The sequence below is a fragment of the uncultured Psychrobacter sp. genome (assembly GCF_947500265.1).
Lineage (GTDB): Bacteria > Pseudomonadota > Gammaproteobacteria > Pseudomonadales > Moraxellaceae > Psychrobacter.
The window spans coordinates 288357-501092 of the sequence record NZ_CANMRN010000003.1; the positions used below are offsets into that span (position 1 = coordinate 288357).

Genomic DNA, 212736 nt, shown 5'->3' on the forward strand with positions numbered 1-212736 from the left:
AACCCAATCAAACCAACCCAGACTGGCTCCAGTTTCGTCAAATAGCTCAGTTTGCTTACTGTTTTGATTAAAAGTTTGATTATGAGTCTGGTTCTGGATCTGATGCTGAGACTGCTGCTGGTTTTGAGACTGCAAATACTGAGCAAGCGGTGCGACACGAGTCTTAAATACTATGGTCGTATGCTTGAGCGCAGCGGCTAATTCACGGCCCCAACTGGTCATTTTCGGTGTGCTAATATAGCGTGCATGCACCGCGTCCCATTGTTCTTTGCTTTGGATATTAGGCGACTGCTCATTGTCACTTTCTGGCGTTAACTCAACCACTTCGGCACACCACGGCTGTAGCAACCCTGTATCTAACCAAGGCGTGATAAATTGTTGAAAGTCAGCAGTTTTCGCAGTAAAAAACTGCGCACCGAATGACCATTGCCAGTTTTTATCAGTTTTACTATCGCTGCGATAGCGGGTCGCTAAACGGCCTACACTACGTGATTTTTCAAAGATAGTGATTTGCGGGGTGTTAGATGACGAGCCTGTCTGGTTTGGCGTGCGCTCTAATAGTGTTGCGGTAAGCAATCCCGTTAGGCCTCCACCGATTATGGCGATTTTTGGGTCAGATAGAACAGTTGAGCACAAAGCATGATCAGTCATGATGGCAGTAGACCTTATAAAGTATTTATGAGTCGCTACTATATTAATTAGTTAGCCTAGTAAGTACCGAGTGGCTCGTCAATTAATCCTCAATTAAAATGGTAGCGATGTTGTCTTGTTAGCATTATTGAACCTTTTAAATGCGCTAATATCAATATCGTCTACGTAAAAAAGCCATGCTATTCTCGATAACATGGCTCTTATTTAACTTTGGTATGCAAATATTAATGGCTAGTATTGAATAACTATCCTTGATACTACAGGTTCGTTATCAGGCTGACTTACTCTCCACGGCCCGCTTTAACTTCTTCGACTAAGTCATTAATTACCGAGCTATCGGCAAGCGTAGATAGATCGCCCAGTCCCACATATTGTCCCGCTGCAAGGTTACGCAAGATACGGCGCATGATTTTTCCTGAGCGCGTTTTTGGTAGTGCATCAACCATATAAATGGCATCTAAAGTCGCAATTGGCCCGATCTCAGCACGCACATGACGTTTTAGTTCTGCTTTTAGATCGTCGGTCTTTTCTTCACCTGACTTTAGAATGATAAATGCACAGATACCTGTACCGCGTATCTCATGCGGCATACCGACAATCGCAGCTTCAGCAGTTGCAGGATGCGCAACCACGGCGCTTTCAATCTCTGCTGTGCCCAAGCGATGCCCTGCCACGTTGAGTACATCGTCGACACGACCAGTAATCCAGTAATGCCCATCTTCGTCACGCTGAGCGCCATCACCTGTAAAATAATGACCCGGATAATCGCTAAAGTAAGTCTTTAAGAAACGTGGATGGTCATTGTAGATAGTACGCATCTGTCCTGGCCAACCGCTACTGATTACCAAGTTGCCTTCTGCAGGGCCTTCTAAAATCGCACCATCACTATCGACGACTTCTGGTTTTACCCCATATAGCGGTGTCATTGCCGCGCCCGGTTTGAGGTCGACCGTACCTGGTATTGGCGCCATCAAGATACCACCAGTCTCGGTCTGCCACCATGTATCGACGATAGGACATTTACCATCACCGACGACATTGTAGTACCAGTCCCACGCTTCTGGGTTGATCGGCTCACCTACCGACCCTAGCAGACGCAAACTAGAACGATCCGACTCTCGAACGAAGGCGTCGCCCTCTTTCATCATCGCACGAATGGCTGTTGGTGCAGTGTATAAAATAGTCACGTCATGCTTATCGATAATATGACCGATACGTGCCCATGTTGGGTGCTCTGGTACACCTTCGAACATTACCGTTGTCGTGCCATTGGCCAATGGTGCATAGGTTGAATACGTGTGACCAGTAATCCAGCCCACATCTGCTGTACACCAATAGACGTCATCTTCTTTGATATCAAAAACATCACGGAACGTTGAGATAGCATAGGTAATATAGCCACCTGTAGTATGCACTACACCTTTTGGCTTACCAGTAGAGCCAGACGTATATAACAAGAATAGCGGGTCTTCGGCGTTCATGACTTCAGGCTCGCAGATCTCTGATTGACCATCGACCAAATTGTGATACCACACATCACGGCGGCCACTCATCGGTATAGAGTTACCCGTACGATGAACGACGATGACTTTTTCGACGCTCTCAGTACCATCCATGTCGAGTGCGTGATCGACATTGGCTTTAAGCGGTGTGTGCTTGCCGCCGCGTAAACCCTCATCAGCTGTGATAACAACTTTTGAGCGACTGTCTATCAAGCGATTGCCCAGACTCTCGGCAGAAAAACCACCAAACACCACTGAATGCACCGCACCGATACGCGCACATGCCAGCATCGCTACCATGGCTTCCGGTATCATTGGCATATATAGTGTTACGCGATCACCTTTTACAACGCCAAGCTTGCGCAATGAATTACCCAAACGGCAGACAGCTTCATGTAACTCTTTAAAAGAAATGATTTTGTGCAGTGAAGGGTGATCACCCTCCCAGATGATAGCAGGCTTATATGGGTTTTCTTCGAGGTGACGGTCGAGACAATTGACTGAGATATTTAGCTCACCATCTTCAAACCATTTGATGCGAAAATCATCTAAGTCATAATTGACGTTACTGACCTTAGTTGGTTTTTTTATCCAATCGATTAGCTCAGCACGCTTCGCCCAAAAAGCATCAATTGCTTCGGCTGATTCGATAGATTGCTGGTAGTCTGTAACGTACTTATCAGGTGTGGTATTGGCAGCAGCCATAAACTCGGCTGAGATAGGAAATGATTTCTGAGTCATAGTGTTGGGTCCCTTTTAATTATTATGACCTACACGGATAAACGTCTATGACGCGCCCCATGTAAGCGATAAGAGTCATCTTCCATAATGTGTGACACTCATCGTTAGTTTGACAAATAAGCGTGACGGTTGCAAGACATCAAAAGCCAAACATAACAATTTCACTGTACATCTGTATGTTTAGGCACAAATAATCTAGTCGCTATAAGGAAGTTGACTCATCACTCTAGTCAATTTCTATTGTTTGTAGCTCATGGCTTACTTTGTATTGAGAAGGGTTTTGGACTTATAAATAACCGTAAACTAGTTAAAATATAAAATTATTACCAAGCCCAAAGCGTATAAACGATACAAGCCATACTTGTGTATGGCTTGCTGCTATTGAAACTTCACTGTACGCCTAGGACGTATCTATTTAAGCTGTGTTACTGTTTTCCACTGACCATTTTGTACTTGTGACAAGTAGATATCATTAATCGCGACATGGCTCTCAGGCGTGATGGCAACTGTAGATCCTGTAACCCCATCGACAAAACTGACAGTCTCAAGACCCTTATTGAAAGTGTCAGCATTTAGGTCAGGACCTGCTGCGGTTAGACCATCAACGGTCACTTTAGCGGCAAGATAACCAAGAATAGCACCTGCTGATACTTCCTCTCCTGTGGCTTTTTCGAACTTTTCAACCCAAGCTTTAGTCTCAGGTTCATTGGCTCTTAGTGCCAAATCATTATAGTAAGACACAGAGTATAGGCCTTCACTTGCGCCGCCTGGTGCCGCTGCAACCGCAGGATGAAAACCTGTTACAGGAGCAATAAATTTCACATCACTCCAGCCCATAGCGTTTGCTGTACCGACTGCCGTGATAGCACCACGGATGGTTAGAGATAAGGCAATAAGCTCACATTTAGCGTCTTTTAACTTGGCCATTGCCCCAGCAAAGTCTGTTTCATCAGGACGGTGGGAGCTGGACTGAACTAACGTGACGTTAGGATTGTTATCGCTGATATCCTTAGCCGCCTCATTGGTCTCTTCACCATAGTCTGATGGGATATACATGACACATAAATTGCTAACTTTGTTCTCGGCAATAAGGTACTCCATACCTAGCTTTATTGAATCATAATAGGTACTACCAGCGGTATAGCGACGATTGAAATCCCCTTCTTCTTGCATAGCCCGAGCAAAAGTGAGTGGCATGATACTAGGAACATTGGCGCGATCCATAATGGGAAAGCTCGCTAAGTTGTGCGGTGTGCCAAGTGACATCAGCATGGCAAACACTTTATCGCGGCTGACCAGTTTATTCGCAGACTGTACGGCCTTTGGTACTTGATAAGAATGGTCCTCGACGATATAGCGAATCTTTCGACCATTGACCCCGCCTGCCGCATTCACCTCATCAAAATACATATTGGCTGCGGCGACTGCAGGATTACCAAATCCAGCAAACGGACCTGATAAATCATTTGCGCCGCCTAAGATAATCTCAGTATCGGTCACACCTTGTACTGGCATATCGCTTGTAGAAGTAGATGTAGCAGCCTCAGTATCAGTGCCCGTCGCTGCGGTCGTTTCTGGATCACTACACCCTACTAGACCCATCGTACCGACTGTGAGTGCTAGTAGCGTGGTCTTGAATGTCCATTTCATTGCCTTTCTCCTTGCGACTCAGTCGCTGTTAGTTTAATGCTCTTGAGATTAATACTTTCGAGGTTGAGACGACTTCAAAAAGCTGAACAGTGCTAAGCTGAACTGTATTAACGGGCTAGATCAGTACATAGAGTCGATGAGAGCATGATGCTTTTTCTCAACCAAGTTTCTTTTCAATTTCATCGTCGCGGTCAATTCGTCATCTTCAGGACTGAGCAGCACATCTATAAGCCTGAATTGCTTTATGGTTTCTACTTGGGCTAGGGTCTCATTAGCAGACTGTACAACGTCATCTATCAAGGCGATGACTTCTGGCGCGTGACACAACGAGCGAAAATCAGAAAACATCACTTGATTGTCTTGCGCATATTTTTCGACGTTTTCTTGATCTATCATGATCAGACAAGTCAAACACTTTCGCTTATCGCCAATGACGACCGCATCTGAGATATAAGGTGAAAATTTAAGTTTGCTTTCAATTGCAGCTGGTGTGACGTTTTTGCCGCCTGCGGTGATAATAATGTCCTTGATACGACCCGTGATAAATATATAACCGTCTCTTATCTCGCCGACATCACCCGTATGTAGCCAGCCATCACGTAAATCCTTAGCGGTTTTTTCTGGTTTATTCCAGTAGCCTGCAAACACGTTAGCCCCTCTTACTAGTATCTCCCCATTGTCGGCGATACGGACTTCAGAATCAGGTAATGCCTTACCTACGCTACCGGCCATCTGTGCTTCAGGGGTATTAACCGATATCACGCCCGCACTTTCGGTCATGCCATAGCCTTCATAGATAGGCACCCCTATCGCATGAAACCAGCGGATAATATCTAGCGAGATGGGCGCGGCACCCGTAGTGGCACGGCGAATATTACTCATGCCTATCAGGTCACGAATTTTGTATAGCACCAGTCGATTCCAAAACTCGTAACGCAGTCGTTGACCTGTCGTAGGAGTATTGCCTGCCATCACGATATCAGCATAGTCATGACCTGCTTTGATGGCTTGATCAAATGCCCAGCCATTGAGTGCACTGGCGTCGCTACGCATGTTACTGATGGAGGCGTACATTTTTTCCCATAGTCTGGGTACAGCGGTAAAGGTATCAGGTGAGACTTCTTTCATATTCTCAAATACCGTTTCTGTGCTCTCAGCAAAATTGACGATACAACCTCGATGGATAGGCAGATCTACTGACGTTAAACGTTCGAGTACATGACATAAGGGCAGAAAGCAGAGCTGCTCATCAGTAGGCAATATAGGAAGAATATCAATGCTTGTTTTTAGCTCAAAGAGGACATTGGCATGCGTTAAAATAGCGCCTTTTGGATTGCCTGTCGTACCAGAGGTATAGATTAAAGTGCGTATGTCATTAGGTGTGCCTTGATCGATATAATCACTAAAACGCTCTCTTGCGTTATCAACACTTCGACCAATCGTATATAGCTCATCAAGGAAAACAACCTGAGCATCCTCTAGGCCACGCAAACCTTTACGGTTAAGGACAATGACTTTTTTGACACGTGGCGTCTGCTCACGAATCTCTAAAAACTTATGCAATTGCTCATCGTTTTCTACAATCAGAAACTTTGAGTGGCTGTCATTTAGTATATAAGCAAGCTGATCAGGACTGTCTGTCGTATAGACACCGTTGGGTATCCCGCCTACGCCGCAGACGCCCATATCAAAATAAAGCCATTCTTTATTATCTTCACTCAAAATAGAAACAGTCTGGCCTTTGCTCAGACCAAGCTCGACGAGTGCCATGCCGATATCGCAGCTATGATGATAATAGTCTAGCCAACTATAACTCTGCCAAATACCAAAGCTCTTTTCTCGATGCGCAATCCTATCACCTCGGCTCAAGCAAACCTGTCGCCAAAGTTTGCTCAACGTATCGCACCCTTCTAGAATTTGAGGTGCATGATCGAAAGGCGCATTGTGGATCTTTCGACCCGTATCGTAATCATGACTTTCAGAGCGATCGTGAGACGATACTGGTGCGGCAGATGTTACTTTCGTGACCGTAGCATCCGCGGGAGAAAGTGAAGTATTGTTTTTAGTATTAACATCAATATCAATGGAGGTCGTCATGATTATTATCGCCAAGTCTTTTTGCGTTTCCACCGAGTGGCTTCCGCAGTGTTATCTTTGGTTTGTCCCAAATAGAACTCTTTAATATCATCAGAGTGCATGAGTTTGTCCGCTGAGCCTGCCATGACAATACGCCCTGTTTCTAACACATAACCGTAATCCGCTGCTGACAAGGCAACTCTGGCGTTTTGTTCAACCAGTAGAATCGTGACGCCTTGTTCTTTATTTAATCGTCGAATAATGGCAAATATCTCTTGTACTAATAGTGGAGACAGTCCAAGAGACGGCTCATCGAGTAGCATAAGAGAGGGTCGTGACATTAGCCCTCGACCGATAGCGAGCATCTGCTGCTGACCACCAGACATCGTGCCCGCTGCTTGTGTACGGCGATCTTTTAGAATAGGAAAGTACTCATATATCATCTCAACATCACGCTGTATCTCAGACTTGTCACGCCGAGTATAAGCGCCCATCGCTAAGTTTTCGGCGACATTCAAAAAAGGAAATACCTCGCGTCCCTCGGGTACATGCGACAGTCCTTTTTTGACCAAGCGATCAGGCTCAGTACCATCGATACGCTCTCCGTGGAACCATACTGCGCCCTTGCGAGGATTGATGACACCCGAGATGGTCTTCATTAGCGTCGTCTTACCTGCACCATTCGCGCCCAAAATCGTGACCACTTTGCCTTCGGGAACCTCTAGACTCACGCCTCTCAATGCCATCACTGGACCATAAGCGGATTCTAGATTTCGCACCTCTAGCACGTTATTCTTTACTTCAGAGTCGACCAAATTCATTTCAGTAGCTGGCGCGGCAGAGGATAGTGATTTTTTGATAGATGACATTACACACTCTCCTGTCCAAGATAGGCTTCAATAACCTGTGGATTGGCTTGCACCTCAGCTGCCGTGCCCTGAGCCAAAAACTTACCTTCAGCGACGGCCAATACTCGATCTGATACGCGATTCACAAGACTCATGTCATGCTCTACCATCAAGATAGTCAAGCCAAGATCCTTTTGCATATCTTCAATCCACCACGCCATCTCGGATGTTTCCTCCACGCTAAGACCAGAGGCAGGCTCATCGAGCAAAATAAGCTTTGGATTAGCGGCTAATGCGCGAGCAATCTCGACCACTTTTCTAATACCATAAGGCAGACCTGCAATGAGTTTATCTCGATAAGGCGCTAACTCTAAAAAATCGATAATTTTCTCAACTTGCAAACGATGCTCGCGCTCGCTACGGCGCACCTTTGGTAAAAACAGCAAGTCCTGTATCCATGACGTATTGCGCTGCGAATGGCGACCGATAAGTAGATTTTGAAGCACGCTTGAGTGATCAAACAACTCGATGTTTTGAAACGTACGGGCAATACCCAGTTTTGCGATATCATGAGCAGGTAGCTTGGTAATATCAGTGTCATCAAAGGTAATACGACCACTAAGCGGCTCGTACAAGCGACTGATTAAGTTAAAAATCGTGGATTTACCAGCCCCATTAGGTCCTACGATAGTAAATACCTCGCCCTCGTTTACCTCAAAGCTAATATTATCAACGGCTTTTACACCACCGAACGCGATAGATAAGGAGTCAACTTTTAATAAGCTCATCGCATACGCTCCGTTTTAAGATAAGTTTTAGAACGGCGAAACAGTCCTTTTCGATATAACGGAAACATCTGAAACCAAGTCCGTATCTTTATCCAAATGCCGTATATACCGCGTGGCTCATAGATGATCATGATGACAATGACTAAGGCAAACAGCGCCGTATCAATACCAGGAATACTGGTGATACTAGAGCCCGCACCTTGACCAACCATATCGCCTAAGATAGCAATCACTTGTGGCAATAAGACAACGACGACAGCACCAAAAAACGCACCATGTATGGAGCCCAAACCGCCGATGACAATTTGCAGTAGGATGGTGATAGAGATGATAACGGTGAAGCTCTCATAATTGACCGCTTGCACAAAATGCCCATACATAGCGCCGCCCACGGCGGTAATTGCACAAGATATGCTGAACGCTAGTGTTTTGGCTTGCGGTACATTGACGCCAAGCGCACGGGCGGATACTTCACTGTCTCTGATGGCTAAGAACGATCGTCCAGTGCCGCTTCTGAGTAAGTTGATATACCCTAAGGTAACCAACACCACGAGTGCGAGGCATAAGTAATAAAAGGCCTTTGGCGTGATGTAGCGATCGATGGTGTAGCCAAACAGATTGATAGGAGAGGCAAAGGTGCCAGAGATTCCGCCCGTAATAGGCTCAGCCACGATAGCGATGTCCTCAACGATAATACTAAGTGCTAAGGTTGCGATGGCTAAATAGATACCGCTAGTTCGTAGGATAGGTCTGGCAATAATCGCACCGATAACCCCAGTGATCAGTGCACAGGCAATCAAAGCAGGGAAAAAATTCCACCCTCGAGCCATCAGTGCCATATGGCTAAATGCCCCTATTGCCATAAAGGCGGCATGCCCTAAGCTGACCTGTCCGGTATGCCCCGTCAAGAGCATCAGACCGAGTCCAGAGATAGACCAAATCAATATAGCGCTAAGCTCACTGATGTAATAGTTGCTCAACAACCAAGGCGCCATCAGTAATAGCAAGAGAAGCACGCCATATTTTATAAGTTGGCTTTTGTCATCGAAGATATTGATATCTTGATCATAGTTGTGTTTAAACTGAGCTTTCATGGGCAGTACTCATCCTTGAAAAGATTTGGAGGCCGCTTTGTCATCCTTGAATCAAAGCTGCCTTGGATCAAAGCTTCTATACTTTTTTCTGTTTGACCTGAGAAAAAATACCGCCCGGACGTACGATTAGTACGATCAACATAACCACATAAGGCGCAATTTGACTAAGACCTAGCGGTAGATAACGCCCAGCAAAAGGCTCTATCACCCCTACTAGCAATCCGCCTGCCAGCGCACCAGGCAAGGAGCCTAATCCACCGATTACCGCAGCGGCAAAGGCCTTGATACCGAATAGTAATCCGACAGAGGGTTCAATCGCGCCTTTGGCCGCAAATAGTATGCCGGCAAGTGCGGCAACCACCCCTGACAATGCCCAAACGATACCATTGACCCGCTTGACGGGAATACCCATATAGTAGGCTGCCATTTGGTTTTGACTGCTGGCTTGCATCGCAATACCAAGCCGCGTGTGGGCAAAAAAGAAGTACAAAATAGAGGTTAATGCGATAGTAGATATGATGATAATGATGTCAACATAAGCGATACTGAGTGAGCCTAATGCCAACATCTTGCCTGAAAACGGTGTCTGTAGTGAGACTGGGCTATGTCCCCAGATGACACCAGCGACAAAGCGCATCAAGAAACCAAGCGAGATGGTAAGGATGACCATCGCAAATTGCGGCTGACCAAAAATACCACGTAGGATAAAGCGATCGAGTAAGTAGCCGAATGCACCCATGATGACAGCAGCAAAGGTGATGCCTAATAAGAAGGGAAGGTTTGCCTGATCGGCATTGATGAAAGATATGCCTAAAAAGGCACCGAGCATAAGCATGTCGCCTTGGGCGAAGTTTACCGCTTCTGAGGCTTTGTAAATGAGTACAAAACCCAGCGCTAACAGCCCATATATACAACCATTAGCAATCCCGCTAATGAGCAGTTGTAGGATATCCATAAAGTCCCTTTTGTCTTAACATTATCATCCGTGACAATGTTTGAATAAGCGGTTCAATCGACTGACTTTTTCATCAACTACTTGTAAAGAAATTCATTTTCTTTGTATCAAAACGACTAGCGTTTTAGGAAGTAATCAATATGGCAGCAGTAGTAGCGAATAATATTCATATATTCACATTATACCAACTACGAATTATTGTCTATAGAAAAATCAAAGTTATTCAATGATTTATAGCAAGCTGCAAAAGCTATTTATATTACTCACCTAAAAACACCGCCATTATTGCCATGGTATAATTAGCTACTTTATATCGTCTATCCAAACCTATTCTATAAGTCATCATCATGAGTCAAATGCCAAAACAAGCAAAGCCAGTTAAGCCAAGCAATTCGTCAGTCGGCAATCCGTCGTCAGCTAAAAAATCTACTGATAACCACTATGACGTCATCATCATCGGTGCTGGTGCTTCAGGATTGTATTGCGCACTGACTGCTGGTCGCCGCGGCCGCCGCGTATTGGTGTTAGATCATGCCAATAAAGCTGGCAAAAAGATTTTGATGTCGGGTGGTGGTCGCTGCAACTTCACCAATTACTTTGTAGAGCCTGAGCATTTTATTGGTGCCAATCCCCACTTCTGCAAATCAGCACTGAGTCGTTACCCGAGTTGGGAGTTTATCGGCATGGTAGAGTCGCATAAGATTGCCTACCATGAGCGCGACCATGGTCAGCTGTTCTGCGACGACTCAGCACAAGATATCCTGTCTATGCTGCTAGATGAATGTATGGCTGTAGGCGTACAAGTAAAGCTTAATGCTCAAATTGATCATGTCAAAACTACCGCTCATGATAATGGCGAACGCTTTTATCTAACGACGAGCAAAAAGCTTGGTAAAAAAGATATCGCGAGCGGCACTCAGTCCGCGCAGACACGCTATAGCTGTGAATCTTTAGTTGTCGCTACTGGTGGCCTGTCTATCCCGACCATGGGAGCAAGTGGTATCGGCTATGAGTTGGCACAGCAGTTCGGGCATACGCTCGTGCCTACTGACGCTAGTCTTGTGCCGTTTACTTTCACTGACAAAACAGGCGAGCTTATCCGTGCCTTGGCTGGTATCAGTCTGCCAGTTATTGCCAGTAACGAGCGTATCTCTTTTAAATTACCTGTCCTATTTACCCATCGCGGTCTCTCTGGCCCTGCCATGCTACAGCTATCCAACTATTGGCAGACTGGCGAAACCATCAGTATCAATCTGTTGCCTGAGATAGATGTCACTGAACTCTTACTTGCTCGCAAAAAATCACATCCGCGCCAACTGATTCGTACCGTATTGGCAGAAAATACAGATAACGCATTACCCAAGAAGCTATTGGCAGCGTTACAGACGCATCTGTGGGAAGACATCAAAGATACAGAACTTGCCAATATCAAAGACGAGCGACTCACAGAACTTGGTACTACGCTCAATGGCTGGCAGCTCAAGCCCTCTGGTACGGAAGGCTATCGCACTGCTGAGGTCACACGCGGCGGCGTCACCACTGACGAGGTATCTTCCAAAACAATGCAAAGCAACTTGCAAGATAACTTGTACTTTATCGGTGAGGTGCTCGACGTGACAGGCTGGCTTGGCGGCTATAATTTTCAATGGGCTTGGGCCAGTGGTTTTGTCAGTGGTGAAGTCGTTTAATCACTTCAATGGCCTCCCTATTTATAGCGACAATAGTGGCTTTAGTGTCTGTCAGCATTTGAATAATTGAGCAGTATTCAGATGATTGCTGACATTATGTTTGATGATAGTTGAATGGTTTTAGACAGTAATCTTAGAGAACGATGAGAATAAACACAACATAAGTCTATTTTCATAGTAGAATTAACGTAAGGCATTCATCCTATTGATAGCAATGCCACTTAGACTTATGAGGTAATCCATGCGTCCAATCAAGCATATTCATGGTGATAAAAAGCCGCATTGGGTAGGTGATGGTTTTTTTGTGAAAACCCTAATCAATCATCTCGATAATAATCCTGATTTTAACTATAGCCATACCGATCCTTTTTTATTATTTGACTACGGTAAGCCTACGACTTTTTCACCCAATCCTGATTATAAGCTGCAACCACATGGTGTTGGACTGCACCCACACAAGGGTTTTGAGACCGTAACTATCGCCTATTCAGGTGAGATTAGCCATGCAGACTCGACAGGTGGGCGCGGCGATATTTTAGAAGGTGATGTACAGTGGATGACTGCTGGTCGCGGTATTCTGCATGAAGAGTTCCACTCTGAAGCATTCGGCCAGCGTGGCGGCGTCTTTAGTATGGTGCAGTTATGGGTTAACCTGCCAAGCGCCCATAAACTGACTGACCCCAAATACCAATCTATCAAACGTGCTAATATGCCTATCGTTGATCTGATAGGCAATAGCGACGAGCAAACTGTCATCGGTCAAGCTGCCATTATTGCCGGTGACTGGCATGGGATAACAGGAGCAGCAACGACCTTTACGCCAGTCAATATGTGGGATATCGAGCTACATACAGCAGGTACAACCTCGCTACAAGTACCGAAAACGCACAATACCCTACTGCTGGTACAAGAAGGTCAAGTATTGGTCAACGATACAGCCGTCAGTGCAGGTAGCCTAATTGAGTTTTCAGCGCCTATTCGAAATCATGTAGGCACTCAATCTGAACATTCATCATTACCTGCTACTGATACTATCGAATTGACCTACCCTGCAACTACCGATGAAGACACACCTATCAAATTGCTACTGCTAAGCGGCGAGCCAATCGGTGAACCGGTCGCAGGTCACGGTCCTTTTGTCATGAATACCCAAGAAGAACTACGTCAAACCTTCCGTGATTATCAAATAGGCATTTTTGGCAAATAACAAAAATCTAGGCTTAAAAAAAAGCCGCTCAACTATTGATAGTTAAGCGGCTTTTTTATGTTGCGTTATTTAGTTAAAAATCTAACTATTACGCTTGGTCTAAAAATGGATAGTCGGTATAACCTTCAGCACCGCCACCATAGAAAGAATCTGGATGTTGCTCATTAAGCGGCGCGCCTTTTTGAATGCGCTCAGCCAAGTCAGGGTTGGCGATATAGTCACGGCCAAAGGCGACTGCATCGATATAACCTGCTTTTACATTTTGCTCTGCTTTTTCGGCAGTATAGCCACCAGCTGCGATAATCATTTGATCAAAAGCAGCACGTACACGCTTACGGAAGTCTTCGCTATAAGGTGTACCACCTGCCCAATCTGGCTCTGACAGATGCAGATACATGATTCCTCGTTTGTTAATCTGCTCAATCATCCAGATATTTTCGTCTTCATTATATCCAGCTTCTACGTTGTTGAACGTACCAAGTGGTGAAATACGAATACCAACATGATCTGCATCCCAAGCATCTACGCATGCATCGATAACGTCAAGCGTCAAGCGCGCACGGTTTTCGCGGCTACCGCCGTATTCATCATCGCGTTGGTTGGTTTGCTCAACCCAGAACTGATGCAATAGGTAACCATGAGCACCATGAATCTCTACCCCATCAAAACCCGCTTCTTTGGCGTTCTTAGTTGCTTGACCAAAGTCAGCGATAACTTGCTTGATTTCTTCAAGTGTGGCTGGACGCGGCGGCGTTGCATCTACACGAATGGCTTGGTTGTCGCTGTCACGTAGTGAGGTACGTACACCAACATCAACGTTAGAAGCAGAGATGGGCGCTTTGCCGTCTGGCTGTACACTCTCGTGAGAAACTAAGCCCGTGTGCCATAGCTGTACGACGATTTTGCCACCTTTAGCATGGACGTTATCTACGATGGTTTTCCATGCAGTGATTTGGTCTTTGGTATGAACGCCTGGCGCGCCAGCATAGCCTTTCGCTTGGAAAGATACTTGCGTCGCCTCAGTGATTACCAAGCCAGAACCTGCACGCTGTGAATAATATTCGCTTGCCAATGCTGTTGGTACATCGCTTGGCTCAACCGAACGCAGACGCGTCAACGGTGCCATAATGATGCGGTTTTTTAGGGTTTGGGTACCCATTTTGACGGTTTCAAATAAATTATCGTGTGCCATAAAAAGCCCTGTTTATTGTTTTAAACCTTAGTATCAGGTTTACTATTATTGGTAATAAATAGCACTTATATTAGTAGGTAGCACTTAGCTATCGTTCTATAATTTGCGAAGTACGCTACTCATAAGCCGAGTTCTTTATAGGGGGCAAATGCAATTATTCCAAGCAATATTTACAAACAGAAACACCAATATTTAGATATTCGAATCTTTATAATTAAAGGCTACGAAGACAGTTTACTGTAGCTTAAACTCTCGTCGTCCGCGTGGAATTCTTTGGTTGTAGCATTTTTTTGACAGACAGCTCAAGTGACAAATACGTGCCAAACAATATCACCACTGAACCGATGATGGCTTGGATATTTAGGGCTTCACCAAGTAGCAAATACCCTAAAATAATGGCAAAAATTGGAATGACTAAAGTAATACTGGTGGCACGCGTCGGGCCAATATTTTTAATCAGCTGATTCATAAAAATAAGGGCGATGGCGGTCGAAAATACACCTATACAGATCACTGATACCCACGCCTTTATGCTGATATCTTTGCCATAAGGGAACTCATTAAAAGCCACAGGCAGCATAATGATACTACCGATAATGAGCGAGCCTGCGGTGATAGCGACTGGCGATACCTCATACAGATAGTTTTTGGTGATGTTGGCCCCAAGCGCATAACCTACACAGGCCAGTAGCGCGTAGCCCATTGGGAGTAGCCCTTCGACCAGGCCTTTGCCTGGCTCACCGCCACCAAATAAGCTTTCGCTCATCAGTATGATTACCCCAATCACCCCAATGACTAAACCAAGTGCTTGTTTTTTTGACAACCTATCTTTAAAGAAGACTCTAGCGATAAAACCACTCATCATCGGTACAGAGGCATTTAGTACGGCTAGCACGCCTGCGTTCACTGATTGCGCGGAAAATGAGAACAACACAAAAGGCAGCGCTGCTGAAAACAAGCCAACGAGCGCCAGCATTTTCCAATGCTCCTTGATGCCGACTCTGTTTTTCTTATTTAATAATACAAAGACCAACATGACCAATCCGGCGAATATCACACGCAAACTGGCAAATGCCAATGAGCCAAACTCAGGCACACCAATACGATAAAAAACGAAGGAGAGTGACCACATAAAAGAGAGCGTCACAAAGATGATGAGGTCACGGTTGGTCATTGGGTAATCCTATTAAGCGCTTAGACTGCGTTTGCCAACTCGTGTCGGTCATAAGCGTCTGATGCGTTGTAAAAATTATCATGTGATTAAAAACTCATGATGATAACTTTTTAATTGTTTGATGGGTAATTTTTTATAAAATTTATAGTGAGTTTTTATCCATTCATTAATTTTTTTAGCACAGTTTTAAGGTTTTCACCTTTTTAATAATCTGTAAATTTGGACAAATCCCTTTTATTGAGCACCATACAGTAAGCAGCGCCTATCCTATATTTCTTATACTTTAGCTTATTCCAGCGCTTTTCTATTCACATACTAAAGAACTCGAAAGTCACCCTTAAGTAAGTCATCCGTTAAATACCTATAAAAACAGATTCACGGTCATAGTAAATTCTTCTTATAACCCTGTTCTATAACAGCTACTCTTAATAATACTGATGTTAAGGATAGCTTTAATACATCAGTTCAAGATTTTCTTAAAATATATTAGTTGATATTTGTTCACTAATTTTCTACTATCTACAAGGTATTGGTTAGTATTTGGCAATACAAAAAATAGATGGCAAACATCATTAATAATGATTAATAAATTATTGAGGAATGATTATGAAAAGGATAGCGTTATTTATCAGTATGATGTCAGTTGCAACGGCAGGTTTTTGCGGGGTTGGTCAGTTCTCAGATGAGACCACTTGCTATGTTTATAAACAAGATAAACTGCAAAAAAAGCTAAACTGTCAGTATGAGGGCGCTGAGGGTGCAGCGATGAGTTATAGTTTTAGGCAGGTCTCCTATAACCTGCCAGGATTTGGCAAAATGGCAACCTCTACCAGTGCAAACTATAATGACCGTAATGAAGTGACTGGATGGACGACGACCGTCAATGACGAGCCCGCGATCATCAGATATCGTCTGCCGACTAATCAGCGTATCGTCAGTGATGCCTATGCGCAGTCTGGTAAAGCAGTTATGCAATGTTATCTTAGTACAAAATCGCAGTGGGAGATTTGTGCTAAATAGAACAAAGTACTCTGACAACTTATAGTGCAATAAAGCTGAGCGTTTTGCTCAGCTTTACGTTTGGGGAAGTACCTAGCTAATCATAATTTTTTATCTGCTCTAATTTTTTCTTTAAGCTTCTCAATTAATTTAGCGCCTTTAGCGACCTTATTTGTACCTCCAAGCTCACTGTACAAATCATATGTTGTGGCTAAAGCATAATCAAACATACCATCACTTAAGTCATCAGGTTGTAACTTGGATAATTGATTGCTTTTTGGATAAAGACTTCGAGCCATTAAACAGGTCACAGTGTATAAAATATAAAACTTTATATCTGCAATTTCAGTTGTTGTATATTTTCTATCTTTCTTTAATTTCTCTTCAATACTTCGCCCTAACTTGGCAACTAAATAGTATGACTGTAAGTCATTATTTTTATGAAATAGTTTAGAGTATGACTCATCGTCTTCTAGTAACGTTGATGGTCTGGCTCTTGCAAAGTTTGGCTTTTGCATTAGCACTGAGATCAAACATTGAGACATAAATGGAACACTAATTATTTCTTTAGGTTTTTTACCTTCATTTTTATAGAAATTCTTCCTTCTATCATAAAAAAGACCTCTAGATTTAAGAAAATCTTCTATTTGCCTATGCACTTGATCCGTTGCTCTTAATGATGATTTAGGAATTGGCGTTTGACTATTTGTAGCACGAATGATTCGATCTCGTGTTTCCTCACTTTCAGGAACAATTATTCTAACGAGTACATCTCGGTTTTCATCTACTAACCTAGCTTGGTTCAAATTATAAAAACGATGTATTTCTGAAGAAGTTTGTAGTCCATTTACAATTTCAGGATTATGAACGACTAACTCTTTTCCTCCAGGTGCGGCAACTTCGCTTGCTAAAATAGTAACACCGTTGTTCAACCACCAAAATTCTTCATTTCCAGGATTTTCAAGAGTATCTTGTATTTCATTATTTACATTTGTTTTACCCTGATAGTCTCTAACATTTGATTCAAATATGTGTCTAATAAGCTTTCCATCATCATCCGTAATGAAATTATAATAATCTGCTAAATTAGTCAAAGCTATGAAGACTTGACCTGAAGTTGATAGTGGAGTTTCTGATATTTTCAAGCGGAATACATCGTTTGGTCTTTCTTGCGTCATTTTAACTAGCTTTTCAGCCCCGAGAAAATAAACATTGGTATCGGCGGTAGGTAGTTTACTCTTTATATCATTCTCTAAATCAGCTGCCTGTTTTTCTACATTTGGATGTAAATCAACTCCTTTAGAAACGTAATAAATACTAACTTTTAACTTTGGTTTTTTAGTTATTAGACCAACATAAGTATTTTTAAACAATTCGAATGCTGCTAGCACTTTTTCATTGTATCTTCCACTATAGTCATTAGGATTAAAATCTAAATCGAAAAGATTTCTACATAATCTAGATATCTTCAAAAGAGGTTCTTCTGAAAAAGAATTTTCATATTTCGACTGTATTAAAACAAACTCAATATCAACATTTTTCTTATACTTTCCAATCAGACTTTCATCCTCTTTTATTAGTTCACCATTCACAAAAAGATAGATAGAATCTGCACCACCGTCATGGCTTTCACCCGCAATACCTGCATTTATTTCATCATAGCTTAACTCACTTTCCTTCAACACTTGAAGTGCCGAATAAAATTCAAAAAATTCACTTAAAGATATATCCTCTCCTAAGTCTTTCATTTCCTGCTTAATTATTGCATCAAGCAATATTTGATTATTTTTAGACATCGATTTTCCTTAATTCGATAATGCTTTGTTTAATTATTCAAAATTATAGCAGAAGGATGTATAGTGATTTGCTTTTCTCAAACCTTTAATACTCGACCTTTTGTATATGAGACAGCCATTGAATTACAAACCTGCATCGGTAAGAATGATGCTACCTATTTATAAAACCTACTCACCAACCCAGTTTACTAAAGAGTCAAATACATGAAACTGCGCATCCTAAAGTCTGCTGTGACCAATCCTTGGTTTAATCTTGCTACCGAGGATTGGATATTTAATACGCTCAATCCCGACTCGCATACCCTATTTTTATGGCGTAACTCTGAGACCGTGGTTATTGGACGCTCGCAAAATCCATGGGTAGAGTGCAAAACCGATAAGATGGAAGCAGACGATGTATTTTTAGCACGGCGTCAGAGCGGCGGCGGCGCTGTGTTTCACGATTTAGGTAATACCAACTTTACCTTTTTATCGCCCAGTGATGCTTACGACCAAGAAGCAAACTTCATCGTCATCATCAATGCGCTTAAAAAACTCGGCATAGACGCCACGCTGTCTGGTCGTAACGATATGCAGGTCGGCGACCGCAAAATATCGGGCAGCGCATTTAGACATGCCGCCGATCGCAGCTTTCATCATGGCACATTGCTGGTCAATGCCAACATGCAAAAGCTTGGCGACTATCTAAACCCGCATCCATTAAAGCTTAAAGCGAAAGGCATCAAATCTGTGCGCGCGCGCGTGGCAAACTTGGTAGATTTCAATGAGGCTATCAATCACGAGACCCTGTCTGATGCGATTATCGAAGCGTTCTGTGAATATCATGGAGAGACTGCACAGATTGAGCAGTTAGATGAAGCCAGCCTTGCCAAGCAGCCGACGCTAAACGCTTACTATCAGCAAATGGCAGATTGGGATTGGCGCTTTGGTAAAACACCTGAGTTTACTCATCATATCGAGACGCGCTTTGATTGGGGCATGATGGATGTGCATATGGATGTGAAGCAGGCAATGATTACCGAAGTTGTCATCTTCTCTGACGCGCTAAATGTTGAGCTTATTGATCTGCTTAAAAAGACATTGACTGGCGTTAAATATAATAAGAAAGAGATTCAAGATAAACTCAATGACCTAGCAAAAGCGCAACCTGAGTTGGCAGCGCAAATTAGTGATTTTGAGCAGTGGTTAGTTGGCGAGATGGAAGGTTAGATTTTGCGACGTCAGATTTAATCTAGCAAGTATTGCAGAGTGTGCCGCTTGCACTGCTTGATAAAAAGTTACTGACATAAATGCGCTGTATATAGTTAATGGTATTGAAATCGTACATACGCCATTTGAGATTTTATATATTAACGATGCATAAAAAGCACCCTGCCATTACTCCATTTTTTATGAATAATCAATATTAAGGTATTTTCATGAAGTACTTACATGCAATGATTAGAACCAACAAACTAGAAGAAACGTTATTTTTCTATTGTGACCTTATGGGCTTACAACTGCTAAGAAAGAGAGACTCTGAATCAGGTAGATTCAGCTTATATTTTTTAGCAACGCATGAGGGTGCGCCAGAGATTGAGGTGACACACAACTGGGATGAAAGAGAATATACCAATGGCGATAATTTTGGGCACTTTGCCTTTAGAGTCGACAACATATACGCACAGTGCGACACCTTTATACAGGCAGGGATCGAGATATTAAGACCGCCTAGAGATGGCCATATGGCTTTTGTTAAAGACCCTAATAATATCTCAATTGAGCTGCTACAAAATGGCGAAGACTTAGAACCTATTGAGCCTTGGATTTCGATGGAAAATATTGGCAGTTGGTAAATGAGTGAGGCTGGTTAGTTGGGCTAGGATGGATGGACTGATTCGTTTTTTGCAGATAGTGATGATGACACGTATATCACAGTTATAGCTTTCTTAAAATACAATCAAGATCTAAAAATGAGGGTAATATGAAAAGGTTATGCATCACTACAATCGGTATTTTAGGCACTTGCCTACTTTCCACTTATGCAAATTCAGCAAGTTTTGATTGCAATAAGGCTGCTACGTGGGTAGAAAAAACAGTTTGCGACAGTCCTGAGCTTTCTAAGCTTGATAACGTAATGGCAAAGAAGTATAGGACTAATCTCAATAATGTAGCTAACGAAGAAGACAGCAAAAGCTATAAAAACAATGTGATTATAGATCAAAAATTATGGCTGAATTTTCAACGGAATACCTGTAAAAGTGAAGAATGTCTGATACGTGAGTATAAAGAGTATATCGAAGAGCAAACCAATTACGGTGTGGCTTGGAATTTTTCAGATGAGTTAAGTCCTTCTGATTTACCGAGTAAAAGTGCCTTTGGTAAGTTTTCTCAAACCTCTCAAATCTCACTATACAATTCAGATACTCAGCGCTGGGAAGATACGGGAGAGGCAAAAAACACGGTATCGATTCATAGTGTCGCTAATAAACCTTATCTTTCTATTATCGATGGCGTTTTGATTTTTACCAATGCTCATACCTGCGATTTGGGAGAGAGTAAAGCCATATGGTCACAGAATCACTGGGTCGTCAACGATGATCAGCCAGATAAAAACGTTGAGCTGCGTTTATATCCAGCAACTTATAAAGGCCAGACTCAATTATTATTAAGAGATATGGATGATCACTATAGAAGACTGCATTGTGGTATGCGAGGGTATTTTGACGGTATTGTATTAGAGCGTGAGGTCGATTAGTGTTTCGAACTTTCAAAGCAATGATAGGTTATATCTTATCTCCATTAAAATTGAAACCTTGAACTAAATTTATATTCCAACCAAAAAAAACGGCAGGAAATAATATTCCTGCCGCCCCATAAATACTTTATGTTTGACTATTAAATCCCTGCCGCAACCTCAGCACCATCACGAATCGCACGTTTGGCATCCAATTCAGCGGCCAGTTTTGCACCACCGATTAGGTGATATTGCGCGTCTGGCGCATCACCAACGTTTGGCATTAGCTCAACGACTGACTCTTGACCAGCACAGACGACGACACTATCGACACGTAATAGCTGGCTTTGACCTTGACTGTTAGTGACCCAAATACCTTCATTAGTGATTTTATCATACTGCACGCCAGCGACTTGGATAACGCCGTGAGATTTGATATGCGCACGATGTACCCAGCCTGAGGTTTTGTTTAGACCACTGCCCAGACGACCTTTGCTACGCTGCATTAAATACACTTGGCGAATCGGTTTGATCGCATGTGGTCTGACCAGACCACCATCACTTTGATAGTCGGTATCATTGGTCACGCCCCACTCTTCGCGCCACTCGCTGATTGACTGTGGCTCAGGGCGATAGCTTGGATCTTTTAGTCCCTCAGGACCGATCTCATCCAGTGACTTACCATGATTAGCCGTCAGATACTCGCTTACATCAAAGCCGATACCACCAGCGCCGATGACCGCTACGGTATTGCCCACTGCTTTTTCGCCAGACAGCAGCTCAGCATAGCTCATGACTTGTGGCAGCTCAGCACCTTCGAGCTTACCTTCTAGACTTCTAGGGACGACACCCGTTGCCACGATGACATGATGGAACTTGGCTTTTTCAAGCATGTCTTTATCAACTTTGGTATTCAGTTTAATCTCAACACCCAAATGCTCAAGCTCATTAATATAGTAGCGAATAGTCTCAAAGAACTCTTCTTTACCAGGGATAACTTTGGCGTAGTTGAACTGTCCACCCAGCACATCTTTAGCTTCAAACAGAGTCACGTCATGACCACGTAAGGCCGCCACATGAGCGGCTGACATACCAGCGACACCACCACCGATAACAGCGACTTTTTTCGGTTTTTTGGTTTTCTTATAGACCAATTCAGTCTCATAACAGGCTTGCGGATTGACCAAACAAGTCGAGCGTTTGTTTTCGAACGTATGGTCGAGGCAGGCTTGGTTACAAGCGATACAGGTATTAATGCGATCTGTCTGACCATTTTTGGCTTTATTAACCCAATGCGCATCAGCCAAGAATGGACGCGCCATCTGAATCATGTCAGCTTGACCAGTCGCAACGATTTCTTCTGCTGTTTCTGGCATGTTGATACGGTTAGCCGCCATCATCGGAATACTAATATGCTTTTTGATTTCAGCGGTGAAATCAACAAAAGCGGCACGTGGTACGCTAGTCACGATAGTCGGGACACGCGCTTCATGCCAGCCGATACCAGTGTTCATGATAGTCACACCCGCTTCTTCTAGCGCTTTAGCCACGGTAATGACTTCATCCATGACGTTACCGTCTTTGACCAAATCAATCACTGATAAACGGAATAAAATAATAAAATCTTCGCCAGTCGCTTCACGTACCGCTTTGACCACGTCGACAGCAAACTTCATACGACCATGAATATCACCACCATAAATGTCTTTACGCTTATTCACATGGCTTGATAAAAACTGGTTGAGTAGATAACCTTCAGAGCCCATGATTTCGACGCCATCATAGCCTGCTTGCTTGGCAAGTTTGGCTGAGCGAGCATAATCTTTCACCGTCTGCTCGATGTTTTTGATGCTCATCTTGCGTGGCTTAAACGGTGAGATTGGTGACTTGATTGGGCTAGATGATACGGCAAAAGGATGATAGCCATAGCGACCACTGTGCAATATCTGCATGATGATTTTACTGTCATGCTTATGCACAGCACGGGTGACGCGCTGGTGATTAATCACGTCAGCTTTAGTATTCATCGTTCCGCCAGCAGGCAACAACCAACCTTCGCGATTGGGCGAGATACCGCCAGTAATCATCATTGCTACGCCGCCCTTGGCACGTTCTGCAAAATACGCCGCCAGCTTGCCATAATTATAAAAACGGTCTTCGAGCCCAGTATGCATCGAGCCCATAACCATACGGTTTTTTAGCGTAGTAAAGCCCAAATCTAGCGGCTCAAATAAATGCGGATAGTGTTCATTGGTGCTAGCGGTTTGGATCGTATTGGCACTATGGCTGGCAGACATATCATTTTCCTTATGAATAGTTTATGAGGCTACTTCTTAAAAACGGCTTTTTAGAATTAGTGGGTCTAAGGGGTTTAGCATCTTCGATATCGTAACACACCGCGATTATTGTCAGCTATGCAGACAAGCGACTGATGAGTGAGCACTATATTAATTGCTATAACGAGCGGGACGGTGTAACAGGCTGCACTGTGGCAGATGGTTAAGCAAACACCACAAAACCTAGCCAACTTTTGAGGTAGATTATATACCGTTAGCTTAATATCACTTAGAGATTAGACTAAGATATAAATCGATAAATATCGACTTATACCTATAACTTCTATGCTAGATTACTGTACTAAATAATATACTGACGTTAATGTACTGACGCATTATAGAAATACGATAAAGGACTATCATCATGACAGATTTCCATACAGGTCTCGGCAAAAACGCCGCCAATTATCAACCACTTACCCCTATTGATTTCATCATTCGCAGCGCGCAAGTTTATCCTAATAAGACTGCCATCATTTATGACGATCTAGAACACAATAACCTCACTCAGACATGGCAACAGACCTATACTCGCTGTCGCCAACTGGCTGATGGTCTGCGCAAATTGGGAATCGATAAAAACGACACAGTAGCCGTGATGCTACCGAATACCCCAGCGATGGTCGAATGTGCCTTTGGTGTGCCTATGTCTGGCGGTGTCCTCTGCACCCTCAACACTCGTCTCGATATCAATGCACTTACCTTTTGCTTGCAGCATTCCGAAGCAAAGGTTTTAATTTTAGATAGCGAATTTGCTGAGCACGCTGAAATCATCGATGAGACTTTTCCAGACTTAATTGTCATTCATTCAACGGACAAAGCAGTCGATGTCGAGCGTTTTGGGCTCATGAGTTATGAAGCATTGGTAGCCAGCTCAGACAGTTTGGATAATTGGGAGATGCCGACAGATGAGTGGGATGCCATTGCGCTGAACTATACCTCTGGTACCACAGGCAAGCCCAAAGGTGTGGTCTATCATCATCGCGGCGCAACTCTCAATGCTATCTCTAATATTTTAGATTGGGACATGCCAAAACACCCGATGTATCTATGGACGCTGCCGCTGTTTCACTGCAACGGCTGGTGCTTTCCGTGGACCATCGCCGAGCGTGCTGGGGTCAATGTATGCTTGAGAAAAATTGATGCTGATTTGATATTGCAGCTGATTGCCAAGCATCAAGTTAGTCACTACTGCTCTGCGCCAGTCGTGCACAATATGATTGCTGGCGGCAAACCAGAATATAAAGAGGCTATCACGCATACGGTCAAAGGCTGGGTCGCTGGTGCCCCGCCGTCCGAAACCATGCTGACTGCGATGGAAGCAATGGGTTTTCATATCTCGCATGTCTACGGTCTCACTGAAGTATATGGTCCAGTGACGGTCTGCGCTGAGCAGGAAGAATGGAATGAGCTTGATGTGGCCACACGCGCCCAGAAGAAATCACGTCAAGGCATGACTTCTCACTTGATGGCAGGGTTTGAGGTATTTAGGCAAGGTACGACTGAACCAGTCGCTGCTGACGGAGAAGAGATGGGCGAGTTGGCGCTACGTGGCAATATGGTGATGAAAGGCTATCTAAAAAGCCGCAAGGCTACCGAAGAGGCATTCGCTGATGGCTGGTTCCGCACGGGTGATCTGGGTGTTAAATACCCTGATGGCTATATCAAAATTATGGACAGACTAAAAGATATCATCATTTCAGGCGGTGAGAACATCTCTAGTATTGAGGTAGAAAACGTCTTGTATAAACTACCTGCGATTGAGAGCTGTGCCGTCGTCGCCGCACCAAATGATAAATGGGGCGAAGTGCCCGTCGCCTTTATCGAGATTCACGCCGGTAGCACGCTGCAACGTGATACGGTGATGGAGCATTGTAGTCAGCACCTAGCAGGTTTTAAAGTGCCGAAATATATTGTCTTTGCAGAAATACCTAAGACCAGTACCGGTAAAGTTCAAAAGTTTGAGCTACGCCAAGCGGCTAAATCATTGGCACACGAAACGCCAAAAGTAACCGCCAGTGCTAAATAAAACGGCGACTTATTAAGTCATATCATCAATCAACATCCATCAAAAAGGTCAGCTACATATATATAGCTGACCTTTTTTGAGCGCTCGTCTATTTATATAAAACTGACTATATCAGCCAAGCTTAGGCTCAAGCCATTGATAAACTAGCATTCCTATAATCATGGCAGGAATAAAGACATAGGCTTGCCACTGGCCAGTACCGAGCAATACAATTCCTGGTCCTGGGCAGATACCAACCAGCCCCCAACCGATACCGAACAACATCGCACCGATGAGCAGTTTTTTATTAATGACAGTTTTGCTTGGCATATCAATCGGTGTACCAATCCAACTACTCTGTTGACGCTTTGCTAATTGCACACCGAAAAACGCCACTATCAGACCACCACCCATCACCAGTGCAAGGGAGATATCCCATGCACCAAATACGTCTAAAAACCCTTGTACCTTTACAGGATCGGTCATACCTGATATCAGTAGTCCCAGTCCAAACAGCAGTCCTGCTAGCAATCCGATTATATTTTTTAGCATCGTCATATCTCGCTATTATTATCTTTCATTAACCATCATATGTCGTTCGCGCATGAACCTGGCCATCAGTCTTCATCTGACAATATGCCATGAATTCGCTATAGCAGGCCTAGTACGTGACGACCGATATAAACGGTCACAATTCCAAACAGCATAAAGGTGACGGTCGCTGCCAATGACCGTGGAGACAGCCGTGCATTACCGCAGATACCATGCCCACTTGTGCATCCAGAACCTAAACGCGTGCCAAAACCGACCAGTAACCCTGCACCAATCAATAATGGCACGGAAGTACTGATAGCTACCTCAGGTAGTGGTCTTACCAACTGATATAGCATCGGTGAGATGATCAGACCCAGTATAAATAGCACCTGCCACATCTCTACACGCTTGGGTTTTAATAGGCTTGAAAAAATACCACTGATACCTGCTATACGACCGATACCTAGCAGTAAGATAACCGTCGCTACGCCTAGCATCAGACCCCCAACTAAGGAGATCGACGTAAATGCTTGCCAGTCTATTTGTATGCTCATAACGGACTACCTAATTGAGTTCATTAAATACGTACTTTAGTATTAATTTATAAAAATACATTATATTATAAAATATAATAAAAAGGTAAAAAAAATACTGAACCTAGCATGACACTAATGGTTCAGTATTTTTTATAACTGTTAGGACTGTACCGCAAAGGCTTTAAAAAAGGCAGTGAAAAAGACTCCATAAGCTATCACATTACTATCTTTATCAGCCCTCTTAATTGGTATCTTTACTGGCTCAGCACTTTATCAAGTGCCGCTTCAAAACGCGCGACTGTGCCATCGATATCAGTCAACTTATCTAAACCAAACAGACCTAAACGGAAAGTTTTGAAATTATCAGGCTCGCCCACTTTTAATGGTACGCCAGCCGCGATTTGTACCCCGATTTCAGCGAAGGCGCTACCTTTATGCATGTCATCACGATCAGTATAAGAGACGACAACACCAGGTGCTTTAAAACCTTCAGCAGCGACGCTCTCAACGCCTTTGGCTTCTAGTACTTCGCGGATACGTTTGCCAAGTGTCCACTGCGCCTCACACAATTTATCAAAACCGATTGCTTTAGCTTCATTCACAGCATCACGGAACTGACGTAAACTGTCTGTCGGCATAGTCGCATGGTACGCATGACCGCCATTTTCATAAGCACGCATGATGTTCAACCATTGCTTTAGGTCGATACTAAAACTATCAGATTCAGTACTGTCTACTTTTTTGACGGCAGCATCGCTTAGCATGACCAAGCCAGCGCCCGGCGTACTGCTCCAACCCTTTTGCGGTGCGCTAATCAGCACATCAATACCCAATGCTTTCATATCTAGCCATACGCAACCTGAAGCAATACAGTCAATGACTAACAATCCGCCAACGCTATGCACAGCCTCGCTCAACGCTTTGATATAGTCATCTGACAAGATGATACCCGATGAGGTTTCGACATGCGGCGCAAATACAACTGCTGGTTTTTCTTCTTTGATTTTGGCTGCGGCAACGTCGATATCGACTGGAGCAAACGGTTTTGGCGACTCACTATCATCGGCACGATTGGCCGTAAGGACTGTAGATGATTTGGCGATTTTGCCTTTTTCTAAGATTTGTGTCCAACGATAGCTGAACCAGCCATTACGAATGATTAGGCAGTCTTCATCATTTGCCAACTGGCGAGCGACTGCTTCCATACCATAAGTACCAGAACCAGGAACGATCACCACTGCGTCCGCGTTATACACAGATTTTAGGTCACTAGATAGGTCGTTCATCACTTGCTGAAAGTCTTTTGACATATGGTTCAGCGCACGATCGGTGTAAACCACTGAATACTCTAATAAGCCGTTTGGATCGATATCTTGACGTAATGCAGGCATTGAACACTCCTAGTGTATGGTTAGATAATATGCGACATGGATCAGATAGCACTATAATCAAGTGCTATTATTCGATGGTGAGGTCTTGCGCTGTCTAGAGATGCATTATTTTTAAACAAATAAAAAACAACGAACACTGATGAGGTCTACTAACATTAAGTTAATATATTTATAGTCATATTACGAGCAAACACCAGCACATATCTTGACCTAAGCCATCCATGAGAGCTTGATATTAGCACTGATACTGAAGGTTGACAACGATACGCTCAGGCAACGATATGACTTGCGCTATCGAGTATTTATTGGTAGGTATTGATTGATACGTTTTGATTTATAAAGCCACGATGAAAGCATCAATGCCCTCGATGAGCATCTTGTAGTCCTGACACCACGAAGTCTAGCAAATCACTATCGCCTTCGCGGGCGGCTTTGCGCATCAGTTTCGATGGTGCATGGGTCAATGTTTGAGTCAAACGTCGTGATAGCTCAGTAATGATATCTTCTGGACTGACATCGTCTTGTTGCAGCTTAGCAATAGATTCATGCAGCAATTTATCGACTTGACCTTGAGTACACGCGCGGTACTGCTGAATATCTTTACCAACTTGGCGAACCTGAAAGCGGCGATCTATCTCAACCACCAATTGGCTCACTAGCAGTTCAGCATCTACTGCGGCTTGGCGACGCTGCTCGATATTACCTGCAATCACATGCTGCAAATCATCGACAGAGTACAGATAAACATCATCAATGCGGCTAATAGTCGAATCGATATCGCGCGGTACGGCCAGATCTATCATAAGCATCGGCTGATAACGGCGACGTTTTAGCGCTTGTATGGTCATTGTCTTATCAATCAACAAATCCATACTGCCACTACAACTGCTAACGATATCGGCTTCCGCCAATACTTGCGGCAACTCTTGTAAGGGTCTAACGTCTACGCGGCGATTAGGGCCACGTAGCTCAGCCGCCAAGGCTTCGGCACGTTCGGGATTACGGTTACAGATAATGACTCGTCCGACCCCTAGCCCTGCGATATGGGTGGCAACTAAGCGATTCATCTCGCCTGCTGCAACAACCAGTAGAGTACGACTGGGTAAATCATCAAATATTTGTGTGACTAATTTGGCGGCAGCAAAACTAAGCGATACAGCCTGCGCGCCAACTTGAGTCTCGTTACGCACTCGTTTGGCGGCAGCGAATACTTGATCGATGATCCAGCCTAGCTGATTGCTGAGTACTTTTTGGTCTTGAGCCAGATGCACAGAGTTTTTGATTTGACCAAGAATCTGCGGCTCACCCAGTATCATAGAGTCGAGACCAGCCGCTACTCTTAACCAATGAGTCAATGCATGAGTATCACGATGTACATAGAGATATGGATCAATATCAACGAGTGGTAGTTGCTTGAAGTCAGCTAGCCACGTTTTGATTTTGGTAATATGCGCACTAATCGCAGCAGACGAGATATTCATGCTACTACTAAAAGCATTATTGAATGACTGTCCTACGGCTTTGACATCTTGCACATTGGATGATTGTGAGTCAGATAGTTGGCCATTAGCATGATGCGACGTTGGCGATTGTGGCACTAGCGCATAGATTTCGGTGCGGTTACAAGTAGAGACGATCACGCTACCATCAGTAAAGGCTTCTATTTGTTTGAGTGCGACATTTACATCGTCACCCACAAGCGCCAAGCGCTCTCGCAGAGCGACTGGTGCAGTTTTGTGATTGACCCCAATGACCACTAATCTCATTATCGATAGACCATAAACATGACGCTCAGTTGCCCCTTACGCTATCTTATTATTTTTAAAAGACAGTTTTTGACGACAGCGCTAAAAAGGAAGACCCTAAAAACCGCCTATTATATCATTATTGCGGGCTTTAATTAACACTCACCCATCTATGATAACCATATCTCTGTATCTGGTCGCAAATGTAACAAATCAACTACTCATACGATTTATAAAATCAATAGCTGGGTTTTGACTTATGGTCAATAATATAATGTTAAATCATTCGCTTACTCTATCTTAACTTGTTATATTTCTATAATATTCAGTTCGACAGACATATCTATATTTAATCATCTTCAGTATCATTCTTTGGCAACGTACTCGCTACTAGTAGTACGTTCATACAGTCAGATCTGCCAATATCTGAGTAACACGGATGCTATTGTTTATCTCATCGGTCTACTCTTATAATGTTTGTCATGGGTACATATTGCCAATATTTAACTTAAAATGATTAAAACAAACTTGCCTTATCTGTGTAGGTAAACCATGGGCGAATACGGCTATCTATGATTTTTTTTGGGTCATTACTTCGGTCACCACATCCCTATAGCGAATACTCTAGCTTCCGTGCCTTATTGCATGTCGCTATTGAGCGCCTGTGTCAAAGGTATAAGCTAGCGTTGTCTCTAGCTGTGTGCCTGTGTTTGGTAGCCCCTGTTCATGCTAGCCATCCCGATGTACTGCTAGAAGCAAAGATTCCTAAAGTATCCGTTGCTACCGATAATAAGCTAAATGATAATAGTGCTGCGATTGATACATCTTATAATGAAGACACACTCACCATAGAGAATGTAAAAAATATTAATGGCCTAGCGCCAGCCAGTCTATGGCAGCCTGAGCTTAGTGAACCAAGCTTGTACGCTCTACTGGATGCCGAGTTTGCTGCTGATCGCGATGACAAACGACGTGCGGTCTCTATTTATAAGCAACAGTCTTTTAAAGAAGATGCGACAGCCGTGTTTGAGAGAGCGCTTAGCTTGTCTTTGCGTAACGAAAGGGTTGAAGACTCATTACAGTTTGCCAAGACATGGCAAGACCAAAACCCTGACCACGTACCTGCTTGGTTTTATGTCGCGCATTTGGCCTTACGTGCCCACGACTACATATTAGCGGGTGAAACTTTAAACCGCATCTTGCGCTATGATCCACGCGCAGACTTAAGCGAAATCCTCATAGGTATTTATCCAAACAATGATGAAGACAAACGTGAACTTCTTGCTGCGTTGCAACCACTGGATAGCGAGCAAAATGCCTCATTGTCAGTATTAAAAGCGGGTTTACTCTATCAGTTTAACGAACCTGAAGTCGCTATCGTTCATATCAATCGAGCGCTAGAGCGTCAGCCAGACTACGTGCCTTTTATTACCTTAAAAGCGGATATATTACGCAAAATCGTGACCGCAGAGACTGTCATCAATTATGTCAGTCAAGCTCGTCTACGTAACCCCGATAGCAAAAGCTTATATCTATATGAGATTCGCTATCTATTAGATTTAAAGCAAAGTGAACAAGCGTGGAAGTTACTACTTGAAGCGCATAGCCGCTTCAATGATGATTCTGAGATTACTCTGCTCGCAGCCTTAGTGAGCTTGGATATTGAAGAGTACGCTAGTGCCGATGAGCTACTCAATATGCTTGCCAAGAGTCCAGCTTATCTTGATCAAGCCTATTATTATCTAGGTATCAGTGCTGAGCGTCAGCAGTTGTTCGATCAAGCCAAATACTACCTCAATGGTGTCATGCAAGAGGATTTGGTATTAGAAGCGCGTAGAAAAGTAGTGGCGTTTGAATTACTCGATAACGACGTCGATGCGGCAATCGCGACTTTAGAGAAGCTGCGCAAAGACTTCACAGTATTCGCGCCTGACACTTTTGTCATGCAAGCCGATATCTTGTGGCAACAAAACGAATCGGATGAAGCACTACGCTTACTAACCCGTGCCGCTCGTAAATATCCTGATAATGAGATGCTACTCTTTGCACGGGCTCAGCTGTTAGATGATAAAGAAGATTATGTCGTTAAGCGTACTTTGCTAAATCACTTGCAGGCATTAGATCCTAGTAACTTATCCTATCAGTTAAGCTATGCACAGTTGCTACTGGCAAATGAGCGCAGCTCAGAGCAAGGTCTGGCGCTAGCGACAGCGATTATTCAGATTCGCTATGATGACCCACGTTATGATAACGACCTACATCTGCAAGCCTTAAATGTCTTGGCGGGCAATGCATTGGCCAAAGAGAACTATCAGCAGGTCATCGACTATCTACAGACACCTTATGATGTGCTGCCAACTCTGCGCTCAGGCACGCTGTTATTGCGCGCCTACCAAGGCTTAGGTAACAATGACAAAGTCGAGGCACTACTCGCAGATTTGCAGCAGCGCTTCTCATTTGGACAGCACAATATTAATGACCGTATACAGCTGTATTAATAGTGCTGATTTTGGATATGCTATTTGGGCTTTGCGATTACAGAGACATGATAGTTGATAAGGTTTTTATAAATAACGAAGCATTTATAAATTACAAGGTCGTTATAAGAAGCTAACAGCCGTGCATAACCGAGCAACAAATAACGCTTAAGCTAATATCTTTGTTCATCTTTCCATTTTTGAGAAACTATTATGTCAGCATCAATCACTTCTTTTAAACCAAATAAATTGGCTTTGTTCACTGCTGTAACTGCAGCCATGGTCATAACCTCTGGTTGTCAGTCATTAAAAACGGCCAACGCGACCAACCAGCCAACGACCACTGTACAAGGTCAAAACGCTGATCAACCCAAAAAGCTAGAGAGCTTCAATATCACCGGTAAAATTGGGGTAACGACACCTGCGAATGATTCGACAGGTACTCAAGGTGGTAGTGCGTTTTATGCATGGGGTCAGCAAAACGACCGATTTGCCATTGAGTTGATTGGCGCACTCGGTATTGGTAAAACCAACATCGAATACAATGGTCAGACCGCTACTCTAGTCAGCGAAAAGACAGGTACATTGACTGCTGATGACCCCGAAACCTTGCTAAAGAAAGCCACTGGTTGGCAAGCACCAATTTCACAAATGCCTTATTGGATTTCTGGTCGCCCAGCACCTTCAGATAGTGCACCACAACTGGATGATCAGAGCCGCTTAGTTAGCTCAGTCAATGGTGAGTGGACAGCCAGCTTTACTTATAAAGGTACGGATAAGCTACCTAGTAAAATTAGTGCAGTACAGCCACAAGGCAACAAAGTTGTAATGACGATCAACCATTAATCCATCTTTTATTAACAACAGAAAGCCTGCTAAAGACCATCATTGCTAATTAAGATAGCTGTTTGTAACTGCACCTTATGATAAAAAATATGACTGAAAATATAGCCGAACCATTTGCTTCTACGATTACTCGTATATCACCTGCAAAACTCAATCTATTTTTGCACATCACGGGTAAACGTGCCGACGGCTATCATAATTTGCAAACGGTATTTCGCCTGCTTGACTGGGGCGATTACTTGCATTTTTCGGTTAGCAACGATGTCGTAATTTCTACTATAGCTAGTGAATTAACTGCCAATCAACTTTGTCATCAGCTACTGATATTAGATGGTGCAGAAGCTATCACTATTAGTATAGAAGACAATTTAATTTTCAAAGCGGCACGCGCATTGCTAGCATTTGCCATACAGTCAAACACTTTACCTGAGCAATTAGCAAAAGTGCATATCGCTTTAGATAAGCACTTGCCAATGGGTGCGGGTCTAGGCGGTGGCTCATCTAATGCAGCAACGACTATGCTGGTGCTCAATGAGATTTGGCAGCTTAATTTTACTTGTGATGAGCTTATAAAGATTGGCGCGACTGTAGGTGCAGATGTACCTATATTTATATTTGGCCAAGACGCTATTGCGATGGGTATTGGTGAAGAGTTAACTGCCATTGACCTACCTGACCAGCAGTATTTAATCTTAACGCCTAACGCTCATGTCAATACCGCTACCTTATTTGCGCATCCTAAACTACAGCGAGATATCGCGCCCCTATCGGTTGCAACTATCCAAAACCGATACGCTGACTATGTGCAAACGCTCACTACGCCTTATCATAATGTCTTTACCCCAGTGGTGACGAGCCTTGCTTCTGCTGTTGCAGATGCCTTAAGTTATCTACAGGGGTTAGAAGCGCAAACACTGAGCACAGCACGAATGACTGGCTCTGGTAGTGCCGTGTTTTTACCTCTAGATACGAGTATGGCTACTAATAAAAAACTTGTGGTGAAGTGGATTGCAGATGCGCCTTGTGCAGGGTATGTGGTGGGGAGTTTGTGATTTTCTATTATTACTTCTATGTCTTTTGAAGTATGAACTTCAATCTAAAAGACTCTGGGAAACATTACCTGTTGCATTAAACTCTAAAAAGCATGCTTTCGCTATTTCTAAATCATTGATAACCGTTGTAGCGCAATGCAACTCTCCCTTGATATACGTCCATTCTCCTTTAGGAGCATCAGGATTATAAGCCGTTCTTACGTCTACATATCCCTCTTCATCATAGTCCAATAGCATTAACAAATACCTTCCGTTCTCTAGATATAGAGTCAAATTTAGTGGCTCAACATCTTCTTTAGCAAGCATATTTTCCATGACGACTGTGCCACTGCATTTATCATTCAGCTCATTCAAGTTTGTCAAAACATACTCTTCGCTAGGCTTGTCTACTATACATATTTTTTTACTGACACCGCTGTCTACGTAATATCCTTCAAATTTTATATCAATCATTACCATCAGCCTCTAATTGATTTCAAAATATAGCCATACCACTTTATAATCTATATCAATATCTAAAACTATAATAAACCATTAAGGTCAAATATAACGACGCTTCTTAGGATTAACCTACCAAAATTCTTTCAGCATTGAATTAATATGAATAAATACCAGAAAAAGCCGCAAATGACTTGCAAAATCTGAAAATTTACTTATAATAGGTCGCCACAATAGGGGTATAGCCAAGTTGGTAAGGCATCAGGTTTTGATCCTGACATCCGTTGGTTCGAGTCCAGCTACCCCTGCCATTTTTTAGTACGAAGCGTTAGAGATACATCGAGTATAAGCGGTTTATAGACAGCCACTTATCTTATTGTCATTGACAACGTTATCCCAGTTTCGGTATAGTTCGCAATGGACACCGCTAGGGAAAAGTTATGTTTTAAACGGTTTATCCGTTTTTTAGATAACTGACAGGTCATGACACCATATTAAGAACGACTACTTAGTCGCTATTAACTATCGGTTGTTCATAGCCTAGACATTACAGGGGTATAGCCAAGTTGGTAAGGCATCAGGTTTTGATCCTGACATCCGTTGGTTCGAGTCCAGCTACCCCTGCCATTTTTTACTGTAATAGTATACTTCAATACCTTCACCACTCTTTTCTTAATTTGAGCAGTTTGACACTGCTTAGCGGTCGCTGCTTGAGTCAATCAATAGGACTTCTGTCATGCCTTATTTGGCGATTTTTACGGGTAATGCCCACCCAGAATTAGCAAAAACCGTAGCCGATCATCTTCACATACCTCTTGGTAAAGCTGACATCACGCGTTTTTCTGATGGCGAAATTGCCGTGGAAATCAAAGAACACGTACGTGGTAAAGATGTGTTTATCATGCAGCCTACTTGTGCACCGACCAACGACAACTTGATGGAAATCATGATGATGGCTGACGCCTTGCGTCGCTCTAGTGCTGGCCGTATCACAGCTGTCATGCCGTATTTTGGTTATGCTCGTCAGGATCGTCGTCCACGCTCAGCTCGTGTACCTATCTCGGCTAAAGTGGTTGCTGACATGCTAAACATCGTTAGTATCGATCGCGTAATGACTGTTGATTTGCACTCAGATCAGATTCAGGGTTTCTTTGATATCCCTGTAGACAACATCTACGGCACACCTGTATTGCTAAACGACCTACAAAAGCAAGACTATGACAATATCATGGTTGTTTCACCTGATGTAGGCGGTGTGGTTCGTGCACGTGCGATGGCCAAGCAGTTAGGCGATACCGACATGGCAATTATTGATAAGCGCCGTGCTCGTGCCAATGAGTCACAAGTAATGCACATCATTGGTGATGTTCGTGACCGTGATTGCGTCATCGTTGATGATATGGTCGATACTGCAGGTACATTGTGTAAAGCGGCTGAAGCATTGAAAGAAAATGGTGCCCGTCGCGTCTTAGCTTATATCACGCACCCTGTCCTATCAGGTAACGCACTGAAAAACATCAGCGAATCTGCATTGGATGAAGTGGTTGTGACCGATACGATTCCACTATCTGCTGAAGCCAAAGCCTGTAGCAAAATCCGTCAGGTAAGTATTGCACCGATGCTGGCTGAAAGCTTACGCCGTATCAATAACGAAGAATCTATTAGCGCGATGTTTGACGCTTAATCTGATACAGTTATTTTTAAAACAGCTATTGCAGTAATTTTTAGTAGCAATGACTGTAGTAAGACATCTTAAATAGTTAAAAAACAGAGCGTCAAGTAACATTACTTGGCGCTTTGTTTTGTGTAGGCGTTTTGCGTAGGTCTTTATTATTGCTACAGAATCACGTATAATGCGCGCCTGTGCTGACCTTTTCATTGTTTTTATTAGGCTAGCACTATCAAAAGTGCTGATCATGCTTAACAGCAACCATCGTTATGGTAATTATTATAGCGAGCGCTGCTATAAGCAAATGGCTAAGCTTAGACATTACGAGGTTTATTCGTAACGATAATTTTAGCTATCATCACGTATTAGTGGATTGGTCGCAAATCCACTTTTTTATGACCAGACACTTCATCATTTTTTTTATAGGATTATATCCATGAGCATTAATCATTTTGAACTAAACGCCGTTGATCGTGCTGCTGAACTACAAGGTAAAGGTGCGAGCCGCCGCCTACGTAAGCAGAACCTAGTTCCTGCTATCATCTATGGTGGTAACGAAGAGCCAACAGCTATCTCTATCAAGCTTAACGAACTAGTAAAATCACTAGAATTCGAAGCGTTTTTCTCACACATCTTGACTATCAACGTTGACGGTGAAGAGCATCAAGCAGTTATCAAAGATTTGCAGCGCCATCCAGCTAAAGGCTTCCCAATGCATGCTGATTTCCAGCGCATTGTAAAAGGTCAGAAAATCCACATGAACGTTCCTGTTCATTTCACTGGTCGTGAAGATGCGCCTGGTACTGCTGCTGCTGGTGTACTATCTACTCTAGTATCTGATATCGAAGTTATCTGCTTACCATCACAACTTCCTGAATACCTAGAAGTAGATGTGTCTGGCATGGAAATCGGTGATTTGTTCCGTCTATCAGACATCAAACTTCCTGAAGGCGTTGTTATTCACGAGCTTGAGCTAGAAGACGGCCATGACCGTACTATCGTTAACATGCAGCCACCAACAGTAGAAGAAGTTGATGCTGATGCTGACGTTGATGCTGATGAAGTACCAGCAACTGAGCAAAACGACGGTACTGAAGAAAACAAAGACAGCGAGTAATTACTATTTCTAACTAGTGCATTATTTTGTGCTGGTTAGTGATACATTCGTTTAGTCAATAAGACAGCAGGTGATTAAAATCTCCTGCTGTTTTTGTAAGTAAGGTTTGAAAATAAACTGTCTATCAGTACTTCACACCTTACCCCTATTTATCAAATTCAAGCAGGGTGTTTTTATGGCCATAAAGCTTATTGTCGGTCTTGGTAATCCTGGTCAGCAGTATATGTTTACGCGTCATAATGCAGGATTTTGGTTTGTCCATCATTTGGCTCAGCAGTTTAATATCACGCTCTCCCCTGATAAGAAATTTCATGGAGTGACAGGGCGTGGGCAGATTCATGGGTCTGATGTGCGCTTACTTATGCCGCTGACGTTTATGAATAAATCTGGTCAGTCAGTGGTGCCTATGGTAAATTTCTATGGCATCAAAAATGATGAATTGTTGATTGCTCATGATGAGCTCGATATTCCAGCTGGTAGTATCAAACTCAAAACAGACGGTGGACATGGTGGTCACAACGGCCTACGTGATATCACACCGCATATCGGCAATGATTTCCATCGCCTGCGTGTGGGTATCGGCCATCCTGGTCACAAGTCTAAAGTTAGTGGACACGTTCTCTCTAAAGCATCTCCTGATGAGCAGATTGCGATTGATAGCGCGCTGACAGCTGCTTTTGAAGCGCTCCCATTGTTGTTAGATGGTGATGTCGAAAAAGCACGTTCACAAATCAATGGCTTTAAATTACCAGAATAATATAGTCGTTCAATGATAATGACCTTTTATTTTGGCAATTTTATCCCCATTAACCTTTTGATTTAGTTAATTAATATCAGTTACGCCAAGGAACCAACCTATGCTACTTAATATGCTTAAATGCAAATTACACCGTGCCCGTGTTACCCATGCCGAGCTTCATTACGAAGGCTCTTGCGGTATCGACGGCGATCTATTAGATCTTGCTGGTCTACGCGAAAATGAATCTATTGATATCTATAACGTGACCAACGGTAAGCGCTTTCGCACCTATGCTATCCGTGCTGAGGCGGGCTCTGGTATTATCTCATTAAATGGTGCTGCGGCTCATATGGCAGATTTGGGCGATATCGTTATCATTTGTGCTTACGCGCATTTTGATGAAGTTGAAGCGTCAACGTATCAGCCAAAACTTGTCTATTGCAACGAAGACAACACCGTTAAAGACACAGCAAATATCATTCCTGTACAAGTTGCTTAATATGACAGGATGGTGAGGTTTTGGTAAATTTAAGATAACCACAAAGTTATATCTTTGAATTAGCTGCTATTATTACTAAAAATCTCGATGCTAAAGGGAAAGCTGAATCTAAATCAAGATTCGGCTTTTTTTATGCCACTTTTATTTATCAAATTCACATTTTTCATCATATACAAGGAAACATACTGATGTGGTTGGCCGCGCTTGCAATACTGATTGGGTTAGCAATTTTAGTTTGGAGTGCCGATGTCTTCATTGATGGAGCGACAGCACTAGCAAAGAAATTTAGTGTGCCTAGCTTCTTAATTGGTGTCTTAATATTGGGTATAGGCACGTCAGCGCCTGAGATGGTGGTATCAGTACTAGCAGCGATAGAAGGCAGCCCTGAGCTGGCTCTAGGTAACGCTTATGGCTCAAATATCATCAACATCGCATTGGTACTTGGTGCAACTGTATTGATTAGCCCTATTATCATCCGTAGAGGCATCGTAAAGCGCGACTTGCCCTTACTGCTGCTAATTACTGTCATCGCCGCTTGGCAGCTACGTGATGGGACATTGAGCCAAGTTGATGGTATCGTATTGTTGATTTTGTTGGTCGCCGTTTTAGGACTACAGATCATAATGAGTATACGCGAAGGCTATCATGAGCACGAAGACGATATAGTCGTGGCTAATGCTGACTCAGAGCACTTAAATAACTCAGAGAGCTTAGAAAAGCTAGAACCAAGCGTAACGCGTGGTCTTGCGAGTTTAATCATCGGTATGCTGATGCTCGTAGCCAGCTCACGCGCTATCGTTTGGGGTGCTGTTGAGCTAGCAACGCTATGGGGGCTTAGTGAGCTTATCATTGGTCTAACGATTGTCGCAGTTGGGACATCATTGCCTGAACTGGTATCGAGCCTGTCAGCAGCCCGTAAAGGCGAGCATGATATGGCACTTGGCAATATCATTGGCTCTAATATTTTCAATACTTTGGCAGTTGTCGGCTTAGCAACCGTCATTGCTCCTATCGCTGCTGATCCAGTGATTCTATCACGTGATGTAATGGCAATGGGACTATTGACGATATTGCTAGTTACCCTGTGCGTATTTGCCTTTAAAACAAAACGCCAGTTCGGTCGTACGTCAGGTGCCACATTGGTACTGTTTTTTATGGGCTACACTGCATGGCTGATTCAAAGCGTTAGTATTTAACTTTTTAGGCTAAACCAGCTGAGCAGTGGTACAACTAAATTTTACGTCAATAAAAGTTATTACGTTAATCAAATCAGACTACGATTTTTTCTTACGATTTTTAAAACCGCGCCATAGCCCTTCATGTGCCACTTTTGGCATCTTTAGGGTGATGGTGTTGGACAGCATATCTTGTACCGCCAGACCGCGAGGGTTGAACAGACAGAACACATAGTTGAATACCAAACCAAGAAACGCGCTGGCCAATAAGGCGGCGCGTGATCCATCAATAAGACTGCCAATAATGCCGAAAATCAGCGGCATCAAACAAGCGGCCAAGATACGCTTAAATGATTGACCCCATGTTAGCCATTGACCTGAATCATTGATCGTTTTTAACCGCCACGTCTGCATACCTAATGTCTGACCACCACGGCGCCAAAATATTCCGTAGAATGCCACGAGCGTCAGTACAAATGATGGCGTCATAATGGCGTTCTGATACCAAAGCGGCAGTGACTGAGCTTGTGAGGATTCAGTACCCGTCTCCATAGTCAATAGCGTGCCGACCACAGTCAATATAGTACCAACCAAAAACAATAACGCTAAAATCAGCATACCATCATAGAGAATCGCCACGACACGAATCATAGGCTTAGCGATGGTTGGCTCTTCGTTAGGATCTCGCTGTACAGGCGCACTCGATTGAGGCTTTGATTTGCGAGTCGTTTTTGACGGACGTTTAGATGGACTTTTTGACATGGTACAAGCTCATAGCAAGCAGTGAATAGTAACGCTATTGTACCGTAAATGGTGGGGCTATCGTACATTATCCTAGATGACTATCCAATATCATAGATGGCTCTCCAATATCGTAGATTGCTCTTTAATATTATTAGTTGGCTATCCAATCATGTTATACACAGAAGATGATCGTAGAATAAATAAGTAGAAGGGTAAAAGCTACAGACATAAAAAAACCGCCAATTGTCATAAGACAGGCGATTATTTTAATATTTTCTAGCTTATATTAAGCTATTATGCAAATGGTGCGCCTGGAGAGATTCGAACTCCCGACCCCTTAGTTCGTAGCCAAGTGCTCTATCCAACTGAGCTACAGGCGCGTATTTTGCACTTTATCCACTGCGAAGATAATATCTTTTGCAGTAAATTAGGTTGGTCATTATATAGATAATATCGCTTGTGTCAACATCTTTTTTAATTAAAACAAATTATTTTTTGAATTAATTATTAAAATGTTTAACGCAGTATATTGCGTTATTACTCTAATAACAACTGAATAAATGGCGGTGAAGGAGGGATTCGAACCCTCGATACGCTTACACGTATGGTTCCTTAGCAGGGAACTGGTTTCAGCCACTCACCCACTTCACCTAACGATTCAAGACATTTATAAAAAATCTATAAACATAGTATTGATGCTAACAATACGTCTCATGTCGTGGGCGAGTATTATAACAAAGCCAAAACGAATTGCAAGCATTGTCTACAGATTTAATGCGGCTTTTACCAAAATTATAGATATAAGTACTTATATTGTATTTTTATAAGGAAAATTGCGACATATCATTGCTAAATATAACAACCAAACTGCTTATCAATACTAGGTCTATTCATCCTGCCGTCTTACACCTCATCCACAAGCATAAGACTATGATAGATTTTTTAGTAGTAGGTGGCTATAGTATTTGTCACTTACTTCAAAATCTCTTAAAAGGAGCTGTTATGCGACCTGTCGTACTGTGTTTTTCAGGATTAGACCCTTCAGGCGGTGCTGGATTACAAGCGGATATCGAGGCCATTGGACAATCAGGGGCACATGCAGCCATCGCGTGTACGGCGGTCACTATCCAAAGCTCACAGCAGGTATTTGGCTTTGAGGCTTGTGCGGCATCGTTGGTAAAAGCTCAAGCTACTGCGGTGCTTGATGACTTGCCCGTTAGTGCTATCAAATCAGGTATGCTCGGCACCACTGATAACATCGCAATGTTGACCGACCTATTTGCTGATCAAGTTATCGATAATAATACGCCATTTGTCTTAGACCCTGTACTGGTCGCGAATAGCGGTGGTAGCTTAGGCGATGAAAAAACTCTGGTTAGCGCCTTTAGACAATTGCTGCCCTACGCCACTTTAATCACTCCAAACACTCATGAACTACGAGCGCTTAGCGGTGAGCAAGACTTGCATGTCGGGGCAAAGAAGCTATGTACTCAAGGTACTCATGCGGTACTGGTAAAAACCTCACATGATTTTGATAGCGGTGATATCGAGCAATACTTATATATACAGGGGGAAATGGTCCATAAAAGCACCTTGCCGCGCTTAGATGGTGAGTTCCATGGCTCAGGATGTTCACTCGCCAGCTTTATCGCTGGACGCTTGGCAATAGGCGATGCTCTCATCGATGCAGTAAAAGCGGCAGACAGTTGGATTACCCAGACATTGCGGGCAGCTGACGCACCGCATCCTGATGACACTCAAGCTCAACTCATACCAAATCGCTTTGTTCGTTTTTAGAATATTTACAAAGCAATAGCTTACCCAAGTAACAGACGCAAAAAAGGCGCTCTATAAAAATATAGAGCGCCTTTTTTATGACAGTTTTTAAATTCAACTCTATTAGACTTAACCTAACATTGGCAACACACTCGCAGCCAAACCACCGATGAATATCTCCAGCAAATAAAATGCTAAGAAAGCAACCATTGGCGATAAGTCTAGCATACCTAAATTCGGCGTAATACGACGAAACGGGGCCAAAATAGGTTCAGCCAAATTAATGATAATGCCGATAATCGGGTGCTCAGATCTGGTAAACACCACAATCCAGCTAACGATAATAGAACCAATCACTAAATAGCGACACATGCGTAAAAAGTCTAACAATAAGCTAGTCGTACCAGTGAAGAATAGCGGTACAGGGGCAATACCTTTATGCGTCAATGCTGCCTTTCCAGAGATATCGATTAGACGAATCAAAAACATTAGCACGATAGCGGCAATGCTAATACGACCCTGTGCAACAGTCGGAAAAATACGCCCAAATACATCGACGATATGCGTCGCTTTATAAGCAGGTGCAATCATCGGATTGCTCGCATCCATTCCTGCAAACTGCAACATAAAACGAATAAACACCAGCATCATAGCGAATGTGGTGACCAAATCAAAAATTTGAAATAACATGTTGTTCATGAAGTGCTACTCAATGTGACATTATTAACAGATTCTAGGATGACAAATGTCATTATCAGATGCTGATGATTACATAAGGTGTGTCGTCAATTATCACTCACAGCACACCTTGTCAGTGTTTACTTACTCATCTCTTCACTTAACGCTTGGCTACGATCATAGCAAGCTTGCATGGCTTCGCTGATTTGACGACCAATCTCATTGGCTTGCATTGACTCGACCGCTGCCTGAGTAGTACCGTTCGGTGAAGTAACTTTACGGCGTAGCTCAGCTGGTGCATCATCACTGTTCATCGCCATTTTTGCAGCACCTAACATGGTCTGCATAGCAAGCGCTGAGGCTTGTTCTTTATCCAGCCCTAATGCAACTGCCCCATCGACCATCGATTCGATGAAGTAAAACATATACGCTGGCGCTGAACCTGATACAGCTGTAACCGCATGCATATGCTCTTCGTCATCGACCCACATGACCAAACCTGAGGCTTCCATAACGGCCGTTGCTAGCTGTTTCTGTTCTGCTGAGATGTTATCTGTACCATAAAGGCCTGTCGCACCCATCTGAATCATAGAAGGCGTGTTTGGCATTGCACGGACGATATTGCTATAGCCGCCCAACATGTTTGATAAAAGATCAGTCGACAAACCTGCCGCGACTGAAATGACCAATTGATTGTCTAGTACATCAGCAAAAGCACTTACCACTACTTTCATCATTTGTGGTTTGACTGCGAGTACCACTATATCTGCACCGATCACAGCAGACTTTGGATCAGCCATTGGATCAACAGTATTTAGACCTTTGGCGGCTAATTGCTCACGTGCATCGCTGCTAGGATCGGCGACCGTGATTAGATTTGGTTTGATGCCGCAACCCACAAGCCCGCTAATGAGCGCTTGTGCCATGTTTCCGCCACCAATAAAACTGATTTTTTTATTATCTAATACCGACATACTTGTCTCCTAGTCACAAAATTCAAAGGTATTCAACTTAACATACTGATATGTAAAACGACACTCAGTTTATCATACTGCCACTATTACCGTTTGATAAATTCAAAATGTCACGCCTGACATCAACCTGATAAAAATCAATGAGTCAGCCAACGGATATTAAACTTTTGACACTTTTTATTTTAGACTAAGATCACTTTCAATGTACTCAGCCAATTGATTGCTTTTAACATCGCTATCGGTCTGCTCGGAACTCAAAAGCCAACTCTCAAATGGCGATGCTAGTAGTAGAGGAATATCAGTTTTTATATCACTTCCAACTTCAGATTTTTTTATAAAAGTGATGCTGACTACCATTAAGCTGTCTCGTAGCCATAGTGGAATCCCAAGCGTTTGATACAGTTTTTTGCCTGCTTGTGGGCGCACAGCCATCTCGGTTTTTAGCCGTTGCTCACGGTCTAACGGTGCTATTTTTAACACTGCCTGCTGTGCTATTCCGTCTACACTATTTTCTAACAATCGTACCAGCGCATTTGCTTTTACTTGCAACTGCCAAGTATAACGACCACTGCTCCGCACAGTGAGTGATGCGAGATTATGATCAGCTGAATGGTTAGATAAAGTTATTCTAGGTAGTGTTACGTCATGCTCGATCAACGGTAGCTTCAGCCAAGACAGCCACTCGCTGCTCATACGATAGAGCTGCTGACGATAGCGCCGAATGGTATAAGATGCTTTACGACCTTGCCAAAACAGTTCTGTCTGATGATCTTGGTCATCACGTTGGCTGAGAGTTAGCACATCATCGACGAGTTGCTTAGCAGGTGGTAATGGCTCATCTTGACCGAGCCAATAGTGCAATAGTTGCTGTTGACGATACATGGGTAGCTTTTGTAACGTATCGATATTTAGCACGCGCTGTGCAGGTAAAAGTTGCAGGTCTGTATTTTCTGTCTGCTGCATATCCTGCATAGCTTGAGCATTGACTGTTTCCTGTGCATCACTTAACAGCTGCGCACTGCGCGCAATATTATCAATGACATTAGGATTGTATGTAGCCAGTATTGGCATGATGTTGCGGCGTAGCCCACTACGTACGTTGTCGCCGCTGTCATTAGTAGGATCATCTATATAAGGCAACTCTAAACGCTTAGCATAGGCGCTAATAGTGGCTCGTCGTATCGTGAGCCAAGGTCGCCACAGTATATTGCGCTGTACGCCCTGCGTTTGCACTCGCCATGGCTGCATACCAGACAGACCATTGACTCCTGCTCCTTGAATCAATCGCATTAATACCGTTTCAGCTTGGTCATCAGCGTGATGCGCTAATAGTAATACATCGTCTTGGTTGATATGAGCGCGCATAACATTATAGCGTGCTTGCCGAGCGGCCTGCTCATCATGTCCATTCACTTGTGCCTGTAAAATGCGACAAGGTATTTTTTGAGCCGCTGCCCAATTGGCAACATGCTTAGCCCAATGCCGACTATCCGATTGTAGCCCATGATCGACATGTAACAGCTGCGGCAGACATGGTAATTTACCTTGTCGGTAGAGCTGCACACACAGCGCCGCAAGAGCTAATGAATCACGCCCACCACTACATGCCAGCCAAAGGCGACGACCATGCAGCTGATCATTATACTCAGACATACTGCTCAATAATGCGGTTGCTAGAGTCTCATCAACTGGCAAATCAGCGATTGATTTAATAGGATGTGAGATGATTGCGCTGCTGGTCATAGTCAGCCTTATTTTTCGTTATTTTAGATGCTTCATATAGTAACAGCCATAAAAAAACGCGCCATTAAATGACACGTTTTTATTTTAGCATTAAGACTCAGACTCTAATATGAAAAGCCTATTATTAATAATAGCGACTTCACAATGAAGGCGCCATAGCAACCAACTAAGCAGGCAACATCACTTCTGAGTTGAAAGACTTTAGCTTTTCATAACGTAGCTCACAACGCTCTTGAGGATCCAGGTCTTTAATCTCATCAAGCTGCTCAGTAATCAATGCTTTTAGTGCATTCATCACAGGTTGTGGCTGCACATGTGCGCCCTCGCCTTCTTCGATGACAGCGTCAATCAAACCCATTTGATAAAGGTTAATGGCGTTTAGTTTTAGCGCTTCACTAGCGTCTTGTGCTTTTTCAGCGGTTTTCCAAAGAATAGAAGCGCAACCTTCTGGCGAGATCACTGAGTAAATGCTGTTTTGTAGCATATTTACTTTATCACCAACCCCAATTGCCAATGCGCCACCTGAGCCACCTTCACCAATGATAGTCACAATTACAGGCACTTTAAGGCTAGAAAATACAGCAATGCTTTCTGCAATCGCTTGCGCCTGTCCACGCTCTTCTGCGCCAATACCAGGATAAGCACCTTGGGTATCTACAAAGGTCATCACCGGAATGTTAAAGCGCTCGGCCATTTTGACCAAACGAATCACTTTGCGATAGCCTTCAGGGTTGGCCATACCAAAGTTATGAGCAATACGCTCACGGGTACTACGACCACGATGCTGACCAATCACCATCACAGGCTGACCATCAAAACGCGCAAGACCACCTAAAATGGCTTTGTCATCGGCAAAAGCACGGTCGCCATGCAACTCGTCAAATTCGGTAAAAAGCTGATTAACATAGTCCATAAATAATGGACGCTTGGCGTGTCGTGCAAGCTGCACACTATCCCAGACAGTGCTCATAGACGCTTCCCTTTAATAATTATACTTAATGTATTTATGTTTAAGAATAATATCGTTATCCGTGTTCAGATAATGAAAGTACAGTTGTAAACTCAATAGAAGCTATAGTAGCACATCTTAAATAGCATGACATTATCGACAACGCCGCTTTTGTTACGTTAATCTTTAACTCAATACTTACAATGGTAACTGCTCAACCTCTGGAGTCTCAGCCTCTTGAGCTTCAATCACACTAAGCTGTACGCCCCATTTTGCGAACTGGTCAATCTCCGTACGCAAATCTGCGAGTAAGAAAGCATAATGTTCACTGCTATCCGCTAAAGTGATTTGCCAGCTGTTTTCAGCGAATACCTTTAATTCTAACTCTGGTAGCGCATAATCACTGCGGCTATGATGCGCCAGTACGGCGAGGCGTAACAGTAAACAGAGATAAACCAGCTGATCGCCACCAATCTGACAAGTCTGCTCTAGCATATCGGCTTTGAGCTTGCGGCGATGGTTAAGCATCAGCTGCGCCATGCGTTTCTGATCGACTTGCGAAAATCCTGGAATATCAGAGTATTCAAGCAAATATGCGCTATGCTTGTGATAACTACTATGACTGATTGCCAGCCCTATCTCATGCAAGAATGCAGCACGTCTGAGCAAGTCGCAATCATCATTGGACAGCGCAAGCTTATCTTTTACTTGTTCAAATAAATGACGGCTGGTTTTCACCACTTGCTTGGCTTGCTTTTTGTCCCCTGAGTAGCGCTTGATTAATGCCAATACACTGCGGTCACGCACATCTTCACTAGCAAAACGGCCAAGCATATCGTACATAACGCCTTCACGTAACGCACCATCTGAATAAGTAATAGTCTCAACGCCCAGCACTTTCATCACCGCGCGCAATACTGCCACACCAGCAGGAAATACGGCTTTACGATGTTCTTTGACGCCTTCTAACTCGATATCATCGATATTGCCAATCTTAATCAGCAATTTCTCTAATTTTTTGACACCTTTATAGGTAATGCGTTCTTGCTCATCGGCCCAACCTTTTGATACTAAAACATTACGCACCGCTTTGATTGTACCGCTTGAGCCAACCACGCTACTCCAGCCTGTCTTTTGATAGCGACCATTGATGGCTAAGACTTCTTTGCGTGCACCCGAAATCGCACTATTGAAGGCTTCTTTAGTAATCAGTCCGTCAGCAAAGAATTTTTGGGTAAAGGAAACACAGCCCATCTGTAAACTTTCAGTCAATAATGGATCGAAATTTTGACCAATAATAAACTCTGTCGAACCGCCGCCAATATCCATAACCAAGCGTTTATCACTACTCTCGTTGGTATGCGAGACGCCCAAATAAATCAATCGCGCCTCTTCGCGGCCCGCGATAATCTCAATAGGTTTTGGCAGAATTTTATTGGCACGAGAAATAAAGTCGTTGGCGTTTTTGGCTTGACGCAACGCATTGGTCGCGACCACACGAATCCGCTCTGGCGGTACTGAATCCAAGCGCGCCACAAAGCGGCTTAAACAATCAAGACCACGCTGCTCAGCGGCTGCGCTTAGAATATTGTTTTCGTCCAGACCGGCGGCGAGCTGTACCTTTTCAGACATCGAGACTACTTTTCGCACTTCCCCATGGTCAAGACGAGCAATAGCTAAATGGAAACTGTTGGAACCAATATCGATGGCTGCCATCATTTCATCATCGCCAATTGGCGGATTCGTAAGGTAGTCAATAGGCATAGGACAAGTCGTCACCGTGTTAGAGAGAGTGGATAGTTTACCAAAATCACGTGCTATATAGTTATAAAATCACATGTATAGAAAAAAGTCATAACCACAAAAATCAGGGCAATTTTATCATTAAAGCATTTATGCCAAACACTCGCAAGCAATGCAAAACTGTAGTGGGGACATCGAAGACCACCCTATGAGCTGACAGGTATCGGCTCAGCATCTAGCGCTTGTGTTACGCATATCGGTTTGCTACATTGAAAGCTATCAATATCATGATAAAAAACCGTTATTTACAGAATTTTTATTCGTATCACTCACTTCAAAAGCCACCAGCTAATCGGTTAAAAACCATCTGCAATTAATAGTTATCAAACCCACCAGCAAGGAAGCTAGTCACATGAATCAGACCACTACAAAAGACGCTACCCAAACTACTGAGACCCCTATCAGTAGCGCTAAAAAAGACATGGTAAAAACTGAAAGTTCGCCTAAACAGGCATTTTATGATTTTTACTTAGATGAGCATCAAAACATGGCCTGTCGCCGTCTACATTTCGCAGGCAGTAGCTTTGGCTTACTTGGACTGGCAAAGTCTGTCAAAACTGGCTCAGCCAAACCTTTGGTAAAGGGCATCGCTGCTGGATATGCCTGTGCATGGGTTGGACATTTCTTCTTTGAAAAGAACAAACCCGCTTCTTTTAAGTTTCCATTGAAAAGCTTTGTCAGCGATTTTCGTATGTATAGCGATGTACTACGAGGTAATCTAAGCTTGAGAGATCGCAAGTTTGATAAAGCACGATAAAGTTTAGTCGTCATATAAGTTAAATGACAAAAAAACTGGGCTACTATTTTTAGCGGCCCAGTTTTTAATTATATTGATAGCTTCATTGATGTCAGCTAATTTCTATAAGCGAAACGACACATTTCTTATCGTAAGGATTTGCGTAATATTTTGCCAACAGCAGTCTTAGGTAACTCATCGATAAACTCATAGGACTGTGGGCGCTTATAACCAGTTAAACGCTTGCTTGCAAAGTCTTTTAGCTCCTCTACGGTGAGATCCGCGTCTTTTTTGACCACAAACGCTTTTGGCACTTCCCCGCTATGGTCATCTGCCACCCCGACTACAGCAACTTCGAGCACCTTGGGATGTTCAGTCAGCGCAGCCTCTACTTCATTGGGATATACGTTAAATCCTGATACCAGTATCATGTCCTTTTTACGGTCGACGAGTGTCAAAAACCCCTCATCATTCATGACGCCGATATCACCTGATCTAAAGTAGCCATTTGGGGTAAAAGTATCAGCATTGTCTCGCTGCCAATAACCGCGCATGACCTGTGGCCCTTTGATACAGACCTCACCCCTTGTACCTGTTGGGCACGTATTCCCATTCTCATCAATGATATGGATATCTGTCAAAGCCAATGGCAGTCCAACGCTGCCATTGAACTCTGTAATGCCAGACGGATTGAAAGAAATAACAGGCGCCGTCTCAGACATTCCATAGCCTTCGCTAATAATCATACCTGTCACTTGCTGCCATTGATCAGAGACCGCTTTAATAATCGCTGTGCCACCTCCGATAGATAAGGCTAAACGACTAAAATCTAGACTAGCGAATTTTGGGTGATGCAGCATACCAATGAATAATGTATTCACTGAAGGTATAACGTGAGGTCGGTGCTGTTCAATGGTATTCACTAGACCATCGATATCACGTGGATTGGTGACCAATATATCTTCCCAGCCGCCATAAAGACCTAGCAAGCCGCAGACCGTAAACGAAAAAATATGATAAAGCGGTAAGGGATTAAGTATTTTAATCTGCTCGCTACGATTGGCTTCAATCGTTTTACCAAACATCGCGTAGCACTGGCAGACATTGGCCATGACATTATAATGAGTAAGCATAGCGCCTTTTGGCTTGCCAGTCGTACCACCTGTATATTGCAGTAGCGCCAAATCTTCACGTTCAATCGTAACTGTTTTGAACGCTTCTGCATCATAGGCTTGCATAATATGTGCAAACATTATGTTGTGCTGTGATGATTCATTTGATGATTCGGTCGAGGCATGTGTTTGCTCATCTGTGTTCGCAGATTGTGCTGTGCCAATTTGACTGAGCAAGGCAATGTCATTATCAGCAATGCTAGGATCTATGGAACATCTGACCACCCATTTTAACTGCGCTTTGACTGTATCATCTAATTGCTCATAAGCAGTGCTCATGCCATCTAACACAATTAGACCACAGGCTTGAGCGTCAGTGAGCTGATGTGCCAATTCATATTGGGTATACATGGGATTGACATTGACCAATACCACACCTGCACGTAGGCAACCCAGCAGTACCACGGCATACTGCAGTATATTTGGCAGTTGTACCGCAATGCGGTCGCCTTTCTCAATACCTTGCGCTTGTAAAAAAGTAGCAAAACGTCGACTGGCAATATCTAGCTGCCTAAAAGTGAGCGACGCCGTACCCATACTAAAAGCTGGCAGCTCACTATGCTGTTCAATCTTTGGTTGCAGTAAGTCAATCAGATTTTGCTTACCTTCCAATACATTCAAATGATTGTCTAGGCCGTATTGGTCGTAAGTGGCTTGCCATAATGGCGCGGTATTGGTAGAAGTACTGGTACTCATTCGTTTGCATCCTTGCTTAATTATCCGGGTTTACCTCAGAATATCATAACTTGTTGTCTGTTTTTCGGACGCGCAGGCAAGAACTGTATAAGCATCAGTCACGCTAATGTCTATACAAACAATCTTCAAAAATACTTTATATTATTTCCAATATGATTATAAATAAGATATCGATAAATAAAAAAACCAGCAGAGATCACGGGATGACCTTGCTGGTTTTTTTAAGCTTCAACTTTTTAGTTAGCTAATAACTTACATGGCTAAACTATGCTTTTGCCATTTCTGCAAATATCTCATCAGCCGCTTTGATTGACGCATCAATGTCTTCATCGCTATGTTTGATAGACATAAAGCCTGCTTCATAAGCTGATGGTGCCAAGTAAATACCGCGATCTAGCATACCGTGGAAGAAAGTATTGAATACGTCCATATCGCACTCTGTCACGTCATCGAAGTTTTTTGGCGTTTCGGTTGCGTTATCTTTGACAAAGAACATGCCAAACATACCGCCCAACTTGTTGGTACGTAGATGGATGCCATGTTTATCAGCTGCTGCTTGGAAACCATCCATTAGGTGATCAACTTTCGCTGCTAATTCGTCATAAAAACCCTCTGCCGTTAAGTCTTCAAACATAGCGATACCAGCGCGCATCGCTAGTGGATTGCCTGATAACGTGCCAGCTTGATAGACGCCGCCAAGTGGCGCGATGCAAGACATGACTTCTTTTTTACCACCGAAAGCACCAACGGGTAAGCCAGCACCGATGATTTTACCGAAACAGGTCAAGTCTGGGTCAATACCAAAATGGGCTTGTGCACCGCCAAGACCAACACGGAAGCCCGTCATCACTTCATCAAAAATCAATACTGCGCCATTGGCTGTACATTCTGCGCGCAACGTATCATGAAACTCTTGTGTTGGGATAACCATGTTCATGTTGCCAGCGATAGGCTCTAAGATAACGCAGGCAATTTCTGCACCCCATTTCTCAAAGCAGTCCTTAATCGCTTGCGGATCATTATAAGGAATCGTAATGGTATGCTTAGCAAAGTCTGCTGGCACGCCTTTCGACGTTGGCTCACCAATATCAAGCATGCCAGAGCCAGCTTTTACCAACAAGCTGTCTGAATGCCCATGGTAGCAACCTTCAAACTTCACGATTTTGTCACGCTGAGTATAACCACGTGCTAAGCGGATCGCGCTCATGGTCGCTTCTGTACCAGAGCTAGTCATACGAATCATCTCAACGCTAGGCACGATTTCACAAATCTTGTCAGCAACGGTGGTTTCAAACGGTGTTGGTGTACCAAAGCTTAGACCATCATCAGCGGCTTTTTTCACCGCATCGATGACTTTTGGGTGCGCATGACCCAAAATCATTGGGCCCCAAGAGCCGACATAATCGATATAAGCATTGTCTTCGGTATCATAAATTTTGCTGCCATTGGCACGGTGCATAAAGATTGGCGTACCACCGACCCCTGCAAAGGCGCGAACCGGTGAGTTAACACCACCTGGGATGTGCTTACGTGCTTGTGCAAAGAGCTGTTCGTTTTTAGTACTCATAATTATTCTCTACTTATAGCGACATTTATAACGACAATGCTTTGTGATTAAACGTCTGCTTTATATTTGTTTATTATCGAATCTTTCAAGAAGTTTTTACAATTTAAGCTTTTTTGACCACAGAAGACTTAAGCTTCATTGGTCCGTAGCCATCAAGTTTGCAGTCGATATCATGACCGTCAGTAGCATCTGGCAACAGGCGAATACTTTTCGCTTTCGTCCCTACTTTAATCACGATTGAAGAGCCTTTGACTTTTAGGTCTTTAATGACCGTCACCGCATCGCCGTCCTGTAGCTCATTGCCGACAGCATCACGAATAACTGCGTCTTGGTCTTCAGCTTGCGCTGCATCAGTCTCAGCCGCCGTCCATTCATGAGCACACATAGGACATACCAGTAACGCACCATCTTCGTACGTATATTCAGCATCACATTTAGGGCAATTTGGTAAGCTCATTATTTCCTCGACAGCCATCGTACATTAGGTTAATTGTAGAGCTGATATTGTACCGTAACTCACCATCTTTAACCAATTTGTACGCTTGAAAATCAAACGCTATGCCCAATTTAACACTTAACTCATCGCTTATTGATGACGTTTTTTATGACAGGGTTTTTTGTGGTACTCTTCTTAACCTTATTTAGATTTATGTGCACAGATGCTGTCAATGACAAAAGCACCCATATAATTTTTTATCACTTCGATTTCATCTATATATTAGGGCGTGTCCCTATTTTAAAAATGGCGATAAAAATGAGATAAATCGCAAACAAACAAGGAAAATAGCGCAGGTAATATCGAGCTATTGGCCAGCTATTTGACGCCGTTTGCTAAAGATATATCTATTTTTAGCCCATTTAGTCATAAACATTTGAATTAGGGACATGCCCTAATAAGTAAGCTCTCATCAGAAGGATAATAACAATGACTCAGTCTTCAAATTTATTAGCCGTACCGCAGTTTTCGCAATTAACTATCCAAGGCGAAGACGCCGAAAAATTCTTGCAAGGGCAATTAACTTGTGACGTTACCAAGCTCGGGCTTAGCTATCAGGCCGCCGCCATCGGTAATCTAAAAGGTCGTATTGAGTTTGGCATCTGGATCAAAAAACAAGCAGAAAAACATTATGATGTGGTCATAAGTAGCGATTGTGCTGAGTCTTTGCAGGCGCATCTTAATAAGTACGGGGCATTTTCTAAATTTGAGACCAGTGCACCAGCAGCGATTCATCCTTGTGTGCTAGCAGATGAGCCAACTTTTAGTCACAAAGACGACCATAATACTGCTGAGGATACGCAGGCTTGGATGGCGTGCAGCTTAGCTACTGGTAATTATTGGGTTGTGGCCGCCACTCAAGGTGAGTTTCAACCGCAAGAACTGCGTTTACATCAGCGCGGCGGCATGGACTATGATAAAGGCTGCTACTTAGGCCAAGAAGTCATCGCTCGTATCTACTTTAAATCTGCACCCAAAGCATTTTTACACTATGTGCAAGGTACCGGTGAAGCACCAAGCGCAGGTGACAAGCTCGATAAAATCCAAGTGGTCAATGCGATGAAAAATGACGATGGCTTTACCGCTTTGGTCGTGGCACGTCCTGAACAATTGGCAGAAAGCGATTTGAGCATATTGGACTTGCCAGCTGCACTACAAGTAGATGTGGCACGCCCAAAATAGAAGCACATTGAATCAGGCAAGCAACGCAGCGAAGGTGATGGTCGTTTAATACAGCGCGACCGTCATTATTAACATGAGCATAGAGAATCCTATGACACATATTGCGGTACTCGGAGCAGGCGTGGTGGGCGTGACCACCGCATGGTATCTACGTCAGGCAGGCTATGATGTGACCGTGATTGAGCGCGAACCGGCGGCAGGTATGCAAACGTCATTTGCCAATGGCGGCCAAATATCTGTCTCACATGCCACGCCTTGGGCCAACCCTGCGACCCCGATGAAAGCGCTCAAGTGGTTGTTTAAAGAAGATGCTCCGCTACTGTATCGTTTGCGCGGTGATAAAGCTCAGCTCAAATGGGCCATGCAGTTTCTGCAAGAGTGCCGCGCCGATAGAGCCGATGCCAATCTGGTGCAAATGGTGCGCCTAGGTCTATATTCAAGAGATACCTTACAACAGCTGCGCGCGGATATTGGCATCAACTACGAACAGCAAACACGCGGTATCATGCATTTTTATACCAATCAGGCAGAGTTTGATGCGGCTATCGAACCCACTGAACGCATGCAAGCGCTTGGTTGTGAGCGCCATGTGATTGATATTAATAATGCTGTCAATTTAGAGCCAGCGCTCTACCCAATTGCGCATAAGCTCACTGGGGCGACCTATACCAGTCGTGATGAGTCTGGCAATGCACACTTATTTACTCAACGTTTGGCACAGTGCTGCATTGATGCTGGCGTACAGTTTTTATATGATACCGAGATTTTGGCACTCAATGCTGATGCTGACTCTGCCCGTCCGCATGTGCACAGTATTACTATCCGTCCAAAAGGCGAAAATGCGCAGACTTTCACGGCTGATACTTATGTGGTCGCGCTTGGCAGCTATAGCGTACCTCTGCTAAAACCTTTGGGCATACACGCGCCAATATTTCCAGCAAAAGGTTATTCGGCTACTTATACGGTGAATCCACGTGCGCCGCATTTAGCGCCTTTTGTTAGTCTAATTGATGATGAATTCAAACTGGTCACCTCACGATTGGGTAACAAATTGCGAGTCGCTGGTACCGCTGAATTTAATGGCTATAACTTAGACTTAAATGCCACGCGCTGTGAAGCCATTACTCGGCGCGTGCAGCAGTTATTTCCAAAAGGCATTATTGCAAACTCGGTACAATATTGGACAGGACTGCGCCCGATGACCCCATCGAACGTACCTTTGATTGGTCGTGCGCACTGCGGTCAAGTCAAACATGGCAGTCATAACGCTTCAGCGACTTTTGATAATTTATGGCTCAATACAGGACATGGTACATTGGGATGGACACACTCTTGCGGTTCTGCAAAGGCCCTTAGTTTATTAATCCAAGGTGAAACGCCCAACGTCGATTTTGATTTCGTTGGTATGAGCGTTTGATCGAGTCAGCGATATATTTAAATTGCAAACAAAAAAAGGCGCTCACTTTACGTGAACGCCTTTTTTTTATTTCTACAAATGTATGATTAACTTTATGCTAGTGCGCCTTCCGCTACAGTCTCTGTAGCAGTAGACAAACTATCTTCACCCATATCCAATGCTTCTAGTTGCACAGGCACACCGTTGACTGCGGCATTACCACTCAGCTGGTCAATTAAGGTCTCATCAGTCAAATCATTAACGCTGACACCTGCATGCGCTTGCGCAATCTTTTGCTTCACCCCTTTACGACCGTGACCAAAACCATGCGGGATACTGACCACTCCTGGCATCAGCTCATCCGTCACTTCTGCTGCAATGACCACGCTACCTACTCGAGAAGTTACTCTGACATCTTGACCGTCTGCAATGCCATGTTGCGCTGCCGTTTGCGGATTCAGCATCAATGTACAGCGAGATTTACCTTTTACCAGTCGATGGCTATTGTGCAACCATGAATTGTTGCTACGTACATGACGACGACCGATTAGCAAAATCTCATTACTGTTGTACTGTTGCACCATTTCTTTAACACGTGCCAAATCTGACTGATAAAAATCGACATGAAGGTGAATTTGTTTATCGGCGTGTTTAATAGCCTCTGGCAACATACGATGTAGTGGACCTAAATCAATACCATGCGGATTTTCGACTAAGGCTTCAAATGTCACGTCTTTATGAGGTCCATACTTTAGACCTTGCTCTAACAAGAACTTAGGACCAAAGGCTTTTGTCGCGGCACGTTCTTTTTGCGTTGCTTCTGGCGCATCTTTGTCTAAGCGCTCTGCCAGTCCTAAATAAATCTCCCAGTCATGCTTGGTATCGTCAGTTTTATCAAACAAAGCAGGCGAATATTTGGCGACATTGTGCACGGCAAAGCCGTTAAAAGTAATGTCATAATGGTCGCGCTCTAATGGCGATACAGGCGGCAAAATAATATTGGCATGGCGACTGGTCTCAGTCACGAAATAATCAAGCGAAACCATAAACTCTAACTGAGATAATGCTTCATCTAACTTTTCACCATTTGGGGTACTCAGAACAGGGTTGCCAGCGACCGTAACGAATCCCTTTAACTGGCCTTCCCCTTCGACTAACATCTCATCTGCCATCGCAACCACTGGATACTCACCATTAAAATCTGGCAAGTTGCTGACGCGGCTATGACGTTTACCCAGATAGCCTGGGCCAGAACTGTTCACAACATCGACAGCAGGATTTGGGAACATGAGTCCGCCCACTTCATCTAAACGACCCGTGACGATATTAATGACCATAGATAAATATTGGCTCAGCAAACCAAACTCTTGCACCGAGATGCCCATACGGCCATAACAAACAGAGCTTTCCGCTTCACAAAACTCTTTGACGATACGTTTGATTTCGGCTGCGGTAATACCCGTGATATCTGCCACTGACTCAGGTGTGTATTGTTCAGCAAACAAAGCAAGTCGATCGATCTCAGGTGCCAAGGCAGCCACTCTAGTATCGAGCTTGGCATAGCCTTGCGTATAGATTTCATTGAGCATAGCCAATAGCAGCAATACGTCTGTCGCTGGACGAATAAAGTGGTGTTCGCTGGCGATGTCAGCCGTTTCGGTACGTCTTGGATCAACCACCACTACCTTGCCATCGCGCGCTTTGATATCTTTTAGCTTTTGACGCATATTGGGCGCAGTCATGATACTGCCGTTAGAAGCCAGCGGATTGCCACCGATGATAAGCATGTATTGCGTGTTATTGACATCGGGAACTGGAATGCGCAGCATATGACCAAACAGATGCATGCTAATAATATGATGCGGCAGCTGGTCAATAGAGGTGGCAGAAAAACGACTGCGCGTCTTTAAACTGGTAAGTAGTTGTTTGATGGTCAACATACCACCCATGTTATGTACGTTAGGATTACCTAGATAAACACCCAACGCATTTTGACCATACTTTTGCTGTATGGATTGAATACCTGCGGCGACTTTATCCAACGCTTCTGGCCAACTAATAGATTTCCAACCGTCTGCCGTTCTCTCTACCGGCTGACGCAAACGGTCAGGATCTTCATGCAAGTCTTGCAAAGCAGTGGCTTTCGGACAAATATAGCCTTGTGAAAAGGGATCGTTTTTGTCCCCTTTAATCGACAAGACTTTTTCGCCATCATGTTTTATTTCGACGCCGCACATTGCTTCGCACAATGTACAAGTTCTAAAATGCGTTTGCGTTTCGCTTAACGTTGGTGCAGCCGTGGTTGTGGCCATAGTCACTCTCCCTGTTGTGTTTTTTTGTTCTAGATTTCATGACAATAATTTTTGCTTATTATCACTACTGACTAGTATTGCTTCCGTGCAAAAAATTGGCGAACAGTGCATCAAAGCTGATACTCAACGTGGCAATCGCTTGTTGTCTTGAGTAACGCTGCTGATGACAGCCCAATATCAACTCATGTACTTGTGCCGCCGCCATATCGACGCATAGATTGACAGCACTACGCTCGCAAGAACGATTGGATAACTGCAATCCTTGAATAAATATCTCTGTCCATTCTTCTTGTATTTCGGTAATCAGATTGCCCAGTCCATTATTCAATGATGACTGGTTTTCTATACTGTCACTAAATCTAGGACGGTCTTCGAGCAAGTGTTGAAACAATGCGATATTCTCAAATGCAGAATCAAAAATCATAATCAGGCATTGTCGACATTGCTGATTAAACTGATCTTTATTCAACACATCATAATCTTTGAGCATATTGACCCATGCCAGTCGCATCGGGGATAGATAATTGTCTTTTAGTTGGGCGCTCAGCTCGTTTTGTAGCGCCTCTAGACTCTCAAAATGATTGTAAAAACTGGGCTGTGCAATACCTGCACCTTTGGCAACTTTATTCATGCTCATGCCCTGAGCACCTTCCAAGCTATACAACCGCAAAGCACTTTTTAATAACGCACGCCGAGTCTTGGCTTTTGCTAGCTCACGTTTAGATTCTACTGGGACTGTCAAATCTGGAGCTAATACATTCAATGCAGAGGTATTCCTATTCAATAGATAATTATATCGACACACCAGTAATTTACCTTAGGTGCTATTGTGCCAAAAAAATGTGATGATAATGGTCAATTGCCGATAGCGAATATCTTAGCTATAAGGTTATAGTCATTTAAACCATATGTCTATAGCTAAACCAATAGTAGAACTCATGCTTCACAAAACAACCATTTCTAGGCCACTATCATGACATCACCTGTATTCTCCCCTTTAGTGCTGCCTTGTGGCGCTACATTACCCAACCGCTTAGCGAAAGCTGCCATGGAAGAAAACATGGCTGATGTCGGTCAAGTCCCTGGCCCTACTCTGCTCCGTCTATATAAAAACTGGGCCGAAGGCGGGACAGGTCTGTTAATCACGGGAAACGTGATGGTCGATGGCCGCGCTATGACAGGGCCTGGTGGTGTCGTATTAGACAAACACAGTGAGATAGCGCCTTTTAGAGCGTGGGCAAATACTGCCAAGCACAACGATACGCAGATTTGGATGCAGCTCAATCATCCTGGTCGTCAAGTATATGCTGCCATGGGTGGCGATGTGCTATCACCTTCTGACGTGGCGATCGGCTTAGGCAAGCACTCTCATCTATTTGGCAGACCTCGTGCGATGACGCAGCAAGATATCGAGCAACTGATACAGCGATTCGCCGATAGTGCTCTAAAAGCAGAACAAGCTGGCTTCGATGGTGTGCAAATTCATGCCGCCCACGGCTATCTGATTTCTCAATTTTTATCACCGCTTACCAATAAACGCAAAGATAAATACGGTGGTTCGATTGAGAATCGGATGCGACTGTTAATCGAAGTAATCAACGCCATTCGTGCTCAAGTTGCGCCTACCTTTGCAGTCGCTGTTAAGATAAACTCAGCCGATTTCCAACGCGGAGGATTTGATGCAGATGATGCCAAAGTGGTTATTTCAGCGATGAATGAATTGGCGGTAGATTTGGTCGAATTATCAGGTGGCAGCTATGAAAGTCCCGCCATGCAAGGCAGCACAGCAGATGGTCGCACGTTGCAACGAGAAGCTTACTTTTTAGATTTCGCAAAGGAGATTGCTCAAGTCGCTACCATGCCTATCATGACGACAGGTGGCGTTAGACGATTGACTGTCGCAGAAGAGGTACTGGCGCAAGGGGTTGATGTGGTTGGTATGGGAACCGCATTAGCCATGAACCCTGCTCTACCGAATGACTGGAAAAATGACAGTACGCTTAGTGCTCACAATCCTGTGGTACGCTGGAAAGATAAGACCTTAAGTGCAGTTGCTACAATGGCGGTCATCAAGCGACAATTACAGCGCATGGGACAAGGGAAGTCGCCCAAACCAAATGCCTCACCAATTTTCTCATTGATTTCTGATCGTATACGAATAAAGAAACTCACCAAACGCTATCATCAGTATTTGAATAAATATTCGACAAAATAACTTTTAATCAATTTCAAAGACAATAAAAAAGCAGCTACTCTATTTTTGAGTAGCTGCTTTTTTATCTACATAAGTATTTTTGAATAAATAATATATTTTCTTAATATTTATATAAACAACAAGTTCATAGAAGGAGTTATTATCACGCATAATAGACGCAATTTACGTGGCACTACTACAGCAGCCCTGTATATAACACTTAGTAAACGCTCACTATAATTAAGTAACACTATAAACATAGCATATACAGACAGCTGAATTGAAAAGTCCTATATTTAATCTCACAAGATATTTGGAACCAATCATTTATCCTTGTGCAATACAATTAGAATAAAAATTAAATAGTATTATCAGTAATCGATATCGTGAAATAAGAATCAAAATGGTTATTAAGAAATAAATCAAACACAATAAGTTCAATAAAAGGAATAATACAATGAACGAACATACTCTAAAAGGCGAATGGAACCAAATGAAAGGTTCAGTTAAACAAAAATGGGCCGAGCTAACAGACGACGACCTTACCCATATCGAAGGTAGCCGTGACAAGCTAGTAGGCCGCGTACAAGAGCGTTACGGTCATGCCAAAGAAGACGCAGAGCGTGAAGTAGATGATTGGCGTGTAGAAAATAAATATTAATATATTTAGTTCATAACTACTGTGCTGAATAAACTGAAAAACCGCATAGAAATATATGCGGTTTTTTATGGCAGATCTTTACTGTACAGACAAGCTGCTGGAGAAAGAAATTACCATTCTCCAGACACGATAAAACCGCATAGCAATCAATTGTTATGCGGTTTTATTGTTAACTATCCATGTTACCTATCACGACTGCTTTTCATGCATCCTTGCACAAATATTCAGTATATTGTGATACTGGGCATCCTGCCCTTTTTACTACACTACAGCTTCAGTATTACTTGCTGCTATCAGCAAAGGGTATGTGTCCTTACTTCAATCGCTATTGTCATCCTGACGCTAGTTATCGAATCATTATCCTTAATGCGGTCAACTCAATCCTTGAGTCACATTCCCTAATGCCGTGTGACTATAATGCCTAACTCTCACTCGCATGTTAAGTCGCGTAAACGTCATTGCGTGTAAGCATATGCTTACACCAATCTATTTTACTTGCCACAATTATTACAACTTATTAACGCAAATGACACCTACCGCAAAGTTTTGTACTCTATTATAGATAATGTAAGGAAATATTTCGAAAAATAAATCACTAGAAACACTTATTAACTACGATCTAATTTAATTCGCCAGAATACTTTTAAAATCTTATAGTTATAGCAGATATAGATATTTCTATATCTACACTGCCTACTTAATACCATCATAGGATATTGCCTCATGAAAATGATAAAACCCTTCTCTATTAAGGCCACTTTGTCTACTGGTCTTGTCGTTGCATTATTGGGTACGACAGTGGGTTGTACAGTTGTAGGCTCAGGATATGACAGTCAGCCTGTCTATCGTGGTGATAATAGCCAAAATAATAATTTTAATCGCGTAAGTCAGCAGCTTCGACAAGACTTGCGCCGCAAAGGCTATCAAGTTATAGACATCAGAGCTGATAGTTACCGTGGTGATCGAGCTCTTACGGCTTATGCTAAAAAGAACAACCAAGCCTACGAGCTAAAATATACTTACCCTGCCCTAAGACTCATCAGCTCAAGCAAAAAAGCATGGCCAGATAACTGGAATAATAATAAGTCGCACAAGGATAATGACCGCTATAAAGAAAACAAGCATCAAGATAATTATCAGAATGGTCAGCGCTATAAAAAAGGCGATGTCGAAGACACTATTAAAAGAGAATCACGTTACCCAGCTATCAAACGCCGTGCTATCAACAAAGTAAGAGCTATGGGCTACCGTGTTGAAGATATCGATCTTGAAGAAAAAAATAAGCGCGGTGTCTTTGAGATTGAGGCCAAACGCGGCTCACAGAAGTATGAGATATTATTAAGTTATCCAAATTTAGATGTTATCAAAGTCAGAAAAGATTGATCGCTTTCAGCATTTTCAGCTAACTACCTCGGTACATTTAACTTTTACCCATATTGAGCAACGAAATATGATTAGGAGAACATTATGAAAACTCTATCATTTTCAACATTAAAAACGGTAGCGACTGGCAGCATAGTCGCAGCTTTATTGGCAGTGACCACAGGCTGTGTGACTGCACCGAATGGCTACAATGGCTATGACGACCTATACGAGCATACTCATAAGGACAATAAAGGCCATAAAAAACACAAAGACAAAAAGAACGATAAAAACAGCTATGTCTCCGTTGTCGAGCAACGAGCTGCTAGTAAAGTCCGTAGCATGGGATACCGTGTCAAAGATGTCAAATATAAGAAAGGCGATCGTAAAATTAAGGTAAAAGCCGAACGTGGTCGCGACGATTATAAAATCGAACTGGGCTATCCAAGCTACAACGTGATTAAACTTAAAAAAGATTAATCAGTTTTTAAATACTGATATTCACTATTAATACTCAGTTGGAACTTTAAAACTTTATAACCAAATAATCATCAAGTGGCTTATTTGGTTTTTTTATGAGAGTTCTTACACTCTATTAGCTAATATCTTTCCATATAAAACTAAAAATCCAATACTTTTATCACATCATAAGCTGGCGTTTCATAGGGGTGTGCCTCTTTTAACGCGATAATGGTAGCATCGATAAAAGCTTCATCTACCACCATTTCCACTCGCCACTCATCGACCGTTTCTAAGCTATCCTGTGTACCAATGTGCGGCATACTACCTGATAATGGCATAAACTGACCAGCTCCTCGTACCTGCCAACAGCATTGCTCATAGTTTCCAATCTTCCCAGCGCCAGCAGCAAATAGAGCAGACTTTACTTGGTCTAACGCTGCATCAGGAATGAAAACGGTCAACTTATACATAGGCTTATCTCATAGAATGGTTTTGAATTTCAATATGCTAGTTCTTAGATAAGGAAGGATGCTCGGTCCATATATAACGTAGTAGCCAGTCTTTGGCATCACCTGCATAATCAATACCAATACGTGGGCGTAGTGATACAGGTGGCTGGCAGCCATCATCTTCTATCCAAACTTCTGATGCCGGCGAGATAGGTTTGCCATATAAATCGCGATCAACTTGCAAGCGTTTGGTCAATTTACCAGGGCCTGCGAACTGCTTAGGATGTGTAAACTGCTTATCTGGACTGAGTTGTTGCTCTTCGATCAGACGGTCACTATCATCAGTCAAAAACCCAGCGCGAATCAATACCGATTCAGGCGACTCTATAGAGCCGCTAATCAAATTTAGCATATGATGCACGCCATAGGTCAAATAGACATAGAACACACCGCCTTGCTCATACATAATCTCTGTGCGCGCCGTTCGAGTGCCTGCATGTGAGTGGCAAGCGGGGTCATCTTGACCAATATAGGCTTCGGTCTCAGAGATACGCATACGTAGTGTTTTTTGCTGTCCATCACTATCGGTTAGCTGTCGACATAAGACTTTACCAATCAGGTCAGCAGCGACCACACAGGTCGGACGAGTGAACCAGTCAGGCTCTAAAACGGTTGATGAGGCAGTAGACATCAGCAAAACCTTTTTTTATTTTTATGGTCTAATTGATATGAATAAGTACTAACAAATTAGCATAAAAGTAAGATAAGGTATCGCGGACAGTGTTGGCGCTATGTTTGATTTTTTATACGAGCTAAACTACCAGCCTTTGTCTAAAGAGTGATACTGGTTGATGAATAGATAGAAGTTGCAGTCTGTTATAAGTGGTTCCATTATGGTGGTCTATTTTAAGTGGTCTGTTAATAGGTTCTTGGGGTGAAATAACTGGTTTCGTTGGGGGTATACCCTTTGTATGTACTGATCTGGATAAGGTTTGCATATTTAGTCCAGCAGCTGAGTTTGAACCTAGCATTCATGGCAGTAAAGCTTTGGGGAGAATTAAATGATTTATTTTCGAGATAATGAGTCTTGGGTTCAATTTGGTCAGCAAAGATTGGATGATCCTAACATAGTTGTTATAGACTTAATGGGCTGTGAGAGTAAAGAAGATTTCACTTTGACAATAGGGAAGGTATTGTACGGATCTTACAGCCCTAAGCTAGTTACAGGTAAAAGCCTAGATGCGCTTACAGATGTAGTATCAGATTATCTGATTGAAAACTGGTTAAAATGGAAAGAAGTTTACATTATTGGATGGAAATACTTTACTGATAAACATCCTATTTTTTCGCAATATATGTTGTCTTCTTTTGTGAATTCCTACATTAAAAGTCTTTCAGGGGAATTGCAACTAGTTGAATGGGGAGAAAGAAATTTTCAAGATTTGTACCTTTTAGAAGCATTGACAGACGCAAGACCAAAATTTTTTTTGGTCTTGAATTAACATATGAACTTTTTAATAGGTAAAAACACTAGGTAGCCAGCAATTCAAATACGATAGAATATGTATGCTAAGTACACCGTCATTATCTCAATAATTCAACCTATTGGCATATATAGCTCACAGCTTAGGGTTCAAGTCCTCACTAGAGTACCATTATAAATATAATGACATAAAAAAACTGAGCACAAGGCTCAGTTTTTTATTTTATGCTAAGTATCAGATACTTATTTTAATGGTACACCAATACGGTCAGCGACTTCTTCATAAGCTTCGATCACATCACCTAATGACTGACGGAAACGGTCTTTATCAAGTTTCTTCTTAGTGTTCTTATCCCAGATACGGCAGCCATCTGGTGAGAACTCATCACCTAACACGATACGGTCATGGAATACGCCAAACTCTAGTTTAAAATCAACTAGAATCAAATCACCCGCATCAAACAATGCCTTCAGTACATCGTTGACTTGATAGGTTAGCTCTTCCATTTTAGCCAGTTGCTCTTTGGTCGCCCAACCAAGAGATACAGAAAGTGATTCGTTAACCATCGGATCACCTAGCGCATCATCTTTATAAAACAGCTCATACGTTGGCGGCGTCAATGCCTGACCTTCTTCTAAACCTAAACGACGTACCAAACTACCAGCTGCAAAGTTACGAACCACGCACTCTACAGGAATCATGTCCAAGCGTTTAACCAACACTTCGTCATCAGATAATTGCTTCTCGAAATGTGTTTCGATACCAGCATCAGACAATTTTTGCATGATAAAAGCATTAAAGCGGTTATTAACCACACCTTTACGTGCTAATTGTTCGATACGCTTACCATCAAGCGCTGAGGTATCATCACGGAAGTGCAAAATCAGAAGATCATTGTCTTCTGTTTCATAGACAGATTTGGCTTTACCTTTATACAGCAGTTGTTGCTTTTGCATTATGGGGGTTCCTGTTCGTTCAAGCTTATGTGGTAAAAACGCGCAGCTACCGCTGACTGATGTAAGATACATGGCTTGCGGCTATGATAAAAAACGCAACAGTCAGCGATATAGATAAGGGAGTAAGTTTAGTTCGAAGTGTTGCTAACAGCACGCTGAGGTTTTGGCAGCTGATACTGATTGCCTGACTCATTTTGTAGTTGGAGCGTGTTTGCCCCAGCATTAGGTGTTGAATACAAAGGTACAAAAGGTGCCGTTTCTTGGGCGGCAGGTAGCTCTATCGGTGCAAGCTTTTTGCTTTGTTGATAATCTAAGCTGCCGTTGTCACGTTTACCAAGCAAGTTTTTGGTCGCTTGACAACCGCTCAATACCAAAGTGCTACCCAAAACCAAGGTCAGCATTGCTGGAAGTAGTTTTGTCGTCTTTGATGATACTGTTTTTGATGATACTGTCATCATGTTGTCTCTCTGAGTTAGCAGTTATTGCTCATGTAGGCGATTGACTTATCATTATAAGTTGACTTGCTGCTAGCTCGAATATCAATCATCGAACTAGCAACAAATCTAAAATCGCCGAATATCAATTGGCTAAATATCAATTTATCGTATGTTTGCTCGAACCAATGCTTCATCGATAGTCGCATGATGCTGCTCGGCGAGCCAAACCAATGGCAGACGGATACCTTTATCGATAATGCCCATTTTATGCAAGGCGTACTTCGCTGGGATAGGGCTTGATTCGATAAATAGGTCACGGTGCAAATGTTTGACCACGTCATGGATTTTACCAGCCGCTTCAAAGTCACCACGTAAACCTGCAGAAAAAGTCTCACTCATGGCTTTTGGCGCCACGTTAGCAGTGACTGAGATATTACCTTTGCCACCTACTTTCATTAGATCAAGCGCAGTGCCATCATCACCAGATAACACAACCATCCTGTCACCAACGGCTTTGATCAACTGCTCACCGCGACCGACAGATCCTGTCGCATCTTTGATAGCAACAATATTATCGATATCACACAAACGCTCAACCGTTTCTTGAGCGATATCAACCACTGTACGGCCAGGCACGTTATACAGCATTTGCGGTATATTTACGGCTTTGGCAATGGCTTGATAATGCTGAAATAAGCCTTCTTGTGGCGGCTTATTGTAGTAAGGAGCGACTAGCAACGCACAGTCCGCACCTGCATCGGCAGCATCCTGAGTCAGCTTGATGGCTTCCATCGTGTTGTTGGCACCAGTACCCGCGATGACCGGTACACGACCTTTAACATGCTGGACAAAATAGCGAATGACATCGCTATGCTCTTGCATAGATAGGGTCGCTGATTCACCAGTAGTACCAACAGCTACAAGACAGTGTGTGCCCTGCTCAATCTGCCAATCTATGAGATCTGCGAGACGTTTATAATCGACCTTACCGTCAGGGTGCATGGGCGTTACCAAGGCTACCATTGAGCCTTGTAGTCGGGTTTTGATCTCGTCGTATGCTGTGCTCATAACCGTGCCTTACTGTATTATCCTAGCTTTTATTAAAGCTGTCACATGATAGGTCGTTTGCAAGTGGCCATTTATTTGTGTGCGTTGATAAACGCTGATGGCGTAACTTACTTGATGTTAATGCTGCGTCTCTACTTACTATAATAGCGTTTGTACCATAGATTATTATATCTACGATATCAGTATCGTGATGGCCATCTACCAAGAGTAATAGGCGTACCTACTAACCGACAGAAATATAATAATAAGAGTGCTCGTTAGTGTAGCATATTTTGATTTGACCGCTATCAATCAATTGGCAGTCAACCCATAAATTTAGTACCAAAAAACGGGTATGATTTTTTGCTTGAAATTATAAAGCTTGGCCTAAAACCTTGTAGATAAATAGTTACATCATTAAAGGAGCATTTTAGCGTAATCAACGTACGCTGATAAGTCTCTTATGTAATATTAACGAATCGTCAACACATCGATAGTAGGTCGATAAAATCGAAAAGGCAACCCTCTCGTACCGATGCTCATGAATATACAATATTCTATTAATAAGCTAAATAGAAAGCACAATTATTGACGTGCGCGCTGCCTTTATACCCTGAACCATAATCTGAGTTATATTATTAGCCACATTAACAGTCACGCTTTAATCATGACACCTACTCAATACGCAGACCAATAATAGCAGGAATGCCTTGGCGTATAACTTCTATAGTGACTACGCCTTTTTTAGGAAGAGAAGAGATAGCACCTGAAAAGTCTGCCACTGTTTTAATCGGCTTTTGATGAAAGTTAGTAATGACATCGCCTGCCAGAATACCTGAGCGTGCGGCCAATCCAGTAGGATCCACAGTGGTAACCAATATGCCCGTCTTATTATCGACAGCGATTTCTGCTTGTTCATCTGCCGTCAAATCGCGTAAACGCAAGCCCAACTGTACATCATCATTTTGCTCATCACCGCTCTGTGCTCTTACATCATTAGGCGCGTAAGCGAGCTTGCCGTTAATCACCATCTGCTTACCGTTACGCTGAATCCGTGCACGGAAGGGGTCGCTTGGACGCGCTCGATTGAGCAAGTTCAGCAAGTCTGATGCCTCCATGATTTGTACATCATTGTATTGCAGAATGATGTCACCAGGTTTTAGGCCTGATTTTTGTGCTGGCGAATCTGGTGATACACGAGTCAGTAAGGCACCTTGAGGGCGCTCTAAATTATAAGCCTCGGCCAGATTGCGATCGATATCTTGTGGATAGATTCCTAGGTAAGCACGCGCCACTTCACCGTCATTTTTTAGCTGCTCATAAATATCCATGGCAGCGTCAATAGGGATAGAAAATGACAGTCCCATATAACCGCCCGTACCACTAAAAATGCGCGAGTTAATACCAATTACTTCGCCGCGCTGGTTAAATAGTGGCCCGCCAGAGTTACCCGGGTTTAATGCCACATCCGTTTGGATAAATGGTACGCTCGTCTCACGCGAAAAACTACGCGACTTGGCACTGACAATACCAGCAGAGGCTGAATAGTCAAAACCAAATGGCGAACCAATTGCTAACACTGGCTCCCCTACTTTTAGACCACTTGAGTCGCCGATAGGCAGGGCTGGAAATTGACTGCCCTCAACTTTTAGCACGGCCACATCTGAGCGCTCGTCACTACCAACCAAAGTTGCATCAAGCTCAGTTCTATCATTGAGCGTCACAGTAATTTTGTCCGCACCTGCGATGACATGATGGTTGGTCAGCATGTATCCATTGGAGGTAATAAAAAAGGCCGTACCATAAGCATGTTCAATCGCTGGCGTCGCGACTCGATCAGGGATGCGTAGACGATCACCAAAGAACTGACGCAATACTTCAGCAGTCTGAGCCTTAGCAAGCTCGGCCTCACTAATCGTTTTGGTGACATTAACGCGTGCCACTGCTGGCGTGACTTGTTGCACCAAACCAGAGAAATCAGCCGTAGTGACTGCAGCCTGAGCACTGTTTATCGTCGTGACATTAATACTAGCGAACATCGCGGTACTAACAGCGAGTGCCAGCGCACTACGTTGTAACCAGCGCTGCATATTGGCAGTGGTCTGTCCTTTGAACATATTGATAGGCATTTTGTGTCCTCCATATGAGTAATCGCTGTTATTAACAGCCACGTTATGATTGTCAGCGATAGCGACTACACCTAGCGGTATGCCCCTATTCGTTACTATTTGGTGAAATTATATTCTTTTATCTATTTAGCTTGTCTATTTATGCGGCGCAGCACTTTTATTCGAACCTATTGTCATAGCTATTTAGCCGTTACTTTACGCTTATTTTTATCACTACTCATTACTTGAATATTTATAGAGCTATTGTCTTTAGAACATGATTAATAGTGTCTTATAAAAACAAATACTCTCAGCGATCAGTATATGACATTTCATAGCGCCAACACTATTACCCTGTGCGCGACGTGCATGCCCCACGCAGCTACTGTATGATAAATAAAAACTTAAAGTATGATGCTAATGCCTTTTGCATAGTGCAGGATAACCCAAGGCAACGTTATTTCATATGGGCTTTATACACTTTTGTGGCCGTAAGATAGCTTTTTAGCAGGTACGGCTTACATCAGCTTGAAATAAAATCATGGTATGATGTCAAACCAAATATTTTACTAAACAAACAAAAGTTAGCTTGTATATGAGGCTGTTTATTGCAGGTTTATAAACTGGCTATCATCACTCTTGTTTTCCATCTTTTGCATTTCTAGCGTATTGTGATTTATCTAGAAGCGCTTTTGTCTTTGCTACTTTATAGTAGTTATATCATATCTAGCTTATGTTGTGATTCATGAGTGCTATCAGTGTGATGGCCTAGCTACAACAAAAACGGATAACAACTTAATGTTAAATAAACGGTAGCAACTATCTTATAACAGCTATCGATAGATATAAAATATGACAAGATTATAAAAGGATTAATTTATGGATACCGCCCTTTTGCTATCCGGCGTGGTTGGGATTGGCATTGCCGCCCAATGGTTGGCTTGGTATTTAAAGCAACCATCCATTTTATTTTTATTACTGATTGGTATTATCGTCGGCCCAGTGCTGGGTGTATTTGACCCAGACTTGGTGTTGGGCGAGCTGATGTTTCCCTTCATCTCTTTGGGCGTAGCGATTATCCTATTTGAAGGCTCGTTAACGCTAGAGTTTGATGAGATTAAGCAACATGGTACCGTGGTACAGATGCTGGTATCGGTCGGTGTACTAATTACCATTGCTATCGTGGCCCTATCGACTTATTTACTATTTGATGTCGATCCATTGATTGCGTTGCTGTTCGGTGCACTGGTCTGTGTGACTGGTCCAACGGTCATTATGCCGCTGCTGCGTAGTGTACGCCCTAACAAAACCATTTCCAACATCTTGAAATGGGAAGGTATTATCATTGACCCAATCGGCGCTATCGCTGTGGTATTGGTCTATGAGTACATTATCTCAGGCGGCGAAGCTAGTAGTATTCTACTGTTTGCTAAGATTGTGGTATTGGCAACTGCAATGGGTATGGCAGGCGCTTGGCTACTTGCATTCCTCATGCGTCGTCATATGATTCCTGAGTTCTTGCGTAATGTTTTTACCCTAGCATTTGTACTGGTCTTATTTTCAATATCAAATCATCTAGAGCATGAATCAGGTTTATTAACTGTTACAGTATTGGGCGTGGCATTGGCAAACTGGCCAAAATTCCCACGTGAAACGATTTTAGAGTTTAATGAATCATTAACCATTTTACTGATTTCAGTGCTGTTCATCATTCTTGCGGCGCGTGTAGAGTTGGCAAGCTTGCTCAGCGTTGGTTTTGCAGGGCTAGTGCTGCTCGCTATCGTGATGTTTGTCGCACGCCCACTATCAGTCTGGGCATCGGCTATCGGCTCGAACCTTAAGACCAATGAAAAGCTGATGATTAGCTGGATTGGGCCACGTGGTATCGTCGCTGCTGCTATCTCATCACTGTTTGCGATTCGTTTGCAAGAGTATGATATTCAGGGCGTTGAACTGCTTGTACCGCTCGTATTTATGGTCATTATCGGTACGGTCATGATTCAGGGTCTAGGCGCAAAGGTCGTCGGTAATTTACTAGGCGTACGTGAGCCTGAGACCAATGGTATTCTTATCGTTGGCTCAAACCCAATTGCGCTACTGATTGCTACCTCTCTCAAAGACCAAGGCTTTGATGTCATCGTTGCGCACAATAACTACACCAATATTGCACGCGCACGCATGAGTGGTCTACGTACTTACTTTGGTAATCCTATTTCTGATCACGCAGATCATCATCTGGATCTGATCGGTATTGGTCGTTTGTTTGCGATGAGTATGGACAAAGAAATGAACACGTTGTCCGAGATTCATTATCGTCATGAATTTGGTGAGCGTAAGTTATACCGTCTTAAATTCAGTGATGAAAAAGTCAAAAGCGAGCGTGATGACAAGCAATCTAACTTCCATTCACAGTGGTTGTTTGGCAAAGACGTGACCTATACCAAGCTTGCCAGTATGCTGTCCAAAAAAGCTCGAATTAAGATTACCAACATCACGGATAGCTATAGCTTTGAGCAGTATAAAGCGGACAATAAGCAATTTGTACCGCTATATACGGTAGATAAAGAAGGCAAACTGCACGTCATCACCGATAAGTTTGACGGTACTGTCCCTCGTGACCGTAAGCTTATATCGCTAGTGGTAGACGATGAAGTACAGCCGAAGCCAGTCGATGTAACGCCTAAGCAAGAGCAGGCTCGCATGGCAGCTGATGCTAACTTTGAGTCTAACTCAAAAGCCCCTGAAAAGCGCAAAGAGCAGGAGCTTAGCTCTGATGACAGTCAGGCAGTAGCGCCAGAGCCTTCGGTAGATAGTGACAAAAGCGATGAGCAAAATACCGCCAATCAGTCATCAACTACCCAAAGCAGTAACACCGAGACTAAGTCACCTGCTAGCACTACTGTAGAGAAAAGTGAGCCAGTAGAAGAGCCAAAAACGTCTGCTACTAATATGGATAATAAAGGCGTCATGTCTGCAAATTCGACAGCGACTTCGAAGACCAAAACCTCTACGAACAGTAATGGCAATGGTAGTGCCCCTAAAAATAAAAAAGGTGCGCTTGACCCAAATCGTCTACCTGACTCTGCTCAGGATAGCGACGCCTCTATCGCTACTACTGATGGTGTAAAAGTAGATAAAATAGATGACAAATAACGTGCATAGTTATCTGCTTTATTGACCTAAAGATAAAATATTTACCTTAACAAGAAGCCCCAGCATATTGCCGGGGCTTTTTGTTGGTGCTAACTGACTGTCTAACTAACCAACTATCGATACATCTAACTGCCTTATAAACCTACTTGGCAAAATTTAATTATTTGATATCGAATCTGTCCATAACTGTCTGCCATATACGCGCACTCACATCATCCGTACTGCCTGATGCATCAATACGCTGTATGCGCTCAGGATACTCGCTCGCAAGCTGACTAAAACCAGTATGCACCCAAGTAAAAAACTCGGTAGCCTGCTGCTCAAAACGATCTGCCGCACTGCGCTTATTGGCACGTTTCATGCCCTCTGCTACTGGCAAATCCAACCACAATGTCAGTTCAGGAAGCTGCGTCACAAATTGTTTGATAAGCATATCGATTTTGCCGCGTACCAACTCGTCACCATACGCACGTCCAAACCCCTGATACGCGATAGTAGAATCGGTAAACCTATCACATATTACCCAAGTACCATTTTGAAGCGCTGGTAGAATAACCTGCTGCACATGATCACAGCGCGCCGCAAACAATAGCAGCAGCTCAGTATCGTCTTCGATATCAGTCGCTGGGTCCAATAATATGTCACGCAATTGTTCGGCAAATGGGCTACCACCCGGCTCACGAGTACGCAGATACGAGATGCCATTAGCTTCTAAGCGCAAACACAACTGTTCAATCGCGGTGGTTTTTCCTACGCCTTCGGTCCCTTCAAAACTAATAAAGCGGCCTAACGTAGGTGCCGTTTCTGTATTTGAAGCACTTGATTCAGGTAGATTCGATGATGGTATACTGTCACGTGATGGTATTGCGCTGGTGTGCATAGATACTGACATGATATGACCTTATGTCATTGATGAGCGCTACCTCTACTTTGTAGCACTCAATAAACGATAAGTTTTTTAAGAGGATTAAGAAGGAATATTACTGCGGCGGCGTTTGAGATTTTTTCTCACGCATGACACTGAGATAGTCTTTTACCGCTTGATTGTGTTCAGCCAAGCTATTGGTAAATTTGTGCCCACCATTTCCCGTTGCCACAAAATACAATGCTTCACTATCGGCAGGATGTAAGGTCGCTTCGATAGAGGCCGCTGATGGTAGCGCAATTGGCGTTGGCGGTAAACCATCAATTTGGTAGGTGTTGTAAGACGTTTTTTCATTGATGTCTTTGCGGCGGATATTGCCATCATAACGACTGCCCATACCATAGATGATGGTCGGGTCCGTCTGCATACGCATGTTTTTATTCAAGCGGTTTCTAAATACGGCAGAGACTAAAGGACGTTCATCCGCAACGCTGGTCTCTTTTTCGATAATAGACGCCATGACTAGCGCTTCATAAGGACTCTTATAAGGCAGATTCGGCGCACGATTTTCCCACGCATCAGTCAGTACCTGCTGCTGACGCTTATACAAGTCAGACAATACTTTTTTATCGCTGGTTCCTTCACCATAATAATAGGTATCAGGCGCGAACCAACCTTCAAGATTGTAGTTAACAATCGGGTCACTGCTATTAGCCACACTGTCTGGCAATACACCTGTCAAATCCAATGCTTGGGCAATACTCGCATTATCACTATCTACAGTCAGTACTTCTTTTTCAATTTTATCATTATCACGCAGCACTTGGTAAAGGTCTTTAGATGTCTTACCTTCGATAATCTGTACCTTGACCATAGCCGCTTTTGCGCCTTGACCTAGTATTTGTAGCGCCTCAGCGATAGTCGGGTTTTCGGGTAGTTGATACGTACCAGCATGCAACGGCGCATCGACTTGTGACTTGATATATAGCTTAGCCACGCCTGCCGAAAACAGCGGAATCTGCTGCTGCCACTGCGGTAGTAGACCGTAATACGTCTGACCTGGCTCAATCGTGACCATTTGCTGCGGCTGCTCGATACGACCAAACAACGTCTGATAAACCATGACTAAGAAAAATGCAGCAATAAGCCCTAGCACTAGCAGCACTTGATAGCCACGTTGCATAAAAAACGATGGGTTATTGACTTTATATTGACGCGGTTTACTGTTGCCGCTGATGAGCGAGACGTTGGTTGCTGGCGTTGCTGATGTGTCTTCCACCTCATCTACCACTGGTTGCGCGTCCGGCAGCGTGGTATCGACACGCTCCTCGACTGTGCCATCTTGCTTGTTTGACGGCGACTCATTGGGACGTTCAGGTAGTATATTGGGTGTAGGCTTGCTCATGGCAACTCGCGAGGCAGATGTTTGCTAGAATTTAGCACTGAACCGTGCGATTTTCAATGGTATTTGCTTAGCTTATGAATTATCTTGCTATTGATAGCAGTTTATATGGCTTAATACTTAGGTGTTTTTTTCAGTATTCTCAGCTTATCTATTAATAATGAAAATATCTTATGAACCTACATTTTAACCAAAGTCTTGCTAAAAACTATCACTCTGAACCTCAAAAAGTTCGTGTACTCAGCGAAGCATGGGTAAAAGAAAATAGTTACTGCACCAATTGTAGCGCTCAATCGCTAGCTGAGTTTGCTAATAACAAACCTGTCGCTGATTTTTATTGCGAAAATTGTAATGAGCAATATGAGCTAAAAAGTAAAAAAGCCAAATTAAGCAATGTTGTCAATGATGGCGCTTATAAGACGATGATTGAGCGTATCAATAGTAAGGACAATCCCAGCTTTTTCTTTTTAACCTACTCAAAAGAATACACCGTCAATAATTTTCTGATTATTCCCAAGCATTTCTTTACGCCCGATATTATTGTTAAGCGTAAACCCTTATCAGTGACGGCAAAACGAGCAGGTTGGGTTGGTTGCAATATTGACTTACGCCAAGTACCCGAATCAGGCAAAGTATTTTTGGTCAAAAACCAACAAGTTATACCGCGTGAAAATGTCACCCAACAGTTCCAAAAGACTTTGTTTTTACGCAAGCAATCTATGGCTTCACGCGGTTGGACACTCGATGTCTGGCAATGTATCGACCGTCTCGATGTCAGGTTTTCTCTCAATCAAGTTTATGCTTTTGCTGATGAGTTGCAGCTCAAACATCCTGAAAACAAGCACGTAAAAGATAAAATTCGCCAACAATTACAAGTATTACGAGATAAAGGCATCATTGAATTTGTAAGCCGTGGTCATTATCGAAAGCTATACTAAGAACACTTATCATCCCATAATGGTAAACCTTTGGCAGCAACCAAACGACCGTAAAACTTATGAGGAGGGTAATCTAGCTCAAGCTCATCATTTACTTTGAAAAAGTGTTTCACATTGCCATCGAGACAGGTATAAGCTCGATTTTTTACCTGTTTATTCCAGCTGATTAACAGCCCTAACGGAGTGCGAGAAGCTTTAGTAAAGGCTTGTCTTTCGATTGTGATTGCACACATCACAGTATCTTCATGAAACTGCTTATCTAAACCTTGTTCAATGACTTCTTGACGGGTATGCGCATACTTAAACACACTCCCAAATGCTGTGTATTTTTTATCTTTCTTAGAATAAACAATACTAAATGCTATCTGTGAATAACAAGGTAAGTGAATTATTTCATCAGGGTTTCTTTTCGCTGCACAGCAAACTTTATTAAATATCATCAATCTACGAACTTGTAGTGGAATTCGTTGATCTTCATATGTAGTACGCATTTATTATCCCCTGTTAAATAGTATTGGATAGAATGCAATCATTGATCGATTAACATCAGTACGCAATACTCATTAACAAAAGACGATCAATTATGAAGAACGTTATTGGAGATATGCATCACTCAATAGACTTCTTGCGAAAGTACCAGTGCATTAACTTCGATTGACGGAGCCTCAAAGGCGAGTGGTGATTTATGTAAGAAGGCTGATACGTCATATAAACACAGTATCAAGATCATAATATTACAGCCGCTAAAATTTATTAGCAGCTATAATTATAAGTAGTAACTTAATTATGAGTTTCGTATAACATAGTAATTATTTCGAATTATAACAGACGCCTTTCATTATAACGTTCAGGTCTAGGTTCGCCTTGATTGTCACGGTATACATCTGCAATTAACTCATCTCTATCATCCCATAGTGGCAGACGAGCTGTCGCAACTAGACGGTCATGAAACTTATGCGGTGGGTAATCCGAATCAATTTCATCATTTATCCGAAAAAAAACTTCTTCACGATAGTCAACATAAGCATGCATTCTATTCTTTACATATTTATTCCAATACCACACTAATTGTATAGGTGTACTAGCTGGGCGAGTAAACTGCTTTAGATTAACAGTCAGCGCACACTTTACTGGCTCGTCGTTAGGAAAAATGCGAATACGTTGCTCAATAACTTCTTCGGGTGTTTGTGCATACTCAAACACACCACCAAAGGCTATAAATTTCTTGAAATCCTTTAGATACATAACTCCGAGTGATAACTGAGTAAATTTTGATAAATGAATAATTTCATCAGGTTCTTTCTTCGCTAATTTACAGATTTCATCAAAAACCATCAAACGACGGATTTGTAGCGGGATACTTTCATCTTCATAAACTTCGTACATTGGCTTATCTCCTTATTAGATAAGCAGCATTGATCGATTTGCTTTAAGACACAAGACCACGTAACAAAAGACGATCACTTCTTTTGAGGGCTTTTGCTAATCTACTTGGTATAAATGACTGAAGCGATATATGAGAATCGAGTGTGAGTATAATAAGAAAAGATAAAAAGGCAGCACAAACCTTTCAAGTTGAAATTGTCGAAACATTAAGTACTATCGTGGATGTTGTCGCAGAAGATGAGCAAAGTGCGCTTTTGAAAGCGCAAGAGATGTATAGAAATGAGCAAGTGGTTTTATATCCAGATGATTTTATTGATACCAAATTTATTGTTTTTCAATAACAACTAAACGGATTCAAAATCCACAACATCACCTGACAACAACGTCAGACTGCTCATTGGCATGATACCGCGCAGTGCATTGCAAAAGAATAACTGCGTTAATTTAGGCAAATCTTCATCTTGTAGCGACCTGATTATGACTGGATATTGCGTCGTTGATAGTGCATCTATAATTACTTGACGCATGACGCCAGCGACGCCTGATTGAGCCATAGAAGGGGTGTACCACTGGCCAGTGGTTAGGTAGTTTTCATTATCTTTATGAATACTAGAGGTAGTTTTGGATTCTGATAGCGACTCTTCTGCCAATTGGTAGAAAACATTACTTATCGTACCCTCAACCCACTGCCCACTCATATCGCGTAGCAGACCTTCACCAAGTGTTGAAGCAAGCTTTGATGCCAATGGCTCAGATTTTATACGTTGTAGCTCACCACTAGCGAGGACATTGTCTAAACGATTAAGGCTCTTGAGACCTGCCAGCGATGGCGGTAAGCAAGCAATCTGAGAAGCCAAACATATTGCCGAGGCATTAGGTTGGATAGGTATTAAGTTTCCATCAGGTAAAGACAATTGCAGTGCAGTAGAAACTCGCATTGCGGTAGCCTTTAGCCATATCTCACAGTCGCTACCATTTACATTAGGTGTATAGCCATAACCGCGCACATCCTGCGCAGCGCGAGTAATTATTAGCTTTAGCATGCCCTGCTCTAACTGCTGGGCATACAGTTGCAGTACGGCTAATAGCTCTTCGCTATTTATGTTTAGCTGCAAGGCTTCAGCATGAGAGACAAGCCGCTGATAATGATAATCTGACCATAGTATCAACCCATCGATAACACCCATGGTAGTAAAGAAGCCATCAGCGTATGCCAGCCCGCGATTATCTAAAGACATCGTTACCGTTTGGCTGGTCGACCTATTATCTTCAGTCAAACTACTGTCTTGAGGGTACAGACAAACCCAACCGTTTGGCACTGACGTCGTATCGGTCATGATTTAGCTATTGTCTGTTTGAGCAGCGGCTTTATTGATAACTAGCATGCAACTGTAGAACTCACATTTTGCTAGCTCTATCTTTTGTCCACCGACAATTCTATTCTTGATGATTTGGCTATTGAGCATATCAGCAACCATTTTACCGCCATCATCACCCATCAATTGACGTGATAGCTGATAGGCTTTTTTGGCGTGGTTTTGGCTCAGCTCTTTTTCTTTGTCTGTGTCAGTAGGATTGGCATAGTACCAGCCAAGCTCTAGATATTTTTCAGAATCGATGATATCTAGATAAGGCGCGTCCGTTTTCATAAAGCGATATTTTGCCGCTGGATTACTGGCATAGTCTAGGCTGTTTTCATCCGTGCTCATCACTTCGCCAAACACCGATTTTATACTATCTAACTCGTCCACCGCGAGCGACTCAACCTTATCCGTACCCCATGCTGCGACATCATATCTCACTGGCGTGCCTTGCTGAGCAGTGGCGCCATCTAGGTCAGGATTGTTTGCGCTGTCCTGTACTGGCTCATTCGTTGTTGCCTGCTCAGTGGTCTCAGCATCTGGATTTGGAGCATCTTCTTTGGTGCTGTCACAGCCACTGAGCGTCACACCAACTGCCATTATCATACCGACTAGAAGGGTCTGTAGGTTAGGATTCCACATGGATAATTTACTCACACTTTTAGATTGATCTCGAAATAGTATTAACGAGCTGGCAGGAACGCCGCTGATAACGAATAGTTTTCAATAAAGAGCATATTTCACAAATATTATAATCTAGCAGTCATTACAGCATATTGATATAGGTTTCCATATTTTATAGTTTACCCAACTGCTCAGCACTTGACTACCTTTTACGTTACGCGGAGCACTCCCCGAGAGTACAGATTTGTTAAATATATAACGTACCAAAACGACCTTCTCTTTAGTAGAAAGTAGAAAACTGCTTGCGCGTGTTTTGCGTATGTTTGCCTCAATGTCACAATTTATTTTCAAAAGCGATAAGGTAGCTTCTGACTAACAATGTCACTTCCTAATCATTGATTGGTAATGGCCTCTTGGTTTGTCAATCATAGCGTTATCCCTTATGATGATTGAGCGCCACTTATTACTTCTTTGATAGTATTTTTATTCTCTAGCCAGCGGACTACTTATGACCCAACACTTTATCGTTATTGGCAATCCAATCGCCCATAGTAAATCTCCTGAGATTCATGAGCAGTTTGCTATCCAAGCAGGGATTGATATTAGCTATCAGCGTCAGTACTGCCCTGATGATGCCGCCAGTTTTACAGCTGTCGTTGAGGCGTTTTTTTGCGGTGGCGGTGTGGGCGCTAACGTGACAGTTCCTTTTAAACAAGTTGCTTATGATTGCTGTGCGGCGCGTGGTGGCTTATCAGAACATGCCAAGACGGCAGGCGCGGTCAATACATTACTGTTGAACAAAGCACTATTAGAAAGTGGCGTACCAACCACGGAAGCACTCTATGGTGATAACACGGATGGACAAGGACTTATCAATCACATTATGAGTATGGGCTGGCAGCTGACCGATGCTCGTGTGGCGCTAATAGGTGCAGGCGGTGCAGCGCGTGGCGTAATATTGCCATTATTTGAAGCAAGTATTGGCTCTCTCATGATTGCCAATCGCACCGTGTCTAAGGCAGCTGATTTGGTAAATGAGCTCAGTGCGGCCAGCTCAGTGATTGATGACCAACATATTGAGGTTTGTGCCACCAATGAACTAAGTGGCTCTTTTGACATTATTATTAATGCCACTTCTATCGGTCTATCAGGCGATACGTTGCCGCTGGCTGATACTCTAAACTGTCAGTACGCTTACGACATGATGTATGGTCGTCCGCTACCGTTTTTGCAGCACTTTGCCGCTCGTGGCGCACAGACCTCAGAAGGCTACGGTATGCTTATCGGTCAAGCCGCTTTAAGTTTTGAGCGTTGGACTGGGCATACTATCGATGTCGCACAAGCGACAACAGCGCTAAATAAAGACAGTTAATCAAAACAAAGCATTGTAGAGCTATGACTATTAACTAAAACGTAGTAACAACCAATTTTCAAAACGGCGTAGCGGTACACGCAATCGCGTAGAGTGTATCGCTAGACCACCACTCAATCCAATCACACAGCCGAGCACCGTATCAATCATACGCGCTTGGATAACGTCCCCAGCGACTGGAGGCACTGACATCGTACTACCATACTCGGCGATAAATATCGTCAGCGGCGTGATAAATATCACCGCCAGTCCATAATGCCGATCGACAAACGATTCAATCAAAAACATCATACACAGTATCCCGATAGCGATGCCCCATCCTGATAGTCCCCAAGACAGCATCCAACCTGCCACGCCCATGCCAGCCAACGTACCCAATAATCGATGCAACTGTTTGATCCACATGGTTCGTAGCTGCATACCTTGGATGATAATAAAGCAGCTCATCGCTACCCAATATGGATAAGGCAGCTCTAACAGAACGGCAACGACCAACGCCAAACTAACAAAACTTACCACGATAAGACTATCGCTAATCATATCAGGCTGATAATCATAAACAGGTATAGAAGCAACAGGACGCGTCGCCAATAAGAACAAACTATAGAGTAGCGCTAGCAACATCGAGGAGCCACTACCCAATATCACAAGCCCTATCGCTGAGAGCACTTGATCAATCGGCACGGGGATAAATAGCGCAATCGCACCCGCCATCAACACAAACAATCCTGCTGGTGGTGGTTGCCGATAGTAACGACCTAACATCACTACGCTAATACCAATCAGCATAAACACAGGTAGCCGAAGTACTGGTAATAGCTGCGCGATCAGACCCAGTGCAAAGCTAAGTATCATCGCAAACCCCCAAGCCATAACTGTCACTAGCCGATGTGGTAGCCCTCCTGCAAATGGTAGGTTTAAAATAATCATCGAGCCTAGCGATGCTTTGATACCTGAAGACAAGTCACCAAAATAAGCCCCTACAAACACCGGAAAGCTAATCGCAATCGCCGCGATGATGGGCATATGCCATGGTCGCTGACTGCGATTGACTGTGAGTAAATGATTCAGCTCACCATCGATTAACCACTTGATACGAGTTAATAGTGCGCTTAACCAAGAGGCTCGCTGTTGCTTTTTTGAGGTACTCATAAATGGCTTTTCCTATTTGATAAGTCCATTTTCCTTTGAATTTAGATGAGTCTACATAGCCCTTTATAGAATAATTTCAAGCGAAGATACAATTTACCTATACAAACTAAAATGAATTAATAACATAATTAATCATGAATAATAGTTATTAGTTGTATATTTGTCGCTGTTTAAGATTTATAATCATATCAACGCCATAACAGCTGTCCGTCACTAAAGACGTTCTAATAACTAACACACTGGAAAGCTGTCCACTAATAACTCACTTGATGACTAATATAACGTCTAGCTCATCTAAAATAAGTAAATATCGCTTACATAAGTTGTGACTCAAATATTGCGCCATAAGTCTATGATAGCGAACTAACCAAAGAGAGCGATTATGTTAACTTACAAAGCCCCCTTACGTGATATCAAATTTTTGATTAATGATGTATTTGACTATCAGACACATTATAAAAGCTTAGACAACGGCGAAAACGCTGATCCTGAAACTGTAGACATGATTCTACAAGGTATGGCTGACTTTGCTGAAAATGTCATTGCCCCGCTCTATCAATCAGGTGGTGAAGAAGGTTGTCATTTTGAAGATGGCGTCGTGACCACGCCAAAAGGCTTCAAAGAGGCTTATGACCAGTTTGTAGAAGGCGGCTGGCAAGGTATCTCATATCCTGAAGAATTCGGTGGTATGAATCTGCCAACGTCAATCAACCTTATCAAAGCTGAGATGATCGGTACTGCTAACTGGTCATGGTCAATGTATCCTGGTCTATCAACAGGTTGTATCAACACGCTGCTTCAGTACGGTACTGACGAGCAAAAAGCACTGTATTTACCTAAACTGGTCGAAGGCTCATGGGCAGGTACCATGTGTCTGACTGAGCCACAGTGTGGTACGGATTTGGGTCAAGTTAAATCAAAAGCCATTCCACAAGATGACGGTACCTACAAAATCAGCGGTACCAAAATCTTTATCTCAAGCGGTGAGCATGACTTAACAGATAACATCGTCCATATCGTCCTAGCACGCCTACCAAATGCACCAGAAGGCACGCGCGGTATCTCACTATTTATCGTACCAAAATTCACCCCGAATGCTGAAGGTGAAGCTGGCGAGCGCAATGCCGTTGTTTGTGGTTCAATTGAGCACAAAATGGGCATCAGCGCATCTTCGACGTGTGTATTGAACTTTGATGGCGCAGTCGGCTACCTAATCGGCGAACCGCATAAAGGCCTAAAAGCTATGTTCACTTTTATGAACACGGCTCGTATCGGTACTGGTATCCAAGGTCTGGCGCATACTGAATTGTCTTTCCAAAACGCCTTGCCATATGCCAAAGAACGCCGTTCTATGCGTACGCTATCTGGTACTAAAGATCCTGAAAAGGTAGCTGATGCTATTATCCATCATGCCGACGTACGCCGTATGCTACTGACGCAAAAAGCCTTTGCTGAAGGCGGTCGCTCAATGATTTATCATTCAGCACGTTATGCAGATAAAATGGCACAAGGTATCGTCAATGGCGATGATGAAGAATTCGAAAAGTGGGACGACAAATTGGGCTTCTATACGCCAATTCTAAAAGGCTTCTTAACTGAGCTAGGTATCGAAGCTGCTAAGCATGGTCAGCAAGTCTATGGTGGTCACGGCTACATCAAAGAATGGGGCATGGAGCAAATCGCTCGTGATGCTCGTATCGCAACGATGTACGAAGGCACCACTGGCGTACAAGCACTTGATCTACTAGGTCGTAAGGTTATCTTACAGTCTAAAGGTAAGATTATCCGTGACTACACGTCAAGCATCATGAAATGGTGTGGCGAGTACGCACTCGATAAAGAAATGCGTAAATTCGTTTGGGCACTGACCAAACTATGTGCTGAGTGGAACACCTTGACTGTTCGCTTGATGCTGATGGCACGTAAAGATCGTGAAATCATCTCAGCAGCGTCAGAGGATTTCCTAATGTACTCAGGCTACGTAATGATGGGTTATCATTGGGCTCGTATGGCAGCAGTAGCTTATGAAAAGCTAGAAAATGGCGGCACAGAAGCACCAGAATTCTACAAAGCAAAAATTCAGACTGCTGAATTCTACTTTGATAAGTTGCTACCACGCACGTCTGGTCACGCAGAAGCGATGGTTGCTCCAAGCGAAAGCATGACATCAATGGAAATCAATCACTTTGCTTTCTTAGATTAAAATTGACTAAAACCGCATCTATAATCAATAAAAAAGCGCCTATCATTTAGGCGCTTTTTTGTGCTTAACTGAAAACATGCTTATTTAGAATCCACAGCAACTAGCAGATTTAGGAGCAAGCTATGCCAATACCCTATTACAAAGCTGCCGCGTTAGCCACACGCTGTATGCAAACATTGGTAATTAGCACTGTACTAGCAAGTATGTCTGCAAATAGTGCGACTGCTAAAAATAGCGATACCCCTATTCATTTTACAGAAGGTGCTATTAGTAGCGTCGTCACTGGTAAATTAAATCACAATGACAATGAACGCTGGTATCGTTTTGACGCTACACGCGGACAGTATGCCATGATAAATATTACCCCACTTGCGGGAACATCTGAGACTGCCAATGTCGGCGTATTACATATGCCGAACGGTATACAAGATGGCGGTAAAGGCGGTATCGTCTATCAAGGCTGCTTACCTGCGACGGGCACATATCGATTGCGTATCGCCCGCAATCTTATGGCTACCGAAGGCAAAATTGCGGGCTACAAGGTTGAAGTAATAATAATACCAACGTATGCCAGTCAGTCTTTATGCAAATGATTGTAATCATTTAACTTTGGCAACTTTAGCCTACGAGCAGTCGCTTTTTTAAACAAACAGTTTTTGAGAAGGTGATTTTTAAAATACAGTTTTCGAAAAGGCAAGTACTGTTAACTACCAAGCATTTTCTTATGATACACCGCACTTATCTCTTCAACTTCTACACATATCTGCAATGCTGCACGCCCTGACTGCTCTGCGCCTATTTTTTCCTCGATAGTAGCAACCAACAGCTCAGCCAACTGGTCACGAGTGGCCATATCACGTCCGCTCATCAGCTTTAGATGAGCATAAATAAATCCATTTGTTTGCTCATCGTCTTCAACACCTACTAGAAATGACTTAATAGGTACAATGCGTGCTTTTATATCAGTAGGCAGCTTGAACTGACCACTATCCCACAATGCTTTGTTTAGCGATTTGAGCAATGATTCTTCGTGAGCGATACTGACGTTGGGTGTCACTTGAATGGTTAAATGTGGCATGAGCATGTCCTTAAATGTAGATAAAAATTAATAGATAAGCTGGCGTATAAGTCTACGCCTTATCGCTATGGTCAATCTACAACAATCTTGCGCCAAAATATCTTCAATACAAGCGAACTCGGTGTAAATTAGGCATGAATACACTTAGCAAAACTATCGGCACGGCCATTTTGTAATAGGCAGATTATAGCTACCGTAGAATCTTTTATTCATCAGTAATAGCGTCAAAGCAAGCATCAAGCGTTGTGGCTAATTGTGCAGGCGGCAATTCAATCTCTAGACCGCGGCGGCCACCGCTCACATAGACAGTGACTTGATCTTGAGCTGTGCTATCTATCACGGTTTTTAGTCGCTTCTTTTGACCCAGTGGACTGACGCCACCCAACACATAGCCTGTACTTCGTTCTACTTGTTTTGGGTCGGCCATCTGCACTTTTTTGCAGGATAGCAATTTGTTAGAAGATAGCGCCTTAGCCATTTTTTTAAAATTAAGTGTTTTATCGACTGGCAATATCGCCACAGCGAGCACACCAGTATCGGTAATCACTACTAAAGTTTTGAACACCTGTGTCACCGCTACGCCTAGCTTTTCTGCGGCTTCTAAGCCAAACGATGCAGCATTACTGTCGTGAGTATATTCGTGTACTTGGTAATCAAGGTTACGTTTTTTGGCAAGATCAATAGCTGGAGTCATAGGTTCTAAGCTTAATAAAATGAAATTGAAAAGTAGACGCTATATTTATGAGTCATCGGTGATAAAAATATATTATTACCCTAAATATATGAACTTTCAAATGTTTGAGCATTTTGTATAATTTGTCACTCACTACAGCGTAACCAAACCGTATTAATATTGGTAGTATATACAGACACTATATATCGCTTTGGTGGCTTTTATGGCATCATAAGCGCAACATATTTGACTATTTTTGATACTGATTATGATACCGAAGTTCCTAAAAAAACGGATTTTTAAAGCGCCGGTCTCGACTGACCGTACGTCTGAAACTGACACTGCTGAAACTGATGGCAATGCAATCGCTACGAAGCCTTATTCTAATGCACCGATCAATCAGCTGTATCGTAAGCTGTCAGGTCAGATGCTCGATATCGCCGTAAAACCTAAGCTATTAGGCGAGCTACCTGAGTTCGACAATGATGATCAGACGCTACGGTTTTATGTACTGCAGGACTACTCTCGTTCCAACAGTATTCTGATTGATTTGCAGACGCAAGAGCACAACTTACCGCCAGCACTGGTTGGAGTAAATGATGCCGCCCATAATATTAAAGAAAATGCGGCAATCATATTTTTGAATCACCCAAGTGCTAAAGACAGCCAATTGTCTCCTCGCCTTTCTCGCTTAGTATCTGCTGTATTGCAATACCCCGAGCTAAAGGTACGTCTAGTGCCCGTATCGATTCTGTGGGGACGCGCACCTGAAAAGGAAGATTCGCTATTTAAGCTGCTAACTGCTGACAACTGGCAAGATCCTAGTATCACTAAACAATTATTTAATATCGGGGTGATGGGCCGCGATACTTTTGTACAGTTTCATCCACCGCAAGACTTACGTACCATTATCAATGATAATCTCAAAGGCGACGTGGAAGGACCTGCTACCTTTGACTCAGTTGCTACAGATGCCCTTAAAGCAAGTTTAACAGCGACGGATTCACTCGATATAGAGTCAACGGCCACTAACAGTGATGCCGCAACTGACGCTGAGCAAACACCAAGCTATGCGCTAGTCGCATCAGCTGATAGTAATCGTGAACTGGTTCGTATGTTGCAGCAGCAATTGTCAATTTATTTAGATAAACAGCGCGCTAGCATGCTCGGCCCAGATCTATCAGATAGACGCAACTTGGTAGACAAACTGGTGTACTCACCAGCGATTAAGCATGCGATCGAAATGGAAGCGGCCGAAAAAGGAACTAGCGTTCGAGAAGCTCGTAGTCAGGCCAGAGGCTATGCTAATGAGATGGTCAATGACTACTCTCATTCTATCATCCGTGGTTTTTACAAGTTTTTGACATGGTTGTGGACGCAGTTATATGACGGCGTAGAAGTTCATCACTTCGAGAGAGTACGTGACCTTGCGACCGATTACGAACTGATCTATGTGCCTTGTCATCGCAGCCATGTCGACTATCTATTACTGTCTTATGTCATCTACAAACGTGGTCTGAGTATCCCTTATGTCGCAGCAGGTGATAACTTAGATGTGCCTGTATTAGGTCCACTATTACGCGGTGCAGTTGCTTTTTATATTCGTCGTAGCTTCCGTGGTAACGCGCTATATACCGCTGTACTGCGCGAATATATGCATACCCTGATCACGCGCAACACTCCGATTGAATACTTTATTGAAGGGGGTCGCTCACGTTCAGGTCGCCTGCTACCGCCAAAAATGGGCATGCTGGCGATGACTGTGCATAGCCAATTACGCCAAACCAATAAGCCTGTGGTATTTATTCCAACTTATATTGGTTACGAGCGCATTATGGAAGGCGGCACGTATGTCGGTGAGCTAAAGGGTAAGCCAAAAGAGTCAGAGTCTTTGATCGGACTACTCAAAGTTGGCCGTAAAATCGAACGTATCTTCGGCAATGTGCACTTGAGCTTTGGTACACCGTTGCACCTTAGCGACTTTATGACAAAATTCGATGTGCCAGCCAATAGCTTGCCATCTGATCGTACTGACTCGCCGCTTGATGAAAAAACCAGCGCCATGGTTGATAACATCGGTGTAAAAGTTATGCAGCATATCAATAAAGCTGCGGTCGTCACCCCTGTCTCGCTGTTGTCATTGGTTCTACTCTCGGCACCGAAAGCTGCATTGGATGAAAACATCTGCCGTGAGCAAATTGCTTTGTATCAAGGTCTGGCTCAGCAGCTGGTCTACTCGGATGATACAGTTATCACTGATATGACGCCGCAGCAAATCATTGATTATGGTATTAAGCTAAAACTTATTGAGCGTACACCGCACATCTTGGGTGATATCATTCAGGTCGCAGGTAAGCAAGCAGCATTACTCAGCTACTTCCGTAACAACATCTTGCATGTCTTTATTTTGCTGTCATTCCTGTCTGCACTAGTCGCACGCAACGGGCGTATCAAACGCAGCCGTCTCGATAGTATCGCTGAGCAGCTATATCCGTTTTTACAAAGTGAGCTGTTCTTGTATTATCCAGCACATGGCTTAGCTGATACGCTCAATAAGAAAGTTGATAATCTGCTGTCTCATGGGCTCATCGTTGACCTAGGTGATGATACGCTTAGCGTTCCTGAGTCTAATAGCAAGCACTATCAGCAGCTACAAGTGCTGGCAACTCCAGTTGGCCAAAGCCTTGAGCGTTACTTTATGACGCTTGCTCTACTTGCTCAGCAAGGCTCTGGTAATTTGACTGAAAACGAAGTTGTTGACCTGTGTCATCTGCTTGGGCAGCGTTTGTCTGTGCTTTATGCAGATGATATTCCTGACTTCTTTGATCGCGCCTTGTTTACCAGCTTCATCAGTGCGTTGACTCGTCTTGACTATCTACAAAAAGATGATGAAACAGGCATATTGACTTTCGATCATCGTATTAATGATATCGCTCATCATGCTAAGTACGTACTAACGCCTGATATGATGCAAATCTTGCAACAAGTCGCTAGTTTGGACGAAGAAGAAATCACTCACGCTATTACTGAGATTAGTAATAAAAAGCAGCGTAAGTTTGGGCGTAAGCGTTAGGATAAAATGTATGAAAAGCAGTGCATCATACCAATGCGCTGCTTTTGTACTTATAACGAGACAATATCCTCATGAATATCTAAATTAGGAATAGATATATTAAAATCAGTGTCATTACTACCAAAGGTAACAGTATATCTATCATTCAAAATACATAGCTTCGCCTTTATCTTAAAATCATATTCACTATTTTTTAATTGTTCTTGAATTCGACTCTCTATATCTCTTAAGAGCTTCTCTGTTGCTATTTGAAAATAAGTAGCCTTTACGTTATATCCTGATAGAGAACGTCCACCACCCATCGGAGAATATACTGTTCCATCTTTGACTTTGATAAGTATATTCAAACCATTTTCGTTAAGGTTTTTTATTTCTTGTTCGCTATAACTATCACCATCCATTCCTTCTGTTTTATAGTCCTTTACTATATAAGGCCAATTATTATGTATAATTTCAACAATCTCTTGTTTTGCCCAGTCACCATGTTTAAAGATACCGATAGCATAAAAAACATGTTCTCTTACTACTGCAAACACTAGTGGATTACCTTGTTTAACAAATTCATCATCCATATTTTCACCCAGATGAAAGTGATGCACACCCCAGTTATCAAGCATAGTGTCTTTACTTCTCACTTTTCTTACTCTTTTACTTAAATGTGCATTTAAAAGATTACCAGACTCAATATGCCCTTTTAGAAACTGCCATCCTTCCTTTAACTCTCTAGGACATTTGAACTCTTTTGACACGTTTACCGTTCTATGTTTTTCCTCAATAGTTCTATTTTTTACATTAAAATACAGAATAGGTATATTCTTTTCTTCAATATTAGATAGGTTATATCCACTTTTTTCTAAATCTTCTTTCAATATATCTTTCCAATCTTGAAATAAATCTATTTCTAATTTCATATTAATTCCTGATAATGGTTCAAGTTAATCTTAAATTATCCACACTTCAGTATACTTAATTAAACAACCTACTTATGTATAGCCAGTAAAAATATAATACTAATAAACTTTTAAGCTAAACAAAAAAAAGACCGCTAACGATTAGCGGTCTTTTTTTGGATTGGACTATATTAAACAACCGTATTAGTTGGTAATTTTCTTGTACTTGGCACGTTTAGGACTGGCATCATCACCCATCGTCTTTTTACGATACGCTTCAAACTCAGTATAGTTACCGTCGAACCAGACTGGGCCTTCTTCTTCGAACGCCAAGATATGAGTCGCGATACGATCAAGGAACCAGCGATCATGCGATACGACCATTACTGTACCTGGGAATACTTGAATCGCATCCTCTAGTGCACGTAAGGTTTCGATATCCAAATCGTTTGATGGTTCATCGAGGAGCAATACGTTGGCGCCTTGCTTTAGCGTTTTCGCTAACTGCAAACGGTTACGCTCACCACCTGATAATTGACCAACGTGCTTTTGCTGATCTGAACCTTTGAAGTTAAAACGTCCGATATAGGCACGGCTTGGCGTGGTGTAGTCGCCAACGGTAATGATATCAAGGCCGTCAGAGACTTCTTCCCATACAGTTTTGTTATCATCTAGATGATCACGTACCTGACCAACATAGGCAACTTTAACACTTTCACCCAAATCGACTGAACCAGTATCTGGCGTATCGCGCTCAGTAATCATGTTAAACAGTGTGGTTTTACCCGCACCATTTGGACCGATAATACCAACGATACCACCAGCTGGTACGTTAAAGCTTAGGTTTTCATACAGCAGACGATCGCCAAATGATTTAGAGATGTCATTGATCTCAATAACCTTGTTACCCAAACGTGGACCAGGTGGAATATAAATCTCAGAAGTCTCATTACGTTTTTGGAACTCAGTTGAGTTCAATTCTTCAAAACGCTGTACACGAGATTTAGACTTAGCCTGTTGGCCTTTTTGGTTTTTGCGAATCCACTCAAGCTCTTTTTTCAGCGCTTTAGCAAATGATTCTTCTTGCTTGTTCTGCTGCTCTAGACGCGTGTTCTTTTGCTCTAGCCACTCAGTATAGTTGCCTTCATACGGATAGCCATGGCCACGGTCAAGCTCCAATATCCATTGAGCAACATTGTCCAAGAAATAGCGATCATGGGTAATGGCAACGATAGTACCACTGTAGTTCTGCAAGAACTGCTCTAGCCATGCAACAGACTCGGCGTCCAAATGGTTGGTCGGTTCGTCAAGTAATAGCATGTCAGGGCGCGACAATAGTAGACGACATAGTGCCACACGGCGTTTCTCACCACCTGACAGTTTGCTAACGTCCGCATCCCATGGTGGCAGACGGAGCGCGTCGGCTGCCTTTTCTAGCTGGTTATTTAAGTTGTGCGCATCCCAAGACTGGATGATATCTTCCATCTTGCCTTGCTCTTCAGCAAGCTTATCAAAATCAGCATCAGGCTCTGCGTATTCAGCATAGATAGCATCTAGACGTGCTAGCGCATCTAGTGCTTCGCGCATACCGTCTTCGACATTACCACGAACGTCTTTGCTATCATCTAGCTGTGGTTCCTGTGGCAGATAGCCAACTTTGGTACCTGCTTGCGCGCGTGCTTCACCACTAAACTCAGTATCCACGCCTGCCATGATACGTAGCAAGGTTGATTTACCTGAACCGTTGATACCCAAAACACCAATTTTGGCACCAGGGAAAAACGATAGGTTGATATTTTTTAGGATTTCACGCTTAGGGGGAACAAGTTTTGACACGTTGTTCATCGTGTAAATATATTGAGCCATTAACACTCCGATAGACTGCATAGAAGAGAACAGCAAATGCAACTCAGCGATGATGCCAAGCGTGCCGTACCTCAAAATCAGGGTTACAAATTATAGGTCATTATCGCATTGTGGCGCATACCCTGCAAGCTGACAGGTTGTTTTACCAGTTGTTTTACTGTTTTTGACAGCAGGCTATGCCTTTTGGCTATAAAACTCGCTTTAAAAAGCAACTCGAGGAGTCTTATCTTAATGAACTAACTTAACATTTTGATTCATTAGCGTTTTATAAAGACCACAAAAAATAGCATCAAAACTTTCGCAAATTTAATCAATAGCCGTTAGCATGTTAGTGTGGCTTAACAAGTTCGAGTAGGTCTGTTTGATATTTAATTATCAAAATGATTGATTATCTGACTTTGTGTTCGTCTCAACATCTACTTTATAGCAATCATACAGGTACTGATAATATGGCCAACGGCTATCGCCCTGAAATTATTCAACGTGCGTTTGTCGATTTTATCGGAGCGCGCTTATATCCGTTTTGGTCATTGACGACGCCTAAGTTGCGCCTGATGGCACGCTATACATTAAGTGATGATTTAATAGCACTTCGATTTGAGACTAACAGAGCCTTTAAACAGCAGACTTCTGAGATGATGGGTGGTTGGCAAGGCGGTCAGTATCTTGATTTTCGCGTTTGTATCGATGGAGTTTATCACCAGCGTAGCTACTCGATAGTGGGTTTGGCGCATCAACCCCTCTGGTGGCGCGACGATACTACCGAGAGCCATACGGCAGACCAACGTCATACGGTAACTATCGCGATTAAACCGCAAGGGTTGGTATCTAACTATTTAACCAAGCAAATGCCACTGGCTAGCGTCGTTGATACAAGTCTGCCACTTGGTCATTTCACTTTGGGACAAACATCCATAGTAGTGCAGGAAGGCTCAGATAATAAGCAGTCCACTCCTTTGCTATTCATCGCTGGTGGTAGCGGTATCACGCCTATGCTCGGACTTATCACTCAAGCCCTGAGTAATGGACATCAGGTGACGCTATTGCATTATAGTCGGACTGTTTCATCCAAACTACAACATCAGTGGCAACAGCTGAACGATACTCATCCAGACTTCACTTATCATCTAATCCATACTGAAGAGCCGACTACCTATTTGGCTGGCACACGATATTTAAGTGTAGAGAGCCTGCTGTCGCTAAACTTACCTCTATCAGATACGCAAATATTTGCCTGCGGTTCACAAGCGTTATTAGCTGGCTTATATAAAGCCGCCGCAGAGATAACCTTATCTACAGACAAACAGCTGCGCGATAACATCATCGTAGAGAACTTTGGTCATGCCCTAGCTAATGTTGATAACGGTAGCAATCAAACATTCGATAAAACGATACCTGTAGAAGAACACACTGTCTATTTGCGGTCACGGCAACGACAGTTTAGCAGTGACACGACCATACTGGCTGCGGCTGAAAATGCAGATGTACGACTAGCACATGGTTGCCGGCAAGGTATTTGCCAGTTGTGCCGCTGTAATAAAGTCAGCGGCGTGGTCAAAAACGTCCAGACAGGGAAAGTGAGCGGTGATGGTTACGAGTCTATTCAGACTTGCATCAATATCGCCATGACTGATGTGATACTCGATATTTAATGACTGGCTTAATAGAACAACTGGCTCAATAGAAAGCATATGCTAGACAACCTATGAGAAATAAAAGACAAACGTCAATTTATAGGCTAAAACTCAGATAACTTATCAAACCGGATGCAGTGCTGTTTATTCATGCCGTCTCGGTTAAGGATTTATTTATGCGCTTACTACCACCCGTTACTACGCCACAATCTGCCGTGCCTATCTTGACGCCACTGTCCGATGCACAGCTAGCAAAAAACGCGCCTCTGCCTTTGACTCCGAAAACGTCTTACACGCAGCTTAATGATGAACCAATCAATGATAGCGATCAGTCAGACACATCAACACGGACGCGCTACCCAACAGTAACTGATGCTCCCTTGTCAAAGCCTCAGAGTGATGCTTTAGCTGCAGAGCTTGATACCCTATATAAAAGCATTATGGACTCGCTAGGCAGTGAGGATGCACGCTACATACAGCGGATATATGCCACCGTGGTATATAGTGAAATTATCGCCCGTGGTTTACTTGCAGCGGCTGGGCGTATGCCATCGAAACGCAGTCTGGTCGCTACTTGGCTACTAGGTACGTCTTTACTTAGCTTTAGCAAAATATTGAACAACATGGAGCTGGGTCATAACGTCATGCATGGTCAATATGATTGGATGCAACACCCGCACCTTAATAGTCAAAAATTCGACTGGGATATTGTCTGCCCTGCTCCATTATGGCAACACTCTCATAATTATCTACATCATACTTTTACCAATATTGTTGGCCGTGATCATGACGTAGGCTATCACTTGATTCGAGTGACTGACGAGCAGCCTTGGACGCCAGAAGATCGCTACAATATGTTTAGTACAGCGGTACTGGCATTTGGCTTTGAATGGGCAGTAGCTTTTCACGACATCCAAATCAGTGCAGATGAATACGCTGACTCCCCTGATCTGCACAAAATCATGCAGCAAAAGTCTCGCGCGTTATTTGCCAAAATTGGACGGCAAATAGGCAAAGACTATATTGCACTGCCGTCTATAGTAGCGCTGACACTAGGTCGTCGTAGCGCCTTTAGTACGTTGAGCGGCAACATGACTGCCAACACTGTCCGTAACCTATGGACGTGGGCGGTGATTTTCTGTGGGCATTTCACTGAGCAAGCGCATATCTATACCCATCTCGATGCCAATGAAAGTAAAGGCGACTGGTATGTACGCCAAATCCTTGGCTCTAGCAATATCAAAGGCAGCAAATGGTTTCACCTTTTAACAGGTAACTTGTCCCACCAAATTGAGCATCATATATTTCCTGATATGCCAGCTGCCCACTATGCAAAGATTGCGCCGCAGGTACAGGCCATATGCCGTAAGTATGGTTTAAGCTATAACACTGGCCGCTTTGGTACGCAACTAAAGCAAGTACTCGGACGTATTTATCACTTTAGCAAACCCAGTGAAAAAGAATGGCAAGCGTATGTACAATCAACGGAAAATGCAGATAATACTGCTTATACAGATAATAGATCAGCGGCCGATTTAGAAGACAAATTACCGATAGAAAACACTAGTGGTCTCACTCGCTTTTTACCTCCAGTCGTTCGTAAGGCCATATCATATGCATGGTGAAATATTCATATTTGCAACCAGATATTGCCATGATAAGGTAGAACAGAAGACATAGATAACGTTAACAGTCGTCCTATCTACCATTACGGTAAGTGTCTAGATAATTGAGCGTCAAAACTACATACTAAACTGGCACTATTAAATTAATAAATATTTAATTCATAATAAAAATTCGATAATAAGAAATGGAGTATATTAATGAGTAACCAAACCTCTAAACCAAATCTAGACATTGTTCATAATCAAGCAGCGAACCGCTTTGAGACCTCTATCGATGGTCAGACAGGTTATATTAGCTATCAGGAAAGTGCTGACAAATTGGTCTACGATCATACTATCGTACCGCAGCAATTAGGCGGTCAAGGCGTTGGTTCAGCACTGGTTAAGCACGCATTGAATTATGCACGCGAGCAAGACAAGAAAGTGATACCACAATGCTCATTTGTCGCGTCATACATTAGCAAACATCCTGAGTATCAAGATTTAGTTTAATTGGCTACGTAGTTAGGTTCAATTACTTCGTTAACGAGACTCAGTTAAGTGATATCAGGCGAAGCAGAAAAATATGTAGATATTTATTTCGCATAGGAGACATACCCCAACACCACTTTTAATAAACCAATTCGACATAACAATAAAGGTTATTAATATGAGTAGTTTATCTGACAAACAAATCAATCTACAGCTAGAAGAGCTTGCTGGCTGGCAACGTGACGGCAATAGTATCGTCAAAACCTATCATTTTAGCGATTTTATCGAAGCTATGAGCTTTATGAATCAAGCGGCATTTCATGCTGAAGCGCTTGAGCACCATCCAGAATGGCGTAATACCTATAATATCGTGGAGGTTCGTTTAACCAACCACGATACAGGCGGTATCTCTAGTCTAGATATTCGTTTAGCCAAACGTATGGAGCATATTATTCAGCCCAAACGGTTGTAGTAGCAAGTCTATAACGTATGCCTTGATGCCGATTATCTTTGCTCTGTACAAATTACCCTAGTTGAAGCAGACAAAAAAAGACCCTCAATTGAGGGTCTTTTCTATAGTAATTATTTATAACTATAAGCCGTGTCTACATCTTACGACTGACAAAAGCAACGATAAACAAAATAACAGCGACTGCTAAGAAAATGTATGCCAAATTAGCAGACAATCCTGCGACACCGCCAAAACCTAGGAAACTCGCTAATAATGCGATTACTGCAAAAATAATAGCCCAACGAAACATAATCTTCTCCTCAAATAATGGTAAAAAACAGATATTAGAATTTATATAGCATCTATTTAACTTGTTTTTATCTAATGCTAGTTATTACTGTTTACGCTTATAGATTAGCAATGTTCGTCTCTAAAAAACGTTCATTTTAGTAATAATATCGGTAGGTTATGTAAAGTTTGTAGTAACTGTTGATATCTCATACCTCTTTTTCTTTAATAGATGATATTTTCGAAATAGAATTATATTCCTGAATACAGTGTTATTTAACTGAGAGTTCTTAAACTAAGCGCTTTTTACCTGAATGTGCTTTTATTGAATACTCTTTTACTGAACGCTACTCTTCTAACTGTATGCAGAACTATTTTAAATTTCTCACGTTATATGTGATGTTGTATGTGAAGTTGGCTGCAAACTATAAACTGTAGCGACCTCACAAACCCCTAACCTAATCAAACGACTTGGTTTATAGTTTACTATCCACTTATTCTCAAATCTATTAAGGACAATACATATGGATACCAATACGGATACTGAAAATCCTACACAAAAAACCAGCGGCGACACACGCCCTTATGCAGTTGTTCTATATGGTGCGACAAGCTTCGTCGGTCAGATCACTGCCCACTATTTAACCAATTTTTTATCAAATAATAAGAACGAAGATGGCTCAAACGTATCATGGGCGATCGCAGGTCGCGATGAAGATAAGCTCAATAAGTTACAGGCCAAACTTGAGAGCAAGGTAGACATTATCATTGCTAACAGTAACGATGCTGCTAGCCTTGATAAGATGACCAAACAAACTCAAGTCATCATCTCTACTGTAGGCCCATATCTGAAATATGGTGAGCCACTGATTAAATCCTGTGCTGAAAACGGTACAGATTATGTCGATCTTACTGGTGAGGCCATTTTTATCAAAGATATGATGGACAAGTACCAAGATACTGCCAAGCAAAGTGGTGCCCGTATTGTTAACTCTTGTGGTTTTGACTCTATCCCGTCAGATTTGGGCGCGTACTTTACCCAAGCCAAAGCAGAAGAAAAGTTCGGCGAGACCTGTAATGTCATCCATATGCGTGTCAAAGCAGCGAAAGGTGGTATCTCAGGCGGTACTATCGCATCGATGGCATCAATATTTGAAGAAGCTGGCGAAGATAAATCACGTCGCAAACAAGTGGCCAATCCTTACTTGTTAAACGATGATACCGATGTACCAAACGTACGTCAGGACAATGTCAGCAAACCAGTATATGACAGCAATCATAAGCGCTGGTTAGCACCGTTCGTCATGGCCACCATCAATACGCGTATCGTCCATCGCACTAACCAATTACTCAGCTATGAGTACGGTCGCGATTTTAAATATGACGAAGCAATGTGGATGAAAGATGGCGTCAAAGGAAAACTGTCTAGCTATGCTATGAGCGCAGGTTTATTGGGCTTTGCCACTGCGATGATGATCAAACCAAGTCGCGAGTTACTATCCAAGCACGTTTTACCAAAAGCTGGCTCAGGCCCTTCTAAGGACGAGCAAGAAAACGGCTACTTTGATATTCGTCACTTTGGACAAACCGCCAAAAATGACACTATTACCGTTAAAGTAACAGGTGATAGAGATCCTGGTTACGGCAGTACTTCTCGCATGATTTCGCAGGCGGCATTATGTCTAGCACAAGATATCAGCAAAGAGGACGTTGGCGGTGGGTTCTGGACACCAGCATCTGCGATGGGAGATAAGCTGATAACACGCTTAGAAGCGCATTCTGGTCTTAGCTTTGAAGTGATTGATAGTTAATCTATCACATGATGACAAAAGCTTAGTATTTTTATAACCGTATCTTAGTTTCGAGATACGGTTTTTTATTACCTACTTTAAAATTTCAGCTAGGATTAAATTGAGAACAACGTATTTTTTTGGTGAACAATGTTTCTGTTTACCGATTATTTAATACTTTATGATACTAACCATTAATCCAATATTGCTACTATCGTTTTACAGATATTGTAGAAAAATTATATGTAAACATTAGTTTAATAAAGTATATGTTATTAAAGGATTTATATAATAGAACTTAAGAATTATCTAAACACTGGCTTTAAATTATAAACAAAAACTACTGATAAAAGTCTCTATAATACTGACAGATAGCACTAAAAAAACTATTAATAACAATCAGCTAAGTTTAAATAACAACTATAAGCAATCAAATATTCATATTTTTAATACTAGAGATGTCGGTAGATATTTATTCTTAGCAGACTCACTTATTAACAGCTTTAATAACACAATCAACCTTTGCTACCAATGAGTTTTTGAAAAACCTAGAAGTTAAAATATCAGCTAGACTTTAAGTATGACAGTTTCATAACGTCACAAGAAAACATTAAACTGTTAGAACATTAATGAGTTTGCTATTGAAATATAAACTACATCGTTGATAATTTGCATACAGTATTTACAGACACCTTTAAATAAAAACGGCTCATCATTAAATATGAGTTACTGTTTTTAACTATTGCTAATTATGTATCATGGAGTTTTATAATGAAAAAGAATGTTTTATCACTAATCGTCGGCGCTACCCTTGTATTACCAACTATGGCAATGGCAGCACCCGTTAACAATAGCGATCTAATGCCAGCAGATATGCGTAATGCTGCTGTCAAGAGCACTGTACAGGCCGAAATAGAAGGTCCTGACGGTGAGTTGTTAGCGACCCAACCTGGCGCTGTAGATGTCGAAGAGTCAAACACTGCTGATGTCGATATGGACATGGATAATGAAGCAGATGAAATGAACGACGAAACTGACGATATGAATAATGAAGCACGCGATGATAACGCAGCTTTGATGAACAACGCTCAAGTAATAACCGATGCGGCAGCAATGACTACTGCTACAACTGCTCAGGCCCCTGTACAGAACACTCAAGCGCCTAACATGCAACACAGCAATCCAGACTATCAGCCTTTGATCACTGGTGAAGCGGCTACTGAGAATAAAGTTGCAGATGCTGCTAGTACTTTGCAAGAAAAGAAAAAAGACAAGCGTGGTGAGTTATTAGCTACTCAGCCAGCAAACGTACAGTTCAAAGAAAACCGTCGTATCGCTGTATCACGCTAAGCAGATAGTTAGTTTGTTTGATTAGTTTGTAAGCGTACTAATTATATAAAAAGGCAGCCATATGGCTGCCTTTTTTGTTATACCAAATTATAAATTTTAGCTATTTTTATCAGTATTTATTTCTTAGTTTTAGTCACACCAGCTTCTTGTAATAAAGCGCCGAATGTACCCATTTTACTTGGGGCTTCAGCTTTAACATTTTTCACCAGCTTACTACGATTGCTCGCGTTGTCTTTATCCTGACGCTTACCACGTGGCTTAGACGGACGTTTGTCAGCAGCTGGACGGCTATTATTTGGACGGTCACTATTTGCATTATTATTGCGTGGACGACTGGTTTTCTCGCCATCTGTACTAGCTGTCGTAGACTTGGCAGCAGTACGGACAGGTTTTTCAGATTCAGGTTTCATGCTAAAGCCGATACGACCACGTTTCTCATCGATAGAGATAACCCGTACCGATACGATATCGCCAGGTTTGACACGGTTCATAGGATCTGCGACAAAGTCATTGGCCATCTGCGAGATATGTACCAGACCATCCTGATGCACACCGACATCAACGAAACAACCAAAGGCCGTTACGTTAGTGACTACCCCTTCTAACGTCATACCTTCACTCAAATCCTTGATGCTATTAACGTCATCACGGAAATTGGCTGTTTTAAATTCAGGACGAGGATCACGAGCAGGTTTAGCAAGCTCTTCGATAATAGCTTTTACGCTGACATTATCGTCGTTAGCAGCCAGTGTAGTCGTATCAATCGTATTTAGCACGCCATCATTACCGATGACTTCTGACAACGGCTTGCCCGCTTGTGCGAGTAAGCTATCAACCAATGCATAGCTCTCTGGATGCACACCAGTGGCATCTAATGAATTGCTACCATTATGAATACGCAAGAAACCAGCTGCCTGCTCAAATGTCTTAGCGCCTAGACGTGGGACATTTTTAAGCGCTTCACGGCTATCAAATGCACCGTGCTCTTTGCGATAGGTGACAATTTGCTGCGCTACATTGCGGTTAAGACCTGCGATGTGAGCTAAGATAGCTGGGCTGGCTGTATTCACATCCACACCCACGGCATTCACGCTATCTTGAGTTACTTTATCCAGACTGTCTGCAAGCTGGTTTTGATTGACGTCATGTTGATATTGACCCACACCAATGGCTTTTGGATCAACTTTAACAAGCTCTGACAATGGATCTTGCAAGCGACGCGCAATAGAAACTGCACCGCGTACAGAAACGTCTAGATTGGCCAGCTCATCACTAGCAAGTTCACTCGCTGAATAAACAGACGCGCCCGACTCATTAACGATAACCGCTTTGGCTTTTAATGCATCATTCGCAGCCAAAATCTCTTTGATCATCGCATCTGTTTCGCGACTTGCTGTACCATTACCGATAGCGACCAAATCAACGTTATAAGTACTCAACAGCGCATCGATGACTTTTTTGGCTTCATCCATCTTATTATCAGGTGCAAACGGATACACTGTCGCGATGACAGGTTTTTCTTCGTTATCTGACATCACATGACCTTGCGCATCGACGATGGCCATTTTTACGCCATGACGGATACCAGGATCGACACCCAAGATTACTTTAGGACCTGCAGGTGCAGACATTAGCAAATGCTGTAAGTTGCTAGCGAACACATCAATCGCATCCGCTTCTGCGGCTAAGCGCTTTTCAGTTAATAGGCGATGCTCGATATGCGGACGCCATTTGTCTTTCCACAAGCTACTGGCTGCCTCTGCCAAAAACTCACGGCGGGCTGCTGGTGCTTTGGCATCAACGTCAAAATGATTGATAATTTTTTCGATAAATGGTGCGTCTTCGCCTTCAATTTTTAGACCCAAGACGTTTTCTTGACGACCGCGTAACATTGCTAATAGGCGATGATTTGGCAGTCGAGCAAGGCTTTCGCTATGCTCAAAATAGTCTTTGAATTTTTCGCCAACTTCGCGCTTTTCTTCGCTCGCAACGCTCGATACGATACTGGCAGTTTTGGCAAAGCCACTGCGCAAGTTGTCCAACAAGCCCAATGCTTGTGTCCATTCATCAACGATAATCGCTTGTAAACCCGCGAGCTGTTTTTCGATATCGCTAAAATCAACTTCGATTTCATTACCACTGTCATCAGTGATACTTGACTGGACTTGATAATCAGCCAAGGCATCTGTCGGAGTGATTTCTTGGGTCAAGACCGCTTGGGCAGCAGTATCAAGACCAGCGGCGCGAGCTTTGGCAGCAGGTGAACGACGACGCGGACGATATGGCAGATAGATATCTTCAAGCTCAAGCTTAGACGCCGCATTATCGATACGCGTCTGTAGCTCGTCAGTCAGATTGCCCTGTGTGCTTAGCAGCTCAGTAATTTTGAGTCGACGTGTTGCCATGTCACGCTCATAATTAAGAGACTTCTCTAAAGCACGCAGCTGCGCATCATCAAGATTCTGAGTCTTTTCTTTGCGGTAACGCGCAATAAAAGGAACCGTCGCGCCTTCATCATAAAGTTTGACAAACGCATTGACTTGAGCAGTCTTAATGCCAAGCGCGCGAGCAAGCTTGTCGTGAATATTCGCGTGTGTGGTTGCATCTAAAACCTGTGCATTTGTCGAGGTTTGAGATGACGTTAAGGTATCAGTGCTACTCATATACGTATCAATCGTTGAGAAATGTAGCTTTGCATTATAGCAAAAGCTGCATGAATAAAAATCCTTTTTATCTTTTCGTTATTTATTGCGCATTTTAGGACGCAAATCGTTCTATATCACACATCCTATGGACTTGTTAAACAAACGCATACAGCATTTATTATCATGGGTGATGCAATTCTCGGTGCAATCTTATACACTAAAGTATCAATAACACAAATATTGATATGTGCTGACATATTGAACAATAGTTTTTAATTTTATGAAGTGCTTATTCGTAACCAATAATTAAATAATGATAATTAGTGGCAGTGTTTTTGCTCATAGCTATTTACTTGTAGTTTCTGATAACAATAATTTTTATAAAAGGATGCCTGTATGACTGATAACAACAGCCCTGACACGTTGACTCAGCGTATTTTAGTCGTCGATGACGACGCTCGTCTGCGCTCTTTGTTGCAACGCTTCCTAGAAGACGACGGCTTTGTCGTTCGTACCGCTCATGATGGCAGTCAGATGGACAAACTCATGCAACGTGAGCTTTTCTCTTTGGTAGTGCTCGATTTAATGTTACCAGGCGAAGACGGTATCAGTATCTGTAAGCGTCTGCGTGAAGACAATGCGGATATTCCTATCATTATGCTGACTGCCAAAGGTGGCGATGCAGACCGTATCGCCGGTCTAGAAGCGGGTGCAGATGATTATCTGCCTAAGCCTTTTAACCCAAAAGAGCTATTGGCTCGTATCAAAGCAGTACTGCGTCGTCAAAACCGTGAGTTGCCAGGTGCGCCAAGTCATCAAATGGAAGTGGTCGAGTTTGGTCCATGGACATTAGATCTATCGACTCGTACGCTCAAACGTGATGGTAACGTAGTCACTTTGACGACAGGTGAGTTTTCAGTACTAAAGGCGCTCGTACAGCATCCACGTGAGCCATTGACCCGTGATAAGTTGATGAACCTTGCTCGTGGTCGTGAATGGGGTGCGATGGAGCGCTCTATCGACGTCCAAGTATCGCGTCTGCGTCGTCTGATTGAAGACAACCCTTCACAAGCACGTTATATCCAGACCGTCTGGGGCGTTGGCTATGTGTTCGTTCCTGATGAAGCTGAGGTAGAAACAATCAAGAGCGAATAACTTTTTACTGATCTAATTCCTTTTAATATAGGCCGTGTTTGGCTACTCTCAAACACGTGCCAATATGATGAGCCTATTTGTGGAAAACCCTATTATTTTTCAAAACATACCCTGCACGTTAGTGACAGGGTTTTTAGGCGCTGGCAAAACCACCGTAATTAATCAATTACTGGCCTCGAAACCTGATGACGAGCGCTGGGCTCTCTTAATCAATGAGTTTGGTCGTATCGGTATTGATGGCGCACTCCTAGCAAGCTCCCAAGATAACGAGCTTGAGCAAAAAAATATTGCAATTCGTGAGGTCAGTGGTGGCTGTATTTGCTGCACCAGTCAGCTGCCCTTACAAATTGCAATCAGTCGTCTACTCAGTGAGCATCATCCACAGCGATTATTAATCGAGCCCACAGGATTGGCACATCCACGTGAGCTGATACTACAACTTAGTGCGCCGCACTGGCAAACTGCCCTAAAAATGAATGCTGTGATAACCGTACTGAGTGGCGAGCAGTGGCAACAGATCAAGTATCGTGACCATGATGGTTTTAAAGCGCATGTCCGTGATACCGATGTGCTGATAATCAATCGTTATGTCCAATTAGATACTAGCGAAAAACAAGTCTTAGTAGAATGGATAACCAAGCTAAATTCACAAGTAAAAATCATTTGGGCAGCATCAGGACTAACGGCACCTGAGACAACAGACTCATCAGATGTCCATTCACCAGATAAGTTTGTAGCAAATAAACTTGTAGCAGATGCATACTCGTCTACTTTAAACGACCAACTGAATAAGCCCAGCTCTATCATTTCGAATCAACGAAAAGTCAGTATCTCTAATCCTAAAAAATCGATGATTGGTTTACAGTCTCAAGCCAATTCTTTAGCAACTGTACCATCATTGAGTGCATCTATAGATGAGACCGACACTCAGGCTAGTGCTAATAGTGATCTGCCGTATCGCTACCATGAAGAGCAGCAAGATTTTCAATTGGCTGGATGGCGACTACCTGCACACTACATACTAAACGCTGACGATTTACAGAATTGGTTATTAGCACTGCCAAACTGGCAACGTATCAAAGGCGTGGTACATACTTCTGACGGCTGGATACAGATCAATTTTAACCCTGATAGTCTAACCACCAGAACCATTGATCCACAGACTGATAGTCGATTGGAAATTATTTTGCAATTAGACAATGCCGTCGATACAGCTATAGCAAAAACAGAAAGTAAGGTTAATATTGAAACGTCATCGGCCTTGATAAATTGGGAAGAGTGCGACCTTGAACTGATGGCGCTGGTCATATAGCAGTAGACATAAAAAACGAACATTGCTATTTTATCTAGCAATGTCCGCCCTTTCTTTTTTCAACATAATTAACTATTTTTTAACGCAATTGACTGTCTTTACTGCCACGGCGATTAAATAGCTCAGCCGCTTTTGCTTCTTGTTCAAGCTCCGTCTGGCAACTGACACAATGCTGAATACCAGGCACCGCCAGTCGCCTTGCCTCTGGAATAGGCTTACCACATTCATCACACAGCTCAGCACTTACACCTGTCGGTAACGAACGTCGCGCTCGCTCCAATGCTTCATTGACCGTTGCATCCATCTGTTCGTGCTCAGCACCATCTCTTGACCAGCCACCTGCCATAATTTTATCCTATTTTTTATTCATTATAATTAGACAATACAAATGTCTTTAATAACAAAAAGATGGGGCTAACTATGGTTAATTGCAACCTGCGATAGTGTATAAAACTACTCATAAAGAATGACGTAATCAATTCACAAATTTTGCTACTAATCTTTAGGTTGTAACTCAATGACTTGACCACGCACGCCAATACTTTCGTCACTCATCAAACAGACATAACCTGCCATGATATCTTCAGGTGTTTTTAAGCTCATCGGGTTTTCACCCGGATACGCATGGGCGCGCATATTAGTACGAGTACCACCTGGATTAACACAGTTAAAACGCAGATTCGTGGTATTTTGGGTTTCTTGAGTAAAGATATCGCTCATACCTTCTACTGCTTGTTTTGATAGCGCATAAGCACCCCAAAATGCGCGAGGATGCGTGCCGACTGTACTAGAAGTAAAAACGATAGAGCCATGATCGGCATCTTTTAGCAGTGGTAGCAACGCTTGAGTGAGCATAAAGGTCGCTGTAAAATTGACCTTCATGACTTGGGCGAAAGTATCGACGTCATACATCTCAAGCGGCGTCAGTTGTCCTAATACACCAGCATTATGTAAGATACCATCTAACTGGCCGACTTCTTTATTAATTAGCCCTTCGAGTTGCTGCATTTCAGCGTAAGTTGCCCCTTCTAGATTCATCGGCAACATAGCAGGCTGCTTACAACCAAGGCTCTCAATCTCATCGTAGACGTATTCAAGCTTGCTACTAGTGCGTCCTAACAATAAGACAGTGGCGCCATAACGCGCATAAGTCAATGCCGCAACACGACCAATACCATCGCCTGCTCCAGTCACTAAAATAGTCTTACCATCTAGGCAGTCACTTGGCGGTACAAAGCTACGAATATCATCATGAGTCAAAGGCTGAATAGGACTTTGAACAGTTTTTTTATTGTCTTGTGGATCGACTGGTTGATTATTATTGTCACTCATGGCATTGCTCACTACTTATCATTAAATCGTTGAGGATATGTGCTTATGGTTGTAAATCTGGTGATATATAGCAGTCTATAAATACTCAAATTTACCAGACGATAGCAGCAATTTATTTAGCTGCTCAGGCGTATCCGCAATATAGTCGGCGCCCCATTTTTTTAAAGACTTTTGATCTTCAGGTGGAATATATCCATAAGCGGCCAAAATCGTTGGCATGCCAGCGGCGTTGCCAGCTTCAATATCACGTACATGGTCACCGACATAGAGTACGCAGCCTGCCGCGCCTCGAGGGATACCGAGTTTTTCTAGCGCCATATACATTGGCTCTGGGTCTGGTTTGGTACGTGATACATCATCTGGACAGACCAAAACCGCACAGCGTTGATCCAGTTGCATCTCACTTAATAGCTTTTCGGCTAAATAACGTGGCTTGTTGGTAACGATACCCCACGGCACGCCTTTTGCTTCAAGCTCTATCAGAGCCGCTTCAAGCGCCTGAAACACACAGCTATCGACACAGATATCTGCTTCATAATCATCTAAGAACTGCTGACGAAACTCAAGCAACGCTTCCTCGCTGACTTCGAGTTGATCGTTATGTCTTAGCATCAATTGCACCATGGCCGAGGCACCCGCAGAGACTTGCTCGCGGATTTCCGCTTCAGGCGGTGCCTGCCAATCATTTTCGAGACTCATTTTACCAATAATACGAACAAAATCAGCAGCAGTATCGATTAATGTCCCATCAAGGTCAAATAAAACAGCTTTTACAAATTGGGTCATAGTGAATGCTCTTGAGATTGATGATGTGTTTAGTGAAAGTATGGCAGATAAATGGCTGCGTGCAGCATCAAGCCAGTGGCTTTTGTACGGCTATCATATAATTAACATCGACGTTTTGGGCAAGCCAGTAGCGTTTGGTCAGCGGATTATAATGCAAACCGATAATATCCTGACGAACAAATCCAGTATTGAGTGCCATTTTGTCTAATTCTGCTGGCGTAATAAATTTAGCATAGTCATGGGTGCCGCGATCAAGCAACCGCAGTACATACTCTGCACCAACGATGGCAAACAGATAAGACTTAGGATTGCGATTAATCGTTGATAACACACAGACACCGCCAGGAGCCAATAACTCATAACAAGCCTGCACAATCGAGCTAGGATCTGGCACGTGCTCTAGCATCTCCATACAAGTCACCACATCAAACTGACCAGCATGTGTTTTTGCCAACTCTTCAACGGGTATATGTTGATAACGAAGCGTATTCTCTAACTGGCTTTGCTCTGCATGTAACGCAGCAGCTTTTAGGTTTTCTGTACCTAAATCAATCCCTGTCACATCAGCACCGCGGCGAGCCATAGATTCTGACAATATTCCGCCGCCGCACCCTACATCGAGTACTTTTTTGCCAGCAAGTCCTTGCTCAGCGATTTTATTAGCAGCGTTTTGATAGCCACGTTTGACATTTTCTTCTATCCAGTTTAAACGTAATGGATTGATCTCGTGTAGCGTTGCAAACGCCCCTGTATTGCTCCACCACTCACTCGCCAAGTTATTAAATTTTTCGACTTCGCTAGGATCTACGTTGATGGTGTTAGACTCTGTACTATTGAAAGCGCTATTATTATTTTGATCATTTGAAGTTGATGAAGAATTTAAAGCAGAGCTCATGGTATATTCCTTGATTGTCACTATCGTTATTATCGTTTACAGTGCACGATTATGTGCTTAATATTAGCATGAGAGTAGCAGTTTTGTCGTAAGCACATCGTCACCGATTGTGAATAGGCTTAAACTTTACCCTGTTTTTTGGGCAGTATCTCAATATAGAAAAGATACGTATCTTCGTGACAATATCGCATCCTGATACTTTTAAATCTCTTAAACTCCATATAGAAATAAAGCAGACGTTTGAGAAACAGTAGGTTCAGAAAGTAACAAGCAATATACCTTAAATAATAGCTAACAGCTTTACAACTATCGGTTAAGAATGCGATTCACAAGTACATACATTTTACGTTATCATAGTCGATACTTTGCTATTGTTAGATTATACTCGACACTGTCTGGTTTAGACGCTTTAAGAGTTATATATTTTAAAGTGTCACATATTTAACAACCATATAGACGTCAACCTCTTAACCCATTCTAAGTCTCCACACCTCAAGGATAAAGTATGAAACGTGTCATCACACTGACTGGTCTAGCCATGGCCATTGGACTTGCCTCTATGGGCGCACAAGCTGCAGACTATGTCGCTGGAAAAGATTACCGTGTGCTAGACAACCCAGAGAAAATCAGCGGTGATGCTATCATTGTTCGTGAGTTCTTTTGGTATGGTTGCCCACATTGTAATGCGCTCAACCCGCACATGGAAAAATGGGCAAAAACCAAAGACAAAGACGTGGCATTCTTCAAGACACCAGCGGCACTTAACCCTGTTTGGGAAGCCAATGCTCGCGGTTTCTATGCGGCTCAGCTTTTAGGCTTTGAAAGCAAAACTCATGACGCATTATTTGATGCTATTCATAAAGATGGCAAAAAACTGTTTGATCAAGCGTCACTAAGCAAATGGTATGCATCAAAAGGCGTTGATGAAAAGAAATTTGACAGCCTATATAACTCATTCGCTGTTGGTACAAAAATTGGTCGCTCTCAAGAAGGCGCCAAACGTTATCAAATCACTGGTGTTCCATCTGTCGTGGTACAAGGCAAATATGTGGTAACTGGCGAAAACGCTAAAGTCGCTAAAGTTGTTGACTATTTAGTTGACAAAACTCGCGCTGAAAAGAAATAATTCAAGCCATAAGTACTTGAATAACTCACATGACGTATAGCACATTTGTATGTCGTGTACAAAAAAGCCAATCATAAATTGATTGGCTTTTTTGCATCTTAACCTTTTAGCTATACGTCTTTTAATTACTCATTTTTTAATTGCTAGTCTTTCAACTAATAAAATTCTAATTAATAGATTTCTAGCTTGGTATATAGATGTTATTTCTTCAGCTGCGATAAAATAGCCACTTCACGAATATAACTCGCCAAATCTGCTTTAGATTCTGCCAGCAACTCGTCATCTTGCATATGTTTGGCATATTCTATCCACAATAGTAATTGATACATACTATGGTGCTCAGAAGCTTTATATTGCTTCACAAACTGCTTGAGCGTACCTTCATCATTGATATTCAGGCGCTCGTACCAGCTCTCTATTTTTGAGACTTGTTCTTTAGGAAAAAACGCATCAAATAATACCTTTATCAGCTCATGGCGATTTTCTTCAATCATCAGCTTACCAACACGTTTGGTCTGACGGTTGCGAGCATTGGCGCTAGTAATATCAGCCAATGCCATTAGCTCTGCCATAAAATAATCACTGGCAGGTAAGGCTTTTAGCTGTTTTTTCGATAAGCTAGCAAGCGGTATAGATAATTGCTGCAAGCGCTCATGGGCTTTTTTGAGTTCTGTGCGCGAAACGCGCATATCCTGTTCTTTCCAGTCGATCATAAAAGCTTTCCAAAATAATAATTAATAAATTAAATAGTGTCTGATATCACTACCAGCGACTTTTTTCGCGGTGTTTCGCCAATACCTTCACACCTTTAGGCATAGTGTCAGCAAGGCGGCGTTGTAGATGATCAGTGATAAAAACAGAGCGATGTTTGCCGCCCGTACAGCCTATGGCAACCGTGACCGTATGACGATTATTGTGCAAAAACTCTGGTAGCCAACGGGTCAAAAACTTATCGATATCACCCATCATTTCTGCTACTTCTGGATAATCTGAAAAGAATGCGCCTACTTCGGTATCCAGACCTGTCGAGTCACGTAACTCAGGGTTCCAGTGCGGATTCGGTAAAATTCTAACATCGAATACAAAGTCAGCATCGATAGGGCTACCGTATTTAAAACCGAAAGACAGTAGATTGATGAAAATCTGGTTGTCCATGCCTATGTGTTCACGCAAGTTGTCTTTTAACTGATGGATATTTAGGCTACTGGTATCAATCCTAATATCAGCGTGACTAGCAATTGGCTCTAATAGCTCAACTTCTTTTTTGATAGCAGCAGGTAAGTTGAAAGTAACATGCTTAGCATTATCACTATCGATATCTTGTGACATTAGCGGATGTACGCGGCGCGTCGCATTGAAACGAGCTATCAGCGTACTCTCTTGTGCAGTCACATATAAAATCTGTACCGCATGAGACCCATAAGTCTCCTTGAGAGAAGCATACGTTACTGCAAAGTTAGATAAATCAGCACGTGGCGTTCGAATATCGACACCCAGCGCAATACGATGAATGCCGCTTTCATTGACCAGTTTATGAGCAGCATTAGGTAACAAAGACAGCGGTAGGTTATCAATAGAGTAATAGCCTAGATCTTCTAAGATATTCAATACTGAGGTTTTACCAGATCCTGAACGCCCTGAGACCACCAATATACTGAGCTTATTCGTAGACGTCTGATCCGCTATCGTTGCTGCTGCATTACTATTTTGATCCTGACTTACACCCATGATCTACTCATCCAAGTCTATTGTATCTAGTCTACTGCTATATCATAAAAGCTAATTTACCACTACCAACTGATTGTCTAACAAACGCGCTTTTCCTAGCCACGCTGCAACTAAAATAACGATATTTTTGTTTTCTATATTAAAGGCTTTAGAGTCACTTACGACAGAACCTAACTCCTCAGTCTTTATTTCAAGATAATCAATAATAAAACCTGCGTCACTAATACGTGTTCGCGTATCTACTAATAGTTGGTCAAATGCTTGCTGACTAGGAGTCGTACTTTTCAAGCTCTGTGCTAATTCTTGCAATGCTTGATGTAATACAGGAGCTACTTGACGCTCATTTGCACTTAAGTATTGATTACGCGATGATAGCGCTAAGCCATCATCAGCACGAACAATAGGCGCACCAATGATATTAATAGGATAACTCAAGTCACGTACCAATTGCTTAATGATAGCAAGCTGCTGATAGTCTTTTTGTCCAAATACTGCCACATCTGGTTGTACGATATTGAATAGTTTAGCGACAACAATACCAACACCATCAAAGTGTCCAGGACGCGATTGACCACACAACTGATTGGCAATAGCACCAGCCAACACAGCAGTAGGTGGTGGTAATACTGGATACATCGCATCAATGCTAGGTGCAAACACGTAATCTGCATCCACTGTCGCAAGCTTGGCCACATCTGCATCTAATGTACGCGGATAGCTGTCAAAATCTTCCCCAACGCCAAACTGAGTAGGGTTAACGAAGATACTGACCACCACTACATCCGCATGCTGTTTGGCAATTTTTACCAGCTCAAGATGACCGTCATGTAGATTACCCATCGTTGGTACTAGCGCAATGCGCTGCTGACGGACTTGTTTGTCACTTTGCTGACCACGATAAGGCTGAAGCGCTTCACGTAGTGACGAAATATCATGATAAATAATTGGAAACATGATTACTTTTCTTCTATTCAAACGTTCTGTTGTTCAATAGCTTAAATAACTTTGATAACTTCAAAATCAGCTAAATTGGTGCTGCTCATTCGGGAAGCTACCTTCGCGTACTGAATGCTGATAGAGCGCAAAAGCACCTTCGATACTGTGTGTACTATTACGCTCATCTGTTAAAAAGTCATGAATAAAACGTGGCACTCGGCCATGCGCCATACCTAGCATGTCATGCATAACCAATACCTGACCATCAGTATTGGCACCAGCACCAATACCAATGACTGGCACGGCAACAGCTTCAGTAACGGCTTTTGCAAGCGCAGCTGGAACACATTCTAATACTAGCAGTGCAGCGCCAGCGTCAACGACTGCCTTAGCATCGGCAAGCAGTTTATCAGCCGCTTCATCACCGCGACCTTGAATTTTATAGCCACCAAACACGTTGACTGATTGTGGAGTCAAACCAAGATGCACACAAGTTGGTGTACCTGCTTGCGCCAAGGCCGTTACTAATTCACAAAGCTCACTACCACCTTCGATTTTTATGACATGCGCCCCTGCTTGCATTAGCGTGCGGCTATTAGCAACGGCTTCTGGTAGTGTCACATAACTCATGAACGGTAGATCAGCCAATATCAACGCGTGCTTGTTACTACGGGCAATATTGGCAGTGTGATAAGCCATATCATTGACTGTCACAGGTAATGTTGAGTCATGGCCTTGTACAACCATGCCCAAGCTATCCCCAATTAAAATCGTATCAATTTCGGCCTTTTCCATCATTCGTGCAAACATCGAGTCATAACAGGTCAAGCAAGTGAACTTGGTACCGTCTTTTTTAAACTTATTTAGAGTAGATAATGTCGTCATATGACCCTCAATTAATCTGCAATGCCTTTGATTATCAATATTGCTACTATCAGAGCTAGACTTGAAATACGTTAGATGAATCTTTCAAACATTTAACATCTATCACCTTAGCATCAGTTACTTATAATCAATCGCTTGATAGTAATGTTAAACCTGTCCAATCGCGACTTTGTGAATAGTCACCTATCGACTTGCCCGCGATGGTTAAGTTTGGTGCCAACTCTCGCAGTGGTATTAAGACAAAATTGCGCTCATTTAAGCCAGCGTGCGGTACTGTTAGTGTTGGATCAGTAATCTGTGTCTCGCCGTATAGCAAAATATCAACATCTAGACTACGTTCACCCCAACGGCGCAAACGTGCTCGCTTAGCCCTGCTCTCTAACTGCTGACAAAAAGTAAGCAGCTCATAAGGGGCAAATGTTGTCTCAAAACTAGCTACTGCATTAACAAAATCTGGCTGGTCTTGTGGACCCATCGGTGCTGAAGCGTAAAAAGAAGAGACACTTACTTTACGTACCTGCTCATGTGCTCGCATCATTGCAAGCGCCTGCCGCAAATGATCGGCAGGCGAACCTAGCTCATTAGCGAGGTTGCTACCCAAGCCCACATAACAGGTAACCCAGTTACTATTATCTGTACTGTTATTCATATTATGCGCTTTCAGTACTAGGCTGACGGCGGCGGCGCTTCGATGGTACAGGGCCTTTGTTATCAGTTACTTTTATAGCAGGTATCTGATCGCTCGTATCTTGCTTCGCTTTAGTAGCCTTTGTAGTAGTTGCTTTCACCGATTTCTTGGCTCTCGCAGGTGCAGCAGTTTTTGTCGCGTCTTTGCTATCTACTGCCTTGCTACCTACTTCCTTTACACTTTCAGTATCGCTTTTAGCAGTCGATTCAACTGCAGGCTTAGGCGCTTTTTTCACATACTTTGCCTTTGGCTGTGCTCGATTACTACTGTCCTTCGTGTCACTATTGCCTTGTACTTCAATGTTGCTCGCACCATCTACAGTAGGTTGACGACGGCGACGCTTATGCGGAATCGGCTCGTTATTCATACTAACTAACGCAGGTGATCTTGCGATCGAGCGAGCTGGTCTAGCCTGACTAGCTGATGCCTGAGTTTCTGGCTGGTTAGTATTAGACGGCTGAGTGCTACTATCTACGCGCTCAGCTTTAGCCGCTTGTTTTGGTGCATTTTGATTGGTTGATGCTGACTTTCTTACAGGTGCTTTGCTGCGCTTCGATGTATCATCAGCTGACAGTTGCTTCTGCAATGGCGGCACAACGTTCTCATGCTCAATAACAAATAACGGCTTAGGTTTTGCCTGTTGACTTGCCGATTGTTTGTTACTAGCAAGAGACAACTGCTGTAGTTGAGCAAGCTCGTTATTGTCTTGCTCAACTTGCTGTACGTTTTGTCTTCCGTTGTCAGTGCGGCCAGCTTTAGATTGGCTTGCAGCACGGCGACGACGGGCTGGAATATTTGACGAATCATTTACCATTGATTGCTCATTTCTACCTTTTTCAGGACGGTCATCGGCTTTATTTTGCTTTGTACTGTTCTGATTAGGTGTTGCGTTATCAGTAGTTTGTGTTTTTGATTCTTGACGATTACGTCCGCGCCCACGTTGCCCTTTTTTATAAGCACCTCGGCGAATATTTTCGTCAAATTCATTAATCGCCTGCTGCTGCTCTTGTTCAGACAAGGTTTGATACGTCTGCCACCAGTCACCCATATCGTTGGTTGACTCTGATAGCGGATGCTCTGCATCGCCACATTGCTCACGCAATAACAAAAAGTCAAAGCCCGCACGGAAACGCGGATGCTCTGATAGCTGAACGATTTGTTTGCTACGCGGGGCTGCAAGTTTCGGCTGCAATATCCAGATATCACGGATAAATTGCTCAGCAAATTTCGGAATAGCGGTTTTGATACGCTGACGGTCAATGACTTTACCAGCAGCATGCATTTGCGCTTCGGCAAACGGCATATTGCGTTTCTTGGCTTTTGCTAATTGATGTAGGTAATTTTCCCACAGTAAGGCAGCATAAAAGAACGCAGGGTTGATACTCTTGCCCGCCGCAATACGCTTATCGGTGTTGATAGCTACCTGATTGACTAAAGCACTTGGCTCAGACGGTGGATAGATAATGAGACTATCAATCGCACCTGATTCAAACAATAATGGCAATAGGGGTACTAAATAGCCACCAGTAAACATTTTTTGCGTTTCATCATAGAGACGATGCGGTGATATTTGCTCAAGCAGCGCCCAGTTTCCGTCATTAAATTGCGCGGACAATGCTTCATCAAAATCAAAACCTAACTTGGCTTTGAAACGTAAGGCACGGAGCAAGCGCACAGGATCTTCTTCGATACGTACTGGCGCATTGCCCAATAGACGAATGATTCTGTTATCAATATCATCAAGCGCGCCGCAGAAATCATGGACGATGCCTTTGAGCGGTTGATAATAAAGCGCATTAATAGAGAAATCGCGACGGGAGAAATCTTGTTGAATATCGCCCCAAACATTGTCGCGTAGAATCATACCGTCTTGATTGGTATTAGCATCACTGGTTGGTGGACCACGGAAAGTAGCAACTTCAATCAACTCGCGACCTGAATACACATGCGCTAACTGGAAGCGGCGACCGATAATGCGGCAGCGCTTACCAAAGACATCTTTAATCTCATGCGGCTTGGCATCAGTGACGGCATCAAAGTCTTTCGGGCGCAGACCTAATAAAGTATCGCGCACACCACCACCGACGATATACGCATCAAACCCAGCACGGGTCAATGTGGCAATCACTTCAGTAATGGAATTGGGTAATTCAGATTTGTTCAGTTCTAACTGCTTGGCGGCACGCTCGGCCATGCATCTACTCCTCGCCGGTATTCTTTAACTACCCCTGAATAACACAGCGTTTATCAGGCGGATGTACCCGCTAGTTTAACAAATTTTGGACCTACTGGGGGTGTTATGACATTTACTTACATGCTATTTTGTCAATATTGGGGTTAATTAATGCAAAACACCGCCATTAATCACGCACACTTAAACGTCTTTGATTTTTCTCGACTGTTTTTGCACCGATACCTTTCACTTTTGCTAACTCATTCACCGTCTTAAAATCGCCAAACATGTCACGATATAAAATTATCGCCTGCGCTTTACTGCTGCCGATACCATCTAACGAAACCAGCTCACCTTCATTGGCTCGATTGATATTGATGACTTTCTGCTCACGCGCTTGTGTGATAGCTTTTTCTTTTGCGATTAAATACTCATAGGCACGCTGAGGGTCGTCAAAACAAGGATCTGCATTGGCGTTATTGAGTGCGACTACAGATAATAGGAGACTAAAAGCTGTGGTCGTCAGTAAGTTGGCAAATGAAAATTTACGATGAGCGTTCATGTTGTTTCGCCGCTTCCCACAGTGCATCCATTTCTATTATATCGCTGTCCTCTAACTGCTTGCCAGCAGCAGCCAATTGCGTTTCAATGTAGCCAAAGCGAGATTTAAACTTGTGCACGCAGGTTAAGGTTGCTGTCTCTGCATCCAAATTTAATTTGCGTGCGACATTGACCAGTGCAAACATACAGTCGCCTAATTCTTTTTCAACCTCTCTGATGTTAGCTTTGACCTCAGCTGTAGACTTATCTGTCAGCTCATGTTTTAGCTCAGCAATCTCTTCGTCTAGCTTATCTACGGCACCTGCAATACCTTCCCAATCAAAACCTAACTTTGACGCTTGCTTTTGTACATCTTGCGCCTGCATCAAGGCACTGCCCGCCTTAACCTGATCTAAGCGACGCTTTGATTTACCACGTGCCTCGCGTGCCTGCTGTTCCTCGAGCTTGATTTCATCCCAGCGTACTTTTACTGCCGCATCATCTTTGAGCGTTTCGGCTTCAAATACATGTGGATGACGGCGAACCAGCTTCTCTTGCAAAGTACTGATAACATCACTCATATCAAAGCGCCCTTGCTCCGCATACATCTGACAATGAAACACCACTTGCAGCAGCACATCGCCAAGCTCACCTTTGATGTCTTCATCATCGTCACCTTGTACCGCTTCACCTAGCTCGTAAGCCTCTTCGATGGCATACGGAATAAGGCTATGGTTGGTTTGCTTTTTGTCCCACGGACAGTCTGTTCTTAGTCGTGCCATCAACGCTAACAAATCATCAAGCTGGCCAGTGGCGTCTGGTGTTCCTTGTACTGGTACAGGCACGGTAACTTTATTGTCTGAAATACTCATAAGGGCGGCTCTTATCGTTTTATGTGTTGTTTGCTGATTCGTCTAATAGTTAGTGTATCATTGAACACAGCTTGGCTTATAATTGTGCTACTGACGACTTCATTTTACCACTGCTCATGCGAGAGGAACTTCATCATTATGTCCACTTCTGCGACCACCAGCTATCAACCAACCGCAAAATTCGACCCTATTACTATCAGCTCATTTAAGGCCTATGACATTCGCGGTGAGCTTGGGGTCAATCTCGATGAAGAGATTGCCTACCGTATCGGGCGCGCGTTTGCACAGATCTTATATCAGCGTTATCAGGCAGCGGCTCAAACCCAAGCCGATGATATAGCAAGTCTAAAACCTGCTATCGTTATTGGTAGTGATATTCGCCACTCTAGTGAGCAGTTAAAGCAAGCAGCTATCACAGGTATGATGGATGCAGGCGTTGATGTGATTGACTTGGGTATGAGTGGTACTGAAGAAGTGTATTTTGCCACCAGTCAATATCAGGCGTTAGGTGGTATTGAGGTGACTGCCAGTCATAACCCTATCAACTATAATGGACTAAAATTGGTCAAAGAGTATTCAAAACCAATCAGTGCCGATGATGGTTTGGCAGAGATTCAAGCACTGGCAGAATCTGGGCAGTTCACTACGGATAATCAATCAGGCAAATTGCAGTTATTGACGGATAAAAGCGCGTACATCGATCATGTCATGACTTTTATCAATACTGATAAACTAAAACCACTCAAACTGGTTGTTAATTCAGGCAATGGTAGTGCAGGTCCTGTAGTCGATTTATTAATCGATAAATTAGAACAAGCAGATGCACCGATTGAAGTGATTAAATTGCATCATACACCAGATGGTAGTTTCCCTAACGGCATCCCCAACCCAATGATCGAAGCCAATAGAGTGGCTACCCAGCAAGCCGTTTTGGAAAATAACGCAGATCTTGGCATCGCTTTTGATGGTGACTTTGATCGCTGCTTCCTATTCGATGAACATGGCGAATTTATTGATGGTAGCTATATCGTCGGCATGCTCGCTCAAGCTTTTTTAAACAAATACCCAAGCGAGTCAATCGTCTATGATCCACGAGTAATTTATAATACCGAAGCAGTGATAGAGGAACATAACGGTAGGGCTGTTATTAGTAAATCTGGACACTCATTTATCAAGCAAGTCATGCGTGATTCAGGTGCTGTATATGGCGGTGAAATGTCTGCCCATCACTATTTCCGTGACTTCTTCTATTGCGATAGTGGCATGATTCCATGGTTATTGACCATTGAGCTGTTGTCTATCACGGGTAAAACCTTATCCGAATTGGTCACAGGCTATATTGCCGCCTATCCTAGCTCAGGCGAATTAAACTTTCGTCTCACAACTCATGATGCACCGGCTATCATCAGTGCAATTGAAACCAAATTCAGCAACGAGCAACCAGTTAAATCGACACTCGATGGTTTAAGTCTGAATTTTGGCGAATGGCGCTTCAATTTGCGAGCATCGAATACCGAACCACTTATCAGATTAAATATCGAAAGTCGCGGCGATCAACCGTTACTAGCTGCTAAAACTCAAGAGATAGAGCAATGGCTAGCAACGCAAGGTGCCATACCGGCATAAAGTCATTGACCCAGTAAAAATCATTCTGATTGTCAGTCGAAAAAGGCTCGCTAATGAGTATTAGCGAGCCTTTTTTCTATACACAAAAAACCTTAAATCAAACTATTTAGTTCGACCAATACCCATATAGTCACCTACTAAGCTATTAATTTGTGAGCGTGTCAGGGCATTTTGCGCATCAAATACTGGCATGGCTTGTTGATTGATTTTGCCAATATCTAATTGATCTCTCGGTGACCAACTAACGATGAAAATAGCATGGGTATCGTGAAGATTTTGATAGGGGCTAGTAATCAGCTCAAGCAATGGTTGTTGTTGATAGATCTCGGCAAGCTCGTGCTGTGCTTTTTCACTATAAACCAGTGTGCGAATATTATAAGACCACAGTAATGCTAACAACGGATGGATAGCTGAACCAGCGGTACGTCCTGAACCTGACTTATAACTACCGCCCCAAATCATGACTGTTTTATTATCAATGAACCCATCAAAATACTGCCAGAATTTACGGAATATCAGCTCTTTTTGATCTTCATTAATATGCACAATAGATTGTAATAGAGGCATATCCAAACTGTGTGTGCGGCTTGATTGTTGCAATTTAGCCAGCTCAGTGGGCAAAGTATTACCACCGAAGCCCCACCCTGCTTTTAGATAACTGCTACCTACCCGCTCATCCAATCCCATAATGCGACTGACTTGACTGATATCGACATTTTGACTATCAGCCAAACGTGACATTTCATTCATAAAGCTCACTCTAGTCGCTAACATCGCCATGATACTACTGCGAGCAAACTCTATCGTTGCGATATCAGCATGATGAGTAGCTTGTGCATGCTGCATCAAAGGCTTCAATACATTCAATTGCTGACTGCTACTTGCTGTCTTTTCACCCAGTAGCCATAACGAAGGGTTCAACATCGAGCTATAAGCATCACCGTCTTGTAAGAATACAAATGGCACATAATAGACCCAAGCACGTTGTAAACGCTGAGCCAAATCAGCTACATGGCCTAATTGCTCAATGCCGCTCATAATCACAGGTAGCGCCTGCTGATGGCTTTGATTAAACGCGGTAATCCAACTGTCTTCTGTCCATGCTAGCTTGACACTGTCTAAAAACAACCAATAAAGCGTCACCGTACTTTGAACATCAGTTTTGTCATGGCCTACTGCTTCATAACCTTTTATTAGCATATCGGCACTAGCTGGTAGGGCTTTACTAATAATAACCTGCTGCTGCTCATACATTTGCCATAAGGCTTGCAGATGATGCTCAAAACCATACTGTTGTATCTGCTGCGTCAGTAGCGCCTTGTCTGCACAAAGATGCACACACTGACCAAGACTTGCCAGCACCACTGCACTGGTAATCGCCTCTATACTGTGACCAATAAGCACACAAACTGTAGAATCAGTTAATTGGTTTGGTTCAGATTCATTATTGTATTTATTCATATGGCTACCATCTAAAGCCTTTTCCATGAGCGTGCTTTCCTATATTATTGACGTATCAATACTACTAAGACAGCTGCTTAATACGCTGTAGTAATTGGTCAGTAGATGTATCGAATAGACCTTGAGAGTCTTTCTGGATATGCTGCATAGCATGGTGTACGGACTCTGCCATTTGCTTACCCATCTCGACGCCCCATTGATCAAACGGATTGATATCCCAAATGCTGGCCATGACATAGACCTTATGCTCGTAAAGCGCTATCAATGCGCCTAAGCTATGCGGTGTCAGCTCATCAATCAGTAATGTGGTTGACGGTTGGTTACCACGGTAGTACTTATATTTGTCTGCTTCGGAAACTGTCTGTGGATCGACCAGATCTGTCACAGCAGCATTGCCAAATGCCAATACTCGACTTTGAGCCAAACAGTTGGCTAAAGACAACTCGTGCTGTTGTTGCAATGAGGAATTTTGCGCCTCATCACCGTAGCGACGTACGCAAGCGATAAAGTCACAGGAGACCTGCTGCGTGCCTTGATGTAGCAGCTGATAGAATGCATGTTGCGCATTTGAGCCAATTTCACCCCATAGAATTGGACATGTATCATAGTCAATATGATCCCCATTCCGAGTAACTGACTTGCCATTACTCTCCATCTCTAGCTGAGTTAAATAACTGGGTAAATATCCCAATCGACCGTCATAAGGCAATACGGTATGCGCATTTACTTGTAAAAAAGTACTGTTCCAAACAGCTAGCAAGCCTAACAGTACGGGTAAATTATCAGCAAAATCAGCCTGTGCAAAATGCTCATCCATACTATGAGCACCGCTTAATAAAGCCTTAAAGCCATTCATACCGATACGAATAGCAATGGCAAGGCCAATCGCCGACCATAGAGAAAAGCGACCGCCGACCCATTCCCAAAGCTGCAACTGATGCTCAAGATGAATTCCCCAAGCACTCATTTTTTCACTATTGGCTGAGATGCCGATAAAGTGTCGACGTAATACACTATCCTCTGTACCTGCACGGAGTTTTGCCGTCGCAAGTAGCCAAGATAATGCCGTCTTAGCATTCGATAAAGTGTCAACCGTACCAAAGGATTTGGAAGAAATAATAAATAACGTGGTTTCAGGATTTAAATGCTTGAGCAAGTTATCAAGCTGAGTACCGTCCATATTGGAGACAAAATGCACCTCGATACTGGTATCTGCCCATTCATCAAGCGCTGTAGTTGCCATCAGCGGTCCTAAATCAGAGCCGCCAACCCCAATATTGACAACATCTGTAATTGCCTTGCCAGAAAACCCGCGCCACGTGCCATTGCGCACGCGCTCTGAGAGGCGTGCTACTTGTGCCAAACTATGATGTACATCAGCGACGATATTTTGTCCATCGACTTGTAATGTCTCTGTCTCTGGCAATCGTAATGCTGTGTGCAATGCAGCACGCTGCTCGCTGGTATTTACCATCGCCCCTTGTAGTAACGAATCAATACGAGCATCCAGCTCACAACTATCGGCTAAGCTCAGTAAGTTAAACAATACTGTCTGATCGATACGCTGCTTACTAAAGTCCATATACAGCGCACCAGCCTGCACACTAAAATGCTTGGCACGCTTATCATCTTGCGCAAATAGCTGTGCAAGCGACCATGGATGCTTTGCAAGCGTTTGTAGTTGCTGCCAGTATTTAGAATGTCGAGCACTGCTATATGCCTTATCGCCCTTTATCTTATTCATCAGCTATTCATCATCTGCTAATTGCTGCTCGGCAAAGTAGATGAATGCCTGCATATACGAGCGCATATCGCCTGCATCATAGCTATCACCACGCATGGTCGTGACATGGACACCATATTCACTAATGAGCGCGTCAATCGCATCTGTCAGCTGAATCTCACCACCGACAGATGCTTTAGTATTGGCTAGATAATCAAATATCTTATTGCTAAATATATAGCGCCCTACCACAGCCAGATTTGAAGGAGTATCAGCTAAATTAGGCTTTTCTACAAAACCAGCCACTTTAAAGCTAGCATTAATATTTATTTCTTCATCAATGTCATTAGTATCGCTGATCTTTTCATCTAGTTGAGCAATACCGTATTTATGTACGTCTTCATCCGCTACTTGATCAACCAATATCTGTGAGTGACCATCTGTAGCAAACTGATCTAACATAAAAGCCAAATTGTCAGCTGACATATCAGTGGTAAATGGATCAAGCACGACATCAGGCAATAATACGGCAAAATCATGCTCACCAATGATTGGTCGCGCTGCCAGTACTGCATGTCCCAAACCTAACGCCTTACCTTGACGTATCATCGACACAGTCACATCTTCTGGCAACCAATTTAAGCTATCAGCCAACTCATCTTTGCCTTTATGACGTAATTGATTATCCAATTCAGCATTGATATCAAAGTAGTTTTCTATCGCGCTTTTTTGTGCATGACCGACCAAGACAATATGCTTAATACCCGCAGCGATAGCCTCTTCAACCACGTAGTGAATAGCAGGACGATTGCCAAGCGGTAACAACTCTTTTGGCACAGATTTCGACAATGGCAACATACGGGTGCCAAAGCCTGCAACAGGAATAACGGCGTGAGTGATTTTTTTCATATAAATAAGACTGTTTCAAAAGTTAAGTGAGAATAAGGTAGTAAATAAACGATGATAGCTTAACAAATATCAAGATACATTATATCCATTTGGGTTCATGCTCTGCCAACGCCATGTATCTCGACACATATCAGCAATCGATAATTCAGCTTGCCACCCTAACAGTGTTTTCGCTTTATAGGCACTGGCATAGCAACTGGCGATATCCCCTGCACGACGTTGTGCAAACTGATAAGGAATAGCCTGTCCAGATACCTCAGAAAATGCAGATACCAATTCTAATACAGACGTACCTTTGCCAGTACCTAAGTTAATAGGTAAAAAACCTACTGAGTTTTGCATCGTGCTATCTTCATTTAGACTGATTTTTTTATCTAGATAATTTAGTGCAGCCACATGACCTTGAGCCAAATCAGTGACATGAATAAAGTCACGGACACCTGTTCCATCGACAGTAGGATAATCATTACCAAAGATACTGAGCTTATCAAGTTTGCCGACGGCCACTTGAGAAATATAAGGCATCAAGTTGTTAGGAATGGCATTAGGGTCTTCGCCAATCTGTCCTGATGGATGCGCGCCTACTGGATTAAAGTATCTAAGAGCAATCAGGTTCCAGCTGCCATCAGACACCGCTAAGTCTTCTAATATATGCTCGACAGCAAGCTTACTTTGTCCATAAGGATTGGTACAAGAACGCTTCGAGCTCTCATCGATGGGTAAGGATTCAGGATCACCATAGACAGTGGCAGATGATGAAAAAACTATATTCTTAACGCTATACTCTGCCATAACTTCTAATAAGGTTATGGTGCCGCTGACATTGTTATTGTAATACAGCAATGGCTTTGCTACTGACTCCCCAACTGCTTTTAACCCAGCAAAGTGAATCACGCCAAAGAATTCATGTGAAGCAAAAACTTGTCTTAGCATTTCAGCATCGCGGATATCCCCTTCGATAAACTCAATTGTTTGTCCAATAAGCGTAGAGACACGGTTAATTGCTTCACGGCTACTATTAGATAGGTTATCGTATACCACAACTTCATAACCTGCTTCATGCAATGCTATACAAGTATGCGAACCGATATATCCAGCACCGCCAGTAACTAGTATCTTGTTTTTCATAAGAGATTCAGATATAAAAAAGACACCCCATTTTAGGGGTGTCTTATCAGTAATTCAATAGAGTTTTAGTAGTTAGTAGACTAATGCCTATCTTACCAACCAGTAACTTCTTTTAGCTTATCGCCAAGTTTAGATGGGTCACGTGTGTACGCGATACCAGCATCTTCAAACGCTTTGAACTTCTCTTCAGCAGTACCTTGACCACCAGAGATGATAGCGCCAGCATGACCCATACGCTTACCTTCTGGAGCAGTAACACCAGCGATATAACCAACCACTGGCTTAGTTACATGGTCTTTGATGTAAGCAGCAGCTTCTTCTTCAGCAGTACCACCAATCTCACCGATTAGGATGATAGCTTCAGTTTGTGGATCAGCTTCAAACAGTTTCAATGCGTCAATCTGGTTCATACCAGGGATAGGATCACCACCGATACCGATACAAGTTGACTGACCAAAACCAAGCTTAGTAGTTTGAGCTACGGCTTCATAAGTCAACGTACCAGAGCGTGAGATGATACCTACTTTACCTGGCTGATGGATATGGCCTGGCATGATGCCGATTTTGCATTGACCTGGAGTGATAACGCCTGGGCAGTTAGGACCAACTAAACGCACGTCGCCAGCTTCTTCAAGATAGCGTTTTGCTTTTAGCATATCGATAGTCGGTACGCCTTCAGTGATCACAACGATCAACTTAACGCCAGCATCGATTGCTTCAACGATAGAATCTAGTACAAATGGTGCTGGTACGTAGATAACAGAAGCGTCAGCTTGAGTCGCTTCCATGGCCTCGCTCATAGTGTTGAATACTGGTAGGCCTAGGTGCGTTTGACCGCCTTTACCTGGCGTTACACCACCAACTACTTTTGTACCGTATTCGATGGCTTGTTCAGAATGGAACGTACCATTTTTACCAGTAAAACCTTGTACCAATACTTTGGTATCTTTATCGATTAATACACTCATTATATTTTCCTTGTATTCGGTTGTCTTGTAACAGTGGCCTTTATAACTATTGTTATCTAATTTTAATAACCAATCTTTATTATAAATAACCACTATTACGATTTGACTACTATGCTTAAGCGCCTATCTCTAAACGCTTATATTTAAAGACTTACGCTTTAACAGCATCGACAATTTTTTGAGCCGCGTCAGATAAACCTTGAGCTGAAATCAATTTCAGACCAGACTCTTCTAGGATTTGTGCGCCTAGCTCAGCGTTGTTACCTTCTAAACGAACAACAACTGGTACTTGTACGTCAACTTCTTTAATAGCAGCGATAATAGCTTCTGCAATCATGTCACAACGTACGATACCGCCGAAGATGTTGATTAGAACGCCTTCAACACTGCTGTCTTCTAGGATAATTTTGAACGCTTCAACAACGCGATCTTTAGTTGCGCCGCCGCCAACGTCCAAGAAGTTAGCAGGCTTGCCGCCATACAATTTGATGATGTCCATGGTCGCCATTGCAAGACCAGCACCGTTAACCATACAACCGATGTTACCTTCTAGAGCAACATAGTTTAGGTCAAATTCAGCTGCTTTAAGCTCACGCTCGTTCTCTTGAGTCTTGTCTTGTAGCGCTGCGATTTTTGGCAGACGATATAGTGCGTTTGAGTCGATACCGATTTTGCCATCAACACAAACGATTTCGCCATTTTCACGAACAGCTAATGGGTTGATTTCCATTAGAGCAAAGTCGTTTTCAACGAATGCTTTATAAGCGCCAGTCATCAATTTAACGAATTGATTGATTTGCTTACCTTCTAGACCAAGTTTGAACGCAACGTCGCGCGCTTGGAAAGGCATTAAACCAACTAAAGGATCAACATTTACTTTAAAGATTTTTTCTGGAGTGCTGTGTGCTACTTCTTCGATATCTACACCACCTTCGGTAGATGCCATGAAAGTTACACGACGAGTTGCACGATCAACGACTGCGCCAAGATATAGCTCAGTTTGTACTGGATACATATCTTCTGCAACTAATACGAAGTTTACTGGCTGGCCATCAGCATCAGTCTGGAACGTTACTAGGTTAGTACCGATCAGCTCTTCAGCAACTTGCTTAGCTTCTTCACGAGTTTTAACCAGCTTTACACCACCAGCTTTACCGCGACCACCAGCATGTACTTGCGCTTTAATTACCGCAATGTCAGTTGGGGTTTTATCAAAAGCTGCAGCAGCTTCTTCGCCGTTATGAGCGATAATGCCTTCTTGAATTGGCAAACCGTAGCTTTTTAATAGCTCTTTTGCTTGATACTCATGTAAATTCATTGATTGTATCCTTTATTTTTTACAATTAATAAAAAGTGAAATCAAGTGCGTACATACACATACTAATCATACGTCTGACGCACTCATGATTGTGGTATCACCAAGATAGCGATACCCCAATCAGGTTGTAAATCGATAATAACTAAACGAGCAACTACTTATTTCTTACGCTTTTTGCGCTGGATAGCGTGAATAGCACGACCATCTGCAGATAGAGCAGCTTCATGTACTGCTTCTGAAATAGTTGGATGAGCAAACGTCATCAACTGCAAGTCTTCAATGCTAGAAACAAATTCCATCGCGATCATACCTTGATGGACGATATCACCAGCACCAGCAGCGATAGCATGCATACCTAATAGACGATCTGTTTTCGCATCAGCAACTACTTTTACAGAACCTTGCGCTTCGCTTTGCGCTAATGCACGACCGTTAGCAGCTAAGTTGAAAGAACCTGTTTTAACTTCATAGCCAGCTTCTTCAGCTTCTTGCTCAGTCAAACCTACCCATGCGATTTCTGGATGAGTATAAATGACATTGATGATAGTGTCATAGTTAACTTGAGGTTTTTCGCCATGAATACGCTCAACAGCCATCATGCCTTCTTCCATAGCTTTATGCGCAAGCATAGGACCACGGACCAAATCACCGATAGCATAAACGCCATCAAGATTGGTTTTGCACTGGTCATTAACATCGATAAGGCCACGTTCAGTCAACGTGATACCGCTGTCTTCGCCAAGCAGTTTTTCAGAATAAGCGCGACGACCAACACAAACGATCAGCTTGTCGAAGCTCTCTTCAGAAGACTCGCCTTTGCTTTCGCTAGTGACGACAACTTGGTCACCTTGTACTTCAGCATTGGTTACTTTGGTATCGACACGGATATCAAGACCTTGCTTCTTCAGCATTTTTCCGGCTTCTTTTGAGATGTCTTTGTCAGCAGCAGCTAAGAAGCTAGGAAGTGCTTCATATACCACTACTTCTGCACCTAGACGACGCCATACTGAACCAAGCTCAAGACCGATAACACCAGCACCGATAACGCCTAGACGCTTAGGTACTTCAGTGAAATCAAGTGCGCCAGTTGAATCAACAATGCGGTCACCGTCAGTTTTGGCAACAGGAATCTCGATAGGCACAGAACCTGCCGCAAGAATGACGTTCTTAGCAGTGATCGTCGTTTCGCTTTCATCTTCTAGAGCAGTAAATTTGACTTTTTTGTCAGCGCCTTTACCGTCGACCAATGTGCCCCAGCCTTGTAGCCAGTCAACACCATTGCCTTTTAGCAACGCAGCAACACCACCAGTCAACTGCTTAACAATACCTTCTTTACGCTCTATCATTTTTTCGATATTGATAGCAACGTCACCAGTACTGATACCGTGTTCGTCAAGGTCATGCTTAGTAGCTTCGTAACGATGTGAGCTGTCAAGTAGGGCTTTTGATGGGATACAACCAACGTTTAAGCAAGTACCACCAAGTGCTGGCTCGCCTTTATAAACGCGCTTTTCGATACAAGCAACACTCATACCAAGCTGGCCTGCACGAATAGCTGCTTCGTAACCACCAGGACCGCCGCCGATGACGACTAAATCATAATTGTCTTTCATAGTACGTTCCTATTTTTAATTGTATGTGTCATTTAAACTGGTTGTTATCTCGCTGATAGATCAGCGTTATCTACACTGGATAGTTAATACACTATATCAATGAGATAGACTCACTCATCGATAATCGATAGCGAGTCACCATTATTAAATTTATTTAAATACAGTTATCAGCGCATCAAGTGATCACTGATTCATAAAAATCATTATCTATACCAAAGTTAAAAAGCTTGTATCAGCGGTTGCCAATACAAGCTTAAAAGCTTACAGGTCTAGTAGTAGCATTGCAGGGTCTTCGACCAACTCTTTGATAGTTACCAAGAACTGTACTGCTTCTTTACCATCGATCATACGATGGTCATAAGATAGCGCTAGGTACATCATTGGTAAGATTTCAACTTTGCCATCGACTGCCATTGGGCGATCATTGATAGCATGCATACCTAGGATAGCAGTTTGTGGTGGGTTCAAGATAGGTGTTGACATCAATGAACCAAATACACCACCGTTAGAGATAGTGAAAGTACCGCCAGTCATGTCTTCTAGACCAAGCTTACCTTGCTGTGCTTTACCGCCAAACTCACGGATTGTGCTTTCAACGTCAGCCATACTCATGCGATCAGTATCACGTAGTACTGGAACAACCAAGCCACGATCTGAAGATACTGCTACACCGATATCATAGAAACCATGATAAACAATGTCATCGCCATCTAGTGAAGCGTTTACTGCTGGGAAGCGTTTTAGCGCTTCTGTCGCTGCTTTTACGAATAACGACATAAAGCCTAAACGTACGCCATGACGTTTTTCAAACTTCTCTTTGTACTTAGCGCGCATGTCCATCAATGGCTTCATGTTCACTTCGTTAAACGTCGTCAACATCGCAGTATCTTGTGATGCTGATAATAGACGCTCAGCAACACGCTTACGAAGACGAGTCATTGGAACACGTTTTTCAGTACGCTCACCCATCGATTCAGCAACTGGACGGCCGCTATCAGACTTGATACTGCTGTCTGATTTCAATGTTGGATTAGCCATATCAGTTTTGGTTACACGACCACCGCGACCGCTACCTTCAACTTCTTTAGGATCTACGCCTGACTCTTTTGCTGCTTTACGAACTGCTGGGCTTTGATCTTTATGATCAGCTTCGCCTTTCTTATCTGTTGCTTGAACAGGCTCGCCACCATCAGCAGCTTGCTTTGCTTGAACTGGCGCAGCTGGTTGGTCTGGATCTACTGCTGGCGCTTCTTCTGCACTAGCACCAGCACTTGCACCGGCTTCAAACTGAGCGATAAGCTCATCAGACAATACAGTATCGTCAACTTGCTTTACGATTTTGGTCAATACACCATCATCAGGTGCTACAACTTCTAATACAACTTTATCAGTTTCAATTTCAGCCAATAGGTCATCACGATTAACTTGTTGACCTTCAGTGACGTGCCACTCAACGATTGTGCCATCGGCAACCGATTCTGGAAAAACGGGGGCTTTGATGTCAGCCATCGATATACTCCTTAGATTTGGATATTCATACTTATTATTAAGTCGTGATAGGCAGTCAGTAGTTTTCTAATAACTTTGCTTATATTTTATTAAAAAACACTGACTGTCATCGCCTGATTCATTTATCTTCTATAATCTTTGATTAGACAAGGTGTTACTGAGCTAATTCATCAACACTTATGCCAAGGCCACCAGCAATGAGTGCTTGCTGTTGTTGAGCATGCAGTTTCGGTGATCCTGTTGCAGGGGCTGCACTAGGAGGACGCGCTACTGGCTCCATGACTTTTGCTTTGGTTGGGTGCGGTACGACAATACGGAACATATGCGGTGCTAAATAGTACCAAGCGCCTTGGTTCAATGGCTCTTCTTGCGTCCATACGATTTCAGTTAGGTTGCTGTATTTTTCGATTTCAGCGATTAAGCGAGTCTCTGGCAATGGATACAATTGCTCAATACGAACGATAGCCACATGATCAAGACCTAATGCACGGCGCTGCTCTAATAAGTCATAATAAACCTTACCACCACATAGAACCATACGAGTCACTTTATCTGCGTTGTGATCATCCATCTCTGGCAATACCGTCTCAAACTTACCATTAGCAAGCTCTTCTAGATTAGAAGTCGCTAGCTTATGACGCAATAAGCTCTTTGGTGACATAACGATCAACGGCTTACGGATAGGACGTACTGCCTGACGACGTAATGCATGATAAATTTGCGCAGGAGTCGTTGGCGTAATAACCTGCATGTTGTCTTCAGCACATAGCTGTAAGAAGCGCTCTAGACGTGCAGATGAATGCTCAGGGCCTTGACCTTCAAAGCCATGTGGTAACAACATCGTCAAACCACAAACACGCTGCCATTTGGTCTCGCCGCTTGAGATAAACTGGTCAATCACAACCTGAGCACCGTTAACGAAATCACCAAACTGTGCTTCCCAAACGATCAATGCGTTCGGTACGGTGGTCGCATAGCCATATTCAAAGGCTAGTACCGCTTCTTCTGACAACAATGAATTGTAAGTAGCAAAGCGTGCTTGATTTTCGCTCAAATGAGACAACGGCACATACATGCTGCCATCATTGACATTGTATATTTCACTATGACGATGTGAGAAAGTACCACGGCCTACATCTTCACCAGTAATACGTACTAGTACGCCGTCGTTATCGACCAATGATGCATACGCCAATGTCTCAGCTGCACCCCAGTTAAGAGGCTCTTCGCCCGTTTGCATCGCTAGACGCTGCTCAACGACTTTTTGAACCTGACGCTGTAGCTTATAACCTTCTGGCATTTCGGCCATACGGCGTCCATAGCCTTTAAGCTTTTCAATATCAACACTGGTATCCCAGTCATCAACCAAGTCATGACCTAGATAAGGTTTCCAATCTACAAATAACTGCTCGTTAGGCTCTTGAACCAATGAGCTAACAACATAATCACCACGGTCTAACGACTCACGATAATCATCTTCGTACTGTTTCTCTTCTTCGGCATTCAAGATACCTTCTGCGATAAGTTTTTGCGCATAAAGAGTACGAGTAGTCGGAAGCTTCTTAATAACAGCGTACATCAATGGCTGAGTTGCAGATGGCTCATCTGCCTCGTTATGGCCATTACGGCGATAGCAGAACAAATCAATGATGATGTCTTTGTCAAACTTATGACGATAATCTAATGCTAACTGAGCGGCAAATACGACTGCTTCAGGATCATCACCGTTTACATGTAGGATAGGAGCATGAACCATCTTGGCAACGTCAGTACAATATTCAGTTGAACGAACATCTTCTTGACGGCTAGTAGTAAAGCCAACTTGGTTATTAATCACGATATGCACAGTACCGCCAGTGGTATAAGCACGGGTCTGTGACATTTGGAAAGTTTCTTGAACCACACCTTGACCAGCAAAAGCAGCATCACCATGAATCACGATAGGTAATACTGAATTACCACCAGTATTATCTAGTAATGGCTGATCATTACGACGTACTTGACGGGCACGTACTGAGCCTTGTAGTACTGGCGCGACAATTTCAAGATGCGATGGGTTAAATGCTAAAGCCAAATGCGCTTCGCCACCTGGTGTCATCACATTAGATGAAAAACCATTGTGGTATTTAACGTCACCTGAGCCTTTTTCTGGCTGTACTTTACCATCAAACTCATCAAACAAGTCTGCAGGGTTTTTACCTAAAATGTTGACTAATAGGTTTAGACGGCCACGGTGAGCCATACCAATGACCATTTCTTTGGTGCCATATCCACCAGCACGTTGAATGATTTCATTGATCGCAGGAATAAAGCTTTCACCACCTTCCAAACCAAAACGTTTAACACCCGTATATTTACGAGCAAGATATTTTTCTAGACCTTCGGCCGCCGTTAAACGCTCAAGAATAGATAAACGTTTTTCTTTATCGAATTTGATATAGCCTAGATTGGTTTCTAGGTATTCTTCCATCCAGCGTTTTTCTGTACTGGTGGTAACGTGCATATACTCGACACCGATATGACCACAGTAAACACGTTCCATGATTTCGATGATTTCGCGCAATGTCGCTTCATCTTTACCAATGACTAAATCATTGGTCGGGAATACGGTATCGAGATCAGCTTCTGACAAATTATGATAAGCAAGCGTTAAGTCTTCTACTTCTGCACGTGGATGCAAATCTAAAGGATCAAGCTTGGCACGGCGATGACCGCGACGACGGTATGCTGAGATTAATTGCTGTACGCCCATCTGCTTAGGATCACAGTTGGCAGAGCTGCTAGAGTCGGTATCAGTACTACTACTTTTATTTGCCGTTTGATTACGAGCAAGTAGTAAGAACTGATCTTTGATAGCGTTGTGCTGAGCATCGTTCTGCGACTTATACTGTTCAAAGTATGTTTGCCAGTCAGTATCAACACTATCAGGGTCTGTTAGGTATTGCTCGTAGAGAGCTTCTATATAGTTGGCGTTATCGGCAGCCAGTTCGGTATGTACTTGGCCAGATTTTTCTTTGGTTATACTATTCATAATAATCGTCTATTTGATAGATAAATGAATGGAATCGTGCTTATTATTGTGTCAGTCGTTGTATGCTCAGGTAGTTAGACAATGTGTCATATCCTGTTAAATACTGTTCGATAAAACACTTTTATCCCTAAGTATTGCCATCACCATAGAATATTGCTGTCATTGTCTACAAGAGCAAGTGATGCTAAATAGTGGTAACAAGTCTTATTGCAATACCCGTCTAAAAATAAAACTATTTGTGAACGCTCAGTTTTCTTATCTAGCTCGTTTCACAACATTAATTTATATATACTTCTTTGAGTCATAACCAATCCATTAATGATAAGCTATTAATAGATAATTATATTTTCAGCTAACCTATAAACTGGTTATTGATGCTGAATTACTCTAAATTTGCTGATAAATCCTGCCTTTTCAGACAGACATACATTGCTGTATAGATTATCATGCCCATTTTTTGCGACATAGTTTGTTTGTTCAATACTAGGTATTTATGTAATGAATATCTATCATCAATTATAAACGCATAATCATTGTGCGCATAGTATTTTAGCCTGATAATGTCATATTCTGCTCAAACGGCACATATTAATCGTCAAAAAGACGCTTTGATCATCTCATCAAATACCAAATACAATTATACCAAAATTCGACTATGTCTATATTCGATTATATAGGGTGATTGTCTATATATTATTTCTTCTTACATACAACCAACGTATTGACCATACAGTTTTACTCTTAAATCATTTAATACCTATTTTTCAATAGGCTAAATTCATCATACTTTTAAATGACGAGTTAGCTATAAAAGTAGTAAACCTATACATCAGCTTTTTAACTAACAAAAACACCACCTAATGAATAGGTGGTGTTTTTCGTATAGTAACTATAAATATCAATTACTTATGCTTAACCAGCTTGGTCAATCAACATATTACGTAAGTGACCGATCGCTTTGGTTGGATTCAAGCCTTTTGGACAAACTGATACACAGTTCATGATACCGCGGCAACGGAACAAGCTAAACGGATCATCTAAGCGAGCTAAACGTGCCTGAGTATCACCGTCACGACTATCAGCAACGAAGCGATAAGCATGCAGTAATGCTGATGGACCTAGGAACTTATCAGGGTTCCACCAGAAAGATGGGCAGCTGGTTGAACAGCAAGCACATAGGATACATTCGTATAGACCGTTCAGCTTTTCACGCTGTTCAGGTGACTGTAAACGCTCAGTTGGCGGTGCTGGCTGATCATTGATTAAGTACGGATGCACTTTTTCATACTGCTCATAGAACTGGTTCATATCAACAACCAAGTCACGAACCACTGGCAAACCAGGTAGCGGACGAACCGTTACTTTTTCTGGTAGCGTGTTCATGTTGATTAGACATGCCAAACCGTTTTTACCATTAATGTTCATGCCGTCAGAGCCACAAATACCTTCACGGCAAGAGCGACGGAAAGTAAGCGTTTCATCTTCTTTCTTTAGGCGTAATAGTACGTCAAGCAACATACGATCTGAATCAAGCAGCTCAATCGTATAAGTTTGCATGCGTGGCGCTGCGTCCAGATCAGGATCGTAGCGATAGATTTCGATGGTGCGAGTACCTCGGCTCATAATGCTAAACTCCACACGTAGGTGATGGCGGGCATACAAAGATTGCAACATATTTGCGCTAGCTATTAATCAGTACTGATAACCAGTATCGGATACCAATTAATAGCGTAGTAGCGCTGGCATGAGCATGTAGCTGGCGGTCACCTTTTTAATAAATTAATAAGGGATAAAACGTTAACACTGCTGTTATCTATCAACTATATATAAAGTATGCAGTCTAGAATTAGTAGACGCGGACTTTTGGTTCGATATAATCAACGGTTAATGGCACTTTACGTACTGGCTTATAAATGATGCGATTGCCTTCAGAGTACCATAAAGTATGCTTCATCCAATCGTGGTCATTACGGCCGTTAGGTGCGTAATCATCATCTTCTGGACGATCATAATCGGATACACTGTGCGCGCCGCGGCTTTCATGACGCTTCGCTGCAGATATCATTGTCGCTTTTGCTACTTCATACAAGTTAGCAACTTCGAATGCTTCAATACGTGCTGTGTTGAACACTTGTGATTTATCGCCAAGATGGATCTTGTCGATCTTTTCACCTAGCGCTAAAATTTTCTCAACGCCTTCGTCCATCATCGCTTGCGTACGGAATACACTAGCGTGTTTTTGCATCGTAGCACGAATCTCATCAGCCACGTCTTGCGCGTTGTAGCCTTCAGTAGACTGTTGCAACTTGTCTAAACGCTTCACTGTAAAGTCAAGTACGCGTGGATCAAGTGGCTTATAGTTATGATCTGCATGATGGAACTCATCAACGATATGCTTACCAGCTGCACGGCCAAATACCAATAGATCTAGTAGAGAGTTCGTACCTAGACGGTTAGCACCATGTACACTTACACAAGCACATTCACCGATTGCATAAAGACCTTTAACCACATTGCCTTTAGCGTATAGACCGTCTTCATCAGTACCTGCTTCTAAATCCGGTACAATTACTTGACCATGAATAGTAGTTGGAATACCGCCCATCATGTAGTGAATGGTTGGGATTACTGGAATTGGCTCTTTAGTGATGTCAACGTTAGCGAAGTTTTTACCAATCTCAAATACTGATGGTAGACGCTTCATGATGGTTTCAACACCTAGATGCGTCATATCCATTACGATATGATCAGCATTAGGACCACAACCACGGCCTTCTTTGATTTCTTGGTCCATCGAGCGCGATACGAGATCACGTGGTGCCAAGTCTTTTACGGTTGGCGCATAACGCTCCATGAATGCTTCACCATCTTTGTTACGCAAGATAGCGCCTTCACCGCGGCAACCTTCAGTCAATAGTACACCTGCACCATGAACACCAGTTGGGTGGAATTGCCAGAACTCCATGTCTTGTAATGGAATACCAGCACGTACTGCCATGCCAATACCGTCACCAGTATTGATATAAGCATTGGTAGAAGCTGCGAAGATACGACCAGCACCACCCGTCGCTAGGACAGTAATTGGTGACTGGAATACTGCAATCGTACCAGTCTCTTGCTCAAGTGCGACGACACCGTTGATGTTACCAGCCTCGTCTTTGATCAAATCAAGGGCGATCCACTCGATAAAGAACTCGGTACCTTGCTCTAGGTTTTTCTGATATAGCGTATGTAGTAGTGCATGACCTGTACGGTCAGCAGCGGCACAAGCACGTTGTACTGCTTTTTCGCCATAGTTAGATGTATGACCACCGAACGGACGCTGATAAATCGTACCGTCTTCGTTACGGTCAAACGGCATGCCCATGTGCTCAAGCTCATAGACTACCTTTGGCGCTTCACGGCACATATATTCGATAGCGTCTTGGTCACCTAACCAATCTGACCCTTTTACGGTGTCATAAAAGTGAAAGTGCCAGTTGTCATTGCTCATGTTACCCAAACTTGCACCGATACCACCCTGAGCGGCAACCGTGTGCGAACGCGTTGGGAATACTTTGGTAAGGACTGCAACCTTCATGCCCGCTTCCGCTAAATGCAATGAAGCACGCATACCTGAGCCGCCGCCGCCAACGATAACTGCATCGTAGTTTAGGGTCTTGATATTACTAATGGTATTGTCTTGTCTAGTTGCCATTACGGTTTTCCTAATGCCTGTTAATGCGTAAAAGTAAATCAAAGACTGTTTAAGACATCTCTATTACAGCTATAAAGGCTTACTATTTGGCCATTTCATACGCTTATAAAATAAAGAGTCTTAATAATCATTAACCACTTAATTTGCATATCTATCGTTATACTGAACTAAGCCTACTCAACTATAATCCGATTAGCTGATCAGTAATGCTAGTCCAATGCTATGACTATTCTTGGCTATCAACGGATGACGCTAAGATACTTTGCCAACTAATGTATCAGTTGAATGCATCCGTCGTTATATATAGATATCAGAGCTTTTTATGAGATGGTTAAACGGCAGCGATACCGAAACCGTTACCCCAAAAAATCATGATGCCCCAAAATAGAAATACTAAAATAGCGATAATCATCAATGACTGTAGTACTAAACGTAAACCTGCTGCGCTTGAGCCCAGTTTGCCTGTTGTAATATAGTCAGTAAATACTGTCCACATCCCAACCCAAGCATGACCAGCTAGTGCAAGTACTGCAACCAAGCTGAATAGACGCATCGGTAGGCTGGTCATAAATGATGACCATTCAACGAAAGTGACATCGCCATGGGTCAAAAAGAAGCCCAGCAAAACCACACTATAAACGGCTAAAACAACAGCACTAATACGCTGAATAATCCAATCACGTGAGCCTGAACCTGTCAGACCAGTAGCACTTTTGATTCCTGAATCATTTTTTATCATTAGAACATCACCCATACAAATGACGCGACAACTAAAATCGCTGCAATCACAAAACTGACCATAGAGGCAGTGCGGCCAGATTTTAGCTCTTCGTTCATGCCCATATCAGCAAATAAATGTTTGATACCCATCACAAAATGATATGCAATGGCGGCAACAAATATCCATGCCAAAAAGCGCACAAGTACATTGTCAAATACAGTCGCAAAACTCTCAGGCGATGCCAATGAGTTCTGTAGTATCCATAACATGACAGGAATCAGTAAAAATAAAATAATGCCAGAGATACGATGCAAGATAGAGGCGATCGCGATCGGTGAGCGATTAACGCTAATCACTTGGCTTAAAGGCAGATCAATAGGTCGGTTGCTTTTCACAGCGGGCATCCTTTTGCGGTTATACTCCTGTATCTGCTATCAACGCCTGACATAAATAGTGCCAATTGAGCATTGAGCAACACACGAGACGAATAAAGTAAGGAAGAGCTAGCTGACTTCGTTTAGTTTGCGCTAAATATGAAGAAAGGATCATGTATATAAAGGTATTGATAGACTGTTCAATGTCGCTTGTCGAATCGACAGGCCTATCAAACAACCTATCTATTATACAACAAAGAAAATAAACATGAGTAACATCGACTAACCAGTCTATTTTAGAGGTCGTATGAATAGTAAGACAACGTTACTATGTCTTCTATATCAGAGCAGACCTTGTATTAGGCACTTGAAATCTTGTGCTAAACAAATAAAAAAGATTGGTTAAGAAGAAAGTTCAAACCATAGAATGCGGTTTGGTCTATCGTAACACCAGACAATCGTAAATAAGCATGAATAGAAGACGCTCTGAACGACACTATAACATGGTCATTTATTAATTCGCGCAAAGCTAGTGCCAGTTAATTCCTACGATTATAAAATGCCTGAGCAATAATTACAAATTTATCCATTCAGTAAGAATATATACATATTTAATCAATAAATGAATGGATAAGGATAATACTAGTTTTAACAGTTATTATTATGACAAACTTTAATCCGCTTACTAGGCATAGTCTGCCAGTTTTTAGTTTCATTATTTATGAGTTTTGTCTCCAAAATATATTTAGAAACCTAAAATATTAGCTCGATAATGCTGCTATAAACTTGCTCAAAAACAGAGGAATTTTAAGCAAAATAACCTGACAGACATATTTTGATACAAAAATTACAGCGAATAACTACCGCCACACCGCGCCAATTGGACACATGGTCCATAAAAGTTTTTTCAAATCATCAAGAATTGCTGCTAATATACCCTGCGTACTAAATGAGTTGAATGCACTTTTACCGTTCAACCGACAATGACGCGAGGGTATGCGTCTGTAGTAATTTATTCTAACAAGTCAAACCAATGGAGAGCAATTTATGGCTGATACTAATGCCAAACTAACCGTGAATGGTGAAGAATACGAACTTCCTATTATTAAAGGTACTTTAGGGCGCCCAGTTATCGATATTGCTGCTTTACAAGAATCAGGATTCTGGTCTTATGACCCTGGTTTTAAAGTAACTGCTCCTGTTGAATCAAAGATTACTTATATTGATGGTGGCAAAGGCGAGTTATTACACCGCGGCTACCCTATCGACGAGCTAGCGAACAACGCTGAATACCTAGAAGTTGCTTATGCACTTTTACATGGTGACCTACCTACTGCTGAGCAAAAAGCAGAATTTTTTGAAAAAATCCGCGAGCATACTCCTGTTCATGATCAATTGCGTAAGTTCTTTGAAGGCTTCCGCCGTGACGCGCACCCAATGGCTATCATGGTTGGTGTCGTTGGTGCCTTATCAGCGTTCTATCATGAAGACCTAGACGTGAGCAATGAAGAACATCGCGAAATCACAGCTATTCGTCTGATTGCTAAGATGCCTACGCTTGCTGCGATGAGTTATAAATACTCACAAGGCGAACCGTTCATGTATCCGCGTAATGACTTTAACTACGCAGAAAACTTCTTATACATGATGTTTGCAACGCCTGCTGATGTAGACTACGAGAAAAACGACGTTATCACTCGCGCAATGGACAAAATCTTTACCTTGCACGCTGACCATGAGCAAAATGCTTCTACGTCAACAGTACGTTTAGCTGGTTCTACTGGTGCAAACCCTTATGCGTGTATCGCTGCTGGTATCGCAGCCCTATGGGGACCATCACATGGCGGCGCGAACGAAGCTGTTCTTGAGATGCTAGACGAAATCGGTACTGTTGAAAACGTGCCTGAATTTATGGAAAAAGTGAAGAGCCGTGAAGTGAAGCTAATGGGCTTTGGTCACCGTGTTTACAAAAACTTCGATCCACGTGCTCAAGTAATGAAAGAGACTTGTGATGAAGTACTAGAAGCACTAGGTATCAACGATCCTAAGCTTGAATTGGCAATGGCACTAGAGAAAATTGCGCTAGAAGATCCGTTCTTCATCGAGCGTAACCTATATCCAAACGTTGATTTCTACTCTGGTATCATCTTGAAAGCCATTGGCATCCCAACGTCAATGTTTACTGTAATCTTTGCATTGGCTCGTACTTCAGGTTGGATCAGCCATTGGTTAGAAATGCACAGCGCTCCGTTCAAAATCGGTCGTCCACGTCAGTTATACACTGGTGAAACGCGCCGTGATTTTGTAAAAGTTGAAGATCGCAAGTAAGCAAAAATAATCGTTATCCAATAAAAAATCCCGCCATCGTGCGGGATTTTTTATTGTCTTAATTCTCTTTATTCGTTACTAACTGTTTTATGAGAAATGACTAACTAAATAAGTTTATGAAATTATAATCAGTTACTGAAACTCTTTTAACGTTTGCTCATATTTGGCAATCTGCTCATCGTATCCTTCGATGGTTTCATTAAACTTAGCCATCAAAGCTTCAAACTCTTGTTGCTGCTTCTGTTTCATTTGCTGCATATCAACCACTTGCTGAGCTTCTATTTGCTCCCATACCTGATGCTGAATAATTAAACGGGCAAGAGCCGGACTTTTTGCACTCACTCTGCCAGCAATCTCTGCATGCTCAAATAACTGCGGAACCAACGTCGCCATATTGATTAATGTATCAGAATCCTCTGCGCTCAGCGGGGTTGTCACCGGTTGATATAAAGCATCCATAGTTTGATGATATCGTTCTATGATTTGATCCTCGGTCAACATAACAGGTTTACGCGGCTCAAGACTGATACGTTTTAACACCGTTAAGTCACGCTCACCAACTTCAGTGCTAGTATTGACGTCAACCTCTGCATCTACATTTGGATTGCTGTCTATCGGGGCGATATCGTTATTCGATGACACCACTTCTTTAGAACTAGTAGCAGTAGTATTTGCGATAGGAGCAGTATTATCAGTCGCTACCTCGTTATTACTATCTGTATTTTCACTATTATTAGTATTCAGTAATAATAGTTCCTCACTGTCTGACGCATCTGCCGCTTGCAATGACTCATATTCTGCTTGCAATCGTCTCTGTAAACTTTGCGCCTGTGCGACATATATCGGCTGAAATTGTTTTATGCGCGCCGCAGCTGAGTCACTTTTTGGCATAGGCTTACTGTCTTCTATGCTTGTTTTTTCACTGGTTTGACTGTCATCAGCTACAGGCGATGTGTCAGACTGCTGACAGCCTGTCAAAAACAACATTCCTGATAATACGGCTACAAGCAAGGTCGGTGGATATCGAGTATCAACATTAGGCTTTACTGACAAAAATTTAAACATGAGAGTGCATATCCTTTGGTAAAGCAAAATTATTAAAGGGTAAATTACAACTGCGGTTCATTATTCTTTGATTTTGAGCAACACAACTAACTGTTAAATTGTCCAATATAGTTATCCAGTATTTATCCAACTGACCTGTGTTTCAGTTAATGTATCGTTCTATAGTTCGGTTATGACTTATCAGAGCCAAGCTTACTGTTACTTTTAAAAATTAAATGATTGATGGATTATCAGTATTTTTTGCATTAATAGGCTGCTCTGTCAAAAATGGAATACAAGCTTCCCACTCTTGGCAGTTCTGACCACGCTGACGACGTACAAAATAGTCTTGTACCATGCGTGCCTGCTGCTCAATACCATATTTAAAAAATGATTTGCCTGTTTCTAACACGTAGTCGTATTTTCGGTTGATAATCGCTCCGCGTACCACTTTTAAGCCTTGCTGTAACTGCCATACGTGCGTTAGCTCATGTATAAGCCAGCTCTGTTTACTCAGCGGAGCTTCGCTAAAATCCGTAATCCAATCGACTGAATTAAAATAAATATTGCCATTAGGACTGACTGCATAATGTTTTAGTACCCACCACGCTGTCTTTAACTGCACTTCATCAAGTTTTATGCTGTCACCAAATACTGAATACGCCAATGCTATCTCGCCAACTGTCAGATAACGTGATTGCTGCTTGCCTGTATCAGTACGCAAGTAGCGATTGAATAAGCGTTTAAGAGTCGGTTCAGACATCGTTAATGCAATACCTTATATTTGATAAGCCATTTTTAGTGTTTAATAGTTAACAGTCGTAATTAGCCAAATTTTCCCATCAATACGGTAGAACTGTTAATAGTAGAGCCGTTAATATAGGTAAATGATGAAAACTAAAGTGCTCGGGACACAAGCTATACGCTTAGTTAGCTTTCATTAACATATTTTTGCGTTAGCCTAGCCTGTATGACTTATAACAAGTACCATCCTTATAAACTAGCTTACTTCTACTGCTGATGTCTAATACTCATTACTATTATAAAATTGCTGCGAAAATCATGCCAAACGTATACGAGTGTTAAAGTCCAATGAGAATGGTGAAGTTAGCCTATTATGCTGTTATTTAAATTTAACTATAGAGACCTTGCCGTTACTACCATTGCAGCTAGTAAATAGTTTTTTCATTTTTCGATAGAGAGTCTTATGCCACCTAACTTCCATGCCGATACCCCCCTTGCTCAGCGTATGCGCCCTACTTCTCTTACCGATATCATTGGTCAAGAGCATTTGCTGGCAGCTGGTGCACCGTTACGACGCTTAGTAGAGCAAGGGCATCTGCCATCTATTATCCTGCACGGTGAAGCAGGTATTGGTAAAACGACCATTGCGATGTTGTTAGCTGATGCTGTTAGTCGACCTTTTCATGCGCTCTCAGCTTTAAATACTGGGGTCAAACAGTTACGTGAAGTCTTAGATAATAAGGATTCACTGGCACTTGAATCACCTGTGGTATTCATCGATGAGATTCATCGCTTTAATAAAGCACAGCAAGATGCGCTATTAGGTGCGGTAGAGTCTGGTGATATTACTCTGATTGGTGCTACCACTGAAAACCCGTCATTTAGCGTCAACAACGCTCTCTTATCACGTTGCCAAGTTTATCGTTTAGAGCCGTTAACACCTGAGCAGATAAGTGCTGTGCTGCAACGAGCGCTCTTGGAAGACAATATACTCAAAAAGTTAACCGTCGATTTACAAGCAAAAGATACCATTAGTCAGCTGGCTCATGGTGATGCTAGAAAAGCGCTAAATTTATTAGAGTTAGCCATTCAGACCGCTGATGCCAAACAGTCGCCAGTGATTATTGATGATGAATTGGTCAGCAGAGTGGCACAGACTGCTTTGGTAAGATATGACAAAGATGGTGAGCAGCATTACGATATTATCTCAGCGATGATAAAGTCAGTCCGTGGCTCAGATCCGGATGCGGCATTATATTGGATGGCACGTATGCTCGTAGGCGGTGAGCCTGCTGATTTTATTGCGCGGCGATTGGTGATTTTGGCCAGTGAAGATATCGGTAATGCCAATCCTAATGCCTTACTCCTAGCTGATGCAGCATTGCGTAGTGTGCAATCTATTGGTATGCCAGAAGCACGTATTATTTTAGGGCAAGTTGTGGTGTATCTAGCAACCAGTGCCAAAAGCAATAGCACTTATAAAGCGATCAATGCTGCGATGGCGTTGGCTGAAAAAGATGCCTCACCTGTACCGCTACATTTGCGCAATGGTGTGACCAAACTGATGCGTAGTCAAGGCTACGGTCAGGGTTATACTTACCCGCACGATTATCCTAACCATTACTATCCTCAAAGCTACTTACCAGATAATTTGGTTGGTACCAGTTTTTACGAGTTTGCAGATAATCAGCGTGAGCAGCACAGTAAGCAATTTATGGACTGGCTAAAAAGCCAAGCAGCGAGCAATGACTAACTGTGATATAGATCAATAAAATATAACGCACAGATTTACGAGTCAGTTTTAATGTTCATTGATAATATTTATGACTATTTTTGACATACTGAACGATATAGTGGGAAGATGGCGCAGCACGTGACGCTGAAAAGCGTTAAAATAACCTCATAATGATATATACAAGCAATTAAGCGAGTCACTTTTATATCAAATTATATTGCTTATAGCGCGACTTACTTGACCGTAGTAGCGCTTTGCTTGACCGTAACAGCGCTTTGTATTATCTACTGCTACAATAAGCAGATAGAGCCTTATATTCTAAATGACACCTATGTATAAATAATAAAATATTGAGATTTACTATGAGTTTAAATACAATTCCTGAGATTATCGAAGACATTCGTGCTGGAAAAATGGTCATCTTGATGGATGATGAAGACCGCGAAAACGAAGGTGATATCATCATGGCAGCGACGCATGTGCGCCCTGAAGATATTAACTTTATGATTACTCACGCGCGTGGTCTAGTTTGTTTGACCTTATCACAAGCACGTTGCCAGCAATTGGCACTGCCACTGATGTCAGATCGTAACGAGGCTAAATTTAGCACCAATTTTACTGTCTCGATTGAAGCGGCTGAAGGCGTCACCACGGGTATTTCTGCTGGTGATCGTGCACGTACTATTCAGGCAGCGGTATCTTCATCAGCAAAGCCTGAAGACATCGTTCAGCCTGGACATATTTTTCCAATTATGGCCCAAAACGGCGGTGTTCTTCACCGTGCAGGCCATACAGAAGCGGGTTGTGATTTAGCACGTTTAGCGGGTCTAGAGCCAGCAGCGGTGATTGTAGAGATTATCAATGCAGATGGTACGATGGCGCGCCGTGACGACCTTGAAATATTTGCAAAAGAACATGACATCAAGATAGGCACGATTGCTGACCTTATCAATTACCGTATCGCTAATGAGCAAACGGTAGAAGAAATTGAGTCACATCCGTTTGAAACTGAACACGGTACTTTTACGCTACATCGCTTCCGTGAGTTTGGCGCTGAAGAAACACATTTAGCCTTGGTAAAAGGTGATGTTAGCGAAGGCGTCAGCACTGTACGCGTGCATGGCTTCCACCCATTACGCGATTTGTTTGCAGCTAAAAATGATATGACTGGCCGTAGTGGCTGGAGCGTACAGTCAGCACTAGAAGAAATCAGTGCTTCAGATCGCGGTGTGTTGGTATGGATTGGTAGCAATCAGCCAGTTGATTTGGGAGATGCGCTGGACAAAGCCGCAGACAATGAGTCTCAATCAACCATCACGCAACAGCCATATCGTAGCATCGGTGTTGGTGCACAGATATTACGTCATTTAGGTGTCCGTGATATGCGCTTATTATCATCGCCAATGAAGTTTTTTGCATTGTCAGGTTTTGATCTAAACGTGGTTGACTTTGTTCATGCGCCGCAACAAGACTAAAAACTGTTTAAGAGTTTAGTTGAAGAATGAGTTATTAAAAAGGCACGCTGACATGATGTTAGCGTGCCTTTTTTGTTTTTAGCTTTTAATTTATGATAATTTTTTTGAAAAAATGAATCATCGATTTATATAGAAACCAATCTAAAGCTCAGGCGTATGACCAAACTTGGCTTCCATTGCTAGCAGCTGTTGACACTCTGCTGCTGTCCATGGCAATTTACCTTTTCCCTCACTATCCAGACGCACTACCACAGCCTCTGCCGTAGCAACGATTGTTTCTTGCGCGGTACTATAGTAACTATATTCCATCGCCATACTCGTATTGCCCAAACGCTTACAACGAACCCCTAACAATAACGTATCAGGATAGGTAACTGGGTGTAAATACTGACAGCTAGACTGGGCTAAAACAGTGACCATACTGCCATCAAACATACCTAGCGCATGCAAGTAACTAATACGTGCTGACTCAGCGTAACGATAGTAAACCACATTATTCAGGTGATTGAAGGCATCCATCTCTCCCCACTGTATCGGCTGATGATGAATAACAGGATAATGAGCTAGTAATTCAGGGCAGTGTTCGTTTGCTACATCAGATATAGATGCTGACTTTTCATTAGGATGGGTCATTGCTTACCTTACGTTTTATATTTTCTGTATTAGCTATTGCGACTAGCTTTTGTTAGCGTTGAGGCTTGTCTAAGATTTCTGTCGTCAATAATGGCGTTGGTTTTGGTGCATGAGCAATCAACTGATTCAGCCATACAATTACTTCTGGTATGTCACTCGGTGCTTTCATTGTCTCAAGATTACTTTGACCATCGACTGGTTTTTTATCGGCTTGTACAATGCCAATCGCGCCAGCTTGTACTGACTTTTTATTGTCGCTAGTTGAGGCCTTAGGCACCAACGTTTTTAACTGTTTGCGTGCTTGCGTCAAATAGCTGACCAGTTGATCTTGCTTACGCATATTGCTGGCTTGGCTTGCTAGATTCAACGTCATGATGACTTCATGGATAGTGAGCTGATGACGCGTTAAGTTTGTACCACTAGCCGCTGGGGCATCAGTGGCATTGGTTACTTTAGGCTGCTGTTTATTTTCAATAGCTGCATTTACCAGCTCTCGACGCTGTAAATCCGTACCTTCATAACTGCCAAGACGCTCATGACTGTGCAAAAACTCCTGAATATTTTGAATCGCAAGATTTTGTATTTGCCACGCGCTTGGCTGCGAGCTTTGTGCCTGCAGACGCTCAATATCTTTGAGCAAACTTTGCTTGATAACGATGGTTAGCGCAGGCGCAATCTCATTACTGCTTTGCGACAACTGCCAATGTAAACCTCGCAAGAGCTCAATCGCGGCACTGTCACTACTATCCGCCAACAGTCTATCAGCCGCTTTAATTTGGATACGCAATAGGTCCAACTGATTCTGCGCTTGGCTACTGGCCTTAACTCTAGGCTCTGGCAACGTCTGCTGACTCATGGCAAATAAACGATCGTCCATTTCGTTTAGTCGACTGATTACTTGCTCATTACTCTGCAAACGATCGTTGACACTATGCTGAAAGCGCTGCTGACTAATATATAGCCACAATAATGCAGCGATCAGTAATAAGATAACCAGCCATTGCATCCGTAGCAGCAAAATATTTGCTTGCCGGCGCTGCTGAACAGTAGAAGGATCCTTAGATAAGGACTCAGAATTCATTGACATAAGGCAGTACCGTTATTGGTATAGATAAACATGTTTAAAGCAAATGAGAAGTTTAAGGTATTATATTTTAGAATTAATGGCTGAGAGAATCGTATCTGGTGATAAGTCCTCTACTCGCCAGTAGCTCAACTGCTGTGCTGCAACCATATTGGCAAGACGCTCACCCAACACAACGTAGGAGAAATCTTTTAACGTAAACGATAGACGCTGTTCTATATCAGCCACTGCATCAGAATTTTGCTCTTTTTTTAACGTCTTCGATTGCTCGTCATTGACGATATTTGACCAATGCTCAAAAGCTGCCGCACTGCTGATGACGACAATTGGCTTTGGCTGCTTTGGTGAAGCAGTACTATGAGTAAGAAACGCTTGTTGCCACTGCTGGTACTCAGCCATTGCATCGATAGGCATCGTACGCTCGTACCAAGCAATACTATCGATATGTACACCGCGCGCCTGCAATGTATCAACCAATAATCGTCGTCCGCCAAGCCCGCGCCATATCAGCAATTTATCGCCTGCTTGTAAGCTATCAATTTCAGTCATTGCTAGCATGCCTTCGTTATTGGCCGTCTCAGGCTGAAGTATTTGATAGTCTGTTGTATCTATACGCACCTGACTGAACTCTGCTGCCGTTGCTTCACCAACTGCAACCAGAGGGCTAGGTAATGACAAACCTTTTGACAATCTCTGCGCATAGTTGTCATTACCGTCTTTCGCTTTGTATTTACGCTTTTCATGTTCAAGTGATTGCCAAGCGACTAGCCCTGAAGCCGCTGCAGTTGGACTTACGACAACAAGTGCTTTGTACTCCCCCGCCATCCACTGATGCATTAATGCAATATCTAGATCAGTTGTTTGACGTGGTCGTAGCGTCAACATTGGCATATCAACCACTATCAATCCTGCTACTTGCAAATGCTGCGTCAACGGTGCTGCTCGCTCTACTGGGCGAGTATTGATGACAATTTGCGGCATTACGTTTGACTTATCATTAGAACAATTCTTATGAGAAGTTATGTATGTAGATTGAGTTGGCATTGATGACATCGATATACCATGACAAAAAACGAAAGAGTGAAAAAGACTTAAGTCTACAAAAATGGCTGATGCTTAGATCAGCCTATCTTACGGTTAATCCAACCTATAGCAACAGTACTCGTACTACTCAGGCTGATATATCGCTGACAAAATATCTCCTGCGCCATCAGCAAGTAGTATTTCTGCGACATCGATACCTAGTTGGTTGGCTTGGGCTTCTTGCTCGGCTTGTGTCCCAACCAACGTAGCTCGTTTGTCTGCCTTCAACAATTCGCTACCATCGGCCTGACCCACTCGACCGCGTAGCCATAGCACATTCCCACTATCGTTATTGCCGTTATCACCATTGTTATCATTATTAACACTGGTTTCTTCAGCTGTCTGCAGAACTGCATAAGCGGCGATCGGTACTTGGCAGCCGCCCTCTAAATGACGGTTCAGAGCACGCTCAGCGATAAGTCGAATACGGGCTTTATCATCATTGAGTGGTGCAAGTAATTTGAGGACTTCTTCATCACCTTCACGGCATTCGATTGCTAAGGCACCTTGTCCAACTGCAGGCAAGCAAGCTGCGATATCAAGCTCACCGCGTATTCTCTCGTCTAGCTCAATACGCTGCAAGCCGCTCGTTGCCAGAATAATGGCATCGTATTCACCAGCATCTAGCTTGCCCAAACGAGTGCCGACATTGCCGCGCAATGTTTTGATCTGCAGGTCAGGACGATAGGCTTTGATCTGGCATTGACGACGTAAACTTGATGTCCCAACGACTGCACCTTGTGGTAGCTCATCAATACTATTATAAGTGTTTGAGACAAAGGCATCTGTTGGTGAGGCGCGTTTACAGTAGACGCCTAATGTGAGGCCTTCGGGAAGCTGCATCGGTACATCTTTTAGCGAGTGCACTGCAATATCGGCTTGCTTGTCATACAGCGCTTGCTCAAGCTCTTTTACAAACAATCCTTTACCACCGATTTTGGCCAAAGGCGTGTCCAAAATCTTGTCACCCTTAGTGACAATTTTTAGTAAATTAATCGTCAGATTGGGATACAATGCCAATAAACGATCGCGAATATGCTCGGCCTGCCATAAGGCTAAAGGACTTTGACGTGTAGCGATATTTAGAGTAGTCAAAACAGGTTGCTGCGGATTGCTCATAAAGGGCCTCAATAAGTTCGATACTAATACCATAATGGCTATATTCCCAATGTCAGTACTGTTCATCTTTATACTGAATAATATCGATATTACTCGATAGGGTAAATTTGCCAAAGAATAGGCGACTCAAATGATTAATAGTAGATGCTGACGCAAAAAAATACCCCTATTTAAGCATAAATAAGGGTTTGATGATATGGAATGATTGGTCGCTATCAGGACAGCCTATTACATACTTTGAATTTTATCACGTAAGGCAGGTAAGTGACGACGACTGACCGCTAGCGTCTCATCAATACCTTTAAAACGTATCTGATACTGGCCTGCGTCTAGGGTTTCTAAAAAGTCCAAATAACTAAGGTTGATGATGGCATTGCGATGTACTCGGAACAGACGATCATCAAATTCTTGCTCTAACTCTTTTAGCGTTTCATCAATCAATACCATGCCATCTTTGTGACGCACTTTGACGTATTTTTGATCTGCTGCAAAATAGTAGATATCTTTTAGCTTAATCAATTCAACACCGCGATGCGTACGAGCAGCGATATGTTCACGTATCGGACGTGCTGTCGGGTCTTCAAGCTTGCGAATTTCGTTTAGTTGAGCGGCATTTAGGTTCTTTGCTTTGTTTAATGCCTCTAGTAGCTCATCTTTGTTTGCAGGTTTCAGCAAATAGCCAATTGCATTGGCTTTTAATGCTGCGATCGCATAATGGTCGTATGCCGTCACAAATATAATCGCTGGTGGATGCTCAAGTTTGGCAAGTTCTTGAGCACAGCGTACGCCGTCCATTTCAGGCATTCGGATATCTAATAATATGATATCTGGCTGCTGGGTTTTTACAGCGACGATGGCTTCTGCACCTGTTGTGGCCTGAGCAACTACCTCATGGCCTGACTCCTGTACAATTCTCACCAAGCGCTCACGCGCTAGGGGCTCATCATCACAAACTACGATACGCATGCAAACTCCCATCCAAGGACATACTTAATATTTTTTTCAATAGTATTACGGCTATATTAGCACTCATTATCAATCACTTAGAATATAAAATCTAAATTATTTAATAAAATTCTGACAAAAACCACCAGTTTTTATAGCGGACAATATACTCCTGCTATCGGTAGATTTTATATGGTGTAATTGTGTTTCACGGTAGTTATGATATTACTTATTCGTAATCATTATTTATCAAATATAAATTATGACGTCTATACATGGCGATGCAATAAGTATGCCAAATAGGCTTTTAAGAGTTGAAAAAATGGAGAAAGCTAATAAAGAACAGTCGGTTATAAACCGACGTCTTGTAGAGGATAGTCGATGATGGTGATAATTTGAGTGCTGGCTACCGAGCTTTGGATATCAGCACTTTGTCCAAAATGGGCGCGCAAACGATCAGCTTGAATATAGAAATTCATATGTTGGCGCAAATCATGATTGAAGATTAGTGTCTTTTTGGGAAGCGCAACATCAATCATGATTTTGACTCGGTGTTGTTCCCACGTGACTTCAATATTAATGCAGATAGTTTCTGTGGTCATCTCTACCACATTGAGCAGTATTTTCTCTAGCACGCTTTGTAGCGTTAGCGCAGTGATAACCATGTCATACATGATATCTTCTTCAGGTAACTTCCAATTGACTTCGAGCTTGTCTGCTAAACGACTAGATTCGATTGCCAAATAATGCTCACAAAGATCAACCTCTTCTTCAAAGCTAATCTCGCGTGTACCACTAAAACTAGCACGGAATAGTGCAGAGACGTGCTGTAATAAGTCAGCAGCTTTAGGCGGGTTTGATTCAATCAGAGATACGAGTGTATTGATAGTATTAAAGAAAAAGTGTGGAGCCGTACGGGCTTTTATTAGGTCGTTTTGCGCAGTTAATTTATATTCAAAGGACAGCTTAAGTGCATTAAGCTCACGGTAGCTACGCAAAAAATATAATAAGAATACAGTCGTAAAACCGCCCGCCAACACTGTATTGAGCACGATATTCAATATAAACGTGCGACTATCATATGTTAGCCAACCAAAATTAATCATAGATAGTGTGACTAACGCCATCGAAACTGCAGCAGCAAACATCAGTAACAGTACAATCCGCATACTTACGCTAAGAATACTGGCGTTTTTAAATGCAGGGCGTAGGTAGTCAACTAAATACAGTGAGGGAATAACTGTTAGAGCGTTTTGAATGAAACTACGTACAAACTGAATCATGAAATCTGACCAAGTGGCTAAGCTATGGTGCTCCATTACCGTTAGGAACAAGGACCAAAAAAAGATATATGTCAGCCACTGCCAAGGCCTCATGATCTCCATGAGTTTAGGAATAAAAAACTCTAAGCGTGTAGCTAGTAAGGCAACCTCATCATTTGCTATACTCGAGTTCTTATTCTCTTGACTTGTCTTGTACCGATATGAACGCCAATTCTTCAAAACCTAGTAATCCTGAATCAAGTAAAAGTTCATCTGACTCTGATTTTAGCACAGATGCTCCGATAACAAGTACCACAACGCAGACTGCGCCTGCTAGTAGCCAAGGCCAACAAATGTGGGGCGGGCGCTTTAGTGAAGCGACAGATAGCTTCGTTGCCGCCTTTACTGCTTCTGTGGGCTTTGACCAACGCTTCGCCCGTCACGATATTCAAGGCTCGATTGCGCATGCAACGATGCTAAAAGAATGTGACATTTTAACTGCTGATGAAGTTGCCACCATTATCGATGGCCTGCAGCAAGTATTGCGCGAGATTGAGGCGGGTGAGTTTAACTGGTCGATCGCCCTTGAAGACGTGCATATGAACGTCGAGTCACGTTTGACTGACATTATAGGCGCCGTTGGTAAAAAGCTACACACTGGTCGTAGCCGTAACGATCAGGTAGCCACAGACATTCGCCTATGGTTGCGCGAAGAGACTGATAATATTATTGAGTTATTAGTACGTTTGCAAAGTGGTTTGCTTGATTTGGCTGAGCAACATACTGATACTATCATGCCAGGCTTTACTCATTTGCAAACGGCACAGCCTGTTAGCTTTGGGCATCACGTGATGGCATGGTTTGAGATGTTGTATCGCGATACTGAGCGTCTTGTCGATGCACGTCGCCGTATCAATCAGATGCCACTTGGTAGCGCAGCGCTTGCTGGTACGACTTTCCCAATCGATCGTACCATCACTGCCGAACTACTAGGTTTTGAAGGTATCTGCCAAAACTCACTCGATGCCGTTTCAGACCGTGACTTTGCGATTGAGTTTACTTCAGCGGCTTCTATCTTGATGATGCATATGTCGCGTATGAGCGAAGAGATTATTCTTTGGATGTCAGCACAATTCAATTTTGTGCAGATACCAGATCGCTTCTGTACGGGCTCATCGATCATGCCGCAAAAGAAAAATCCTGACGTACCTGAGTTGGTACGCGGTAAAGCGGCACGCGTCTTTGGTCAGTTGATGACTTTGCTTAGCCTAATGAAAAGCCAGCCACTCGCCTACAACAAAGACAATCAAGAAGACAAAGAGCCTTTGTTTGATTGCGTTGATACGTTGACAGGTTCACTATTAGCGTTTGCTGATATGCTACCAAATATCACGCCAAACAAAGAAAGCATGCGTGCCGCTACGATGAAAGGCTATGCGACTGCGACTGACTTGGCAGATTACCTAGTACGTCAAGGTGTGGCATTCCGTGACGCTCACGAAGTCGTTGGTAACGCTGTTGCTTTAGGCATCAAAGAGGGTGTTGATCTAAGTGATTTGTCATTGGCACAGCTACAGCAATTTAGCGATGCTATCGGTGAAGATGTCTTCGACTATCTAACGCTAGAAGGCTCATTAGCAGCTCGTGACCATTTAGGTGGCACTGCACCAAACCAAGTCAAGCAAGCGGTGATCAATGGCCGTGCTCGCTTAAAAGCCTTTGCTTAATCATTAATTTGCAAATAATAGCCAACTTGCTAATTTAAACTTAACACCCGCTACTTATGCGGGTGTTTTTATTTGTCCTATGACCTCTACTGGTTTGGCCAATGTCATTTTCAAAATATCACTACCTTTAAATCCTAAATAAAAAGGTTAAACGTAGATAGTATTTGTCATACACCAACTACCAGAGACTGTATAACAAATGAATAGAGGCTTGACGGTATACATTAGTACCCTTTGCTAAATCTACCAAGACCGTTATCATAGACTCATATGATATTTGATTTAACCACTTAATATAATGAATAAGGAATGCCTTATGACTGAGACTTTTAACCCTCAAGCAAATACCGTGTTTTGCCGTAAATATAAGCAAGATTTACCGAAAATGCCGCATCCACCCTTCCCTAATAAAAAAGGTCAAGAGCTGCAAGAGACCGTATCTGAAAAGGCGTGGAAAGAGTGGCTTGAGCATCAAACAATGCTTATTAACGAAAACCATCTAAGCATGATGGATCCTGCTGCCAAAAAGTTTTTAATAGAGCAGCGTGATAAGTTCTTAGACAATGAAGACTATGAGCGCGCACAAGGCTGGACACCAGAAAGTTAGTATTTACTGGCTTTCTACTAGCTACATTTAGTAGTTATAAAAAAACGCGCTCACTATAGCGCGTTTTTTATTATAAGGTAAAAATCAATGTATTTCCTATCAGCCTTCATCACTATCTGACGTTTCTAGCTCATTGGCTGACAATGTACTAACTTGACGAGCAGCTAAGCGATCATTGGCTTCTTGCACCGCTTTTTCGACCATCGCATAGTCTGAATGACGCACGTCCTGCCCACTGATATAGTTAATCACTAGCTCTGCGATATTTTGTGCATGGTCACCAATACGCTCTAGCGATCGTAATATCCACATGATATTAATGACTTTTGATACATGACGCGAGTCTTCCATAATATAGGTCATCAAAGCACGAATGGCTGACTGATATTCGGTATTGACCGCGCTATCATTACGCATCACTTCAAACGCTTGTTCCGCATTCGATTGACTAAAAGCTTCTAGCGAGTTGTTTAGCATCAGACGAACTTGATTGCTCAGATGCTGAACTTCAGCGTAGCCGTATGCTGATTTACCTTCTGCCGCTATTTTGCTAGCCATTCGCGCAATTTTTACCGCTTCATCGCCGATACGTTCCAAATCAACCACACCTTTACTGATTGACATGACTAAGCGCAAATCACTGGCTGCTGGCTGGCGTTTGGCGACCAATAATAAAATGTGCTCGTCGAGTTCGACTTCCATTCGATTGATATCGAAATCCATATCGATGACTTCTTGCGCCAGTGTTTCATCTTTATCGATAAGAGCATGGATGGCTTTGGCTACTTGGTTAGCCGCGCTATCACCCATGTATAAAAATAAACGGATGGCTTCATCAAGATCTTGGTCAAAACTTTTGGAGATATGCTTATCACTTTGCATGAGAGGTATTCCCTAGAATCTATATTTTAATAGCGCAGTGTGCCTATGAAGTTAGAAAGTCGGCCTATGACATACTAATCAGCTTTGTCTGCTTGTACCGATTTCAATCTCAATCAATATTAGCCATAACGACCTGTAATATAGTCTTCTGTCGCGGTTTGGGTAGGTTTGGTGAATATCTGATCGGTCTCACCCATCTCAATCATATCGCCTAGATACATATAGACCGTATAGTCAGATACGCGTGCCGCTTGCTGCATATTGTGAGTAACGATAGCGATGGTATAGTCGTTTTTCAGATCTTCGATCAAATCTTCGATAGCACCCGTCGAGATAGGATCCAGTGCTGATGTCGGCTCATCAAGCAACAGTACTTCAGGCTTGGTCGCCACACTACGAGCGATACACAGACGTTGCTGCTGGCCACCTGATAACGACAGTCCTGATGCTTTTAGCTTGTCTTTTACTTCTGGCCATAGTGCTGATTTTTTCAAAGCCCACTCCACGCGATTGTCTAGCTCATCTTTGCTTAATTTTTCATATAGTCGTACGCCAAAGGCGACATTGTCATAGATTGACATCGGGAATGGCGTTGGCTTCTGAAAAACCATACCAACTTGTGCACGCAGTAAGTTCACATCGATGTCTTTACCCAAGATGTTTTTGCCATCTAGATTGATATTGCCCTCTGCACGCATACCTGGATATAGATCGTACATGCGGTTAAAGGTACGCAGTAGCGTAGACTTACCACAACCTGAAGGACCAATAAAAGCGGTCACTTTTTTATCCGCGATATCGATATTGATGTTTTTCAATGCCTGAAAATCATCGTAATAGAAGTTTAGATCTCGAACTTCCATTTTTGCAGCAGGCATATTCTTAGGAATATCTTGAATCGTTTGTTTATTAAAATCAGCAGTGTTTGGTTGCTGAGCTTGGGCGCTAGTAGACATGGGTCTATTTAATAGGCTGCCTGTTGCCGTATTAAAGTTGTCAGCAGTCGTGTTCGTACGGACGTTGCTTAGGACATCATTCATAATATTTCAACCTAGCTCAATTAATTTCATATAAGTTTAAGTAAATGCTTAGCGTGTAGCGTACTACGGTCTGGTCTGCTCTCAGCCCTTATTTAGGCTGACCTCTACCACCGATAAATCTTGCCAAAATATTCAACACTAGGACAGACGCGGTGATAAGTAGTGCTGCCGCCCAAGCCAATGTATGCCAGTTGTCATAAGGACTCATCGCAAACTGGTAAATGGTATTGGGTAAGTTAGCAATAGGCTGACCCATATCAGTACTGAAGTATTGATTATTAAGTGCGGTAAATAGTAACGGCGCTGTTTCACCGGTGATTCGAGCAAAAGCCAATAGCACACCTGTGGTCAGTCCCGCGCGTGCTGCTTTCACAGTGACCTGAGTGACCAGCTTCCATTTAGGAGTCCCTAGCGCATAAGCTGCTTCGCGTAGACTATTAGGTACCAGATTCAGCATGCTTTCTGTCGTACGCACGACCACCGGAATAACAATCAATGCCAATGCCAACGCGCCTGCCCAACCAGAGAAACTTTGACCTTTTACCATCAGTGCATAGATAAATAGACCGATGACAATCGATGGCGCTGACAATAGAATATCATTTAAAAAGCGTGTGACCTTGCCCAGCATACTGCCTTTAGAAAACTCAGATAAGTAAATACCTGTCATAAGGCCAATAGGTGCACCGATAAACAAGCCTGAAAACGCCAACATGACCGAACCAACGATAGCATTACGTAAGCCGCCCGCACTCATTGGTGGAGGCGTATCAGCGGTAAAGATTGGTAGCTGCACCATGCCTTGGAAGCCTTCAACAAACAAAGTCACCAAAATCCATGACAACCAAAATAAGCCAAAAACCATCGCTGACATGGCAAAGCCTAGACCTAACTTATTGGTCAAACGACGCTTGTTATACAGGCTTTGATTGTAGCGGGTAGCGCCGTTTGGCTTAGTAGGCAGTGGTGCATTAATCGCATTGTTAGCAGGCATAATATTTATTTCCCATATCTTTTATCAATATCTATCAAGGTTCAATAAATCGGTAACAGACCTATCGATTACCTGCTTTGTGATCCATGCGCATGAGCATCAGTTTTGCTAAAGACAGCACAATGAAGGTGATGACAAATAAGATTAAGCCTAGATGTAGTAAAGACGCTAGATGTAGCTCACTAGACGCTTCAGCAAACTCATTGGCCAAGGCCGAAGTAATCGTCACGCCAGAAGTAAATAGGCTTGGACTGATATTAAACGCATTACCAATCAAGAAGGTAACTGCCATCGTCTCACCCAATGCACGACCAAGACCCAAAATCACACCACCAACGACACCAGCTTTGGTATAAGGCAGGATAATCTTGAACATAACTTCCCAAGTCGTCGCGCCCATGCCATATGCTGACTCTTTCAGTAAATCTGGTACGACAGAGAAAACATCGCGCATGGTGGCAGCGATGAACGGTATGATCATAATGGCAAGCACTAGGGAAGCGGTAAACATACCCAGCCCCATAGGTGCACCTGCAAACAGCTTACCGATAATAGGCAAAGGGCCGACGTGCTCAATGAACCATGGCTGAATGTGATCACCAAAGAATGGCGCAAATACGAACAATCCCCACATACCATAAATGATAGATGGGATACCAGCCAATAACTCAATGGCGATACCAAGTGGTTTTTTGAGGAACTTAGGGCACATCTCGGTTAAAAATATCGCAATACCGAAACTGACTGGAACCGCGATAACAATAGCGATAAATGAGGTGACTAAGGTACCGTAAATAGGCGCTAATGCCCCGTATTCATTGGCGACTGTATCCCAGTTATTGCTGGTATAAAATCCCAAACCAAACTCTTGAATACTCGGCCATGCTCCAACAATTAGAGACACCAAAATGCCCCCTAAAGATAGGAGGACGAGTATGGCAAACGCTTTAGTAGAGTTCACAAATAAAGCGTCGTAACGTTTTTGTTTAGCCAGTTGGGACCTTAAGTCTGTCATAAGTGTCTCAGCATTGAATGGGATGAATCGAAATATTAAAAAGATGTATATCAGGTCTTAACACAACAAACTTAAACAGTATGAGTAAGCATATCTATCGGGATGTATTCATCGAATTTGCTGTGTTAAAACCTCTCAAACAACTACCGGAGAATAGTTATTCGAGAGGATAACTTGTAGGATGCTAAATAGTATTTAGCAGAAACAAATTACTGAGCTGGCTTGTAGACAGGCTGTCCATCACTACCTTTTACTTCGTTCCACTTCTCTTTGAACAAGGCCACTGCCGTGTCAGAGAATGGTACGTAGTCTAGTTCCATGGCGCTGTCATCACCTTGGGTATAAGCCCAGTCAAAGAAGTTCAACACGCCAGCGACTTGCTGAGGATTTTCTGGTTGCTTATGTACCAAGATAAAGGTCGCAGCAGCGATAGGCCATGCTTGGTCAGTTTCAGAGTTGGTGATGACTTTATAAAAGCCTTCTTGTTGTGACCAATCGATATCACCTGCCGCAGCAAACGTCTCAGCAGATGGCTGTACGATGTTACCAGCTGCGTTTTTCAGCGCAGTATGTGACATCTTATTCTGCTTAGCGTAAGCATACTCAACATAACCGATCGAGTTTTTCATGCGGTTTACGTAGCTTGAAACGCCTTCGTTACCTTTACCGCCTGCACCAGTAGCAGAGGTCGGCCACTTGACAGTTTTATCAACACCAACGGTGTCTTTCCAGTCTGGTGAAACCTTGGCAAGATAATCAGTGAAGTTGAAAGTCGTACCTGAACCGTCTGAGCGAAATACCGTTGTGATTGCTGCATCTGGCAAGGTCAAATCTGGGTTCATCGCCTTAATTGCAGGGTCATTCCAGTTACTGATTTTACCCAAATAGATATCAGCCAACGTTGTGCCGTCTAGCTTCAGTGCACCAGGCTCGACACCATCAATATTGACGATTGGTACAACACCACCGATGACTGTTGGGAACTGAATCAAACCTGCTTCGTCTAACTCTTCAGGCGTCATTGGTGCATCAGAAGCACCAAAGTCTACTGTTTTTGACTGAATTTGTTTGATACCACCAGATGAACCAATCGACTGATAGTTGACTTGGCCACCAGTCGCAGCATTGTAGTCATATGACCATTTCGCATAGATAGGCTGCGGGAATGACGCACCTGCACCTGTAATATTCATAGCGATATTTTCAGCAGATTTAAAATCTGACGTAGCAGAAGATGCTGTCTGAGAGGTTGTTTCAGCTGTTGTCACAGCGCTACTGCTAGTATCAGCAGTTGGCTCCGCCGTATCTGTTGACTTATTACACGCCGTAAGCATTAATGTACAACTGACGGCCACTGCTAATAACGAATAACGCATGTAGGACTCCTGAAGTTTAACAACGGTATAAAAAAGCATTGCTTGTGATATGCGTGTTATCTTGCCAAATCTTTATGACAGTTTAATGACAACTTCTAGAATCCTTCATTCGCTTTACATAATATTTGAATAATTTGTCTACAACCTAGTAATATTAAGCATCCTCATCTATCAATACTCAAAAAATTATTCACGAAAATATGGAACCTTGTGTTTGACACAGAATATTTGTATCCAAATACCATTAGCCGTTGGTACAGAATTTTGTTAATATGAAGGCTGATTTACAACACTGACAGACTCGGGGTGCGGTGTATTTTTGGCTCACTTTATTAAAATTACTTTATTAAAGTAGTCGCCTTGATACATTCGCTGAGAGATCACCCGCCGAACCTGATGCGGTTAGTACCGACGCAGGGAAGTCTTAAGCACTTTGTTATTTATGACAAAGGGCGCGTAGAAATACATTTTTATCGTCACTACTGTCTTAATATGCGTGATGCATAACCAGATAAGAAGAGAGGATATAAAGCTGCGTCCAATATTTGATGAGCACCATGCGCGACGATATTTTTTGGTCGAAGTTGTGGGTTCATGATATAAACTTGTCTAGATGATGGATGCCTACCCCCGCAGATACTGGCGGTGTTGATTTTATTCAAAAACCAACACGCTAGGACAGCATATGACTACTGCAGACACCACCTCAATTGCACCGAAAGCCCAAACGCATAACCCAGCCGACAACTCAACGCTTGCTTCTAATGCTGCTGACACGACCAACGTCAAAGCAGATAAAAAAGCAGATGCGCTAAAAACCCCTGCTCACCGTGCCGCCAGTGATGCCCGTTTCGAAGAAGATGCGCGCGACTTACACCGTATTTTACCTGCCTCAAGAAAAGTCTATATCGAAGGCTCAAGACCTGACATCCAAGTACCGATGCGTGAAATCAGCTTGGCTGATACGCCTGTTGGTGGCACTGGAGATAAAGACGGTGAGCATAACCCACCGTTTTATGTGTATGACACCTCAGGTGTATATACCGACCCTAATGTCGATATCGACCTCACACGTGGATTGCCAAAACTGCGTGAGAACTGGATCGCAGAACGCGATGATACTGAGCAGTTAAGCGGCCTATCTAGCTCATATGGACAAGCACGTGCTCGCGATATCAGCACTGCCAATCTTAGATTTGCTCACATTGATAAACCGCGTCGCGCTAAAGCAGGACAGAACGTCACGCAAATGTACTACGCACGTCGTGGCATCATCACCCCTGAGATGGAATATATCGCCATACGCGAAACGCAAAAGCAGCATGAACTGACCGATATGCGTCAACACGATGGCGAGAGCTTCGGTGCCAATACGCCTCAAATTATCACCCCTGAATTTGTCCGTGATGAAGTGGCGGCTGGACGCGCAATTATCCCAAACAACATCAACCACCCTGAATCTGAGCCGATGATCATCGGGCGCAATTTCTTGGTGAAAATCAATGCCAATATCGGTAACTCAGCGCTGGGTTCATCTATCGATGAAGAAGTGTCCAAAATGACGTGGGCAACACGTTGGGGTGCGGATACTATTATGGATTTATCAACGGGCAATCACATCCATGAAACCCGTGAATGGCTAATCCGTAACTCTCCTGTGCCGATTGGTACCGTACCGATTTATCAAGCATTAGAAAAAGTAGATGGCGTTGCTGAAGACCTTACATGGGAGATATTCCGTGATACGTTGATCGAGCAAGCAGAGCAAGGCGTAGATTACTTTACTATTCACGCTGGCGTGCTATTACGCTATGTGCCACTTACCGCAAAACGTCTAACAGGTATCGTCTCACGCGGTGGTTCTATCATGGCGCAGTGGTGTCTAGCCCATCACAAAGAAAGCTTTTTATATACGCATTTCGAAAATATCTGCGAAATTATGAAACAGTACGATGTGGCATTTAGTCTAGGTGATGGCCTACGTCCTGGTTGCTTGCAAGATGCCAATGATGAAGCACAGTTCGGTGAGCTACGTACGCTTGGTGAATTGACCAAAGTCGCATGGGAGCATGATGTACAGGTAATGATCGAAGGCCCTGGACACGTGGCGATGAACCGCATTAAAGAAAATATGGACTTGCAGCTTGAGCTATGTGCTGACGCGCCTTTCTATACTTTAGGGCCATTAACCACAGACATCGCCCCAGGTTATGACCACATCACTAGCGCCATCGGAGCTGCCATGATTGGATGGTTTGGTACAGCGATGCTGTGCTATGTCACACCAAAAGAACACTTGGGTCTACCAAACAAAAAAGACGTTAAAGACGGCATTATTACTTATAAAATCGCTGCACACGCTGCTGACCTTGCTAAAGGTCATCCAGGAGCGCAGGCACGTGACAATGCGCTATCTAAAGCACGTTTTGAATTCCGCTGGGATGATCAGTTCAATCTAGCGCTCGATCCTGATACTGCACGCGAATATCATGATGAGACGTTGCCAAAAGACGCACACAAATCGGCACACTTCTGCTCTATGTGCGGCCCTAAGTTTTGTTCAATGAAAATCACTCAAAATGTGCGTGAATATGCAGCAGGGCTGGATAAAGATGCCGCTAACCAAAAAGTAACGCCGCAAACGGGTGACCTAACCGATGCTGGTCACCTAATCAAAGAGGTAGATACAGAGCTCGTCGGACAAGTTGGTGAAGCCACTGCTGAGGAAATTCGCCAAGGCATGGCCGAGATGACTAAGAAATATAACAACGAAGGACGCCAGTTATATAAAGAGGTGTAGGGTCAATAACCTATACTTTTAAAATAGAAAAAGCCCTACTATTTAAGTATTTTCACACTTATCTAGTAGGGCTTTTTTGCTTTTTTACTCATGATCTAATTACGAATTTTTATTTACTACATTTACACTTTTGACGCTTCATAAATCTCTTCAATTGAGGCATTAATGGTTTCAGAAAACTCGCTATCGCTTTGTTGCTTACTCAAGCCTTCAGTAAAAGCACGTGAGAAGCTCGCAATCATACCTGGGTTTTGTTTGAGCTTGGCACAAGCATCGCTACGACTATAGCCACCAGATAACGCCACTACTTTGAGCACTTTAGGATGGTCAATCAGCTCTTGATAAAACCCTGCCTCTTCTGGCAGGGTCAGCTTAAGCATCACTTGTTGATCGTCACCCAAGCGTTCCAGATTGCGCAGGATATCTGCCTTCAACAGTAACTCGCACTCATGCTTTTGAGTGCTATCAATATTGACCTCTGGCTCAACGATTGGCATCAGGCCTTTTGAAATAATTTGCTTAGCCACATCAAACTGCTGCTGTACCACAAGCTCGATACCATCGACGTTTGGCTCATAGATGACTGAGCGCATTTTAGTACCGAATACGGGATAGTTTTTTGCTTTATCTAATAATAGATCTAGATTCGGAATCGGCTTCATGACTTGTACACCGTTCATTTGCTCAGCCAGACCTTTATCTACCTTTAAAAACGGTACGATATTTTTATCTTCCCATAGGTAGTTAGCCGTCGACTTGCCATTGACTTCGCGCTCCATGGTGTCTTCGAATAAAATTGCACCAAGTACACGCTCACTATCAAAGCAGTCACACGTCATGATACGAGCACGCATTTCATGAACCAAATCAAACATAGCCTCATCATTATCATAAGCGTCGCTGTTGACACCATAAGTCTCTAACGCTTTCGGTGTACTGCCGCCACTTTGATCAAGAGCAGCAATAAAGCCTGAACTATTTTTTATACGCTGTAATTGCTTATCGTATTCCATTGAGCCTGCATCCTATTTTTATTGGTTAAGTTAAATATCATAAACTAAGCTTTTTTATTCCATACAAGCCGTGTTATTTGTAGATAACCTTATCATAGGATGATTTGTATGCCTATATAGGATACGTGACAATATAGCTAAAAAATCATGGAACCAATACTTTTAAACAGAGTCCATTACGCCAAAAACAGTACCCCTACACAGCAGACTGCCAATACTAATCCTATTATATTGATACGGTTCAGCTGCTCTTTAAACACACCTACGCCGATCAATGTCGCTACGGCAATAACACCGACATTCATACCAGTAAAGACGATGCTAGGAGAGTCATGTAGCACTTGGTGTGCCCGCACATAGGCATAAATATTGCCCATGTTTAATGCGCCGAGCAGCAAGCCTGTCATAAGTGCTTGTTTTTGCCAACGTACTCGCGTGACAAGTAAATAGATTAAAAGCAATACACCTGCTACGCCGAAGCTAACCAATAGAGTCAACGGAAAGGCCGCCCCTTGTTTGGCCACTTGTTTGAACAAAATATCAATAATGCCGTAGCCTGCCCATACCCCGAATAGCCATAGTGGCGTCTGCTTTGCTTGCCGAGTAATATCGTTATGCTGTGGTCGATAGACAAGCGCACCTAATGCCAAAAATCCTAACGCCAATCCAAGTATACGTGTACCAGTCAGCACCTCACCGAATAGCAAAAAAGCCGCTACGATAGGAATAATGAGTGATAAGCGCTGAGACGCGTCGGTTGCTACCATCCCCACCGCTTCAATAGCTCGTCCGAGAATGATAAATACAGCAGGTAATAGTACTCCAAGCGCGATGATGATGCCCCAAGCGCTATCAAGCGCATGAATGGCACCTACATCAGGTTTTAGTAATACCCAAGTCAGTAAAAAAGCCACAGGATAGCCTGCCACGATGGTCTGACGAATATCTATATTTTTCTGGCGCAATATTTTCAAAAGTACGGAGACGGCGACGCTACATAGCACCGCTATTATTAAATACATCATTCACTGCTACCTTTTGAACTTCAATGTTGAGTTATTACTGTCCGTATATTTATAAAAACCATTAAATAAAATGCCTGCTAATCAGCTGATTTTCGCAATGAAATTATGCTTATAAAAGCAATATTTAAAATATGAATAAGTTTGGATGTGGAATGTAACAAAATATGTTTTCCACAGCAATCTATTTATTATTGTTGTGACCAAGGCTATAAAGACACAGCTATTCTTAAGCAAATTACAATTAGCATGCAGGTATGATTAGTAATTTTGCTAAAATAGCACCTAATCCCAATCACAAAAGTAAAGATTCTAGATAACGAGTCCTCTCGTTCATCTTGACGTACTGCTATTGATGTTTTATTACTGCCTATGAATGCTTTATTTCGCTTTTTCGAAAACCGCCTACCCGCCTTTCCAGATACACCTATGCCATTGCCATCACCTCGCGATGGTATGCTGAAGTTTTTGTGGGCATGTACCAATGGCCTACGCGGCTGGCTACTAATCTTTATGATTTTGTCCGCTGGTATCGGTATCTACGAGGCCATGCTGTTTGCTTGGATAGGTAATATCGTCGATTGGTTGGGCGTTTATACACCGCAGAACTTATGGGTAGAAAAAGGCGACATGTTGCTCATCATGCTCGCTGTCATGATAGTAAGCCCATTATGGATTGCCTTATCATCGTTTATACACTTTCAGACCTTGCAAGGCGTGTTTCCCATGCAGATGCGTTGGCGTTTTCATCAGCGCATGCTTGGGCAATCCATGCAGTTCTATCAGGATGAGTTTTCGGGACGCGTCTCAGCTAAGGTAATGCAGACAGCCCTAGCAGTACGCGATACCGTGATGACCGTTACCGATATGTTTATGTATGTCTCTGTCTACTTTATCACCTCAGGGGTGATTTTGTTTAATTTAGACAGCTTACTACTCATTCCATTTGTCATTTGGCTGGTCTTGGTTGCCATCACCATTTGGTACTTTATCCCTAAGCTTAAACAAACAGCGATTGTGCAAGCGGATGCCCGTGCCTTGATGACAGGACGAATCACTGATGCTTATGCCAATATCATGACCGTAAAGCTATTTAGCCATTCTCGTCGTGAGCTGGGCTATGCCAAAAATGCCATGGGGCAATTTCTAGGTACGGTTCACGCACAAATGCGCTGGGTCAGCTATTTAGAAGTATCGACCCATCTTATCAGTGTGATCTTGGTCAGTAGTACCGCGGGTATTGGATTGTACTTGTGGCAACAAGGCGCAGTTGGTGTTGGTGCCATTGCTGCTGCGACCGCTATGGCATTACGTCTAAATGGTTTGACGCGTTGGATTATGTGGCAGACAGCCAGTTTGTTTGAGAGTATCGGTACAGTTCAAGATGGTATGCGTACGTTATCAGCACCGCAGACGATTATTGATAAACCTGACGCACCAGCGCTAGCCGTCACGGACGGTCGCATTGTGTTCGACCATGTTGACTTCAGTTATGAAAATGACGAAGAAGACAATGGCCAAACTGGCGAGACTGTTGATAGTACTGGCATCGCTAAACGCGCTCCTAACTCATATATCAAACTGTTGGACAACTTCCACTTAGATATTAAGCCGGGTGAAAAGATTGGTTTGGTTGGGCGTTCAGGTGCTGGTAAATCGACTTTGGTTAATTTGCTATTGCGCTTTTTTGATGTCGATAGCGGTAAAATCCTGATTGATGGTCAGGCTATTGATGCCGTTACGCAAGAATCGTTGCGCCAACAGATTGGCATGGTGACTCAAGATACGTCATTGTTACATCGTACCGTGCGTGAAAACATTGCCTATGGTCGTCCTGATGCTACTGACGAAGAGATTATGATCGCTGCCAAACAAGCTCAGGCGTGGGATTTCATCAAAGATCTGTACGATGATAAAGGCAATACAGGACTTGATACCCAAGTCGGTGAACGCGGAGTCAAACTATCTGGCGGTCAACGTCAGCGTATCGCTATCTCACGTGTTATGCTAAAAAATGCGCCGATTTTACTTTTGGATGAAGCGACCAGTGCGCTAGATTCTGAGATTGAATATGCCATTACTGAAAGCTTAAATGACATCATGACCGGCAAGACCGTTATTGCTATCGCCCATCGCCTGTCTACTATTGCGGCACTGGATAGACTGGTCGTTATGCATCAAGGTCGCATCATTGAGCAAGGTAGTCATGATGAACTATTGGCATTGAATGGTGTCTACGCTCGACTGTGGCAACGTCAAAGCGGTGGCTTCTTAGGTGAAGACAACTAAGATGCATTAATAGCAATTATAAGAAGACAATCTACAAAAAAATCACTCAAAATAAGTCACAAGGAAGTGTTTATTTTATGGAAGCATTCACAAACCGCATTAATCTTGGCGGAAAACAGGCACGCTACTATGATCTTAGCCAGTTCAATCAGCCGCTAGATTCAAGCTCTACTCCCCGCGTGCCAGCACATTTTTATAGTGGTAATAGTTTTACCGTTGGCACTTATACACCACTATTGAGCAAGCTAGCTACTGAGTTTGATATCAACTCACTTGCCCTACGTGGCTATTGGTATGATAAGCCGCAAAGCCGTCGTCTTACGCGCGAGCAAGACGCTGATCTGCTGATTGAGTTTTTAGAAAAGACACAAGACAAGCCTGTCGTAGGTATTGGTCACTCGCAAGGGGCGACAGCCACAGCAATGGCAGCTGCCAAACGTCCAGAGCTTTTTTCGCAGTTGTACTTGATTGAGCCTGTCACATTTACCAAAAACCAAGCCACCTTATATAACCTTTTGCCACGCTCTGTCCTACTGAGCCGCGAGCCTTTTAAAAGCACGTTAACTAAGCAATCTACTTGGCCAAGTATCCATAGTTATTACGAGAGCCTACGTGCGCAGCGTGCCTATAAGCGTATTAGCGATGAGCACTTGCAGGTATTTTCTGAGCAAAGCCTGAGCAAAAATGCAGATGGTAGCTATACGCTTATGTTTGCACCAGAACAAGAGCTAGCCAATTATTTTGGCGCTCCTCATATCGATGCTGCACTCAAAAAACTACGCTGTCCCTACACGTTGATTACAGGCAAGCCCACCCTGTTCATCAATGACAAAGTACGAAAGCAATGGAAAAAGTTTGTCCCAGATAGCAGTCTTATTTCGCTGTCAGATTACGGTCATCTATTGCCAATGGAAGCGCCTGAACTATGCGCTCAAATCATTAACGAGCACTATCAAAGCAGCAAATAAGGATTTACAACGACTAAATTATGACTGACCTCTTTGCCCCTGCACCCACGGATAACTTACTACCCTATGATGGTAAGGTGAATGATCTAGGCGTGATTATCGACGATGCTACTGCCCTTTATAACACTCTACTAAATGAGCTACCTTGGCAGTCAGACATCGTGACGTTATTTGGTAAGACCCATATAACGACTCGGAAAATTGTCTGGATGGGAGACAAAAATGCCAATTATCAATACTCAGGACACGTGCGGCAAACTGTTCCATGGTCAGATATAGTGTTTCACGTGAAACAGGAAATTGAGCAAGCTTTAGCAGAGGCTGGTGTCACTGCCAATTTTAATACCTGCCTGCTTAATTACTATCCTTCTGGCGCTGATGGTATGGGCTACCATGCTGATGACGAAAAAGAGCTCGGTCATCAACCAGTTATCGCCTCGTTATCGCTCGGTGCAACGCGTAAATTTGTTTTTAAGCATAAAAAAACTCAAGACAAAGTTGAACTTCATCTTGAGTCTGGTCAGCTCGTTGTGATGCATGGTGACACACAGACCTTTTGGAAACATACGATCACTAAGACAAAGACGGTCGATGCTGGGCGAATCAGTCTAACGTTTCGGCATATGCTTACATCTTGATACTATCGCTGACTTAACGAGCCATTAAGTGTTTATGCGAGACGGTCCAAAAAACGCTCACGGTAACACTGATAAGCAGCTTCACAAACATTGGCAGTGTAGCTAGCATTAACACCACCTGCGACCACTGCGCCTACCGCTGGAATAATTTGCGCCGCTTTTGTCTTAACGATGTTAGTGGCTACTTTAGTCGCTGTCTGACGCAGTACACGAGACATGACTTCTTCATTAATCTGATTAAATGCCTGAGTTTCTGGATCTTTAATCATCGCATGAGTGTCATCTAACGCCGCTTTACGCTCTTCAACAGAGGCAGAAGTTGCTACAGCCAATAAAGACATCGCAAATAGCTGTTCGCCTTCATCATTGATATCAAAGCCATAGTACGTTGCATATTCCCCAATCGCACGTAGATTGGCTGTAATAAGCCCAACGACATCAGCAGGGATACCTGCCCAGCCTACGACCCCTGTAGTCACCCCTTGCGCACTGGTTAGCGCTACATATTTGCTTTTGAAAAACTTAACTTGTTTATCTACAACCTCAAGGGGTAGACGTTCAATATCACCAAGCGTTTCAATAGATGAGCTATCAACATCCGCTATCTCTTGATAGCTATCGATGACGTCTTGAGTGTACAATGTCCAGTTGGCTGCATCACTTAAAGCACTAATCGTTTCCTCAGTTGCTTTTTTTAGGGAATTGCCAAATTGTGGAGCTTCCATCAACGCATCACCGGCGGCTACCACAGGGGTATTAAGCACTGCGAGCGTCTTATCCAAAATCCCTTTATCAGGATTTTTCCACGCTTCTATTTCTTCACGAACTTTTGCTTCATAAGCAATGTGGTCATCTGTTTTTTCATTGCTGGTCTTATTATTGATAGTCTTATTGTTGATAGTCATATTATTCCCTTTATTAGTATGGTTCGCTTTCTATCCTATGATAAATAAGCGAAGACTACAGGGACGTTCTGTTGTTCAACATAAAACTTTTGTATGATTTGTTAAGTAATCAGTTAAGTTTACTGGGTTTCAACAGACATCCCCTTACTAATAAATCCTACCAAACACTACCTAATACTTGGGTAATCTTGACATTCATTCGGCCGCTGCTAAGACAATCTTGCCAAAAGCATCGCCTTTTTGTAGCTCATGGTGCGCTGCAACGACTTCTGAGAGTGGATAGGTTTCTTGAATTTTTAAAGTTAGCTTACCATCGGCTACTTCCTGTAAAACACGCGCCATATCTTGACCACTACGCTGCGCTTTATAGCCTGCTACTGCTAAGTCTTTTTGCTGACCGGCTTCTTTGAGCTTATCAACCCAGATAGTTGGTAACACATTCACGCGGGCGCCTGATTTGAGAACGCTAAGCGCACGGACACCTGCTTCATCACCGACTAAATCAAGCAGCACGTCGGCTTGTAGATCAGGAAACGCTTCATCTTTGGTATAATCTATCCAACCCGCCAGCTTAGATACGTCTATCAACTCATTAAGCTTGGCATACTTTTCTGGCGAGCAAATTACCGTCACCTTGATGTTATCTTGCGCCACTTTATCCATGAGCAATTGGATCAACAAATGACCAACACCGCCTGCTGGTGCATTAATCACTACATGCTCACCTGTTTTTATATCAGCAAAATCTACGAACTGTAGCGCCGTTTGTCCGATACAAGGCAAAGCACCTGCCTGCTCTAAAGTGACATTGTCTGGTACTTTTGCGAGCAACTTGGCATCTACTGCCACATATTGCGCATAGCCGCCACCGGTAAAAGTCAAGGCCGCTACTCTATCGCCGATAGCAAACTCATCGCTATTACTGCTGACTACTTCGCCTGATACATCGAATCCTAAAATAGCTGGCTGATCATTCTCAAACTTGTCTTTGCGAATGTTTTCCGCGCCCCAGCCTTTACCTTGGCGGGTCTTATAATCGACAGGGTTAATCCCAGCATAGGCAATTTTTACCAGTACTTGGTCGTCTTGGAGCTCAGGGACATCAGCACCATCTTGGTATTTCATTACTTCAGGCTCACCGAACTCGCGTATGAGTACGGCGTGCTGTGTCTTAGGTATGTTTTGGTTAGCTTGTTGATTATTATCAGTAGTAGACGCTGTTGCCATCGTAGAATATCCTTATATTTTGTTTATTAGGCTGTACTTGTTATTCATTTTATTGAAACGTTGTGCTGTTAATAGCATTTTCAATCGAGAACATAATTAATCGATAATATGATCAATAAAGACAATTGTTCATATATCGATAGATTGCCAATATAATACATTTAAACGAATTATTATAGCTGGGTATTAGGGCAGCATCAGCTCTGCGCTAATGGGCAGATGATCCGATAGCGACGACCAAGGTTTTCCGTTATGAACCCACGCGTCCTTAACAACCAGATTGCGCACATAAATACGATCTAAGCTGAGTACAGGTAACTTGGCTGGGAATGTTGGCAACAGCTTGCCATGGCAGTGTTTGAACGCTTCTGTCATACCCAAATCATGAGCCAGTTTATCACAGGACATTTTTTTCCAATCATTAAAATCACCCGCCAAAATCAAGGGCTGATCATCAGCAATCTCATGACAGATATAGTTAGTAATGGCCTCATACTGCTTGATACGATCACGCTCAAACAGATTTAAATGCGCGCACAATACAACGACAGGTCGCTCCCAACCGATAGGCTGTACCTCACAATGCAACACGCCGCGCTGCTCTAGCTTATTCACGGTTATATTAACATTGTGTTTTGGATCTAACGGGAATCGGCTCAATACAGCATTACCATGATGGCCGTTCTCGTACTCTGAGTTTTTACCATAGCTGTTTTCTAGATCTAAAAACTCGCCAAACCATTCGTGCTGCGACTGATCTGGGTATTCATTATATTGTATGTTGCGCTTGAGGTTCTGTCCTTGCACTTCTTGCAAGCACAGTATATCTGCACCCGCAGCTTCTAGTGCTTTAGCAATACCTTGCATTTTGACCTGTCGATTTAATGGCGACATGCCTTTGTGAATGTTATAGCTGGTTAAAATAAAAGAGGTGGTGGTCATAGATTCATTCGTCATAAAAAGATCAGCAAGCAGATGAATACGCTACTGAGTATAACAGCAGTCGTATTTATCAGCAGCAGTTAATCAGAGATAACTCGTAGTAGTATTGCTAAGAGAAGCTGATAAATAGATCATAGTCTTTATGACTCAATACGATAAAGCATAACCAATGCGCCGTATGGCTAACAACGATCGTGCTGGTTAAAATTAATACTAGATGATGCCATTGATAATTTAAGATAAATGACTATGTTACTGATTTATGTGTATCTAAAGGTGTCATGCGCGGGATATCTGGCATATCTGTCAATGCAGGATCAATAACAGGCTGTGGATTGTGAACGATACTATTGATATGAGCTTTTAGTTGTAAAAAATGACTGTCTGTCACAATATCAGGAGAGCGAGGCCGTGCGAGCGGCACTTCAATAATCTCTTGTACCTCTCCTGGATTGGCCTTGAGCACAACGATACGATCTGACAGTAATACTGCCTCATCCATATCATGCGTAATAAATACGATGGTAATATCAATATTGCGCCACAAATCCAGCAAATGCTTCTGCATTTTTTGACGCGTATAAGGATCAAGTGCACCAAAAGGCTCATCCATGATCAACACCTTTGGCTCATTGACCAGTGCTCGCGCAATCGCAACACGCTGCTTCATACCGCCAGACAGTTGATGCGGATAATGGTTTTCGTATTTGGTCAGACCGACCACGTCAAGCCACTCACGAGCGCTACGCTCTGCACTCGACTTGCTGCGGCCGCCCATGATAGGACCAAACATGACATTTTCTTTCACCGTCTTCCAAGGGAATAACGTATAGCCTTGAAAAACCATGCCACGACTGGCGCTTGGGCCTTTGACTTTTTCTTTATCAACGATTACTTCTCCACTGGGATAAGCATCTAATCCTGCAACGATACGCCCCAATGTTGATTTACCACAACCCGATGGACCAATCACACATACAAACTCACGCTCATAGATTTTTAGGCTGACATCCTTCAATATCACTTTTTGGCTACCACCTTGATCAAACGATTGTGTCAGCTGATCAACTTGCAGCACCACATCTCGCTGATACAGAGCTTTGAAATAATCATCAGTGGTTCCATTATGGTTGATGCGAGCACTGTTTGTAGGGACGGAAGAGTTCATATCAATAGTCATCATTTAAATACTCGCTTTCCATTTGAAGAGTTTTTTACCGAGCCGGTACAACAAGATATCTGTACCTAAACCGATAAACCCAATGAGTAGAATACCTGCATAGACGTTATCAAAATGCTGGTAGCGGGCTTGTTGCACAATAAACCATGTAATACCGGACGTCGTCCCTATCAGTTCAGCGACAATCAAATACGTCCATGCCCAGCCGAGTAGAACACGCAAGTCTCGATAGACATCAGGCAAGACGGCAGGCAGCAGTACATAAAAGAAGCTTTTTAGTTTGGTCGTGCCTAGCGTGTAGCCTGCCTCAATCAAACCAAGATCCATTGTACGCGTGGTATTTGCAATGATTAGAATCTGTTGAAATAGAGTCCCAATCACGATGATAGCAATTTTTGGTCCGTCGTAGATACCGAGCACCGCCACGGCCAAAGGCCCAAATGCTGGCGCTGGTAGGTAACGAAAGAACTCTACGAAGGGCTGAGTGATTTGTGCGATTTTTTGAGAAAACCCGCACAGTAGCCCTAGCGGTATACCGACGATAGATGAGATAAAAAAAGCAATAAATACCGTCCGGATACTCTGCCAGAGACTCTCATGTAACCAAGGGCCATCAGCTTGCGCAGGCGGGGTGACAAACGCAGTAACCATCGCTGTGGCTACCTCATCAGGTGCTGGCAGGTAGACAGGGTTGACCAGCTTTCCTTGCGGTGGTACTGCATCAGAGGCCATCGCATCCTGTGCCTCACGGTAAAATACCTCTTTATCAATGCGGCTGCCCTCTTGTAGGTAGGTACTCGCGCCAGCATCGGTAATCTCAACCTGCGGATGCCAAATAAAAGGCAGATAGCTGACCGCACACCATATTAAGATTGGAATCAAAAATGAGAGTACATTGAGCCCAAGCGTGGTTTTCTTGGTTAGATATGTATTGATATGACTCATGGGCTACCCTCTAAAACGATGATAAAGACTCAACAACCACTGTCTGTGTAATAAATAAAACGGCAACTATCCTTACTGATTAATCAAATCAGGATAGATCAATTTATCTATATCAAGCGTTTGATCATAAATCTGATTGTCAATATTGAACTGGTTGACGTGATAGCTAGAACCATAGATAGAGCTGAGCTCATCAGACTTTGCAAAGATTCTCTTGTTATCTTCAAGACCCATCAGTTTAGTACCATCTAAGAAAGCGCTGTACTGACCAGCAGGCACGTTGACCTTGTTAGACATAATGCTGATCGCATCATCTCTAGTCGCTGGATCATTGATATAATTGACAACCTTGCCCCATACCTGAATGATTTTGGCATACTCTGCCTTGTGCGCAGATAGACTGGCAGGACTGACGGCTAGCGTGTCATAAATAAGACCGGGCTTATCCGCTGAGGTATAGATAGCCTTAGCACTTGGTACATTTTTTAGGGCTTGATTGGCATTGGGTTGCCAAATGGAGACAGCGTCAATACTGTCATTTGTGAAAACTTGCGGTAGCTCGTTTGTGGTGGCATTGACCAGTGTCACATCAGCCTCTGTCAAGCCATTGTCAGCCAGCGCGCTATTAAGCAGCAAATGATCTACCAACCCTTTTTCGACACCGATTGATTTGCCTTTTAGGTCCGCTATGCTAGTGACTGATGATTTAGCAATGATCTGATCATTACCTGCTGAGTAGTCGTTGACCAAGATAATAATGCCTTCACTACCACTCGCAGCGTTGACCAGGTTGTCGCCATTAGTCACAGAAATGGCGTCCAGCTGATTGGAGGCAAAAGCAGATAGCGAGGCAGAGTAATCAAACCATTTAAACTCAACATTCACACCAGCTTCATCAAACCAGCCTTTATCAATTGCAACCTGCCAAGCCACCCAGCCAGGCCAATCACTGTAACCAATAGAAATCGGATCATCATTTGCGGCAGTGACTTTTTCTGATGCTGCCTCGCCTTCAGGTGCTGATACGGTGGCAGTATTGTCACAACCAAATAGCATAAAGCTTGAGAGAACGGCAAAAGTAAATAAGCGTCGATTCATGAGTCTTACTCCTTGAATAAAGACAGGCCCATCATGGGAGTGTCCGTTGATTATTGTTTGCAATACCACGAGAGAGAATATTACTGGCGCTACTATTTTTGGATCATAAGTCAATTGAGGCAGTCTAAGTGACTGGCTTTGACTGTTCAGCTATATAAGCTTTCCAACCACCGAATGCTGTCACATCTGTGCCGCCTTCAAACCCGTATTCTTCACAAATGAAGCTCTTGACCCAGCGTCCGTCTGCCAATTCAACATTGCCAATTCCTAATGGTGATGGCACTTCGTTGACGATGTCGCCAAATCTCGCTTTAGGGATTCGCCAGACTTCTACTGCAATCGAGCGTCCTTCGTCGTGTCGTTTCAGTCCCGGTTTGGCAGGCGTCGATCCTGCCAATGCAAAGAGTTGATAGGCGTGTGCCGTTTGGGTTTGCTCAGACAACACACCGCCTCTATCAGTCAGCTGATAATTGAGCGGCATACCACTCAAGTGAGCACCAACCACTGCTAGTGCCACACTACTATCACTATCATCTGTACTTAGTGGAATAAGCGATTGCGATTGATCAGATTGAGTTGTTTGAGATGTCTCGGAGTGATAACGATGGTGAGAGGCTCCCATTGGTATATCCAGAATGGCTTGCCACTGATGACCAAAGTTGGCTAAAGCTTCGTCATGCCAGCCCATAGCGATAAAGGTCACACCGCGCGGCAGGCCATCTCTAGCGATTAGATTCGGCAACGCCAACGCTGACAAGTCCGCTAGATTCACAAAATTAGTATAAGCACCCATGTGACTGTTTTTCGTTAACGGGTCAGCATTGACCGCATCGATGGTGTAAATAGTCGGCGCAGTTGGTACCATTAGTGCGTCAAATTCAGATAGCGTTTGTTGAATACGGCGACTTAATGCAGCGCGAGAATACTCAGCACTCATCGCATCAACCGCATTGTAGTTCTCAGCTTGACTGATGATTTGGCGAGTGACAGGCAACAATGTGTCGCGCTCGACGAGCTGATCGATGGCAAAGGTGCGTTCACTAACCCAGCTGTCGTTATAGAGCGCATCAGCTAACTCATTGAAGACGGTAAAGTCTATCGGTGTTACCTCATAACCCATCGTCTGTAGCTGCGTGATGGCTATCTCAAAAGCCTGCTCTGACTCAGTGTCACCGTAGAACTCTAAAGTATCAGGGATAGCGATTTTTCCAAGACTAAAGGCGACTGGCGCAGTGGCAGGATGGATACGACTGTAATCATCCTCTTTATCGTAGCCTTTCATTAGCTGTGCTACGTGCCACGCATCATCAACACCCAGTGCAAAAATAGAAATCACATCATGTAATCGACACGCTGGAATGAGACCCGTACTGGAGAACCAGCCTTTTGTAGGCTTCAAACCTACTATATTGTTATGACCCGCAGGCACACGTCCAGAGCCTGCTGTATCCGTCCCTAATGTAAAGGGCACGATGCCATTTGCCACACTTACCGCAGAGCCTGAGCTTGAGCCACCACTGATATAGTCAGGATTGAAGCTGTTGGCCACTGCTCCATAAGGGGAGCGCGTACCTACCAGTCCTGTCGCAAACTGGTCAAGATTGGTTTTGCCGATGACGATAGCGCCTGCTGATTTGAGTTTGGCAACCACATGCGCATCCTTGTCGGCTAAATACAAAGGAGATGTACATCCTGCCGTGGTATGAAACTCTGCCACATCGATGTTGTCTTTTACCGCAAACGGTATGCCGTATAATGGCAAGTCTTGAGGATTTTGCGTGGCGATACTATCAATCTGAGCGGTTAGCTGCTTAGGAGTCGCAATCTCAACCCAAGCATTATTATCATTGTTGATGCCTGCCACATAATCCAGCAGATCACTTAGCTGGGTAGTTCCTTCGGCATAAGCGCTTTGCCAATCTTTGATCGTCCAATTCTTTTGCATAGTTGCTCTCTCTATTATTCTTCGCCATTTTTATCGTTGTTTTGCTATCTCACTATCGGCTAGATGAGTCCGTACAGCATCAGCTTTCTTCGTGTGCATCTGAGTCTGCCACCGATGTCTCGTGAGCAATAATAGGTGCCAGTACAAATAATGGCTGCTCGGGTTTCACTGTAGTACCAATCTCAATTTCAATACTCACGACCTGCATCGCAACGGGTGAGACAATTGGTATCTCAATTTTCATGGCTTCTATGATTGCTAAGGTCTGCCCCTCATCGACTACATCACCTACCGCGCAAGAAATCTTCCATACACTGCCCATCATATGAGCTTTGACGACTATCCCGCCCTCAGGTACAGAAACTTCTGATGATACTTCTACCGCATCAATATCTTCGCCCACATACTGATCAAGACCTTGCTGCTTCCAGCGTTGTCGTTCAGCATCAAAGTTGGCTTGCTGCTGATCTTTAAATGTCTGAATACTGTCTTTATTTTCACTCAACATCTCGTAATACTCAGCGAGGTTTAACACACTATCCTCAACCTCAATCGAGAGCTCACCTGCCTTAAAGGCTGTTCGCATCGATAACAGTTCGTCTTCACTGACTTCATAAAAACGAATTTGATCAAAGAATCGTAGCAGCCATGGTTTTTCGGCTTCAAAGCTAGGATGCGAGCGGTAGCGGTTCCAGATTTGTAGCGTCCTACCAACGAACTGATAACCACCTGGGCCTTCCATACCGTAGATACACATATAAGCGCCACCGATACCGACCGCGTTCTCTGGCGTCCATGTTCTAGCAGGATTGTATTTGGTCGTGACCAAGCGGTGTCTGGGATCGAGCGGTGTGGCAACAGGCGCACCCAAATAGACATCACCAAGCCCCATGACCAAGTAGCTGGCATCATAGACAATATCTTTGACCGCTTGGGCAGAGGCCAAGCCATTGATACGTCTGATGAATTCTATGTTGTCAGGGCACCAAGGTGCGTCAGGATAGACAAGCTGCTGATACTTCTCAGTTGCTAGCTTAGTCTGAGAGTCAGCCCAAGCCATTGGTAAATGAACAATTCTGGACGGCACTTGCATATTCTTAATATCGGGCAGCGCGCTTTCTGCTTGTTTGAGAATTGCCAGCAGTGCTGCCTGTGGCAATTTTAATGAATGGTAATGCACTAATAGTGAGCGAATACCTGGCGTCATATCGATAATGGCATCGATATGCTGTGCTTGTAGCCACTCCATCAATGCCTGAACGCGGAAGCGCAATTGCAAATCAAGCACTTGCTCACCGTACTCAATCAGTATATAGCTGTCTCCAGCAGGGCGATATATCACTTTTGGTTGGTCATTATGGATGGGTAAAGTGTCTAGTATGGCTGTCTGCAATGTTGCGTTTTCTGTATGAATAGGTAAATCATAATCCACCAAATCACAGTGATCAGCCCGTAGCATATCATCGTAACGCTGATGTAATTGTGCGGCTTGATCGTAGCTGACAGGGACAAACTGCACTCGATCACCTGCTTTGAGCTGTCCCATTTTCCAGCGCTCACCTGCGACGATGACGCTCAAACACACAAAGCCACCGAGGCTTGGCCCATCAGGTCCTAGAATGATCGGCATGTCGCCTGTGAAGTCAATCGCACCAACAGCATAGGCATTGTCATGGATATTTGATGGGTGTAGTCCTGCCTCGCCGCCGTCTTCACGCGCCCATTCAGGTTTGGGTCCGACCAGACGGATACCAGTACGGCTAGAGTTGTGATGCACCTCCCATTCATGCTCAAAGAACTGCGTCACATCAGCATCCGTAAAGAAATCTGGCGCGCCATGTGGTCCATACATGACCGCGATTTGCCATAGTCCATTAAACGTTGGTTGCTGTGAAGCAGGTAAGGCTTTAGTATCAATAGACGTATCGCACTGTACAACGGGTAGCATGTCGCCGATAAGTAAGTTACGACCAGCATGACCACCAAACTGACCTAAACTAAAGGTCGCTTGGCTACCCAAATATTCAGGTACATTTATACCGCCTTTGATAGCGATATAGCTTCGGCAGCCTGAGGTGATATTGCCACAAATAAGTTTTTGGCCTTTGCGCACAGGAATGGTTTGCCACATCGGCTGCTCTACACCATCCAAGGTACAGGCCATGTTACCGCCAGTAATAGCAATCTGACTGTCGCAATGGAACAATAAGGTTGGTCCAGTAACCACACACTCAAGACCTGCGGTATTAAATGGGTTGCCCAATAGTTGATTACCCGTATTGAGACTCAGACCATCTATCGCACCTGATGGAGGTACGCCCACATCCCAGTAGCCTTCTCGGCCGAGTACATCTTGCACCGCCGTCTGTACACCCGACTGCAACACTTCAATTTTTTGACTGAGCCATGTAAAAGTGTTCAAAAACCTTGTAGTCTGCTCGCCTTGATAAAATATCTCTGAGGCCACTATCTGCTGCAAATACTCAAGATTGGTTTCAAGACCTGCCATACGTGACACGGCCAAACTTTGGCTCATTTTCTCCAGTGCTTGCTTGCGGTCAGGTGCCCTGACGATAATTTTTGCTAGCATCGGGTCATAAAAGGCTGATATCTCACTACCCGTTTCTATCCAAGTCTCGACACGAGCGGCTGGGTCAAAATAGGCATCCGTTAAAATCCCCGTGCTTGGCTGAAAGCTTTTGACAGGGTCTTCAGCGTACAGACGCACCTGAATTGAATGTCCTGATGCATGCAATGGTAACTCTGGTAACACGAACTCTCCTGCAGCCAACTCAATCATCCAGCGTACTAAATCCACGTGATAGATTTCTTCTGTGACACCATGCTCAACTTGCAAGCGTGTGTTGACTTCCAAGAAATAGAAGTCTTGCGTCGACACATCCATCACAAATTCGACAGTACCAGCAGAGCGATAGTTGACTTGTTGCATCAACTTAGTTGCCACCGCTTGTAGGTTTTGTCTTTGTGTATCTGATAGTAAAGGCGCTGGTGTTTCTTCAATCACTTTTTGATTACGACGCTGGATAGAACAGTCACGCTCTCCTAAAGTGATGATATTACCTACCCCGTCACCAAACACTTGCACTTCGATATGGCGAGCATGCTCTACAAACTTTTCGAGATATAGCCCAGCATCACTGAAGTTGCTTTGTGCCAAATGATGCACAGACTCATAAGCATCCTTTAGTTCGACCTCATTCCACACCAGACGCATGCCGATACCACCGCCGCCTGCAGTGCTTTTTAGCATGACAGGGTAACCAATACGCTCGGCCTCACATAATGCTTCGTCCACATCTTGTAGCAGTTCGCTACCGGGTAACAATGGCACTTGGCTGTCAATGGCGAGCTTACGAGCCGTATGCTTAAGTCCAAAGCTCAGCAGCTGCTCAGAGGTTGGCCCAACAAAAGCGATTCCAGCATCACTGCAGCGATCACAGAATGCCGCGTTTTCTGATAAAAACCCATAACCAGGATGGATCGCTTCTGCGCCTGAATCAATCGCTGCTTGCAATACTTTATCCATATTTAGATAGCTATCACTGGCAGACCCAGAGCCAATGTTGATGGCTTCATCAGCCTGACTGACATGTAGTGAGCCCCTATCCACATCAGTATAGACAACGACTGAGCCGACACCCATTTGCTTTAAGGTACGTATAATTCGGCAAGCAATAGCACCGCGATTGGCAATCAATACTTTTTTAAACATCACAACTTCCTCAGCATTCTCATTAATAGGCAGTATCGTCTTGTTCGAAAATCGCTTACTTACTCATAAATCACCAGCTCAATAGGCGTGGGGTTATAACCGTTGCAGGGATTGTTGAGCTGAGGACAGTTCGATATCAGGACAATCATGTCCATTTGTGCAGTGATATCGACGTATTTGCCAGGGGCTGAGATGCCATCATCAAACGCCAAACTACCATCAGGCGTAATAGGCACGTTCATAAAGAAATTGATATTTGGTCCGACATGACGTAGGTTCAGATCATATTTTTGAGCAACTGAATGCGTTGCTAGGGTATGCATAAAGTTGTTTCGGCAACTATGCATGGGATAAGTATCATGAGCGTAACGCACAGTGTTGCTCTCACATGAGCATGCACCGCCCAACGTATCATGACGACCGCAGGTGTCATCTGTGATAGTGGCAATGACTTGACCTCTATTAGTGAAGAGCTGACTGCCCATCTCTAAAAACAGCTTTCTATTTCGTGCCAACGTATCTGTGGCACTATAACGTTCTGCAGTATCTGCGCAGCTTATAAACAAGGTATCGACTGCCTGATTGCCTTCAGTATCTATAATGCGCAACGTCTGGTTTTTCTTGACCTCTGCCATCCATCCCTCTCCAGCGGCACACGTTTCACGCAGCTTAATTTGCTTGAGATCCATTGACTCTAAAGTTGTTGGCGCTGGATTTTGAATAGCTTGATCTTTATTTTTAGTATCATTGTTAGTTGTCATGAGTCTGCTCTCTTAGTTGATATGACTGGTTGTAAACGTTATAGGCATAAATGTTATGTGAATGAGCCTATAAAATCGTTTTACCAGTCAAAAGTTAGAAATTGATAAGCACTTAATAGCTTCTTTCGCCTATCGAACACTGGCGTTCGTATAGTCGCCAAAATAGCGTGCATTATTCTCAAACCCGCGTTGGTTTTGCGAGCAAGAGTCACGGCAAATATCAAACTCTGCTGTTGGCACTATAGGCGCTGCCTGCTGAATGGTTAGCTCAATATCAGCTGAATCATAGATGTCTGATGGATCAAGTGGGTGCGGGGCGTTACAGATGAATACTAAGCAATTCATCTCAAACCGTAGGGCGATAGATTGGTTGGTGTTGTCAGCAGCGATATAGGACAGCTGTCCTTGTAGATCGGGGGTGACTTTGGAGAATAAATTGACCGTTGCCGTAAGGTCGCGCTCATTTAGCGCAAACTTCGACATCTCTGTTAGTAGTCCGTCAAGACCGTTTTGATAGCGCTCGTTACGAGCATCTTGGAAGGTTTTTTTGCCATATTGTGAGCTGATCATAGCAGCGGTGCTAGGGCCACAAATGGTATCGTTCCAGCCATGGTCATCGCTAATAATAGAAGCCAGCACTCGGCCCATATCGGAGTAGAGTACGTGACCTTCAGATAGGTATAAGGTGTGTTGTGCTTTTAGACTATCTGGCATGTTGAAGCGTTCAAGCTTCTCATCAGCATTGACCACATATAGGCTAGCATTGGCATTGGCTGCCAGTGATTTGAGCGTTAGTACAGTATTTTTATTGAGTCGACCACACCAATGATGGCCACCTGGTAGAGGCATGGTAAAACGATCTGAATACGAACTATCGGAAGTAATGATTGAAACGGATGACATAAAAAACTCCACAGTTATGAGCTTAAGTGAACAGTGTCACTTAGAGTCTCCCGGGCTTTTATCCCTCCGTGTAGTTCTTTCGAACCGCCATCTCTCGGACCAGTCATATAGTGTTAAAACGTAATCTACTACTATATCGGAACCCTAGACGGCATTTTTTTAGCTCTTAGATTAATAATATACGGTAGTTAACCGTGTACTATTAACCGTGCAAACGGTATGCCAGCCATCCTCTATCACTATCGACTTGTCTTTTAATTTTCGCACAAAGTAAAATTAGTGTACTAAAAAATTCGCGATATCTATCCTATTTCTACAAAATAAATAGGCTCCTAGGCACGCTTATAGCTTGATATATATGGATTGGTTCAATAGTAATGAGTTTAATATTATTTCAAAAGTAAATATCTAACATGTTTTGTGGCAGTACTTAAAACGAAATATAGACTGATTCATATACAGATTAAAAAACGCACTATAGTAGAGCATTGTGCACCATAATAATAAACACCGCTCCATTCTGAACCGTTTTAAAAGTACGTTAATATTTAACTTTATCTTTCATAACTTAAATACTAAAAATCAAAAAAGCATTGGCTCAATGTGAACCAATGCCTTTAACGTATATTGAAAATTGCTGATATTGAATGATAAAAAGAGCACTGGCTCGTATTGAACCAATGCTCTCATATTACACCTATGTATTATCAATGGCTAATTCATAAATGGCTGACCCATAAATGAACATCGCGCATAGGTGTCATCGTCAGATTAGTAGCGAGTTACTAGTGCTATTGGTTGATCTTCACCCATGATGTCTTGTGACATAAATACAGCTTCGCCGCCATTATGAATGACGTGTTCGATGATTTCACCGATTGCATCATCTGTGATGCCTTCCGTAGTAGCATCATTGGCAGGGCTTAACGTTTGTGCCTTTTCATCAATCTTAGCGGATTGTATATAGCCACGGCGTACATAAAGCGTCTCGCCAGCCCCTTGGAAGGCGCTGCGATATACTTCCTGCAAATCCGTCTGCAACATATTCGCACCGCGAGCTTTATCAATTTCACCCAATGCAGCTTTGTGCAGTGAGGTACGATACTCTTCTACGGCTTCTTGCACACTATCTACGATATGCTGAGCACTACCGTCTTCTAGATTGGTCGCATTCGATACTGTAGCGATGATATTATCTGGACGATCACAGACTTCTTTATAATAGCCAATATTTTTTGCATCACCAACTATAACAAGAGGCATTTTATGCTCGCCCCAGAGTTCTTGGACGCTTTTATCAACTTGGTTAAAGAATTCTTTTAAGTGACTACTCTCGTTATTTGATGAGCGATCTGAGCCACCGTCACCTGTTGTGTATAGTCCGTTGTTTTCGACAGGGAACTGAATGTTCTCCATGTTGTTTTGTGCATCGTCATCTTTATCGAATTCTCTCACAACGCGGTCATTAGATGCTTCAATCAAACGCGCATTATCACGAGTTAAGACCACAGTATAATAATGAACCGCACTTGCCATATCACGGACCAAGTCACGCGTAGCAAACCTATCTGAGATCACAACGCGTTCCGTTGTATCAATTGGCATACGGATGACTTGCACATCATCTGTACTAGCAAATATAGCTAACGTATCGAGATTATAATTGTGATTAAGCTCACTAATCTTATTTTGAATATTATCTAGAATGGTAGTCGCTGTGCGTTTATCGTACTCTTTTGTCAGACGATCTTCGGCAACCTTTAATTGGTTTTTTAGAGCGATAGGATCTTGCTCATTAGCTGGATGTTCACGATGCGTTTTAACAAAGATACTTACTGCAGGGTTAGCTTTAGTTTCACGTAAACTTTTAAGAGTCGCTTTCATATATTGCTCCTTGTTTTACTATCGTTCATTTTTAACTTTATGTATCTCTTCACTCATGTACTTTTATAAGTGTAGAAATTTCTATCCGTGTTTTTCTTGCATCTCATTGATGCATAATATTTAAATTCCATTATCTTGATGCTAACAGCTATACCCCACTCCCTGTAGGGTTAATTTGCAATCAAATGATAGCGCTTTGTAAGTAGAGCACTCTATATTGTTAAAGAACTGCCTTAGCGAGCATAACTATATATTCAGATAATTATCTTGAGAAGTGGAATCTAAGTATCAGAATTTCGATATTTACTTTCAGATTGCTAGCACTGCTTTACTCACTTGAATCGTATAAAAGTGATTAGGTTGTATTTTTACCAAATGAACCCATCTTTTATATAATCTATATATAAAATAAGAACACACTGTATATTTCAATAGTAGCCAGATTTAGCTCATTCTCATTTTGATTAATAATAATTCATTTATATCGGATACCTATATGATACCTTCTCCTTTAGATTTACGCCTTGTCGATTTTTCCGACACTGCGCCACATACATTACAGAGCCAAGTGATTGACGCCATTGATGCTGCCAATGCTTTTTTAGATACTTTAACCGTGATAGAAAGCGACAGTGCTGGAAAAATAAGCGCTGAAAAAATAAGCGCTGAACAAGCTTTGGCAGATGTGATGAGATTTGATCATATTAATTTGGCATTGGATCGTAGCTGGGGTATTTTGTCGCATCTTAATAGTGTGATGAGCAACGATGAGATTCGTCATGTTCACCATGAACTGTTACCAAAGCTATCTGCTTACGGTACGCGAGTGGGACAGCATCAGCCGTTGTTTAATCGCTATCAAGCTATTGTCAATGACATAGATTTCTTTGCTACGTTAGAGCCTGCTCGTGCACGTGCAATCGAACTGGCATTACGTAGCTTTGAGTTATCAGGCGTTGCATTACCTCAAGCTGAGCAAGAAAAGTTTGCCGCTATCCAAAGCGAGTTATCTACCTTGTCTGCAACCTTTTCAGACAATATCTTGGATGCAACGCAAGCATTTGCCCTGCCTTTAGAAGACTCCCAATTAAAGGGCTTAACAGAGAGCGGTTTGGCACTATTGGCAGATGCAGGCGAGCAATACAAAGCGCGTGAGCTTGCTAGCGGTGCTCTTAGCCAAGCCGATATAGATGCACTTCCTACTCCTTACTATGTGGCCAGTTTAAATATTCCTGTATATCTAGCGATCATGACTCATGCGGACGATCGTAGCCTACGTGAGACGCTTTATCGTGCTTACGTTACGCGTGCCTCTGAGTTTGATAAACATATCAATGCAAAAGGCACCTCATTAAATAACGCTGACAATATGAGTCAAATCCTCTCATTACGTGAGCAAAAAGCCAAGCTACTTGGTTTTGCAAATTATGCTGAAGTATCGCTATCGACTAAGATGGCAGACAGTGTCTTAGAAGTAGAGACATTCTTACGTGACTTAGCAACGCAAGCAACCCCTGCTGCCAAAGCAGATTTGGCACAGCTACAGAAATACGCTAGTGATTATGGCATTGATGAATTGCAACCGTGGGATAGCGCTTACATCGCTGAAAAGGTAAAACAAAATGAGTTCAGCTTATCACAAGAGGAAATTCGTCCATATTTCCCATTACCTAAAGTGATTAATGGCTTGTTCACTATCGTTGAGCGTCTATACGGTATCAAAGTACAAGAGCAAGGTCATAAAGATGCAGAAAGTGACTCAGTCTCTCGCTGGCATGACGATGTGAGTTTTTATCAGTTATTCGATGCTGATGATCGCTTGCTTGGTGGCTTCTACTTTGACTTATTTGCACGTAGTGGTAAGCGTGGCGGTGCATGGATGAGTGGTTTTCAATCTCGCTATAGCTATGAAGAACAGAACCATCAGCAGCTGCCCGTCTGCTTTATGGTTGGTAATTTCACGCCGGCACTTGATGGCAAACCTAGTTTATTGACCCATGATGAAGTATTAACCTTATTCCACGAGTTTGGTCATGGCTTGCATCATTTATTGACTCAAGTCACGGTCGGTGATGTCGCTGGTGTCAATGGCGTTGAATGGGATGCGGTCGAGCTTCCTAGTCAGTTTATGGAAAACTGGGCTTGGGACGCTGAAGGTATTGCCCTTATCAGTAGTCACGTTGAGACTGGTGAGCCATTACCTAAAGACAAATTGGATGCACTATTAGCAGTCAAAAATTTTCAAAGCGGCATGCAAACACTGCGTCAGATTGAGTTTGCCCTATTTGACCTACTAATTCATGCTCATACGCCAGCGCTTAATTACGATGGTATTTTAGAGACGCTCAATACTGTTCGTCATGATATATCCGTTATACAAACACCTGACTATAACCGCTTTGCTAATGGTTTTAGTCATATCTTCGCGGGTGGCTATGCTGCAGGTTATTACTCGTATAAATGGGCGGAACTGCTATCAGCGGATGCGTTTAGTAAGTTTGAAGAAGACGGTATTTTCAACCCAGCGACAGGCAAAGCGTTCCGTGATTCCATCTTATCTGTTGGCGGCAGTTTCCCAGCCAAGACCAACTTTGAAAACTTCCGCGGTCGTAGCGCCAGTATTGATGCCTTGCTACGTCATAATGGTTTCACTGATGCTAAAAATATCGATGCGGCAAATACTCAAACGACGCGCGAGGTCATTTAAATGCGTTATCAGTCATCTAGTCCTAAGCGCCGATTTTTAGCAGGGGTACGTTGTCCGAAATGTCAGGAGATGGACGCTGTGGTGCAAGTTAATATCGTGACTCCTGCCCCAGATGAGTATATTGAATGTACTCAGTGCGGACACACAGAGCACCGCCCCGATCCTGATGCCATTAGCGCCAAGAACCATTTAGAAGATCAAATGGCACGTGATGCGATGGCAACTGGCACCAGCGGTACTGTAAAATTCAAGCCTTAGCTATCTAGCACTTACACTTGAAACTAGATTAAATACTTTATTATTTAATGGTCTATTAAGCCTATCTATCAATAGATAGGCTTTTTATTTTGAGTTTGCTATAGTATGGCTACTTATATTCTTGACATGAATCGATCACAATATGAAACCAGACAACATCCGGCCTTCATCAACTCACACCTCTAAGAAAAAACAGACTAAATCACGTCAGAAAATTTTGGCAATACTTACCTCAGTATTGCTACTTATCGTCATTGTCTACCTTATCGTAGGAAGGTCTGGCACTCAGTCCACACTCCCTGATGACGCTACTTCAGCACCAACAACTGAGCAAACGCCGACAGAGTCAACAACAGACAATATATCTGATATACCAGATGATTCTGTGATTGACGACGGTGTGCTCATGGATGAAAACTCTGGAGAAGTAAATAATGACAGTAACGCGATACCAAATCCTACTGCTATATTAGATGCGCCTCTACCAGAAAATGACAGCTTGGCGAAAGAAGAGATTGATCGTTTAGAAGATGAACGTCAGCGACTGGCCGAACAAGAAAAGTTAGCAGCTGAACAAGTGGCTATGAATAAGCAATTGACTGATATGAAGGCAGAACAAATTGCGCTACTTGAACAACAAATTGCTCAGTTAGAAGCAAACGACTCTAATAAAGCGACGGTTCAATAACCGTATAGTTGATTTGGTTATAGAGAGGCTTACGATGGCGATTTTGCAACTCACACATGCCTCTATTTTAAATAGTAATGCACAGTTGCTTGTTTTACCTGTCAATAATGCTGGTGTCGTTTTAGATCCTGTACTCACACGAGCGAAAACTCTCTTTCCTGATAATTATAGTCGCTATCATCGTGCGTGCCGCGATGGTAGTCTGAATGTTGGTAGCTGCTTAATTAATAAGCGTACACGTGAGCAAGTCGGACTTGGTATCAGTAGTAACGGTAACCAGCCAAACTATATTGCCAACCTCGTGATATCAAACCATCCTTACCATCCAGCGCGCACACGTTGGCTGACTACTGCCTTGATTGATTTGCAACAGCAAATAATGCCGCTTATACGTTACCAAGGCATACGCAGAGTTGCATTGCTTGCACGGCCACTTATCTCAGGCAAACCACGTGATATCGTATCCAATGAAAGCACTACAGTAGATACCCTGCCTTTAGACTGGCATGCTGATACGTTGCCATTACTAACTGAATACTTACAAGACCTACCAAAACTTCGTATCGATATACACCTGCCTAAAAGTATTGATTTATAAATGGCCTTTTAGCTAGCCAGTCATCATCTTTTAGGACACATAAAAAAACCGCCTTGAATACTCATGACGAGTATTTCAAAGCGGTTTTTTATTACTTAAACCACATCAGATATTGAGTATTAGTTCTGCTCAACACCTTTCATAGTCAGTTTGATACGACCACGGTTGTCAACGTCTTGTACGAGTACTTTAACGATTTGACCTTCTTTTAGATAGTCTGATACATTCTCTACGCGCTCTTCTGCAATTTGTGAAATATGTACTAGGCCATCCGTGTTTGGCAAGACATTTACAAATGCACCGAAGTCGACGATACGAGCAACGGTACCTTCATAAGTTTTACCAACTTCAACTTCAGCAGTTAGTGCTTCGATTTTACCGATAGCTGCCTTGGTCGCTGCTTTGTTTTCACCAAAGATACGGATAGTACCAGCATCATCAATATCGATAACCGCGCCAGTTTCTTCCGTTAGCTGACGGATAGTTGCGCCGCCTTTACCGATAACGTCACGAATCTTGTCTGGGTTGATTTCGATAACCGCGTAGTTTGGTGCATGAGCATTGATTTCAGTACGGCTCTCAGGCAATACTTGGTTCATTGCTTCTAGGATATGGATACGACCTGCATGAGCTTGTTTAAGCGCTTGTTCCATGATGTCAGGGGTAATACCTTCGATTTTGATATCCATCTGTAACGCAGTGATACCATTTTTAGAACCGGCTACTTTAAAGTCCATATCACCTAGATGATCTTCATCACCCAAGATGTCTGATAATACAGCAAAACGATCGCCTTCTTTAACCAGACCCATCGCGATACCAGCCACTGGTGCTTTTAATGGTACGCCTGCGTCCATCAATGCCAAGCTTGCGCCACAAACAGAAGCCATAGAAGATGAACCGTTAGATTCAGTGATTTCCGATACCACACGAATCACATACGGGAAACGCTCGCTATCTGGCAACATCGCTTGTACACCGCGGCGTGCTAGACGACCATGGCCGATTTCACGACGTTTTGGAATACCTTCACGGCCCGTTTCACCAACTGAGAAATGCGGGAAGTTGTAATGCAGCATGAAATGGTCACGAATCGTGCCACCTAGTGAGTCAATCATGTTGACGTCACGGCTGTTACCAAGTGTGGTAGTAACCAATGCCTGCGTCTCACCACGTGTGAACAGTGCTGAACCATGCGTATATGGCAATACACCAACTTGTACGTCAAGCGCACGAACTGTCTCAGGGTCACGACCATCGATACGCGGCTTACCTGACAAGATGTTGTCACGAACGGTACGATATTTAAGGTCGTTATAGATTTCTTTAAGCTCAGATACAGTATCAGCATAAGTTTCTGACTCAGCATCACCAGCAAGTGCATCAATAATTGATTGCTTAATTTCATCAAGCTTAGTGTAACGTGCTTGCTTATCAGTAATGGTATAAGCGTCAGCAACTTGTTCGCCGAACTGCTCTTTCATGCCGCTAGTAAGGGCTTGGTCACGCTCAGGAGCAGAGTATTGCTGCTTAGCAGTACCGATTTCTTCAGCCATTGACGCAATGTTATCAATAACAATTTGTTGTTGCTGATGGCCGTACAATACTGCACCTAACATTTGGTCTTCTGACAGCTCTGCCGCTTCAGATTCAACCATCAATACCGCAGACTTAGTACCAGCCACAACTAAATCTAGGTCACTGGTTTCAAGCTGCTCAGACGTTGGGTTTAGAACGTATTCACCGTTAATGAAACCAACACGAGCGGCAGCAACAGGACCATTAAATGGTGCATCAGAAATAGCCAATGCTGCTGAAGCACCGATTAGTGCAGCGATATCTGCAGACTGAGTTTTATCTGATGATACAACTGTTGCGGTGATTTGGATTTCGTTTACGTAGCCTTCTGGGAATAGCGGACGAATCGGACGGTCAATCAAGCGTGAAGTTAAGGTTTCAAATTCGCTCGCACGGCCTTCACGTTTGCCGTAAGCACCTGGGATTTTACCCGCTGCATACATTTTTTCTTGATAATTAACCGTTAGCGGAAAGAAGTTTTGACCTTCTTTAGCTTCTGATTTCACGACTGCTGCAACTAATACTGTTACGCCGCCCATGTGTACTAAAATAGAGTTTGCTTGACGGGCAATACGGCCTGTCTCGATAACAACCTGCTGGTTGCCATACTGAAATTCACGCTTAATGGTGTTGAACATTGTCATATAATCTTCCTAATGTTGACTGACAAAACTGATATCAGCGTCAAAAAAAGCTGATATCTGTCATTAAAATTCTGTGTATATGGCTATCAGTTGACATGTTTTCTATTAAAAATCATCGCAACCAATGCCAATAACGTTACTTGGTTATCTCATATATTTGTCTGAGTTAGACATCGTACTATTATGTATATTCGGTCGTGCAATTTTGGCTTTACTATAAATACTATCAAAAAGATATTAAGTCAAAAAACTTCGATGCTAGAAACCCTACAGGCTATTTTCTGAACTTTCAAATATCAGCTATCTGCGCTGATTACCAAGCCAAATAATAAGTATTTCATCAATAATTGCCATATCTGTAGCAGATGCGCTATCAAACTCACAAGGTATTATTTTACAGTGATTTATAGCCATTGACCAATTAATTGCACAGTAGCGCAATTATTGTCAGAAAATACCGTACTTGAGACTTGGTTAGTACAGTTTATACCAATATCCCTCTTAACGATTCTATAAAAGAAGCTATAGCTCTTACTATTTGAGCACGGTATCTAAAACGAATAAGCATAAAAAAACGGCGTGAAACTATTCCACACCGTTTTTAGAAAAATCTATTTTATCGATAATAACAAACAAGTTCCGAACGATTTAGCAAAAAATTCAGCATTCACTCGTACTATTGTCGTTAGATTAACGACGTAGACCTAACTGGCTGATTAGAGTAGTGTAACGACCAAGGTCTTTACCTTTTAAGTAATCAAGCAGTTTACGACGCGTGTTAACCATACGGATAAGACCGCGACGGCTATGATGGTCAGCTTTGTGTGCTTTAAAGTGGTTCTGCAAATCATTGATACGAGCACTCAACAAAGCTACTTGAACTTCTGGAGAACCAGTGTCATTTTCGCCACGTTGGTATTGAGCGATGATTTGTTCACGATCGGTATTAGTTAGCATAAATATCTCCGGCAATGCTAAAAACTTTAAAAACGGACTGCAATTTGAGTCAGTATTAAAGCAATAGAATAATAAATAAAATAACCTGTACGCCATTCAGGACAACCCTGCATTACTAGAGTTGACCTAGTGTACGACAAGCTCAGTTAACAACCATTTAATATGTTTTGAATCGTACATTGCATTTAGCTATAGCACTACTTAATCAAAGTAATGGGCTAACTACAGTACATCATTCAAAACCTAATTTAAATGTGGGGGTAATTATAACAAAAAACTGCTGAACTAGCAGCAGTTTTTCATAATACTTGTAAAGCGACATTTAATTTCTAGTAGCTAGTATTTGTTAGATAACTAGCTATTAACATCCTATCTAAGCAGACTATTTATTAACATCAGCTTCTTTCGCATTGCCGCCTAGTTCATCGTCTTCAAGAGGCGCAGCAGTAGTCACTTCCGCTAGACTGTCTGGAGCAGCATGCTCACGTGGATTGATTTCTTCTGCAAGCTTTTCAATCTCTTTTTCTTGCTCGTCCATATTGTTCGGTGAATTACTCATATTAGCTCCTGAATTATTATTTTGTGGACTAACTGTTGTTGCACTCATCGATCATAAGACGTGCAAACTATAAACATATCAATGCCACCTATTACAGGTGGCATATTAAAAACTTACTTGTCTTCTTTCGCGTTTTCTAAATTAGCTGCGATACGTTCTGCTGCTGCTTCGCTGTTTTCACTATGATTGTCTTCAGTTTGACTTTTAAGCGCTGCTTCTGCTGAATCAGAACGTTGTTGCTCAAGCTTAGTATCGTTTGGATTAGAATTTGACATAGTATCTTCCTTAGTTATGGTTATAAATGTTAGTTGTACAGAGTTAAGATTTAACAGTACTTAATTAAAATTTTTTAGTTAGAGTTCAAAATCCTAAGATAATGCTTTATCTATGGCATCAACAAAATTGGGTATATCATCTGGGTTACGCGAAGTAATAAGATTATCATCTACTTGTACTGTCTTATCTACGTAGTTTGCTCCAGCATTTTCTAAATCTATTTGCAAAGTAGGATAAGCGGTAAGGGTTTTGCCTTTAGCAATACCTATATTTATGAGAACCCAAGGAGCATGACAAATAACAGCTAATGGCTTGCCTGCTTCATTAATAGCATTGATAATTTTATGAGCCTTTTCGTTGCCACGAATAGTATCTGCGTTGACAGTACCGCCTGGTAAAACCAATGCATCATACTCAGAAACGTTAGCATCTTCTACAAAGATATCGGCAGTAAAAGTATCACTCTTATCTACGTCTTGCTGCATGGCTTGCACTTCTTTTTTATCATTTGTTGTTATGAGAAGTGTCTTGTAGCCTTTGTCTTTTAGCTGATTATTGACGTCTTCGTACTCTGCTTGTTCGAAGTGGTTATGTAGTAAAAAAGCGATCGTTTTCATAACTTTCCTTCTTCTTATCTATTAGTTTTTGTGAACCATTATATTTTTGTAAGCTAGTTTTATTATTATTTGGTATTACATTTTCCTTTGAACTATTTTATTTTTATTCAAATGCGTCCTTTCTGCATTACTTTTTTCTTCTAATTGGTTACTTTTAATTGGCTATTATTTTAATTATTTGCTTTATAGCAATTTTTTATTTTTATACTACTTATCCGTTTTGTTTTTTAGCTCAGCATTCCCTATCTGATGAATCTAGAGTACAAAAAAAACAGGTTTCACCATAGGCGAAACCTGCAATAAAATGTGACGGTATGTGATTAGTGTAAACTATTAGTAAATCAGGCCAATGTTAGGTGGTAGTTTCTCTATTTAAGTAACATTGATGAAAACGTTACTATTAGCGCTGAATCAATTTCTTAGGTTGTAAACGTCCGTTTAAGCTCACAGACCCCAAACCAAGAAACTCTCCCTGCTCGTTGAGTAAACGTATATCAACTGGTATTTCATGCTCTAGGAGCTGAGACGCATCAAGATCAGTATCAGCTTTACCATTGGTACTAGCGTCATCATCGATACCGACAGAACTATCATTAGACAGCTGGTTAGAAACCATATTAGCAACATAATCTTTGAGCTTACCTGTTAGCTCATCAAATACGTTTAAGCGCTGCCCCATATGTACACGGGCGCATTGTTCCTCTGTCAGCATCAGTTCAGCATCGATATCAATACAAGCGTCGATAGGCAGCAGCCAAGACTGACGCTCCTCTAAACCATGCTCTTCTAATGAAGATAGAGCGATCGCATCATCAATACTGAAGTTCCCTACTTGTGTACGGCGTAATGCCGTCAAATGTCCTAGCGTACCTAGCTGCTTCGCAATATCTTCCGCTAATACACGTACGTAAGTACCTTTCGTACAAGTAACCGTAAGATTAATCTGTTTATTATCTATCATCTGTAGATTGATTGCTTTAATCGTGATATCTCTAGGTGGTCTATCAACCTCAATGCCCGCACGGGCATATTCATACAGTTTTTTGCCATCTTTTTTTAGCGCTGAGTACATCGGTGGTATCTGCTGCTGAGCACCCAAAAACTGCTGGGCAATAGTCGCTAATGAGACTTCGTCGAATACTGGGATAGAAGCCTGCGTTACGATTTGGCCATCAGCATCACCAGTATCGGTTTGACTACCTAGCAAGATAGTCGCTTGATAAGATTTATCAGCATCCAGTTGATAATGGCTAAACTTGGTAGCTTCACCCAAGCAAATAGGCAATAAGCCAGTTGCCATCGGATCAAGCGTTCCTGTATGCCCTGCCTTTTTACTATCGTGTATCGGTGACTTAAATAAATACTTCACTTTTGACACGACTTGCTGCGAGGTCATACCTTTAGGTTTATCCACCAATATGACACCTGAAACTTTTACTTTTTCAGGCGTCATATTGGCTTGTTTATCAACTTGCTTAGACGCTATAGACATAATAATAATTTACTCGTCATTCTCGTTTTGCTCGGTTTTAGTCACGGCCTTGCTAATCAAATCCATCATGTAGTTACCACGAGCCGTTACTTCATCATAATGAAAACGTAGGCGCGGCGTAGTACGTGTCTTTAAGCTATGGCTTAATTCTGTACGCAAAAATCCTGCCGCTTTATTCAATACTTTGATGCTTTCTTCATGGTTGGTCTTGTTCATAGCATCATTGAGCTCAGGCTCCATGATAGTGACATAGACGTCCGCATAACCTAAATCTGGGCTAACTTTGACGCTAGAGATCGTGACAAAGCCTGTTAGACGAGGGTCATTGACTTCATCGCGAATAAGAACAGCAAGCTCACGCTGAATCTGATCCGACAATCTTTGTAAACGTTGGTTCATGTTATTACCTTACTTTAATGGGCTTATTTTATTACTGTATAAGTCTGCTGACTAATAGGTGTTGCACTGATATGTGCTAAAAAAGGCCTAGCAGGATGTACCTGTTAGGCCTAAGTACAGCTGAATATTAGCAAAGTATCTAAACAGCTCAGCGGGTTACGCATATTGCATTGATACATACTCTGCTATCGAACAACAGCTTTAGATAGTACGTGCGAACTCTTGGATTTCAAAGACTTCGATCTTATCGCCAGCTTCAACATCATAGCCACGAACGGCCAAACCACATTCCATACCAGTACGTACTTCATTAACGTCTTCTTTATAACGACGCAATGATTGCAATTGACCAGTAAAGATAACTTGGTCATCACGCAATACGCGGATAGGTTTGTTGCGATAGATTGTACCTTCGACCACCATACAACCAGCAGCAGCACCGAACTTACTAGAGCGGAATACTTCGCGAACGTCTGCGACACCAAGGATTTTCTCACGATGTTCAGGAGCAAGCATACCGCTCATTGCTGATTTAACATCATCGATCAAACCATAGATTACGCTATAGTAGCGAATATCCATGTTAGCAGTGTCTGCTTTACGGCGTGCGGTAGCATCTGCACGAACGTTGAAGCCTAATAATACCGCTTCACTAGATTCTGCAAGGGTTACGTCAGACTCAGAGATAGGACCAACGCCTGAACTAATCACTCTGACTTTTACTTCATCAGTAGACAATTCATTTAGGGCAGCTAGTAGTGCTTCAAGTGAACCACGTACGTCTGTTTTTAGTACGATATTCAAGAATGACACATCGCCTTGGCCCATCTGATCAAACATGCTTTCTAAACGCATGGCATTTTGACGCTCAAGTTGACGCTCACGCTCACGGTTAGTTCTGAAGTCCGCAACTTCACGAGCTTTTTTCTCATCCGTTACAACTAGGAACTCACTACCAGCAGCAGGTGTCTCAGGCAAACCTAAAATCTCTACAGGGATAGAAGGACCAGCTGATTTAATACGTTGGCCATGCTCGTCGGTCAATGCGCGAACTTTACCATAATGCTCACCAGCTAGAACCAAGTCGCCTTGTTTCAATGTACCTTTTTTCACTAGGACGCTAACGACAGGGCCACGACCTTTTTCAAGTCTTGACTCAATAACCACACCCTGAGCAGCACCGTCTAGTGGCGCTTCTAATTCCATTAGCTCAGCTTGTAAGCTAATGAATTCTAGTAGGTCTTCGATACCTTCGCCTGTTTTGGCTGAGATACGAGCCATTGGTGTATCGCCGCCCCATTCTTCTGAAACAACTTCTTTCGTCGTTAATTCATTAAGAACACGGTCAGGATCAGCACCTGGCTTATCCATTTTGTTGATAGCAACAATAATCGGCGTACCAGCTGCACGTGCATGATCAATGGCTTCTGCTGTTTGTGGCATCATGCCATCATCAGCTGCAACCACCAATACAACGATATCAGTCGCTTGAGCACCACGTGAACGCATTGCGCTAAACGCTGCGTGACCTGGAGTATCAAGGAAAGTAATAACACCGCGATCAGTTTTTACATGATAAGCACCGATATGCTGTGTAATGCCGCCCGCTTCGCCATTCGCAACTTTCGTTTCACGAATTTTATCTAGTAGTGAGGTCTTACCATGATCGACGTGACCCATGATAGTCACTACTGGTGGACGAGTCTGGATGTTACTACTACGCTCATCAACTGCGTACTGTAAGTCATCTTCAACTTTAGTATCACTAACTGGTACTGGGTTGTGGCCCATTTCTTCAACAAGCAAGCTTGCGGTTGCTTGATCAATCGTATCTGACTCACGAGCCATTTCACCCATTTTCATAAGTAATTTGGTTACTTCGCGAGCTTTAACTGCCATGCGCTGCGCAAGATCGGCAACTGAAATTTGCTCACTAATCTCGACATCATAGACGATTTTTTCGACAGGTTTTTCAAACTTATGCTGTGATGCCTGAGTTGAACGCAAACCGTTTTTGCGGTTTTTGATTTCGCGCTCATCTTGGTTTTTACGACGACGACCACGAGTACCAGTACTGTTCGAACCGCGTTTGATTTCGCGACGCTCTTTTTCGAAAGACTCTTCTAGTGCATCACCGACCAAACCTTCAGCCAATGGCTCATCTTTACGTACTTCAGTAACAGGCTCACGGTCTGTATATTTACCAGCCATTTTACGCATTTGCTCAAGTGTACGCTTTTGCGCTTCTTCAGCTTGTGTACGGCGGGTTTCTAATTCGATTTCACGCAGACGCGCTTCTTCTTTCTCACGAGTCTCGCGAGCTTTACGTTCAGCAGCGGTTTCAACTTTAGGCTTAGTTGCAGCAACTTTCTTCTTCGGCTGCTCTTTAGGCTTAACTTCAGCAGTTGCTTTACCGCCCTTTTTGACAACAACTGATGTAGAAATATCATCGTTTTTGTCGTCTGATTTTTTGCTAGAGCCTAAGCTTGCACGCATCGCTGCTAGCGTTGCTGCTTGACGCTCTTCCGCTTTTTTCTTAGTAGCGGCGCGTTCTTCAGCTTCTTTTGCTGCACGTTCTTGAGACTCAATCAGAGCCTGCTCACGAGCGGCTAGCTCTTCAGCCATTTTTTCTGGATCAGGCTTTTCGAATACTTTCTTTTTACGCACTTCTACGTTGACGCTCTTAGATTTACCAGAAGAGCCGGTCACACGTGCAGTACTGGTCGTCTTAGATTTAAGACTAATACGACGCTTTTCTTGTTGACCATGACTTTGCTTTAAATACGTCACCAGCTTTTCTTGCTCAAGCTCGGTGACTAGGTCATCCTCTGCGCGAGCAGGCAGGCCAGCATCTACTAATTGCTGCTTTACAGCATCTGTAGTTTTGCCTACCATTTCTGCCAGTTCTTTGACGGTCTTATCTGCCATTTATTATCACCTACTGTCTATTATTTGCTATATGTTCAATTCAGTTGTTGGCTACAAATGATTGGGTTAAGGCTGATACTTATAAATAGATATCAGCGCTTTATTCTCAATAGCATATCACCAAAAGACAGCGATATGCAGTTACCGCTTATTCATCGAACCAAGATTCCCGAGCTTTCATGATGAGTTTTCCTGCAGTTTCAGAGTCTAATCCTTCGATATCTTCTAGATCGAAGACGGCTTGTTCTGCCAAGTCATCAACAGTAATGATGTCTTTTTGCGCCATTTTATAAGCCCAACTGACTGTCATACCTTCAAGCTCTTGAAGCTCTTGACTTGGCTCTTTCATGTTCTGTTGTTTGACCAGTTCATCAGCGATGACAACTTCTTTAGCACGCTCTTGAATCATATCAATCGCTTCATCGTCTAGACCTTCGATATCATAGAAAGTCTCAACTGGTACATAGGCCACCTCTTCGATACTGGTAAAACCAATATCAACCAATGCCTGTGCTAAATCTTTATCTACTTCTAGGCGCTCATAGAATAATTCAATAAACGCTTTCGATTCGTTTTGTTGACGTTGCTGATACTCTTCTTCGAGCATCATATTAAGCTTATAGCCCGTCAATTCAGACGCTAGACGTACGTTTTGACCTTGTGAGCCAATAGCACGCGCCAATTGATCATTGGTGCTAAAGATAATATCTGCTGTTTGAGTATCTTCATCTAAAATGATACTGCTTACGTCAGCAGGCTCTAGAGAGCTAATGATGAACTGGGCAGGATCATCTGACCATACCACCACATCAATACGCTCACCGTCTAGCTCTTGCTGTACTGCTTGGATACGTGTACCACGCATACCAATACAAGCACCAACTGGATCAATACGATGATCGTTAGTCTTCACGGCTATTTTAGCACGAGTACCTGGCAGACGAGCGACGTTACGAATTTCGATAATTTGTTCTGCAATCTCAGGCACTTCTTTTTGCATCAATGCTGATAGCATTTCAGGATGCGTGCGAGATAACAATAACTGTGCACCGCGGTTTTCACGGTTCACATGGTACAAAATAGCGTTAATACGCGATTTTGCACGGAGTTGTTCGCGTGGCAACATCTGATCACGTGACAAGTAACCTTCGGCATTGTCACCCAAATCTATGATATAGCCATCACGAGTCTGTTTTTTGACTTCGCCATACATCATCTCACCAACACGCGGCTCGAAAGCATCTGCAACTAGTGCACGCTCAGCTTCACGAATCTTTTGGATGATGACCTGTTTGGCTTGAGTAGCAGCAATACGACCAAATTCGATTGATTCAATTTGCTCTTCTTTAATATCACCAATTGACCATTCTTCTTGATCAAGATCTGTGATAGCAAGCTGACAAGCTGGCATTTCATGGTCTTCATCTGCAACCACTGTCCAGTAACGATAAGTATCGTAATCGCCAGTTGCACGGTCGATCGCTACCCGTACAGCCACTTCAGGCTGCTCGGTATATACTTTCTTCTTAGTCGATACCACTAAAGCGTCTTCAATTGCTTCAAAGATATCTTCAGGATTTAAGCCCTTTTCATTACTGACAGTTTCTACTACCGTTAAGATTTCACGACTCATGCTATACCTGTCCTATCATTTTTTAATTGACTTAAATTTTATAATTTGGGTGCTGCTATTATAGAGTTGCTATAAGCCACATAAGCTATTGGAAGATAAAACTGTCTATTTATAAACAGTTACCCTAGTAAAAATCTAGGCATCTTCATAAATCAAATTGGCTTTATCAATATTACTTAATGCAATCTCAAACTGCTCGCCATCACTTGACGTCAGTTTTAAAGAGTTTTCATCAATACTATCTAAAGTACCTGTGGCTTTACGACGTTTTTGATCGCCTGTACCGATAGCTTGAATCAGACGCAAGCTCACAGTTTGACCAACATACGCATGCATTTGCTCATCTGAGAAAAACGCACGATCAAAACCAGGTGAAGATACTTCTAAGATGTACTCACCAGCGATAGGATCATGAACTTCTAAGATACCGCTTACTTGGTGGTTTACTGCCGCGCAGTCTTCAATCGTTACTTGTTTATCTTGGGCTTGCTCTTCTGGCAATGCCTCAATATAGATACGTAGTAAAGAGCGACGACCTTGTGGCGCAAACTCGATACCCCATAATGACACATCACAAGCGGCCACGGCAGGGGCAATAATATTAGTCAGTTCTGCAACTTTAGTCGAAAGCTTCATAATCTCTTTGTATTTTCCTATTCACTTATCTATCGTACTTAGTAAACCGTATTAAAAATGAACTCTTATCTATATATAACAATCTTATGATGATAAGAATTACGGTCAGTATATAATTTTAAATCACAAATATATGATACATATTGTGCATTTATATAAGGACGAGCGTAAAAAACATCAAGCTCGGCCAAACAATGCTTTTATTATTTATAAAGCACTACTATCGATAAAAGTATGTGGAATAAAAGATAGTGTTGCTTAAGAAGCATCGTGCCGGTAGCGGCCGATGATGACCAGTGACGAGTAATATCGTACTCTATAGACTTAGAGCTTAGCATAAGTAGGATAGATACCGCGATAACACTGACCTTCAGATACAAAAAAACCCACAAACATAATGGTGGGCTAATCGGTACTGACAAATTTAGTATACAAAACATCAGTATAAAAAGTGGTAGCGGGGGCTGGATTTGAACCAACGACCTTCGGGTTATGAGCCCGACGAGCTACCAGACTGCTCCACCCCGCATCAATCTAGAACGCATATTATAGGGAGGTTTAATAGAAGTGTCAATACTTTTTTTAAATTAATTATAAAATAAGTATTATCTGCTGAAAATCCAACCTGACGCTATGCTGCGTCTGTAAAACTTGGTGCGATTGGGGGGACTTGAACCCCCACAGCTTTCGCCACCACCCCCTCAAGATGGCGTGTCTACCATTCCACCACAATCGCATTGTACTGCTCTGTCTCTATCATCCAATCTATAATCAATGATGCTTAAGGTAGGCACCTATAGAACAGGAGTTGCGAAAACAGGAAAGCATTGTAAATCTAACCTACCAAAATAGCAAGCGCTGCCTACTTAAAAGAGGCTTACTCAGGATTTTGAGTCAATGGACGTGGCGTTTGCGGTGCTGAAACTGGCGCATCTAGACGAAACTGATCTTCTGCTTGCTTACGCGCATGAACAGCAAGTGTCATACTAGTAATAAAAAATATGACCGTTAATACTGCCGTAGCACGCGTCAAGAAGTTAGCAGTTCCTGCTGCGCCAAATACTGTACCTGACGAACCGGCACCAAAAGAAGCTCCAGCGTCTGCCCCTTTACCATGCTGTATCAGAATCAAGCCGATCATGGCAATGGCCACAATAATATGCAGGGCTAATATAAACGTAAACATGGTGGCCTCTTTTGCCGCGTAATGACGACTAATAACGGAAAATAAAACGTAAGGTTAATAGAATGACAATCGGCATAATCAAATGCCAAATCGACTATATAAATAAGGCGCATTGTACACGATTGCAAGGGCAGTGTTAAACCTACTTTTACTAACCGATAAAACCATACTCTCTATCAGCTATGATCTTGATATCTGAGCGTTATTTATTCATTTAAGCATTGGCTTGGTTAAATGCATCGGCAATCGCTAGAAAGCTCTCTGCTTTTAATGAAGCACCGCCTACTAATGCGCCATCAATCATAGCGTCAGAAGCAAAACTATTGGCATTATCAGCATTAACACTACCGCCATACAGCACGGTAATCGTATCTGTTATATCAGCAAAGCTTGCAACCGTCTGCTTGATGTACTGATGAGTCTTACTCACTTCTGCTACAGTAGGCACTTTACCTGTACCAATCGCCCATACAGGTTCGTAAGCGATGAGCAGCTTTTTAGATAACGATGATGCTAAATCTGGCTGCTGAGTCAGTAAGTCCTTAATAACCGAGAGTTGCTCATTGATAACATCGAGTGTTTGACCATTATCATACTGTTCTTGTGTTTCGCCGATGCAAAACACTACGCCTAAGTTCTGGGAAAACGCGTGAGACAATTTGCTTATCAGGCAATCATGAGACTCTTTGTGATATTGGCGACGCTCAGAGTGACCAAGTAGCGTCCAAGTAGCACCTGCATCTGCTACCTGCTGTGCTGAACAGTCACCAGTATAGGCTCCTGTACTTGCACTATAAGTACTAACGTCTTGCGATGCACAGAGTATTGAGCTATCTGCTAAACGCGTGCTCACTGTATTTAAATGAACACAACTGGGCGCTACCATTAATTTACAGCGGTTTTTTGACGCCTGCGAGTTGGCTTGTTCTTCAGTATTAACTTTAGTCAATAAGTCGTCCAATAGTGCATTGACAGCACTGTTAGTCGCAGGATTCTGTTTCCAATTGCCAATTACCCAAGCTTGCATACTTATTTACCTTGTCTCATGTATTCATGCCAATTCGGCTAATATGCGCGTCAGTATAACAAATAATTCGTAAGTGCTATAGTAGCGTGCCACCATGAGCAGAATCACTTCTGCAAACTTATCTACAGACAATACATCAATAGACCGTTATTTTTACGAGCTAGTCGTCTAATGGTATATATAATTTTTTCAAACTAAAGTAAAGTTCTATACTACAGAGTTTATAAAATCAATATTGTTGTTGGTTCTATATATAGATATGCAGGTAGATAAGATAAACAAAGCAAGACAGTTATAGCGAGTTATCAACTAGAAACAACAAGTATATAGCGTGCAATACCAAGCAAGTCTACAGAATATTTTGTATCAAAGGAGAGGTTATAATGTCTATCGCAACCAGTAAGTACGGCGGTCTAGCGCAGCAACTGATTAGCGACGGTGTCGTTAGTGAAGCGAATATGAAGACGGCACAAATTGAATCGCAACAGCAGCAAATAGGATTGGTACCCTATCTAGTAGACAACAAATTGGCCGATGCTTATCAACTTGCCCAAATGCTATCCCAAGCTTTCGGCGACCCTCTATTCGATCTTGATGCATTAAATGTTGATGTTATTCCAAAAGACTTGGTTGATGAAAAAATCGTTCGCAAGTTTAATGCCTTACCACTCTTTAAACGAGGACAACGTCTATTTGTCGCACTAAGTGATCCCACACGCGTTGATGCTATTGATGCAATTGCCTTTAATTCTCGACTGTCGATAGAAACCATTGTTGTCGAAGAAAATAAGCTCAAAAAGCGTATCGAAAGCGCATACGCAGATACGATGCAGAGCTTTGATAGCTTCTCTGACAGTGATTTAAATGTTGGCTTTGAAGACGGTGACGAAGATAAAGAGAATGACGAAACTAAGCTGAACGACGGCGTTGATGAAGCACCTGTCGTAAAATTCGTCAATAAAATGCTAGTCGATGCTATCCGTATGGGTGCTTCTGATTTACATTTCGAGCCATACGAAAAGTCTTTTAGGGTACGATTTCGTGTCGATGGCGTCATGCAAAAAATGGCTAACCCACCGGTTCAACTTGCAAATAAAATTGCAGCACGCTTAAAAGTCATGTCTCAGATGGACATCTCAGAGCGCCGGGTACCGCAAGATGGGCGTATTAAACTAAAAATTTCTAAGAATAAAGCGATTGATTTTCGGGTAAACTCATTACCGACGTTATTCGGTGAAAAGCTTGTTTTGCGTATCCTTGACCCATCCTCAGCCATGTTAGGTATTGATGCATTGGGGTATGAACCAGATCAGCAGGAAATGTTTCTAGAGGCGTTACACAAACCGCAAGGCATGTTGCTTATCACTGGTCCTACTGGTTCTGGTAAGACGGTCTCCCTTTACACTGGTATCAACATCTTAAATACTGGCGCAACCAATATTTCAACGGCTGAAGATCCAGTCGAAATTAACCTTGAAGGAATCAACCAAGTCAACGTTAACGCCAAAGTTGGTCTAACGTTTGCCAATGCGCTCAAGTCTTTTTTACGTCAAGATCCTGATATTGTCATGGTCGGTGAGATTCGTGACCTTGAGACTGCTGAGATCGCTATTAAGGCAGCGCAGACAGGTCATATGGTTCTTTCTACCTTGCATACTAACTCGGCACCTGAAACATTAACGCGTCTACGTAACATGGGTGTTGCCTCTTTTAACATTGCCACATCAGTCAACCTAGTTATTGCCCAACGATTGGCACGACGTCTCTGTAAGAACTGTAAAAAACCTATTAGCATACCGCGTCAGAGCTTATTAGAGATTGGTTTTACTGATACTGATCTAGATAACACTGATAATGTCATTTATGAACCAGTCGGCTGTAATGAATGCCGTGAAGGTTATAAAGGCCGTGTAGGTATCTATGAGGTGATGAAAGTGAGCCCTGATATTTCACGCATTATTATGGAAGATGGTAACGCAATAGATATCAAAGACGCTGCCATTAAAAATGGTTTTCGCGATTTGCGTCGTTCTGGGATTTTAAAAGTGTTGCAAGGAGTCACAAGTATTCAAGAAATGATGCGGGTGACTTCTGAATAATAAATAAAATTCATATTATAAGTCTTAGTACTCCAACTATTAGTTGGTAACTGATTCATAAACCAGCAATGTTCTTTATCAGATACTTTTAAAAATAAAACAGATATACACTGGTTTTTTACGCTAAAATAAAGTATGCCTGACTAGTATCTTAAGTCTGGTATTCTATTGTAAATTTACAATATATATTGGACCATTTTGAGGGCAGTAACATGGCAAAAGCTAAGACCGATATGTTGTTAGATTTTGTTTACGACGGTGTGAATCGACGCGGACAGAAAGTTAAGGGCGAAACTACCAGTCGTAGTTTAGAACTGGCAAAAGCGACCCTACGTAAACAAGGTATCACGGTTAAAGGGATTAAGAAAAAACCAAAACCACTTTATACCTTCAAAAAAGCTATTAAAGCCATTGATATTGCTATTTTTGCTCGGCAATTAGCAACAATGATGAAAGCGGGCGTACCATTAACCCAGTCTTTTGAAATCGTCGCCGACTCCCTTGATAATCCAAGTATGAAAGACTTAGTACTGCAAATTAAAGCAGATATTGAGGCAGGTGGTACCTTTGCTTCTGCACTGCGTAAACATCCGCGCTATTTTGACGATTTATTCTGCTCCCTCGTCGAATCTGGTGAACAATCAGGTGCACTTGAGACGATGCTTGAACGAGTAGCTACTTACAAGGAAAAGAGTGAGCTTCTAAAAGCAAAAATCAAAAAGGCGATGAAGTATCCTATTGCCGTTATCGTGGTTGCTATCATTGTTACTATGATTCTACTGATAAAAGTAGTACCTGTATTCTCTGACTTATTTAGTTCATTTGGTGCAGAACTACCCGCCTTTACTCAAATGGTTGTTGGCATGTCCGAATGGATGCAGGCATGGTGGTTCATCTTGATTATTGTTATCGGCGGTACAATCATCGGCTTTTCAGAAGCTAAAAAAAGATCTAAAAAATTCCGTGACTTTTTAGATCGGGCTACGCTAAAAGCTCCGATATTTGGCAACATTGCCTATCAAGCGATTATTGCACGTTTTTCTCGTACGCTATCTACGACTTTTGCCGCTGGTGTACCACTTATTGATGCACTAGACTCTACTGCTGGGGCGACTAACAATGTTGTATTTTACAATGCAACTCAACAGATCAAAAATGACGTATCTACTGGCCAGCAATTACAGTTTTCCATACGCTCGACCAACCTATTCCCGAGCCTAGTTATTCAAATGGTTGGTATTGGCGAAGAGTCTGGTAGCTTAGAAGAAATGCTAGATAAAGTAGCCGTCTACTACGAAAACGAAGTTGATAACGCTGTTGATGGATTGACCAGCTTAATGGAACCGTTAATTATGGCAGTATTAGGTGTATTAGTTGGTGGCCTAGTCATCGCAATGTACTTGCCAATCTTCCAAATGGGCTCAGTAGTAGGATAATTATTTGATGCAATTTATACAGTTACTACAAGAGAACATTACCCTAGCTTTATTCGTATTTGGCCTATTAGGTCTTTGTGTTGGCAGTTTTTTAAATGTTGTGATTCATCGCATACCGCTGATGATGGTGTATGGTTGGAGACAAGAGTGTAGCCAGTTTATGTCTGAACAGGCAGATATACCACGCGAGCATACGCTACCTATAGCAAATATTGTCGCTACTGACCAACCGATCACCCTAAGTCGCCCTGCTTCACGCTGCCCTCATTGCGCACATAAAATTAAGTGGTATGAAAACATCCCTTTAATAAGTTGGCTATTACTACGCGGACGCTGTTCAAATTGCAAAGCCGCTATCGGTCTACGTTATCCTCTCGTTGAGCTAGTCACTGCCCTCCTGTCCGTATTAGTAATATATAAGTTTGGGGTAAATGCTACAGGCTTGTCCGCATTGGTTTTAGTATGGACACTGGTTGCTCTAACAGGTATCGACTTTGACACACAGCTACTACCTGATCGTCTAACTTTTCCTTTAGCAGGCTTAGGATTGGCGGTAAACTCACAAAGTTGGTTTGTCACACCAACACAGTCGATATGGGGATTACTACTTGGGTTTTTATCGCTATGGATAGTAGTCAAGGTATTTTACTTAATAACTAAAAAACATGGAATGGGTCAAGGGGATTTTAAATTACTAGCAGTATTAGGTGCTTGGCTCGGACCTATGATGTTACCTTTGATTATTCTACTATCATCTTTACTCGGCTCTATCGTTGGGCTGATCTTGATGAAAAAACAGGGTGAAAGCCGACCTTTTGCTTTCGGGCCTTATATCGCTATTGCAGGTATCGTTGCCTTATTATATGGCTCAGATATCGTCAGCTGGTATCTCGGTATGTATGTCTAATAACTGACAGCGTACATTAGATTATTGTAGTAAATTTCCGGCAGTGACTCATAAATAAAGCCTCAAAAGGCCGATTGTGAGTTTAAAGCCGCATTCATTGTTCTATCTGTCAGATAAGCCATTATTATGTCAAAAAATACATCGCATTCTTATTCACACCAGCCACAAGCCACGCAACCAAAAAGCAAGAAGCTTGTGGTTGGTTTGACGGGTGGTATCGGTAGTGGCAAATCTGCCGCTAGTGCTTGGTTTGCTGAGCAAGGCATCGATATTATTGATGCAGACGTGATCGCCCATGAGATTGTCGCTAAAGGTAGCGCCACTCTGCAGAAAATTCAGAAAAAATTTGGTGATTGGATATTGACGGATGATGGTGTCATGGATAGGGCGGCAGTACGCACACACGTATTTGCAAATCCTGAAGCGCTGATTGAGCTTGAGGCTATCACTCACCCAGCGATACGTGAGACAGCAAAAGCACAGCTAGATGCTAGTACTTCACCGTATATAATCTTGTCTGCGCCCCTACTTATAGAGGCGGCAGAAGCAGGACTGGCCAATTTATGTCAACGTATTTTAGTCATGGATGCGACCGAAGATACGCAGCTTGCGCGTGCCAGTCAGCGTGATGATCAAAGCATACAAAAGATTAAAGCCATTATGACCAATCAGCTTAGTCGTGAAGAGCGTAACCGTCATGCAGACAATGTCATACTCAATGAGAGCGACCTTGCCTCTCTATATCTACAGTTAGAACCCTTGCACCAAGAGTACCTTACGCTTGCCCAGCAGCTAAAGTTCGCTGACGATTAACCTCGTACAACGCCATGCCAGTAGCAACACTCACGTTTAGGCTCTGTAGATTACCATGCTCGTTTCCTGACATTGGAATATAAACCAACTCATCACAGCTCTCCATTGTCAGGCGACGCATACCCTCTCCTTCTGAACCCATAATGATAGCGGTCTTGCCAGTTAGGTCAGCGGCATGTATTGGCTTAGCCTCTTCACTAAGTGCCGTACCAAATACAAAAACGCCTGCATTTTTGATTTGCGATAACGTGCGTGCCAAGTTCGTCACGCTGACGATCGGCATCATCTCTGCTGCGCCAACTGATACTTTAGCGACTGTTGGCGTTAGGCTCGCTGCATGGTGTTTTGGACAAACCACTGCATCCACACCCATAGCCACTGCGGTACGTAGGCAGGCGCCAAAGTTATGTGCATCAGTAATTTGATCTAGTACCAATAATAAGCACTGTTCACGGCCAATAATAGTATCAAGCAAACCTTCATCAGCGAAACCTAACGGACGAGCATTGAGCACCACGCCTTGATGCTGCGGACTGCCACATAATTGCGTTAGCTTGTCTTTTTGGGTTGGTTGAATGCTAATGCCGTTTGCTTCCGCTTCGGCTATGATAGCTTGTACATGACTGTCACTCTCACGCCCTTGCTGCACAAACAAGCTAAGGCCATCAAGAGGACGATGTTCAAGTAACGCATCAATGGCATGAATGCCGTAAAAATAAATGGGTTTTGCCATAATAGGCCTACTAAATATAAAGTGGATATCGCACTAGGCGACGGGATAAAAGAGGATAACGTCGGCTTTAAATGTCATAGCTCATTGATTATGAGAGAACAGTAAACCAAACGTCAAAAAAGAAATAAACAATACCAATCCGATATTGTTTATTTTCTCGAAACACTAATGTGTGATAGAACAGGCGCTAGAATAATAAAGCTCAAGCGCCCTATTAATAATATCAGCCTTCTAGATGACAGACATATTGAACAATTTCTTCAGTACGTAGGTTAAAACCGCTATTGCCTTCAACGACAAATGATTGACCTGCACGGTAGTAGCTGAATTCATCGTCACCATTAATTTTCACTTCACACTCACCACTGGTGATTTCAATACGCTCAGAGGTATTAGTGCTAAAGTGATAATGCTCAACCAAGTTGTCACAAGGTAAGATCACGCCTAGCGTTTTATGGCGACCATCCTCAAACATAATGGTATGGCTTGAGCAGCGACCATCATAAGATACTGTCGCTTGGGCATTAACTGTTACGTTAGTAAATTGCGCCGCTGTCATAGTGGCTTCCTTATCAAATAATTATGGCAAAACTAAAAAATAAGTAACGGGTTAAAGTACTGACAGAGTTGCACTAGGCTTCAAATACGCGACCAGTAAGCAAACACGCCTGCTTTAGATACTTTATCCCTCTATAGTAGATATCTGCGCGCTAAAGGTAGCCACAGGTTCTATGAAAACGCTTTTGAATAATGATTGAGTGGCATATTTTCACCACTATACGCCTACAATTTTACGAAATTATGACTCGTTATTAGGTTGCATCGCGCATCAAACTCATAAGAAGAGTTTATCATTATGTGAGATTATGCTACCACATTATATCTATAAAGTTTGTTAAAGCGGCTAGGAAAATTCTATTTGATAGCAAGTATCCACCCACTCATTTAATATTCTTTTGATGTTTTTCTAGGCGGATGCTAGGCCACTAACTTAGATATATTTTTATCATTATCAGTCAAAACACCTCTTTGCATACTATGCTTATCTTTAGATATCCAATGACCCTAATGGTTAATATTATAGGTATTATGTTGATGATTTATTGTCAGTTTTTGATAGTTTTATGGTAATCTCCCAATAATAAATTCTGTTATACCTCGTCTTAAAGTTTGTATTTACGCACATTTAACACCATACTATTTGCCTACAATATTTATCTAATTAGCAAATTTAAATAGATATTTTCACTTCCTTATTTACCCTATTTATAGATGGCTTCCTAAGATTTATATGATGTCCATTGTCTGTCCTGAGAGGCGTTGATGCTAGTATCGTTAACTTTACATCAGTTTGCGTTGATTGCTCAGCATGAGCTGAGCGTGGCTGAAGGTTTTAATGTCATCACTGGTGAAACAGGTGCTGGCAAGTCGTTATTGCTAGATGCACTATCACTATGTGTCGGTGAGCGAGCAGACAGTGCGATGGTCAGGCATGGCGCTGCGCATGCGGATATCTACGCTCAATTCGATGTAGAAAATAACAGTGTCGTCGCTGAGTGGTTTACCAAAAATGAGCGACCGCTAGAAGAGCCTGAAGTACTTATTCGTCGACAATTAAGCAATACTGGCCGCTCAAAAGCATGGCTAAATGGTTCACCGGTTAGCTTAGCGGAGCTAAAGAGTTTAGGGGCTTTACTAGTCAATATACATAGCCAACATGCTCAGCAAGCATTGCTCAAGCCGCAATTTGTGGTGCAATGGCTTGATGAGATGGCACAGATAACACCGCTAGCCATCCAAACTGCCAGTAGCCATCAATCCTATCAGCAGCTCAAACGTCGCGCAGATGACATCGCGAGCCGCGAAGCCCAGCGTCAAGATCGTATTCAGTTGTTGCAGAGCCAATTAGCAGATATTGCGCCGTTATTGGCTGTAGACTACGCAGAAGTTGAATCTGAACACGAAGAGCTCTCCAATATTGAAGCCTTAATGCAAGAGGCCAGTCATGGTCTGCATTTGCTCGATAATGATACCGATGAGCCAGACGTCATGACCTTGCTCGGACAAGCGATCAAACTCTGTGACAACCAAGTAAGCGTCAGTCAAACGTTTGAACAAGCTTCTGAACAGCTCCATCTAGCTCAGCAACAAATTACTGAGGTGACTGCCCTGCTATCAGATTATGCCGAACAGCAGCTACCTGACCCTGAACGCCTGCAAACACTAGACAACCTAATCAGCTTGGGACATCGTTTGTCACGTAAGCACAGCTTGCCAGCGAATGACTTAATTAATGAGGCAAAAGGTTGGGAAGCGCAATTAGAGCAGCTAGAGAACGAGCCAAGCAGTGATGCAATGGCAGCGCAAATTGAGCAGGCTTGGCAAGACTATCTCGCTCTGGCGACACAGTTAAATAAAGAGCGTACGAAAGCTGCCCCGATAATTAGTAAGCAACTCATCAAACAACTACAACCGCTTGCGCTACCCAATGCTCGCTGTGAATTTGTCTTTACCAAAAAAACCGAACCTAGTCAGTACAATGCCCAAGGTTGTTTCGATATTGATTTATTATTCAGCGCCAATGTCGGTATGCCAATGCAGCCCCTACATAAAATCGCCTCAGGTGGTGAACTGTCACGTATGGCGCTCGTGATGCAAGTACTACAAGCGACCAATGCTGATAACAACGCCGCCAAACCTATGTTGGTATTTGATGAGGTCGATGTCGGTATCAGTGGCGGTACTGCGCAAGTGGTTGGCGAGCTGCTACGCTCACTTGGGCAAACACAGCAATTGCTAGCCATCACACACCAAGCACAAGTCGCAGCGCAAGCGCATCAACATATCTTGGTACAAAAGCACCATCAAGAACAGACCGAAAGCGAGCTACTCATACTGACCGACAGTGCGCAAGTAGACGAGCTGGCGCGTATGTCTGGTGGTGTCATTATCACTGATGTCACGCGCGATCATGCCCGCAGCTTATTATCCGATGTTAAATAACGCTTACCTGACCTATCTAACGTTAAATAATCATTCGTTTTCATCAAAACGGATGGTTATTTGAATCTATATGATCGTCAGCAGCAATTGGTGTGAATCTTGCTTTTCTATTGATTATCACCATATAGTGGTCTTTCACCCTTATTATTAGGTTGCGTTTGTTTCTATGTCTAAAACCAATTTGACCCATCATTTTTTGATTGCAGCACCAGAGCTGTCAGACCCAAGGTTTGAGCAGGCACTTATATATATTTGCCGTCATGACAAGCACGGTGCCCTAGGTCTGATGGTCAATCGTCCGCTTGAGCAATCTCGCGTAGGTAAGCTGCTAGAAGATTTAGATATTGAAGTGACCAATCCGCAGGTGATGGAAGATGTGGCATTAGAAGGCGGCCCTATGTATCCTGAGGTCGGCTTTGTGCTGCATACTGGTCAGCCAGAATGGGCCTCTTCTTTTGCTATTTCAGAGAACGTTTGCATCACAACTAGCCAAGATATTCTAAAGCGTATTGCCGCAGGGCAAGGTGTTGGTCACTATCAGCTGTGTCTAGGTCATGCCAGCTGGGGCAAAAAACAGCTAGACCAAGAGCTGAGTAATGGTGACTGGTTAGTCTGCCCTGCCGATCTGAATTTATTATTTGATACACCGTTTGAAGAACGCTGGCAAATCGCAGCCGACAAAATCGGAGTCAATTTCGACTATCTTAGTAGTGACATAGGTCATGCGTAATATCATACGCTCTGCAAATTTAGATAAAGACATAAAGGACACCCATTACTATGGTAGATAGCACTTTTACAGCCAGTAGCACAGACGCTATAGATAATGACATTGAAAGTGGATTTGATACTCTCGATAGCAATAGCACTGCTGAAACTATCGAGCCAGAAGTAAAGCCGCATCTTATCTTGGCGCTAGATTACGGCGTCAAAAAGATGGGGATGGCGCTCGGTAATACCATCACACAGACGGCGCGTGCCTTTGATATTTTGGCAATGAATAACGGTCAGCCAGATTGGGATAACTTAATTGGTATCATCAAAGTCTGGGGCGTGGCGCAAGTCGTGGTTGGTCTACCGCTTAATATGGATGGCACTAGCTCTATGCTCTCAAAACGAGCGCACAAATTCGCTCGTCGTCTGGCCCATAGAGTGATGGAGCAACATTTGCCAGTGATCGTATCACTGTGTGATGAGCGGCTGACTTCAATCGAAGCAAGAGAAATCGCATGGGACAATGGTTGGATTAAAAACGAACGCGACCCAATCGATGATATCTCCGCTTGTATTCTGATGTCGACCTATTTTGCTGATCCTAATAGCAGTATCGCTATCGATGCAATCAAAGCAGAATAAAGCAGCCAAATAGGTAAAAGACACGTGTGCGGCTATAATGTCACTTCGATACATCATACCTCTCAACGGATAAATGACTGATTACTATGACCACTGTCTCAGACCAACCCTCGCAACATAAGTCACAGCATGGTTTTGCTCCGCTTGCTATTGCCCGTATTAAAGGCGCCCAACGTGCCAACCAAATAGCGATTTATCTCATTTATGCGGCTATTTTTGCATTTGTGGTCTTTGGCACGATTGCTAGTATCAAAGCTTTCCATGATAACCAGCTACTTTATCAGCTATTTTACAACTTACCCTATGCCTTAGTAGCCCTCACGATACCCATTACTATTTATGATGCGTTGGTCGTTTATCGTTATCGCTTAAATCAACCATCGATGATTGCCATGAGTATTGGTGTATCAACCCTTATATTGGTTGGCGGATTAATTTTTGCCGATACTGCATGGTTAGGACTATCTTGTTGGCTAGGTGTGGCATTTTTATTTAAAGTAAGTTTTAAGCGATTTTTCAACTTTTTAGAAGTAGCTGATGTACCTGATGCCGACGAAGAGGCTGAAAGTATTGAAGCGTAGACGATCTACAAAGTACGTCGCAATAAGCACTTAAGCAAACTACTCATCCTCAAATTCACTTATTTAGCGTTACGATAATGACTATGACCACTTCGATACCAGACACGCCTATCCACCATCACTTAGATACTCAAGGGCTGATCTGTCCTGAGCCCGTCATGATGCTACATCGCGTCATTCGCAAAGCAGATGGCGGTGAAGTGATTGAGATATTGGCGACAGATCCTGCTACCACGCGCGACATTCCAAATTTCTGTCGTCATTTGGGTCATGAGCTAATCGGTCAAGAAACATTGGCTGAAAACGTGAGCTTAGATGCTGACCCTGATGAAATCACCATCGATAGCGATGACGATACGCCTGCAAGCGTGACACTATATCGCTATCTGGTTAAGAAAAAAATGGCATGATAAGTTTGATGTTATATTCATAACTGTCTGTCATTGCTAACTTAACCCCTACCTGAGTATCGTCCTATGAGCCGTGATCGTGCCGTGCAACAGCGCCAACCTAAAGCATTGGCGGTCGATGATGAGCCAGCTTATATGACTGAGTTTCGTCAAGCCATGCTGGCACGCGGTTTAGCGACGCGTACTCGCAATGCGTATATCCGTGACCTACGCTCTTGCGAGCTGACCAATCCTATAGCCCTGACACGTTGGCAGCCTGATGATGTGCTGCATTGTCTGTCACTGCTTGCTCAAGAAGGCAAAACCCCACGTACCCAAGCACGCATGCTCTCAAGCTTACGTCAGTTTTATCTATGGATGATTGCCAGTAATCTGCGTGAAGATAATCCTTGTGAGCGTATCAAAAGCCCAAAGCTCGGACGTCCGCTGCCAAAAGACTTAGCCGAGGCGGATGTCGATAATCTACTTGCCGCACCTGATACCAGCACCGCGCTTGGTCTCCGTGATAAAGCTATGCTAGAAGTTTTATATGCCTGCGGTCTGCGTGTCAGCGAATTGATTAACCTCTCCTTAGAGCAAGTGAATCTAAACTCAGGCTGGCTACAAATCACGGGGAAAGGGAATAAAACGCGACTGGTGCCCCTCGGCGAGTATGCAGCGGATGCATTGGAAGATTACCTGTCCCATGGGCGTGGAGATTTGATTGCTCATTTGAAGTCAGGCAATTGCCAAGCGGTATTTTTGACGGCACAAGGTGGCTATATGACTCGGCAGAACTTTTGGTATCTACTTAAGAAGTACGCCAAAGTTGCCAGTATCGATAAAGAATTATCCCCGCATACGCTACGTCACGCCTTTGCCACGCATTTGCTCAATCACGGTGCAGACTTGCGTAGTGTGCAGTTATTGCTAGGACATAGCGATTTGTCCACCACGCAAATCTATACTCATGTAGCAACGGCGAGATTGCAGAAATTACATGCCGAGCATCATCCACGTGGGTAGCCTTGCCATATGGGCAGCATTGAAATCTAATATTATTGATGATTGTAAAAGGAATATATCGTGTCGCAAGCTCAACCATCTGCCTTATCAAAGAGTCAAAACACTGCACTCAGAAACCTTACTATCATGGGTTATTTAGAAGGTACTTCCTTTCTATTGTTACTTGGTATCGCGATGCCACTCAAATATATGTTCGATATTCCAGAAGCGGTGAGCTATGTCGGTCCAGTGCATGGGGTATTATTCGTTGCCTATGTCATGGTATTAATCATCACCGCGAGCAGAATAAAAATGCCACTGTGGGCACTACCTGCTGGTGTGCTCGGCTCGTTTTTACCATTTGGGCCATTTATATTTGATTATTTACTTAAGAAGAGTTTGGGAAAATAAAATTAAAAATCCTGATGACTCAAATTTATACTTGGATAACGAAAACGAGATTGTAGAGCATAATCTGAAATCGAAAGGTTAAAGTATCTTAAACTTTTCCTCATGAAGCAAACCAAAACCTATCAACCTAATTCTAATAACACTTTTTGAAACGTTAAAATGTCGAGCTAGCTTACTAATCATGTTATTAGCTACAATTTTATTTTCAGGCTGGCTATCTAGATAAATCCAGAACACGCCTCTCTGCTTTAACCCTAACTCAGAATATATTTTCGAAAAAACTTTCGCTAGCTGATTTTTTGGAACCAGTAAACAGCTCGCTAGATAGTTTGCTTGAAATTCAAGCTTAGCAATTATAGAGTTATCCAAAACCTCTAGATTAGCTAAATCGCTTTCTTCTAGTGAATCTCTACTGAGATACTGACCATGTCCTAATATAATATGGGACATTTCATGTGCAAGAGTAAATCGGTCTCTTTTTATATCTTCAACTTCTTTCTTATATATAAAAATTTCGTTGCTTTCAAAATCCACTCTACCAAGTAGATTGTTCTCATGTACAGAAGGAATAATGTCTATATAGTCAATCCAAAATAAAAGAAGTACAACCCATATTATGAAATAGTTTAGGTAGATTATTCTCCATCCAACCTTG

178 protein-coding genes, 6 tRNA genes and 2 riboswitches (1 of these 186 cut by a window edge) are annotated in these 212736 nt (G+C 42.9%); of the genes, 67 read left to right on the forward strand and 117 right to left on the reverse strand.

Translation table 11 applies throughout. The features are described 5' to 3' along the window. The 8 genes from Q0788_RS06120 to Q0788_RS06155 form a co-directional block, all read right to left on the reverse strand. Positions 1-651, reverse strand: partial view of an NAD(P)-binding protein gene (locus Q0788_RS06120; protein ID WP_298808761.1) — the 5' portion only. It extends 567 nt beyond the left edge of the window; the window shows 651 of its 1218 coding nt (coding positions 1-651); it begins with the start codon at positions 649-651; its stop codon lies beyond the left edge, outside the window. A 281-nt stretch (positions 652-932) separates the two neighbouring features. Beyond that, positions 933-2894, reverse strand: coding sequence for an acetate--CoA ligase (gene acs / locus Q0788_RS06125; protein ID WP_298808764.1), 1962 nt, complete (start codon positions 2892-2894; stop codon positions 933-935). Positions 2895-3305: 411 nt separating this feature from the next. Next, on the reverse strand, positions 3306-4544 hold the full coding sequence (locus tag Q0788_RS06130; RefSeq protein ID WP_057758082.1) for an ABC transporter substrate-binding protein: 1239 nt from the start codon (positions 4542-4544) through the stop codon (positions 3306-3308). A gap of 120 nt (positions 4545-4664) precedes the next feature. Beyond that, positions 4665-6641 carry a long-chain fatty acid--CoA ligase gene (locus Q0788_RS06135; RefSeq protein ID WP_298808767.1) on the reverse strand — a complete coding sequence of 659 codons (1977 nt, stop codon included), beginning with the start codon at positions 6639-6641 and terminating at the stop codon, positions 4665-4667. Between the two features lie 5 nt (positions 6642-6646). Then, the gene (locus tag Q0788_RS06140) at positions 6647-7441 is read right to left on the reverse strand and encodes an ABC transporter ATP-binding protein (protein ID WP_367179715.1); all 795 of its coding nucleotides are present in this window, start codon (positions 7439-7441) and stop codon (positions 6647-6649) included. 47 nt (positions 7442-7488) lie between these two features. Further along, positions 7489-8256: an ABC transporter ATP-binding protein gene (locus tag Q0788_RS06145; protein WP_201548964.1), complete on the reverse strand. Its 768-nt coding sequence runs from the start codon at positions 8254-8256 to the stop codon at positions 7489-7491. After that, entirely contained in the window at positions 8253-9350 is a 1098-nt protein-coding gene (locus Q0788_RS06150) for a branched-chain amino acid ABC transporter permease (RefSeq protein WP_298808775.1), read from the reverse strand. Before Q0788_RS06150 ends, Q0788_RS06145 begins: the two co-directional genes overlap by 4 nt. Before the next feature lie 76 nt (positions 9351-9426). Further along, entirely contained in the window at positions 9427-10305 is an 879-nt protein-coding gene (locus Q0788_RS06155) for a branched-chain amino acid ABC transporter permease (RefSeq protein ID WP_057758078.1), read from the reverse strand. Between the two features lie 347 nt (positions 10306-10652). Between Q0788_RS06155 and Q0788_RS06160 the strand changes: the two genes are divergently transcribed. After that, complete coding sequence (locus Q0788_RS06160) at positions 10653-11993, forward strand: NAD(P)/FAD-dependent oxidoreductase (protein ID WP_298808777.1); 1341 nt, start codon at positions 10653-10655, stop codon at positions 11991-11993. A 241-nt stretch (positions 11994-12234) separates the two neighbouring features. Further along, positions 12235-13200 carry a pirin family protein gene (locus Q0788_RS06165; protein ID WP_298808778.1) on the forward strand — a complete coding sequence of 322 codons (966 nt, stop codon included), beginning with the start codon at positions 12235-12237 and terminating at the stop codon, positions 13198-13200. An 88-nt stretch (positions 13201-13288) separates the two neighbouring features. On the opposite strand, the gene Q0788_RS06170 is transcribed toward Q0788_RS06165, so the two are convergent. Both Q0788_RS06170 and Q0788_RS06175 read right to left on the reverse strand, forming a co-directional pair. Further along, positions 13289-14392: an alkene reductase gene (locus Q0788_RS06170; protein WP_298808780.1), complete on the reverse strand. Its 1104-nt coding sequence runs from the start codon at positions 14390-14392 to the stop codon at positions 13289-13291. 244 nt (positions 14393-14636) lie between these two features. Further along, positions 14637-15566 carry a DMT family transporter gene (locus Q0788_RS06175; RefSeq protein ID WP_201568237.1) on the reverse strand — a complete coding sequence of 310 codons (930 nt, stop codon included), beginning with the start codon at positions 15564-15566 and terminating at the stop codon, positions 14637-14639. Between the two features lie 606 nt (positions 15567-16172). Between Q0788_RS06175 and Q0788_RS06180 the strand changes: the two genes are divergently transcribed. Next, positions 16173-16586, forward strand: a complete 414-nt coding sequence (locus Q0788_RS06180) for a hypothetical protein (protein ID WP_298808783.1) — start codon at positions 16173-16175, stop codon at positions 16584-16586. A gap of 80 nt (positions 16587-16666) precedes the next feature. On the opposite strand, the gene Q0788_RS06185 is transcribed toward Q0788_RS06180, so the two are convergent. Further along, entirely contained in the window at positions 16667-18361 is a 1695-nt protein-coding gene (locus Q0788_RS06185; protein WP_298808785.1) for an AIPR family protein, read from the reverse strand. 204 nt (positions 18362-18565) lie between these two features. On the opposite strand from Q0788_RS06185, the gene Q0788_RS06190 reads away from it, so the two are divergent. From Q0788_RS06190 to Q0788_RS06200, 3 genes are all read left to right on the forward strand, one after another. Continuing rightward, entirely contained in the window at positions 18566-19570 is a 1005-nt protein-coding gene (locus Q0788_RS06190) for a lipoate--protein ligase (RefSeq protein ID WP_298808787.1), read from the forward strand. A 209-nt stretch (positions 19571-19779) separates the two neighbouring features. Beyond that, complete coding sequence (locus Q0788_RS06195; protein WP_238036164.1) at positions 19780-20196, forward strand: VOC family protein; 417 nt, start codon at positions 19780-19782, stop codon at positions 20194-20196. 128 nt (positions 20197-20324) lie between these two features. Continuing rightward, positions 20325-21098 carry a hypothetical protein gene (locus tag Q0788_RS06200; protein WP_298808789.1) on the forward strand — a complete coding sequence of 258 codons (774 nt, stop codon included), beginning with the start codon at positions 20325-20327 and terminating at the stop codon, positions 21096-21098. Between the two features lie 140 nt (positions 21099-21238). Here Q0788_RS06200 and Q0788_RS06205 read toward each other — a convergent pair whose 3' ends face one another. Continuing rightward, positions 21239-23374 (reverse strand): NADPH-dependent 2,4-dienoyl-CoA reductase, encoded by a 2136-nt coding sequence (locus Q0788_RS06205; protein ID WP_298808790.1) that lies wholly within the window; start codon positions 23372-23374, stop codon positions 21239-21241. Positions 23375-23777: 403 nt separating this feature from the next. On the opposite strand from Q0788_RS06205, the gene Q0788_RS06210 reads away from it, so the two are divergent. Beyond that, positions 23778-25442: an AMP-binding protein gene (locus Q0788_RS06210; protein ID WP_298808791.1), complete on the forward strand. Its 1665-nt coding sequence runs from the start codon at positions 23778-23780 to the stop codon at positions 25440-25442. A gap of 111 nt (positions 25443-25553) precedes the next feature. Here the strand turns inward: Q0788_RS06210 and Q0788_RS06215 are convergent, their stop codons facing one another. The 4 genes from Q0788_RS06215 to hemA all read right to left on the reverse strand — a co-directional run bounded on the left by Q0788_RS06215 (position 25554) and on the right by hemA (position 29648). Further along, positions 25554-25973 carry a DUF6691 family protein gene (locus tag Q0788_RS06215; RefSeq protein ID WP_298808792.1) on the reverse strand — a complete coding sequence of 140 codons (420 nt, stop codon included), beginning with the start codon at positions 25971-25973 and terminating at the stop codon, positions 25554-25556. 98 nt (positions 25974-26071) lie between these two features. After that, positions 26072-26509, reverse strand: a complete 438-nt coding sequence (locus Q0788_RS06220) for a YeeE/YedE family protein (protein WP_298808794.1) — start codon at positions 26507-26509, stop codon at positions 26072-26074. A 236-nt stretch (positions 26510-26745) separates the two neighbouring features. Next, positions 26746-27882 carry an aminotransferase class V-fold PLP-dependent enzyme gene (locus Q0788_RS06225; RefSeq protein ID WP_298808796.1) on the reverse strand — a complete coding sequence of 379 codons (1137 nt, stop codon included), beginning with the start codon at positions 27880-27882 and terminating at the stop codon, positions 26746-26748. Positions 27883-28238: 356 nt separating this feature from the next. Then, a complete protein-coding gene (gene hemA, locus Q0788_RS06230) occupies positions 28239-29648 on the reverse strand; it encodes a glutamyl-tRNA reductase (RefSeq protein WP_298808798.1) in 1410 nt (469 codons plus the stop codon). Between the two features lie 551 nt (positions 29649-30199). On the opposite strand from hemA, the gene Q0788_RS06235 reads away from it, so the two are divergent. The 3 genes from Q0788_RS06235 to ispE all read left to right on the forward strand — a co-directional run bounded on the left by Q0788_RS06235 (position 30200) and on the right by ispE (position 34002). After that, entirely contained in the window at positions 30200-32125 is a 1926-nt protein-coding gene (locus Q0788_RS06235) for a tetratricopeptide repeat protein (protein ID WP_298808799.1), read from the forward strand. 192 nt (positions 32126-32317) lie between these two features. Further along, positions 32318-32950, forward strand: coding sequence for a lipoprotein insertase outer membrane protein LolB (gene lolB, locus Q0788_RS06240; RefSeq protein ID WP_298808801.1), 633 nt, complete (start codon positions 32318-32320; stop codon positions 32948-32950). An 89-nt stretch (positions 32951-33039) separates the two neighbouring features. Beyond that, on the forward strand, positions 33040-34002 hold the full coding sequence (gene ispE, locus Q0788_RS06245; RefSeq protein ID WP_298808804.1) for a 4-(cytidine 5'-diphospho)-2-C-methyl-D-erythritol kinase: 963 nt from the start codon (positions 33040-33042) through the stop codon (positions 34000-34002). Positions 34003-34041: 39 nt separating this feature from the next. Here ispE and Q0788_RS06250 read toward each other — a convergent pair whose 3' ends face one another. Next, the gene (locus Q0788_RS06250; protein ID WP_298808807.1) at positions 34042-34455 is read right to left on the reverse strand and encodes a hypothetical protein; all 414 of its coding nucleotides are present in this window, start codon (positions 34453-34455) and stop codon (positions 34042-34044) included. Positions 34456-34675: 220 nt separating this feature from the next. Here Q0788_RS06250 and Q0788_RS06255 point away from each other — a divergent pair. The 7 genes from Q0788_RS06255 (at position 34676) to Q0788_RS06285 (ending at position 39660) form a co-directional block, all read left to right on the forward strand. Next, positions 34676-34751 (forward strand) — tRNA-Gln (locus tag Q0788_RS06255). Between the two features lie 240 nt (positions 34752-34991). After that, positions 34992-35067, forward strand: a tRNA-Gln gene (locus tag Q0788_RS06260). 109 nt (positions 35068-35176) lie between these two features. Beyond that, the gene (locus Q0788_RS06265) at positions 35177-36124 is read left to right on the forward strand and encodes a ribose-phosphate pyrophosphokinase (RefSeq protein ID WP_057758042.1); all 948 of its coding nucleotides are present in this window, start codon (positions 35177-35179) and stop codon (positions 36122-36124) included. A gap of 421 nt (positions 36125-36545) precedes the next feature. Further along, positions 36546-37226 carry a 50S ribosomal protein L25/general stress protein Ctc gene (locus tag Q0788_RS06270; protein ID WP_057758040.1) on the forward strand — a complete coding sequence of 227 codons (681 nt, stop codon included), beginning with the start codon at positions 36546-36548 and terminating at the stop codon, positions 37224-37226. Positions 37227-37401: 175 nt separating this feature from the next. Continuing rightward, entirely contained in the window at positions 37402-37983 is a 582-nt protein-coding gene (pth, locus tag Q0788_RS06275; protein ID WP_101205142.1) for an aminoacyl-tRNA hydrolase, read from the forward strand. A gap of 100 nt (positions 37984-38083) precedes the next feature. Further along, positions 38084-38464 carry an aspartate 1-decarboxylase gene (gene panD, locus Q0788_RS06280; RefSeq protein ID WP_010196068.1) on the forward strand — a complete coding sequence of 127 codons (381 nt, stop codon included), beginning with the start codon at positions 38084-38086 and terminating at the stop codon, positions 38462-38464. A gap of 188 nt (positions 38465-38652) precedes the next feature. Beyond that, positions 38653-39660, forward strand: coding sequence for a calcium/sodium antiporter (locus Q0788_RS06285; RefSeq protein WP_298808810.1), 1008 nt, complete (start codon positions 38653-38655; stop codon positions 39658-39660). 78 nt (positions 39661-39738) lie between these two features. Here Q0788_RS06285 and Q0788_RS06290 read toward each other — a convergent pair whose 3' ends face one another. The 3 genes from Q0788_RS06290 to Q0788_RS06300 form a co-directional block, all read right to left on the reverse strand. Beyond that, entirely contained in the window at positions 39739-40401 is a 663-nt protein-coding gene (locus tag Q0788_RS06290; protein WP_298808812.1) for an RDD family protein, read from the reverse strand. Positions 40402-40686: 285 nt separating this feature from the next. Further along, positions 40687-40763, reverse strand: a tRNA-Arg gene (locus Q0788_RS06295). A gap of 181 nt (positions 40764-40944) precedes the next feature. Then, a tRNA-Ser gene (locus Q0788_RS06300) sits at positions 40945-41034 on the reverse strand. Between the two features lie 351 nt (positions 41035-41385). On the opposite strand from Q0788_RS06300, the gene Q0788_RS06305 reads away from it, so the two are divergent. Further along, positions 41386-42180 carry a hydroxymethylpyrimidine/phosphomethylpyrimidine kinase gene (locus Q0788_RS06305; protein ID WP_298808815.1) on the forward strand — a complete coding sequence of 265 codons (795 nt, stop codon included), beginning with the start codon at positions 41386-41388 and terminating at the stop codon, positions 42178-42180. Between the two features lie 108 nt (positions 42181-42288). Here Q0788_RS06305 and Q0788_RS06310 read toward each other — a convergent pair whose 3' ends face one another. From Q0788_RS06310 to ppx, 5 genes are all read right to left on the reverse strand, one after another. Continuing rightward, positions 42289-42849, reverse strand: a complete 561-nt coding sequence (locus Q0788_RS06310; protein WP_298808817.1) for a YggT family protein — start codon at positions 42847-42849, stop codon at positions 42289-42291. Positions 42850-42977: 128 nt separating this feature from the next. Beyond that, entirely contained in the window at positions 42978-43811 is an 834-nt protein-coding gene (gene proC, locus Q0788_RS06315; protein WP_296209212.1) for a pyrroline-5-carboxylate reductase, read from the reverse strand. Between the two features lie 177 nt (positions 43812-43988). Then, the gene (gene tilS / locus Q0788_RS06320; RefSeq protein ID WP_298808820.1) at positions 43989-45554 is read right to left on the reverse strand and encodes a tRNA lysidine(34) synthetase TilS; all 1566 of its coding nucleotides are present in this window, start codon (positions 45552-45554) and stop codon (positions 43989-43991) included. A 166-nt stretch (positions 45555-45720) separates the two neighbouring features. Further along, positions 45721-46524, reverse strand: coding sequence for an acetyl-CoA carboxylase carboxyltransferase subunit alpha (locus Q0788_RS06325; RefSeq protein ID WP_102078709.1), 804 nt, complete (start codon positions 46522-46524; stop codon positions 45721-45723). Between the two features lie 177 nt (positions 46525-46701). Then, positions 46702-48267 carry an exopolyphosphatase gene (gene ppx, locus Q0788_RS06330; protein ID WP_298808821.1) on the reverse strand — a complete coding sequence of 522 codons (1566 nt, stop codon included), beginning with the start codon at positions 48265-48267 and terminating at the stop codon, positions 46702-46704. A gap of 460 nt (positions 48268-48727) precedes the next feature. Here ppx and Q0788_RS06335 point away from each other — a divergent pair, with 460 nt between their 5' ends. Then, a complete protein-coding gene (locus tag Q0788_RS06335; RefSeq protein ID WP_227511221.1) occupies positions 48728-49063 on the forward strand; it encodes a DUF962 domain-containing protein in 336 nt (111 codons plus the stop codon). Positions 49064-49188: 125 nt separating this feature from the next. Here Q0788_RS06335 and Q0788_RS06340 read toward each other — a convergent pair whose 3' ends face one another. The 3 genes from Q0788_RS06340 to Q0788_RS06350 form a co-directional block, all read right to left on the reverse strand. Further along, positions 49189-50910, reverse strand: coding sequence for an AMP-binding protein (locus tag Q0788_RS06340; RefSeq protein ID WP_298808822.1), 1722 nt, complete (start codon positions 50908-50910; stop codon positions 49189-49191). A gap of 265 nt (positions 50911-51175) precedes the next feature. Beyond that, positions 51176-52477 carry a glutamate-1-semialdehyde 2,1-aminomutase gene (gene hemL, locus Q0788_RS06345; protein WP_298808823.1) on the reverse strand — a complete coding sequence of 434 codons (1302 nt, stop codon included), beginning with the start codon at positions 52475-52477 and terminating at the stop codon, positions 51176-51178. 103 nt (positions 52478-52580) lie between these two features. Beyond that, positions 52581-52934, reverse strand: a complete 354-nt coding sequence (locus Q0788_RS06350) for a zinc ribbon domain-containing protein YjdM (protein ID WP_057758016.1) — start codon at positions 52932-52934, stop codon at positions 52581-52583. 468 nt (positions 52935-53402) lie between these two features. Between Q0788_RS06350 and Q0788_RS06355 the strand changes: the two genes are divergently transcribed. Together Q0788_RS06355 and Q0788_RS06360 are read left to right on the forward strand one after the other, a co-directional pair. Beyond that, the gene (locus Q0788_RS06355) at positions 53403-54155 is read left to right on the forward strand and encodes a folate-binding Fe/S cluster repair protein (RefSeq protein ID WP_298808824.1); all 753 of its coding nucleotides are present in this window, start codon (positions 53403-53405) and stop codon (positions 54153-54155) included. A gap of 91 nt (positions 54156-54246) precedes the next feature. Then, on the forward strand, positions 54247-55572 hold the full coding sequence (locus Q0788_RS06360; protein WP_298808826.1) for a D-amino acid dehydrogenase: 1326 nt from the start codon (positions 54247-54249) through the stop codon (positions 55570-55572). A gap of 92 nt (positions 55573-55664) precedes the next feature. Here the strand turns inward: Q0788_RS06360 and Q0788_RS06365 are convergent, their stop codons facing one another. Then, positions 55665-57863, reverse strand: coding sequence for a molybdopterin oxidoreductase family protein (locus Q0788_RS06365; RefSeq protein ID WP_298808827.1), 2199 nt, complete (start codon positions 57861-57863; stop codon positions 55665-55667). Positions 57864-57927: 64 nt separating this feature from the next. Beyond that, complete coding sequence (locus Q0788_RS06370) at positions 57928-58626, reverse strand: TetR/AcrR family transcriptional regulator (protein ID WP_298808828.1); 699 nt, start codon at positions 58624-58626, stop codon at positions 57928-57930. A gap of 210 nt (positions 58627-58836) precedes the next feature. On the opposite strand from Q0788_RS06370, the gene Q0788_RS06375 reads away from it, so the two are divergent. The 4 genes from Q0788_RS06375 to Q0788_RS06390 all read left to right on the forward strand — a co-directional run bounded on the left by Q0788_RS06375 (position 58837) and on the right by Q0788_RS06390 (position 62560). Then, positions 58837-60078 carry an NADH:flavin oxidoreductase/NADH oxidase family protein gene (locus Q0788_RS06375; RefSeq protein ID WP_298808829.1) on the forward strand — a complete coding sequence of 414 codons (1242 nt, stop codon included), beginning with the start codon at positions 58837-58839 and terminating at the stop codon, positions 60076-60078. 436 nt (positions 60079-60514) lie between these two features. Further along, on the forward strand, positions 60515-60718 hold the full coding sequence (locus Q0788_RS06380; protein WP_057758006.1) for a CsbD family protein: 204 nt from the start codon (positions 60515-60517) through the stop codon (positions 60716-60718). Between the two features lie 723 nt (positions 60719-61441). Next, complete coding sequence (locus Q0788_RS06385; RefSeq protein WP_298808830.1) at positions 61442-62101, forward strand: hypothetical protein; 660 nt, start codon at positions 61442-61444, stop codon at positions 62099-62101. 84 nt (positions 62102-62185) lie between these two features. Next, positions 62186-62560, forward strand: coding sequence for a hypothetical protein (locus tag Q0788_RS06390; RefSeq protein ID WP_298808831.1), 375 nt, complete (start codon positions 62186-62188; stop codon positions 62558-62560). A gap of 140 nt (positions 62561-62700) precedes the next feature. Here the strand turns inward: Q0788_RS06390 and Q0788_RS06395 are convergent, their stop codons facing one another. Then, on the reverse strand, positions 62701-63012 hold the full coding sequence (locus Q0788_RS06395) for an NGG1p interacting factor NIF3 (RefSeq protein ID WP_298808832.1): 312 nt from the start codon (positions 63010-63012) through the stop codon (positions 62701-62703). Positions 63013-63049: 37 nt separating this feature from the next. Continuing rightward, positions 63050-63682 carry a DNA-3-methyladenine glycosylase gene (locus Q0788_RS06400; protein WP_298808834.1) on the reverse strand — a complete coding sequence of 211 codons (633 nt, stop codon included), beginning with the start codon at positions 63680-63682 and terminating at the stop codon, positions 63050-63052. A 370-nt stretch (positions 63683-64052) separates the two neighbouring features. On the opposite strand from Q0788_RS06400, the gene Q0788_RS06405 reads away from it, so the two are divergent. After that, positions 64053-64493 (forward strand): hypothetical protein, encoded by a 441-nt coding sequence (locus tag Q0788_RS06405; protein ID WP_191114555.1) that lies wholly within the window; start codon positions 64053-64055, stop codon positions 64491-64493. A 224-nt stretch (positions 64494-64717) separates the two neighbouring features. On the opposite strand, the gene purC is transcribed toward Q0788_RS06405, so the two are convergent. The 4 genes from purC to Q0788_RS06425 form a co-directional block, all read right to left on the reverse strand. Then, positions 64718-65431, reverse strand: a complete 714-nt coding sequence (gene purC, locus Q0788_RS06410; protein WP_057757995.1) for a phosphoribosylaminoimidazolesuccinocarboxamide synthase — start codon at positions 65429-65431, stop codon at positions 64718-64720. Positions 65432-65559: 128 nt separating this feature from the next. After that, complete coding sequence (locus Q0788_RS06415; RefSeq protein ID WP_179798214.1) at positions 65560-65910, reverse strand: hypothetical protein; 351 nt, start codon at positions 65908-65910, stop codon at positions 65560-65562. 120 nt (positions 65911-66030) lie between these two features. Beyond that, positions 66031-66936, reverse strand: coding sequence for a 4-hydroxy-tetrahydrodipicolinate synthase (dapA, locus tag Q0788_RS06420; protein ID WP_101204579.1), 906 nt, complete (start codon positions 66934-66936; stop codon positions 66031-66033). Positions 66937-67589: 653 nt separating this feature from the next. Further along, complete coding sequence (locus Q0788_RS06425) at positions 67590-69044, reverse strand: Do family serine endopeptidase (protein WP_160021460.1); 1455 nt, start codon at positions 69042-69044, stop codon at positions 67590-67592. Between the two features lie 858 nt (positions 69045-69902). On the opposite strand from Q0788_RS06425, the gene Q0788_RS06430 reads away from it, so the two are divergent. After that, the gene (locus Q0788_RS06430; protein WP_298808840.1) at positions 69903-72176 is read left to right on the forward strand and encodes a cation:proton antiporter; all 2274 of its coding nucleotides are present in this window, start codon (positions 69903-69905) and stop codon (positions 72174-72176) included. Positions 72177-72336: 160 nt separating this feature from the next. Here Q0788_RS06430 and tmk read toward each other — a convergent pair whose 3' ends face one another. Both tmk and mltG read right to left on the reverse strand, forming a co-directional pair. Then, the gene (tmk, locus tag Q0788_RS06435; RefSeq protein ID WP_298808842.1) at positions 72337-73068 is read right to left on the reverse strand and encodes a dTMP kinase; all 732 of its coding nucleotides are present in this window, start codon (positions 73066-73068) and stop codon (positions 72337-72339) included. Positions 73069-73156: 88 nt separating this feature from the next. Further along, on the reverse strand, positions 73157-74446 hold the full coding sequence (gene mltG / locus Q0788_RS06440; RefSeq protein WP_298808844.1) for an endolytic transglycosylase MltG: 1290 nt from the start codon (positions 74444-74446) through the stop codon (positions 73157-73159). Between the two features lie 170 nt (positions 74447-74616). Between mltG and Q0788_RS06445 the strand changes: the two genes are divergently transcribed. Continuing rightward, positions 74617-75381: a DpnI domain-containing protein gene (locus tag Q0788_RS06445; protein ID WP_298808846.1), complete on the forward strand. Its 765-nt coding sequence runs from the start codon at positions 74617-74619 to the stop codon at positions 75379-75381. Here the strand turns inward: Q0788_RS06445 and Q0788_RS06450 are convergent. Together Q0788_RS06450 and Q0788_RS06455 are read right to left on the reverse strand one after the other, a co-directional pair. Continuing rightward, positions 75378-75872, reverse strand: a complete 495-nt coding sequence (locus Q0788_RS06450; protein ID WP_298808848.1) for a hypothetical protein — start codon at positions 75870-75872, stop codon at positions 75378-75380. The genes Q0788_RS06445 and Q0788_RS06450 overlap by 4 nt on opposite strands. A 328-nt stretch (positions 75873-76200) precedes the next feature. Further along, positions 76201-76767, reverse strand: a complete 567-nt coding sequence (locus Q0788_RS06455) for a hypothetical protein (protein WP_201606892.1) — start codon at positions 76765-76767, stop codon at positions 76201-76203. A 143-nt stretch (positions 76768-76910) separates the two neighbouring features. On the opposite strand from Q0788_RS06455, the gene Q0788_RS06460 reads away from it, so the two are divergent. After that, the gene (locus Q0788_RS06460) at positions 76911-77108 is read left to right on the forward strand and encodes a DpnD/PcfM family protein (protein WP_298808852.1); all 198 of its coding nucleotides are present in this window, start codon (positions 76911-76913) and stop codon (positions 77106-77108) included. A 3-nt stretch (positions 77109-77111) separates the two neighbouring features. Here the strand turns inward: Q0788_RS06460 and Q0788_RS06465 are convergent, their stop codons facing one another. Together Q0788_RS06465 and Q0788_RS06470 are read right to left on the reverse strand one after the other, a co-directional pair. After that, positions 77112-78104 carry an aminotransferase class IV gene (locus Q0788_RS06465; protein WP_298808855.1) on the reverse strand — a complete coding sequence of 331 codons (993 nt, stop codon included), beginning with the start codon at positions 78102-78104 and terminating at the stop codon, positions 77112-77114. Between the two features lie 3 nt (positions 78105-78107). After that, complete coding sequence (locus Q0788_RS06470; RefSeq protein ID WP_298808859.1) at positions 78108-78770, reverse strand: hypothetical protein; 663 nt, start codon at positions 78768-78770, stop codon at positions 78108-78110. Positions 78771-79260: 490 nt separating this feature from the next. Here Q0788_RS06470 and aroE point away from each other — a divergent pair, with 490 nt between their 5' ends. Continuing rightward, positions 79261-80124 carry a shikimate dehydrogenase gene (aroE, locus tag Q0788_RS06475; protein WP_298808861.1) on the forward strand — a complete coding sequence of 288 codons (864 nt, stop codon included), beginning with the start codon at positions 79261-79263 and terminating at the stop codon, positions 80122-80124. A gap of 30 nt (positions 80125-80154) precedes the next feature. Here aroE and Q0788_RS06480 read toward each other — a convergent pair whose 3' ends face one another. Beyond that, positions 80155-81276 carry an FUSC family protein gene (locus tag Q0788_RS06480; RefSeq protein ID WP_298808864.1) on the reverse strand — a complete coding sequence of 374 codons (1122 nt, stop codon included), beginning with the start codon at positions 81274-81276 and terminating at the stop codon, positions 80155-80157. A gap of 382 nt (positions 81277-81658) precedes the next feature. Between Q0788_RS06480 and Q0788_RS06485 the strand changes: the two genes are divergently transcribed. Both Q0788_RS06485 and Q0788_RS06490 read left to right on the forward strand, forming a co-directional pair. Further along, complete coding sequence (locus Q0788_RS06485; protein ID WP_298808867.1) at positions 81659-83479, forward strand: acyl-CoA dehydrogenase C-terminal domain-containing protein; 1821 nt, start codon at positions 81659-81661, stop codon at positions 83477-83479. 122 nt (positions 83480-83601) lie between these two features. Beyond that, on the forward strand, positions 83602-84072 hold the full coding sequence (locus Q0788_RS06490) for a hypothetical protein (RefSeq protein WP_298808869.1): 471 nt from the start codon (positions 83602-83604) through the stop codon (positions 84070-84072). Between the two features lie 110 nt (positions 84073-84182). Here the strand turns inward: Q0788_RS06490 and Q0788_RS06495 are convergent, their stop codons facing one another. Both Q0788_RS06495 and ybaK read right to left on the reverse strand, forming a co-directional pair. Next, positions 84183-84557: a 5-carboxymethyl-2-hydroxymuconate Delta-isomerase gene (locus Q0788_RS06495; protein ID WP_298808871.1), complete on the reverse strand. Its 375-nt coding sequence runs from the start codon at positions 84555-84557 to the stop codon at positions 84183-84185. Positions 84558-84762: 205 nt separating this feature from the next. Then, entirely contained in the window at positions 84763-85251 is a 489-nt protein-coding gene (ybaK, locus tag Q0788_RS06500) for a Cys-tRNA(Pro) deacylase (RefSeq protein ID WP_298808873.1), read from the reverse strand. 247 nt (positions 85252-85498) lie between these two features. Here ybaK and plsB point away from each other — a divergent pair, with 247 nt between their 5' ends. Continuing rightward, complete coding sequence (gene plsB / locus Q0788_RS06505) at positions 85499-88303, forward strand: glycerol-3-phosphate 1-O-acyltransferase PlsB (RefSeq protein ID WP_298808875.1); 2805 nt, start codon at positions 85499-85501, stop codon at positions 88301-88303. Between the two features lie 50 nt (positions 88304-88353). On the opposite strand, the gene Q0788_RS06510 is transcribed toward plsB, so the two are convergent. Both Q0788_RS06510 and ettA read right to left on the reverse strand, forming a co-directional pair. Further along, positions 88354-89214, reverse strand: coding sequence for a hypothetical protein (locus Q0788_RS06510; RefSeq protein WP_298808877.1), 861 nt, complete (start codon positions 89212-89214; stop codon positions 88354-88356). 183 nt (positions 89215-89397) lie between these two features. Continuing rightward, positions 89398-91059 (reverse strand): energy-dependent translational throttle protein EttA, encoded by a 1662-nt coding sequence (ettA, locus tag Q0788_RS06515; RefSeq protein WP_057757965.1) that lies wholly within the window; start codon positions 91057-91059, stop codon positions 89398-89400. A 449-nt stretch (positions 91060-91508) separates the two neighbouring features. Between ettA and Q0788_RS06520 the strand changes: the two genes are divergently transcribed. From Q0788_RS06520 to Q0788_RS06535, 4 genes are all read left to right on the forward strand, one after another. After that, the gene (locus Q0788_RS06520) at positions 91509-92711 is read left to right on the forward strand and encodes a 2Fe-2S iron-sulfur cluster-binding protein (protein WP_298808880.1); all 1203 of its coding nucleotides are present in this window, start codon (positions 91509-91511) and stop codon (positions 92709-92711) included. A 158-nt stretch (positions 92712-92869) separates the two neighbouring features. Continuing rightward, positions 92870-94318 carry an acyl-CoA desaturase gene (locus Q0788_RS06525; protein WP_298808882.1) on the forward strand — a complete coding sequence of 483 codons (1449 nt, stop codon included), beginning with the start codon at positions 92870-92872 and terminating at the stop codon, positions 94316-94318. Positions 94319-94516: 198 nt separating this feature from the next. Next, positions 94517-94810, forward strand: a complete 294-nt coding sequence (locus tag Q0788_RS06530; RefSeq protein ID WP_298808883.1) for a GNAT family N-acetyltransferase — start codon at positions 94517-94519, stop codon at positions 94808-94810. 157 nt (positions 94811-94967) lie between these two features. After that, complete coding sequence (locus Q0788_RS06535) at positions 94968-95261, forward strand: 4a-hydroxytetrahydrobiopterin dehydratase (protein WP_057757953.1); 294 nt, start codon at positions 94968-94970, stop codon at positions 95259-95261. A 133-nt stretch (positions 95262-95394) separates the two neighbouring features. Here Q0788_RS06535 and Q0788_RS06540 read toward each other — a convergent pair whose 3' ends face one another. Further along, positions 95395-95550, reverse strand: coding sequence for a DUF1328 domain-containing protein (locus tag Q0788_RS06540; RefSeq protein WP_082624527.1), 156 nt, complete (start codon positions 95548-95550; stop codon positions 95395-95397). A gap of 502 nt (positions 95551-96052) precedes the next feature. Here Q0788_RS06540 and Q0788_RS06545 point away from each other — a divergent pair. After that, complete coding sequence (locus tag Q0788_RS06545) at positions 96053-97339, forward strand: saccharopine dehydrogenase NADP-binding domain-containing protein (RefSeq protein WP_298808886.1); 1287 nt, start codon at positions 96053-96055, stop codon at positions 97337-97339. A 750-nt stretch (positions 97340-98089) separates the two neighbouring features. Next, the gene (locus tag Q0788_RS06550; RefSeq protein ID WP_298808888.1) at positions 98090-98668 is read left to right on the forward strand and encodes a hypothetical protein; all 579 of its coding nucleotides are present in this window, start codon (positions 98090-98092) and stop codon (positions 98666-98668) included. 116 nt (positions 98669-98784) lie between these two features. Here the strand turns inward: Q0788_RS06550 and Q0788_RS06555 are convergent, their stop codons facing one another. Continuing rightward, positions 98785-101331 (reverse strand): Tex family protein, encoded by a 2547-nt coding sequence (locus Q0788_RS06555; RefSeq protein WP_298808890.1) that lies wholly within the window; start codon positions 101329-101331, stop codon positions 98785-98787. Positions 101332-101709: 378 nt separating this feature from the next. Between Q0788_RS06555 and ompR the strand changes: the two genes are divergently transcribed. Next, the gene (ompR, locus tag Q0788_RS06560; protein WP_057757943.1) at positions 101710-102468 is read left to right on the forward strand and encodes a two-component system response regulator OmpR; all 759 of its coding nucleotides are present in this window, start codon (positions 101710-101712) and stop codon (positions 102466-102468) included. A gap of 67 nt (positions 102469-102535) precedes the next feature. Then, positions 102536-103780 (forward strand): GTP-binding protein, encoded by a 1245-nt coding sequence (locus Q0788_RS06565; protein ID WP_367179714.1) that lies wholly within the window; start codon positions 102536-102538, stop codon positions 103778-103780. A gap of 79 nt (positions 103781-103859) precedes the next feature. Here Q0788_RS06565 and Q0788_RS06570 read toward each other — a convergent pair whose 3' ends face one another. The 4 genes from Q0788_RS06570 to ubiG form a co-directional block, all read right to left on the reverse strand. Further along, positions 103860-104126 carry a DksA/TraR family C4-type zinc finger protein gene (locus tag Q0788_RS06570; RefSeq protein WP_298808895.1) on the reverse strand — a complete coding sequence of 89 codons (267 nt, stop codon included), beginning with the start codon at positions 104124-104126 and terminating at the stop codon, positions 103860-103862. A 149-nt stretch (positions 104127-104275) separates the two neighbouring features. After that, positions 104276-105112 (reverse strand): YciK family oxidoreductase, encoded by an 837-nt coding sequence (locus tag Q0788_RS06575; RefSeq protein ID WP_298808897.1) that lies wholly within the window; start codon positions 105110-105112, stop codon positions 104276-104278. Positions 105113-105187: 75 nt separating this feature from the next. Next, a complete protein-coding gene (locus Q0788_RS06580; RefSeq protein ID WP_298808899.1) occupies positions 105188-105898 on the reverse strand; it encodes an HAD family hydrolase in 711 nt (236 codons plus the stop codon). A 67-nt stretch (positions 105899-105965) separates the two neighbouring features. Continuing rightward, a complete protein-coding gene (ubiG, locus tag Q0788_RS06585; protein ID WP_298808901.1) occupies positions 105966-106793 on the reverse strand; it encodes a bifunctional 2-polyprenyl-6-hydroxyphenol methylase/3-demethylubiquinol 3-O-methyltransferase UbiG in 828 nt (275 codons plus the stop codon). Positions 106794-107298: 505 nt separating this feature from the next. Between ubiG and Q0788_RS06590 the strand changes: the two genes are divergently transcribed. Continuing rightward, entirely contained in the window at positions 107299-107919 is a 621-nt protein-coding gene (locus Q0788_RS06590) for a thiol:disulfide interchange protein DsbA/DsbL (RefSeq protein ID WP_298808903.1), read from the forward strand. A gap of 200 nt (positions 107920-108119) precedes the next feature. On the opposite strand, the gene yjgA is transcribed toward Q0788_RS06590, so the two are convergent. The 8 genes from yjgA to mazG form a co-directional block, all read right to left on the reverse strand. Further along, positions 108120-108632 carry a ribosome biogenesis factor YjgA gene (gene yjgA, locus Q0788_RS06595; RefSeq protein WP_298808905.1) on the reverse strand — a complete coding sequence of 171 codons (513 nt, stop codon included), beginning with the start codon at positions 108630-108632 and terminating at the stop codon, positions 108120-108122. A 49-nt stretch (positions 108633-108681) separates the two neighbouring features. Further along, positions 108682-109647, reverse strand: a complete 966-nt coding sequence (rapZ, locus tag Q0788_RS06600; RefSeq protein ID WP_298808907.1) for an RNase adapter RapZ — start codon at positions 109645-109647, stop codon at positions 108682-108684. A gap of 51 nt (positions 109648-109698) precedes the next feature. Then, positions 109699-110601 (reverse strand): pantoate--beta-alanine ligase, encoded by a 903-nt coding sequence (gene panC, locus Q0788_RS06605; RefSeq protein WP_298808910.1) that lies wholly within the window; start codon positions 110599-110601, stop codon positions 109699-109701. A 66-nt stretch (positions 110602-110667) separates the two neighbouring features. After that, positions 110668-111468, reverse strand: coding sequence for a 3-methyl-2-oxobutanoate hydroxymethyltransferase (gene panB / locus Q0788_RS06610; protein ID WP_298808912.1), 801 nt, complete (start codon positions 111466-111468; stop codon positions 110668-110670). Positions 111469-111595: 127 nt separating this feature from the next. Continuing rightward, the gene (folK, locus tag Q0788_RS06615; RefSeq protein ID WP_298808913.1) at positions 111596-112117 is read right to left on the reverse strand and encodes a 2-amino-4-hydroxy-6-hydroxymethyldihydropteridine diphosphokinase; all 522 of its coding nucleotides are present in this window, start codon (positions 112115-112117) and stop codon (positions 111596-111598) included. 1 nt (position 112118) lies between these two features. Beyond that, positions 112119-114350, reverse strand: coding sequence for a polynucleotide adenylyltransferase PcnB (pcnB, locus tag Q0788_RS06620; protein WP_298808914.1), 2232 nt, complete (start codon positions 114348-114350; stop codon positions 112119-112121). Positions 114351-114516: 166 nt separating this feature from the next. Next, positions 114517-114891: a ComEA family DNA-binding protein gene (locus Q0788_RS06625; RefSeq protein ID WP_298808915.1), complete on the reverse strand. Its 375-nt coding sequence runs from the start codon at positions 114889-114891 to the stop codon at positions 114517-114519. Next, complete coding sequence (gene mazG, locus Q0788_RS06630) at positions 114875-115741, reverse strand: nucleoside triphosphate pyrophosphohydrolase (RefSeq protein ID WP_298808917.1); 867 nt, start codon at positions 115739-115741, stop codon at positions 114875-114877. Before mazG ends, Q0788_RS06625 begins: the two co-directional genes overlap by 17 nt. A 138-nt stretch (positions 115742-115879) precedes the next feature. On the opposite strand from mazG, the gene Q0788_RS06635 reads away from it, so the two are divergent. Further along, positions 115880-117367, forward strand: a complete 1488-nt coding sequence (locus Q0788_RS06635; RefSeq protein ID WP_298808918.1) for a phosphomannomutase CpsG — start codon at positions 115880-115882, stop codon at positions 117365-117367. A 102-nt stretch (positions 117368-117469) separates the two neighbouring features. Here the strand turns inward: Q0788_RS06635 and Q0788_RS06640 are convergent, their stop codons facing one another. From Q0788_RS06640 to sdhC, 13 genes are all read right to left on the reverse strand, one after another. Then, positions 117470-118855, reverse strand: coding sequence for a UDP-glucose/GDP-mannose dehydrogenase family protein (locus Q0788_RS06640; protein ID WP_298808919.1), 1386 nt, complete (start codon positions 118853-118855; stop codon positions 117470-117472). Positions 118856-118892: 37 nt separating this feature from the next. Then, on the reverse strand, positions 118893-120572 hold the full coding sequence (pgi, locus tag Q0788_RS06645; protein WP_298808920.1) for a glucose-6-phosphate isomerase: 1680 nt from the start codon (positions 120570-120572) through the stop codon (positions 118893-118895). A gap of 3 nt (positions 120573-120575) precedes the next feature. Then, entirely contained in the window at positions 120576-121460 is an 885-nt protein-coding gene (locus Q0788_RS06650; protein ID WP_298808921.1) for a UTP--glucose-1-phosphate uridylyltransferase, read from the reverse strand. 69 nt (positions 121461-121529) lie between these two features. Beyond that, entirely contained in the window at positions 121530-122588 is a 1059-nt protein-coding gene (gene galE / locus Q0788_RS06655; RefSeq protein WP_298808922.1) for a UDP-glucose 4-epimerase GalE, read from the reverse strand. A 92-nt stretch (positions 122589-122680) separates the two neighbouring features. Then, positions 122681-123556 (reverse strand): succinate--CoA ligase subunit alpha, encoded by an 876-nt coding sequence (sucD, locus tag Q0788_RS06660; protein WP_298808923.1) that lies wholly within the window; start codon positions 123554-123556, stop codon positions 122681-122683. A gap of 151 nt (positions 123557-123707) precedes the next feature. Further along, the gene (gene sucC / locus Q0788_RS06665; protein ID WP_057757869.1) at positions 123708-124874 is read right to left on the reverse strand and encodes an ADP-forming succinate--CoA ligase subunit beta; all 1167 of its coding nucleotides are present in this window, start codon (positions 124872-124874) and stop codon (positions 123708-123710) included. Positions 124875-125032: 158 nt separating this feature from the next. Further along, the gene (lpdA, locus tag Q0788_RS06670; RefSeq protein WP_298808924.1) at positions 125033-126487 is read right to left on the reverse strand and encodes a dihydrolipoyl dehydrogenase; all 1455 of its coding nucleotides are present in this window, start codon (positions 126485-126487) and stop codon (positions 125033-125035) included. A 261-nt stretch (positions 126488-126748) separates the two neighbouring features. Then, positions 126749-127996, reverse strand: coding sequence for a 2-oxoglutarate dehydrogenase complex dihydrolipoyllysine-residue succinyltransferase (odhB, locus tag Q0788_RS06675; RefSeq protein WP_101204629.1), 1248 nt, complete (start codon positions 127994-127996; stop codon positions 126749-126751). A gap of 154 nt (positions 127997-128150) precedes the next feature. Then, positions 128151-131027 carry a 2-oxoglutarate dehydrogenase E1 component gene (locus Q0788_RS06680; RefSeq protein ID WP_102092685.1) on the reverse strand — a complete coding sequence of 959 codons (2877 nt, stop codon included), beginning with the start codon at positions 131025-131027 and terminating at the stop codon, positions 128151-128153. Between the two features lie 912 nt (positions 131028-131939). Beyond that, the gene (locus Q0788_RS06685; protein ID WP_055123743.1) at positions 131940-132650 is read right to left on the reverse strand and encodes a succinate dehydrogenase iron-sulfur subunit; all 711 of its coding nucleotides are present in this window, start codon (positions 132648-132650) and stop codon (positions 131940-131942) included. A gap of 223 nt (positions 132651-132873) precedes the next feature. Beyond that, on the reverse strand, positions 132874-134724 hold the full coding sequence (gene sdhA / locus Q0788_RS06690; RefSeq protein ID WP_057757857.1) for a succinate dehydrogenase flavoprotein subunit: 1851 nt from the start codon (positions 134722-134724) through the stop codon (positions 132874-132876). Positions 134725-135055: 331 nt separating this feature from the next. Continuing rightward, entirely contained in the window at positions 135056-135460 is a 405-nt protein-coding gene (gene sdhD, locus Q0788_RS06695) for a succinate dehydrogenase, hydrophobic membrane anchor protein (RefSeq protein WP_057762261.1), read from the reverse strand. A gap of 2 nt (positions 135461-135462) precedes the next feature. Then, the gene (gene sdhC, locus Q0788_RS06700; protein WP_082624524.1) at positions 135463-135849 is read right to left on the reverse strand and encodes a succinate dehydrogenase, cytochrome b556 subunit; all 387 of its coding nucleotides are present in this window, start codon (positions 135847-135849) and stop codon (positions 135463-135465) included. A gap of 1017 nt (positions 135850-136866) precedes the next feature. Between sdhC and gltA the strand changes: the two genes are divergently transcribed. Beyond that, positions 136867-138147, forward strand: a complete 1281-nt coding sequence (gltA, locus tag Q0788_RS06705; RefSeq protein WP_057757851.1) for a citrate synthase — start codon at positions 136867-136869, stop codon at positions 138145-138147. Positions 138148-138279: 132 nt separating this feature from the next. On the opposite strand, the gene Q0788_RS06710 is transcribed toward gltA, so the two are convergent. Then, the gene (locus tag Q0788_RS06710) at positions 138280-139212 is read right to left on the reverse strand and encodes a hypothetical protein (RefSeq protein WP_298808926.1); all 933 of its coding nucleotides are present in this window, start codon (positions 139210-139212) and stop codon (positions 138280-138282) included. Between the two features lie 211 nt (positions 139213-139423). After that, on the reverse strand, positions 139424-139954 hold the full coding sequence (locus Q0788_RS06715) for a type IV secretion protein Rhs (protein WP_298808927.1): 531 nt from the start codon (positions 139952-139954) through the stop codon (positions 139424-139426). 444 nt (positions 139955-140398) lie between these two features. Here Q0788_RS06715 and Q0788_RS06720 point away from each other — a divergent pair, with 444 nt between their 5' ends. Together Q0788_RS06720 and ribBA are read left to right on the forward strand one after the other, a co-directional pair. Then, the gene (locus tag Q0788_RS06720) at positions 140399-141688 is read left to right on the forward strand and encodes a replication-associated recombination protein A (RefSeq protein WP_298808928.1); all 1290 of its coding nucleotides are present in this window, start codon (positions 140399-140401) and stop codon (positions 141686-141688) included. A gap of 344 nt (positions 141689-142032) precedes the next feature. Next, a complete protein-coding gene (ribBA, locus tag Q0788_RS06725; RefSeq protein ID WP_298808929.1) occupies positions 142033-143145 on the forward strand; it encodes a bifunctional 3,4-dihydroxy-2-butanone-4-phosphate synthase/GTP cyclohydrolase II in 1113 nt (370 codons plus the stop codon). A gap of 141 nt (positions 143146-143286) precedes the next feature. On the opposite strand, the gene Q0788_RS06730 is transcribed toward ribBA, so the two are convergent. From Q0788_RS06730 to Q0788_RS06755, 6 genes are all read right to left on the reverse strand, one after another. Continuing rightward, positions 143287-143778, reverse strand: a complete 492-nt coding sequence (locus tag Q0788_RS06730; RefSeq protein WP_298808930.1) for a thioesterase family protein — start codon at positions 143776-143778, stop codon at positions 143287-143289. A gap of 52 nt (positions 143779-143830) precedes the next feature. After that, complete coding sequence (locus Q0788_RS06735) at positions 143831-144865, reverse strand: hypothetical protein (protein WP_298808931.1); 1035 nt, start codon at positions 144863-144865, stop codon at positions 143831-143833. A gap of 60 nt (positions 144866-144925) precedes the next feature. Next, positions 144926-145843: a uroporphyrinogen-III synthase gene (locus tag Q0788_RS06740; RefSeq protein WP_298808932.1), complete on the reverse strand. Its 918-nt coding sequence runs from the start codon at positions 145841-145843 to the stop codon at positions 144926-144928. Between the two features lie 186 nt (positions 145844-146029). After that, positions 146030-147064, reverse strand: a complete 1035-nt coding sequence (gene hemC / locus Q0788_RS06745) for a hydroxymethylbilane synthase (RefSeq protein WP_298808933.1) — start codon at positions 147062-147064, stop codon at positions 146030-146032. A gap of 228 nt (positions 147065-147292) precedes the next feature. Next, the gene (locus Q0788_RS06750; RefSeq protein WP_102078269.1) at positions 147293-148030 is read right to left on the reverse strand and encodes a LytTR family DNA-binding domain-containing protein; all 738 of its coding nucleotides are present in this window, start codon (positions 148028-148030) and stop codon (positions 147293-147295) included. Positions 148031-148359: 329 nt separating this feature from the next. Next, positions 148360-149385: a histidine kinase gene (locus Q0788_RS06755; RefSeq protein ID WP_298808934.1), complete on the reverse strand. Its 1026-nt coding sequence runs from the start codon at positions 149383-149385 to the stop codon at positions 148360-148362. Between the two features lie 239 nt (positions 149386-149624). On the opposite strand from Q0788_RS06755, the gene argH reads away from it, so the two are divergent. Together argH and Q0788_RS06765 are read left to right on the forward strand one after the other, a co-directional pair. Next, the gene (gene argH / locus Q0788_RS06760; protein ID WP_298809039.1) at positions 149625-150998 is read left to right on the forward strand and encodes an argininosuccinate lyase; all 1374 of its coding nucleotides are present in this window, start codon (positions 149625-149627) and stop codon (positions 150996-150998) included. Between the two features lie 316 nt (positions 150999-151314). Then, the gene (locus Q0788_RS06765; RefSeq protein ID WP_201579278.1) at positions 151315-151605 is read left to right on the forward strand and encodes an oxidative damage protection protein; all 291 of its coding nucleotides are present in this window, start codon (positions 151315-151317) and stop codon (positions 151603-151605) included. Positions 151606-151704: 99 nt separating this feature from the next. On the opposite strand, the gene phoU is transcribed toward Q0788_RS06765, so the two are convergent. The 5 genes from phoU to pstS form a co-directional block, all read right to left on the reverse strand. Next, positions 151705-152487: a phosphate signaling complex protein PhoU gene (gene phoU, locus Q0788_RS06770; protein WP_298808935.1), complete on the reverse strand. Its 783-nt coding sequence runs from the start codon at positions 152485-152487 to the stop codon at positions 151705-151707. A gap of 119 nt (positions 152488-152606) precedes the next feature. After that, the gene (gene pstB, locus Q0788_RS06775) at positions 152607-153365 is read right to left on the reverse strand and encodes a phosphate ABC transporter ATP-binding protein PstB (RefSeq protein WP_298809042.1); all 759 of its coding nucleotides are present in this window, start codon (positions 153363-153365) and stop codon (positions 152607-152609) included. Positions 153366-153615: 250 nt separating this feature from the next. Next, a complete protein-coding gene (gene pstA, locus Q0788_RS06780; RefSeq protein ID WP_298808936.1) occupies positions 153616-154521 on the reverse strand; it encodes a phosphate ABC transporter permease PstA in 906 nt (301 codons plus the stop codon). A gap of 61 nt (positions 154522-154582) precedes the next feature. Further along, positions 154583-155536 carry a phosphate ABC transporter permease subunit PstC gene (gene pstC, locus Q0788_RS06785; RefSeq protein WP_101204645.1) on the reverse strand — a complete coding sequence of 318 codons (954 nt, stop codon included), beginning with the start codon at positions 155534-155536 and terminating at the stop codon, positions 154583-154585. Between the two features lie 209 nt (positions 155537-155745). Continuing rightward, positions 155746-156912, reverse strand: coding sequence for a phosphate ABC transporter substrate-binding protein PstS (gene pstS, locus Q0788_RS06790; protein WP_101211185.1), 1167 nt, complete (start codon positions 156910-156912; stop codon positions 155746-155748). A 292-nt stretch (positions 156913-157204) separates the two neighbouring features. Beyond that, a riboswitch (TPP riboswitch) is annotated at positions 157205-157349 on the forward strand. 248 nt (positions 157350-157597) lie between these two features. Here pstS and thiC point away from each other — a divergent pair. Next, on the forward strand, positions 157598-159712 hold the full coding sequence (gene thiC / locus Q0788_RS06795) for a phosphomethylpyrimidine synthase ThiC (protein ID WP_298808938.1): 2115 nt from the start codon (positions 157598-157600) through the stop codon (positions 159710-159712). A gap of 122 nt (positions 159713-159834) precedes the next feature. Here the strand turns inward: thiC and Q0788_RS06800 are convergent, their stop codons facing one another. Beyond that, on the reverse strand, positions 159835-160725 hold the full coding sequence (locus tag Q0788_RS06800) for a fructose bisphosphate aldolase (protein WP_298808939.1): 891 nt from the start codon (positions 160723-160725) through the stop codon (positions 159835-159837). A 176-nt stretch (positions 160726-160901) separates the two neighbouring features. Next, positions 160902-161750, reverse strand: a complete 849-nt coding sequence (locus tag Q0788_RS06805; protein ID WP_298808941.1) for an EamA/RhaT family transporter — start codon at positions 161748-161750, stop codon at positions 160902-160904. Positions 161751-162119: 369 nt separating this feature from the next. On the opposite strand from Q0788_RS06805, the gene Q0788_RS06810 reads away from it, so the two are divergent. The 3 genes from Q0788_RS06810 to Q0788_RS06820 all read left to right on the forward strand — a co-directional run bounded on the left by Q0788_RS06810 (position 162120) and on the right by Q0788_RS06820 (position 165642). Beyond that, positions 162120-164036 carry an ABC transporter ATP-binding protein gene (locus Q0788_RS06810; RefSeq protein WP_298808943.1) on the forward strand — a complete coding sequence of 639 codons (1917 nt, stop codon included), beginning with the start codon at positions 162120-162122 and terminating at the stop codon, positions 164034-164036. Positions 164037-164113: 77 nt separating this feature from the next. Continuing rightward, on the forward strand, positions 164114-165004 hold the full coding sequence (locus tag Q0788_RS06815; RefSeq protein ID WP_298808944.1) for an alpha/beta hydrolase: 891 nt from the start codon (positions 164114-164116) through the stop codon (positions 165002-165004). A gap of 20 nt (positions 165005-165024) precedes the next feature. Further along, positions 165025-165642: an alpha-ketoglutarate-dependent dioxygenase AlkB gene (locus Q0788_RS06820; protein ID WP_298808946.1), complete on the forward strand. Its 618-nt coding sequence runs from the start codon at positions 165025-165027 to the stop codon at positions 165640-165642. A gap of 32 nt (positions 165643-165674) precedes the next feature. On the opposite strand, the gene Q0788_RS06825 is transcribed toward Q0788_RS06820, so the two are convergent. The 11 genes from Q0788_RS06825 to Q0788_RS06875 form a co-directional block, all read right to left on the reverse strand. Next, positions 165675-166547, reverse strand: coding sequence for an EcsC family protein (locus Q0788_RS06825; protein ID WP_298808947.1), 873 nt, complete (start codon positions 166545-166547; stop codon positions 165675-165677). 195 nt (positions 166548-166742) lie between these two features. Next, complete coding sequence (locus Q0788_RS06830; protein WP_298808950.1) at positions 166743-167774, reverse strand: NADP-dependent oxidoreductase; 1032 nt, start codon at positions 167772-167774, stop codon at positions 166743-166745. 186 nt (positions 167775-167960) lie between these two features. Beyond that, entirely contained in the window at positions 167961-168716 is a 756-nt protein-coding gene (locus Q0788_RS06835; RefSeq protein ID WP_298808952.1) for an endonuclease/exonuclease/phosphatase family protein, read from the reverse strand. 247 nt (positions 168717-168963) lie between these two features. Continuing rightward, entirely contained in the window at positions 168964-169884 is a 921-nt protein-coding gene (locus tag Q0788_RS06840; RefSeq protein WP_298809045.1) for an ABC transporter ATP-binding protein, read from the reverse strand. Positions 169885-169899: 15 nt separating this feature from the next. Next, a complete protein-coding gene (locus Q0788_RS06845; protein ID WP_298808954.1) occupies positions 169900-170841 on the reverse strand; it encodes an ABC transporter permease in 942 nt (313 codons plus the stop codon). A 72-nt stretch (positions 170842-170913) separates the two neighbouring features. Next, positions 170914-171939 (reverse strand): ABC transporter substrate-binding protein, encoded by a 1026-nt coding sequence (locus Q0788_RS06850; protein ID WP_298808955.1) that lies wholly within the window; start codon positions 171937-171939, stop codon positions 170914-170916. A gap of 124 nt (positions 171940-172063) precedes the next feature. Beyond that, positions 172064-173884: an allophanate hydrolase gene (gene atzF, locus Q0788_RS06855; RefSeq protein WP_298808957.1), complete on the reverse strand. Its 1821-nt coding sequence runs from the start codon at positions 173882-173884 to the stop codon at positions 172064-172066. Between the two features lie 79 nt (positions 173885-173963). Further along, positions 173964-177617, reverse strand: a complete 3654-nt coding sequence (gene uca / locus Q0788_RS06860; protein ID WP_298808960.1) for an urea carboxylase — start codon at positions 177615-177617, stop codon at positions 173964-173966. A 59-nt stretch (positions 177618-177676) separates the two neighbouring features. Further along, complete coding sequence (locus Q0788_RS06865; protein WP_298809048.1) at positions 177677-178306, reverse strand: urea amidolyase associated protein UAAP2; 630 nt, start codon at positions 178304-178306, stop codon at positions 177677-177679. A gap of 201 nt (positions 178307-178507) precedes the next feature. Further along, a complete protein-coding gene (locus Q0788_RS06870; RefSeq protein WP_298808963.1) occupies positions 178508-179281 on the reverse strand; it encodes an urea amidolyase associated protein UAAP1 in 774 nt (257 codons plus the stop codon). 45 nt (positions 179282-179326) lie between these two features. Further along, a riboswitch (guanidine-I (ykkC/yxkD leader) is annotated at positions 179327-179440 on the reverse strand. A gap of 612 nt (positions 179441-180052) precedes the next feature. After that, entirely contained in the window at positions 180053-181165 is a 1113-nt protein-coding gene (locus tag Q0788_RS06875) for a hypothetical protein (protein WP_298808965.1), read from the reverse strand. Positions 181166-181661: 496 nt separating this feature from the next. Between Q0788_RS06875 and Q0788_RS06880 the strand changes: the two genes are divergently transcribed. The 4 genes from Q0788_RS06880 to Q0788_RS06895 all read left to right on the forward strand — a co-directional run bounded on the left by Q0788_RS06880 (position 181662) and on the right by Q0788_RS06895 (position 185416). Next, positions 181662-183872 carry a M3 family metallopeptidase gene (locus tag Q0788_RS06880; RefSeq protein WP_298808970.1) on the forward strand — a complete coding sequence of 737 codons (2211 nt, stop codon included), beginning with the start codon at positions 181662-181664 and terminating at the stop codon, positions 183870-183872. Further along, a complete protein-coding gene (locus Q0788_RS06885) occupies positions 183873-184130 on the forward strand; it encodes a YheV family putative metal-binding protein (protein ID WP_134292263.1) in 258 nt (85 codons plus the stop codon). A 142-nt stretch (positions 184131-184272) separates the two neighbouring features. Continuing rightward, the gene (locus Q0788_RS06890) at positions 184273-184818 is read left to right on the forward strand and encodes a hypothetical protein (RefSeq protein WP_298808974.1); all 546 of its coding nucleotides are present in this window, start codon (positions 184273-184275) and stop codon (positions 184816-184818) included. A gap of 34 nt (positions 184819-184852) precedes the next feature. After that, complete coding sequence (locus tag Q0788_RS06895) at positions 184853-185416, forward strand: hypothetical protein (RefSeq protein ID WP_298808976.1); 564 nt, start codon at positions 184853-184855, stop codon at positions 185414-185416. Positions 185417-185535: 119 nt separating this feature from the next. Here Q0788_RS06895 and pnp read toward each other — a convergent pair whose 3' ends face one another. The 14 genes from pnp to tpiA form a co-directional block, all read right to left on the reverse strand. Further along, positions 185536-187638, reverse strand: coding sequence for a polyribonucleotide nucleotidyltransferase (gene pnp / locus Q0788_RS06900; protein ID WP_298808977.1), 2103 nt, complete (start codon positions 187636-187638; stop codon positions 185536-185538). 690 nt (positions 187639-188328) lie between these two features. Further along, on the reverse strand, positions 188329-188595 hold the full coding sequence (gene rpsO / locus Q0788_RS06905) for a 30S ribosomal protein S15 (RefSeq protein WP_045443035.1): 267 nt from the start codon (positions 188593-188595) through the stop codon (positions 188329-188331). Positions 188596-188977: 382 nt separating this feature from the next. Continuing rightward, on the reverse strand, positions 188978-189154 hold the full coding sequence (locus Q0788_RS06910) for a hypothetical protein (protein ID WP_298808979.1): 177 nt from the start codon (positions 189152-189154) through the stop codon (positions 188978-188980). Positions 189155-189267: 113 nt separating this feature from the next. Beyond that, positions 189268-189429 (reverse strand): hypothetical protein, encoded by a 162-nt coding sequence (locus Q0788_RS06915; protein ID WP_185156577.1) that lies wholly within the window; start codon positions 189427-189429, stop codon positions 189268-189270. 93 nt (positions 189430-189522) lie between these two features. Next, a complete protein-coding gene (locus Q0788_RS06920; protein WP_298808983.1) occupies positions 189523-190047 on the reverse strand; it encodes a type 1 glutamine amidotransferase domain-containing protein in 525 nt (174 codons plus the stop codon). A gap of 400 nt (positions 190048-190447) precedes the next feature. After that, positions 190448-191539 (reverse strand): tRNA pseudouridine(55) synthase TruB, encoded by a 1092-nt coding sequence (gene truB / locus Q0788_RS06925; protein WP_298808985.1) that lies wholly within the window; start codon positions 191537-191539, stop codon positions 190448-190450. 9 nt (positions 191540-191548) lie between these two features. Beyond that, positions 191549-191938, reverse strand: coding sequence for a ribosome-binding factor A (locus Q0788_RS06930; protein WP_102078739.1), 390 nt, complete (start codon positions 191936-191938; stop codon positions 191549-191551). 201 nt (positions 191939-192139) lie between these two features. Beyond that, positions 192140-194866 (reverse strand): translation initiation factor IF-2, encoded by a 2727-nt coding sequence (infB, locus tag Q0788_RS06935; protein ID WP_057757754.1) that lies wholly within the window; start codon positions 194864-194866, stop codon positions 192140-192142. 148 nt (positions 194867-195014) lie between these two features. After that, positions 195015-196499: a transcription termination factor NusA gene (nusA, locus tag Q0788_RS06940; protein WP_057757751.1), complete on the reverse strand. Its 1485-nt coding sequence runs from the start codon at positions 196497-196499 to the stop codon at positions 195015-195017. A 135-nt stretch (positions 196500-196634) separates the two neighbouring features. Then, a complete protein-coding gene (rimP, locus tag Q0788_RS06945) occupies positions 196635-197135 on the reverse strand; it encodes a ribosome maturation factor RimP (RefSeq protein ID WP_057757748.1) in 501 nt (166 codons plus the stop codon). Between the two features lie 452 nt (positions 197136-197587). Further along, positions 197588-197664, reverse strand: a tRNA-Met gene (locus tag Q0788_RS06950). Between the two features lie 123 nt (positions 197665-197787). Beyond that, positions 197788-197871 (reverse strand) — tRNA-Leu (locus Q0788_RS06955). A 141-nt stretch (positions 197872-198012) separates the two neighbouring features. After that, positions 198013-198321 (reverse strand): preprotein translocase subunit SecG, encoded by a 309-nt coding sequence (secG, locus tag Q0788_RS06960; protein ID WP_021814138.1) that lies wholly within the window; start codon positions 198319-198321, stop codon positions 198013-198015. A gap of 214 nt (positions 198322-198535) precedes the next feature. Then, positions 198536-199348: a triose-phosphate isomerase gene (gene tpiA, locus Q0788_RS06965; protein WP_298808988.1), complete on the reverse strand. Its 813-nt coding sequence runs from the start codon at positions 199346-199348 to the stop codon at positions 198536-198538. A 383-nt stretch (positions 199349-199731) separates the two neighbouring features. Between tpiA and pilB the strand changes: the two genes are divergently transcribed. The 4 genes from pilB to coaE all read left to right on the forward strand — a co-directional run bounded on the left by pilB (position 199732) and on the right by coaE (position 204603). Beyond that, positions 199732-201447: a type IV-A pilus assembly ATPase PilB gene (pilB, locus tag Q0788_RS06970; protein WP_298808990.1), complete on the forward strand. Its 1716-nt coding sequence runs from the start codon at positions 199732-199734 to the stop codon at positions 201445-201447. A 212-nt stretch (positions 201448-201659) separates the two neighbouring features. Then, positions 201660-202883, forward strand: coding sequence for a type II secretion system F family protein (locus tag Q0788_RS06975; protein ID WP_298808993.1), 1224 nt, complete (start codon positions 201660-201662; stop codon positions 202881-202883). Positions 202884-202890: 7 nt separating this feature from the next. After that, positions 202891-203790, forward strand: coding sequence for an A24 family peptidase (locus tag Q0788_RS06980; RefSeq protein WP_298809051.1), 900 nt, complete (start codon positions 202891-202893; stop codon positions 203788-203790). A gap of 126 nt (positions 203791-203916) precedes the next feature. Then, positions 203917-204603, forward strand: a complete 687-nt coding sequence (coaE, locus tag Q0788_RS06985) for a dephospho-CoA kinase (protein WP_298808995.1) — start codon at positions 203917-203919, stop codon at positions 204601-204603. Here coaE and rlmB read toward each other — a convergent pair. Together rlmB and Q0788_RS06995 are read right to left on the reverse strand one after the other, a co-directional pair. Continuing rightward, positions 204566-205336 (reverse strand): 23S rRNA (guanosine(2251)-2'-O)-methyltransferase RlmB, encoded by a 771-nt coding sequence (gene rlmB, locus Q0788_RS06990; protein ID WP_298808997.1) that lies wholly within the window; start codon positions 205334-205336, stop codon positions 204566-204568. The genes coaE and rlmB overlap by 38 nt on opposite strands. Before the next feature lie 223 nt (positions 205337-205559). Next, complete coding sequence (locus Q0788_RS06995; RefSeq protein ID WP_057757729.1) at positions 205560-205895, reverse strand: pyrimidine/purine nucleoside phosphorylase; 336 nt, start codon at positions 205893-205895, stop codon at positions 205560-205562. A 764-nt stretch (positions 205896-206659) separates the two neighbouring features. Here Q0788_RS06995 and recN point away from each other — a divergent pair. The 7 genes from recN to Q0788_RS07030 all read left to right on the forward strand — a co-directional run bounded on the left by recN (position 206660) and on the right by Q0788_RS07030 (position 212081). Continuing rightward, positions 206660-208339: a DNA repair protein RecN gene (recN, locus tag Q0788_RS07000; RefSeq protein ID WP_298809000.1), complete on the forward strand. Its 1680-nt coding sequence runs from the start codon at positions 206660-206662 to the stop codon at positions 208337-208339. A gap of 166 nt (positions 208340-208505) precedes the next feature. Further along, the gene (locus Q0788_RS07005; protein WP_101204671.1) at positions 208506-209069 is read left to right on the forward strand and encodes a YqgE/AlgH family protein; all 564 of its coding nucleotides are present in this window, start codon (positions 208506-208508) and stop codon (positions 209067-209069) included. 50 nt (positions 209070-209119) lie between these two features. Next, positions 209120-209695: a Holliday junction resolvase RuvX gene (gene ruvX, locus Q0788_RS07010; RefSeq protein WP_298809003.1), complete on the forward strand. Its 576-nt coding sequence runs from the start codon at positions 209120-209122 to the stop codon at positions 209693-209695. An 86-nt stretch (positions 209696-209781) separates the two neighbouring features. Then, the gene (locus Q0788_RS07015) at positions 209782-210276 is read left to right on the forward strand and encodes a hypothetical protein (RefSeq protein WP_298809005.1); all 495 of its coding nucleotides are present in this window, start codon (positions 209782-209784) and stop codon (positions 210274-210276) included. A gap of 83 nt (positions 210277-210359) precedes the next feature. Then, positions 210360-210686 (forward strand): sulfurtransferase TusA, encoded by a 327-nt coding sequence (tusA, locus tag Q0788_RS07020; protein ID WP_114701432.1) that lies wholly within the window; start codon positions 210360-210362, stop codon positions 210684-210686. A 66-nt stretch (positions 210687-210752) separates the two neighbouring features. Then, positions 210753-211691 (forward strand): site-specific tyrosine recombinase XerD, encoded by a 939-nt coding sequence (gene xerD, locus Q0788_RS07025; RefSeq protein WP_298809008.1) that lies wholly within the window; start codon positions 210753-210755, stop codon positions 211689-211691. Positions 211692-211751: 60 nt separating this feature from the next. Then, positions 211752-212081 (forward strand): DUF3817 domain-containing protein, encoded by a 330-nt coding sequence (locus Q0788_RS07030; protein ID WP_298809011.1) that lies wholly within the window; start codon positions 211752-211754, stop codon positions 212079-212081. A gap of 78 nt (positions 212082-212159) precedes the next feature. Here the strand turns inward: Q0788_RS07030 and Q0788_RS07035 are convergent. Further along, a partial coding sequence (locus Q0788_RS07035) for an ImmA/IrrE family metallo-endopeptidase (RefSeq protein ID WP_298809013.1) occupies positions 212160-212736 on the reverse strand: 577 nt, incomplete at its 5' end.

Bases quoted from the DNA above. Each gene is read 5' to 3' on its own strand.
- panB (WP_298808912.1), bottom strand. From the start codon at position 111,468: ATGACGACATTATCTACTCTAAATAAGTTTAAAAAAGACGGTACCAAG.
- Q0788_RS06205 (WP_298808790.1), bottom strand. From the start codon at position 23,374: ATGTCTGCCAGCCATAGTGCCAATACGATCCAAACCGCTAGCACCAAT.
- lolB (WP_298808801.1), top strand. From the start codon at position 32,318: ATGTCAGCATCAATCACTTCTTTTAAACCAAATAAATTGGCTTTGTTC.
- Q0788_RS06165 (WP_298808778.1), top strand. From the start codon at position 12,235: ATGCGTCCAATCAAGCATATTCATGGTGATAAAAAGCCGCATTGGGTA.
- Q0788_RS06730 (WP_298808930.1), bottom strand. From the start codon at position 143,778: ATGACCCATCCTAATGAAAAGTCAGCATCTATATCTGATGTAGCAAAC.
- Q0788_RS06455 (WP_201606892.1), bottom strand. From the start codon at position 76,767: ATGTACGAAGTTTATGAAGATGAAAGTATCCCGCTACAAATCCGTCGT.
- panD (WP_010196068.1), top strand. From the start codon at position 38,084: ATGCTACTTAATATGCTTAAATGCAAATTACACCGTGCCCGTGTTACC.
- Q0788_RS06450 (WP_298808848.1), bottom strand. From the start codon at position 75,872: ATGCGTACTACATATGAAGATCAACGAATTCCACTACAAGTTCGTAGA.
- Q0788_RS06825 (WP_298808947.1), bottom strand. From the start codon at position 166,547: ATGACTATCAACAATAAGACTATCAATAATAAGACCAGCAATGAAAAA.
- Q0788_RS06305 (WP_298808815.1), top strand. From the start codon at position 41,386: ATGCGACCTGTCGTACTGTGTTTTTCAGGATTAGACCCTTCAGGCGGT.
- Q0788_RS06520 (WP_298808880.1), top strand. From the start codon at position 91,509: ATGGCCAACGGCTATCGCCCTGAAATTATTCAACGTGCGTTTGTCGAT.
- Q0788_RS06380 (WP_057758006.1), top strand. From the start codon at position 60,515: ATGAACGAACATACTCTAAAAGGCGAATGGAACCAAATGAAAGGTTCA.
- Q0788_RS06565 (WP_367179714.1), top strand. From the start codon at position 102,536: ATGAGCCTATTTGTGGAAAACCCTATTATTTTTCAAAACATACCCTGC.
- hemA (WP_298808798.1), bottom strand. From the start codon at position 29,648: ATGAGATTAGTGGTCATTGGGGTCAATCACAAAACTGCACCAGTCGCT.
- pilB (WP_298808990.1), top strand. From the start codon at position 199,732: ATGTCTATCGCAACCAGTAAGTACGGCGGTCTAGCGCAGCAACTGATT.
- Q0788_RS06625 (WP_298808915.1), bottom strand. From the start codon at position 114,891: ATGAACGCTCATCGTAAATTTTCATTTGCCAACTTACTGACGACCACA.
- hemC (WP_298808933.1), bottom strand. From the start codon at position 147,064: ATGAGCAATCCGCAGCAACCTGTTTTGACTACTCTAAATATCGCTACA.
- Q0788_RS06220 (WP_298808794.1), bottom strand. From the start codon at position 26,509: ATGAGCATACAAATAGACTGGCAAGCATTTACGTCGATCTCCTTAGTT.
- Q0788_RS06530 (WP_298808883.1), top strand. From the start codon at position 94,517: ATGAGTAACCAAACCTCTAAACCAAATCTAGACATTGTTCATAATCAA.
- Q0788_RS06580 (WP_298808899.1), bottom strand. From the start codon at position 105,898: ATGACCCAATTTGTAAAAGCTGTTTTATTTGACCTTGATGGGACATTA.
- rpsO (WP_045443035.1), bottom strand. From the start codon at position 188,595: ATGCTAACTAATACCGATCGTGAACAAATCATCGCTCAATACCAACGT.
- ompR (WP_057757943.1), top strand. From the start codon at position 101,710: ATGACTGATAACAACAGCCCTGACACGTTGACTCAGCGTATTTTAGTC.
- Q0788_RS06485 (WP_298808867.1), top strand. From the start codon at position 81,659: ATGTTAACTTACAAAGCCCCCTTACGTGATATCAAATTTTTGATTAAT.
- Q0788_RS06850 (WP_298808955.1), bottom strand. From the start codon at position 171,939: ATGAATCGACGCTTATTTACTTTTGCCGTTCTCTCAAGCTTTATGCTA.
- Q0788_RS06895 (WP_298808976.1), top strand. From the start codon at position 184,853: ATGGCGATTTTGCAACTCACACATGCCTCTATTTTAAATAGTAATGCA.
- infB (WP_057757754.1), bottom strand. From the start codon at position 194,866: ATGGCAGATAAGACCGTCAAAGAACTGGCAGAAATGGTAGGCAAAACT.
- Q0788_RS06640 (WP_298808919.1), bottom strand. From the start codon at position 118,855: ATGGAAAAGGCTTTAGATGGTAGCCATATGAATAAATACAATAATGAA.
- sucD (WP_298808923.1), bottom strand. From the start codon at position 123,556: ATGAGTGTATTAATCGATAAAGATACCAAAGTATTGGTACAAGGTTTT.
- Q0788_RS06175 (WP_201568237.1), bottom strand. From the start codon at position 15,566: ATGACCAACCGTGACCTCATCATCTTTGTGACGCTCTCTTTTATGTGG.
- Q0788_RS06865 (WP_298809048.1), bottom strand. From the start codon at position 178,306: ATGGATCTCAAGCAAATTAAGCTGCGTGAAACGTGTGCCGCTGGAGAG.
- ruvX (WP_298809003.1), top strand. From the start codon at position 209,120: ATGGTAGATAGCACTTTTACAGCCAGTAGCACAGACGCTATAGATAAT.
- recN (WP_298809000.1), top strand. From the start codon at position 206,660: ATGCTAGTATCGTTAACTTTACATCAGTTTGCGTTGATTGCTCAGCAT.
- Q0788_RS06590 (WP_298808903.1), top strand. From the start codon at position 107,299: ATGAAACGTGTCATCACACTGACTGGTCTAGCCATGGCCATTGGACTT.
- secG (WP_021814138.1), bottom strand. From the start codon at position 198,321: ATGTTTACGTTTATATTAGCCCTGCATATTATTGTGGCCATTGCCATG.
- Q0788_RS06525 (WP_298808882.1), top strand. From the start codon at position 92,870: ATGCGCTTACTACCACCCGTTACTACGCCACAATCTGCCGTGCCTATC.
- Q0788_RS06465 (WP_298808855.1), bottom strand. From the start codon at position 78,104: ATGACCGATACGACGTCAGTGCCAAACGGTTGGGTTTGTCTGTACCCT.
- Q0788_RS06470 (WP_298808859.1), bottom strand. From the start codon at position 78,770: ATGTGGAATCCTAACCTACAGACCCTTCTAGTCGGTATGATAATGGCA.
- ispE (WP_298808804.1), top strand. From the start codon at position 33,040: ATGACTGAAAATATAGCCGAACCATTTGCTTCTACGATTACTCGTATA.
- Q0788_RS06885 (WP_134292263.1), top strand. From the start codon at position 183,873: ATGCGTTATCAGTCATCTAGTCCTAAGCGCCGATTTTTAGCAGGGGTA.
- Q0788_RS06995 (WP_057757729.1), bottom strand. From the start codon at position 205,895: ATGACAGCGGCGCAATTTACTAACGTAACAGTTAATGCCCAAGCGACA.
- Q0788_RS06930 (WP_102078739.1), bottom strand. From the start codon at position 191,938: ATGAACCAACGTTTACAAAGATTGTCGGATCAGATTCAGCGTGAGCTT.
- Q0788_RS06150 (WP_298808775.1), bottom strand. From the start codon at position 9,350: ATGAAAGCTCAGTTTAAACACAACTATGATCAAGATATCAATATCTTC.
- Q0788_RS06210 (WP_298808791.1), top strand. From the start codon at position 23,778: ATGACAGATTTCCATACAGGTCTCGGCAAAAACGCCGCCAATTATCAA.
- Q0788_RS06480 (WP_298808864.1), bottom strand. From the start codon at position 81,276: ATGAGTACCTCAAAAAAGCAACAGCGAGCCTCTTGGTTAAGCGCACTA.
- Q0788_RS06545 (WP_298808886.1), top strand. From the start codon at position 96,053: ATGGATACCAATACGGATACTGAAAATCCTACACAAAAAACCAGCGGC.
- Q0788_RS06975 (WP_298808993.1), top strand. From the start codon at position 201,660: ATGGCAAAAGCTAAGACCGATATGTTGTTAGATTTTGTTTACGACGGT.
- Q0788_RS06385 (WP_298808830.1), top strand. From the start codon at position 61,442: ATGAAAATGATAAAACCCTTCTCTATTAAGGCCACTTTGTCTACTGGT.
- Q0788_RS06365 (WP_298808827.1), bottom strand. From the start codon at position 57,863: ATGGCCACAACCACGGCTGCACCAACGTTAAGCGAAACGCAAACGCAT.
- nusA (WP_057757751.1), bottom strand. From the start codon at position 196,499: ATGAGTCGTGAAATCTTAACGGTAGTAGAAACTGTCAGTAATGAAAAG.
- Q0788_RS06290 (WP_298808812.1), bottom strand. From the start codon at position 40,401: ATGTCAAAAAGTCCATCTAAACGTCCGTCAAAAACGACTCGCAAATCA.
- tilS (WP_298808820.1), bottom strand. From the start codon at position 45,554: ATGACCAGCAGCGCAATCATCTCACATCCTATTAAATCAATCGCTGAT.
- Q0788_RS06375 (WP_298808829.1), top strand. From the start codon at position 58,837: ATGACATCACCTGTATTCTCCCCTTTAGTGCTGCCTTGTGGCGCTACA.
- Q0788_RS06130 (WP_057758082.1), bottom strand. From the start codon at position 4,544: ATGAAATGGACATTCAAGACCACGCTACTAGCACTCACAGTCGGTACG.
- Q0788_RS06570 (WP_298808895.1), bottom strand. From the start codon at position 104,126: ATGGCAGGTGGCTGGTCAAGAGATGGTGCTGAGCACGAACAGATGGAT.
- Q0788_RS06910 (WP_298808979.1), bottom strand. From the start codon at position 189,154: ATGAGTAATTCACCGAACAATATGGACGAGCAAGAAAAAGAGATTGAA.
- Q0788_RS06270 (WP_057758040.1), top strand. From the start codon at position 36,546: ATGAGCATTAATCATTTTGAACTAAACGCCGTTGATCGTGCTGCTGAA.
- rimP (WP_057757748.1), bottom strand. From the start codon at position 197,135: ATGAAGCTTTCGACTAAAGTTGCAGAACTGACTAATATTATTGCCCCT.
- Q0788_RS06185 (WP_298808785.1), bottom strand. From the start codon at position 18,361: ATGTCTAAAAATAATCAAATATTGCTTGATGCAATAATTAAGCAGGAA.
- panC (WP_298808910.1), bottom strand. From the start codon at position 110,601: ATGTTTCCAATTATTTATCATGATATTTCGTCACTACGTGAAGCGCTT.
- Q0788_RS06755 (WP_298808934.1), bottom strand. From the start codon at position 149,385: ATGAGGCCTTGGCAGTGGCTGACATATATCTTTTTTTGGTCCTTGTTC.
- Q0788_RS06155 (WP_057758078.1), bottom strand. From the start codon at position 10,305: ATGGATATCCTACAACTGCTCATTAGCGGGATTGCTAATGGTTGTATA.
- Q0788_RS06355 (WP_298808824.1), top strand. From the start codon at position 53,403: ATGACTCAGTCTTCAAATTTATTAGCCGTACCGCAGTTTTCGCAATTA.
- Q0788_RS06830 (WP_298808950.1), bottom strand. From the start codon at position 167,774: ATGGCAACAGCGTCTACTACTGATAATAATCAACAAGCTAACCAAAAC.
- Q0788_RS06915 (WP_185156577.1), bottom strand. From the start codon at position 189,429: ATGTCAAATTCTAATCCAAACGATACTAAGCTTGAGCAACAACGTTCT.
- Q0788_RS06490 (WP_298808869.1), top strand. From the start codon at position 83,602: ATGCCAATACCCTATTACAAAGCTGCCGCGTTAGCCACACGCTGTATG.
- acs (WP_298808764.1), bottom strand. From the start codon at position 2,894: ATGACTCAGAAATCATTTCCTATCTCAGCCGAGTTTATGGCTGCTGCC.
- mazG (WP_298808917.1), bottom strand. From the start codon at position 115,741: ATGAGTATTTCAGACAATAAAGTTACCGTGCCTGTACCAGTACAAGGA.
- proC (WP_296209212.1), bottom strand. From the start codon at position 43,811: ATGTCGGTATTAGATAATAAAAAAATCAGTTTTATTGGTGGCGGAAAC.
- ubiG (WP_298808901.1), bottom strand. From the start codon at position 106,793: ATGAGCTCTGCTTTAAATTCTTCATCAACTTCAAATGATCAAAATAAT.
- argH (WP_298809039.1), top strand. From the start codon at position 149,625: ATGTGGGGCGGGCGCTTTAGTGAAGCGACAGATAGCTTCGTTGCCGCC.
- ettA (WP_057757965.1), bottom strand. From the start codon at position 91,059: ATGGCTCAATATATTTACACGATGAACAACGTGTCAAAACTTGTTCCC.
- Q0788_RS06535 (WP_057757953.1), top strand. From the start codon at position 94,968: ATGAGTAGTTTATCTGACAAACAAATCAATCTACAGCTAGAAGAGCTT.
- Q0788_RS06815 (WP_298808944.1), top strand. From the start codon at position 164,114: ATGGAAGCATTCACAAACCGCATTAATCTTGGCGGAAAACAGGCACGC.
- Q0788_RS06310 (WP_298808817.1), bottom strand. From the start codon at position 42,849: ATGTTATTTCAAATTTTTGATTTGGTCACCACATTCGCTATGATGCTG.
- Q0788_RS06195 (WP_238036164.1), top strand. From the start codon at position 19,780: ATGAAGTACTTACATGCAATGATTAGAACCAACAAACTAGAAGAAACG.
- Q0788_RS06750 (WP_102078269.1), bottom strand. From the start codon at position 148,030: ATGCGTATCGTAGTTTGTGATGATGAGCCCCTAGCGCGTGAGCGCTTG.
- Q0788_RS06820 (WP_298808946.1), top strand. From the start codon at position 165,025: ATGACTGACCTCTTTGCCCCTGCACCCACGGATAACTTACTACCCTAT.
- tmk (WP_298808842.1), bottom strand. From the start codon at position 73,068: ATGTCAGTATCTATGCACACCAGCGCAATACCATCACGTGACAGTATA.
- Q0788_RS06200 (WP_298808789.1), top strand. From the start codon at position 20,325: ATGAAAAGGTTATGCATCACTACAATCGGTATTTTAGGCACTTGCCTA.
- plsB (WP_298808875.1), top strand. From the start codon at position 85,499: ATGATACCGAAGTTCCTAAAAAAACGGATTTTTAAAGCGCCGGTCTCG.
- thiC (WP_298808938.1), top strand. From the start codon at position 157,598: ATGACTACTGCAGACACCACCTCAATTGCACCGAAAGCCCAAACGCAT.
- sdhC (WP_082624524.1), bottom strand. From the start codon at position 135,849: ATGCCCGCTGTGAAAAGCAACCGACCTATTGATCTGCCTTTAAGCCAA.
- rlmB (WP_298808997.1), bottom strand. From the start codon at position 205,336: ATGGCAAAACCCATTTATTTTTACGGCATTCATGCCATTGATGCGTTA.
- ribBA (WP_298808929.1), top strand. From the start codon at position 142,033: ATGAGTTTAAATACAATTCCTGAGATTATCGAAGACATTCGTGCTGGA.
- Q0788_RS06540 (WP_082624527.1), bottom strand. From the start codon at position 95,550: ATGTTTCGTTGGGCTATTATTTTTGCAGTAATCGCATTATTAGCGAGT.
- Q0788_RS06550 (WP_298808888.1), top strand. From the start codon at position 98,090: ATGAAAAAGAATGTTTTATCACTAATCGTCGGCGCTACCCTTGTATTA.
- pcnB (WP_298808914.1), bottom strand. From the start codon at position 114,350: ATGGCCGAGCGTGCCGCCAAGCAGTTAGAACTGAACAAATCTGAATTA.
- truB (WP_298808985.1), bottom strand. From the start codon at position 191,539: ATGTCTATAGCGTCTAAGCAAGTTGATAAACAAGCCAATATGACGCCT.
- pnp (WP_298808977.1), bottom strand. From the start codon at position 187,638: ATGACAATGTTCAACACCATTAAGCGTGAATTTCAGTATGGCAACCAG.
- uca (WP_298808960.1), bottom strand. From the start codon at position 177,617: ATGTTTAAAAAAGTATTGATTGCCAATCGCGGTGCTATTGCTTGCCGA.
- pstS (WP_101211185.1), bottom strand. From the start codon at position 156,912: ATGCGTTATTCGTTATTAGCAGTGGCCGTCAGTTGTACATTAATGCTT.
- Q0788_RS06875 (WP_298808965.1), bottom strand. From the start codon at position 181,165: ATGAAAGCGACTCTTAAAAGTTTACGTGAAACTAAAGCTAACCCTGCA.
- atzF (WP_298808957.1), bottom strand. From the start codon at position 173,884: ATGCAAAAGAATTGGACGATCAAAGATTGGCAAAGCGCTTATGCCGAA.
- tusA (WP_114701432.1), top strand. From the start codon at position 210,360: ATGACCACTTCGATACCAGACACGCCTATCCACCATCACTTAGATACT.
- Q0788_RS06160 (WP_298808777.1), top strand. From the start codon at position 10,653: ATGAGTCAAATGCCAAAACAAGCAAAGCCAGTTAAGCCAAGCAATTCG.
- Q0788_RS06510 (WP_298808877.1), bottom strand. From the start codon at position 89,214: ATGAAATTAGAAATAGATTTATTTCAAGATTGGAAAGATATATTGAAA.
- Q0788_RS06135 (WP_298808767.1), bottom strand. From the start codon at position 6,641: ATGACGACCTCCATTGATATTGATGTTAATACTAAAAACAATACTTCA.
- Q0788_RS06575 (WP_298808897.1), bottom strand. From the start codon at position 105,112: ATGAGTGACAATAATAATCAACCAGTCGATCCACAAGACAATAAAAAA.
- ybaK (WP_298808873.1), bottom strand. From the start codon at position 85,251: ATGACTCCAGCTATTGATCTTGCCAAAAAACGTAACCTTGATTACCAA.
- Q0788_RS06845 (WP_298808954.1), bottom strand. From the start codon at position 170,841: ATGAGTCATATCAATACATATCTAACCAAGAAAACCACGCTTGGGCTC.
- Q0788_RS06880 (WP_298808970.1), top strand. From the start codon at position 181,662: ATGATACCTTCTCCTTTAGATTTACGCCTTGTCGATTTTTCCGACACT.
- Q0788_RS06340 (WP_298808822.1), bottom strand. From the start codon at position 50,910: ATGAGTACCAGTACTTCTACCAATACCGCGCCATTATGGCAAGCCACT.
- phoU (WP_298808935.1), bottom strand. From the start codon at position 152,487: ATGCAAAGTGATAAGCATATCTCCAAAAGTTTTGACCAAGATCTTGAT.
- rapZ (WP_298808907.1), bottom strand. From the start codon at position 109,647: ATGGGTGTAAGTCAGGATCAAAATAGTAATGCAGCAGCAACGATAGCG.
- Q0788_RS06840 (WP_298809045.1), bottom strand. From the start codon at position 169,884: ATGAACTCTTCCGTCCCTACAAACAGTGCTCGCATCAACCATAATGGA.
- Q0788_RS06250 (WP_298808807.1), bottom strand. From the start codon at position 34,455: ATGATTGATATAAAATTTGAAGGATATTACGTAGACAGCGGTGTCAGT.
- Q0788_RS06395 (WP_298808832.1), bottom strand. From the start codon at position 63,012: ATGTATAAGTTGACCGTTTTCATTCCTGATGCAGCGTTAGACCAAGTA.
- folK (WP_298808913.1), bottom strand. From the start codon at position 112,117: ATGAATAACAGTACAGATAATAGTAACTGGGTTACCTGTTATGTGGGC.
- Q0788_RS06405 (WP_191114555.1), top strand. From the start codon at position 64,053: ATGATTTATTTTCGAGATAATGAGTCTTGGGTTCAATTTGGTCAGCAA.
- Q0788_RS06735 (WP_298808931.1), bottom strand. From the start codon at position 144,865: ATGTCAATGAATTCTGAGTCCTTATCTAAGGATCCTTCTACTGTTCAG.
- Q0788_RS06980 (WP_298809051.1), top strand. From the start codon at position 202,891: ATGCAATTTATACAGTTACTACAAGAGAACATTACCCTAGCTTTATTC.
- pth (WP_101205142.1), top strand. From the start codon at position 37,402: ATGGCCATAAAGCTTATTGTCGGTCTTGGTAATCCTGGTCAGCAGTAT.
- yjgA (WP_298808905.1), bottom strand. From the start codon at position 108,632: ATGATCGACTGGAAAGAACAGGATATGCGCGTTTCGCGCACAGAACTC.
- purC (WP_057757995.1), bottom strand. From the start codon at position 65,431: ATGCAAAAGCAACAACTGCTGTATAAAGGTAAAGCCAAATCTGTCTAT.
- Q0788_RS06215 (WP_298808792.1), bottom strand. From the start codon at position 25,973: ATGCTAAAAAATATAATCGGATTGCTAGCAGGACTGCTGTTTGGACTG.
- Q0788_RS06390 (WP_298808831.1), top strand. From the start codon at position 62,186: ATGAAAACTCTATCATTTTCAACATTAAAAACGGTAGCGACTGGCAGC.
- Q0788_RS06425 (WP_160021460.1), bottom strand. From the start codon at position 69,044: ATGCCTATCAATATGTTCAAAGGACAGACCACTGCCAATATGCAGCGC.
- Q0788_RS06325 (WP_102078709.1), bottom strand. From the start codon at position 46,524: ATGAGCACTGTCTGGGATAGTGTGCAGCTTGCACGACACGCCAAGCGT.
- Q0788_RS06235 (WP_298808799.1), top strand. From the start codon at position 30,200: ATGATTTTTTTTGGGTCATTACTTCGGTCACCACATCCCTATAGCGAA.
- Q0788_RS06265 (WP_057758042.1), top strand. From the start codon at position 35,177: ATGCCTTATTTGGCGATTTTTACGGGTAATGCCCACCCAGAATTAGCA.
- galE (WP_298808922.1), bottom strand. From the start codon at position 122,588: ATGAAAAACAAGATACTAGTTACTGGCGGTGCTGGATATATCGGTTCG.
- pstA (WP_298808936.1), bottom strand. From the start codon at position 154,521: ATGCCTGCTAACAATGCGATTAATGCACCACTGCCTACTAAGCCAAAC.
- pstC (WP_101204645.1), bottom strand. From the start codon at position 155,536: ATGACAGACTTAAGGTCCCAACTGGCTAAACAAAAACGTTACGACGCT.
- Q0788_RS06650 (WP_298808921.1), bottom strand. From the start codon at position 121,460: ATGAAAAAAATCACTCACGCCGTTATTCCTGTTGCAGGCTTTGGCACC.
- Q0788_RS06445 (WP_298808846.1), top strand. From the start codon at position 74,617: ATGAACCTACATTTTAACCAAAGTCTTGCTAAAAACTATCACTCTGAA.
- Q0788_RS06180 (WP_298808783.1), top strand. From the start codon at position 16,173: ATGAAAAGGATAGCGTTATTTATCAGTATGATGTCAGTTGCAACGGCA.
- pgi (WP_298808920.1), bottom strand. From the start codon at position 120,572: ATGAATAAGATAAAGGGCGATAAGGCATATAGCAGTGCTCGACATTCT.
- Q0788_RS06145 (WP_201548964.1), bottom strand. From the start codon at position 8,256: ATGAGCTTATTAAAAGTTGACTCCTTATCTATCGCGTTCGGTGGTGTA.
- Q0788_RS06335 (WP_227511221.1), top strand. From the start codon at position 48,728: ATGGTAAAAACTGAAAGTTCGCCTAAACAGGCATTTTATGATTTTTAC.
- Q0788_RS06685 (WP_055123743.1), bottom strand. From the start codon at position 132,650: ATGAGCCGAGGTACTCGCACCATCGAAATCTATCGCTACGATCCTGAT.
- Q0788_RS06495 (WP_298808871.1), bottom strand. From the start codon at position 84,557: ATGCCACATTTAACCATTCAAGTGACACCCAACGTCAGTATCGCTCAC.
- Q0788_RS06740 (WP_298808932.1), bottom strand. From the start codon at position 145,843: ATGCCGCAAATTGTCATCAATACTCGCCCAGTAGAGCGAGCAGCACCG.
- gltA (WP_057757851.1), top strand. From the start codon at position 136,867: ATGGCTGATACTAATGCCAAACTAACCGTGAATGGTGAAGAATACGAA.
- Q0788_RS06805 (WP_298808941.1), bottom strand. From the start codon at position 161,750: ATGATGTATTTAATAATAGCGGTGCTATGTAGCGTCGCCGTCTCCGTA.
- Q0788_RS06555 (WP_298808890.1), bottom strand. From the start codon at position 101,331: ATGAGTAGCACTGATACCTTAACGTCATCTCAAACCTCGACAAATGCA.
- Q0788_RS06800 (WP_298808939.1), bottom strand. From the start codon at position 160,725: ATGGAATACGATAAGCAATTACAGCGTATAAAAAATAGTTCAGGCTTT.
- Q0788_RS06225 (WP_298808796.1), bottom strand. From the start codon at position 27,882: ATGCCTGCATTACGTCAAGATATCGATCCAAACGGCTTATTAGAGTAT.
- Q0788_RS06835 (WP_298808952.1), bottom strand. From the start codon at position 168,716: ATGACCACCACCTCTTTTATTTTAACCAGCTATAACATTCACAAAGGC.
- hemL (WP_298808823.1), bottom strand. From the start codon at position 52,477: ATGAGTACTAAAAACGAACAGCTCTTTGCACAAGCACGTAAGCACATC.
- coaE (WP_298808995.1), top strand. From the start codon at position 203,917: ATGTCAAAAAATACATCGCATTCTTATTCACACCAGCCACAAGCCACG.
- Q0788_RS06810 (WP_298808943.1), top strand. From the start codon at position 162,120: ATGAATGCTTTATTTCGCTTTTTCGAAAACCGCCTACCCGCCTTTCCA.
- sdhA (WP_057757857.1), bottom strand. From the start codon at position 134,724: ATGGCAACTAGACAAGACAATACCATTAGTAATATCAAGACCCTAAAC.
- dapA (WP_101204579.1), bottom strand. From the start codon at position 66,936: ATGAGCACAGCATACGACGAGATCAAAACCCGACTACAAGGCTCAATG.
- lpdA (WP_298808924.1), bottom strand. From the start codon at position 126,487: ATGAAAGACAATTATGATTTAGTCGTCATCGGCGGCGGTCCTGGTGGT.
- Q0788_RS07005 (WP_101204671.1), top strand. From the start codon at position 208,506: ATGTCTAAAACCAATTTGACCCATCATTTTTTGATTGCAGCACCAGAG.
- Q0788_RS06920 (WP_298808983.1), bottom strand. From the start codon at position 190,047: ATGAAAACGATCGCTTTTTTACTACATAACCACTTCGAACAAGCAGAG.
- Q0788_RS06715 (WP_298808927.1), bottom strand. From the start codon at position 139,954: ATGTCTGAACCGACTCTTAAACGCTTATTCAATCGCTACTTGCGTACT.
- Q0788_RS06360 (WP_298808826.1), top strand. From the start codon at position 54,247: ATGACACATATTGCGGTACTCGGAGCAGGCGTGGTGGGCGTGACCACC.
- Q0788_RS06680 (WP_102092685.1), bottom strand. From the start codon at position 131,027: ATGAATAGTATAACCAAAGAAAAATCTGGCCAAGTACATACCGAACTG.
- Q0788_RS06720 (WP_298808928.1), top strand. From the start codon at position 140,399: ATGCCACCTAACTTCCATGCCGATACCCCCCTTGCTCAGCGTATGCGC.
- Q0788_RS06710 (WP_298808926.1), bottom strand. From the start codon at position 139,212: ATGTTTAAATTTTTGTCAGTAAAGCCTAATGTTGATACTCGATATCCA.
- Q0788_RS06430 (WP_298808840.1), top strand. From the start codon at position 69,903: ATGGATACCGCCCTTTTGCTATCCGGCGTGGTTGGGATTGGCATTGCC.
- sucC (WP_057757869.1), bottom strand. From the start codon at position 124,874: ATGAATTTACATGAGTATCAAGCAAAAGAGCTATTAAAAAGCTACGGT.
- Q0788_RS06870 (WP_298808963.1), bottom strand. From the start codon at position 179,281: ATGTCATCCGTTTCAATCATTACTTCCGATAGTTCGTATTCAGATCGT.
- mltG (WP_298808844.1), bottom strand. From the start codon at position 74,446: ATGAGCAAGCCTACACCCAATATACTACCTGAACGTCCCAATGAGTCG.
- Q0788_RS06635 (WP_298808918.1), top strand. From the start codon at position 115,880: ATGTCCACTTCTGCGACCACCAGCTATCAACCAACCGCAAAATTCGAC.
- Q0788_RS06400 (WP_298808834.1), bottom strand. From the start codon at position 63,682: ATGTCTACTGCCTCATCAACCGTTTTAGAGCCTGACTGGTTCACTCGT.
- Q0788_RS06350 (WP_057758016.1), bottom strand. From the start codon at position 52,934: ATGAGCTTACCAAATTGCCCTAAATGTGATGCTGAATATACGTACGAA.
- Q0788_RS06890 (WP_298808974.1), top strand. From the start codon at position 184,273: ATGAAACCAGACAACATCCGGCCTTCATCAACTCACACCTCTAAGAAA.
- Q0788_RS06765 (WP_201579278.1), top strand. From the start codon at position 151,315: ATGACTGAGACTTTTAACCCTCAAGCAAATACCGTGTTTTGCCGTAAA.
- xerD (WP_298809008.1), top strand. From the start codon at position 210,753: ATGAGCCGTGATCGTGCCGTGCAACAGCGCCAACCTAAAGCATTGGCG.
- odhB (WP_101204629.1), bottom strand. From the start codon at position 127,996: ATGGCTGACATCAAAGCCCCCGTTTTTCCAGAATCGGTTGCCGATGGC.
- aroE (WP_298808861.1), top strand. From the start codon at position 79,261: ATGACCCAACACTTTATCGTTATTGGCAATCCAATCGCCCATAGTAAA.
- Q0788_RS06190 (WP_298808787.1), top strand. From the start codon at position 18,566: ATGAAACTGCGCATCCTAAAGTCTGCTGTGACCAATCCTTGGTTTAAT.
- tpiA (WP_298808988.1), bottom strand. From the start codon at position 199,348: ATGCAAGCTTGGGTAATTGGCAATTGGAAACAGAATCCTGCGACTAAC.
- ppx (WP_298808821.1), bottom strand. From the start codon at position 48,267: ATGCCTATTGACTACCTTACGAATCCGCCAATTGGCGATGATGAAATG.
- Q0788_RS06140 (WP_367179715.1), bottom strand. From the start codon at position 7,441: ATGAATTTGGTCGACTCTGAAGTAAAGAATAACGTGCTAGAGGTGCGA.
- pstB (WP_298809042.1), bottom strand. From the start codon at position 153,365: ATGCCTGCTGCAAAAATGGAAGTTCGAGATCTAAACTTCTATTACGAT.
- Q0788_RS06285 (WP_298808810.1), top strand. From the start codon at position 38,653: ATGTGGTTGGCCGCGCTTGCAATACTGATTGGGTTAGCAATTTTAGTT.
- Q0788_RS07015 (WP_298809005.1), top strand. From the start codon at position 209,782: ATGACCACTGTCTCAGACCAACCCTCGCAACATAAGTCACAGCATGGT.
- Q0788_RS06170 (WP_298808780.1), bottom strand. From the start codon at position 14,392: ATGGCACACGATAATTTATTTGAAACCGTCAAAATGGGTACCCAAACC.